The sequence below is a fragment of the Cellulosimicrobium sp. GQ32 genome, from assembly GCF_059758455.1.
On record NZ_JCAXEP010000001.1, the window covers coordinates 517,929 to 748,614 of the forward strand.

A 230,686-nucleotide genomic window follows, 5' to 3' on the forward strand; every position below is an offset into this window, starting at 1 on the left:
GGAGAACAGCGTGGCGGACCCGATGGCGCACACGAGGACCAGCGGCCAGTACCACCAGGCGAACGGAAGACGCCACGCGTGCCCCGACCCCGTCGAGACGAGCCCGAGGAGCGCCATCGCGGTGGGGGCGACCATCTGGATCCCCGTGACGAGCAGCGCGGCCGCGACGCCCCTGCGCCACGGGTAGAGCGCCCCGTGGATGTCGTCGGCCACCCACCACCAGTAGCGCGCGGGCAGCCGAGCGTCGAACAGCCGGTACAGCAACCAGCGGCCGAGCGGCGGGTGCTCGCGCCACCGCAGCCCCCAGCCCGCGCGCACGAGCCCCCACGCCTCGCGCGGGCCGATGCCGTGCGGCGCCCCGGCGTCGTCGGGTGCGGGCGCGAGGTCGAGCAGGACCGCGAGCGCCTCGTCACCGTGCAGGCGGCGCCAGCGCGGCGGGTAGGCGCGGAGCCAGAACCGGGCGGACCGCTCGTACCGGTCCGTCCCGACGGCGGTCACGCGCCGCTCCCGGCCAGGCCGTCGGTGGCGCCCGCTGGGCCGCGGCCCTCCAGCGACCGTCGCGCGCGCTCGGCGAGCTCGGCCAGCCGCAGGGTCTCTGCCCGCGCCGCCCGGCGCCCGTCGTCGGTCGCCCGGTAGTAGCGCCGCAGGCGGCCGTCGACGACCTCCTCGCCGGTCGGCTCGACGAGTCCGGCGGCGACGAGCCGGTCGAGGTTGCCGTAGAGCGTGCCGGCCCCGAGCCGGGTGCCGCCGTCGGAGAGCTCGCGCACCGCCTGGATCACCGCGTACCCGTGCCGCGGCTCTGCGCTGAGCGAGAGCAGCACGAGGTACGCCTGCTCGGTCATCCGGAACGCGGGAGGACGTGACGCCATGAGCGATATATATCGGATGCCGACCTATCACGCCAGCCCTCGACGCGTGTCAGAGGGTGCCGCTAGAGTCGAACACGTGTTCGAGACGCACGCTCGGGCACGGTGCGAGGGCGGGGTCCTGCCCCTTCCCCGCCCTCGCACGAACCGTGGCTCGACGACGCAGGAGGTCCGCATGGCAGCACCGCTCGCCCCCACCGCGGAGCGCGGCAGGGCACGACCGTCGCCGCAGACCGTCGCGCGCGTCCTCACACGCGACGGTACCTGCGTGTTCCCCGGCTGCCGCGTCCCGGCGTTCCGTTGCGACCTCGACCACGTCGTGGCCCCACGACCGGGCGCCGACGACGACGCCGCGGCCGCCGCGCAGGAGGCCGACAACCTCGTGGCGCTCTGTCGGCACCACCGGGTCGTCCGCGCGCGCGACGGCTGGCGTCCCGCGCTGCTCGCCGACGGCTCGGTCCGGTGGACCGCGCCGAGCGGGCACACCTACGTGCGCCCGGTCGCCGCGCGGACCGCCTGACGGCTCAGCCGAGCGTCGAGCCCGTGAGCCGCTCGTACGCCTCGAGGTACCGGGCGCGGGTGCGCGTGACGACGTCGGCGGGGATCGACGGCGGCGGGGTGTCGGACGCGCGGTCCCACCCGGACGCGGGCGACACGAGCCAGTCGCGCACGAACTGCTTGTCGTAGCTCGGCTGCGCGTGCCCCGGCTCCCACTGGTCCGCGGGCCAGAACCGTGACGAGTCGGGCGTGAGCACCTCGTCACCGAGGACGGTCCGGCCGGTCGTCGGGTCCACGCCGAACTCGAGCTTGGTGTCCGCGAGGATCACGCCGCGCTCGCGCGCGATCTGCTCGGCGCGCGCGTACACGGCGAGCGTCAGGTCGCGCAGGCGCGTGGCGTCGTCGAGGCCGATCTGCTCGGCGACCGCGTCGAACGAGACGTTCTCGTCGTGCTCGCCCACGGCGGCCTTGGTCGCGGGCGTGAAGATCGGCTCCGGCAGTCGCGACCCGTCGACCAGCCCGGGCGGCAGCGGCACGCCGCAGACGTCTCCCCCGGCGCGGTACTCGACGAGCCCCGAGCCGGTGAGGTACCCGCGCACGACGCACTCGACGGGGAACATGTCGAGGCGGCGGCAGATCATCGCGCGCCCGGCGACGACGTCGGGCACGAGGCCGTCGCCCGGCTCCGACGAGACCTCGGTCGACACCACGTGGTTCGGCACGAGGTCGGCGAGCTGCTCGAACCACCACAGGCTGAGCTGGGTGAGCACGACGCCCTTGTCCGGGATCCCCGGCGACAGCACGTGGTCGTACGCGCTGACCCGGTCGCTCGCCACGACGAGCACGACGTCACCGAGGGGGTGCACGCCACCGACGGCGGGCAGGTCCGGCGCGTAGAGGTCGCGCACCTTCCCGGAGTACACGTGCGTCCAGCCGGGCAGGTCGAGCGCCGCGGTGTCGAGCGCGTCCGCCTCGCCGAGCGAGAGGGCCGAGGCAGGGTCCTGAGGGGTGTCGGTCACGGCCCCTAGTCTCGCACCGCCCTCCACAGGCGCGGCACCGTGTCCGGCGACCGGTCGGTCGGCCCGTCGGCCCGCCTCGCCGAACGGGTGGCCCGACCTTGCCGCCCGTCCCGGCGGCCTCTCGGGGACAGCACCGCGACGCCTCACCCGACAGCACGGACCGCGCCCGCCTCCGAGCCCGGACGCGACGAACGCCACGGAAGTCGCTACTGTGCCATCAGGACGGTCGTGGGAGCGCTCCCTCACCGTCGGGGGCCTGCATCGGAGCGACCCCCTCGGGGGCGCCTGCACCGCTGTCCCGGCCCTGCCGACGACGGCAGGGCGACATCCGCACCGAGGAGGCAACGATGCACCACGGCACGATGCACCATCGCCTGACAGCGCTAGCAACCGGAATCGGCGTGATCGCCGCGAGCGTCGGGCTCGCGACGTCGGCGAACGCGAGCGCACCCGTCGCCGCAGCGTCGACCACCAGGGCCGAGGTCCCCGCGCTGCTCGCCGGCCCCGTCCCCGGACCGGACGACCTGTCCCCCGGCCAGCTCCGCGCGCTGGAGCGCGACCTGGGCCTCGACGCCGACGGCGTCGCCGACCGGCTCGCCCTCGACGCCGCGGCCGGCGCCGTCGAGCAGGTACTGAGCGGCGGCCTGGGCGCGGCGTACGCCGGCACGTGGGTCGACGCCGACGCCGCGACGCCCGTCGTCGCCGTCACGGACCCCTCCGCCGTCCCGGAGGTCGAGGCGGCCGGCGCCGAGGCCGTCGTCGTCGAGCGCAGCCTCGCGGACCTCGACGGGGTCGCCGCCGGGCTGGACGAGGCGTCGACGCCGGACGCCGTCCAGGCCTGGTACGTCGACGTGACGACCAACGAGGTCGTCGTCGAGTCGCTCGACCCGGCCGCGGCGGAGGCGTTCGTCGCAGCGTCGGGGGTCGACGCGGCCGCTGTCCGGACCGAGCTCGTCGACGCGCCGTACGAGCTCACGGCCGACGTGCGTGGCGGCGACCGGTACATCACGCGGGACCCCGGCGCGTCGTCGGGCTCGGCGTGCTCGATCGGCTTCGCCGTGCAGGGCGGATTCGTCACGGCCGGGCACTGCGGCGCGGCAGGCAAGGAGGTGCTCACGGCGAGCTGGGCGCGCATGGGCACGGTCCAGGCGGCGTCGTTCCCCGGCCACGACTACGCCTGGGTGCGCGTCGACGCCGGGTTCACCCCCGTCCCCCGCGTGAACAACTACGCGGGCGGAACGGTCGACGTCGCCGGGTCCGCCGAGGCACCGGTGGGCGCGTCGGTCTGCCGGTCCGGCGCGACGACGGGCTGGCGCTGCGGCGTCATCGAGCAGAAGAACATCACCGTGAACTACGGCAACGGCGACATCCCGGGCCTCGTGCGCGGCAGCGCGTGCGCCGAGGGCGGCGACTCCGGCGGCTCCGTGATCTCGGGCAACCAGGCGCAGGGCGTCACGTCGGGCCGCATCAACGACTGCTCCAACGGCGGCAAGTTCATCTACCAGCCCGTGAACCCGATCCTCTCGGCGTACGGGCTCTCCCTCGTCACGACAGGCGGCGGGTCGGGCAGCGCGCTCGTCGGGCTCGCGGGCAAGTGCATCGACGTGCCGAGCTCGGACTTCAGCGACGGCAAGCGGCTGCAGCTCTGGACCTGCAACGGGACGAACGCGCAGCGCTGGACGTTCGAGTCCGACGGCACGGTCCGCGCGGGCGGCAAGTGCATGGACGTCGCGTGGGCGGCCACGGCCGACGGCACGGCGCTCCAGCTCGCGAACTGCAGCGGCAACGCGGCCCAGAAGTTCGTGCTGAGCGGCGCGGGCGACCTGGTGTCCGTGCTGGCGAACAAGTGCGTCGACGTGCCGAGCAGCAACAGCGCCGACGGCACCAAGCTGCAGATCTGGACGTGCAACGGCACCGCGGCCCAGAAGTGGCACCGAGCCTGACACGTCGCCCCTGAACTACCCCACGGCGCCGAACACGACATGGCGGTCGCTATCAGCGTGATAGCGACCGTCATGTCGTGTTCGACGGCGTGGGGCGTCGTGCTCGACGGGCACCCCGGGCGCGTCGGGGTCGGGCCGGTTGGGCCCGACGGCGGGGTGTCAGCCCGCGAGCGTGACCTCGCCCGCGGCGGCCTTGGCCGCGATGTCCGTGCGGTGGTGCGAGCCCGGGAGCACGATGCGGTCGACCGCGGCGTACGCCCGACGGCGCGCCTCGGCCAGGTCGGCGCCGCGCGCCACGACCGACAGCACACGGCCGCCCGAGGCGACCAGGCCGCCGTCGTCCGCGCGCGACGTGCCCGCGTGCAGCACGTGCACGCCCTCGACGTCCTCCGCCGCGTCGATGCCCGTGATCGGGTCGCCGCCGCGCACCGCGCCCGGGTAGCCGTGCGCCGCGACGACGACGGTGACCGACGCGTCGTCGTGCCAGCGCAGCGCCCCGATCTCGGCGAGGCGTCCCTGCGCCGCCGCGAGCATGACGGCGGACAGCGGCGTCGCGAGGCGCGTGAGCACCGACTGCGTCTCCGGGTCGCCGAACCGCGCGTTGAACTCGACGACGCGCGTCCCCCGGCTCGTCAGCGCGAGCCCCACGTACAGGACGCCGACGAACGGGGTCCCGCGCCGCGCCATCTCGTCGATCGTCGGCTGCGCGACGCGCGTCACGACCTCGTCGACCAGGCCCTCCGGCGCCCACGGGAGCGGGCTGTAGGCGCCCATGCCGCCCGTGTTGGGGCCGGCGTCGGCGTCGAACGCGCGCTTGAAGTCCTGGGCGGGCGCGAGGGGGACGACGGTCGCGCCGTCGCTCACGCAGAAGAGCGAGACCTCGGGGCCGTCGAGGTACTCCTCGACGACGACGCGCGGGTCCTCGGGCGTGCCGTCCGCCGCGCGCCGCGGGGTGGCGAAGCACGCGGCGGCGTGCTCGAGCGCGGCCTGCCGGTCCTCGGTGACGACGACGCCCTTGCCCGCGGCGAGGCCGTCGTCCTTGATGACGTACGGGGCGCCGAACGCGTCGACCGCGGCCGCGACCTGGTCGACGTCGGTGCACACGTGCGCGAGCGCCGTCGGGACGGACGCCGCCGCCATGACGTCCTTGGCGAACGCCTTGGAGCCCTCGAGCCGCGCCGCCTCGGCGCTCGGCCCGAACACGGGGATCCCGGCCTCGCGCACCGCGTCCCCGACGCCCGCGACGAGCGGCGCCTCCGGGCCGACGACGACGAGGTCCACGCCCAGGTCCGTGGCGAGCGCGGCGACCGCGGCGCCGTCGTTCTGGTCGACGGGGTGCAGCGTCGCGAGGTCCCCGATGCCGGGGTTCCCGGGGGCGGCGTGCAGCTCGTGCGGCTCGGCGCCCGGGCGGTCGGCCTCGTGCGCGAGGGCGTGGACGATGGCGTGCTCGCGGGCACCGGTCCCGACGACGAGGATCTTCACGGGCGCCGAGTCTACCGAGACGGCCCGGACACCCTGCGGGGCGTCCGGGCCGTGGGCGGCGTGCGTCGTCGGTTCAGGGACGGCGGCTCAGTGGATGAGGTCGTGCCGCGGGATGATCGCGTCGCGGCTCGGGCCGACGCCGATCGCGGAGATGCGCGTACCCGACATCTCCTCGAGCGCGAGCACGTAGCGCTGCGCGTTGACGGGCAGGTCCTCGAACGTCCGCGCGCCGGAGATGTCCTCCCACCAGCCGTCGAGCTCCTCGTAGATCGGCTTCGCGTGGTGGAACGCCGTCTGGTCGAGCGGCATCTCGTCGTACCGGACGCCGTCCACGTCGTACGCGACGCAGACCGGCACCTTCTCGAAGCCGGTGAGGATGTCGAGCTTGGTGAGCACCATGTCGGTGATGCCGTTGACGCGGGTCGCGTAGCGCGCGATCACCGAGTCGTACCAGCCGCAGCGGCGCGCGCGGCCCGTGGTGACGCCGTACTCGCCGCCCTGCTTGAGCAGGTACTCGCCGTTCGCGTCGAACAGCTCGGTGGGGAACGGGCCCTCGCCCACGCGGGTCGTGTACGCCTTGATGACGCCGATGACGGAGCTGACGCGCGTCGGGCCGACACCCGAGCCGGTGAGCGCCCCGCCCGCCGTCGCGTTGGACGACGTGACGAACGGGTAGGTGCCGTGGTCGACGTCGAGCATGGTCGCCTGGCCGCCCTCGAAGAGGACGTTCTTGCCCGCGTCGAGCGCCTTGTTCAGCTCGAGCGCCGTGTCCGCGACCATCGGCTTGAGCCGGTCGGCGTACTGCAGCAGCTCGGCCACGGTCTCGTCGACCGTGATCGCGCGACGGTTGTAGACCTTCACCAGCAGGTGGTTCTTCTGGTCCAGCGAGCCCTCGATCTTCTCCGCGAGGATCTTCTCGTCGAACAGGTCCCAGATGCGGATGCCGACGCGGTTGATCTTGTCCGCGTACGCCGGGCCGATCCCGCGGCCGGTCGTGCCGATGCGGCGCTTGCCGAGGAACCGCTCGCTCACCTTGTCGATCGTCCGGTGGTACCCCGCGATCACGTGCGCCGAGCCCGAGACGAGCAGGCGGGAGACGTCCACGCCGCGCGAGATCAGGTCGTCGAGCTCCTGGAACAGCACCTCGATGTCCACGACGACGCCGTTCGCGATGACCGGCGTGACGCCCGGGGACAGGATGCCCGACGGCAGCAGGTGGAGCGCGTACTTCTCGTCCCCGATGACGACCGTGTGGCCGGCGTTGTTGCCGCCGTTGAACTTGACCACGTAGTCGACCCGGGAGCCGAGCAGGTCGGTCGCCTTGCCCTTGCCCTCATCGCCCCACTGGGCACCGACGAGCACCACGCCTGGCATGGAATCCCCACTTTCGCACTGCCTGTTCCTCGGGCCGGTCATGGTCGTGGGCGCACCGGCGTCCGGAGCGGAGCGGGCAGGTCGTGCCCGACGGCGCTGGGCCCGCGGGCCCGAGGCGTCACCCGGGCGGCAGTCACCCGGGGACCGGCGCCGAGTTTACCGGCCATTGACCTTTCGGGCGTCCGCCGCCCACGGCGCGTCCGCCGAACCCGTGATCACTCCTCGTCGTGCGGCCGGTGTGGGGAGCGACCCCGGGTTCGGCACGTTCCGGTGCCGCGTGAGCCCCGGGCGGGCAGAATGGCTCCATGAGCGACACGCACGCGAACCTCCTCGACGGCCCCGCGCCGGTCCGCCTCCCCGACGACTTCGCGCACGTCCGCGACGCCATCGCGGCCGACGGCGACCCGTACGAGATCGCGGGCCGCTCGCCGGCGAGCTCGCTCGCGTGGGCATACCTCGCGGAGGACTTCCTCCACGAGAACGGGTCCCGCGGCGCCGTGACGGCGTACGCCTTCGCGCGCACCGGGTACCACCGCGGCCTCGACTCCCTGCGCCGCGCGGGGTGGCGCGGCCAGGGCCCGATCCCCGCCGACCACGTCCCGAACCAGGGCTTCCTGCGCGCGCTGCTCGCGCTCGCCGAGTGCGCCGCGTACCTCGGCGAGGTCGAGGAGGCCGAGCGCTGCGAGCAGTTCCTGCGCGACTCCGGCACGTCGGCCGACGAGGTCCGCGCCCTGCGCTGACCAGCCCGGGTCGCGCGCCCGCCGTGCAGGGGCGGTGGACGCGCGACCCACCCGGGCGGCGATTAGAGTCGACGGCATGATCGAGATCGCCACGTCCCCCGCGACGACGACGCTCGTCATCGCCGGAGACCTCGATCTCGCCGAGCGTGACCAGTTCCCGGAGATCGCCGCGCGCGTCGTCGGGCTGCGCCGCCAGCTCCTCGTGATCGACATGTGCCGCGTGACGTTCATGGACTCCACCGGCGCGGCGTTCCTCATCTCGCTCGCGGACTCGGGGCGCAAGCGGGGCGGCGCCACGGTGCTGCGCGGCTGCGACGACCGCGACCTCTTCGTGCTCGAGGTCTGCGGGGCGCTCGAGCTGTTCCGCATCGACTCCGACCACCGCTGCGAGCCCGCGACGCCGCCGTCCGGGTTCGCGAAGGTCGAGCCCCAGGCCTGACGCGCCCGAGCGGTCCTACCGCCCCGAGGGGCGCAGCGTGGCCCAGACGAGCTTGCCCGACGCCGTCGGACGCCAGCCCCAGTCCGCGAGCCGCTCGACGATCTGCATGCCGAACCCGCCCATGCGGTTCGGGTGCCCGTCCGTCGGGACGGGCGGCGCCGGGTTGGAGTCCTCGACCTCGACACGGATGCCGTCCCCGGTGTCGAAGAGGCGCAGCGCGAGGTGCCCCCACCCGTGCAGGACGCCGTTCGCCACCAGCTCCGAGACGACGAGCTCCGCGTTCGCGCTGTCGCGCACGCCCCAGGCCTGGCACGTGCGCACGACGGCGTGCCGCGCGCGCCCGATGGACGCGGGCTCGCTCGGCAGGAGCCACCGGCGGCTGCGCGGGCTCAGCACGACCGCCGACGCGTCGTGCACCGGGTCGGGGATGCGCACGACGACGAGCGCGACGTCGTCCTCGGGGGCGTCCGCGAGGCGGGACAGCAGCTCCTCGCCCACGCCCGCGGCGTCGACGGCCGTGACGGCCTCGGACGCGGCGACGAGCGCCTCGAGCCCGACGCGCAGCGCACGGTCCCGGCGCTCGATGAGGCCGTCGGTGTAGAAGACGAGCGTGTCGCCCGGGGCGAGCGCCGCGACGCCCGTCGACCGGCTCCGGCCGCCGAACCCGACGAGCGCTCCCCCGGCGTCGTCGAGCTGCGTCACGGTGCCGTCCCGCAGCAGGAGCGGCGGCAGGTGCCCGGCGCGCGAGTACTCGATGCGCCACGCGTCGTCGGGCTGCTCGGCGTCGGGCTGGGTGAGCGCCGCGTAGACGAGGCTCGCGGAGCGCGGGATGCGCATGCCCTGGACGAGCTGGTCGACGCGCTCGAGCACCGGCCCGGGCGTCGTGAGCTCGTACGCGTACGACCGCACGACCGAGCGGAGCTGGCCCATCGCCGCCGCCGCCTCGACGTCGTGGCCCACGACGTCGCCGATCACGAGGCCCACGACGTCGGGCGCGATCTGGAGCACGTCGTACCAGTCGCCGCCCACCTGGGCGTGCTCCGAGTTGGGCGCGTAGTAGGTCCACACGTCGAGGCCGGTCACGTCGGCCTGCTCGGGCAGCATCGCGCGCTGGAGCGTCTCGGCGAGCCGGTGCTCGCGCGCGTAGAGCCGCACGTTGTCGATCGCGGTGCCGGCGCGGCGCGCGATGATCTGGAGGAGCGTGCGCACCCCCTCGCGCGCCTCGGCCTCCGTGCCGAGCCCGTGGAGCGCCGCGTCGGGGACGTCGCCCGTGACGAGCAGGCCGAGGATGCGCCGCCGTCCCGGGACGGCGGTGACCGTCACGGAGCCCGGCCGGTGCGGCAGGCCCGAGAGCCGGTGGTGCAGGTCGCGCTGGAGCCAGCCGGAGGCCGACCACTGCGGGTACGTGGCGGAGAGGTCGAGGGTCACGGGGCCCTCGATGCGCCCGTCGAGGACGTCCTGGACGCGGTCCGGCACGTCCACGAGGCGCACGCGCGGCACCGACCCGGTGACGGCGGCGGAGTCACCGAGGGCGTCGGTCGTGTGCAGGCCGGGCGCGACCGGGAACGCCCCGGGCGTGTAGCGGCCGTGCCGCTGCCCGCGCCCGCTCGGAGGCGCGGCGGTGTCGACGCCCTCCGCGTACCGGAGGCCGTCGTCGTTGAGGTAGAAGCCGGCCCAGTCGACGACGTACCCGGCGAGGAGCTCGGTGATGTCGCGCAGCGCGTAGGGCTGGTCGAGGTCGGCCAGGAGGTCGGAGCTGCGGGAGACGACGTCCAGCACCGCGCGCTCGCGCCGCTCGAGCGCGAGCGACGCGACCTGGGCCGCGTACCGCTCGAGGTGCTCGGAGACGTCGACCTGCACCCCGACCCAGTGGGTCACGGTGCCGTCCGGGGCGGCGAGCGGGGCGAGCGAGAGCTGCGTCCACACCGGGGAGCCGTCGCGGCGCAGGGCGCGGACGGTGTGCGTCACCTCGCGCTCCTCCGCGATCGCCGCACGCAGCTCCTGCGCGTCCACCGGCTCGGCGAGGAGGGACTCGAGGACGTGGGGGCTGCGGCCGAGGACCTCGGCGGCGGCGAACCCGGTCTGGCGCTCGAACGCGGCGTTCACCCACACGATCGGCATCTCGTCCGCGCGCGGTCCCGTGACGAACATCGCGACACCGGTGCCCTCCATCGCGCGCGCGCACAGCTCCTGGACGTGCGCGGGCAGGTCGGTGCCGAGCCCCGGCGAGCTGCCCATCGTCACCTCCGACGGTCCGTGCGTCGATCGTCTGGAAACCGACGCCACGGTCGCGTTACTGTCCCGACTGGACATTCAACCGTAGATTGGTGCTTCCCGAGACCGGAACGGGTCGGGACCACGCAGAGAGGAGCGCCGGTGCGCGAAGGTACACCCTCGTCCGCCGACCGTCCGGTCGGCGTCGCCGGCGACCCCGCCGGGGCGGGCGACCCGGCGAGCGTGCACGTCATCGTGGGCACGACGCGGGCCCGCATCGTGCTCTCCGGAGAGATCGACGCCGACCTCGGCGCCGACCTCCAGGAGGCGACCGCCGCGGCGGAGGACTCCGGCCTCCCGGTCGAGATCGACGCGCACCACGTGACCTTCATGGACTCGTCGGGTGTGGCGTTCCTCGCACGCCTCGCCTCGCGCGGCCCGCACCGGGTCCGCGTCCTGCGCGCCCCGCCGACGGTCCGGTTCCTCCTCGAGGTGACCCGCATCGGGGAGCTGCTCGACATCGTCGACGTGGACCCCGGCTTCGATCTCGACGAGCCGCCGGGAAACGGCGGTACCACCGCGGACTGAGGGCGCCCGACCTCCCTCACGCCGGAGAGCGACGAAGGCCCCCGGTCCTCGCGGACCGGGGGCCTTCGTGCACCCGAAGCCGGCGGCGAGCCGGCTCCTGCGGGCGTCAGCGGATCTTGTTGCCCGCCGAGCGCAGCTGCTGCGACGCCTCGACGATGCGGGCGGCCATGCCGGCCTCGGCCAGCTTGCCCCAGGCGCGCGGGTCGTAGGCCTTCTTGTTGCCGACCTCGCCGTCGACCTTCAGGACGCCGTCGTAGTTCGAGAACATGTGGCCGACGACCGGACGCGTGAACGCGTACTGCGTGTCGGTGTCGATGTTCATCTTGATGACGCCGTAGTCGACCGCCGCCGAGATCTCCTCGGCCGTGGAGCCGGAGCCGCCGTGGAAGACGAGGTCGAACGGGTTCGCCTTGCCGACCTTCGCGCCGACGGCCTCCTGGATCTCCTTGAGGATCTCCGGGCGGAGCTTGACCGCACCCGGCTTGTACACGCCGTGCACGTTGCCGAACGTGAGGGCCGTCAGGTAGCGGCCCTTCTCGCCCGTGCCGAGCGCCGCGATCGTCGCGAGACCGTCCTCGACCGTGGTGTAGAGCTTCTCGTTGATCTCGGCCTCGTGGCCGTCCTCCTCGCCACCGACGACGCCGACCTCGATCTCGAGGATCGTGCGCGCCGCCTGCGAGAGCTCGAGCAGCTCGGCCGCGATGGTGAGGTTCTCGTCCAGGGGGACGTCCGAGCCGTCGTACATGTGCGACTGGAACGTCGGCAGGCCGCCGTTCTTCACCTGCTCGGCCTCGAGGGCCAGGAGCGGACGGACCCAGGAGTCGAGGTTCTTCTTGACGCAGTGGTCGGTGTGGATCGCGATCTGCACGGGGTAGCTGTTCGCGACCTCGCGCGCGTACGCCGCGAGCGCGAGCGAACCGGCGATGCGGTCCTTGACCGTCGAACCCGAGCCGTACTCGGCGCCGCCCACGGAGACCTGGATGATGCCGTCGGACTCGGCCTCGGCAAAGCCCTGGAGCGCGGCGGTGATGGTCTGCGACGAGGTGATGTTGACGGCCGGGTAGGCGAACGAGCCTGCCTTCGCCCGGTCGATCATCTCGGCGTAGACCTCGGGGGTAGCGATGGGCATGCGAAGCTCCTGTGGAGTCGTGCGGGGTGGACTGTCGGGTCAAAGTCTGGCATGGATGACAGCGCGGGCGTCAGGGCCGTTCGACCTGTGGTCGCCCGGTGACCACGCCTCTACCTCGCGCCGCCGCCCGGGGCCAGGTGCTGCGCGGCCCATGCGTGCACGGCGATCGCGCCCGCCGCCCCGGCGTTGATCGAGCGGGTCGAGCCGTGCTGGGTGATGTGCAGGACGTCACGGCACGCGGCGACGGCCTCGGGTGTCAGCCCGGTGGACTCCTGGCCGAGGAGCAGCACGCACGACGCGGGCAGCGCGTACCCCTCGATCGGGACGGAGCCCGGGAGGTTGTCGACGCCCAGGAGCGGCAGCCCCTCCCCCGCGGCCCAGTCCGCGAGGTCGTCGACGGAGGCGTGGTGGTGCACGTGCAGGTAGCGGTCGGTGACCATCGCGCCGCGGCGGTTCCACCGGCGTCGCCCGACGACGTGCACGCCCGCCGCGTTGAACGCGTTCGCCGTGCGCACCACGGACCCGATGTTGAGGTCGTGCGCCCAGTTCTCGATCGCGACGTGGAGCGAGCGCGCCGGGTCGCGACGCGCGTCGAGGTCGGCGACGACCGCCTCGACGGTCCAGTAGCGGTAGGCGTCGACGACGTTGCGCCGGTCGCCGTGCGCGAGCAGCTCGGGGTCGTAGCGAGGGTCGAGTCGGGTCGCCCCGGGCGGGCCCCCGGGGTCCGGGACGCGCGGCCACGCGTCCGGCCCGCCGGGCCACGGCCCGACCCCGACCTCGCGCTCCTCGGCGCGCTCGTCGGTGCGCTCGCCGTCGGACCCGGCGGCGGGTCGCGCCTCGGGCGGCTCCGCGCGCACCCCGTCGGACGGCGTCACGCGCGCTCCCGGAGCCACTCGCGGTAGGTGAGCGTCCCGTAGCGGTGCTCGGGCACGAGGTTGTGGCCCGCACGGAAGAACTCGCCCAGCGGGCCGGGCAGCGGCACCCCGACGACGGGGCGGCGCGAGCCGTGCGCGGTGCGCCACGCGCGCGCCATGTCGCGCGCGTCGAGGACCTCCGGGCCGCCGATCGTCACGGTCGCGGCGGGGCCGGGTCCTGCCACTGCGCCCGCAGGCGGCGTCCCCTCGGCGGCGTCGACGAGCGCCCGGGCGACGTCGGCGAGCGCGATCGGCTGGAACCGCACCCCGCGCGGCACGGGCAGCAGGCCGAGGCGTGCCCACCGCCCGAGCCGCCCGTCGCGTCCGAGGAAGATCTCCAGGAACTCGTGGAACTGGGTCGCGCGCACGACCGTCGTCGGGACGCCCCCTGACGACAGGACCCGCTCCTGCCCGGCCTTCGCGCGGTAGTACCCGTAGTCACCCAGGTCGACGTTCGCGATGGAGAGCACGACGACGCGGCCGGCACCCGCGCGGTGCGCGGCCCCGGCGAGGCGGCGCGCGCCGACCGTGAAGACCTTCATCGCCCCGGGCGACGTCCCGTTGCTCGCGTCGACCACCGCGTCGACCCCGGCGAGCGCCGCGTCGAGCGCGAGCGCGACCGCGCCGTCGTCGGACCCGAGGAGGTCGACGCGGTGGTGCGCCGTCCCGGGGACCCGCGCGACGCCGTCGGGCGCGTGCCGCGAGAGCACCCGCACGTCGTGGCCGCGCACGGCGGCCTCCCGCACGACGGCGCGACCCGCCGCACCGGTCCCGCCCACCACCGCGATGCTCGCCATGCCGGACATTCTGCCCGGCACCGTGCCGCCGCCGCGGGCCGTCCGCGCGGGAGCGCAGCACGGGAGCACGTGCGGCGTCCCGGACGGGCAGGTGGGCCCCACTACGCTGGTGACCCGTGAACACCCTCGCCGAGCTCGCCTCCGCCCTGCCCGGTGCCGCGCACGCCGCGGGCCTCGGCGCCGCGGGACCCGTCGCCGCGCTGGGCCCGGACTGGATGGACCCGATGACGCTCATCGAGCGCTTCGGCGACGCCGCGCTCGTCGGCATCGTGGTCGTGATCTTCATCGAGACCGGCCTGCTGTTCCCGATCCTGCCGGGCGACTCGCTGCTGTTCACCGCGGGCGCGCTCGTCGCGCAGGACTCGCTCCAGATCAGCCTGCCCGTGCTGCTCGCGCTGCTCTTCGCGGCGGCGTTCCTCGGCGACCAGACGGCGTACCTCATCGGGCGCACCGTCGGGCCCAAGGTGTTCGACCGGCCGGACTCGCGGTTCTTCAAGCGCAAGTACATCGACCAGACCAACGCCTACTTCGAGAAGTACGGCGGCCGGACGATCGTCATCGCGCGCTTCGTGCCCATCGTGCGCACCTACGCGCCGGTCGCCGCGGGCGTCGGCAAGATGCACTACCGGCACTTCGTGGGGTTCAACGCGCTCGGCGCGCTGCTGTGGGCCGTGGGCCTCACGTGGCTCGGCTACCTGCTGGGGAACATCACGTTCGTCAAGGACAACATCGAGGCGCTCGTCCTGCTCATCGTGTTCCTCTCCGTGGTCCCGATGATCGTGGAGGTATGGCGCGGGCGCCGCGCCGAGAAGCGGGCCGCGGCGCTCGAGGCGCAGATCGCGGCCGACGCGGCAGGAACCGGCGGCGAGCACGCCGTCACCGAGGGCACGACCGCCGTCGGGCACGAGAAGGACGGGAAGGACGCCTGAGATGACACGCGAGATCACGAGCTGGCTGACGGACATGGACGGCGTGCTCGTCCACGAGGGCCACGCGATCGCCGGTGCACCGGAGTTCGTGCGGGCGCTGCGCGACAAGGGCCGCCCGTTCCTCATCCTGACGAACAACTCGATCTTCACGGCGCGCGACCTGCGCGCGCGCCTCGCGACGTCGGGCATCGACGTCCCCGAGGAGTCGATCTGGACCTCGGCGCTCGCGACCGCCCAGTTCCTCAGCGACCAGGTCCCGAACGGCAGCGCGTACGCGGTCGGCGAGGCGGGGCTGACGACGGCGCTCTACGAGGCGGGCTACACGCTCACCGAGTCCGACCCGGACTACGTGGTGCTGGGCGAGACGCGCACGTACTCGTTCGAGGCCATCACCAAGGCGATCCGCCTCATCCTCGGCGGCTCGCGGTTCATCTGCACCAACCCGGACACGACCGGCCCGTCCCAGGAGGGCCCGCTGCCCGCGACGGGCGCGGTGGCGGCGATGATCACCGCCGCGACGGGGCGCAAGCCGTACTTCGTCGGCAAGCCCAACCCCATGATGTTCCGCTCCGCGCTCAACCGGATCGACGCCCACTCGGAGAAGACGGCGATGATCGGCGACCGGATGGACACCGACGTCGTCGCGGGCATCGAGGCCGGGCTGTACACGTACCTCGTCATGACGGGGTCGACGAAGATGTCCGACGTCGACCGGTTCCCGTTCCGGCCGAGCAAGGTCGTCGACTCCGTCGCGGACCTCGTCGACCTCGTCTGAGTGCCCGCCGGGGCCGGTCCTGCCGGTCCACCGGCCCCAGGGAGCCCGTACGCACGACGGCGCCCGGTCACCTCGTAGGGTGACCGGGCGCCGTCGTGCGTGGGCGGTGGCTCAGGCGGTCGCGACCGCCGGCACGCGACCCGCGCGACGGCGCCGCACGGTGAGGATCGCCCCGCCCGCGAGGAGCAGGGTCCCCGCGAGGAGCGCGAGGCTCCCCGCGTCCGTCCCGGTCGAGGCGAGCGCACCGGAGTACGCGTCGCACTCGACGTCGCCGCCGACCGGGAAGCTGAACGTCACGGGCGAGAGCGCCGTGCCGGCCTCGTAGAACCCGGCGAACGCCTTCGCCCCGGCGGCCGTGAGGGTCGCGGGAGCGCCGCTCCACGTGATCGTTGAACCCGACGTCGACTTCTTGCCCGACAGGTCCAGGCTCGCGAACGCGACGCCGCTCGACGAGGACTTGTTGCCCTCCATGTCGCTGCTCTGGACGTCGACCACGAGCGTGCCCGACGACCCGTCCACGACGACGCGCGGGTTGCTGATCCGCAGGTCGAGGATGCCCTCGTGGCCCGAGAACGACACCGAGCCGCCGAAGCTCGCGCGCCCCTTGCCGAGGTCCGTGTTGAACGAGCCCTTGCCGCCGCTCCACGCGAACGCCGAGCCGGAGTCCTGCACGCCGCTCGTCGAGACCGAGCCCTTCGCGATCGGACCCGTCACGTACGCGCGGAACCGGTCGCTCACGCCCCACGAGAGCGTCGCACCGTTGACGCCCTGCGCGAAGCACTGCTCCGCCGCGCTGCCCGAGCCCGTGCCGGTGCCGGTCGTGCCGGCACCGACGATCGTGAGGGGCGCGGACGCCGTGTGGTCCGCGCCGATCAGCAGCAGCGTGTGCTCGCCCGGGGCGACGTCGTTCGGGATCGTCACCGTCGAGCTCGCGGCGCCGCCGGCGTTCGCGGTGACACCCGTCGCGAGCGTGCGCGGCGTCGAGCGGATCTCCGTGCGGATCCCCGCCTCGTGCGCGCCGAACCCGACGCCGCTGATCGTGACCTCGTCACCCGGACGGGCCTGCGCCACCGAGAGCGTCGCCCTCGCCGGGTCGGTCGGCGTCCCCGGCGTCCCGGTGCCCGGGGTGCCGATGGTGCCGCCGTCACCGGGGGCGGTCGACGCCGCGCCGACGGTGAACGTCACCGGGTCGAGCGCGGTGCCCGCCGGGTAGAAGCCGGAGAACGCGAGCGAGCCGTCTGCCGTGAGCGTCGCCGCAGCCTTCGTGTAGGTCACGGCCCCGTCCGCGCTCGTCGTCGGCGCACCGAGCGCGAGCGTGGCGACGACGACGCCCTTGCGGTCGAACGTCGAGCCGTCGAGCCCCGTCGAGCGTGCGTCCACGAGCAGGCGACCCGCACCGGGTCCGGTGACGTCGACGACCGGGTTCGTCAGCGCGAGGTCCAGCGCGCCGGAGTGGCCCGTGAAGCGGACCGTGCCGGTGTACTTCGCCGTGCCACGCCCCGAGGCCGAGGTCCACGTGCCGCCGTCGGCCTGGCCGAAGCGGAACAGACCGTCGACGACGCTCGCACCGCTCGTCGCGGTCGCCCCGCCGCTCGCCACCGGTCCGACGATGTAGCTGCGGAACGACTCCTTGACGCCCCAGGTCAGGGCGCCCGTCGTCGTCGGAGCGGTCGGCTTCGCGGTGACCGTGACCGTGACCGGAGCCGAGACCGAGCCGACGAACGCGGCCGGGTCCGCGGGCACGAACGTCGCCGAGACGACGTGCTTCCCCGCGGCGAGGCCGGTCGCCCGGTACGACGCGACGCCGTCGACGACCGTCGCCGTGCCGAGCGTCGTGTCCCCGGCGGTGAAGCGGACCGTGCCGGCCGCCTTCGGGGTGACCGTCGCCGTGAACGTCACGGCCGTGCCCTCGACGGCCGAGGTCGCCGAGGAGGCAAGGGCTGTCGTGGTCGGCCGGGCCTCCGGCGCGGGCTGGCGCACCGCGACCGGGGTGAACGTGTCGAGGCTGCGGTCGGTCGCCGAGAGACCGTGCGCCGCCGACGTCGCGACCACGTACTCCTTCGACGGGTCGAACGAGCCCGCGGGGACCGTCAGCGTCGTGGTGAACGCGCCGTCGACCACCTGCTGCGGCATGACCCAGCCGAGCTGGAGCCACCCCGTCGCGACGAGCGGGCCCGAGCCGTCCCAGATCGACTTCTCGCCGACCACCACGTACGCGCCGAACCGCGCGCCGTCGCCGACGAACCCTGTGCCCGAGACCGTGAACGTGTTCTCCACCGCCGGGTCCACCGGCGCCGACGGCGACACCGTCACCGTCGGCGTGGGCTCCGGAGCCGGGGCCGTGACGGTGAGCGTCGTGCTGCCCGTCACGCCGAGCTCCGACGTCACGACGACGGGGACGGGCCCCGCGGCAGCGTCGGCCGGGACGGCGAGCAGGATCGTGGCGCCGTCACGCGAGAAGGTCGCAGCCTTGCCGCCGAACGTCACGCCCTTGACGGCGTCACCGTCGACGAGACCGCTCACGGAGAGCCGCACGGTGCTGCCGGCCTCGACCGTCGTCGTGGCTGGCGTCACCGTGAGCGACGCGGGGGTGTCGAACGCGACGGGAGCGAAGAGCTCCTGGTCCGCGTTGGTCACACCGCCGGCGCCGTACGTGTAGACGCCGTACCGGCCGCCGTCGAGCAGGCCCGGGTCCTTCACCACGAGCCGTGCCGCGAACGTGCCGTCCTCGGCGATGTCCGTCCACTGCGCACGGATCACGGACTGGTACTGGGCGGGGACCTGGTCGAGCACCGGCTCGGCGAGGGCCCACGCCTGGGACCCGACCTTGCGCGTCGACGATGCGGCGCCCTCGGACGGACGCCACTGCTCGGCGAAGCTGCCGAACACGACGTACGTGCCCTGCGGCAGCGTCGCCGGGATCGGGACGCCGCGGCCACCGACGTTCGCCGCGGGGTCGAAGCCCGAGCCCTGGACGACGATCGTGTCTCCCACCGAGACCTCGGCGTCGCCGAGCGGCGTCACGCCGTCCTCCGTGAAGACCGCGATCTCCGGCTCCCAGACGGGGGCGGCGGGCTCGGTCGTGAACGCGACGGGCGCGTAGAGCTCCTGGGCGGCGTTGACGGTGCCGCCGGCGGCGTAGGTGTAGACGCCGTAGCGGCCGCCCTCGAGCTCCAGCTCGCTCGCGACGAGCTCGGCGGTGAACGTGCCGTCCTCGGACAGCTCGGCCCACTGGCCGCGGATCGCGCTCTGGTAGCGCGGGTCGACCTGGTCGAGCGCCGCGGACGAGAGCGCCCACTGCTGCGACCCGGCCTTGCGCGCCGACGACGCGACGCCCTGCGACGGCCGCCACTCCGGCGCGAACTTGCCGAACACCACGTAGGTACCGGCGGGGACGCCCCCGGAGATCGGCGGGCGGTTTCCGGCGGGCGCGACGTTCGCCTCCGGGTCGAAGCCCGAGCCCTTGACGACGATCGTGTCGTCCGGGCGCACCGGGGCGTCGCCGAGCGGAGTGGTGCCGTCGGCGGCGAACAGCTCGATCGACGGCTCCCAGCCGGGCTCCGGGGTCGTGGCGCCCTGCACCGAGACTGAGGTGAACGTGTCGAGGCTGCGGTCGGTCGCCGAGAGGCCGTGCGCGGCCGATGTCGCGACGACGTACTCCTTGGCCGGGTCGAGCTTCCCCGCCGGGACGGTGAGGGTCGTGGTGAACGCACCGGCGCGCACCTGCTGCGGCATCACCCAGCCCTGGGCGAGCCAGCCGCTCGCGACGAGCGGGCCGCTGCCGTCCCAGATCGAGGCGTCTCCGAGGAGCACGTACGCACCGTTCGCCGCGCCCGCGCCGACGAAGCCGGTGCCGGAGATCGTGAACGTGTTCTCCACCGCCGGGTCCACCGGGGCGGACGGCGAGACGGTGACCTCCGGGTCCACCGCGGGCTCGGGCTCGGGCTCGGGCTCGGCGGCGGTCACGGAGTGCACGACACCGGCCGACGTCGAGGCGACGAAGGCCGCCGGGTCGGCCGGGTCGAAGGTCGCGCTGAGCTCGTGCGCACCGGCGGCGAGGCTCGCCGTCTCCAGGCGCGCGACGCCGTCGGCCACCGGCGCGGTGCCCAGCACGGCGCTGCCGTCACGGAACGCGACCGTGCCCGCTGCGGCGGGCGCGACGGTCGCGGCGAGCGTCACGGTCGTGCCCGCGACGGAGGTGCCCGCCGGCGTCACGGCGAGCGTGGTCGTCGTCGCCTGCGCCGGGGCCGCCGGCTCGGGCGACTCGACGCGCGCGGTCAGCGTCGCGATCGGCTTGCCCGCGTACGACGAGAAGTAGGAGGAGACGTCGCCGAGCGACGCCGCGACGGTCCCGTTCGCCACGAACGTCACCTGGTCGCCGTCGCGCGTCGCCGACACGGCGACGTCCGCGACCTTGGCACCGTCGCCCGCCCCGGCGTTCACCGTGCCCGCGAAGTCGGCGTGGAGGACGCCGGTCGTGGGGCCGGTGAGGTCGAGGCGCAGGTCGGAGACGGTCACGTCGAGCGCGCCGTGGTGGCCCTGGTAGCGGGTCGCGCCACCGAGCCGCACCGTGCCGGTGCCGGACGCGTCGTCGTACGTGCCGGACGCCGGGCCGTAGGAGGACTGGCCCCCCTGGAGGGCCGGCGTGACCGTGCCCTGCGCGATCGGGCCGGTGACGTAGGACGTCCAGGAGTCGACGAAGTTCCAGGTGGCCGAGCCGCCTGTCACGTCGGTCGGGGCCGCCTGCGCGGGGGCCCCCGCGCCCGCGACGGTCAGGCCGGCGGCGAGGGCCGCGGCGAGGAAAGAGGCGAGGCCGCGGCGGACGCGTCTCGACGATGAAGTGCGCACAAGGTCTCCCGTGCTGGTCCGGGCGAGGTCCCGGCGGGAGCGGGACCGACGACGCGGAGCGTTCTGACGCTCCGTCGTGACGGACCATATAAGGCTCGCCTCACCAAAGCAAGGTAAGCCTGACCTATCTCCGTGTGACGCGCGCCTCGTCGCACGGCTGCTCGCACGACGACGCCCCGTGGCGCGGCCACGGGGCGTCGTCAGGACGGCGGGAGGACCGGGATCGGGCCGGGCTCAGGCCAGGCCGAGGTCTTCCAGGCTGAAGAGGAAGTGGTACGGCACGCCGAGCGCCTCGATCTTCTCGCCCGCGCCCGTCGCGCGGTCGACGATCGTCGCGACACCGACGACCTCCCCGCCCGCGGCACGGACGGCCTCGATCGCCGTGATCGGCGACCCGCCCGTCGTCGTGGTGTCCTCGACCACGACGACCTTGCGGCCGGCGACGTCCGGGCCCTCGATCTGCCGCTGCATGCCGTGCGCCTTGGCCGCCTTGCGCACGACGAACGCGTCGAGGTCCTGCCCGCGCGAGGCCGCGGCGTGCAGGAGCGCGGTCGCGATGGGGTCGGCCCCGAGGGTCAGCCCACCGACGGCGTCGACCTCGGCCGTCCCGAGACCGCGCTCCTCGAGGAGGTCGAGGAGCTGGTGCCCGATGAGCGGCGCGGCCCGGTGGTGCAGCGTCACCCGCCGCAGGTCGACGTAGTAGTCCGCCTCCTTGCCCGAGGAGAGCGTCACCCGGCCGTGCACGACGGCGAGCTCGCGGATGAGGTCGAGCAGCTGCTCGCGGGGCGTCGCGGAGAGATCACTGGTCACGCCGCCAGCGTAGTCGGCTCCCGGTTCAGCGGTACTTGCCGATCGCCCGGACGGCCGAGCGCGGCATCGCCCGCAGCGCGGCCGACGCGACGCGGTAGCGGACCGACGGGGTCGAGATGACGACGCCGCGCCGGACGTCCGCGAGCGCCGCGGCGACCACACGGTCGGCGTCGAGCCACGCGAGGTCCGGCAGGACGGACTTGTCGATGCCCGCGCGGTCGTGGAACTCCGTGTGCGTGAAGCCGGGGCACAGGACGGTCGCAGAGACACCCGTGCCGTGCAGCTCGACGGCGAGCCCCTCCGTGAACGAGCGCACCCACGCCTTCGCGGCAGCGTAGGTGCCGCCCGCGGTGAGCGCCGCGACCGACGCGACGTTGAGGATCGCGCCGCGACCCCGCTCCGTCATCTGGCCCGCGGCCGCGTGCGACAGGACCAGGACGGCCCGGACCATGACGTCGAGCGCGCGCAGCTCGACGTCCAGGTCGCCGTCCACGAAGTGCTGCTGGGTCGCGAAGCCCGCGTTGTTCACGAGCAGCCCGACCGGCCGCTCGTCCGGGCCCCCGGTCGAGGCGAGGCGCTCGGCCACGCGCGCGACGTCGTCGGGCACGGACAGGTCCGCCGGCAGGACCTGGACCCGCACGCCCGCGGCGGCCCGGATCTGGCCCGCGACCTCCTCGAGGCGCGCCTCGTCGCGCGCGACGAGCACGAGGTCGTGCCGCGCCGTGGCGAGCTGCCACGCGAACTCCAGGCCCAGGCCGGCGCTCGCGCCGGTGATGAGTGCTGTCGCCATGGCCACAGCCTACGGGCGGCGGCGCCCGGACCCCGCCGCCACACGGACACCGACGTCGGTACGGTGGAGCCCGTGCGCCTCGCGACCTGGAACATCAACTCCGTCCGCGCCCGGGTCGACCGGGCGATCGCGTTCCTCGAGCGGACCGGGACCGACGTCCTCGCGCTCCAGGAGACCAAGTGCGCCGACGCGCAGTTCCCCGTCGCGCCGTTCGAGGCGGCGGGGTACGAGGTCGCGCACGTGGGCGTGAACCAGTGGAACGGCGTCGCGGTCGTCTCGCGCGTCGGCCTGGACGACGTCGAGACCTCCTTCCCGGGCCAGCCCGCCTTCGGCGAGAAGGTCGAGGCGCGTGCCCTGGGCGCGACGTGCGGCGGCGTGCGTGTGTGGAGCCTGTACGTCCCGCACGGCCGCGAGGTCGGCGACCCGCACTACGCGTACAAGCTGCGCTGGCTCGACGAGCTGCGCGGCCGGGCCGAGGGCTGGCTCGCGCACGACCCCGCGACGCAGGTCGCCCTGGTCGGGGACTGGAACGTCGCGCCGCTCGACACCGACGTGTGGGACGTCGCGTACTTCGCGGGCAAGACGCACGTGACTCCCGCGGAGCGCGACGCGTTCGCCGCGTTCGGGGCAGCCGGGTACACCGAGGTCACGCGCGAGGCGCTCCCCGCCGAGCACACGTACACGTACTGGGACTACCAGCGGCTGCGCTTCCCGCGGAACGAGGGCATGCGGATCGACTTCGCCTACCTCTCCCCCGCCGCGCGCGCCCGCGTGACCGGCGTGACGATCGACCGCGACGAGCGCAAGGGCAAGGGCGCGTCGGACCACGTGCCGGTCGTCGTCGACCTCGCGGGCTGAGCGACCGTCCCGCCCGCGGCACGCGGCCGCGGGCGGGACCGTCGTTGGCCTACCTGAGGTAGGGGCCCGCCTGCCCGACCTTGCCCGGCGCGGGATTGCCCGGGAGGTCGAGGACGTACGCGCGCAGGTTGCCCTTGCCCGGTGCGGGGACGGTCAGGGTCCCGGTCGTCACGACCTTCCGGTCGCCCGTCACGGCGTCCACGTAGGTGCCGTTCGGGACGCGGGAGAAGGTCGCGGCGTCCGTCACCGTGACGAGCACGAAGCTGTCCACGACGCCCTCGGTGAACCGGCGCTTGTACGCCATGTTCCCCTGCACGCCGACCGTCGAGTACTGCCCCTTCTGGAGCGCCGGCACGGCGCGACGGATCTGGTTGAGCCGCTGCACGTGCTGGACGAGCGGCTTCTGGAGCGTCTGCGCGACCGCGCCCGACGCGGACTCCACGACGCCGAAGTCGCTCGCAACGACGTCGCCCGCGAGGTGGTCGCCGTAGTACGCGCGTCCGGTGGTCGCGAGGGGGCACGTCGGCCCGCAGTCGATCGGCTTGCCCGCCTGGAACTCGATCTCCGAGCCGTAGTAGAGCGTCGGGATGCCCCGGAACGTCCACATGAGACTCATGTTCTCGGCCCACGCGTCCGTGCCGCCGTTGTAGCGCACCGTCGACTTGTTCGGCCCGTAGTCGTGCGAGTCGACGTACACCACGTTGTACGTCGCGTCGTTGTACGAGTCGTCCGAGTCCTTGCCGTTGTGGTACGCGTTGCCCGCGTCCCCGAAGTTCATGTGCATGCGCATGTCGATGACGTTCATGCCCGAGAACTTCGAGTGGTCGGGCGTGTGGTACGTGTTGCCGTCGGCGCCCCCGAGGAACGCGTTGTCCGACGTCGGCTGGTTGCCCGTGCCCAGGAGGTTCTCGTACTGGAACTGCTCGGCGGCGGCCACGACGTCGTCCAGGGAGTACTCCTTGCGCTCCTTCCACGTGTAGAACTGCGCGGAGTGGTTCACGGAGCCGCGGTTCCACTTGTCGTTGACGAACGCCGCGACCTCGCCGAAGACGTAGAAGTCCTTGCCCTTCTCGCCGTGCGTCGCCACGGCGTGCTCCTGGATCGCGGGCAGGAAGTGCCGGTTCCACATGACGCGCGGGATGTGCACGGCGGTGTCGACGCGGAAGCCGTCGACGCCCATGTCGATGTACCGGTTGTAGGCGTCGATGAGGTACTGCTGCACCTCGGCGTTCTCGGTGTTGAAGTCGGCCAGGTCGTCGTGCAGCCAGCAGTCCTGCGCGTCCTTGCCCTCCCAGTTGCCGATCCAGCACTGGTGGTACGTGCTCTTCGGGAACATGCCCGACGTGGGCGAGGGCCACTGGCAGTTGTAGATCTGAAACCCCTCTGGGCTCTTGTACTGCGTGGGCGTGCCGAACCCGGAGCACGTGCTCCCCGCCGGGGCCGTCGTCGACCACAGGTCGCCGTTGTACGTGCGGCCCTTCGCGAGCGCGTTCTGCGCGGCGGTGAGGGTGGGGTCGTTCCCGTCGTTCTCCTCCATCGGGTCGTACTCGAGGCCCTCCTCCTTGGCCGAGTACATCCAGTCCCACTGGCCGTCGCGCGCGCCCCACACCGTCGGCACGAACAGGCCCTTGGCGCCCCAGCGCGACGAGTGGTTGTACACGACGTCCTGGTAGATCTTGATGCCCTTCGCGTGCGCGGCGTCGATGAGGTCCTGGTAGGAGGCGCCCGGCGTCTCGAGGCGCGGGTCCACGCGGAAGAAGTCCCAGCCGTGGTAGCCGTGGAAGTCGTAGTCGGACCGGTTGAGCACGACGGGCGTGATCCAGATCGCCGAGAAGCCGAGGCCCTTGACGTAGTCCAGCTTGTCGATCAGCCCCTGGAAGTCGCCGCGGAACATGGGGTCGTCGTTCGCCGCGTTGCCCGACTTCACGTGCTGGGACCCGCCGCGGTTGTTCTCGCTCACGCCGTCGTTGAAGCGCGCGGTCATGACGAAGTAGATCGAGTCCTCGCGCGGGTCACCGCCGAGCGGCTCGCCCGTCGTCCCCGGGTCGACCACGGGCTTCGTGCCCGTCGTGACGGTGACGGGTGCGCTCGCCGCGGAGCGGTTCCCCGCGGCGTCGACGGCCGTCACGGAGTACGTGTACGCGGTCCGCTCGAGCAGTCCCACGTCCGTCGCGGACGGGGTCGTGACGTCCCGCGTCACCGGGCCCGCTCCTCCGGTGCGGGTGAGGGTGTAGCCGGTGACGGCCGTGTCGTCCGTCGCGGCGTCCCACGTGACCGTCACGCGCACGCCGTCGGCCGTCGCGACGAGCCCGGACGGGACGCTGGGCGCCTGCGTGTCCGGCTCCTCGGGGACGTCGGGGCCGCACGGGCTCTGCGCGACGGGCGCGACGACGCCGCCCGAGACGGTCTGCGCTCCCGCGGTGTAGCGGTAGTTGCCTCCGCCGTTGTTGTCCCACCGCCCGGCGCCGTCGTTGAAGACGACCTGGCCGCCGCTCGCGGTGCCCAGGTCGATGGTGTGCGTGAACCAGCCCGGGCACGCCGCGGTCATCGCCGTGCCCGGGACGCTGGTCCACGCGCCCGAGCCCACCTGGTAGTGGATCTTCGGCGCGGCCCACGACGTCGCGTAGTAGATCGTCGCGGTCGTGTCCGCAGGGTCCGTCGGGTCTGTCGGGTCGGTGGGGTCGGTGCCGCACGGCGACGCCCCCGCGGTGAGCACGCCGTCCTGCACGACGACGGTCCCCGCGCCCGCCCGGTAGTTGGCGCCGCGGTTGTTGTCCCAGGTCCCGGCACCGTCGTTGAAGGTGAGCTGCACCCCCGACGCCGCGCCGAGGTCGATCTCGGCCGTCAGCCAGCCCGGGCACGCGTCCGCCATCGGGACGCCCGGGACCGCCGTCCAGGCGGCGCCGTCGACGCCGTAGTGGACGTTGGTCACCGTCCAGCCCGGGCGCTCGGGGTAGTAGACGGTCGTCATGGCCGTCGCGGTCGTCGTCGTGGTCGTCGCGCTCGGCGCCGCGACGGCGCTCAGGCCGGCCGCCCCCGGCAGGGCGACGGCGAGGGCCAGGGCCCCTGCCAGGCGTGCCCGCGACCTTGCGGGCCTCGTTGTTCGCATCGGTGATCCTCCGTGTCGTGTCCCGGCGTCGGTGCCGGGACGTCGGCCGCCGGTCCGCGTGCCGCCGTCGTGGAGGACGCACCCTGGCTGTACCGTTGCTGCAAGATGTAGCAACATTTGCGATTGCTTACAAGAGCCTGTTCATACGGCGGACGGCGCCCCGCCCCGTCGCTACGGTGTGTCCATGACCACGCCCCCCGTCCCGCCGTACGGGTCACCCGACGAACCCGTCGACCCGTACGCCGCCCCGCGCCCGCACCAGCCGCCGCTCACCCCGTACAACCCGCCGACCGACGCCGGCGCCCCGGCGCCGGAGCAGGGCGGTTTCGTCGCACCGTCCGGGGCGGGCGGCGGGTACCCGGGCACGCCGGCACCCGGGGCGGGAGCCCCCTACGGTGCGCCCGCCGCGCCGGCCGGGCAGGGGTCGCCCTACGGCCCGGGCACCGCACCGGCCTACGGCTCCGCCCCGGGCGGCGGGTACCCGCCGTCGGACCCCTCCACCTACCCCGGGTCTTCCGGCTACGGCGCCTACCCGCCCCCGTACGGGTCCGTGTACACGGCGCCGCCGCGGACGAACGGGCTGGCGCTCGCGTCGATGATCGTCTCGATCGCGAGCCTCGTGGTCTGCGCGGGCTTCCCCGGGATCATCGGCCTCGTCCTCGGGATCGTCGCGCTCAACCAGGTGATGCGCGACGGGACGCGCGGTCGTGGGTTCGCCGTCACCGGCATCGTCGTGGGGGCCGTCGCCACGGCGTTCGCGATGCTCATCGTGCTCGCCGCGACCCTGAGCGACTCGTAGCCGTGGCCGACGACGACCTCTTCGCCCCGCCCGGCGGCCCGTCGGGCCCGCCCCGGCCGCCGGCCCCGGTCCCGCCTCCGCCGACGGGCACGCCGGCCCCACCGAGCGTCTCGGTGCCGTCGGGCGCCCCTGTGCCGTCGGGCACCCCGGTGCAGCCCCCGGCCACCACGGTCGAGCCGGGCTTCGCACCGGACACGTACTACGCGCCTGGGTGGCAGCCCGCGCCGCCGCGCATCGAGCCGCTCGCCGTGGCGAGCGTGCCCGCGGGCGTCGTGCTCGGGCCCGTCGGGATCGGGCTCGGTGCCGCGGGGCTCTCCCGCGTGCGGTCCCGGGGCACGCGCGGTCGTGGGCTCGCCATCACCGGCATGGTGGTGGGCGCCGTCGTCACGGTCGCGTGGACCGCGGGCGCGCTCGTCTGGTGGCAGGGCGAGCAGGCGCGCACGCCGCTCGCGGGCGACGTCGACGCCCCGCAGACGGTCAACGCGGTCCAGCTCGTGCTCGGGACCTGCCTCGACGAGCTGCCGCCCGACGGCGAGGTGTCGCGGGTGCGGGCCGTGCCGTGCGCGGACGAGCACCGGGCGCAGGTCGTCGCCCGGACCGACCTGGGCGCGGACGAGGTGTGGCCCGGTCAGCAGGCCGTGGACCGCCGCGTCGCGCGCGTGTGCACGCCCGACGTGCTGGGCGCCGACGCGCCCGAGGGCGTCGAGCTCGTCGTGTGGTCGCCGACCGAGGCGTCGTGGCGCGACGGCGACCGCACGGGGCTGTGCCTGGCCGCCGGGACCGACCCGCTCCCCGCCGACCTGCTCGGATGAGCCCGGCCGGAGGTCCTCGCGCTCAGTGCGCGGGGGCCTCCCCCTCGAGGACGAGCCGGAGGTAGGCGCGCAGGTCGGCCGCCATGTCGACGCGCTCGGACCGGGGGCGGTCGAGCGACAGGAGCCACTGGACCTGGAGCCCGTCCATGAGCGCGACGATCTGCCGCGCCGCGGCCGACGGGTCGACCCCGTCCCGCAGCCCACCTGCGCGTGACCGGCGGACGAGCTGCTCCCGGGTGCGCGCGACCGCCCACTCGTACCGCCGGACGAAGTACTCGTGCGCCGGGTGGTCCGGGGACGTCGCCTCCGCTGCGAGCGCAGTGAACAGCTCGACGATGGGCCGCCGGAGGGCGTTTCGCTCGACCAGGCGCACGAGGGCGTCGACGTAGTCCATGCCGCGCGCGAGATCGTCCTCGAGGTCCGCGTGGTCGACGGTGTCGCGGTGGTCGAGCACCGCCTCGAGGAGCGCGACCTTCGTCGGGAAGTGGTGGAGCAGACCGGGGTGCGACATGCCCACGCGCGACGCCAGCTCGCGCAGCGAGGCGGCGTGGAAGCCGACCTCGCCGAAGAGCACGACGGCGGCCTGGAGGATCTCCTCGCGCTTGGCGCGGCCCTTCGCGTACCCGCGCCCAGGGTCAGGGCTCGCGGTGCGACGGGGAGCGCCACGGTCGTGGCCGGCGCCGAGGGCCGCGCTCGTCATGGGTCCTGCTCCGTCCGTCGTCCGTGAGGGAAAACCCTACCGACCGCGACAGGTCCCCGGTGCCCGTCGGCCGGCTTTCACCCGCCCGCCCGGCCCGCGGCGCTCAGGACACCGGCGCGAGCGTGGCCTCGGCCTGGTCCCCGGTGCTCGGGGTCGGCCCCGGCACGGTGCCCGACGGCCGGTCCGACGGCGGCGCGGGCTCGGTCGGAGCGGTCCCGCCCGGGTCCGTGGACTCCTCGTCGTCGCCCTCCGGGGCGGCCGCGAGCGCCTCGGCCGTCGCGCGTGTCACGGCGCCGTCGCCGGGAAGGCCGTTGGCCTCCTGGAAGGCGCGCAGCGCTGCCCGGGTCGCCTCGTCCAGCGTGCCGGTGACCGCGACGTCCGCACCGTGCACGCGGAGGCGTTCCTGGACCCAGGAGACGGACGCCTCGTCGGGCTCGGTCGTGGGTGCCGTGGTCGTCGGCGCGGGTTCCGGCGCGGTGCCGCTCGGCGCGGCGGCGGAGGGCTCGGTGGTCGGCGCGGGGTCGGCCGACGCGGGCGGCGTGTCCGTCCCGCCGGCCGACGGCCGGGGCGCCGGCGTCGTCGCGGGGCCGGCGCCGTCCGCCGGGTCCGCGGCGGGCGGCGGGATGCGCGTCACCTCGGGGCGGGGCGCGTCGGGGCGGGGCGTGACGGCCGGGACGCCGTCCTCGACCGCGGTCCCGCCGTCGGCCGAGGCGCCGACGACGACGGCCTCGCCACCTCCGGTCGCGGCGCCCACCATCCCGGCCACCGCCACGACGAGCGTCACCGCGCCGGCGCCCGCGGCGACCGTGACCCACGGCGTCGCGGCGCGGCGCGCGCCGGGCGTCGTCGGGGCGACGCGGCCGTCCTCCGGGAATCCGGTCGAGCCATGACGTCGGCGCACGTCGCCTCCTTCCAGGGCGGTCGGGGACCGGCGGACGACGCGTGGCGCTGCCCGCCAGAACGGTCGGGTGGACGTCCACCCTGCCCCATGGCCCGGTCCGATGTCACGCCCGACGCCCTCACCTGCGACGACGCCGCACCGGACGGCGCGGGTCCACACCCCGACCGACCGGGTTGCGACGAAGGTCGCAACGCGGGTTCCCCCCTGCGCCGCAAGACCCGGGGACCGCCCGCGCGACAGCCTGGTGGGGCACCGCGCGGGAGGCCCGTGCGGGACGCATCGAGGAAGGGACCGGCATGACCACCATCCACGTCTCCGGGCTGCGCAAGACCTACGGGGCGTTCGACGCCGTGCACGACGTGACGTTCACGGCCGCGCCGGGCCGCGTCGTCGGCCTGCTCGGGCCGAACGGCGCGGGGAAGTCGACGACGTTGCACGTCCTGCTGGGGCTGGCTGCGGCGACCGCGGGGAGCGCGACGTTCGACGGTCGCGCGCTCGCGGACCTGGCGCACCCCGCCCGCACCGTCGGCGCGCTGCTCGACGCCGGCGGCCTCCACCCCGGGCGCACGGGCCGCGACCACCTGCGGGTGCTCGCCGCGGCGGGCCGGATCCCGCCGGGGCGCGTCGACGACGTGCTCGCGCTCGTCGGTATGACGCCCGCCGCCGACCGGCGCGTGCGGACCTACTCGCTCGGGATGCGGCAGCGCATCGGCATCGCCGCCGCGCTGCTCGGCGACCCCGAGGTGCTCGTGCTCGACGAGCCCGCCAACGGGCTCGACCCGGCGGGCATGCGGTGGCTGCGCGACCTCGTGCGCGCGTTCGCCGACGACGGCGGCACCGTGCTCCTCGCGAGCCACGTGCTCTCCGAGGTGCGGCAGGTCGCGGACGACCTGGTCGTCGTCGGGCAGGGCCGTGTCGTCGCCGACGGTCCGCTCGACGACCTGCTCCGTGGGGAGTCCCTGGAGGACTTCTACCTCGACCTGACCGCCACGACCGAAGGGGTGCGCTGATGTACCGCGCCGAGATGCTCAAGCTCCGCACGACCCGCGCGACGTGGGTCGTCGCGGCCGTCGCCGTCGCCGGGATGCTCGTCGTCCAGGCCTTCACCCTCCTGCTGCCCACGATCCTGCGGGGCACCGAGGCGCTCGGCGGCAGCTCGACCGTCGGGTTCCAGGCGTCGCCCGAGATGCTCGAGGACCTGGCGCCCGACCTCGGCGCGCTCACCGACGCCGCCCAGCCGTCGTTCCAGCGCGGCATGCTCGACCTGCTCGGCAACGGGCTCAACGGCTCCGGCTCGGTCGGCGTCGCGACCATGTGCATGCTCCTGCTCGGCGTGCTCGCCGTGACGACGGACTTCCGCACGGGCGGCATCGTGCCGACGGCGCTCGTGCAGCCGTCGCGGCTGCGCATCCTCGCGGCGAAGGCCGGCGCGACCGCGACCGTCGCTCTCGCGGTGGGCGTGGTGCTCGCCGTCGTGGGCGCCCTGGGCCTCACCGTCGCGATCGTCACGACCCCGGGCGCAACGCTCGCGCTCGGTCCGGGCGAGGTCCTCGGCGTGTGGGCGCGCGGCCTCGCGGTGCTCGTCCTCCTCACCTGGTTCGGGCTGGGGATCGGGACGCTCGTGCGCGGCCAGGTGGCCGCCGTCGTGACCGTCGCGGCGCTCGCGCTCGCCGAGCCGATCGTGCGCGGTGCGGTCACCCTGCTGTCGGGCGGCGAGTCCGCCGCGGCGGAGTGGCTGCCCCTGGGCCTGGGCGCCCTCGCCTCGACGGGCCAGTCCGGCGCGGCGCTCCTGGGAGGTGCCGCACCGCTGGGGACGCTCGCCGCGCTCGCGGGGCTCGTCGCCTGGGTCGCGGCGCTCCTCGGGAGCGGCGCCCTCACGCTGCAGCGCCGCGACCTGGTCTGACGACCGCCGAGGTAGAGGCCTGGTATCGCGAGGTAGAGGCGTGGTCACCCCTCCTGGAGACCACGCCTCTACCTCGGTGGACCACGCCTCTACCTCGGTGGACCACGGCTCTACCTCGCGGTCGGGTCGGTGCGCCCTCGTAGGCTGGGCAGGCCCGCCTGCCCACCCGATCTCCCGCACCCGACCGCCCGCACCCGTCGCCCGTACCCGTCCCGCTGGAGGAGATCGTGACCGAGGCCCTGCGCCGCGCGCTCGACCGGGTCGGCGTGCGCACCGACACCGGTCGCGACGCCGTGCTCGCCGCGGTCGTCGCCGCCGCGACCGTCGTGCTGTTCCTCGGCATCGAACGCGTGCTCGCGACGGACGTCGGCGCGACGTTCGGTGCGGGGCCGGGTGCCGTGATCGTCACCCCGGGGGCACGCGCGACCGTGCTCGCGCTCGTCGTGCTCCAGGCGGCGACCTTGACGGTCCGCCGTCGGGCACCGCTGGCGTGCCTCGCGCTCGCCGTGGCGGCCCAGGTCGCGATCACCGTGCTCCTGCCGCCGTACGTCGGCTTCCAGGCCCCCGCGACCCTTGTCGCCGCCTACTCCGCGGGGGCGTACGCGCCGCGCCGCACGCACCTGGCCGCGCCCGCGGCCGCGGCGGTCGCGCAGGTCGTGCTCGTCTTCGCGCTCGGGGGGTTCGCCGTCCCCGCCGTGACCGGGCCCGCGCAGCACGCGCTCCAGGTGGGCGGCGCGCTGCTCTCCGCGCTGCTCACGTTCGTCGGGGCGGCGCTGGTCGGGTCGTACGTCGCGACCCGGCGCGAGCTCGTCGCCGAGCTCCGTGACCGGGTGCTCCGCGCCGAGCGCGAGCGCGAGGCGCTCGCCGCCCAGGCGGTCCTCGAGGAGCGGGCGCGCATGGCCCGCGAGCTGCACGACGTCGCGGCCCACCACCTCTCGGGCATCGTGGTGCAGGCGTCCGCCGCGGAGCGGCTCGTCGACGCCGATCCCGAACGCGCCAAGGAGTCGGTGCGCTGGATCCGCGCGCAGGGGCGCGAGACGCTCGACGACCTGCGCCTCGTCGTCGGCATCCTGCGCGGCCGCGACGACGAGGACGGCGCGGAGCGCGAGGCGCCGCAGCCGACGCTCGCCGAGGTCCCGGCCCTCCTCGACACGGCGCGCTCCGCCGGCACCGTCGTCACGGTCGAGACCGACGGCAGCCCGTGGGAGCCGACGCCGAGCACCCAGATCGCGGTCTACCGCGTGCTCCAGGAGGCGCTCGCCAACGCGCGCCGGCACGCGCCGGGCCGGCCCGTGGCCGTGCGGTTCGCGTGGTCGGCCGCCGACCTCGTCCTCACCGTGCGCAACCCGGCGGCGGGCACGGTCCCGGCCGCCGACCCGCAGACCGGGCACGGGCTCGTCGGCATGCGCGAGCGGGCGGCCGTGCTCGGCGGCTCGCTCGACGCGCGGCGGGCCCCGGACGGGGCGTGGCTCGTGCGCCTCACCGTGCCGCGCGCACCCGCGCGCGACACCCGCACCGCCGACCAGGAGGTCTCGTGACACGCGTCGTGCTCGTGGACGACCAGGCCGTCGTCCGTGCCGGGTTCACCGTCATCCTCGAGAGCGAGGGGGTCGAGGTCGTCGGCGAGGCCTCGAACGGCGCCGACGCCGTCCGCGTCGCGCGGCGCGAGCGGCCCGACGTCGTGTGCATGGACGTGCGCATGCCCGGCGGCGACGGGATCACGGCGACGCGCGCGCTCGCCGGGCCGGACGTCGCCGACCCGGTGCCCGTGCTCGTGGTGAGCACGTTCGACCTCGACGACTACGTGTTCGGCGCCCTGGAGGCCGGCGCGAGCGGGTTCCTGCTCAAGGACGCCGAGCCGGACGTGCTCGTCGACGCCGTGCGCCGCGTGGCGGCCGGGGACGGCCTGGTCGACCAGTCCCTCACGCGACGGGTCATCGGCGAGTTCGCGCGCCGTCGTGCGCCCGTCTCCCGGGACGACGACGCGGCCGCGCTCCTCACCCCGCGCGAGCTCGACATCGTGGACCTGCTGTGCCGCGGGTCGTCCAACGCGGAGATCGCGACGGCCCTCTTCCTCGAGCCGAGCACCGTGAAGTCGCACCTGAGCCGGGCCATGACCAAGACCGGGGCGCGCGACCGCGTGCAGCTCGTCGTCTGGGCGTTCCGGCACGGCGTCGTCGACCCCGCCGGCTGACCTCAGCGGACCGGCCGCGGCACCGCGAACCGTGCGTGCACCGGCGCGGCCACGTGCACGAGCTCCGGGTCGCGGGGCGGCAGCCCGAGGCGGTCGAGCAGGTCCGTGTCGAGCGCGGCGAGCGTGCCGCGCCGCAACGTCCACGGCTCGTGCACGACCGGGAACCGCCACAACCGCCCGGTCCGCGCGCCGTACGCGGTCCAGCGCGCCGTGAGCCACCGCACGAGGCCCGACGACGCGTCGACCTCCTCGTGCGCGCGCACCTCGGCGCGGAAGGTGAGGCCGCGCAGCCCCGGGTGCTCGTGCGGGACGCGCAGGGGTCCTCGACCGACCGAGCGGAACCGGTAGCGCGGCGCGGACGGCGGGCCGGCGCGGTCGTCGCCCGCGCGCACCACCGCGTCGGCCGGGTGGTACGGGACGCCCGCCGCGCGCGCCGCGGCGACGAACGCGCGCGACGTGGCCCACAGGCCGAGGAACCACACGCCCTCGGTGCCCGCGCGGTCGCGCACGTACACGCGGACGTTGAGCTCGGGGAACGTCGACCACGCGCCGAGCGCGGGCAGGGGCGGGACCCGGACGCCCGCCATGACGAACGGGACCGCGCCGAGCCACGTCGTCCCGCCGACCTCCTGCACGGTGAGGCCGGGCGGGAGCCAGCCCTGCACGACGGCAGGGTCGGCGCGCCAGTGGAGGAACGTCAGCGCCTCCCAGCGCTGCACGTTCACGACGACGCGCGGCGCACGGTGCGGCGCGGCTGCCGGCCCCGGCGCCGCGGGGTCGGGCGCCGGCGGGACCGGACGGTCGGTCACCGGACGCCGGCCGCGTCGGACGCGAGGCGGAGGTCGTCGACGAACACGGCGAACGCGGTCTCCCTCTCGGCGCGGTCACGCACGCGCAGCAGCGCGGACGGGTGCGTGGTGAGCACGACGCGCGGTGGGCGCTCCGGCAGGGGCGAGCGGCCGCCGTCGGGCGCTCCTGGCGAGAGGGGCGACGCGGGCTCGGCGCCCTCGTCGCCGAGGTCGAGCACCCGTCCGCGTTCGGCGGTGACCCGCACGGGGCGCCCGAGCACGGATCGCCCCGCGGTCGCGCCCATCGCGACGACGACGCGGGGCACGACGGCGGCGACCTCGGCGGTGAGCCACGGGAGGCACGCCCGCACGTGCGCGACGTCCGGGCTCTTGTGCAGACGGCGTTTGCCCCGCTCCTCGAACCGGAAGTGCTTCACGGCGTTCGTCAGGTAGACGTCGTCGGCGGACAGCCCGGCGGCGTCGAGCGCCTCGTCGAGGAGGCGTCCCGCCGGCCCGACGAACGGCTCGCCCTCGCGGTCCTCCCGGTCGCCCGGCTGCTCGCCGACGAGCACCAGCCGGGCGCGCTCGGGTCCGCGCGAGAACACGACCTGCGTGGCGTCCGCCCACAGCTCGCACCCGTGGCAGTCCCGCGCCGCCCGGGCGAGGGCGTCGACGTCGCTCGCGGTACGACCGCGCGGGAGCCACCCCTGCGCGCCGGGTCGTTCCGGAGCCGGTCGTCGGGGGCTCATGGACCCACCGTGCAGCACCGCACGCCGGCTCGCACCCGGCGCACCGGGACGCGCGGGCCCGGCCCGGGACCGGCCGGTCGAAGGAGGTCAGAGGACCTGGTAGAGCGCACCCTGGAGGAGGCTGAGGGCGACCCCCAGGAGCGCCGCCGCGCCGAGCGCCGTGCCGGCTGACGCGAGCGCCGCACCCGGCAGCCGTCGCACGAGCGCGACCGCGCCGGCGACCGTCGCGACCAGCGCGAGCACGCCCGTGAGGATGCCGTTGACGAGCTGGAGCACACCGATCGACCACGGCGAGTAGCCCGACGACGAGAGCACGAACGGGAAGGCCAGCGTGACGACCGCACCGACCAGGACGGTCGCGATCCCGAAGACGAAGGCCACGACGGCGAGCGGCGAGCGCCGCGCACCGGGCGCCGGGGCCGGTGCGCTGGGCCCGTAGGGGGACGGGGCGGGTGCGGACCAGGTCTCGGGGCCGGGCTGGGGAGCGCTCATGCGCCCATCCTGCCGAAGCACCGGGGCCGGCGACAGGGGCGTCCGCGGGCGGCGACGGCCGACGCCGGGCTCAGGGGGCGCCCCGCGTGAGGTCCTCCGACTCGTCCGGCTGGTAGACGCACACGTGCAGCGCCTGCGGCCGCACGCTGACGTCGAGGCGCTCGGCCGACTCGATGACGTCGCCGTCGAGCTGGCGGGGCTGCGCCCGGTCGGAGACCACGGAGACCTCCCGGCCCCGCACGACCTCCCGGCTCGGCACCCGGCTCTTGCCCCGTACGACGCCCCACAGGAGCTGGACCCAGTGCCGGACGTTGCGGGGCGCGATGATCGCGACCTCGAGCTGCCCGTTGTCCGGCTCCGCGTCCGGGAGCAGGTTCGTGCCGGCCTGGAGGCGGCCCACGTTGCCGACGACGACCGTCCGCGCACGACGGCGGCGCGAGCGCCCGTCGACCGTCACCTCCACGTGCATCTCGTCGTCGGCGAGGTGCTTGAGCGCCGAGAACACGTAGGCGACCGAGCCCGCGCGAGCCTTGAGCGCGGTCGGGGCGTCGCGCATCATCGCGGCGTCGAGGCCCATGCCGGCCATGATCGCGAACGTCTGCCCGTCGGCGACGCCGACGTCGATCGTGCGCCGCCCGCCCTCCAGGACGAGCCGGACGCCCTCCTCGGCGTCGGTCGGGACGCCGAGGTTCACCGCCAGGAGGTTCCCGGTGCCGCCCGGGAGGATCGCGAGCGCGGCGTCGGTCCCCGCCAGCCCCTCGACGACGGCACGCACCGTGCCGTCGCCGCCGCTGACGAAGACGACCTCCGCGCCGTCCTCGACGGCCTGGCGCGCCTGGCCCGTGCCCGGGTCCTCGGCCGTCGTCTCGAGCCACGCGGGCTCCGGCCACCCGGCCTCGGTGAGCCGCGTCACGATGAGGTCGCGCAGCGCGTCCAGCCCCTCGACCCGGTTCGGGTTGACGATCACGGCCGAGCGGTGGGGCCCGACGTCGGGGCGCTGCGGAGCGGTGTTCTGGGTCTCGGTCGTCTCGTCGGTCGGCACGGACCGAGTATGTCCCGGCGTCCGTGCGGACGCGCGGCACGGGGCGCGCCGGGGCCCGGTCGGACGGCAGGACCCCGGGTCGTGCCGTCGTCGGGACGACCGACGACGGCAGGGCCCGGGGTCCGTCGGGGCCGGACGTCAGGCGGTGAGGATCTCCGTCCCGAGGGTCAGCCCCTCGGCCTCGGGGTCACGGTCGACGCGCACCACGTCGCCGTCGGCGACGTCGCCCGAGAGCAGCATCCGCGCGAGGCGGTCGCCGATCTCGCGCTGCACGAGGCGGCGCAGCGGGCGCGCGCCGTACGCGGGGTCGAAGCCCTCGAGCGCGAGCCACTCGCGAGCGGCCGTCGTGACGTCGAGCGTGATGCGCCGGTCCGCGAGGCGCCGACCGAGCGCGGCGACCTGGATGTCGACGATCCGGCCCAGCTCCTCGATCGTCAGCGGCTCGAACACGATGACGTCGTCGAGGCGGTTGAGGAACTCCGGCTTGAAGCTCGACCGCACCGTGCTCATGACGGCCTCGTGCTTCGCGGCGTCGTCGAGCATCGGGTCCACGAGGAACTGCGATCCGAGGTTCGACGTGAGCACGAGGATGACGTTGCGGAAGTCGACCGTGCGGCCCTGGCCGTCGGTGAGGCGGCCGTCGTCGAGCACCTGCAGCAGGATGTCGAAGACCTCGGGGTGCGCCTTCTCGACCTCGTCGAGCAGCACGACCGAGTAGGGCCGACGCCGGACGGCCTCGGTGAGCTGGCCGCCCTCCTCGTACCCGACGTAGCCCGGAGGGGCGCCGACGAGCCGGGCCACCGAGTGCTTCTCGGAGTACTCGGACATGTCGATGCGCACCATGGCGCGCTCGTCGTCGAACAGGAAGTCCGCCAGCGACTTCGCGAGCTCCGTCTTGCCGACGCCCGTCGGGCCCAGGAAGAGGAACGAGCCCGTGGGGCGGTCCGGGTCGGCGACGCCTGCGCGCGAGCGGCGGACGGCGTCGGACACCGACCGGACGGCGGCCTGCTGGCCGATGAGGCGCTCCCCGATGACCTCCTCCATGTGCAGGAGCTTCTCGCTCTCGCCCTGGAGCATGCGGCCGGCGGGGATGCCCGTCCACGCGGACACGACCTCCGCGATCTCGTCCGCGCCGACCTTGTCGGCGATCATCGGGGCGGCCTCGGGCCCGGACGCCGCGAACGCGTCGTCCGCCTGCTCCTCGGCCTCGGCCGCGTCGAGCTCGCGCTGGAGCTGCGGGATCTCGCCGTACTGCAGCCGGCCCGCGGTCTCGAGGTCGCCCTCGCGGATCGCGCGCTCGACCTGGACGCGCAGCTCGTCGAGCCTGGCGCGCAGGTCGCCCACGCGGTTGTGGCCTGCCTTCTCGGCCTCCCACCGCGCGGTGAGCGCTGCCAGCTCTTCACGCCGGTCCGCGAGGTCGGCGCGCAGCCTCTCGAGCCGCTCGAGCGACGCGGGGTCGGTCGACTCGGAGAGCACGACCTCCTCCATCTCGAGGCGCGTGACCGCGCGCTGGAGCTCGTCGATCTCGATCGGCGAGGAGTCGAGCTCCATGCGCAGGCGCGACGCCGCCTCGTCGACGAGGTCGATCGCCTTGTCCGGGAGCTGGCGGCCGGTGATGTACCGGTCGGAGAGCGACGCCGCCGCGACGAGCGCCGAGTCGGCGATCGTCACCTTGTGGTGCGCCTCGTAACGCTCCTTGAGGCCGCGCAGGATCGCGACCGTGTCCTCGACCGAGGGCTCGCCGACGAACACCTGCTGGAACCGGCGCTCCAGGGCCGGGTCCTTCTCGATGTACTCGCGGTACTCGTCGAGCGTGGTCGCGCCGACGAGGCGCAGCTCGCCGCGGGCGAGCATGGGCTTGAGCATGTTGCCCGCGTCCATGGCACCCTCGCCGCCGGCGCCCGCCCCGACGACCGTGTGCAGCTCGTCGATGAACGTGACGACCTCGCCGTCGGAGGACCGGATCTCCTCCAGGACGGCCTTGAGCCGCTCCTCGAACTCGCCGCGGTACTTGGCGCCCGCGACCATGCTCGCGAGGTCCAGCGACACGAGGCGCTTGCCCTGGAGCGACGTCGGGACGTCGCCCGCGACGATGCGCTGCGCGAGGCCCTCGACGACGGCGGTCTTGCCGACGCCGGGCTCGCCGATGAGGACCGGGTTGTTCTTGGTGCGGCGGCTGAGCACCTGCACGACGCGTCGGATCTCGGAGTCGCGCCCGATGACGGGGTCGAGCTTGCCCTCGGCGGCCGCGGCCGTGAGGTCGGTCCCGTACTGCTCGAGCGCCTTGTAGGTGCCCTCCGGGTTGGGGCTCGTCACGCGCGCGCTCCCGCGCACGGCGGGCAGCGCCGACCGCAGCGCGTCGGCGGTCGCGCCGGCCTGCTGGAGGATCGTCGCGGCCTGCGAGGATCCCGCGGCGATGCCGAGCAGCAGGTGCTCGGTGGAGACGTACTCGTCGCCGAGGGCCTGCGCCTCCTTCGCGGCGTTGTCGAGCGCCGTGGACGTGGCGCGCGACGGCGTCGGCTGCGCGACGGCGGACCCGCTCGCGGTGGGCAGCGCGACGAGCGCCGCGCGCACCTTCTGGCCGACGGCCTGCTTGTCCGCGCCGACGGCGTCCAGGAGCCCGACGGCGACGCCGCCCTCCTGCGTGAGCAGCGCGGCCAGGAGGTGGGTGGGCTCGAGCTGGGGGTTGCCGGCGGCCGACGCGGTCTGGATCGCCTCGCCGATCGCCTGCTGCGACATCGTGGTGAACTTCGTTTCCATGGGTGCTCCGGTGTGCTGCTCGAAAGGTGGTCTGACCAGTGGAACGACTCCGAAGTTGAGTGTATTCCGCTCAACTTCGTTCGTCAGCCCTGCGCACGACCTCCCGCGTGGTCCGTCGTCCGGAGGGGATGAACTCCCGGCCGCATTCCGTCTCAAATCGGCATCGACCCTCGCCTCGGGCGACGATCCGCGACATGCTGGGCTGGTGAACTCCTCACCCTTGCGCAGACGACTCGGCCTCGGCGCCCTCTTCGCCACCCTCGCACTGTTCCTCGCGGGGTGCATGAGGATGGACATGGCCCTCACCCTCAACGAGGACGACACGTTCGACGGCAGCGTCGTCATGGCGTTCAGCGACGAGCTCGCCACGTCCATGGGGTCGGACCCGCAGGAGCTGTGGGACCAGATGGGCTCCGAGATGGAGTCCGAGCTCCCGGAGGGCGCCACCCAGGAGCCGTACGCCCAGGACGGGTACACGGGCACCAAGATCACCTATGCCGACCAGCCCATCTCGCAGCTCTCGTCCGCGGGGGCCGACTCGATCTCGGTCACGCGCGAGGGTGACGAGTACGTCGTGAGCGGGTCGATGGACATGACCGGCGAGGAGTTCAACCCCGACACGGGTGACGCGACGAGCGACGAGCTGACGCAGCAGATGATGGACAGCCTCGACATCAAGGTCTCCATCACGTTCCCCGGCGAGGTCGCAGAGTCCAACGGCGAGGTCGACGGCAACACGGTGACCTGGACGCCGGTCGTCGGCGAGGTCAACGAGATGACGGCGCGCGGCTCGGCCGTCGCGGGCGGCGCGGCAGGGTCGGGCGACGAGGGCTCGGACGAGGCCACCGACGACTCCGACGGCGCCACCGCGCCCGACGGCGGCGACAGCGCGGGCGACGCCTCGGACTCCGGCTCCCTGGCCTGGCTCTGGTTCGTGATCGGCGGCGTCGTGCTGCTCGGCATCATCGGCCTCGTGCTCTGGCTCGTGCTCCGCTCCAAGCCGGGCGCGCAGGACGGCCAGGCGACCGGCTTCCAGCAGGGCGGCTACCCGGGTCAGCCCGGGCAGTACCCCGGCCAGCCCCAGGGCCAGTACCCCGGCCAGCAGGGCGGCTACCCGGGGCAGCAGCCGGGCGCCTACCCCGGCCAGCAGCCGGGCCAGCCCGGTGCCTACCCGGGCCAGCAGGGTGGCTACCCCGGCCAGCAGCCGGGCGCGTACCCCGGTCAGCAGCCGGGTGCCTACCCCGGGCAGCCGGGCGCGCCGCAGGGCTACGGGGCACAGCCCCCCGCCCCGGGCCAGTACGGCGCGCAGCCGCCGGCCCCGCCGCACCCGCAGGGCGGCTACCCCGGCGCGGCCCCGTACGCCCCTCCCGGCGCCCCGCACCCGCAGTCGTCGCCGACGACGCCGCTCCCCGCGCAGCCGCCCGTGCCCCCGGGCGCGACCCAGCCGCTGCCGCCGTACCAGCAGCCGGCCCCGACCCAGCCGCTCCCGCCGCAGCCGGGCCAGGGACCGGACGCTCCCCCGGCGGCACCGGGCGGGCCCGACGACGAGATCGACGACGCGACGCGGCTGCGCCCCCCGCCCGAGTGACGTGAGCGACGCCTCGTGCGGCACTCGCGCCGTGCGAGTCGGGTGACTCGCAGCACCACACATCGACGGCCCGCCCCGGGAGCCCGGGGCGGGCCGTCGTGCGTCGTCGGCTCGTACGGCGTGGCCGTCTCAGGACTCGACGGTGACCTCGACGACCTCGCCCACGGCGTCGAACCGCACCGCGGGCCAGTGCCCGTCGAGGAAGTGCTCCCCGCACGAGTCCGAGAGGTGCACGACCGTGCCGCCGTCGTCGTGCCGCTCGACGAGCTCGACCACGAGGTCGTCGCGCGCCTGCGCCAGATCGTCCGGCGTCGGCTCGTCCTCGCCGAACCGGTGGACGACGGCCTCGACCGCGCGGCGCGCCAGGAGCGGGCTCAGGGCGTCGTCCCACAGCGCCTCCGCCGGCGCGTACGCGAGCGCCTCCGCGCCGAGGCCCGTATCGACCTCGGCGAGCGTGGCCGGCCGCCACGACGGGGTGCGGTCCTTGTCGACCACCTGCGCGCGGACGCCCTCGACGAGGTCGGGCTGCGTGTCGACGAACCACGAGACGAGCCCGTACTCCTGCTCCAGCGCGGCGCGCAGGCCCGGGAGGTGGCGCGCGCTGCGGACGGCGGCGAGCGCCACGGTGACCGCGGTGGGCGAGAGCCGCTCGAGCTCGTCGGCCTCGGCGCCCGCCTGCTCGTCCCCGTCGCGGGCGGCGGCGCGCAGCCGCGCCACGATGTCGGGTACGTCGTCCGCCGCGTACGCGGCGTCGGCCGCCGCCTGCCGGGCGACGAGGCGCGAGACGGGTGCGGGCAGGGCGTGGCGGCGCACGACCTCCCGCACGTCCTCGACGTCGAGCGGGTCGACGCCCGCGGTCGCCAGCGCGGAGAGGTCGGCGGCGAGCACCGGCAGCCTCTCGCTCGGCACGTAGTGGTCGGCGAACCCGACGAAGATCGCGTCGGCGGCGTCCATCGTGACGGCACCGAGCGCGAGCAGCTCCCCGAGCCGCCCGGGCGCGCGCGCCAGGAGCCAGGAGCCGCCGACGTCGGGCGTGAAGCCGATCCGCGTCTCCGGCATGGCGACGCGCGACCGCTCGGTGACGACGCGGACCGGCGCGTGCGCGGCGAGGCCGACGCCGCCGCCCATGGTGATGCCGTCCATGATCGTCACGACGGGCACGGGCAGCTCCGCGAGCGCCGCGTCGACCGCGTACTCGCGCCGGAAGTACCGGCGCGCGTCGGCCTGGCGCCCGGCCACGATCGACGCGTGCAGCTCGCGGACGTCGCCCCCGGCGCACAGGCCACGGTCGCCCGCGCCGTCGAGCAGCACGACGCGTACGGTCGGGTCGACCCGCCACTCCTCCAGCACGTCGGCGATCTCGCCGAGCATGGTGTAGCCCAGCGCGTTGAGCGCGCGGGGCCGGTCCAGGGTGAGGTGCCCGACGCCGTCGTCGACGCGGGCGATGATCTCGCTCGTCATCCGCGTCACGCTACCCCGCACCCGCGCGTTGTCGCCGAGCGGTCGCGCCGAGGCGCGAGAATCTGCTGACACGTGGTGGGGCGAGGACAGGAGACGCGGATGGCCGGGACGCAGACGCCGGTGTGGCGCACGGACGTGCTGGGCGAGGACTGGGTGGCACGCGACCTCGACCTGCCGGACGGCGCGGTCGCGACCCTGGTACGGCGCGACGCCGCGGCACCCTCGGGCGACCGGCCCGCGGTGCTGTACGTGCACGGGTTCATCGACTACTTCTTCCAGACCCACGTCGCCGAGGCGGTCGAGGCGCGCGGGTACCGGTTCTACGCGCTCGACCTGCGCGGCTACGGGCGCTCGATCGGGCGCGGCTCGGGCGCGCCGTCGCGGCCTGACGACGACCCGAACTTCGTCACCGACCTCGCCGTCTACGCCCACGACCTCGACGCCGCGGCGCGCGCGATCCGCGCGGAGGGGCACGAGCGGCTCGTCGTGCTGGGCCACTCGACGGGCGGCCTCGTCGCGAGCCTGTGGGCCGACGCGCGGCCCGGCCTGCTCGCGGCGCTCGTGCTCAACAGCCCGTGGTTCGACCTCAACAAGCCGTGGGTGTTCCGCGGGCCGGTGACGCAGGTGATCGACGTCGTCGGGCGGGTCGCGCCACGGCTCGTGGTGGGCGGACTCGACCCGCACTGGGCGGAGGCCCTGCACGCGAGCACGGGCGGCGAGTGGGACTTCGACCTCGCCTGGAAGCCGATCGAGGGCTTCCCCGTCCGGGCGGGGTTCCTGCGCGCGGTGCGGCGCGGGCACGCGCGCCTCGCGCGCGGGCTGCACGTCGACTGCCCCGTCCTGGTGCTGGCGTCCGCGCGCAGCGGCCCCGCGTCGGGCTGGCACGACGCGCTGCTCACGACCGACAGCGTGCTCGACGTCGGGCAGATCACGACGCGCGCCGAGCGGCTGGGCGACGACGTCACGATCGTCGCGGTCGAGGGCGGCGCGCACGACCTCGCCCTCTCCCCCGAGCCCGCCCGGTCGACCTACCTGCGAGAGGTCCTCGCCTGGCTCGACGTCCGGGTCTGACGGCCCGGTCGCGTCCGCCCATCCGCTCCCCTAGCGTCGGCGTGTGACGAGCGCGCCGCGGTCCCGCCCCTCCCACGTCGTCCTGCGCGCCGTGTGGGCGCTCCTCGGGGTCGCGGTCCTCGGGCTCGGCTCCGCGGTGCTGCTGTCGGCGCACGTCGGCGTGGACCCGTTCACCGCCGCGAACATCGGCGCGAGCACGCTGCTCGGCGTCGACCTCGGCGTCTACCAGCTCGCGATCAACGCCGTGCTCCTCGTCCCCGTCGTGGTGTGGGGGCGCCGGTACATCGGGGTCGGCACGATCATCAACATGGTCATGACGGGGTTCTTCGTCCAGTGGTTCTCCGCGCTCCTCGCCCCGCTCGTGCCGGACCCGCCGAGCCACCTCCTGCAGACCGCGCTCTTCGTCGTGGGGATCGTCCTGTTCACCGCGGGCGCGTCCGCGTACATGACGGCGGGCGTCGGGACGGCGCCGTACGACGCGATCGCCCCGATCGTCGTCGACCGTACGCACGCGCGGTACCGCGTCGTCCGGGTGGTCCAGGACCTCGCGTTCGTCGGGCTCGCGATCGCGCTGGGCGGCCCGGTGGGCGTCGGGACGGTGATGACGGCGTTCTTCGCCGGCCCGCTCATCGACTTCTTCACCGAGCGGGTCAACAAGCCCCTGCTGCGACGCGCCCTGCCCGACGACAGCCCCACCGTCATGTCCGAATCCCGCTAGCCAAGGCGCCGCCCGGCGAGTGAGGATCGAGGCATGACCACGACCCTCGCGACTCCTCGCGCGGCGGCGGACCCCGTCTTTGCGGAGCGCTACCGCGCCATCGCCTCGCGCGACCGGCGGTTCGACGGGCAGTTCATCACCGCCGTGAGCAGCACGGGCATCTACTGCCGGCCGTCGTGCCCCGCGCGGACGCCCAAGCCCGAGAACGTCACGTTCTTCCTCACGTCCGCGGCGGCGCACGAGGCCGGCTACCGCGCGTGCAAGCGCTGCCTCCCCGAGGCCGTGCCCGGCGCGCCCAGCTGGGACCTCGGGCACGACCTCTCCGCCCGGGCGATGCGGCTCGTCGCCGACGGCGTCGTGGACCGCGAGGGCGTCGACGGCCTCGCCGCCCACCTCGGGTACTCGGCCCGGCACGTGCACCGCGTGCTCGTCGCGGAGCTGGGCGCCGGCCCGGTCGCGCTCGCCCGCGCGCTGCGCGCCCAGACCGCGCGCGCCCTGCTCACGGGCACCGACCTCCGCCTCGCCGACGTCGCGTTCGCCGCGGGCTTCGGCAGCGTCCGGCAGTTCAACGACACGATCACCGAGGTCTTCGACACGACGCCGGGCGAGCTGCGTCGTCGGGCACGACGCGACCGCCCGGCCCCTCCCCGCGGCGGCGAGGGGGCAGGTGGGCCGGTCCGCGTCCCCGACGACCCGGGTGCCGTCCGGGACGACGGCGGCACCACCGCCGTGCTCGACCTCGCGCTCCCCCTGCGCGAGCCCTTCGACGCGCGCGGCGTGTTCACGTTCCTCGCGGCGCGCGCCGTCGACGGCGTCGAGGTCGCGGACCTCTCCGGTCCGGTCCTGTCGTACGCGCGCACGCTCGCGCTGCCGCACGGCCCGGGCGCGTTCCGCGCGACGTACGGCCCGCCGCCGGGGCGCGCCCGCGGCGCGGCGCGGTTCCACGTCGAGCTCGAGCTCACGTCCGTGGCCGACCTGCCCGCGGCGATCGCCCGGGTCCGCCGCCTGTTCGACCTCGACGCCGACCCCACGGCCGTGGACGCGGCCCTCGCGGCCGACCCGGCGCTCGCCGCGTCGGTGCGCGCCGTCCCCGGCATCCGCGTCCCGGGCGCGGTGGACGCGACGGAGATCCTCGTCCGCGCGCTCGCGGGGCAGCAGATCTCCGTCGCGGCGGCGCGCACGCACCTGTCGCGGCTCGCCGTCGCGCTCGGCACGCCGTTCGCGTCGCGGTTCGGGCCGACCTGCCTCTTCCCGACGCCCGCGCAGCTCGCCGAGGGCGGAGCCGACCACGTGCGCGGCCCCGCGCGCCGCACGGCCGCGATCCTCGGGGTCGCCCGGGCCCTCGCCGAGGGGTCGCTCGCGCTGTCCTCCGCCGACGACCCCGCAGCACAGCGCACGGCGCTCGAGGCGATGCCCGGCGTCGGCCCCTGGACGTCCGGGTACGTCGCGATGCGCGTCCTGCACGACCCGGACGTCCTGCTCGACGGCGACCTCGCCCTCCGCGCGGGCGCCGCGGCGCTCGGCCTGCCCGACGACCGGCGCGCGCTCGCCGCGCACGCGGAGCGCTGGGCGCCGTGGCGCTCGTACGCCGCGATGCACCTGTGGCGCGCCGCGGTTCCCCGACCCTCGACCACCCCGACCAAGGAGGCCTCGTGACCACCGCTCCCACGCCCCCGACCACCACCGCCACGGCCGTCACGACGACCGTCACCACGCCCGACGGGCCGTTCACGGTCGTCGCCGAGCTCGACGGTACGGTCCTCGCTTCCGGCTGGACGGCCGAGCCGGCGTCGCTGGTCGCGCTCGTCCACCCCGACGTGCGCCCGGCGGACGTGACGACCGTGCCCGACGACGACCCCGCCGTCGTGCCCGCCGTCGCCGCGGTCCGGGCGTACTACGCGGGCGACGTGCACGCGATCGACGCCGTGCCCGTGCGGCAGGTCTCCGGGCCCTACCGCGTGCACGCGTGGGACGTGCTGCGCACGGTCGAGCCGGGCGACCCGGTGACCTACACCCGGTACGCCGAGCTGTCGGGACGGCCCGCCGCCGTCCGCGCCGCCGCGGGCGCGTGCGCGATGAACGCGGCCGCGCTGTTCGTGCCGTGCCACCGCGTGCTGCGCACGGACGGCAGCCTCGGCGGGTTCCGTTACGGCCTCGAGGTCAAGCGCAGCCTGCTCGACCGCGAGGCCCGCGCGGCCGGGGCGCCGTCGCTCCTCTGAGCCGGGCGGATCGGCCGCCCGGCGGGCTCAGCCCCAGCCGAAGAGCTGGGTCCACACCCGGTCGGCGTGCCCGACGCCGATCTCACGCAGGTCGCAGTCGAGGATGTTCGCCCGGTGCCCGGGCGAGTCCATCCACGCGCGCACCACGTCCTCGGCCGTCGCCTGACCCTTCGCGATGTTCTCCGCACCCGGGTTCGCGTAGCCCTGGGCCTTCGCCCTGTCCCACGGCGAGCGCCCGTCGAGGCTCGTGTGGTCGAAGTAGCCCTGGGCGAGCATGTCCTCGCTGTGGAGCTGCGCCGCGGCCGTGAGGCGCTCGTCGACGACGAGCGGGCCGCAGCCCACCGCGGCGCGCTCCGCGTTGGTCCGCTCGACGACGGCCGCGCCCTCCGCCGAGATCGCCCCCGGCCCGGCCGGGACCGCCGCGGCGGACGCCGAGGCGGGCGGCACGCTCGGCGCGGGGCCCGTGGCCTCGTCCGACGGCGCCGGGTCGGCCGAGGCGTCGCCCGGACCCGGCTGCGTCGGCTCCGGGGACGCCGTGGCCGGCCGGACCCCGTCCTCGGCCCCACCCTGCTCAGCCTGCTCCGCGCCGTCCGGCGGGACGTCCGGCGTGCTGGGCGCGGTCGGCTCCGCCGAGGTGTCCGAGGAATGCTCCAGGTCGTCCGCCGAGCGGCCGTCGGCGAGCGTCCGCGACGAGCGGTCGTCGCGCGGGTCCCGGCCGTCGAGCCAGGACTCGGGCTCGGTCCCCTGCCACGGCAGCGCCGCGACCACCGGGCCGAGCGGGCCCACGTGCTCCGGCCGGAGCTCGCCGGTCGCCGTCGCGACCGTGACCCCCAGCGGTGGGCCGAGCAGCAGCGCCGCGGCGACCCCCGACGTCACGGCGACCCGCGGACCGGACCGCAGGTGCCGCGCGAACGGGCCGCCCCGCCGTCGTGCGGCCCCGGGCGCCGGGACCGCGGACGACGTGCGCGCGGGCCGCGACGTCTCGGGTGCCGGTCGCGACCGGGGCACCTCCTCGGGCGCTCCGGCCCGGTGCCGGGGCGTGCGCTGCGGGGCCATCGGTCGACCCTACCCACCCCGCCCGCAGATGTGTACCGCTTCGTCCGTTCTGCCCGCTGTCCCGCTGCTGCCGAACCCGGGGTTCGGCACGGTGGGGTCAGGCGATCGACGGCTCCTCGGGCGCCGAGACGGTGAACACCGCGCCCGCGATGAGCGGCACGGACGTCACGCGGCGCTCGAGGTCGTCGAGGCGGCGCGCGACCGACGTCTCCGACTCGTCGCCGCGCAGGTCCACGCTCGCCACGAGGTACAGCGCGCGCGGGCCCACGTACTCCAGGCGCAGGTAGGTCACGCGCTCGACCTCGGGCAGGTCCCGGATGCCCTCCAGGACGGCGGCGCGCGTCGCGGGCATCGCGGCCTCGCCCACGAGGAACCGACGGTTGCGGTCGATGAGCACGACGGACACGACGGCGAGCACGAGGCCGACGACGATCGACCCGATCGCGTCCGGGACGGGAGAGCCGGTGAGCTGGTGCGCGAGCACCCCGCCGAACGCGACGACGAGGCCGACGAGCGCTGCGGCGTCCTCCGCGTACACGGCGCGCAGCGTGGGGTCGGAGGTCACGAGGACGTGGTGCAGCGTGTCCCGGTCCGCCGCCCGCGCCTCGTCGCGCGCCTGGCGGCGGGCGCGGAGGAACGACACGCCCTCCAGGACGAACGCGAGCCCCAGCACGGCGTAGGCGACGCCGTAGCTGTCCGCCGGCTCGGGGTGCACGAGCTCCTGGATGCCGTGCGTGATCGACACCCCCGCACCGACGGCGAACAGCCCGATCGCGGCGAACATCGACCACACGTACGCCTCGCGGCCGAACCCGAGCGGGTGCTGGGCGTCGGCGGGGCGCCGCGAACGCTTGTCGGCGACAAGCAGGAAGATCTCGTTGCCGGTGTCCGCCCACGAGTGCACCGCCTCCGCGAGCATGGACGCGGATCCGGTGATCGTCGCGGCGACGGTCTTCGCCCCGGCGATGAGCGCGTTGGCGAGGAACGCGACGATCACGGTGACGGTGCTCTCGCCGCCGCCCTCCGGCCGGGCGACCCGGGGGTTGCGCGACTCCGGCTGCGGCGGGGCGGGCGTGGGGGCGTCGGCCATGCTGCCGGTCTACCAGCCGTGCTCACGGCCCGCGCGCGGAGCGCAGGCCTCCAGCCCCGGGAGCGCTCCGCGCCGGCGCGGGATGGGCGGCGGCGCGTCAGCGCTCCGAGGCCTCGCTCCCCGAGGGCCCGATGTCGCCGGCGGCCGTGTCGGCGGTGTCGGCGAGGTCCACGTCGCCCGGGACTGCGGGCTCGGCACCCTCGCGCGGCACCGGCTGATCGGCACTGCCAGCACTCTCGTGCTCACCGACGTCCTCGCGCTCGGCCGCGTCCTGGTCGCGGGTGAGCTCGTCGACGACGAGCAGGTCGGTGCGCACCTTGCCGGTCCGGTACCCGGCGCGGCCGACCATGTGCGCGGCGACGGGCGACGTGAGGAGCTGGAAGATCACGACGAGGAAGAGCGTCGCGACGGCGCCCCACGAGCGCAGCCGGAGGCTCAGCCCCGCGAGCACGAGGATGAGCCCCAGGACCTGCGGCTTCGTCGCGGCGTGCATGCGCGCGAGCAGGTCGGGGAAGCGCACGACGCCGACGCCCGCGGCGAACGCGAGGAACGCGCCGCACAGCAGGAAGACGGCCGAGACGACGTCGGCCACGGTGTCCCAGAACGCGGTCGTCGGGTCCATCACCGCACCTCCCCCTCGGGCGCGCCGCCGTGGTGCTCGGGGTCGACGGCGGCATCGCGGTCGGCCTCCTCGGCCTCGCGGCGGGCGGCGTCCTCCGCCGCGACCTCGTCGGCCGTGCGGATGCGGCCCTCGTCCTCGGGCTCGACCGACGCGAAGCGCGCGATCGTCACCGAGCCCACGAACCCGACGAGCGACAGCACGACGAGGATCGGGATGGTGTCCGTGCGCCGCGAGAACGCCGCCTCGAGCGCGATCGCGCCGACGAGCGTGGTCGTGAAGACGTCGAGCGCGATGGTGCGGTCGAGCATCGACGGACCACGCTCGGCGCGGACGATCGCGAGGCTCGCGCCGACGGCGAGCAGCGCGGCGCTCGCGATCACGACGACGAGGTAGACGGTGTCGCTCATGCCTCGGCCACCTCTCGCGTCGCCGGGTCGCGGTACAGGCCCGCGGCACGCAGCTCGTCGTTGGACGCGAGCGCGTGCAGCACGCGCGCCTCCAGCGCGAGCGTGTCCGCGCGGACCTTCTCCACGCCGCCCGCGGCCTCGACGTCGAGCACGTGCAGGTAGAGCATCCCCGTGAGGCGGTGCGCCTCGACGACGATCGACCCCGGCACGAGCGAGGAGAGCTCGGCCGTGATGGTCAGGTAGATGTCCGACGGGTTGCGCAGCCGCACGCCGACGACCGCCCCGCGCGGCGTGTGCCGCGGCGTGAGCGCGAGCAGGCTCACCTGGAACGACGCGACGACGAGGTCGGAGACGAAGCGCGCGACGAGCACGGTGAACGGCCACGGCCGGAACTTCCCGCGCGCCGCGATCGACGGGAGCGGGAAGAACGTGATGACGGCGAAGCCGAGGATCACGCCTGCGAGGACGTTGCCCCACGACAGGTCGCCCCAGAGCATGACCCAGACGAGGGTCAGCCACAGGATCGTGCGCCACTGCGTGGTGACACGCGCGAACCAGCCGGAGGCGAGCGCGCGACGGCGGCGGTGCAGGCTCATCCGTCCTCACCCCCGGTCGTGGCGGGCTCCGTGCCGTCCGTCTCGCCCGTCGCGACCTCGTTCGACTCGCCCTGCCCGCGGTCCGAGTCACCCGGGAAGACGGCGTCGACGTACGTGTGGCCGTCGAGCAGCGTCGCGGCCGCACGCTCGGTGTACGAGTAGAGCGGGCCGGCCACCACGGTGAGCGCGAGGCCGAACGCGACGAGCGCCGTCGCGGGCCCGACCATGCCGCGCGGGAGGCGCGCGTCCGCGGGGATCTCGACGGGCGCCGTCTGCCAGAACGCCTTGTTCCACGCCTTGACGATCGCGTAGAGCGTGAGGAGCGACGTCACGACGGACCCGACGACGAGCGCCCACGCGAGCGGCGTGCCCTGCGCCACGCCCTCCTCCAGCAGGCCGACCTTGCCGAGGAAGCCCGACAGCGGCGGGATCCCGGCGAGGTTCATCGCGGGGATGAAGAACAGGATCGCGAGCCCCGGCGCGAGCTTGGCGAGGCCGCCGAGCCGGTCGAGCGACGTCGACCCGCCGCGGCGTTCCACGAGCCCGACGACCAGGAACAGCGTCGTCTGGACGGTGATGTGGTGCACGACGTAGAAGATCGCGGCGGCCATGCCCGGCTCGGACGCGAGCGCGATGCCGAAGATCATGTAGCCGATGTGGCTCACGAGCGTGAACGACAGGAGTCGCTTGATGTCGTTCTGCGCGACGGCGCCGAGGATCCCGACGACCATCGTGAGCAGCGCGAGCCACATGAGCACGTCGTCGACCACGCTGTCCTCGGGGAACAGCAGCGTCTGCGTACGGATGATCGCGTAGACGCCCACCTTGGTGAGCAGGCCGGCGAACACCGCCGTGACGGGCGCGGGCGCCGTCGGGTAGGAGTCGGGCAGCCACGCGGACAGCGGGAAGATGGCCGCCTTGATGCCGAACGCGAGCAGCAGCAGGAGCTGGATGGCGAGCGCCGTGCCCGGGTCGATCTCGGCGTAGCGCTCGGAGAGCTGCGCGAGGTTCACCGTGCCCGTCGCCGCGTACGTCAGGGCGATCGCGACGAGGAACACGATCGACGACAGCAGCGCGACGACGACGTAGATCGAACCCGCCCGGATGCGCTCGCCCGTGCCGCCGAGCGTGAGGAGCACGTAGCTCGCGGCGAGGAAGATCTCGAACCCGACGTAGAGGTTGAACAGGTCGCCCGAGAGGAACGCGTTGAACACGCCCGCGGCGAGCACCATGAAGGTCGGGTGGTAGATGGCGACCGGCGCCTCCTCGTCGCCGTCCGCCACGCCCTGCGCGAGCGAGTAGAGCAGGACGCACAGCATGACGAAGCTCGAGACCACGAGCATGAGCGAGGAGAGCCGGTCCGCGACGAGGTCGATCCCGACCGGGGCGGCCCAGCCGCCGACGTCGACGACGATCGGACCGGAGTCGGCGGCGACGAGCAGCCCCACCGATGCCGCGAGGACGAGCGCGAGGGCGGCGACCGTGATGAGCCGCTGCGCGCGCGGGTGGCGCCACAGCGCGAGCGCGGCGCCGGCTGCGACGAGCGGGAGGACGACGGGCAGCGGCACGAGCGCCGCGGCGGTGAGGCTCATCGCGGCTCCTTCCCGTCGTCGCTGCGGTCGTCAGGTCGTGGGTCGTCCGGCCGGTCGGGCCGGGAGCCGTCGTTGCCCGGCGCCACCGGGGACGACGGCGGTTCCTGCCCGTCGGTGATCCCGTCGCCGTCGCCGTCGGTCTCGTCGCGGACCTCGGCGGCCTCGTCGTCCAGGCTCGCGCCGCTCTCCTCCGTGTCCGCGTCCTCGAACGCGGGGGCGTTGCGCGCGGCGTGCCGCGCGACGCGGCGGTCCTCGAGGTCGTCCTGGACCTCGTCGTGACCGTGGAGCTGCCACGACCGGTAGGCCATCGCGAGCACGAACGCCGTGATGCCGAGCGTGATGACGATCGCGGTGAGCACCATCGCCTGGACGAGCGGGTCGCTCATCTCGTCCTCGGGCGTCGTGCCGATGAGGGGCGCTCCCCCGGCGCGCCCGCCCGCGACGAGGAACAGCAGGTTCGCGCCGTTGCCCATGAGGATGAAGCCGAGCAGGACGCGCGTCAGGCTGCGCTCCAGCAGCAGGTAGACGCCCGCCGCGAAGAGCACGCCGATCGCCAGCACGAGGACGACGCTCGGGGTCATGTCGATGACGTTCACCGCCGGCCACCGCCGATCGAGTCGGGCTCCATGGCCTCGAACGGCCCGGTGTCCTCGCCGGGCTCGCGCCCGGCGGCGGCGCGCTCGGCGTGCCGGTCGATCTCCGCGCCCAGGGTGCGCAGGATGTCGAGGACGAGGCCCACGACGACGAGGAACACGCCGACGTCGAAGAACAGCGACGTGACGAGGTGGATCTCCCCCACCAGCGGCAGCGCGATGTCGTACGCGTCGCTGCCGAGGACGTTGCCGGTGAGCAGGAACGCGCCGAGCCCCACGCCCGCGGACAGGAACAGGCCCGTGCCGAGCAGCAGGCCCGGGTGGACCGGCGCCGCCTCCCCGAGCTCGTACCGTCCGCCCGCGAGGTAGCGCACGATGAGCGCGATGCCGACCACGAGCCCGGCCGCGAAGCCGCCGCCCGGCGCGTTGTGGCCGGAGAACAGCAGGAAGAGCGCGAACACGATCATCGCGTGGAACAGCACGCGCGTGACGACCTCGAAGATCACCGAACGTCTCTGGGGCGCCAGCGTGCGGCCCGCGCTGAGCCACACGAGCATGCGCGGCTGGTCCTTCTCGGTGACCCCGCGACGGCGGAGCGCGGCACCCGGGTCCGCGCCGCCCTCGCTCCACACGCCCGAGCCGGACGACGTCGTGGCGGGCTTCGCTCCCGACGCGCGCAGGATCTCGCCGCTGCGCGTGCGCAGGAACACCAGCGACGCGACGCCGGTCGCCGCCGCCAGCAGGACGGAGATCTCGCCCATCGTGTCCCAGGCGCGGATGTCGACGAGCGTCACGTTGACGATGTTCTTGCCGTGCCCGAACTCGTACGCCTCGGCCGGGAAGTCGACGGAGATCGGCGTCGCGACCCGCGCGAGCGGCGCCACGACCGCGAAGCCCATCATGACGACGGCGACGGCCAGCCCGATGCCCAGGCGCACCCACCGGCTCGCGGCGAGCGGCCGGTTGGAGAAGTACGCGGGCAGACGGCGCAGCACGAGCACCATGACGACGAGCGTGATCGTCTCGACGAGGACCTGCGTGAGCGCGAGGTCGGGCGCACCGTGCAGGAGGAAGAGGACGGCGTTCCCGTACCCCGCGATGCCGACGAGGATCACGGCCTTGAGCCGCCGACGCGAGCGGGCGGCGAGCACCGACGCGACGCAGATCGCGGCGACCGCGACGAGCTGCGCGGGGCGGTCCCAGGCCTTGAGCTGCTCGGGCCACGCCGTCTGCACGACCATGACGATCCCCGGGCCCAGCACGAGGACCACGAGGATCGCGCCCAGGTAGAAGGGCAGCGAACCGCGCTGGGTGACGGCGGTGACGTCCGCCGCGAGGTCGTCGAGCTTGCGCATGATCTTGCGGTACGTGACGTCGGCCTCGGGGCCGGTCCACAGCGACGCCTGGAAGCGCTCGACGCGCGCTCGCTGCCAGAACAGCACGACGCCGACCGCGAGGACGAGGACGGTGAGCGCGAGCGCGGGGGTGAAGCCCGCCCACAGGACGAGGTGCCCGGGCTCGCCCACGGGGTAGGTGTCCGCGTAGGGCGCGAGGAGATCCTCGCCGAAGTGGGGCACGAGCGCGGTCGCGAGGCCGAGGACCGCGAGCACGACGGCCGGGCTCACGAGCAGGAACGGCTGGCGATGGATGCGCGCGGGGTCGATCGGCGGCTCCTCCGCCGCGACGGCGGGGCCGCGCGCGGGGCTCGGACGCAGGCCCACGTGCTCGTTCGCACGGGACGGGGACGTTCCGAGGTGCGGCTTGGACGCGAACGCGCCCCACCAGAACCGGATCCCGTACGCGACGGTGAACATCGACCCGACGACGACCGCCCACAGGACCACCGTGTCGACCCAGACGGGCCCCTCGCCGTGCAGGAGCGACTCGAGGGCCGCCTCCTTCGCGACGTACCCCGCGAACGGCGGCAGCCCGATCATCGACGCCGTCGCGAGCCCGCCTGCCACCGCCGTCCACGGCAGGGCCTTGCCCACCCCGGTGAGGCGGCGCAGGTCGCGCGTGCCGGTCGCGGCGTCGACCACGCCCACGACGAGGAACAGCGACGCCTTGAACATCGCGTGCGCGCCGATCATCGCGAGCCCGGCGAGCGCCGCGCCGCGCGTGCCGAGCCCCACGAGCAGGATGATGAGGCCGAGCTGGCTCACCGTGCCGAACGCGAGCACGAGCTTGAGGTCGTACTGGCGCAGCGCGCGGTAGCCGCCGACGAGCAGCGTGCCCGCGCCGAGCGCGATGACCATCGACCGCCACACGGTCGTGTCGGAGTACGCGGGCGCGAACCGCGCGACGAGGTAGACGCCGGCCTTGACCATGGCGGCGGCGTGCAGGTAGGCGCTGACCGGGGTCGGCGCAGCCATCGCCGCGGGCAGCCAGAAGTGCAGCGGGATGAGCGCGGACTTGCTCGCCGCGCCCACCAGCAGGCACACGATCGCCGCCGTCACCGCGCCGCCCGTGGGCGGGTCCGCGATGATCTCCGACATCCGGAAGGTCCCGCCCTGGACGCCGAGGATCACGACGCCCACGAGCATCGCGAGGCCGCCCGCCGTCGTCACGACGATCGCCTGCATCGCGGCGCGACGGCTCGCCTTGCGGTCCGCGTAGTGGCCGATGAGCAGGTAGGAGAAGACGGTCGTGAGCTCCCAGAAGACGAACAGGAGCAGCATGTCGTCCGCGGTGACGAGCCCGACCATGGCCCCGGCGAAGGCCGTGAGCACACCGCCGAACCGGCGCAGGCCCTGCGCGGTGGGCGAGAAGTAGGCCGAGCAGTAGACGAGCACGAGCGCGCCGACGCCGCCGACGAGCAGCAGCATGAGCCACGACAGCGTGTCCATGCGGAACGCGAGCTCGAGCCCCAGGCCGGGGACCCACTCGACGACCTGCGTCGGGTGCTGCCCCGACATCACGCGGTCGGTCCAAGCGAGCGCGTAGACCGCGGCCGACGCCGGCGCGAGCGCCATGACGAGGAACGCCCGGCGACCGAGGAGCGAGACGAGTGCGGGCGCGCCCAGTGCCATCACGAGATGGGCAACGAGCACGTAGAGCACGGGCCGCTCCGTCCGGGTCGGGGGCGGGGTGGGCAGGCAGATCCGGGGTCTTGCTGGACTTGTCATCGTCGCACCCGCGGAAGGGAGTCGCAGGGCACGACAGTTCACGGCGACGGCGATGCCGTGCCGCGAACCATTTTACCGACTCGTCAGCCCTGCGCGGGCCCCGCAGCCCGGACCGTGACCGATTCCTCAGTCTCCCGTCAGAGATCCTCGGGGTCCACGAGGAACTCCGCCTCGTCCGCGATCTCGCCCCCGACGGCGTCGTGCAGCGTCCGCGTGACCTGCGCGACGACCTCCGCCGCCCGCTTGCGCGCGACCTGGTGGTCGAGCGACGGCTGCTCCTGCTGGGACTCGACGAGGTCGCGCGGCTCCCAGCGCACGCGGTAGCTCACGGCGCCGTCCGCCGTCCACGGCAGGCCGCGCAGCAGCAGCGGCAGCGCCTCCTCGCCTCCCACCTCGACGGCGACGAGCCCGTCCATGCCGAGGTCGACGATCAGGCCGTAGCCGTCGAGGACGGCACCCGTCGTCAGCGCCTTGATGTCGACGTCGTCCGCCGCCGCGTGGATCGCGCGCCGGAGCGCGGGGTCCATCTTCTCGCCCGGGTACAGCGGCAGGTCGGCGATGCCCTTCGGGGGGCCCTCGTACGACTTCCCCTCGGTCGCGAGCCGCGTGCGGGGGTTGAGCCGTGCGACGAGCGCGAGCGCGGCGTTGGGGTCCAGCCAGACGTCCGAGTACAGCGTCATGTCGATCGCGACGCCCGGGTCGGGCGTGAGGACGACGCCCGGGGCCGCCGGGTTCCCGACGTCGGTCCGCACCGACCCGCCGAGCCGTCGCGCGGCTGCGACGAGGAACGCCACGACCCGCTCCTCCTCCCGCACCGGCAGACCGCCGGGGAACGCGCGGCCGATCCCGTCGCGGTCCCCGCCACCGGGGTACGGGACGTCGCCGCGCTCGCGCGGGCACACGACGTCGAACACGAGCGTCGTGCCCGGCGGCAGTCCGGAGCCGGGGCCCGCGAACGGGCCCGTGACCGTCGTGTGGCGCGACGTGCGCAGCACGCCCGGCGCCCCCGGGGCCGCGGTGCGGGCCGGCGGCACGAGCGGTTCCGTGCCCTCCGGCGCGACGTCCCAGCGCGCGCCCGCGAACCGCGACAGCGCGAGCGTCTCGACCTCGTCGACCACGACGTCGGCCGGGAGCCCGAGCAGGTGCCGCGCCTGGTACGACTGCGCGGCGCCGGGCCCGTCGGGGTGCGGCAGCGGCGGGAGCGGGCTCATGCGGTGCGGTCCTCCGGTCCTCGGGTCCTGCGGGGTCGAACGGCGTCCGACGCGGCGTGCCGCGCTCAGACGTCTGTGCGGTGGAAGCTCTGCCACGAGCGGGAGGCCGTCGGGCCGCGCTGGCCCTGGTAGCGGGAGCCGTAGACGCTCGACCCGTACGGGTTCTCGGCGGGCGACGACAGGCGGAAGAAGCAGAGCTGCCCGATCTTCATGCCCGGCCACAGCGTGATCGGCAGCGTCGCGACGTTGCTCAGCTCGAGCGTCACGTGCCCGGAGAACCCCGGGTCGATGAAGCCGGCCGTGGAGTGCGTGAGGAGGCCGAGCCGGCCGAGGCTCGACTTGCCCTCGAGGCGCGCCGCGACGTCGTCGGGCAGCGTCACCGCCTCGAACGTCGACCCGAGCACGAACTCCCCCGGGTGCAGCACGAACGGCTCCGCCGGGTCGACCTCGACCAGGCGCGTGAGGTCCGGCTGGTCCTGCGACGGGTCGATGAACGGGTACTTGTGGTTGTCGAACAGCCGGAAGAACCGGTCGAGGCGCACGTCGATGCTCGACGGCTGGAGCATCGCCGGGTCGTACGGCTCGAGCTGGACGCGCCCGGCGTCGAGCTCGGCCCGGATGTCGCGGTCGGAGAGCAGCACGGCCCCACGCTAGCCGACGCCGGGACGTGCACGGACCGGGTGCCGAACCCTGGATCGGCGGTCACCCCACGGTGCCGAACCCGGTGATGCGGGTCCTCTCGACGTCGAGGTGACCGGCATCCCCGGGTTCGGCGAGGCGTCAGGCGCGCAGCGGGCGGCCGGTCGAGTCGACCGAGTAGTAGCCCGTCTTCGAGGTCAGGTAGAGGATGCCCTCGACGAGGCCCCAGATCGCGATGACCGGCGCGGCGAAACCGAACGACAGCACCGACACGAGCAGCATCGTCAGGCCGATGCCCGTGTAGCCCAGGTAGAACCGGTGGATGCCCAGGCTCCCGACGAGGATGCCGAGCAGGCCCGCGGCGAGGCGGGACTTGGCCTGGGGGTCGTACGCGGGGTCGAAGCCCGGCTGCCCGTACGGGCCGGGCTGCGCGTACCCCGGCTGCTGGCCGTAGCCCTGCTGCGGGTAGCCCTGGGGGTAGCCCTGCTGCGGGTCGGCGCCGTAGGGCTGCCCCGGCTGCCCGTACGCCTGCGCGCCGGGCGTCCCGTACGGCTGCTGGCCCGGGGCGTCCCCGTAGCCCTGCTGCGGCTTGCCGTACGCGTCGCCGTAGCCGGGCTGCTGGTCGTGGCCCGGCGCCGTGCCCGACGGCGTCGCCCCGCCCCCGTAGGCCGGGTCGCCCGGGGCCGGGGTCCCCTGCGCGGGGTCGGGCTGCTGCTGGTACGGGTTCTCGGACAAGGCTGCTCCTCGGCGCGCGCCGCACACGGGCGCGGATCGGTCGTCGTGCGGTCGGGTTCTGGCATCACCGGCGACGTCCGCTATGATCGGGGCGCGCGCTGGTTCGCCGAGGATCCTCCCAGAGGGCCCGGGGCGGACGCCACCAGCGCCGCGCGGGTGTAGTTCAATGGTAGAACTTCAGCTTCCCAAGCTGATAGCGCGGGTTCGATTCCCGTCACCCGCTCAGCGCTCGAGAGCCCCGCACCGGTCCGGTGCGGGGCTCTCGTCGTCATGGCCAGGCGGCGAGCAGGTCGTCGGCCGTCCACACCCGGGACAGGCGCGGGTCGTCGTCGGCACCGGCCGGGCAGACCGCGACGAGCGGGGTCGCGGCGCCGACTCCCGGCACGTGGACGGCGTCGATCGCGAGCGCGGCGACGTCCCGCGACGTGAACGGCGTGCGGGCGTGCCACTTGATGCTCCCGACGAACGCGATGGCACGCGCGGGGCGTGCGTCCGCCGCGACGAGGTCGATCTCGGGGGTGTTGTTCCGCGGCCACCACCCTCCGACCTCTCGGGCACCGGGCCAGGTCTCGTCAGGCAGCAGCCGCGCGAGAGCCTCCCGCACCACGGGTTCGATCGCGCGACCGCGCCAGGACGAGAACGCCCCCTCGAACCGGGCGACAGCCAGGTCGGGTCGACCGCGGTCGATGTCCGGGAGCGCGGGCTCGACCATCGCGAGCCAGAACCGCAGCGCCGGGTCGGACACCCGCCAGCGCCGGTCCTTCGACGCGGCCCGTGTGGAGAACGGCTCGTCCGCGGCGATCACGCGCTTCTCCGCCAGCAGCCCGAGCGACCGGTCGAGCGTGGTCGGGGAGATCGATCCGTCGAGAGCCTGGAGGATCCGCGAGTGGGTCCGTTCGCCCTTGCCGCCGATCGCCGTCAGCACCAGCCGGGCGTGCGACGTGGTCGGCAGCTCGCCGTCGAGGACCCTCGTCCCGGAGACGACGAGCGCACTGGTCGGCCGCTCGTACGCACGGCGCACGAAGGCGACGGGCGGCTCCTCCGGCTGCCACTCCTGCGCGACGAGCGGCTGCCCTCCCGTGACGAGGAACGCGTCGAACGCCTCCGCTCCCGTCAGTCCCGTCATCCGGGCGACGTCCCGAGGGGAGAGAGCACGCAGCAGCATCTCCGTCGCTCGCCCGTGGAACGGCTGGTCCGGCCTCCCGAGCGCCTCCATCATCGCGAGGTCGCTCCCGAGAAGGAGCAGGAGCACGGGGCGTCGCGAGAGCTCCCGGTCCCAGACGCGCTGCAGCTCCCCGGCGCCACCCTGGATGCCCTCGAGCAGCCAGGGCAGCTCGTCCACGACGACGATGGCCGGGGTCTCGGCAGGCAGCGCAGCGGCCAGCAACCGGAGGGCAGCGGTGAGGGAGGTGGGCCTGTTCTCCTCCGCGACGGCGGCACCGGGTAGGTCCGACCGCGCGACAGCCTCGGCGAACGCCGCGAGCTCGTCCCCCGGAGGAGCGTGTCGCGCCGCCTGGAAGTACACGGACGGGACGCCCTCCCGCTCGATGAGCTCTGTCACAAGGCGCGACTTGCCGACGCGGCGTCGGCCTCGAAGCAGCACGGCGACGCCGGCGTCCGCCCGCCCGCCCTCCCGGACGACGTCCAGCTGGTGCGCGAGCTCGCGCAGCTCCGTCGCACGTCCGACGAAACCCGTCATGAGACCCCCTCAGATCAAACCCCCACCAAGAATACTAACTCTTGTGGGGGTATCAAGCGCCGAGCCCGGGGTCGCTCCTCACGGCGACGGTGACGTGGGGAACGACCCCGGGCTCGGCGGTCTGGGTGGGCGTCAGCCCAGGATGCTGCCCGCCGCCTTGGCCGACGCGGCAAGCGAGCCCGTCAGGGGCAGGTCCGGGAGGATCACCGCCTGCGCGGCGTGGTAGACGTCGGGCTTGCCGACCCACGTGACGCCGTCGGGCCGGTTGGCCGTGTCGAGCTCGTGGTGCCACGAGCCGCGCTCGGGGTCGACGAGGAACCGGTCGATCCATGCCCACCAGCCCGCGGCGGCCTCGGCGAAGCGGGACTCCCCCGTGACCCGGCCGAGCACGTCGGCCGCGGCCACGGCCTCGGCCGCGACCCAGTGGTAGCGGCGCGGCTCGACGGGCACGCCGGACCAGTCGACGGTGTACACGAACCCGCCACCGTGCTCGCCGTCCCAGCCGTCGGCGACGGCGCGGTCGAACAGCGCGACCGCGGCCTCGGTGCGCGCGCCGGGCGTGCCCGACGCGATGTCGACCTGGAGGAGCAGACGCGCCCACTCGAGCCCGTGCCCCGGCGTCGACCCGTACGGCTTGAACGGGTCGCGCGGGCGGTCGGCGTTGTAGTCGGGCAACGGGTTCCAGTCCGCGTCGAAGTGCTCGGGGATGCGCCACTCGTTCTCGCGCGCCCAGCCGATCACGCGGTCGGCGATCGACGCGGCGCGGCCGAGCCACTCGGCGTCGCCCGTCGCGTCGTGGGCCGCGAGCAGCGCCTCGACCGCGTGCATGTTGGCGTTGACCCCGCGGTACTCGTCGAGCGTCGTCCAGTCGCGCGACCACTCGTCCGCGTGCATGCGCGGGCCGGGCTCCCAGAAGCGCTCGTCCAGGACGGCGAGCGCCGCGTCGAGCAGCTCGCGCGCGCCCTCGCGGCCCGCGATCGTCCCCGACGCCGCGGCGAGCACCACGAACGCGTGCGCGTACGCGCTCTTCGTCCCGTCGACCGGCACGCCCTCGCCCACCTCGAGATCGCCCGGGCGCCGCGCCGGGCCGCGAGAGGACACCCAGCCACCGTTCTCCGCGTCCACGAGCACCGCGCGCAGACCGTGCAGCGCGGCGTCTGCCCGCTCCCCCGCCCCCGCCACCCCGAGCAGCGACGCGAACGCGTAGACGTGCGCCATGCGCGACGTGATCCACGTGTGCACCGGCTGGGACAGGTCGGGGCGCCCGTCGTCGTCGAGCCACTGCGCGGCCCCGTCCGCGCGCAGCGACGCCTCGCCGAAGCGCAGCAGGTCGGCCAGCTGGGCGCGTCGCCAGCGAGCGCTGCCGGCCGTGAGGTCGCCCCGCGGGTCGGGGGCGGGCGAGGGCTGCTCGGACGGGTGCTCGGTCATGTCTCGGTCCTTCTCGTGCTGGGAACGTGGTGCCGCACCGGGCGCGGTGCCGGTACGGCGCGGTGCCCCGGGACGATCATCCCGGGGCACCGCCGGTGGTGCATGCTCACCTCACGCCCCGGAGGCCGGGGCGCGAGGTGGGCTCAGGGTTCAGCCGCAGGTCACGGCTGCGTAGTCCGCCGTGATCGACGCCGTCACCCCCTGGTCTCCACGGGTCGCCTCGACGGTGACCGTGCCGGCCCCGACCGACGTCGCCCGCGTCGCGAACGACTGGTAGGCGTTGGCCCCCGGCGCGACGGCCGCGAACTCCTTGGTGCCGAACGGCGTGACGAGCCGGATCGCGACGGGCGCGTCCTCGCCGTTCTCCGCGCGGACCGCGACGTACGCCTTGCCGGCGAGGCAGCGCGTGCTCACCGTGACGTCGATCGCGAGCGTCGGCTGGCCCTCGGTCACGGTCACGGGGACCTCGACCACCTGGCTGGTCCAGCCGTCGTCGACCACGACGTACGCGGTGTACGTCCCGGCCGCCGAGTAGGCGTGCGAGCCGGAGACGGACCCGTCCGCCACCGTGCCCGCCGCGACGTCGGAGCCGTCGCCCCACGTGACCGCCGCGCGGAGCTCGGCGCCCTCGCGGCCGCCGGTCACCTGGGCGAGCACGGTCTCCGTCGTCTGCCCGACGGCGAGCGTCACGCCCTCGGCGGCCGTGAGCTCGAGCGCGGGGTGCTCGGCGAACGTGCCGTCGTGCGCGACCGCGACCACGTGGATGCGGCCGTCGCGCGAGAGCTCGCCCGGCTGGTCCGGGAGCGTGAGGCTCACGGCCCGCTTGCCCTCGGGGAGCGTGATCGGCGCCGTCGCGAAGAACGCGGCCGGGGTGCCGGTCTGCGGGCTGCCGCCGCGCAGGCGGTTGTCCGTCACGGCGACGGGGATGTTGCCGAACACGGGGTTGCGCGCCGCGCCCGACCAGTCGCCGAAGCTCAGGTCGATGGGCTGCGACGAGCCGTCGTCGAAGGTCAGCACGCCCTGGGCCTGCTGGTTCTTCTCCGTGCCGGTGCCGACCACCGAGAGCTGCTCGGCGTCCGCGGGGACCTCGAGCTCGATGGTCTGGCCGTCGCCCGTCGCGTTGTCCGGCTGCCCGGCGGGGATCGCCGGGACGTCGAACGCGAGGTCGGTGCCGGGCACCGTCGAGCGCTGACCCTGGACGAAGCCCTTCGCCGCGAGCTGCGCCCGGTCGAAGAACACGCCCTGACCGTCGCACGAGCCGACGGTCGTCCCGAGGTCACCGATGCAGACGTTGTCGTACGCGGCGAGCAGCGAGCCCTCGCGCAGGAGCGAGACGGAGACGTACGAGGTGGTCGAGACGGGCTCGATCCCCTCGCCCGAGACCGTGACGGTCACGGGGTAGACGCCCGGGGCGGTCCACGAGTGCGCGGCGTTCACCGCGTACCCGCCGAACGCACCCGCCTGGAGCGAGCCCGCGACCGGCTCGGAGCCGTCGCCGAACGCGACCTGCACGTCGAGCGCCGACGCGTCGCCCTCGACCCCGGTGAGGGTCGCGAACGAGCCCGAGACCTCCCGGCCGGTGACCGTCTCGCGGTCCGCGGCCGCCGAGAGCGTGAGCTCCTCGGCGCCGGAGGCCTTCGGGTCGGCGAGCAGCTCGACCTCGGCGAGCGACAGCGCACCGGAGCCAGACGCCGCGGTGACCGTCACGCGGTACCGCGCGAACGCCGTCGGCTCCGCGACCGTGAACGGCCGCGTCTGCAGGGCCCAGCGGAACTGCTCGCCGGACCGCTCGTCGAGCGTCGTCCAGGTCTCGCCGTCGTCGGAGCCCTCGAGGGTCCACGCGGACGGCGACGCCGTCCCGCTCGCCCCGGAGGTCAGCGTGTACGACTCGACCGTCGGCCGGATGCCGTTGCCCGCCCACGTGATCGACGGGGTCGTGGTGGCGAACGTCGTGCGCGTGCCGGACGTGTTGTCCGTCAGCGCCGCGGCGCTCGTCGACGCGTCGCCGTCGGCGACGGTCGTCGTGCCGAGGCCCGCCGTCGTCGCGTCCTGGACCGGCGCCGGGGGCTCGTCGCCCTCGGTGAGCGACGGCGGCGCGTCGTCCTCGCCCGTGCCCCAGTCGGACGGCTCCGGGCCCATGACGAAGTCGAGGGTCGCGCCGCCCGAGAGGTCGGCCTGCGAGAGGGACGTCGAGGTGCGGGCCTCGCCGTCCACCGCGAGCGACTGCACGTAGACGTTGTCCACCGAGTTGTTCTCGGCGTTGACCACGAGGTCGCCGTCCGGCAGGTGCACGGTCGCCTTGTCGAACAGCGGCGAGCCGACCGCGTACTGGTCGGAGCCGACCTGGAGCGGGTAGAAGCCGAGCGAGGCGAAGATCCACCACGACGACATCTCGCCGTTGTCCTCGTCGCCCGGGTAGCCCTGGCCGATCTCGCTGCCCACGAACAGGCGGCGGGTGACCTCACGGACCTTCTCCTGGGCCTTGGAGGGTGCGCCCGCGGCGTCGTACAGCCACGGGATGTGGTGCGACACCTGGTTGCTCATGCCCCACATGCCCATGCGGACGTCGCGCGCCTCGCGCTGCTCGTGGATGCCGCCGTTGCCGGCACCCTTCTCCGGGGTGGAGAAGAACAGGTCGAGCTTGTCCTCGAGGCCCTGCTTGCCGCCGTACAGGTTCGCCAGGCCCTGGCCGTCCTGCGGCGCGTGGAACGCGAAGTTCCAGCCGCTCGTCTCGGTGTACCCGCCACCCCACGCCTCGGGGTCGTAGGTCTCCGGGTCGACGGCCCACGTGCCGTCCTCGTGCCGCGGCACGAAGAAGTCCACCTCGGGGTCGAACAGCTCGACGTAGTGCGTGGCGCGCTCGAGGAAGTACGCGGACTCCTCGCGCAGCGTCTCGCGGCGCTCGTCCGGCGTGGCCGGGTCCTCCGCGAGGGCAGCGGCCATGTTGCCGATGCCGAAGTCGTTGATCAGGCCCTCCAGGCCCCACGACACGGACTCGTGCGTGGACTCCGGCGTGAACCCGAGGAACGGCGACGTCTGGAGGCCCTTGCGGCCCACGGCGTTGTTCGGCGGCGCGACGGACGCGTTGCGCAGCGCGGCGTCGTACGCCTCGAGCGCGGAGTCCGTCGGGAGCGAGCCCTTGAGGTACGCGTCCGCGAACGCGACGTCGGAGCTCGTGCCCGTCATGAGGTCCGCGTAGCCCGGGGAGGACCAGCGCGCGACCCAGCCGCCGTCGCGGTACTGCTGGACGAAGCCGTCGATCAGCTCGCCCGCGAGCTCCGGGTAGAGGAGCGAGTACGCCGGCCAGGCCGTGCGGTACGTGTCCCAGAACCCGTTGTTCACGTAGATCTTGCCGTCGACGATCTTGGCGTTGGTCTGCGTGTCCGTCGCCGAGCCGGTGGTCGCGGAGACCGGGCTCGCGTACTTGTACACCGGCGCCTGCGCCGTACCCGTGTTCTCGAACTGCGAGTTCGGGTACAGGTTGAGGCGGTAGAGGTTCGAGTACAGCGTGACGAGCTGGTCCTCGCTCGCGCCCTCGACCTCGATGACCCCCAGGCGGTCGTTCCACGCCTGCGCGGCGGCGGCCTTGACCTCCGTGAAGGTCTTGCCGGTCACCTCCAGGTCGAGGTTCTTGCGCGCCTGGTCGAGGCTGATGAACGAGGTCGCGACGCGCAGCTCGACCGTCTTGTCGGACGACGTGTCGAACGTCGCGAAGCGCGCGTCCGCACGGTTGCCCGCCGCCGTCCCGACCGCCGTCGGACTACGGTCGAAGGTGCCGGCGACGAACATGCGCGTGCGGCCCACGGACAGGCCCGAGCCGTTCTCGACCCAGCCGGAGATCGTCCCCGTGGCCTGGTCGTACGTGAGCTTGGACGAGCCGTCCACCTTGTCCACGAGCACGTGGCCCTTGGCGCCGGGGTAGCTGAAGCGGAGCACCGCGCCGTGGTCGGTGGGCGTCGCCTCGATCGCGGACCCGTTGGTGAACGTGACCCCGTAGTAGTCCGGGCGCGCCAGCTCGTCGGCGTGGTCGAACTCGAGGCCGCGCGTCGAGAGCGTGGCGTCGGGCGTCCCGGACGCCGTCGACGGGAGGAACGTGAGCTGGTTGCGGTCGCCCATCCACGGGCTCGGCTCGTGCGAGACGCCGAAGCCCTGGAGCACCGGCTTGTTGTTGGCGTTGTTGGCCTTGTGGTACTCGTACAGCCAGCTCTGGGACGACGCGTTGGTGTAGGGCACCCAGAAGTTGAACCCGTTGGGCGTGGCCGTCGCCGGGATGTTGTTCCCACGCGAGAAGCTGCCCGACGCGAGCGTGCCGCGGCGCGTGTCCACGTAGTTGGCGAGGCTCGACCCGTCGATCGTCGCCGGCTGCGCCGTGATCGCGACGTCGTCGAGCCAGCCCGCGAACTTGGTGCCGGCGTGGCCACCAGGGTTGTCGTAGCCGAGCAGCACCTGGTCGACGGTCTTGCCCGCGGCGACGTCGCCGAGGTCGACCCGCACGGAGTTCCACTGGTCGGCGTAGAGGATCTTGCCCTCGCCCTGCGCCTGGGCCGTCGCGACGGTCTCGTGCGCGTCGCGCGCGCCGAGGTCGGACAGGTAGGTGCCGTCGGTGAACAGCACGTCCACCGCCGCGTACGTCGACGGGTACTGCAGGTCGTCGAGCAGCTCGGGGAAGATCGTGTAGCTCAGGCGTGTGTCCTCGCCGACGACGACGTCCACGTCGTCGTAGAGCACGTTGGTCGCGTAGGTCTCGCCGTCGGCGAGGTGCGAGCCGTCGTACCGCAGCGAGTGCAGGCCGGAGAACCCGACGCCCGCCTTGTTGGTGAAGCTCACGCGCGGCCCCGTGCCGACCTTGGTGTTCATGGGCGCGGCGGAGGGGCCGGCGCTCAGGTCGGCCGAGAGGTCCCACCCGGCGAGCTGGACGATGGAGTCGCCCGAGTTCGCCGTGACGTTGAGGCGCAGGTAGGTGTAGGCCTCGGTGGGCTCGTCGAGCTCGAAGCTCCGGGTCTGCTGCCGGTTCGGGAAGTCCTCGTCGGTGCGCTGGTCGAGCGGGGTCCACGTGGTGCCGTCGTTCGAGCCCTCGACCGTCCAGGTCTTGGGGTCGCGGCCCGCCGCGTCGTCGCCCGACGTCATCGAGTAGGCGACGAACGACACGGGCTCGGTGAACTCGTACCGGACCCAGCCGGTCGAGGCGAACGCGAGCCACTTGGTGCCGGAGCTGCCGTCGGCGAGGTTCGCGGCGCCCTCGTTCGGCAGGTTCTGGGCGCTCGCCGTGACGGCCTTGAGCTTCCCGAGCACGCTGCCGGGGAGGCCGCTCGTGAACGACCCGACGTTCGCCTGCCAGGGCGCGCCGTCGCGCTCGGCCACCGTGGTGGCGAGCGCGGCCGGGTCTCCCGACTCGAAGGACGACGAGAAGTCCCCGGGCTCCGCGGCGGCGGCCGGGGCCGCGGCGAGGACGCCGACAGGGACTGCGAGAGGGACGGTGAGGGCCGCGGCGAGCGCGAGGCCGAGGGGCCTCGCGCGGCCGCTCCCGGAACGCGCGGCTGCCGCGCGTCCGGGCGGGAGGGGTCTGGTCATGCTCGCGATCTCCTTCGATCATCTGACAGCGCTGTCAGGCTGCAGGGGTGCCCCTGACAACGCGCAGGGGGGAAGCGTTGTCAGGGGCAGCCCGAACTTATGTGGGAGCGACGGCTTTGTCAACGCGGCCGAGGGCGTCGGGAGCGGACGGAACGGAGGGCTCGCCCCGGCGCCGTGGGCCTAGGCTCCCGGGCCGGGGACCTCGCCCGTACCCCGCACGACAAGGCGCGTGGGCACGACGACGAGACGCGGGGCCAGCTCGGGGTTCTCGGCCCGTGACACCGCGAGCGACGCGGCCTGGCGCCCCATCTCGACCACGTCGTACCCGACGACGGTCACGTCGAGCAGGTCCGCGAGCTCGAAGTCGTCGAAACCCACGAGCGCGACGTCGGCCGGGCCGCCCGCGGACGCGCGGTCGCGCAGCGCGTGGAGCGCGCCGACCGTGATCTTGTTGTTCGCCGTGACGAAGGCGGTCGGGGGCTCGGGCAGGGCCAGGAGCTCCGCCACGAACGCGCGCGCGAGCTCGGCGTCGTGGGCGCCGTCGCGCACGTACCGCGACGGGTCCTCGACGCCCGCGCCGCGCAGCGTGGCGACGAACTCGTCGCGACGCTCCTGGAACGTCCACAGCCGCGACACGTCCCCGACGAGCGCGATCCGCCGGTGCCCGTGCGCGAGCAGGTGCGTCACGGCGTCGCGCACGCCGCCGCGGTTGTCGATGACGACGGTGTCCGCGTCGACGCCCTGCGCGGGACGGTCGATGAACACGACGGGCAGGCCGTCGTCGAGCTCGCGGCGCAGCGACGAGTGGTCCGTCGACGTGGGCGTCACCACGAGCGCGCCGACGCGGCGCTCGACGAGCGCCTCCGTGAGCGAGCGCTCGCGCTCGGGCTCCTCGTCGGAGCTCGTGGTGATGAGCTGGAGCCCGTGGTGGCGCAGCTCGCGCTCGATCCCGCTCGCGAGCGCGGAGTAGAACGGGTTCGCGAGATCGCCGGTGACGAAGCCGACGAGCCGCGAGGAGCCGCCGCGCGCCAGGTCCGCCGCGACCGCGTTGCGGCGGAAGCCGAGGCGCTGCGCGGCCTCCTGCACCTTGGCCCGCGTCTGCGGCGCCACGTTCGGCTCGTCGTTGAGGACGCGCGACGCCGTCTTGAGGCTGACGCCCGCGACCTCCGCGACGGCGGCAAGGGTCGGCCGTCGGCCGCCGCGCCCTGCGTGCGGGCGCGCCGCCGTCTCCGTCGGGGTGCCCGTCCCGGAGCCCCCCGCCGTGGCAGCGCTCCCGCCCGGCGGGAGCGTGCCCGTGCTCTCCCCCTGCATCACCATCATCAGACCTCCCGTCGACCGCGGATGAGCATGTCGACGACGATAGCGAGCAGGAGCACCGCTCCGGTCACGATGTACCGCGTCGCCGTGTCGAGATTGAGCAGCGTGAGCCCGTTGGCGATCGACTGGATGACCAGCACGCCGAGCAGCGCGGACCACGCGCTCCCCCGCCCGCCGAACAGGCTCGTCCCGCCGATGACCGCCGCGGCGATCGCCGTGAGGTAGGTGTCCGCGGCGCCGGTGCCCTGGTTCGCGGCGGCGAGGCGCCCGGCCGCGAGGATCCCGCCCAGCGCGGCGAACGTGGAGCACGCGACGAAGCACGAGACGACGGTCCGCCGCACCGCGACGCCCGCGAGGAGCGCGGAGCGCCGGTTCCCGCCGACGGCGCGCACCGACCGGCCCCAGCGCGTGCGGCGCAGCAGGACGTCCACCACCACGACGAGCGCGACGAACAGCACGACCGTGTAGCCGATCCCGCGCGCGGTCCCCAGGTAGGCGACCGTGCCGACGAGGACCGCGGCGAGGACGGCGGTGCGGACCGCGATCCGGCCGAGCCCGGGGCTCGGCAGCTCCGCGCGCACGCGGCGCAGGTGGTCGACGACGCGCAGCGCGGCGTACCCGGCCACCACCACGACGACGAGCGCCCAGGCGGCGGCCGGCGCGAGGAAGCCCTGCTGCACGGTGCGCACGAGCCAGGACTCGAACGGGATGTTGATCGAGCCCGAGGGGCCGAGCACCCGGAGCTGCACGCCCGCGAGGATGAGCAGCCCGGCCAGGGTGAAGACGAACGACGCGAGCCCGAGGCGCGTGGACAGCAGCCCGTACCCCAGGCCGACCACGACGCCGACCGCGAGCGCCGCGAGGATCGCGAGGCCGACGGGCCAGTCGAGGTTGACCGTCCCGACCGCGAGCACCGCGGCGGCGAGCCCGCTCACGGAGCCGACGGACAGGTCGATCTGGCCGACGAGCAGCACGAGCACGACCCCGAGCGCGATGATCCCCGTGGGCGCGCTCTGGAGCGTGAGGTTGACCAGGTTCTCCGCCGAGAGGAAGGCCGGGTTGATCGCGCCGAGGACGACCCAGATGAGCAGCAGCGCGCCGACGATCGGAAGCATGCCGAGATGGGCGCCGCGGAGCTGCCGGACGACGCTGCCGGACAGCGCGCCGGTCGACGGGCGGTCGAGCGCGGCGCCGGACGTGCGGCCGGGGACGCTCATCGGTGCACCGCCCCGGTGCCGCCGGAGCGCCGCTCGCGCCCCGGGTCGGTCGGCCGCGCCGGGCCGCCCGGCCGCGCGGGCCGGACCGCGCCCGTCATGGCGGCGAGCAGGTCCTCGTAGGACGTGTCGCCCGCGAACTCGCCGTGCACGCGCCCGAGCCGTAGCACGAGGATGCGGTCGGCGACGGCCTGGAGGTCGCCCGCCTGGTGGCTGATGAGCACGACCGCGTGCCCGCGCTCGCGCAACTTCTCGATGAGGTTGAGCACCTCGGCCGTCTGGCGGACGCCGAGGGCCGCCGTCGGCTCGTCGAGGACGAGGACGCGCGGCGCGCCGAGCAGGGCCCGGGCCACGGCGACGACCTGACGCTGCCCGCCGGACAGCGTGCGCACGGGCTGGCGCACCGACGGCACGGTCGCGGCGAGCTGGTCGAGCAGGCCCCACGCCTCGCGCTCCATCGCGATCTCGTCGAGGAACGGGCCGCGCAGCGTCTCCTGGCCGAGGAACACGTTCTCGACGACGTCGAGGTCGTCGACGAGCGCGAGCTGCTGGAACACCGCCGCGATGCCGTGCGCGCGCGCCGCCGCGGGCGAGTCGAGGACGACGGGCGCGCCGTCGAGCAGGACCTCGCCCACGTCGGGCCGGAACGCGCCCGCGACGACGCCGGCGAGCGTCGACTTGCCCGCGCCGTTGTCTCCCACGACGGCGAGCACCTCGTGCTCGCGCACGTCGACGTCGACGTCGACGAGCGCGCGGACGCCGCCGAAGTTCTTGGAGACCCCGCGCAGGGACAGGACGGGCGCGCTCACGGGGCGGCCTCCAGGAGCCCCGCCTCGACGCACGCGTCGACGTAGTACGGGGTGCAGATCTCGTCGGTCGTGTAGACGCCGCCGTCGACGATGACGCGCTGCACGTCGTCGATCCCCACCGCGCGCGGCGCGAGGAGGAGGCTCGGGACGCCGTCGATGCTCGCGGTCGCGCGCGGGTCCTCGCCGCGCAGCACCCGGACCGCGAGCTCGGCGGCCGTGCGCGCCTGCTGGGCGGTCGCCTTGTAGACGGTCATGTACTGGTCGCCCGAGACGATGCGCTGGACCGCCGCGAGCTCGCCGTCCTGGCCCGTGGTGGGCGGGACGGGGTCGAGGCCTGCGGCCTTCATCGCGGCGATCGCGCCGCCCGCGATGCCGTCGCTCGCCGCGAAGACGCCGTCGACGCGGCCGGCGTACTGCGTGAGCTGCCCCTCGACCCACTCGGTCGCCTTGTCGGGGCTCCAGTCGGGGGTGTCGTACTCGGCGAGCACGTCGATGTCCTCTCCGTCGAAGGCTCGGTGGGCACCCGCCGCGTACTCCGCCGCGTTCGGGTCGGTCGGCGAGCCCTGGACGAACAGGACCCCCGGCCGCCGCCCGTCGGGGGGCGGGTCCTGCTCCGCGCGGTCGAGCACCGCGCCGACGAGCGCCTCCCCCATGAGGTACCCGATGAGCTCGTTGTCGAACGACACGTAGTAGTTCGCGCCCTCGACGAAGCGATCGTAGGCGATGACGGGCACCCCGAGCCGCTGGGCCTCTGCGACGATGCTCACCGCGGCGACGGCGTCCACGGCGTCGAGGACGAGGACGTCGGCCCCGCGCGCGAGCATCGACTCGGCCTGCTGCTGCTGGTTCGCGGCGTCCTGGGCGGCGTTGGCGTACAGGACCTCGCACGTGGCGCAGCGCTGCTCGACCACGCCGACGAAGGTCGGGCGGTCGGACGTCTCGTACCGCGCGGTCTTCGCCTCGGGCAGCAGGAGGCCGATGGTCCCCTCGGACGGGCCGGCGGGCTCCTCGGGCGCCGCGCACCCGGCGAGCGCGAGCAGCGCGACGACGGCGGTCGCGAGCGCGGCCGTCACGACGCCGCGCACCCGGCCGCGGGCGAGCCTGGTCCGGGCGACGGCGGTCCCGGTCATGCGCTCACCCCCAGCGACCCGCTGACGCGCGCGAGGTCGAGCGCGACGGCGAGCGCGCCGCGCACCTCGGCGGCGGACCCGAGCTCGGACGCGACGACCTGGACGGGGCCTGCGGTGCTCGGCACCGTGCGCTGCTCGAGCGCGGTGCGCAGGGGGCCGAGCAGGGCCTCGCCCGCCTCGGCGAGCTGCCCCCCGACGACGACGATCTCGGGGTCGACCAGGTTGCACAGGTTGGCGGCCGCGACGCCCAGGTGCTGACCGGCGTCGAACAGGACGCGCCGGCACCCGGGGTCGCCCTCCTGGGCACGTGCGATGACGTCGCGCAGGGTGAGAGGACCACGGCTCTCGGAGAGCATGGACAGCAGGACCCCGGCGCCGACGTACATCTCGAGGCAGCCGCGGTTGCCGCACCGGCACACCGGGCCGTTCTCGTCGATCGTCACGTGCCCGATCTCGCCCGCGACACCCGCGCGCCCGTGCACGACGCGCCCGCCCAGGACCAGCCCGCCACCCACGCCATGGGACACGCGCAGGTACGCGACGGCGTCGTGCCCGACGGCGGCCCCGAACCGGGTCTCGGCGAGCGCGCCGAGGTTGGCGTCGTTGTCCACGGTCACGGGCGCGCCGAGCTCGGCCTCCAGCATCTCGGGCACGACGACGCCGTCCCAGCCGCGCATCATGCCGACCGTCGCGATGCGGCCCGCGCGCACGTCCACGGGCGCGGGCACGCCGACGCCGACGGCGAGGAGCTCGTCGGGGGCGGCGTCGACGGACGCGACCATCTCCTCCACGAGGAGCGCGGCGCGCTGGAGCCCGGTGTCCGCGCGGTGGTCGGGGGCGAGCGGCATGCGCTGGTCGGCGAGGACGCGCATGGACGCGTCGGCGAGCGCGACGCGCATCGAGCGGGTACCGAAGTGGACGCCCGCGACGAGCCCGAGGTTGCGCGCGAGGGTGACCTGGAGCGCGCGGCGACCGCTGCGCGTGGAGGGCGAGGTGTGCAGCACGCCCGCGCCGGTGAGCTCCTTGACGATGTTGGAGACGGTGGCCGGGGACAGCCCGGTGACGCCGGCCAGCTCGATCTGCGTGAGGGAGCCACGCTGCTGGACGGCGCTCACGATCCGAGCTCGGTTGGCCTCACGCAGTGAAGTCTGCGAGCCCGGGGTCACCCGGTCAGCGCGCACGCAGGTCAGGATACCGCCGGGGCGCCCCCGTCCAGGTGGGACAGGCCGGGCGTGGACGCTGGGCCGATCTCCTGAACGAGCTGGACAGCGCTGTCACGCTAGGCCAGACTCGACGGAACCCCTGGTTGCGTGCAGGACCTGACGCGAAGATCACGATTGAGCGACGCTTGCGTTCATTTCTTGACATCAAGCCGGGACGGTCGTTGTATGGGCAGCGGGTTCGAGGGCGCGCCGGTGCGCCCGGCCGGTGCGACGTGGTCGTCCGCCGGTCCCCCACGACCGAAGAAGGCGTAGGGAAATCACGATGCGAATCGATCGCAGGACGAGCGCGACGGTGGCGACGGCCGCCCTCGTGGGTCTCGCACTCGCCGCGTGCAGCGGCGGTGGTTCCGGTGACGGGGGAACCGGCGACGGGGGCGCTTCGGGGGGCGGCGACGAGGTCGAGGTCTTCACCTGGTGGGCCGCGGGTTCGGAGAAGGCGGGTCTCGACGCGCTGGTCGGCGTGTTCAACGAGCAGCACCCCGACGTGGAGTTCATCAACGGCGCGGTCGCCGGCGGCGCCGGCTCGGCCGCGAAGGACCTCCTCCAGTCCCGACTCCAGGCGCAGGACCCGCCGGACACGTTCCAGGCGCACGCCGGCGCGGAGCTCCAGGACTACATCGACGCGGCGCAGATCGAGGACGTCTCGTCGCTGTACGACGAGTTCGGCCTCACGGACGTCTTCCCGGCCGACCTCGTCGACCGCCTCAAGTCCGACGACGGCGCGATCTACTCGATCCCGTCGAACATCCACCGCGCGAACGTCGTGTGGGCCAACCCGACGGTCCTCGAGGCCAACGGCATCGACCCGGCGGCGACGTACGAGGACCTCGACGCCTGGATGGCGGACCTCGACAAGCTCAAGGCCGCGGGCGTCACGCCGCTGTCGGTCGCGACGACGTGGACCCAGGTCCACCTGCTCGAGACGGTGCTCCTCGCCGACCTCGGCCCGGAGGCGTACAACGGCCTGTGGGACGGCTCGACCGACTGGTCGGGCGCCGAGGTGACGTCGGCTCTCGAGGACTTCGAGAAGCTCATGAGCTACACCAACACCGACCGTGACGGGCTCGACTGGCCCGAGGCGACCCAGATGGTGATCGACGGCAACGCCGCGTTCAACGTCATGGGCGACTGGGCCGTCGCGGCGTTCGAGGAGCAGGGCAAGACGCTCGGCACCGACTTCACCGCCGCGCCCGTCCCGGGCACCGACGGCGTGTTCGACTTCCTCGCCGACTCGTTCACCCTCCCGGTGGGCGCGCCGCACCCCGACGGCGCCAAGGCGTGGCTCGAGACCGTCGGCTCGCTCGAGGGCCAGGTCGCGTTCAACAAGGCCAAGGGTTCCATCCCGGCCCGCACCGACGCCGACCCGTCGGAGTTCTCCGAGTACCAGCAGACCGCGATCGAGTCGTTCGGCCAGGACACCATCGTGTCCTCGCTCGCGCACGGTGCCGCCGCGCCCGTCGCGACGCTCAACGCGATCTCCGACGCGACGAGCAAGTTCACGTCCGGCGGCTCCGACCTCGCGACCTTCCAGTCCGAGCTCGTCACCGCCACCGAGGGCTGAGACCCGTCCCCCGGATCCGCCGCGCGTCGTCGGGAGCACCCCGACGGCGCGCGGCGGCCCCGCGCGACCGGACCCCTCCCCGGGCCGCCGACGCTCACGAGCGTCGCGTCCCACGCCCCCACGACCGGGAAGACCCACCATGCTCAAGTCACTGCGACGAGCCGGCCCAGCGCTGCTGCTGCTCGCCCCTTCGCTGATCCTCGTCGGCGTGTTCGTCTACGGCCTCATCGGCGCGAACTTCCGGACGTCGATCACGGACAACCACACCGCGGCGCAGGCCACCGGACAGAAGCCGTCCGTGGTCGTCTGGTTCGAGAACTACACCGACCTGCTCGGCAGCGAGGCGTTCCAGCACTCGCTGAAGAACCTCGTCCTCTACACCGTCGTCTTCCTCGTCGGGACGCTCGTGATGGGCTTCCTCTGGGCCTGGATGCTGGACAAGCCGGTCAAGGGCGAGGGGATCTTCCGCTCGATCTACCTGTTCCCCATGGCCGTGTCGTTCGTCGCCTCCGGTGTCGTGTGGCGCTGGCTGCTGAACTCGAACCAGGGCGAGCAGGCCAGCGGCCTCAACCGGCTGTTCCAGATCGTCGGCCTCGACTTCCTGCAGAACAACTGGTGGAACAACGTCACGTGGGGCATCACGGCCATCGCGATCCCCGCCATCTGGCAGCTCTCGGGCTACGTGATGGCGCTGTTCCTCGCCGGGTTCCGCGGCATCCCCGACGAGCTGCGCGAGGCCGCCCGCATGGACGGTGCCAGCGAGTGGAAGCTGTACCGCCACGTGCTCTTCCCGCAGCTCTCGCCCATCGCGCTGTCGGCGCTCATCATCATCGGCCACATGTCGCTCAAGGCGTTCGACCTCATCATGTCGATCTCGAAGCCCGCGAACTACCAGACCAAGGTGCCGGCCGTCGACATGTACGTGTTCAAGTCGAGCTTCGACTACGCCAACGCGGCGGCCGTCGGCTCGATCCTGCTGATCATCGTGGCCGTGGTCATCGTGCCGTACCTGATCCGCACCAACCGTCAGGAGAAGCGATGACGACCGCCACCACCGAGCCGGTGCCCGCCACGCCGACCGGCACGAGCGGCCGACCCGTCGACCTGCGCCCCGACGGCGGCAAGGAGCGGTTCTCCGCCGGCCGCACGCTCAAGTACGTCGCGCTGATCTTCTTCCTCGTCATCGTCCTCATCCCCGTGTACGTGCTCTTCGTGACGAGCTTCAAGGGCGCGGGTGACGCCTCCCCGGCGCGCGCGTGGTCGCTCCCGCAGGTGTGGACGCTCGAGAACTGGCAGACCGCGTGGACCGCGCTGTCGCCCGCGATCTGGCGCACGGTGCAGATGGTCGTGCCGTCCGCGATCATCGCCGCGTTCCTCGGCTCGCTCAACGGGTTCGTGCTCTCGCGCTGGTCCTTCAAGGGCGCGAACGTCGTCTTCACGCTCATCCTCTTCGGGATGTTCATCCCGTACCAGGCCGTGATGATCCCGCTCAACCAGCTCGTGCTGGGCCTGGGCATCCCGAGCGGCGTGCCGTCGCTGATCCTGCTGCACGTGATCTACGGCATCCCGATCACGACGCTCATCTTCCGCAACTACTACATGACCGTGCCGCACGAGCTCGTCGAGGCCGCGCGCGTCGACGGCGCCGGGATGCTGCGCACGTACTGGTCGATCATCCTGCCGATCTCGATCCCGAGCTTCGTGGTCGTGCTCATCTGGCAGTTCACGTCGGCGTGGAACGACTTCCTCTTCGCCGTGTTCTTCTCGTCCAGCCAGAACGGCCCCGTGACCCTCGCGCTGAACAACCTCGCGAACGGCGCGCTGCTCCAGAACTACGGCGTCTCCATGGCCGGCGCGCTCTTCGCGTCGCTGCCGACGCTGCTCGTGTACATCGTCCTCGGCAAGTACTTCGTCGGGGGCCTCATGGCCGGCTCGGTCAAGGGCTGACCTCCGGTCGGACCGAGCGCGCGGGGGGCGGGCGGGACCTGGTCGTACCAGGTCCGGCCCGCCCCTGCGTCGTACCACCACCCACCGCACGACGGCGGCCACGCACCCCGCGACCGCCGCGCCGCGCGGCGCCCGCGCACCACCGCGGACCGCCGACGGTCCCCAGGACGACGACGTCTCAAGGAGCCCCGTGTACCGCACCTCGCACGACCCCACCCCGCCCCCACCCGCCACCCGACGACGCCCCGGCCGCCTGCTCGCCGGCGCCGCCCTCGCGCTCGCCCTCGTCGCACCCGTCGGCGCCGCGGCCCCCGCGCTCGCCGCGCCCGGCGCACCAGTCGCCTTCGCCGCCGCGCCGGCCGTCGACCGGCTCGACGGGCACGAGGTCTCGTCGCCCGACGGCAGCCTCGACCTCACGGTCGGCGTCGTCGACGGGCGCCTCACCTACGACGTCGTGCGGGACGGCACGACGACCGTCGTCGGCGCCTCCGGTCTCGGCCTCGTGCTGCGAGGCCCCGACGCCGACCTCACGTCCGGGATGACGGTCGAGTCCGTCGAGCGCGACGAGATCGACGAGACGTGGACCCCTGCGTGGGGCACGAGCTCGTCCGTGCGCAACCACGCGAACGAGCTGACCGTGCACGCGCGCCACTCCTCCGGCCTCGCGCTCGACGTCGTGGTCCGGGTGTTCGACGACGGCGTCGGGTTCCGCTACGTCCTGCCCCGCCAGGACGCGCTGGCGGGCGGACCGTTCGTCGTGACGGCCGAGCGGACCGAGTTCGCGCTGCCGACGGACCTCACCGCGTACTTCATCCGCGCCGGCAAGGACTGGAACGCGGACGAGAAGCACTACAAGGCGGCCCCGGTCGGGGAGGTCCCCGACGCGCAGACGCCCCTCACGCTCTCCCGCGGCGACGACCTGTTCCTCGCGGTCCACGAGGCCGACCTGACGGACTACGCGAGCATGACGCTCGTCCGTGGGGCGACGCCCGGGACCCTGGTGAGCGAGCTCATCGCGTTGCCGGACGGCACCAAGGCAGTGCTCGACGCGCGCGAGAAGGACGTCGTGACACCCTGGCGCACGGTGCAGGTGGGACGCGCGGCGGGCGACCTCGCCGAGTCGCACCTGGTGCAGAACCTCAACCCGCCCTGCGCCGTCTGCGACGTCGACTCCGACGGCGACGGCACCGCCGACACGGCCGACTGGATCGAGGCGGGCACGTACACCGGCGTGTGGTGGGAGCTCCAGCGCCGCGACACGACGTGGACCGCGGGCGCCAAGCACGGCGCCACGACCGCCCGGATCAAGGACTACATCGACCTCGCGGCGGACGCGGGGGCGCGGTACGTGCTCGCCGAGGGCTGGAACACCAACGCCGGGGGCTCCTGGACCAACCAGGACTTCACGACGCCGATGCCCGACGTCGACCTCGACGAGGTGCTGCGCTACGGCGCCGCGAAGGGCGTCGGGTTCGTCGCGCACAACGAGACCCGCGGCTACGTCGACTACTACGACCAGAACATCGAGCGGATCTTCTCCCAGTACGAGGAGTGGGGGATCCACGCGATCAAGACGGGCTACGCGACCCGCTTCCAGCTCGGCGGTGTCAACCGCAGCCACTACGACCAAGAGGCCGTGAAGCACTACCAGCGCGTCGTCGAGGCGGCGGCGCGGCACGGCATCTCCGTCAACGCGCACGAGGCGATCAAGCCCACGGGCAAGGACCGCACCTGGCCGAACATGATGACCGGCGAGGGCGTCGCGGGCATGGAGCAGCAGAACTACATGGGCGCGAACGGCAACCCGCCGGAGCAGGCGACCATCCTGCCGTTCACGCGCTGGATCGGCGGCCCGGCCGACTACACGCCGGGGGTCCTCGACGTGCTGTGGGACCCGGCAGGGCTCAACACGCGGGTGCAGACGACGACCACCACTCAGCTCGCGCTCTACACGACCTTCTACAGCCCGCTCCAGATGCTCGCGGACACGCCCGAGAACTACGCGAAGCACCCCGAGGCGTTCGAGTATCTGCGCGGGATGCCGGCGACGTGGGACGAGTCGCGCGTGGACGCGCAGATCGGCGACCACGTCACGACCGCCCGCCGCAGCGGCGACACCTGGTACGTCGGCGTCGTGACCGACGAGGTCGACCGCACGCTCGACGTCCCGCTGGACATGCTCGACGACGGCGTCACGTACGTCGCGGAGGTCTGGGCCGACGCCCAGGAAGCGAGCTGGAAGGGCAACCCCACCGCGGTCGAGGTCACGCGGTCCCTCGTGACCTCGGACGACGTCCTCAGCGCGTCGCTCGTCGGGGCGGGCGGGCAGGCGGTCCGGCTCCGGCCCGCCACCGCGGAGGACCTCGCCGCGCTGGCGCCGTACGAGCGGGCTCGTCTCGACCTCGCGGGCGCACCGGAAGCCGTGTTCGACCCGGCCTCCGGCACCGTGCACGTCTCGGCCGAGGTCGCCAACGCGGGGACCACGGTCGCCGAGGCGCACCTGGTCCTCGACGGCGAGACGGTCGCGGGCACGACCACGCGGGTCGGCGGCCGCCAGACCCGGGAGCTCTCGTTCACGCTCGACGCGGCCGACGTCTCCTACGCGGAGCACAACGAGCTCGCCGTCGCCGGGGTGGACGGCGCGACGGGCGAGCCCGCCCGGGCGGCGCTCCTGCCGTACCCGGACGGCGCCGCCCTGGAGGCCCTCGTGGCCGCAGCCCGCGCGGACGGCGGTCTCGACGCCGCGACGGCGAGGCTGCTCTCGAGCCGCGTCGGAGCGCTCGTCGCCGCTGCGGCCGACGCCGACCTGGGCGCCGCCCGGGTCGCCGCCCAGAGCGTGCGGACGGTCCTGCTCACGCGGTCGACCGAGCAGGTCGGGGGCTCCGCGCTCGCGACGCTCGACGCCGCGGTCGCGCCGTGGCTCGGCGAGCGGGTCGGGCTGCCGCACGTGCTCGCCACGCTGCACGCGGCCGAGGAGGCGGGCGACCTCGCGGAGAGCGACGCCGCCGCCGCGCGCGCGCCGCTGGCCGCCGCGGTCCGTGCCGCGACGCGCGACGACGACGCGGCCGTGGGCAGGGCCCTCGACCGGGCGGCCGCCGCGCTCGCCGCGCTGCCCGCCGGGCCCGCGGTCGAGACCCTGGGCGGGCTCGTCGCGGCCCAGCGCGAGGAGCTCGTGCTCGAGGCCGAGGCCGGGACGCTGAGCGGGGGCGCGATCACGACGACCGAGCACCCCGGCTACACGGGCACCGGGTTCGTGCGGACCCTCAGCCGTGAGGGCGCGGCCTTCGCCGTGGACGTCGCGGGCGTCGCGCCGGGAACCACCTATGAGGTGAGCTTCCGCTACGCCAACGGCATGGTCGTCGCGCCGCTCGACCGCCAGCTCTCGCTCACCGTCGACGGGGCCTCGGCCGGCCCGGTCCCGTTCCCGAACCTCGGCCAGGACGCCGAGCGGTGGCGGCGCTGGGGCTTCACGGAGCCCGTCCGCGTGGCCGTGGGCGAGGGCACGACGCGCGTCGGCCTGCGCTACGACCGCGGCGACACGGGCAACGTGAACGTGGACCACGTGCGGCTCGTGCCGGACCGCGGGGTCGTCGTCGGGTCGGCCGGGGGCGCTGCCGGGGCCGCCGCCGACGTCCGGGTCGAGGTGCAGCCGCGGTGCCTGGCGGGCAAGGCGTACGTCGCCCTGCGCGCGCTCAACGGCGAGGACGTCCCGGTCGCGCTCACGCTCGACCTGGCGACCGCGTTCGGCGAGCGCACGGTCTCCGACGTCGTGCCCGGCGCGTCCGGCTACCAGTCGTTCGCGACGCGGGCGCGGGCCGTCGAGGCGACGACCGCGGTCGTCACCGCCCACGGCGAGCTGGGCGGAGAGCCCGTGGACGCGCAGGTCCCGGTCGACGTGCCCGCCGTCGACTGCGGCTGAGCGGACCGCCCGGTCGGTCGTCTCGACGGCCGACCGGGCGAAGTCCGCGGCGCTCCCTTCACTCCGGGGAGAACCCCGCCTATACTCACTCTCGACAGCGCTGTCAGGTGGCCTCGTGCCACAGCGTGCGACGTCGCACCACCTGAGAGGAACCACCCTGTGAACACCCCCCGCCCCGCCTGAGCAGCGCCCCCGACCCGCGCGGGGGCGCCGGTCGTCCGACCCTGGACCGACGCTCCCCGCGCGAACCCCGCACCACCCGCACGCGTACCACCCGACCGAGCACCAGCACCGTTGCCGCTCGACGACGCCCGGAGGCCCCCATGACCCGACCACCCGCCCCGCCACCCGGACGGCGCGCCCGCCGCCGCGCCACCGCCGTCGTCGCGCTCGCGACCGCCGGGGCCCTGCTGCTCACGCCGGCGGTCGCGCAGGGAGCACCGTCGGCCGCCTCGCCCGCGACCGCCACGGCGGCAAACGACGCCGCACCCGCGTTCGGCGCCCCCGACGCGACGGCTGCCGACTACTACGGTGCGCTGCTGCGCCACACCCGCTGGGTCGAGTCCGTCTGGGACCCGTCGGCCGGGGTGTACCAGCTCAAGGACTTCAACTTCGCCGTCGTGCTGGGCAACGCGGTGCTCCTCACCCACGGCGAGTACGACGCCGAGCTCGCGGGCGTCTCCGAGGAGACGCTCCGCGCGCACACGCTCGCCACGATCCGGCACTACGCGGCGACCAACCGGTTCGTCGACCCGGCGGGCACGTGGGGCAAGAGGCTGTTCTGGGACTCGACGTTCCAGTCCTACTTCCTCGCGGCCGGGACCCTCCTGTGGGACGAGCTCGACGCGACGACGCAGGCCAACCTCACGACCATCGCGACCGGCCAGTCGAAGTACACCGCCGACCTCGACTTCGGCAAGGACCCGCTCTCCGGTTCGTGGACCGCCGACTGGCCCACGGGCAAGCACGAGGGCGACACGGCGCAGGAGGAGGTCGGCGTCTACACGCAGGCCCTCGCGCCCGGCCTCGCCTGGGCGCCCGACGACCCCGACGCCGCGCGCTGGGCCGAGCAGCTCGGCGACTGGGGCCGCAACGCGGCGGGCCAGCCGACGGCCGACCGCAACAACCCGGCTGTCGTCGCGGGCAAGCCCGTGTCGTCGAACACCATGCAGACCATCCACGACACGTACCTCGTGGAGAACCACGGGTCGTTCGGCCCGCACTACCAGTCCGACATCTGGCGGTCCGGCGGTCGCAACGCGATCCACTTCCTGCTGCGCGACGAGCCGCTGCCGGAGATCCTCACGCACCAGCCCAACTCGGCGGAGCTGTGGGAGTCGATCAAGCTCGTCATGTCCGACGCGGGCGAGCCGTTCATGCCGATGGTCGCCGACCGCGAGTTCCTCTACGGCCGCGACGCCATCCCCATGGCGTTCCTCGGCCAGGTGCTGCGCGACCCCGACGCCGCGCGCGCCGAGGCGAACCTCGCCGCGGCGCTCGAGGACTACCAGTCGTACGCGCCGGTCTACCGGCTCGCCAAGTTCTCGGGCGAGCCCAAGTACGAGCCCGAGGCGCGCGCGGAGATCGCGATCTCCTACCTCCTGCACGTGGAGGCCGCCGAGTCGCCCGAGGGCCCCGTGGAGCCGACGCCGCAGGACGAGTTCTTCGAGCGCCTCGCCGGGGTGCGCGACTTCGGCGCCGGGCCGGGCCTGACCGTGCAGCAGACGTCGGACGCCTGGGCCGCGGCGTCGAGCCGCAAGGGCTTCGTCAAGTTCCCCTGGGTCCCGTCGCACGACTCGTGGCTGTTCCACGTCTCGGGCTCGACCCCGTACCTCTACCCCACGACCGGTGCCACGGTCGACGAGCGGCACGTGACGACGTACACCGGGGCGCGCGACGGCTTCGAGGGCACGTCGTCGGTCTTCCGGATCGGCGGCGGGTACGCGGGCCAGGTCACGCTCCCGACGGGCGCCGCCGTCTACGCGTCGACCGGCGCAGGGACGGAGGACGCGAGCCTGTCCGTCCGCAACCTCGACATGAACGGCTACTCCGGGCTCGACGGGTCGCGCACGTACACGACCGCCGAGGGCGAGACCACCGCGACGCTCCCCGTCACCCGTCCCGCCGACCCGGCGGACGCCAAGGCGGCGCGCGTCGACGACCTCACGTTCGCGCCCGTCACGGCGCGGTACGTGCGGCTCCTCGGACAGCAGGGCCACCCGCAGTACGGCTACTCGATGTTCGCGTTCCACGCCTACGGCGCCGACGAGGGGTCCGCGACCGACCTCGCGGCCGGCAAGGTCGCGACGGCGTCGAGCCAGGACACGGCAGGCGGCCGCACCGCGGCACGCGTGACCGACGGCAACCCGTCGACCCGCTGGGCCGTCGCGGTCGGCGAGCGCACGCGCCCCGACTCGTGGATCCAGGTGGACCTCGGCGAGGAGACCACCGTGGGCGGCGTGCGGTTCGCGTGGGAGGCGAGCGCGGGCGCGCGGTACCTCGTCCAGACGTCGACCGACGGCCAGACCTGGACCACCGCGACCGCGTACGGCAAGGCCCCGGCGGACGTGAACGTCGCGCGCCTCGACACCGTCGACCTCACCCCGGAGGGCGCGGACGAGCCCGCGCCGGTGACCACGCGCTACGTCCGCATGCAGGGCGTGCGCGGCGACGCCGCGTACGGCTACTCGCTCTACCACCTGCGCGCGTTCTCGCCCACGGGGACGGAAGTCGCCGCGGGCAAGCCGGCCACGGCGTCGAGCGCCAACGGGTCGAACCCCGCGAGCGCCGTCACCGACGGCTCCGCCACGACCCGCTGGGCCGTGGCGGTCGCGGACCGCACCAAGCCCGACTCGTGGGTCCAGGTCGACCTCGGCGCGCCCACCGCGGTGAGCCAGGTGCAGCTCGGCTGGGAGGTCGCCGCAGGCCAGGAGTACCGCGTCCAGACGTCGCTCGACGGGCAGACGTGGCACGACGCCGCGTCGTTCCGGTACACGGGCGACCAGGTGCTGAGCAGCGAGGGCGACTGGCTCAACGTCGAGGGCGAGGCCGGGTTCGTCGTGCGCGGCTCGGACGCGCCCGTGACCGTGTCGCGCGCGAGCGACACGCGGCACGTCGTGCGGCTCACGGACGGCGCGACCGGCCCCCGGCTCGTCGAGATGGTCCCGGGCGACGCCGCGGCGACCGCCGCCCAGGCCGGGGCCCGCGTGCCGACGTCCGAGGACCCCACGGTGCTCGTCAGCGCCGTCGACGGGTACGTCGTGGCGTTCAACCTCACCGGCGCCGACGTCGCGACGACGCTCACCGTCCCGCACGACGGCGGGGCCGTCCCCGTGTACGCCGGCACGCAGACGGTCGGCGCGGACGCGTCGACGCTCGACGTCACCGTCCCGGCGGGCGACGCCGTCGTGCTCGCGCCGCGCGCGACGGTCGCCACGGCCGCCGGGCAGGCTCCCGCGGGGGTGACGGTCGCCGTCGCCGACGCGCGCTCGTTCCGCGTCAGCGGCGACGGGGCGCCGGTCGAGCTGCGCCACGCCGAGACGGGCGCGACCCGCACGGTCGGGGCGACGCCGTCGGGCACGCGCGTCACGTTCCGGGACGCGACGCCGTTCCCGGTCCCGGACCGCGCGCTGAGCACCCTCACGTTCCCCGCGTCCGTGCTGCCCGAGGGCATGACGTCGCCGTCGCTCGCCGTGGACGGCGACGCCGCCACGGCGTGGGTCCCCGGCCCGGACGGCCGTATGGTCACCGACCTGGGCGCACAGCGCGAGATCGGCACCGTCGTCGCCGCGTGGGAGCGCGGCGGGGCGCCGGAGTCCGTCGTCTCCGTGAGCGACGACGGCCTGACCTTCACCGACGTCGGCACGATCGGCGCCGGTGACGTGCGCGGCTCGCTCGACGTCGACCGCACGACCCGTTACGTCGCGCTGAGCACGTCGTGGCAGGACGGCGACCCCGGGCTCACCGCGCTGCGGGTGCTCGCACCCGGTGCGGCGGACCCGTCGTCGCCGGCGGCGGTCGCCGTCACCGCGACGGCCGAGGTCCGCTGCCTCGGCGGCAAGCCGTACGTCGCCGTGCGGGTCGTGAACGACGACGACGCGCGCCTCGACGTCGAGGTCGCCACGCCGTGGGGCTCGAAGAGCTTCCCGTCCGTGGCCCCCGGCAAGAACGCGTACCAGTCGTTCGCCGTCCGCGGCGACGCCGACGGCGCGCTGGAGGTCACCGCCGTGCCGGCGGACGACGCCGACGAGCGCGAGACCGTCGCGACGCCGGAGCACGGCCGGCCGACCTGCGGCTGACCCGCGACTGACCCGCGACTGACCCACCCCGAACCCGGGGTCGCTCCCCGATCCACCTCCGGATCGAGGAGCGACCCCGGGTTCGGCACGTCCGGGTGCGTGCGCTCATAGGCTCCGCACAGCCGCGCGCTACGTTCGCCCCAACCTGCCTCCCTAGCCTCCCGATCGACCGCCGCCGCCCGGGTGGCACCGAGCCAGGGAGACGAGGGTGCTCCAGCAGCGCACACGGTCGTCCGCGACCGCACCGAGGGGGACCTCCCCCGACCATCCGCCCGGCCCCTCGGCGGGTACCGACCCCGAGGCGGGGGACGGTCCCGGCGACGGCACGACGTCCGACGGGGCCTCCCCGGGCACCGTCGGCACGCGCCGCGAGCGCCTCGCGCGCCGCCTCCGCGGCCCGCGCCCGCGCCGTCGTGCGCTCGTCGTCGGCGCGGTCGCCCTCGTCGTCGTCGCCGCGCTCGTCGTCTACCTCACGATCCTGCGGCCCCGTGCGTCGGCGGCGCAGGAGGCCGGCGCGGCGCAGCCCGTCACCGCGCAGGCGACCGCGGCCACGTTCGAGCAGACCGTGACGACCACGGGCACGCTCACCCCGAGCGTCCAGGAGGACGTCTCGTTCGCGGCGGCGGGCACCGTGCTGACGGTCGAGGTCGCTGCGGGCGACACGGTCGAGGCGGGCCAGACGCTCGCCACCATCGACACCCTCCAGCTCGACGCCGCGCTCGCGCAGGCGGACGCCGACCTCGCGCAGGCGCAGGCCGACCTCGCGGACGCGCGGGAGTCGGACGACGGCAGCGACGCCGCCGGGGCGGCGGTCGAGGCGCGGGAGTCCGCCGTGGCGGTCGCGCAGCAGGCCTCCGACGACGCCGCCGCGGCGATGGCCGACGCGACCCTGACCGCCCCGGCCGCCGGTCTCGTGACGTCGGTCGGCGTCGCCGTCGGCGACGTGGTCGGCTCGACGGGCTCGTCCGCGTCGACCGGGTCGGGCTCGCCCGGCGGCACCGGCACGGTGCCCGGGGCGTCGACCGGCGGGTCGGGCAGCAGCGCGACGTCGGGCTCGTCGGACACCGCGGCGTTCACGATCGTGGGCACCGACGCGTGGAGCGTCGACGTGAGCGTGGGCGAGGCGGACGTCACGGCGATCGAGACGGGCGACCAGGTCGAGATGACCTCGGACGACCTCGCCGGCACCGTGTTCGGCACGGTGAGCGAGATCGGCCGCCTGCCGTCCACGACCCAGGGCGCGGTCGCCTACCCAGTCTCGGTCGCGGTCACCGGCAGCCCCGAGGGCCTGTACGACGGCGTGAGCGTCGACGTCTCGATCGTCACCGAGCGCCGCACCGACGTGCTCTCCGTCCCCGCCGCCGCGGTCTCGACGAACGACGACGGCGCGTCCGTGGTCACGCTCGTGGCCGACGACGGTTCCACCTCCGAGCAGGTCGTCGAGACCGGCGAGACGTCGGGCCAGTCCGTCGAGATCGTCTCGGGTCTCACCGAGGGCGACACGGTGCAGTACACGGCGTTCACGCCCGGCGCGGGCCGGGGGCAGGTCGGCGAGCAGGGCGGCACCGGCGGGCAGGGGTTCCCCGAGGGCTTCGACCCGTCCCAGCTTCCGATGGGCGGGCAGGGCGGCGGCCAGGGTCTCCCCGAGGGGTTCGACCCGTCCCAGCTCGGCGCCCGCCCCGGCCAGGGCGGCAACTCGTGACCGCGGCGGCGACCGCCGTCGGGCACGCGGACCGGGCCACGACGCCGGGGCCCGCGCCCGTCATCGACCTGCGCGACGCACGCAAGACCTACCGCACGGGCGACCTCGAGTTCGAGGCGCTGCGCGGCGTCGACCTGCGGATCGAGCGTGGTGAGTACGTGGCGATCGTCGGCCCGTCCGGCTCGGGCAAGTCGACGCTCATGAACGTGCTCGGCTGCCTCGACACGCTCACCTCGGGCACGTACCTGCTCGCGGGCGACGACGTGGCCGACATGGACGAGACCGACCTCGCGAGCGTGCGCAACGAGCAGATCGGGTTCGTGTTCCAGCAGTTCAACCTGCTGCCGTCGCTGTCGGCGCTGCGCAACGTCGAGCTCCCGCTCGTGTACCGGGGCGTCGCCCCGGCGGAGCGCCGTGACCGGGCCGCGGAGGCGCTCGCGCGCGTGGGGCTCGCGGACCGCACCGCGAACCGCCCCGGCCAGCTCTCGGGCGGCCAGCAGCAGCGCGTCGCCGTCGCGCGGGCGCTCGTCGGCGAGCCGGCGCTCGTCCTCGCGGACGAGCCGACGGGGAACCTCGACTCGCGCTCGACGGCGGACGTGCTCGACCTCCTCGACGCGCTGCACGCGCAGGGCCGCACGATCGTCCTCATCACGCACGAGCACGAGGTCGCGCAGCGGTCCCGGCGGGTCGTGCGCGTGCTCGACGGGCTCGTGACGTCGGACGAGCGGGTGGTCGCGGCATGAGCTGGACCGAGACCGCCGCCACGGCGTGGCACGCGATCCGCGCGCACACGATGCGCTCGCTCCTCACGGTGCTCGGCATCCTCATCGGGATCGCCGCCGTGATCCTCACGGTCGGGCTCGGGCTGGGGACGCAGAAGGACGTGTCCGAGTACATCAGCGCGCTCGGGTCGAACCTGCTCATCGTCACCCCGGGGTCGTCCACGGACTCCGCGGGGATCCGCGGCGGGTTCGGCTCCGCCTCGACGCTCACCGTCGCCGACGCGGAGGCCCTCGCCTCGCAGGTCGCGGTGCCCGACGTCGCCGCCGTCACCGCCGAGAAGGAGTCCTCGCAGTCGCTCGAGGCGGGCGACGCCAACTGGACGACGACCGTCGTCGGCGTCACGGGCGACTGGCTCGAGGTGCGCTCGCGCGAGCTCGCGTCCGGGGAGTTCGTCGACCCCGCGTCGACCGACGAGGTCGTCCTGGGTCCCGAGACGGCGACCGAGCTGTTCGGCCGGACGGACGTCGTCGGCCGCACGGTGAGCATCGCCGGCACGACGTTCGACGTCGTCGGCGTGCTCGCGGCGGCCGGGTCGAGCGCGTCGACCAACCTCGACGACACGGCCGTGGTGTCCCTCACCGCGATGACGTCGGCCGTCACGGGCGGCACCGACACGTCCGTCAGCACCATCTATCTCCAGGCGACCGGCACGGACGCGATCTCCGCGGCCTACCAGGAGGCGCAGTCGCTGCTCCTCGCGCTGCACGGCGCGAGCAGCGCGGACGCGGCCGACTTCACGATCGACTCCCAGGACTCGCTCGTGTCCACCGCGACGTCGGTCTACCGCACCCTCACCGTCCTGCTCGCCGGGGTCGCGGGGCTGTCCCTGCTCGTGGGCGGCATCGGCGTCATGAACATCATGCTCGTGTCCGTCACCGAGCGGACGCGCGAGATCGGCCTGCGCAAGGCGCTCGGCGCCCCGCCCGGCGCGATCCGTCGCCAGTTCCTCACCGAGGCGTCGATCCTCGGCGTGACCGGCGGCCTCGTCGGCGCGCTCCTCGGCGTCGTCGCCGCGCTCACGCTCCCCGCGGCACTGGGCTCGTCGATCGTCGTCTCGCCCCTCGCGGTCGGCGGCTCGATCGCCGTCGCGCTCGCCATCGGGCTCGTGTTCGGCGTCTACCCCGCCGTGCGCGCCGCGCGGCTCGCCCCCATCGACGCGCTGCGCAGCGAGTGACCGCCTGCCCTCAGCGCCCCACCATCCCGAACCGGAGGCTCCCATGACCCCGCGCACCACCGCTCCCCCGCCCCCTCGTCCCACCGCCGACGCCCTGACCGGCCCCGTACCCGTCGGGGATCCCCGGCGACGCTCGCGCGCCGCGCTCGTCGCGGCGGGCGCCGTCGGGCTCGCCCTCGCCCTCACGGCCTGCTCGGCGTCCGACGCCGCGACCCCCGACCCCGCGACGTCCGCCTCGTCCGCCGGGGACGGTGCTCCCGACGCCGCGCTCCCGGGCGGTGGCGGTCGCACGCCCGGCGTCTCGGGCGAGGTCGCCGCCGTCGACGGCACGACGGCGCAGGTCCAGGACGGCGACTCCCAGACCGCGGTCTCGTGGTCCGACGGCACGACCGTCACCGTGACCGTGGACGGCACGCTCGCCGACGTCGCCGTCGGGTCGTGCGTCGTGGCCCTGACCGGCTCCCCGGGCGGCACGCCCGGGGACGAGAGCGACGACACGACCGACGACGCGGCGGCCGCGACCGTGTCCGTGAGCGAGCCGGTCGACGACTCGTGCGCCGGCGGCCCGGGGGGCGGCTTCCCGGGCGGCGGGTTCCCCGACGGAGCGCCGAGCGACCTCCCCACCGACCTGCCCGAGCGGCCGGACGGCGCACCGACGGACCTGCCGTCCGGCGCACCCGACGGCGAGGGGCGCCCCGGTGGCGGCTTCGGCGGCCTGACGACCGGGCTCGTCACCGCGGTCGACGGCACCACGATCACGGTGACCACGACCACGCCCGAGGGCGAGAGCGGCGAGGAGACCGTGACGGTCGACGACGCGACCGCCTACACCGTCCAGCGCACCGGGTCGGGCGACGACGTCGTCGTCGGGCAGTGCGTCACCGCGCAGGGCGAGAGCGGGGACGACGGCACGCTCACCGCGACGAGCCTGACCCTCTCCGCGCCGGGCGACGACGGCTGCACGAGCGGATTCCCCGGCGGTCGTGAGGGCTTCCCCGGCGGCCGCGACGGCCAGGGGCGCGGCCAGGGCGACCAGGGCTCCGGTGACGGCGATGCGTGACGCGGTCGTCCGCCGGCGCCGCCGGTCACGGCGCCACCGGCTCGTCGCGGCGGGGGTGGCGCTCGCGGTGGTGGGCGCAGGCGGCACCGCCTACGCGCTGCGTCCCACGGACACCCGGTACCGCACCGCGACCGTCGCGACGGGCGACGTCGCGCAGCAGGTGTCCACGAGCGCCACGGTCGCGTCGGCGGCCCGCGCGGACGCGACGTTCGGCACGTCGGGAACGGTCGCGACCGTCGCCGTCGCGCCGGGCGACCGCGTCGAGGCGGGTGACGTCCTCGCGACCCTGGACACCGACGACCTCCGGGACGCGGTCGACGACGCGCAGCAGACGCTCGCCGACGCGCAGCGGACGCTGGCGGACGACCTCGAGGCGCAGGCGTCGGGCGCCTCGTCGACGACCTCCGCGTCCGGCGCGTCCGGCACCGGGGCCGTGGGCGCGAGCTCTGCGGCGGGCCCCGCGGTCCTGGTCGTCGGCACCTCGAGCACCGGCGAGACGCGGGCCGTGGCCGTGGACGCGAGCAGCGCCGACGCACCGGAGCGGGCAGTCGCCGCCGCGCGCGACGCGCTCGCCGCCGCGCAGGCGGACGTGCAGGCGGCGCAGGACGCCCTGCTCGCCGGCTACGCGTCCGTCGAGGACGCGGTGCTCGCCGGCACGACGGCGCTCGGCGCCTCCGGGGCGGCCGTCGAGGCTGCGACGGGCGACCAGGGCGCGTGCGCCGTCGTCCTCGGTGCCGACGCCGCCGCGGCGGCCACCGCCGACGACCTCGCCGCGTGCGCCGCGGCGGTCGTCGCCGCGCAGGAGGCGCTGGTCGCGACAGATGCCGCCCAGCGGACGACGGGCACGGCGCAGGGTGTGCTCGTCGACCTCGTCGCCGACCTCGACGACACCGTCGCCACGCTCGGCGAGCGGTCCGCCGCGCTCGACGCCGCGGTCCAGGCCCTCCTCGACGCGCAGGAGGCGGGGTCCGGGGCCGGGAGCACCGGCGGGACCGGGGGCACCGGCGGGACCGGGGGCACCGGCGGGAACGGGGGCTCCGGGGGCTCAGCGACGCCCGGCCCGGGCACCGCCGCGCCGTCGGGGGGCGGCTCCGGCACACCCTCGGGCGGGACGTCCGGCGCGGCGCCGGGAGGCACGTCGGGCGGCTCGTCCGGTGGCGGCGACCAGCCCTCCGCGGGATCCGCGCCGTCGGGGAGCGGCACGACCGGGCGCGCGACGTCGTCGGGCACCGTCACGGCCGAGCGCATCCTGGCCGACCGCGCCGCCGTGACGGTCGCGGAGCGGCAGGTGGACGTGGCGGAGGCCGCCGCCGCCGCGGGCACGCTCACCGCACCGATCACCGGGACCGTGGCGCAGGTCGACGTGGCCGCCGGGACGTCGGTCGGCACGAGCGACGCCGCGGTGACGATCCTCGGCGACGACGGGTACGTGCTGTCGTCCACGCTCGACCTCGCGGACGTGAAGGTCGTGGCGGTCGGCCAGGCCGTCACGGCGACCGTCCCGGCGACCGGCGCCGAGTACACGGGGACGGTGAGCAGCATCGCGGTGCTCAGCGACTCCCAGACCTCGGCCCCGTCCTACGCGGCGACCGTCGCGCTCGACCCGGTCGACGGCGAGCTGCCGGAGGGCGCGTCCGCGGCCGCCACCATCGCCGTCGCCGCCGTGGACGACGTGCTCGTCGTGCCCACGTCCGCCGTCGCGGCCGACGGGTCGGCGCGCACGGTGCGGCTGCTCGACGGCGCCGACGTCCGCACCGTGACCGTGACGACGGGCGCCGTCGGGCCGGAGCTCACCGAGATCACGGACGGTCTCTCGGCCGGTGACGAGGTCGTGCTCGCGGACCTCGCCCAGCAGCTCGTCCAGGACGACGACGAGTCGTCGGGGCTGACCGGGCTCGGCTCGGACGGGTCGGACGCGCGCGGGGGCTTCCCGGGCGGGGACGTCCCCGGCGGGGGCTTCCCCGGCGGCGGGTTCCCGCAGGGTGGCGGCGGGTTCGGCGGTCCGCCGTCGGGCTGAGCGCCGTGGCCCAGGGACGCCGTCGGTGCGGCGGGCAGGTCGGGACCTTCGACCGGTCCGACGCACCGGGCGGCGGCGCTACGTTCGAGGTCCTGGCAGCGCGGCGGGCGAACCCCGACCCGTCGGACTGCCGGGCCGTCGTGCGTCGGAAGGAGCCGCCGATGACCCGCCCCGGCCTCGTGGTCGCCGGACTGAACCGGCTGTCCGTCACGGACTGGCCCGGGCGACGGGTCGCCACGGTCCTCACGCAGGGCTGCCCGTGGCACTGCGGGTACTGCCACCACCCGGGCCTGTGCGCGGTCGCCGCCCACGGGTCGCCACCACCCGGTGACGCGGTGCCGTGGTCCGAGGTCGTCGCGTTCCTCGCCCCGCGCCGTCGGCTGCTCGACGGCGTCGTGTTCTCGGGCGGCGAGCCGACGGTCCACCCCGGCCTGCTCGGCGCGATCGACGACGTGCGGGACCTCGGCCTCGACGTCGGGCTGCACACCGCCGGCCCCTGGCCGGCGCGGCTCGCGCGGCTCCTGCCGTTCGTGGACTGGGTGGGCCTCGACATCAAGCACCTGCCCTCGCGCTACCCCGTCGTCACCGGGACGATCCCGTCCGGGCGCCGCGCGTTCGAGGCGCTGACCGTGCTGCTGCGCTCCGGCGTCGACCACGAGGTGCGCACCACCGTCGACCCGAGCGTGCACTCGCGCACCGAGCTCCTCGCGCTCGGCACGCACCTGCGCCGCCTCGGGGTGCGCGAGTGGGTGCTCCAGGAGGCCGTGCCCGACGGCGCGGCCGCCGCGTGGACCCGCACGCTCGCGGGCCGACGCCTCGCCGACGTGCTCGACGACACCGACCTCGCCTGGGCACGCCGCCGCTCGGCCGCGTGAGGCGGGGTCGTCGGCGGCTCGTCGGCGGGTCGACGGGGGGTAGACGCGAGCGTCAGGCCGGGCGGACGGGCTGGCGCAGCACCGTGCGCAGCCTCGCCGGGTCCGTGCGCCGCACGTCGCTCAGGTAGATCTCGTGGTGCGGCCCGGCGAACGTCAGCCCGTGCTCGGGCAGGTAGACGTCGTGCAGCTCCGCGAGCACCGGGCCCTCGTCGTCGTACGACCCGACGTGCAGGGTCTGCACGGACCGGCCCTCGGTGAGGCTCGTGCGCCGCACGAGGTCGAGCGCGGGTGGCGCGTCCTTCTTCGCGCGGACCGTCTCCGTGGCCGCGACGACGAGGTCCTCGTCCACCCAGTCGGGCTGGAGCACCAGCAGCGTCCAGCGCCACGCGTCCTTCTCCCGCCGCGCGAACGTGCCCGGGTCCGCGGCCGTCCACAGGCCCTCCAGCGGCCCGACGACGTAGTCGCGCCCCTCCCGCTTGCTCGCGAACTTCACCGCGTACGAGACGGAGAAGAGCGCCTCGACCGCCGCTGCGTAGGCGGGCGAGGTGTTCGGGTCACCCTCGCCGTCGACCGCGAGGTAGGCGAGCGTCGGCACGTCCACCTCGACGAACCGGCCCCGCGGCGGGGCGTACAGCTCGCGGTACAGCGCCTTGAGGTCCACCTTGTCCGAGGGCATGGCCCGACGCTACCCGCCGCCCCCGACGACGGCCGCCCGTGCCTCTCCTGGCCTCCCGGACCGCGACGCGTTCACCACCGGCACGGACGGCGCTGGCGCCCCCGTCCGGCGACTGGTATCCACACGGTGTGACCGCCTCGCCGCCCCCGTACCCGCAGCAGGACCCCCGCGCCGGGTACCCGCCGCCACACCCCGTCCCGGGACCACCCCCGCACGGCCACCCGGGACACCCGGGGCAGGGATACCCGCAGGCGGGATACCCGCAGCCGGGCTCGGCGCACGCGGGCTACCCTCCACTGCCGCCGATCCCGCCGGCGGCCTTCACGCGGCGGTACCGGACGACGGCGTGGGCGCTGATCTGGGTTCCGGTCGCGCTCATGGTCGCGGCGGCGGTCCTCAGCATCGTCCTCCTCGCGTACGCCGACAGCGACCCGTCGCGGAACTCCGCCGCGGGCTACCTGGCGCTCGTGGTCTGGGGCGTCATGCTCGTCGGCGGGCCCGTGCTGCTCGGCGCGTTCATCCCTGGCTGCGTGATGCTCTCCCGCTCGAGCCGGGCCCGCGCCCTCACGCGGGCCACGGGCTACGTACCGCCCGCCTGACGCGAGGTCGCCCTCGTCCCGGACGCTCGGGAGGACGAGCCGCTCAGGCCCCGCGGCGCGCGAGGTCGAGCTCGACGGGCTCGTCGGGGTGCACCGGCGTCACGTAATCCACGACGGCGCGCACGACCTCGGGGTCGCGCAGCAGGCGGTGGTGCCCGAGCCCCTCGGTCGTGAGCAGCTCGCCCTCGGGCCAGGCCGCGGCGAGCGCCGCCCCGACCGGGTAGGGGACCTCCTTGTCCGCGCGGTCGTGCACGACGAGCGCGGGCGGGACCGGGTGGGTCCGCAGCGTCTCGCGCACGTCCAGCTCGGCCAGCGGCCGACCGGCGACGTCGGAGAGCAGACCGCGGAGCAGCTCGCGGGTCGGGCGCGAGAGCCGGAGCAGGTCGGCGAAGCCGTCGAGCTCGCCCAGCACGTCCGCGATCGCCGCGACGAGCACGAGCCGCTCCACGGGCAGCCCGTCGCGGACCGCGAGGACCGTCGTCGCCGTGCCGAGCGAGTGCGCGACGACCGCCGTCGCGTCGCCGTGCTCGCGCACCACCGCGGCGAGGGCGTCCGCGAGCTCGGGCATCGTGCTGCGCCGAGGGCCGAGACGGCCGGGCCCCGAGTCGCCGTGGCTCGGCGCGTCGAAGGCGACGACGCGGTAGCCGGCGGCCCGCAGGGGCTCGACGAACGCGCCGAGCTGGCCGCGCCACCCGCCCCAGCCGTGGGCCAGGTAGACGACGCCGGCCTCGGCGGGCGAGCCGGTCGTCGTCGAGCCACCGCCACGGCGCGCCCGTTCCTCGACGCCGGCTCCGGCCGCGGCCCACGTCTCGACGACGACGCGCGACCCGGCGTCGGTCGTCACCGTGGTGAGCGTGCCGGGGGTGGTGCGGTCGTCCCGACGTCGCCCGGCGTCGTCGGGTGGGGTGCACCACACGTCGAGCGCGAGGCGCGCGGCACGGCGCGGCGAGACCGCCTGGAGAGCGGAGAGTCGCGCGCGGACGAGCGCGAGCTGGAGAGCGGCCTTGCGCCGCCGCGCCGCCCGACGGCGGTCGGCACGAACGGTCGTGCTTTTCTTCGAGCCTGAGACGCCCACGGGAGGTTCCTCTCGGTCGGTGGTGCAGACGGGTGCGGTCAGCGGACGGGGACCGGCGCCGGTGTGCGCGCCGCGTCGAGCAGTGCCTCGAACGCACGCCGGGCGCGCTCCTCGGCGAGCGGGTCGGCCATGAAGACGTGCGCGTGGTTCACCCCGAGCATGACGCCGTAGAGGTCGGAGGCGAACTGCTCCGGGTCGACGTCGGCGCGGAAGCCACCCTCCGCGACGCACGTGCGGAAGACCTGCGCGACGGCGTCGCAGAGGTCGCGGTGATCACGCACGAGCTGGTCCCGGACGGGGCCCTGTTGCGCGGAGAGCTCGGTCGCCGCCTTGACGAACAGGCACCCGCCGGGGTCCTGGCGCAGGTCGCACGCGAGCCACCCCTCGAACAGCGCCCGCATCCGCGGCTCACCGCGCGGGGTGCGCAGCGCGGGCGCTACCACCGTGTCGATGAACTCGGCGCGCGCCTGCCCGAGCACCGCGAGCTGGAGCGACTCCTTGGAGCGGAAGTGCGCGTACAGGCCGGACTTCGACATGCCCGTAGCCGATGCGAGCTCGCCGATGGTGAGACCGGCCAGCCCGACGCGGTACGCGGCCTCCACGCCACGGTGCAGGATCGCCTGCCGCGTCTCGTCGCCCTTGGTCACCCGGCGAACGTAGCACGATCGTGCGGAAAACGGGAGACCCCGTCTCTGCGGACAGGCCGACGCCGACGAGGTCGCAAACGTCGCGCGGTCGCCGGTCCGGGCGTCAGCCGATCCAGTCGAGGACCGGCCTCCGGCGATGTGGCCGTCGAGCTCGAGATCGACCCGGCTCGGTCGGCCTCGAGAACATCTGCTGGCTGTCACCCGCCGAGGCCCGCGCATGCACAGCCGCCATCCTCCGCGCCGCCGAGGTAGCGGAGGTAGCTCAGCAGGCTCTCAGAACGCCCGGTCGACGGAACCGACGCTGCCGAGGCCCCGCCTGAGCCACAAGAGGGGTACCCGACACGCGGGTACCCCTCTTGTGGCGCTTCGGCGCGGGCGCTCAGTTACCTAAGAGCGAGATCCGGGCGTCGTCGATCAGCATGTACAGCCGACCTTCGAGCGGGCCCGGCCGGAACTCGTAGTGCTCGTAGAAGCTGCGTGCCTGATCGTCGATCGGGTCGACAACGACGATCCGCCCGCCCCCGGTCTCAGCAGCTGCGCAGATCGTCTCAAGCGCATCGACGAGCAGCTCCCGCCCCAGACCGTCGCCGTGCAGCGCAACATCCAGCGCGAGTCGCGCCAGCAGATAGCCGGGGACGATGCTGATGCCTCCGGACATCTTCCGACTGAGCTCGGCCCTGCCGACCTGAGTCGGCGCTATCGAGTAGTACGCAACGACATCCGGGCTGTCCGGCGCGGTCCACACCGTGGTCCGAGCGGTGCCCTGACGCTGCGCACGCTTCGACTCGATCGACAACCACCGATCCAGCGAGGCTCTCGCACAGGTGAACTGTTCAACATTGTGCTCATCGGCGAGCTGCGCGGAGACGTACACGTCTCGTCAGGCAGTGGCACGAGCGAAGCGACGCGGGCGGCTCGCTGCCTCGCGTAGAGCCGGAATCATCCGGGGCGCGCTCGACAGCGCGGCCATCATCTCGTCGAACTCAGCGTTCGGCATGAGGGTGACATCGGAGCGCGCAATCACGCGCTCTGCTCGACCTCGCGCTGCGTGCATGATGAAGGCCGAGACCGTCTCATGCTCTGCCTCAGCGGCCCGAACAAGCATCTCGTAGGTGTCTTCGTCGGTGCGCGCCTCAAGTCGGCGCGTCTTGGTAGCCATATTTGATCGCCCTCCTCCGCCTCCGTATTGTACGGCAAACGTACGGTACAGGAGCGGTCCCCGCAGTGCGGATTCTGTGAACGAGGGCACGAGGACGCCTGATCGTCCACACGTGTTCGAGATCAGAAGCAGGTTGGTCGAGGAGCCCGGAGAGCAGGTCTCGAACCTCAGACTCGGGTCCGCCAGGCGCTGGGTTCTCCGCAGCGCCCCAGCGAGAGTGTCTCCCTCAGCATGTCTGCTCGGCGGAGGCCTAGGGCGTGTCTCCCACATCGCGTCCTGGCGATACGAGACTCGCAGCCCTCAGGGGGTGCGGTAGGTTCCGCGCCATGGGCTCCGGGAAGTCTCGTATGGCGGTCGCCATCTCGATCGAGGTGGTTGTGTACGTCTCACTGGCATGCCTAGCAGTCGTCATGGTGGGATCCGGGATCTCTTCCACGATGAACAGCTGGCGTGCGCAGCATGACGGTGAGGTCGGAACGTTCACCCCGCTCGAGCAGCACTGCCAGGCGAACCGTCGTGGTGGGACGCACTGCAGCTGGAGAGGCATGTGGCAGTCCGATGCCGATGACCGCATCATCACGGATGTCCTCATCGATGACGACCTCGGGACGGTAGAAGGCGACCCACCGCCTGGCCCGGTCCACCCCACGCTTCACCACGACGCTTTCTCGGATCCGCAAGTCGTCTACCGGCCAGGTGATCGCACATGGCTCCAGGCCCCAGCCCTGATCGCGGTCGGGCTCGGAGGGAGCGCAATCGCGGCGTGGAGGGTTCACAGGTGGTCTCGCCAGTTCGCGGCCGATGCAGGCCGAGAGACTCACATAAGAGACACGACCTAAGTCCCCGCCCTCAAGTCGCGGGTCATCGAGGAGGTGGCGGTCACACAGTGGGCACACAACGGGCCGCAAACGACGAGCGGCCTCACTCCGATGGAGTGAAGCCACTGGTCGAAACGTGTGCGCCCGAAGGGATTCGAACCCCCAACCTTCTGATCCGTAGTCAGATGCTCTATCCGTTGAGCTACGGGCGCCGGTCCTGCGTAGCCGCTGATCGCTCACCGGCCGTCGAGAACACTACCGCGTCCCCGCCCCGAACCCAAACCGATCCGGCCCCCCGAGGGCCCGGGGTGACGGACGCCACGCCGTCCGACCCTCGCCGCACGCGGCGCGCCGGGCGGTCCCCCCAGGGTCGGACGCGACCTTCTCGACGTCCCGTCCCCAGCCCGACGCGGTGGGACCGGCCGCCGTCGGACGATCGATCCATGACGTTCACCGGCCCCTCCCCTGCCCCCGGCGGCTCGCCCCTCGTCGCGAGCGCGCTCACCAAGGTCTACGGCTCCGCCCAGACCGCGACGCACGCCCTCGCGGGCGTGAACCTCACGGTCCACCCGGGCGAGTCGGTCGCGATCATGGGCCCGTCCGGGTCCGGCAAGACGACGCTCCTGCACGTCCTCGCGGGCATCATCACCCCGACCTCCGGCTCGGTGTCGTGGCGGGGTGAGGACGTGACGACGTTCTCCGAGGCGCGTCGCACGGTCCTGCGCCGCCAGGACTTCGGTTTCGTCTTCCAGTCCGGCCAGCTCCTGCCCGAGCTGCCCGCGGTCGAGAACGCCGCCCTGCCGCTCATGCTCGCGGGGACGGCGCGCACGGAGGCCACGACCGTCGCCGCGCGCTGGCTCGCGCACCTCGGCCTCGCCGGGATGGAGCAGCGCCGCCCGGGCGAGCTCTCCGGCGGCCAGGCCCAGCGCGTCGCGATCGCGCGCGCTCTCGTCGGCTCGCCCGGCGTCGTCTTCGCCGACGAGCCCACCGGCGCGCTCGACCAGTCGACCGGTGCCGAGGTGCTCGACGTGCTCACGCGCGCCACCCGCGACTCCGGCGCCGCGCTCGTCGTCGTCACGCACGACGCGGGCGTCGCACGCCACTGCTCGCGCACCGTGACCATGCGCGACGGTCGCATCTCCGGCGAGTTCTTCGCGCCCGGGGCCCAGCCCGCGACCCCGAGCGCGCCGAGCCAGGAGGGCGCGCGATGAGGACCGTCGACCTCTGGTGGCTCCTGCGCCGCCGCAGCGCCGACGAGCGCGACCCTCAGGGTTTGACGAACGTCCTCGCGATCATCGCCTTCGGTGTCACGACGGCGATCCTGCTCGTCGTCATGGGCGGCTTCCACGCGTTCCTCGAGCGCGCCGGCGGCATCGACGGCATGCGCGAGGGCATGGACTCGGCCATCACCCCGTACGCCACGCAGTACCCGCTCCTCGCGGGCGTCGCGTCGCTCCTGCTCCTCATCCCGCTCGTGACGCTCGGTGCGGCGGCCGCGCGCCTCGCCGTCGCGCGCCGGGACGCCCGCCTCGCGGCGCTGCGCCTCGCGGGGGCGACGACGGGCCAGGTCACCACCCTCACCGCCCTCGACGCCGCCGCGCAGGCCGTGATCGGCGCGCTCGCCGGCCTGCTCGGCTACGGCGCGCTGCTGCCCCTCGTCGCGCAGCTCCGCTTCCAGGGACGCACGTTCGCGATCGGCGAGCTCTGGGTGGGGGTCCCGGCGCTGCTCGGCGCGGTCGTGCTCGTCGTCGCGATCGCGCTCGTCTCGGCGCTCGTCAGCCTGCGCCGCGTCGCGATCACCCCGCTCGGCGTCGCGGCCCGCGTCACTCCGCCCGGGCTCAAGGCCGTCCGGCTGCTGTCGATGGGCGTCGCGTTCGTCGCGCTGATCGTCGCGACGAACCTGTCCTTCGGGTCCGTGGCGGTCGTCCTGACGGTCCTCACCGTCATCCTGCTGGTCGGCTTCGCGACCGTGAACGTCGTCGGCCCGTTCGTCATCTGGCTCGTGGGCAAGATGACGGCCGGGAGCGCACGCCGCGTGCCGACCCTGCTCGCCGGACGGCGGATCGTGGACAACCCGAAGACCGCGTGGCGCTCCGTCGGCGGAGTCGCGCTCGCGACGTTCATCGCGGGACTGACGAGCATCTTCGCGCTCCTCGACCCCGGCCTGGGCGCCGACCCGGACGAGGTGCAGTACCTCACGGACATGAAGACCGGCGGGTTCCTCACCCTCGCCATCGCGGGCGTGCTCGCCGCCGTCTCGACGGGCGTCATGCAGGCAGGCCGCGTCATCGACCAGCGCAACGAGTACCGCACGCTCGTCCTGTCCGGGACGGACCTGCGCACGCTCGACCAGGCGCGGTTCCGCGAGACGCTCGTCCCGCTCGTCGTGAGCGTCGGGGTGGCGACGTTCGCCGCGCTGCTGTTCATGGTCCCCGTGATCGGTCTCAACGCGTTCGCGAACGTCGGGGTCGTGGTCCAGTTCCTGCTGTGCGTCGCGGCGGCGTCAGCCCTCGTGCTCGCCGGGGCGGGTGCCTCGCGGTTCGTCGTGCGGTCCGCGCTCGCGACCACGGGGAGCGCGTAGCCACGCCGTACGTGTCAGCGCCCCGCGGGTCTCCGGACTCGTGGGGCGCTGACGGCGCGCCGCCCGGCAACAGAAAAGGCCCCGGGCGCTGAGCACCGGGACCTTCCTGAGCGGAGACGGAGGGATTTGAACCCTCGAACGGATTGCTCCGTTACCACCTTAGCAGGGTGGCGCACTAGACCTGACTATGCGACGTCTCCTCGCAGGCTCGACGGGAGAGCCTGCGTCGCCCAGGGTACAAGGGCACCGCCCCGAGACCAAACCGCCGGGCGCGACGGCGTCGCGCGCCCCGTCCGGACGCCTAACGCTCGAACGTCCACTCGCGGTCCGTCAGCATGCGGGCCACGGCGAGGCCGATCGCGAGCGCGACGATCACGAGCCCGGCCTCGACCGCGTAGGCGAGCGCCTGCGCCGTCGCACCGGTGTTGAACTCGTACACCGCCCGGTAGGCCGTGACCCCCGGGACCATGATGACGACCGCCGGTACCGACACCGTGATGCGCGGGACGCGCAGAGCCGGGGCGACCGTGGCCGCGAGCAGGCCCACGAGCAGCGCGGCCGCTGCCGCCGCGGCCTGGGGTACGACGTCGGCGTCCACGAGGAGGAGCCGCCCGACGTTCGCGACCATCCCGATCGACGCGGCGCCGAGCGCCATGGCCCACGGGCTGTTGAACATCAGGGCGAACCCGAGCACCCCGAGGAAGCTCGCGACGCTCCGCAGGCCCAGGAGCAGCGGCTCCGCGAGACCGGGCGGCGGCACCGGGTCCGGGGCGAGCCCCGCCGCGGCCGACACGCCCCACACGGCCAGCGCGGCCGAGGCGAGGATCATGAGCGCGTACGTCACCCGCGCGACCCCGGCGGAGAAGTCGAGCTTGGCGAGGTCGAGCGCCCCCGTGACGAGGGCGAACCCGGGCACGAGGAAGAGCACCGCGGAGACGTACCCGGCCTCGTGCCCGCCGTCGACGCCCGCGAGCGCCGACAGCGCCAGGACGAGGACCAGGTAGGCGAGGCTCGCGACCGCCGCGGCGAGCATCGTCACGCCGAACTGGTTGATCCCGCGGTGCAGCATCGCGCGCCGCACGCCCTGGCCCAGCGCCGCGGCGACCAGCACCGCGCCGCACTCGACCAGGCCGCCGTTGTTGAGGAACGCGAAGGCGGCGCACGCGATCCCCGCCCACAGGGCGTTGAGCAGCGCGCCGTACAGCGGCGGGCGGCGGGCGATCCGGTCGAGCTCCGCGTCGACGGCGTCGAGGTCGGCGCCCGCCGGCAAGGCCGCGGAGAACCGCTCGAGCTGCGCCAGGCGGTCCGCGTTGATCCCGATCGACCGCACCTCGGTGAGCTCGGTGCGGAAGATCGGGCCGCGGTACGACGTCGCGGTGATCTCCGTGAGCGTCACGTGGGCGGCGATGTGGTCGAGCCCCAGCGCCCTCGCCGCACGGGTCATGTGCGACTTCACGCGATAGCTGCCCGTGCCGGCGGAGAGCGCGAGGCGGCCGATCCGCAGCACGGTGCCCGACCGGCGGATGAGGTCGACGGGCTCGAGACCGGCTTCGTCGGCCGGGGAGGGCTCAGGCGTCACGAGGCCATGATCCCGTAGGTCCGCGCGCGCGGCACTCGCCGAAGGTCCCTCCGCATCAGGGCTGCGGGCCACGGTCGCCGCGGTACGGTCTGACCATGGTCACGGGGCGCGCGACTCGAGCGTGAGCGACGGTGCCGCAGTGGTCCACCAACGTCACCCTCGAGCCGGACGACGGTCCGGTCGACGAGATCGACGGGTGGTCGCCGGTCAGCCCCTGCACGTTCGATCTCGCGGTCGTCGGGACCGCGGCGGACCGGACGCTCGCCGTGCTGGACGTGGACGAGGACTGACAGCTCGACGCGGGGCACCGGTCTCCCGGTACCCCGCGTCGAAAGCGGAGGGCGAGGGATTCGAACCCCCGGTGCGTTGCCGCACAACGGTTTTCAAGACCGTCACATTAGGCCGCTCTGTCAGCCCTCCCGGCGAGCCATTGTGGCACGCCCCGGCCGGGCACGACGACGGCGGACCACCCCGAGGAGGGTGGCCCGCCGGCGTGCGGTCGTGCCGGGTTCCGACGCGTCGTCAGGCGGCGCCGCGGAGCTGGCGCATCGCGAGCTGGACGAGCGCGATGAGCGTCTGCTTGGTCGCCGCCCGCGAGCGCGCGTCCGTGTAGAGCATGGGCACGTGCGCGGGGATCTGCAGCGCCTCGCGCACGTCCTCGAGCTTGTGCTTGGCCACGCCGTCGAAGCAGTTCACGCCCACGACGAACGGGATGTTGCGCGACTCGAAGTAGTCGATCGCCGGGAAGCACTGCTCGAGGCGGTCGGTGTCGACCAGCACGACGGCGCCGATCGCACCGCGGACCAGGTCGTCCCACATGAAGAGGAAGCGGTCCTGGCCCGGCGTGCCGAACAGGTACAGCCACAGGTTGCCCGGGAGCGACACTCGGCCGAAGTCCATCGCGACGGTGGTCGTCGTCTTGCGGTCGGACACGCCGCCCGCGTCGTCGACGCCGACCGAGTGCTCCGTCATCGCAGCCTCGGTGTTGAGCGGCTCGACGTCGGAGATCGACCCGATGAACGTCGTCTTGCCGACGGCGAACCCGCCGGCGACGACGATCTTGACGACCGTCGGCGCCGTCCGTGCGGCCGCAGCGGCTGCGGCGGGCTGCGCGACCGGGGGCTGCACCGCAGCCGTCGGCTGCGCCGGCGCCACGGAGGGGGCGGGCTGCGCCGGGGCGGCGGGCTGCGCGGCGGCGACAGGCTGCGCCGGGGCGGCAGGCCGGGCCGGAGCGGTGGGCTGCGCAGCCGGGACGGGCTGCGCTGCGGCGACAGGCTGCGCTGCGGCGACGGGCTGCGGCGCGGTGCGCGGCTGAGCGGCTGCCTGAGCGACCGGGGCAGCCGTCGTCGGAGCGGGAGCCGAGACGGCCGGCGCCGGCTGCGCCGCGGGTGCCGCCGGCGCGGCGGGGCGCGCCGGGACGGCCGCCGCCGGAGCCTGGGTGGGCACACCGACGGGCGCGCTCACCGGCGCCCACGCCGTCTGGCGGACCGCCGACTGGCCACCGGGCACACCCCCGATCACCCCGGACGGCTGCCCTGCCTGCGGCGCGCTGCCCGAGCCGTCAGAGGGTGGAAATGCCATTGAGAACACTCTCCAAGACGCTCAGGGACAGACCCGAGTGGTTGCTGCCGTGACCCGTGTGGACGTTGAGCGGGGTCGACGTGTGGACGGTGATGTAGTTGTCCTCCTGCAGGTCCGCGACGAGCACCTTCGTCACGCCGAGCGGGAGGCGCAGGAGCGCGGAGAGCTCGGCGATCGAGACGTACGTGTGCGCGGCGTGCTGGAGGATCGAGCGCTTCTCGGGCGGGAGCCCGAAGCTGTTCACGGCGCCCGGCATGACCTCGACGAGCGCCTCGAGCGGGAGGTCGGACGTGGCGGAGCGCACACGACCACCCGTGACCGCGTACGGGCGGACCGTCGCCGCCTCGTACCCGTCGTGTGCTCCCATGCTGCCGAAAGGTACGTTCGTCATCGATCAGTCCTCATCCCACCGGGGCTCGCGTCGCGCCGTCGACGGGAAGGCTACCCCGCATCTCCGAGATGAGCTGCGGCGTCAGGGTCGCCTCCGTGCGGGAGACCAGGAGCGCCATCTCGTAGCCGATGAGGCCGATGTCGCAGTTCGCCTCGGCCACGACGCCCAGGACGGACCCGTTCGAGACGTTCATCAGGAACAGGAACCCGTTGTCCATCTCGATGATGGCCTGGCGGACGTTCCCTCCGTTGAGCTGCCGGGCCGCCCCACGGGTCAGGCTCGACATGCCGGAGACGATCGCCGCGAGCTGGTCACCGCTCGTGCGGTCGAGCTGGTCGGACATCGCCATGAGCAGGCCGTCCGCCGACACCACGAGCGTGTGCCGGCTGCCCGGGACCGTCCGCACGAAGTTGTCGAGCAGCCACCCGAAGTTGGTTGCCTCGGTGCTGAGCGCGTTCACTCTTCCTCCTCGTCAGTTGCCGCAGACGGCATGTCGTCACCGCGCCTGCGGCGCTGAATCAGGGACATAATCCATGGCCTGGGGGGTCCAGGTCGAACTCGTCTCGTCCTGGCCCTCGACACGGCCACGGGCCGTGGCCGACTGGAACGCCGACAGACGGGCCCGGAGCTGCTCGGGGTCACGGTCGATGCGGGCCGTGAAGCGGTCGACGTAGCCCTCCCGCTCCTCGCCGCGCGAGCGCCGGGTCAGACCCGCCGCCGTCGTGCCGTCGACCTGGAGGGGCTGGTAGATGCCGTCGTTCGGGTCCGCCAAGGTCGCTTCCTGGAAGTCGGTGCTGCCCTGCAGCAGGGTGGACATCTCCTCGTACAGCACCGCGGACGCCATCCAGTCCGACCGCGCCTCGACCGAGTCGGCGATGTACCCGGGCTCCAGCGGCTCGATCGCCTCGCCCACCTGCCTCCGGACGAGCGGCGTCGGCGGGCCGTACCCGGCCGCAGCCGGGCTCGGCGCGGCCTCGGGGGGCGCGAGGGACGCCTCCGGCGCCGCGTAGCCGGTGTCCGCGGACGGCACGTCCGGCACCGGGGCGAACGCGCGCGTCTCCTGCACCGGGGCGGCGGACGGCTCCGGCGCGAACGACGCCGCAGACGCACCGCCCGTCGGCTGCCCGGCCCGCGGCGCGAACGCCGACGCGCGTGCGGGGGCCTGGAGCTCCTGCGCGGGGGCTGCCGGTGCCGCGGGCAGAGGAGCAACGACCGGAGGAGCAGCGACCGGGGACGCGGCGGCGACGGCGTCCGGCGTCGCGGCAGCCGGAGCTGCGGGAGCTCCCGCGGGCCGCGAGGCCAGAGCCTCGGCGGACGGTCCGGCCGGGCGTGCCTGCGGCGTCGCGGTCGTCCGGGGGCGCCGACCGAAGAGCCCGCGCTTGCGCGCCTGGCTCTCGCGCAGCGAGCGACGCGTCGGCAGGTCGGCCATCAGCTCCTCGAAGCGGGGAAGCGCCTCGAAGGTGAGCTCCGCGGGGATGTCCTCCGCTGCCGCTGCCTCGTCGCCGGCCGACACGACCGGCACCGCAGCCTCGGCGTGGGACACGGTCGGCACCGAGCCCGGCACAGGGGTCTGCACGTGAGGCGCTGCGGGCTCCTCGGCCGCGGGGGCACGCTCGACCAGCGGGACGCGCGCGACGGTCGCCTCGTCCACGGGCTCGGCCGTGACAGCGGGCACGACCCGGGTCGCGTCGAGCGGCGCGTCGGCCACGGACGACGGCGCCCACGCCTCGGCGGCCGGCTCCGGCGCCCACGCCTGCTCGGCGGGCCGCTCCGGCGCCCACGCCTGCTCGGCAGGCTGCTCCGGCGCCCACGCCTGCGCAGGGGCCCAGGTGTCCGGGGCAGGCGCGACGGCGGGGTCCTGCGGCGTCCACACGTCCTGCTGGACCGGGGTGTCGGCCGGAGCCTCGGAGACGAGGGGGATGTCGGTCGCCGTGACGTCCGGGGCGACGGGCAGCTCCACCGGGTTCTGGGTGACCGGACGGTCGCCGACCGGGCGGAAGCTCGAGAAGAGCGCGCTGCGCGTGCTCACGTCGAGGACGGGGATCTCGGCAGACACGGGCTCGACGGGGCTCGTGGCCGGGCGCGACCTGCTGGGGAGCGCGGCGCCGGCGTCGGCGACCTCCGCGGGCGGGCTCCACGCCTCGTCCGGCGCCGGGAGCTGCTCCGGCAGCGCCGGCGTGGCGAGCGGTGGCAGGACGATCGCACCGGTCTGAGGACCCGACGCGAAGGACGCGCTCGGCGCCGCGGCGGCGGGATCGACCGTGCGCGAGCGACGGCGGGGCATGCCGGTCTGCGTGGTGCCGTCCGTGAGCGCGTCGAGGTCGACGGGCACCGCGACGGGAGCCTCGGGCTCGACGGTCGGGAACGACGCCGTCGCAGCGGGTGCCGGGATCGACGGGGCGGCCGGGGCCGGGGCGTCCGCGGCGGGGAGCTCCGGGACGACTCCCGCGGCGGAGAGCTGCTGGGCTGCCGCCTGCGTGCTCGTCTCGAGCGGGTCCGTCGGCTGCGGGAGCGGCACGTTCGAGTCGGGGACGAAGAGGGCGGCGGGGAAGGACACGACGACCTCTGTCCCCTGGTCGTCGCCGCCCGCGCTGAACCGGACCTTCGCGCCGAGACGGTCGGAGAGGCGACCGACGACGAAGAGGCCCAGGCGCTGCGCGCCGACGACGTCCGACGCCGCGTGCGTCGCGACCTTGCGGTTCGCCTCCGCGATCTCGTCCGGCGTCATCCCGAGACCGTGGTCGCGGACCGTCACGTAGACGAAGTGCTCGTCGCGACCGGTCGTGACCTCGACCGGGGTGTGCGGCTCGGAGAACATGGTCGCGTTCTCGAGGAGCTCGGCGAGCAGGTGGGCGGCGTTGAGCGCGTTGTGCCCGAGCATGAGCGGGTCGACGACCAGGTTCAGGCGGACGCGATCGTACAGCTCGATCTCGGACGACGCCGTACGGATGACGTCCGAGGCCGGCATGGGCTGACGCACGCGGCGGCCCGAGTCGATGCCGGCGAGGACGAGGAGGGACTCCGCGTTGCGGCGCATACGCGTCGCGAGGTGGTCGAGCCGGAAGAGGTTGGACAGCGTCCCCGCGTCCTCCTCGGAGCGCTCGAGGTCGTCGAGGAACGCGAGCTGCCGGTTGAGGAGCACCTGGTCGCGGCGCGCGACGTTGACGAACATCTCCGCGATCGAGCCACGGAGAGCGGCCTGCTCGCGTGCGACCTTGATGGTCGTCTGGTTCACGTCGTTGAACGCGGTCGCGAGCTGGCCGACCTCGTCCGTGGACTCCACCGTGATGGGCGCCAGGTCGATGCCCGGGCCCTGGCCCGGGACGGCGACCTGCTCGACGAGCCTCGGGAGCTGGTCGCGCACGTCCTCGGCCGCGTCGGTGAGGCGACGCAGCGGGTTGACGATCGCGCGGGCGATGAGACCCGCGACGAGGATCGAGGCGATGACGGCCGCGAGGGTCGCGAGGATGGTGACGACCGCGCGGGTCGTCGCCGCTCCCGCGAGGTCGGACGCCTTCTCCGCCGTCTCGGTGCGGACGCCGTCGCGCACCGGGCTCGTCTGGTCCCGGTCCGCCTGCGACAGCTCCGGCCACTGCGCGGCCTGGCTGGGCGGCGTCGCCTCGGGCCGCGAGCCGGCGAGGTTCTGCCGGATCTGGTTGTACGTCGCGCCCGGCGTCTGGAGGTTCAAGTCTCCCGGAAGCCGTCGGACGGCCGTGCGGGTGCGCTCCGCGAGGGTGTCGCCGGTGGTCACCAGGACCGCGGCCTGCTGGCTCGTCTCGGTGCTCCTCTGGCCGACCTGGGCGGCGGCGAGGACCGCGCCGGCGAGCGGCTGCTCGAGCGCCTGCTGCGCGAGGAGCTCGTCGAGGAGGACGTAGGCGTCGAGGTACTGCGCGAGGGCGCGGTCCGGGGTGGTGTCGGCGAGCGTACGCGGCACATCGAGCGCCGCGTCGATGAGCGCGCTGTACTGCGAGTTGCGCGCGAGCTGTCCGATGGACGACCGGTCGATGGACTGCCGGATCCCGGTCAGCTCGTTCCGGTCCGCGATCGTGTCGGCGACCGCCTCTCGCACGCGCGGGTCGAGCACCGACGTGTCGAGCTTCTCGTACGCGCGGTCGCGCGCGTCGAGCGCCTTGTCCGTCTTCTCGCGCTGCGCCATCATCTGCGCCTTGCTGTCCTCGGTCCCGCCGGTCGCGTCGAGGAAGGAGTACGTGCGCTCGGCCGCGATCTCGGTCCCGGCCGCGTCCTGCGCCGCGAGCGCCGCGACGAGCGCGCTCGTCTGGCTGGCGTCGCGCGCCGACCCGATGGCCTGCGCCGAGATGATCGCGGCGGCGGCGAAGAGGACGAGGACAGGCACCGCGAGGGCCGCAAGGATCTTCCCGCGAACGCTCAACCTGCGGAGCATACGAACCTGCCTCCATCACCTGTGTCCACCCGTTCGGCGGCGCGGTCGGCGCGCGTGGCAGCGTCGCCTCCCGGGCTCCGCTCCCCGGTCGTGCGTACTAACTATCGGTGCACATCCCCCGGACACCTAATCCGCGAGGAGCGTGAACTTTCGTCCCGCTCCCGCGACGCCCCGTCGGCGAACCGGCGCCTCCCGGGCCGTCCGCGTAGTCTCGGCGATGTGCGAGGCGTCACGATATCGGCCCCCGGTGGCCCTGAGAAACTAACGGTTTCCGCGCTCCCTGACCAGACCCCCGGACCGGACGAGCTCGTGGTCCACGTCGCTTCCGCTGGCGTGAACCGCGCTGACCTGCTACAACGCGCCGGATCCTATCCCCCGCCCGCCGGCGCACCGGACTGGCCCGGCCTCGAGGTCTCGGGCACGGTCGCGGCGGTCGGGGTGTCCGTGACGGGGTGGTCCGTGGGTGACCGCGTGGTCGCGCTGCTCGACGGCGGCGGCTACGCGGAGCAGGTGCGCGTCCGGTCGACGCAGGTGCTCCCCGTCCCCGACGGCGTGGACCTCGTGGACGCCGCCGCTCTCCCCGAGGCGGCGTGCACGGTGTGGAGCAACGTCGTCGACGTCGGTCGCCTGGCCCCGGACGAGTGGCTGCTCGTGCACGGCGGGTCGGGCGGTGTCGGGACCGTCGCCGTCCAGGTCGGCGCCGCGCTCGGCGCCCGCGTGGCCGTCACCGCGGGCGGCCGCGACCGGGCCGACCGGTGCCTCGCGCTCGGGGCGAGCCTCGCCGTCGACCACCGCGAGGAGGACTTCGTCGCCGCCGTGCGGGAGGCCTCCGGCGGGCACGGCGCGGACGTCGTGCTGGACGTCGTCGGCGCCGCCTACCTGCCGCGCAACCTGGAGGTGCTCGCCACGGGCGGGCGCCTGGTCGTCATCGGCATGCAGAAGGGACGACGCGCGGAGCTCGACCTGGGCCTCCTCCTCGCCCGGCGCGCGACCGTGGCCGGGACGACGCTCCGGGCGCGGCCCCCGGCCGAGAAGGCGCGCATCGTGCACGAGGTCCTCACGCACGTCTGGCCGATGGTGGAGGACGGGCGCGTGCGCCCCGTGGTGCACGCGCGCCTCCCGCTCGAGGAGGCCGCGCACGCGCACGAGCTGCTCGACTCGGGCGAGGTCTTCGGCAAGGTGCTCCTCGTGCCCTGACCCCCTCCCCCTGCACAGGAGATACGCCCCGTCGGTGCGCGCGTGGGCACCCCGCGCCAGACTGGACCCATGGCTGACGAACCCCGCGACCCCCGCCCCGACGAGCCCACCGCCACCGAGCCCGCGAACGGCCCGGAGGACGCCGTCGACGACACCGACGAGCCCGCCCGCGCCACGGTCGTGATGCCGGACGGGACGGGGGTGAGCGTCGTCGAGAGCGACGACTCGACCGACCCCGACCGCAACCCGGCGACGGTCATCGAGGAGCCCGCCAAGGTGATGCGCATCGGCGGCATGATCAAGAAGCTCCTCGACGAGGTCCGGGACGCCCCGCTCGACGAGGCGGCGCGGTCTCGCCTCGCCGAGATCCACGAGCGCTCGCTGACCGAGCTCGAGGACGGTCTGTCGCCCGACCTGGTGGAGGAGCTGCACCGGATCACGCTCCCGTTCTCGGACGACACGGTCCCGACCGACGCGGAGCTCCGCGTCGCGCAGGCGCAGCTCGTCGGCTGGCTCGAGGGCCTGTTCCACGGCATCCAGACGGCGCTCGTCGCCCAGCAGATGGCGGCGCAGGCGCAGCTCTCGCAGATCCGCCGCGCGCTCCCGCCCGGCTCGTTGCCGCCCATGGGCCCCGGCGGCCCCGCCGGTGTCCCGGGACAGCCGGGCGGGCGTCCCGACGAGCACGACGGGAGGCCGTCGCCGGGCCAGTACCTCTGACCGACGCGAGCAGCCCCGCCGGCCCCGTGGACGACCTCCAGGGCGCGGCGGGGTCGTTCGTCAGGCGGGCGGCGGGTCGAGCGGGACGTCGTCCCGGGGCGGCGCCCCGTCGGCGCGCCCGCCCGGTCGCGCCGCGGTCATCGCGATGGCTCCGGACACGAGGACGAGCCCGACGAGCTCCGGGACCGAGGGCACCTGGCGCAGCACGACGGCCCCGACGACGGCGGCCGTCGCCGGGAGCAGCGCGAGCAGCACCGAGAACGTCGCCGCGCTGACCCGGCGCAGGATGACCTGCTCGAGCGCGTAGGGGACCACGGACGAGAAGAGGGCGATCCCGGCGATCGCGACCACGTGCCGCCAGTCGCCGAGCACGGGGACCGCACCGGGCGCGAGGAACGGCGCGAACACGAGGGCTCCCACGGTCATCGCGACCGCGAGCGACGTCACGCCCGACCCGGAGACGGCGACCCGCCGCCCCAGCAGGATGTACGCCGCCCAGCACGCGGCCGCGACGCCGATCGCCGCCAGGCCGAGCACGGCGTCCTCGCGCGGGAGGTCGGACTCGATCGTCACCCCGGCGAGCAGCACGACGCCCGCCGCGGCGACCGCGATCGCGCCCCGCTCGCGCCAGCCGCTGCCCGTGACCGCGGCGACCGCGACGGGGCCCAGGAACTCGATCGCGACGGCCGTCCCGAGCGGCAGGTGGTCGATCGCGACGTAGAACGCGAGGTTCATCGCGGCGAGCGCGACGCCGAAGACGGCGACCCACGCGAGGTCGTGCCGGGTCCACCGGTGCCGCCACGGCCGGCGCCACACGAGCAGCAGCACCGCGGACGCCGCGATGCGCAGCCACCCGATCTCGATCGCGCCGGCCACGGCGAACAGCCCGACGGCGATCGCCGCGCCCAGGTACTGCGTCAGCCCCGAGACGACGAACAGCGCCGGCACCGGGACGCGGTCGAGGGCGGTGGCGCGAGGTCGGAGCACCTGACGACTCTAGGTGCCGACCGACACGGGGCGGTCGCCCCGAACATGCGGTCGCGGACCGTCCGAGGTGTCGGACGGGCCGCGACCGCATGCTCGGCGAGGCGGCGTCAGCCCTTGACCGACCCCGCGAGCAGCCCGCGCACGAAGTACCGCTGCAGTGCGACGAACACGACGAGCGGCACGATGATCGAGATGAACGCACCGGCGGTGAGGATGTGCCAGTCGCCGCCCCGCGAGCCGGCCATCTCCGCCACCCGCACCGTCAGCGGGTAGGACGTGGTGTCGGCGAACGTCAGGCCGACGAGCAGGTCGTTCCAGACCCAGAGGAACTGGAAGATCGCGAACGACGCGATCGCGGGCACGAGCAGGGGAAGGAGCACCTGGAAGAAGATCTTGACGTGGCCGGCGCCGTCGACGCGCGCGGCCTCGACGAGCGACCGCGGGATGTCCTTCATGAAGTTGTGGAGGAGGAAGATCGCGAGCGGCAGCGCGAAGATCGAGTGGGACAACCAGACGGTCCAGAAGGTGCCGTTGAGCCCCACGTTGACGTAGTCGCGGAGCAGCGGGACCAGCGCCACCTGCAGCGGCACGACCTGGAGCGCGAAGATCGCGACGAAGAGGATCTCGCGACCCCGGAACTCGATCCAGGCGAAGGCGTACGCCGCGAGGAGGGCCAGGGTGATCGGGATGACGACGGCCGGCAGCGTGATGACGAACGAGTTGACGAAGTAGGTCGACAGGTTGCTGCCGCTGCCGTAGAGCGCCTGGTCGTAGTTGTCGAGCGTGAACTCGGCCTCGCCGTTGAAGAGGCCCGGGATGACGGTCCACCAGCCGCTCCGACGGATGTCGAGCTCGGGGCGGAAGGACGTCACCAGCAGGCCGACCGAGGGGATGGTCCACAGGATCGCGATGAGGATCGCGAGGAACGACGCCCAGGGCGAGCTGAGCTTTCCCTTGGCCGCGATCGCGCGCTTCTCGAGCCGGGTCAGCTTGCGGGGGCGGCTCGGCCCCTCGAGCTCCGCCTCGGTCGTGAGGTCGGTGTCGGGGACGATCGGAGGGATCGGCGTGCTGGTCATCGGATCTCCTCCGCGAGCCGCATCTGACGGACGTTGTAGACGATGATCGGGATGACCAGGACGAACAGGATGACCGCGAGGGCGGAGCTCAGGCCCTGGTTGTTCTGCCGGAACGCCTGCGTGTAGAACTCGTTCGCGACGACCTGGGTGCCGAACTGGCCACCGGTCATCGTGCGCACGATGTCGAAGATCTTGAGCGTCGCCATCGCGATGGTGGTGAGGACGACGACGAGCGCCGGACGCACGCTGGGGACGGTGATGTAGCGGAACATGCCCCAGCCCTTGAGGCCGTCGAGCCGCGCGGCCTCGACGATGTCGTCCGGGATCGCCTTGATCGCTGCCGAGAGGATCGTCATCGCGAAGCCCGTCTGGATCCAGATCATCACCACGATGAGGAAGAACGTGTTCCACGGCTGACCGATGAGGAACTGCTGAGGTGGAAGCCCCAGCCACACCAGCACCTGGTTGAGCAGCCCGATCTGGTTGACACCGGGCTGGTCGGGCCGGAACTCGTAGACGAAGCCCCAGATGATGGAAGCCCCGACCATCGAGATGGCCATCGGGAGGAAGACGAGCGCCTTCGCGAACTTCTCGAACCGAGAGCGGTCGACGAGCACGGCGTAGACGATCCCGATGAACGTCGACAGCAGCGGGACGACGACGACCCAGATCGCCGTGTTGCGCAGGACGAGCTGGAACTGGTCGGTCGTGAACGCGGTGACGTAGTTGTCGAACCCGACGAACTCGTTGCCGCGGCGGTCGAAGAGGGAGTTCCAGATGGTGATGAGGGCGGGCCGCACGAGTCCCCAGGCGAGCCCGATGACCGCCGGACCGACGAAGCCGAGCACGACGACCCAGCGCGGGATCCGCTTGGGCCGGTCCACCGCGAGGAGGATCGCCCCCATCACGACGACGAAGAGCAGGATCGCGAGGAACATCAGGCCGAACTTCTCCACGGGAGAGCTCGGTTCGGTCAACCAGTCCATGGTGGCCTCCGGTCGGGTCGCCCGCGGCATCGAGGGCGAGAGTGGTCTACATCCTGGCCCCGGAAGCGGGGGGCCCGCCACAGTGGGCGGACCCCCCGTCCGGTCGTGCGCACCTCAGACGGGGAGAGCCCCGTCGGTCGGCCGGGTCAGGACGACGGCCAGGACGCCTCGATCGTGTCGACGACCTCCTGCGTGTCAGAGCCGGTGAACCAGTTCACCATGCCGGTCCAGAACGTCCCCGCACCGACCTCACCGGGCATGAGGTCCGAGGCGTCGAAGCGGATCACGGCGTCCGGGTCGGCGAGGATCTCGGCCGAGAGCTGGTCGAACGAGGTCGCCAGGTTCTCGGGGTCGAGCCCGTTGTTGGCGCTGACCCAGCCACCCTGGGGCGTCGTGAGCGCCTTCGTGTTGGCCCAGTCGGCGCTCGAGAGGTAGGTCTGGAAGGCCTGCACCTCGGGGCGGTCGTCGAAGGCCGCGACGAACTCGCCACCGCCGAGGACCGGCTTGATGTCGGTCTGGTCGGTCGGCAGGTAGAAGGCGTAGACGTCACCGTCCTCGGCGACCTCCGTGCCCTCGGGCCACTGCGTCTGGTAGAAGTTCGCGGCGCGGTGCAGCCAGCAGGTGCCGTCGAGGATCGGGAAGCCCGCGTCGGTCCACGTCGTCGTCGCGATCGAGTCCACGCCGCCCAGCCCCGCGTTGACCATCTCGGGGTTCTTGAGGATCTCGCCCGCGGTGTCGAAGGCCTCGACGATCTGCGGGTCGTTGAACGGGATCTCGTGGGTGTACCACTGGTCGTAGACCTCGGGCCCAGCGGTCCGCAGGACGACGTCCTCGATCCAGTCCGTCGCCGGCCAGCCGGTCGCGTCACCGGACTCGACTCCCGCGCACCACGGCATGGAGCCGTCCTCGACGATCTGCTCCGAGAGGTCCATCATCTCGGTCCACGTGGTCGGTACCTCGTAGCCGGCGTCCTCGAACATGGACGGCGAGTACCAGACGTAGGACTTCACGTTCGACCCCAGCGGAGCGGCGTAGAACGTGCCGTCGACGGTGCCGTACTCCTTCCAGGACTCGCTGAAGAACTCGTCGACGTTCGCGGACGTCTGGTCGGGCGCCGGGACGATCTCGTCCGGGAAGTCCGTGACGATCGTCTTCAGCAGACCGGGCTGCGGCAGGTACGCGATGTCGGGCGCGTTGCCCGCCTGGATCCGCACGAGGAGCTGCGCCTCGAACTCGCGCGAGCCCTCGTAGTTGACGGTGACGCCGGTGCACTCCTCGAACGGGTCGTAGGACGCCTCCTGCGTCGCCTGCTCGGGCTCGACGATCGAGGTGTAGACGGAGACCTCCGTCCCCTCGAGGTCACCGAACTCCTCGTACACGGAGCAGTCGATCTCGGGCGTCGCGGCGTCTCCGCCGCCGTCGCCACCGCCGCCGTCACCGTCGCCTCCACCGCTGCACGCCGCGAGCACGAGCGCGAGGCTCGCGCCGCCGGCGGCGACCGCCAGCGTGCGGCGACGCGCCGCGCTGGTCCTCGTGGTCCTGGTCATGTCAGCCTCCACCTCGTCGTGGGTACGGACGCCGTCACCCCGGTCCGGTGAGGACCGGGCGCATCGCGACGTCGCGAGCGCGGGTGCGCTCTCGCCCTAGGCACCATGCAAGCGGTTGCATCGCGGTGCCGCAAGCACAGGAGAGGCGAGTTTGCGTAACGATTCCGTCACGCGCGCCGGGTGCGCGCTCTCTCGACCCCCCTCCCCTGGCCACGCTCCCACGGGTCGACCCCGACCGCGCGACGAGGTGGCGCGGCCGTGCCCTATCGGCGGTCGCGCAGGGGCGCGGTCGAACCGCGCCGCACCAGCTCGGTCGGATAGGTGAGACTCTCGGGCACCGGGGCGCCGTTGATCATCTCGAGCAGGAGGAGCGCCGCGTCGAACCCCTGCTGGTACGCGTCCTGGGCGATCGTCGTCAGTCCGACGAGCTCCCCGAGGTCGTGGCCGTCCACCCCGACGACGGACAAGTCCTCCGGGACCCTGAGCCCCAGGTCTCGCGCCGCGAGGATGGCCCCCATGGCCATCTCGTCGGACGCCGCGAAGACGGCGGTCACGTCCGGCCGGCGGCGCAGGAGCTCCGCCGTGGACTCGCGCCCTCCGGCGACGTCGAAGTCGCCGTTCACCTCGAGCTCCGGCTCGACGGCGATCCCCGCCTCCTCGAGCGCGCGCACGTAGCCCCGGGCCCGCTCGACCGGCGGCGACCACGACGACACGAGGTCCGGCACCCCGGTCACGTGGCCGATCACCCGGTGCCCCAGGTCGAGCAGGTGACGCGTGGCGGCCCGGCCCGTCGCGACGTCGTCGAGCCGGACCGTCACCTGGTCGGCCGGCCCCGACCCGACGAACGCGAGCGGCCGGGCCAGCCCGAGGAGCGAGCGCACCTCGTCGTCGTCGAGCGGCAGCCCGACGACGAGCGTGCCGTCCACGCGGTGGCGCAGGACGCTCGGGTCGACCCGGCGGCGGGACGAGGTCCGGCGGACGTCGAACGTGTACAGCAGGACGTCGTAGCCGAGGTCTCGCAGCGCGCGCTCGGCCCCCTCGATGACGTTGGCGAAGAACCACCGGTTGACCCACGGGGTGAGCACACCGATCGTGCGGGTGCGGCCGGTGGCCAGCGACGACGCGGACGGCGTGGGGACGTAGCCGAGCCGCGCCGCCTCCGCGAGCACCCGCAGGCGCGTCGCCTCCGACACGTTGGGCAGGCCGCGCAGGGCGCGCGAGACGGTCGCCGTGGACACCCCGGCGGCCTGGGCGACGTCGTCGATACCTGCCACGACGGGTGATGCTGCCACGCCGGGGGGTGCGTGGCGAGGCGCCGTGCCACATCGTGAGCAGATCGGTGCAAGCGCTTGCCCTCCCCGTGCCGCGCCCGGCCGCATCGGTGGGACGACGACCGATATCGTGGGGAGGCCCGCCCCGCGGCACCGCCCGGCACCGCCCTGGGCACCCGCTCGGCACTTCTCGGCGCCGGGCGAGCCGCCGTCGGGCACACCACCTGCGAACCGGAAGGACCACGATGATCGAGCTGAGGACCCCGCGGGAGATCGACCAGATGCGACCCGCAGGACGGTTCGTCGCCGACGTCCTCACCACGGTGCGCGCCGCCACCAAGGTCGGGACGAACCTGCTCGAGCTCGACGAGGTCGCGCACAAGATGATCCGCGACCGCGGGGCCGAGTCCTGCTACATCGACTACCACCCGTCCTTCGGCGCGAGCCCGTTCGGCAAGGTGATCTGCACGTCCGTCAACGACGCCGTGCTGCACGGCCTCCCCCACGACTACGCGCTGCGCGACGGCGACCTGCTGAGCATCGACTTCGCCGCGTCCGTCGACGGGTGGGTCGCGGACTCGGCGCTGTCGTTCGTCGTCGGCACGCCGCGCGCGGGTGCGCTCGGCGAGGTCGACGCGAAGCTCATCCAGACGACCGAGCGCGCGCTCGAGGCCGGCATCGCGGCCGCGCAGCCGGGCAAGAAGGTCGGCGACATCTCCGCCGCCATCGCCGACGTCGCGCACGCCGCGGGCTACTCGGTGAACACCGACTTCGGGGGCCACGGCGTGGGCCGCACGATGCACGGCGAGCCCCACATCCCCAACGACGGCCGTCGCAAGCGCGGGTTCCCGCTCAAGCCGGGCCTCGTCATCGCGATCGAGCCCTGGTTCCTCGAGACCACGGACGAGATCTACACCGACCCCGACGGCTGGACCCTGCGCTCGGCCGACGGGTCGCGCGGCGCGCACAGCGAGCACACCGTCGCGATCACCCCGGACGGGCCGGTCGTCCTCACCGCGCGCGAGCCGCGCGACTGACCCCTCCCCCCAGCGAGGGAGCCCCGGCACCGCGAGGTAGAGCCCTGGTACCGCGAGGTAGAGCCCTGGTACCGCGAGGTAGAGGCATGGTCATGACCACGCCTCTACCTCGGCGGAAGAACCTTCCGGAAGAACGCCGCCGACTCGTCGTAGCCCAGCGCCGCGTAGAACGGCGCGGCGCGCCGGGTCGCGAGAGCGACGTACGCCGCCCCCGCCTCGGCGGCCCACTCCTCGGCCGCTTCCACGAGCAGGCGCCCGATCCCGCGTCGGCGCGCGGCGCCGTCGACCGTGACCTCCTCGACCCACCCGACAGGGGCGTTGGCGAAGAGCGTCGCGTGTCGGTGCGCCACGAGGTAGCCCACGACGACGTCGTCCCCCGCCGCGGCGACGAGCACCAGCGCGTCGTCGTCCGCGAGGAGCGACGCGAACGACGCGTCGAAAGACGCACGCTGGGGGACGAACGACGTCGCGAAGGCGACGACGAGCCGCCAGACCGCGTCCGCGTCGTCGGGCAGCGCACCCCGGACGACCACGCCATCGAGTCGACGTCGAGGCCAGGTCACGACCACGCCTCTACCTCGCGGTCCCGAGCCTCTACCTCGCGGTACCTGGCCTCTACCTCGGCGACCAGGGCTCTACCGCTCGGGCAGGAGGCTCTGGAGGACGCGCGCCGCGCCGTCGTCCTCGATCGAGCCGGTGACCTCGTCCGCGGCGGCCTGCACGACGGCGTCCGCGTGGCCCATCGCGACGCCGTGCGCCGCCCAGCGGAGCATCTCGACGTCGTTGCGCCCGTCGCCGACCGCGACGGTCCGGTGGGGCTGGACGTGCAGCGCGCGCCGCACGAGCTCGAGCCCGGTCGCCTTCGTGACGCCGAGCGGCGCGATGTCCATCCACGCCGTCCAACCGACGGCGTAGGTCACGTCGTCCAGGCCGAGGCGCTCGACGAGCTCGTGGAACTGCTCGCTCGTCGACCCCGGCGAGCGGACGATCACGCGCGTCACCTCGCCCGACCACAGCTCGTCGAACTCGACGACGCGGTGCACACCGTCGAGCTCGCCGTCGGGGAAGAGCTCGTTCATGCGGAACCCGACACCCACGTCCTCGACGGCGTACCGCGCGTCGGGCAGGTGCTCGCGCAAGAGCCGCAGGGCCGGGCCCGGGTCGAACGTCACGACGTCCTCGAGCGCGTACCCCTCTGGTTCCTCCGGGTCGAGCCGCGCGGTCACCGCGCCGTTCGACGCGACGACCCAGCCGCGCTCGATCCCCAGGATCTCCGCGACGGGCGTCATCGCGATGAGCGACCGCCCCGACGCGAGCACCACGTGGTGGCCCGCCGCGCGCAGGTCGGCGACGGCGTCGCGCACGTCGTCCGACAGCTCCTGGTCGTACGACATGAGGGTGCCGTCGATGTCGAGCGCGACGAGCAGCGGCCCGGACGCCTCGTCCGGGACCAGAGGACCCGTCACGCCACCACCGGCTCGAGGACCTCGAGGCCGCCGAGGTACGGGCGCAGGCCCTCCGGCACGCGGACCGAGCCGTCGGCCTGCTGGTGGTTCTCGAGGATCGCGACGATCCAGCGCGTCGTGCCGAGGGTGCCGTTGAGCGTCGCGACGGTGCGCGTCTCGCTCTTGCCGTCGACCTCGACGCGCTCGCGCACGTTGAGGCGGCGCGCCTGGAACGTCGTGCAGTTCGACGTCGACGTGAGCTCGAGGTAGCGCTGCTGCGTGGGCAGCCACGCCTCGCAGTCGAACTTGCGCGCGGCGCTCGACCCGAGGTCGCCCGCGGCGGTGTCGATGACGCGGTACGGCAGGTCGACGAGGCGCAGCATCTGCTCCTCCCAGCCGAGCAGGCGCTGGTGCTCCGCCTCGGCGTCGGCCGGGTCGCAGTAGGAGAACATCTCGACCTTGTGGAACTGGTGCACGCGGATGATGCCGCGCACGTCCTTGCCGTGCGAGCCGGCCTCGCGGCGGTAGCACGCGCTCCACCCGGCGTAGCGCAGCGGGCCGCCCGACAGGTCGACGATCTCGTTCGCATGGTAGCCCGCGAGCGCCACCTCGCTCGTGCCGACGAGGTAGAGGTCGTCCTTCTCGAGGCGGTAGATCTCGTCCGCGTGGGCGCCGAGGAACCCGGTGCCCTGCATGACCTCGGGCCGCACGAGCGTCGGCGTGATGACGGGCGTGAACCCGGCCGCGACCGCCGTGTCCATCGCGGCGTTGAGCAGCGCGAGCTCGAGGCGCGCGCCGACGCCCGTGAGGTAGTAGAACCGCGCGCCCGACACCTTCGCGCCGCGCTCGGTGTCGATCGCGCGCAGGCCCTCGCCGAGGTCGAGGTGGTCGCGCGGGGTGAAGCCCTCCGCGGCGAAGTCGCGGATCGTGCCCTCCTCGCGCAGCACGACGTAGTCGTCCTCGCCGCCCGCCGGCGCGCCCGCGACGACGTTCGAGATGCGGTAGAGCAGTCCGCGCAGCTCCTCCGCCGCGGCGTCCGCGTCGGCCTGGCGCGCCTTGACGTCGGCCGCGAGCTGCTTGGTGCGCGCGAGCAGCTCCTGCTTCTCCTCCCCCTGCGCCTGGGCGACCTGCTTGCCGAGGGACTTCTGCTCGGCGCGCAGGCTCTCGAACTCGCTCAGCGCGGCGCGGTGGCGGGCGTCGGCGTCGAGGGCGGCGTCCACCAGCGCGGGGTCGTCACCACGGGTGACCTGGCTGGCACGGACGATGTCGGGGTTGTCGCGCAGGAGGCGGAGGTCGATCACGCCAGCAGCCTAACGAACCGCGCGGCCCTCGGTCGCGGACCGTCCCCGCGCCCGTCCCGCTACGGTGTCGCCATGTCCTGGACGCTCTGGCTCGCGGTCGCGGCGCTCGCCGTCGCGGTGGTGGCACTCGTCGTCGCGCTGAGCCTCCGCGCGCAGCAGACCCGGCAGCGCCGCGCGCACGGCGATGCTCCGACCGTCGCAGAGCCCCCGGTCGAGGACGACCCGCGCGAGCTCGTCGCGTTCGTCGCCAACCCGTCGAAGCCCGACGTCGCGGGGCTGGAGGCGGTCGTCCGCGCCGCGTTCGCCGACGCCGCGCTGCCCGAACCGCTGTGGTTCGAGACGACGGTCGAGGACCCGGGCGTCGGGCAGACGCGCGCCGCGCTCGCGCAGGGCGCGGACGTCGTCGTCGCTGTGGGCGGGGACGGCACGGTCCGCGCGGTCGCCGAGGGCATGGTGGGCAGCGGCCGCACCATGGGTCTCGTGCCCGTGGGCACGGGCAACCTCCTCGCGCGCAACCTCGACCTCCCGGTGGGTGACGCGCGCGCCGCGCTCGCCGTCGTGATCGCCGGGACGGACCGCCCGGTCGACGTGGGCTGGGCCACGGTCCTGCGCTGGGCCGAGGAGCCTGGCCGCGCCGAGGGGGCGGAGGCCGCGCCTGAGCCCGACCCTGCCCAGGACGCACGCAAGGAGCACATCTTCCTCGTCATCGCGGGCCTCGGGTTCGACGCCGCGATGGTCGCGGACACCGACGACGACCTCAAGGCGAAGGTGGGCTGGGTCGCCTACTTCGTCGCGGGCATCCGGCACCTGCACGGGCGCCGCATGCGCGCGCAGCTCCAGCTCGACGACGCGCCGCCCGTCGACGCGCGCCTGCGCTCCCTCCTCATCGGCAACTGCGGGCGGCTCCCCGGCGGCCTCACCCTCCTGCCCGACGCGGTCATCGACGACGGGATCCTGGACGTCGCGGCGATCGACACGCGCGGCGGGGTCGTGGGCTGGGCGCAGCTCTTCGGGGAGGTCGTCATGCAGGGCCTCGGCGTGCGCAACGACCTGCCCGCCAAGATCGGGCGCATCGACCACGCGCGCGCCCGGCGCGTCCGCGTGCGCGTGGAGGGCGGGGAGCAGGCGCAGGTCGACGGCGACGTGCTGGGCCTCGCGGTCGAGATCGAGGCGCGCGTCGACCCCGGTGCCCTGGTGGTGCGCGCGGCCTGACGCGCTGTGACGGGGGACGACGCGCACCCGGTACGCGCCGCGCCGCGCGGTCGGTCCACGCGGTCGGTCCGCGCGACGACGGGCCGCAGCTGCTCGTGCGCCCCGGCCTCCGCCCACCGGGCGAGCGCCTGCCCGTCGCCCGCTCGCCCGAGCAGGTCCTCGAAGACGAGCCCGTCGACGCGAAGTGGAGTCGGTGCTTCCAGCAGATTGCGCGCAGCCGGCGTGGAGGCCGCGTGAGCGTCGCGCGCGAACCTGCGACGACGCCGCCGCCATGGTCGGGGGCGGCGTGACGCACCCCCGTAGGCTGGTCCGGTGACGCTCCCGGCCGCCGCGCTCCCCCCTGCCCGCACCCAGCCCGCCCGCCGGGACCGGGGCCTCGGGCCGCGGACGGCAGCGCGCGCCACGGCCGTCGCCCTGGTGCTGACGCTCCTCGCCGCGGCCGGCCCGGCGGCGGCGACCACCGCAGACGCTCCGGCCGTCGCGTCGGGCGGCTCGGCGACCACCGAGGCCACCGCCGCCGTCGGCCCGCTCGCCGCCACGCCCGCGCACGACCCGCGGCCCGTCGTGCTGGTCGCGGTGGCCGGCCTGTACTGGAGCGACGTCTCCCCCACCGCGACGCCCACGCTGTGGTCGATGATCCGCACGGGGTCCGTCGCCTCCCTCAACCTCGGGCGCACGACGTGCACGACCGACGCATGGCTCACGCTCTCGGCGGGGCGCATGGTGTCGGCGCAGTCGGAGGAGCCGCCCGTGGAGCCGCTCCCGGCCGACGCCGAGGAGCCGGCGAGCGGCTGCCTCCCCCTGCCCGTGCCCGACGTCACGGCGACGGGAGCGGCCACGCCCGACGCGCGCCCCGCCGACGTCCCCGGCTGGGCCGTGCTCACGGCGCCAGCCGCGGAGGAGACGCCCGCGCAGGCGGCGCGGCACGACCCCGGGACGGCCGCGGCCCGGCTCGCCGAGACGGGCGTCTGCACGACCGCCGTCGGGCCGGGTGCCGCGGTGATGCTCGCGGACGCCGTCGGTCACGTCGAGCGGTACACGCCCTCGCTCGCGGCCCTCCCCGACGACGGCCTCGACGCGTGCGACGTGACGGTCGTCGACCAGGGCGAGATCGTCGACTCGGCCACCGGCCGCGGCGAGAGCCTCGACGAGCTCGACGAGGCGCTCGCCCGGGTCATGGACGAGGTCGACCGGGGCACGCGCGTCCTGGTGGCCGGCGTGTCGGCAGGACCGGTCGGCGAGACGGGGCTCCAGGTCGTCGTCGACTGGCGCAAGGGGCAGCCGACGAGCCGTTGGCTCCACTCGCCCAGCACGCAGAAGGACGGCATCGTCCAGCTCACCGACCTGACGGCGACCGTCGTGGAGTCGGCGGGCGGCAGCACGGAAGGGCTCGAGGGCGCCGCCCTGGAGCAGGGCGAGGTGCGGCGGATGGACGTCGCACGGACGGTCGAGAACCGGCAGTACCTCAACGTCCTCACCAGCACCATCCCCACCCTCTACCCCGTGCTCGTCGGGCTCCTCGTCGGCACCCTGGTCCTCGCGCTCGGCGGCGTCCTGTGGGCGCGTCGCGCCGCCGTCCGCCGCGGGCGCGAGCCCGGTCCGGGGCCGCGCGGCCTGCGCGTGCTCTCCGCCGTGCTCATGGTGGTCGCGGCGGCGCCGGTCGCGGCGTCGCTCGCGAGCCTGTCGCGCTGGTGGGTGTGGAGCGCGCCCGCCCCGGCCCTCACGCTCGCGCTCGCGGTGAGCGCGGTCGTCGTCGCCCTCGTCGCGTGGGTCGTCTCGCGCCTCCTGCCGCGACGCCCGTGGGCGCTGCCGTCGGCCCTCGCCGGGGTCACGTGGCTCGTGCTCACCGTCGACGGCGCGACCGGCACGACGCTCCAGCAGGCGTCCCTGCTCGGGACGTCGGCCGTCGTGGGCTTCACGCGCTTCTACGGCTTCAACAACGTGACGTTCGCCGTGTACGCCGTCGCGGGCCTCGCGCTGGCGGGCGGCCTCGCGTCGGCCGCGACCGCCCGTGGACGACGCCGGCTCGCGGCCTGGACCGTCGTCGCCGTCGGGGCGGTCACGGTCGTCGTCGACGGCTGGCCCGCGTTCGGTGCTGACTTCGGCGGCATCCTCGCGCTCGTCCCCGCGTTCGCCGTCCTCGCGCTGCTCGTGGGCCGGGTGCGCATTACGTGGCTGCGCGCGCTCGTCGTCGCGCTCGCGACGGTGCTCGTCGTCGTGGTCGTCGCGGTCGTGGACTGGCTGCTGCCGGGTGGGAGGTCCCACCTCGGCGGGTTCGTCCAGACCGTCGTGGACGGGGCGGCGCTCGACGTCATCGGCCGCAAGGCGCTCGGCGCATGGGCCACCCTCGCGAACCCGCTGGGCGCGGTCGCGGCGGTCCTCGTGGTCCTCCTCGCCGTCGCCGTGATGCGCCCCGAGCGGTTCCGCCTGCCGGAGGTCGCGCGCGCCTACGAGACCTGGCCGATGCTGCGCCCGCTGGTCGTCGCCCTCGTCGTCGTCGCAGGCGTCGGCTCCGTCCTCAACGACTCGGGCGTCATCATCGCGGTCATGGTCGTCGTCGTCGCGACCGCGATGATCGTCCCCGGCTTCCTCGCGCGCCCCGTGCCTCCGCGGACCGCGCGGGCCGTGCCCGAGCCGGGGATCCGGCGCATGCCGACCATGCTCGCGACCGTGGGGGGCGGGCTCCTGCTCGTCCTCCTGCTCGCGTCGACGGTGCTCGCCTCGTCGGGGCTCCGGCCGGCGGCCAGCGCCGCCCCGGCGGGCGGCGAGGCCTCGGTGACCCGCTCCGACGCGATCGCGACGGACCGGCCGATCGTCGTCGTCGGCACCACGGGCGTCACGTGGGGCGACGTCACGTCGTCGGCCACCCCGACCCTCCACGCCCTGCTCACCGACGGCGCGGGCGCGGGCGGCGTCTCCCAGCCCACGGGGGCGGCGAGCCGCTGCACCGTCGGCGGCTGGCTCGCGCTCTCCGCCGGGCAGCTCGCCGAGGTCGCGACCGAGCGCGCTCCCGACGGCGCGTGGGCGTGCCCGACGCCGCAGCCCGCCCCCGACGGCGCGGACGGGGCGCAGGTCGAGGGGTGGGACGACCTGGTCGCCCTCCAGCGCGGCTCGGGCTACCAGGCGCGCCTCGGCGTCCTCGGCGACGCGCTCGCCGCCGCCGGCACCGACGGCGCGGTGTGCGCGACGGCGGTGGGCCCGGGCGCGGCGGTCGCCCTCGCGGACTCCGCGGGCCAGGTCGCGCGCTACCGCGACCTCGCGGACGCGACCGCACCCGGCTCCGACGCGTTCGCGTGCCCGGTGACCGTCGTCGACGCGGGCGACGCGACCCCGCCGATCGTCGACCCCGACCTGCCGGCGGACGAGCGCGCCACGCTGCGCAGCACCTTGCGCGCCGACCGGCTCGCCGCGGTCGACGCGACCGTCGGCACCGTGCTCGACGCGGCCCCGAGCGGCACGACCGTGCTCGTCGTGGACGTCGCCGGGACGCCCGGCACGCGGCCCGCGCTCGGCACGACGCTCGTGCGCCCGTCGTCCGACGGCCCCGACCAGTCCCGCTACCTGACGAGCGCCGCCACGCGGACCGACGGCGTCGCGCGCGTGCTCGACGTCCCCGCGACGGTGCTCGACGCCGCGGGCGCCGCGACCCCGGCACGGATCCAGGACACACCGGTGGCCTGGGGCTCGCCGCGCCCGGCCGACGCGACGTCGACCGCCGACGCCCTCGCCGATCTCACGACGCGCGACCACGTGCGCCGCGCCGTCTACACCGCGTTCGTCGACGTGCCGCTCTACGCGGGGCTCGCGATCGCCGGGCTGTGCCTCCTGCTCGCGCCGCGCGCCGCGCGCGCGACGGGCGACCGCGCACGCGCCCGGTGGGCCCGGGCGGCGCACTGGGCCCGCGGGTCCGCGCTCGTCGTCGCCGCGGTGCCCACCGCCGCCTTCCTCGTGTCGCTCACGGGCTGGTGGCGGTTCGGGGACCAGACGCTCGCGATCGTCGTGTCCACGGTCCTCGCGACGGCGGCCGTCGCCGGCCTGGGCGCGCTCGCCCCGCGTCGGCCGGTGTGGCTCGGGCCCGGGATCGTCGCGGGCATCACGTTCGCCGTGCTCACGCTCGACGCGCTCGTCGGCACCCCGCTCAACCGGGCGAGCCCGCTCGGCTCGGCGCCCACGTTCGGCGCCCGGTTCTACGGGTTCGGCAACCCGACGTTCTCCGTGTACGCGGTCGCGGCGCTCGTCGTCGCCGCGGCGCTCGCGCAGTGGCTCGTCGCGCGCGGCCACCGGTACGCCGCCGCCGCGACGGTGGGCGTCATCGGTCTCGTGACGATGGTCGTGGACGTGTGGCCGACGCTCGGCGCCGACCTCGGCGGCGGTCTCGTGGTCGTGCCGGCGTTCGCCGTGCTGGGCCTCGCCGCCTCGGGCGCGCGGGTCACGTGGCGGCGCTTCCTGCTCGTCGCGGCGGCGGGCGTCGCGCTCGTCGCCGCCGTCGGCGTGCTCGACTGGCTGCGCCCGGCCGACGAGCGATCGCACCTGGGCCGGTTCGTCGGGCAGTTGGTCGACGGGTCGGCGTGGGAGACGCTGCTCCGCAAGGCGGGCTACGCGGCGCGGTCCGTGCTGGGTGGGGTGCCGGTGTGGCTGACGATCGCCGTGCTCGTCGCGGCCGCGCTGCTGCTCTTCTGGCCTCGGCGCTTCACGCCGCAGTGGTTCGCGCGCACGGAGGCCGCGTGGCCGCTCGTGCGCCCGACCCTGCTGGCGCTGTGGATCGTGGCCGTCGCGGGCTCGCTCGTCAACGACTTCGGCGTGCGGATCGCGCTCATCGCGCTCATCCCGGCCGTCCCGCTGCTCACCGTCGCCGCGCTCCACGCGGCGGACGACGGCGACGGCGCGGGCGAGAGCGCAGACGACGACCCGGACGACCGCTCCGGTGCGGAAGGCCCCGCGGCGCGGGTCGGGAGCACCGCGTCCTGACGAGCGCGCACGTCAGTCCCGCGCGGCGGCGAGCGCCTGGTCACGGTCCCCGGCCGTCCGGGCCTCCCGGACGGCCCGGTCGACGAGCGACCCCGTCGTCGTCGGTCCGGCTCGCGCGGCGAGCCGCCCGGGCACGCCGTCGTGCCCGCCCTCCCATGGTCCGTCCGTGCGGGCTCCGGGGCCAGCGCCGGGGCCGACTGGTCAGGGCTGGAGATACACCGAGATGTGGGCCTCGATCGCGCGCTCCGCACGGGCGGGGTCGCCCGAGCGGAGTGCGGCGAGCAGCTCACGGTGCTGCTCGACGACGGCGTGCGCGTCCTCGTGGTGCGGCGCGTCGCGGACGAAGTACGCCCGGACGCGCGGCTGGATGAGCCGCCAGATCTGCAGCGACTGCGTGTGGCTCGCGGCGGCGATCACGGCCTCGTGGAACTCGAGGTCGAGGTCGGCGAGCCGCCGGGCGTCGAGCGGGTCCGCCGCGCGCTCCATCGCGGCCACCGTGCGGTCGAGCGCGTCCAGGAGCGCGGGGTCCTGTGCGCGTGCCGCCGAGCGGAAAGCGACCTTCTCGATGACGGTCCGCACCGGGACGAGGATCTCGGCGATCTCCTCCTGGGAGACGTCCACGACGACGGCGCCGCGGTACGGGTGGGAGACGACGAGCCCTTCCTGCTCGAGCACCATGATCGCCTCCCGCACCGGGCCGCGGCTGATGCCGTAGGAGGCGGAGAGGTCGCGCTCGACGAGGCGGTCCCCGGCGGCGAGGTCACCGGAGGCGATGCGTTCGCGCAGGTGGCGCAGGACCCAGTCGCGCCGGGACTCGGGCGGCGATGCGGGCAGGACGGGCACGGCGGCGACCCTCTCACTCGGAAGGCCTCCACCCTAATGGATGGCTGATGGTTGACCATCTACCATCAGGCGCCCTAGAGTCGCGGACCACGACAGCCCGACGAGAGGACACCCATGAGGATCACCGCCATCACCGCCGCCGGCCTGCGCGGCGCCACCCCCGAGGGCGGCTGGCAGGAGGAGCTGCGAGAAGACGACGTCGTGCACACCCTCGTCGCCGTCCACACCGACGAAGGGCTCGTCGGCGTCGGCAGCGTGTTCACGACTGAGGACCTCGTGCGCGGCGCGCTCGACGTCCTGCAGCCCCTGCTCCTGGGGGCGAACGCGCTGGAGCCCGAGCGCACGAGCGAGCGGCTGCACCGCACGACGTTCTGGATGGGGCGCGGCGGGTCGATCACGCACGCGATCAGCGGCGTCGACACCGCCCTCTGGGACCTCCTCGGCCAGGCGACGGGACAGCCCGTCGGCCGCCTCCTCGGCGGGCGGTACCGCGACCGGGTGCGCCCGTACGCCTCGCTGCTCATGGACCAGCCCGACGCGCTGCGCGACCACCTCGCCGCGCTGCGCGCCGAGGGGTGGACCGCCTTCAAGATCGGCTGGGGCCCCTTCGGCCGGGTCGACGAGCGGCTCGACGAGCGCATCGTCGCCGCGGCGCGCGACGCCGTCGGCCCCGACGCGATGCTCATGGTCGACGCCGGCGGCAGCGACAGCGCGTGGAGCCAGGGCTACAAGTGGGCCCTGCGCACCGCGCGCATGCTCGACGCGTACGGCGTCGCGTGGTTCGAGGAGCCGCTGCCGCCGGACGCGATCGAGGACTACACGCACCTGCGCCGGCGCTCGCCCGTGCCGATCTCGGGCGGCGAGGTGCTCACGCGCCGGCAGGCGTTCCAGCCGTGGATCGAGGGCGGCGCCCTCGACATCGTGCAGCCGGACGTCACGAAGGTCGGCGGGACGAGCGAGCTGCGGCGCATCGCGTGGTCCGCGCACGACCACGGCGTCAAGCTCGTGCCGCACGGGTGGAACACCGCCGTCGGGCTCGCCACCGACCTCCAGCTCGCCTCCGCCCTGCCCGACACGGACCTCATCGAGTACGTCACCGGCTCGCCCTACATCGACGACCTGACGACCGATCGCTGGACGCTCGACGAGGACGGGATGCTCCCGATCCCGGACGGCCCCGGCCTCGGCATCACGCTCGACCGCGAGCGCCTCGCGCGCTACTGCGACGTCGACGCGCTGCTCGGGAGCGCAGCATGAGCCCCCGGTCGCTCGTCGTGACGGGCGCGGCGTCGGGGATCGGTCGGGCGGTCGCCGTGGGCGCCGCCCGGGACGGCTGGTTCGTGCACGTGCTCGACCTCGACCCCGACGGCGCCGCGACCACCGTGGACCTCGCCCGGGAGGCGGGCGGGGACGGGCGCGTGCACGTGCTCGACGTGACCGACACGGCCGCCGTCGCGGCGGCGGTCGGGGCGGTCGCCGACGCCGGGCCGCCGCTGCGCGGCCTCTTCGCGGGCGCCGGGATCGACGTGGGCGGGGCGGCGCACGAGCTCGACCCGGCCACGTGGCGCCGCGTGCTCGACGTCAACGTGACGGGCACGTTCCTCGTCGTGCGCGAGGTGCTGCGCGCGATGATCGACGGCGACGGCGGGAGCGTCGTGCTGTGCGGCTCGCCGGCCGCGACCGTCGGCTTCGCGGCCGGGGGCGCGACGGCGTACGGCGCCTCGAAGGGGGCGATCTCGTCCATGGTCCGCACGCTCGCGGTCGACTACGCGCGCCACGGCGTCCGGGTGAACGCGATCGTCCCCGGCCCGACGGAGACCCGCCTCATGTGGGCCAACGTGCCCGCCGACGAGGTCGCCGCCACGCGCGCGCAGATCGAGCGCGAGGTCCCGCTGGGTCGGCTCGCGCGGCCCGAGGAGATCGCCGAGCCCGTGCTCTGGCTGCTGTCGGACCGCTCGTCGTACACGACCGGGTCGCTCGTCGGGTGCGACGGCGGCGTCCTCGCCAAGTCGTCGATCAGCGTATGAGCGCGCCGGACGCCCCTGCACGTCGCCCCCGGGTCGGGGCGACGTGCTGGGCGATCGGCGACGGCTGGATCCCGCCGTACGGCACGGGCGACGACCCTACCCTCGCGAGCCACGAGAGCCTGTGCCTGCTCAACGCCGGGCCCGACGACGCGCACGTCGAGATCCGGCTCTACTTCGCGGACCGCCCGCCGGCCGGTCCCTACGTCGTGGTGGTGCCCTCCGAGCGGGTGCGCCACGTGACGCTCAACGACCTCGACGACCCCGAGCCCGTGCCCCGCGGCACCGACTACTCGGTCGTCGTCGTCGCGTCGGCGCCCGTCGTCGTCCAGCACACGCGGCTCGACTCGCGACAGGCCGCCAACGCCCTGTTCAGCACGATCGCCCATCCCGTCGACACCTTCCGAGAGGACCTCCGATGACGCAGACCTCCACCCCGACGACTCTCCGCCGGGGCACACCGTGAACGCCGCGACGGGCCGCCTCGGCCACGGCGCCCTCACCCCGCTCGTCGTCGCGTCGACCGTCGGGGCGGCGCTGGGCGGGTTCATGTTCGGCTTCGACACGGCCGTGGTCAACGGCGCCGTCGACGCCCTCAAGACCGAGCTCGGCGTCGGGAGCGCGCTCGTGGGCGTGATCGTCGCGAGCGCGCTCCTGGGCGCGGCGGTGGGCGCCTTCTCCGCGGGCACGATCGCGGACCGCTTCGGACGACGGCGTCTCATGATGGTCGCCGGGACCCTGTTCGTCACCACGTCGGTGCTGTGCGCCGTCGCGCACGACGGCCCGACCCTCGCGCTGTGGCGCTTCCTGGGCGGCGTCGGGGTGGGGATGGCGTCCGTCGTCGCGCCGCTCTACATCGCCGAGATCGCGCCCGCCCGGCTGCGCGGGCGGCTCGCGACGGCGCAGCAGATGTCGATCGTCCTGGGCATCTTCGCCGCGCTCGTCTCGAACGCGTTCCTCGTCCGCGCCGCGGGCGGGGCCGAGGCGGAGCTGGCCCTCGGCCTGCCCGCCTGGCGGTGGATGTTCCTCGTCGCGGTCGTGCCGTCGCTGGCGTACGTGGTCGCGGCGGTCCTGCTGCCCGAGTCGCCGCGGTATCTCGTGATGCGCGGCGACCGGGACGGCGCCGCCCGCACGCTGCGCCGCCTCCACCGCGTCCCGGAGGGCGACGCGCTCCTCGGCGTCGCGACCATCGAGGGCACGCTCCACGAGGCGCGGCCGGCGTGGTCCCACCTCTTCTCCGGCCCGGGCCGCCTCAAGCCCATCGTCTGGCTGGGGATCGCGCTGGCCGCGCTCCAGGCGCTCGTCGGGATCGACGTCATCTTCTACTACTCCACGTCGCTCTGGGCGCAGGTGGGCTTCGGCGAGCAGCAGGCCTTCTGGCTCTCGGCCCTCACGTCGCTCGTCAACGTCGCGGCGACGGTCGTCGCGATCTTCCTCGTCGACCGCGTGGGGCGGCGTCGCCTGCTGCTCGTCGGGTCGGTGGGCATGACGGTCGCCCTGGCCGCCATGGCGACCGGGTTCGCCCAGGCGCGGCAGACCGCCGACGGCGTCGTGTTCGTCGACGCGTGGGGCGTCGTGACCCTGGTGGCGGCGAACGTCTTCGTCGTGGCCTTCGCCGTCTCCTGGGGCCCGGTGGTGTGGATCCTCGTCGGGGAGATGTTCCCCAACCTGCTGCGCGCCCGCGCCGCCTCGCTCGCCGCCGCCGCGAACTGGGCGGCGGGCATCGCCGTCAACCTCACGTTCCCCTCGCTCCGGGACCTGTCGCTCCCCGGCAGCTACGCCCTCTACGCGGGGTTCGCGGCCGCGTCGTTCGTGCTCGTGCTCCGCGCGCTGCCCGAGACGGCGAACCGCCCGCTCGAGGAGATGCGGGAGGACACCGCGTCGGGTGGACAGCAATCACTTTAGGAATGCTAAAGTGATTGCATGATCCAGAACTCCATCACCCCGGAGCAGGCCCGTCGTCAGCTCGGCCAGGCGGAAGAGGTCGCCGCCCAGGCCCACCGCGCGACCCGCTGGTACCCCTGGCTCAGCGTCGGGCACGCCGTCGCCGCCCTCGCGTACACGATCGCGATCGACGTCCTCGACGCACCGTGGTGGCCCGCCACCACGGTGCTCGTGGTCGTCCTCGCCCTGCTGTGGTCCGCCGTCGCGCGGCACCACCGGACGGCGCCCCGGCACTGGGTGCGCGACATGGGCATCTCCCTGATCACCTGGGCAGTGCTGTACTTCGTCATGCTCGACCCGGCGCTCCAGCTCGTCGGCGCGGCGTCGCCGGTCTGGTGGGTCGTCGCCGGCGTCGTAGCCGCTTCCCCGTTCGCGGCGTGCGCGTTCGCGAGCGCACGCCGGTGAGCCACCCGCGCAAGGGCCTGGACGCGCTCATCCACTCGCCCGTGCGCTTCTCGATCCTCGCCGCCCTGGCGAACGTCGAGAGCGCGGACTTCCGCTTCCTGGCCGACCTGGTCGAGCTGAGCGACTCGTCCCTCTCCCAGGCCCTCACCGCCCTCTCCGACGCGGGCCTCGTGGAGATCCGCAAGGAGGCCGCCGGGCGCCGGACGCGCACGTGGGTCCGCATCAGCGACCGCGGGCTCGACGCGTTCCGGCAGCACGTGCGCACCCTCGAGCAGATCGCCCGCACCGGCGCGATCGAGCCGCAGCCCGACCCGACCTCGAGAGGCACCGCACCATGACGCCGACGTTCCGTCGAGCCACCGTCGCCGACGTCCCCGCCGCGACCCGCACCCTCGCCGCCGCGTTCGACGACTACCCCTGGACCCGCTGGGCCGTCCCGGAGGACGGCTACCCGGAGCGCCTCGCCGCGCTCCAGGAGATCTACCTCGAGCACGCCCTCGCACACGGGATCGTGGTCGTCCACGAGCCGGTGGACGCCGTCGTCGCGCTCATGCCGCCCGACGCCCCCGCTCCCCCTGAGGACGTCCAGGAACGGGTTGCCGCGCTGCACGGCCCGCGCCTGCAGGCCCTGTCCGCCGCGGAGCTCCCGCCGTCCCGCCCGGACGCCTGGGTGCTCGCGACGGTGGGGGTCCTGCCGTCGCTCCAGGGCACCGGGCTCGGCACCGCGGCGTGCCGGGCGGCGCTGCGCGACCCCGCTCTCGGGGACGCGCCCGTCGCGCTCGAGACCTCCGACGCGCGCAACGTCACCTTCTACGAGCGGCTGGGGTTCGCGCGCACCGCGACCACGCAGGTGCACGACGGCCTCGTCGTGCACGGCATGGTCCGCGCGCCGAGGCCCTGAGCGCCGCCGTCGAGCCGCCGCGCCGGGCGACCTGCCGTGCCGGGTCGCCCGGCGCGGCGGTCCCGCGTGGTCCGGCGGTCGCCGCGTCGGTCAGCGGTCGCCCGCGCGCACGCGGTCGACGGCGGAGCGCATCTTGCGCGCGTTCACGGCCAGGAGCACGTCGCGGTACTGCGCGGCGCGGTGGAGCTGGCCCTTGAGGTCGTTGGACGACGCGCGGTGGCGCAGGTCGCACGGCACCTCCACCGCAACGTAGCCCTTGCGGAGCAGGTCGATCGTCATGCCGGTCTCCACGCCCCAGCCGCGAGCGAGCGGGGTCGCGGCCTCGAACGCCTCGCGCGTGAGGCAGCGCATCCCGGAGAGCGGCTGGGTCGGGGTCCACCCCGTGAGGGACTGGATCGCGCGACGTGCGGCGCCCACCACGATCCCGCGGCCGCCCGCGCCCGGCTGCGGCGGGAGCAGCGCGATCGAGAGGTCGGCGTACCCGTCGAGCACCGGCGCGACGAGCGGCGCCGTGTTCACGGCGGTCTCGCCCAGGTCGCCGTCGATGAAGAGCAGGAGACGTGGCGGACGGTCGGCTGCGTCGCGCATGGCGACGACGGCTGCGCCGGTCTCCATGGCCGCGGCCTTGCCACGGTTGTGCGAGTGGCGCACGACGACGGCCCCCGCCTCGCGCGCGACGTGCTGGGTGTCGTCCTCGCTCCCGTCGTCCACGACGAGCACGAGGTCGACGTGCGGGATCGCCTTGGCGGCGCGGACCGTCGCGGCGATGCGCCGGGACTCGTCCTTCGCCGGGATGATCACGGCGACGCGCTGGCGCACCGCGCGACCGGTCCGACCGTCCCCGACCACCGGGCGCGGGGTGCGTGCTCGCGTGCCGGACGCCGAGAGGTACGTCGGCGGCGGCGTGCTCGCCGAGCCCGCAGCGGCAGGTGCACTGCCCGTGTTGTTCCCCGACTCAGTCGACCGATGGTCCGCGTTCACGCCGTCCAGCCTAGTAGTGCAAAGAGTTGGCCGCAGAAGTGTCGTCGTTCCGCCAGCGGATCCGCTCGGTATCTTCGCAGGACGACCGGGCTGCGTTCCCAGGTCCCCCGGATCCTACTCGACGCGGCTGCCCGCCGACAGGTGCGTCGGCGGGCTGCTCGTCGGCTTCGGCGCCGTCAGCGCAGGGTCACCTGGCGCGACACGATCCCCGCGCGCGCCCGGCGCTCGTTCGCGTCGAGCGGCTCCGTGACGGCGAGCGCCTCGGTGAGGAGCGCGTCGAGCTCCGCGGCCGGACCCTCGAGCTCGTCCGCCTCCGTCCCGCGCGGGAGCTCCCACACCGGGACGAGCAGACCGCTCGAGCGGAACGCCCCGACGAACTTGCCGCCCGCGAGCCCCGACTCGCGCCGTGCGTGCAGGCGTGAGATCGCGTCGATGAGCGCGTCCTCGGGCTCCGGCCGCGCCCAGCGCAGGAACTCCCGCGACATGCGGCACCAGTACGCCGAGGGGACGGCGTCGAGCTTCACCGTGGGCACCATCGACTCGGCCGCCTGGTCCAGCGACGCGCGCAGGTCCGGCGTGATCTCCTCGGCCGGGTCGAGCCAGAACGCGAAGTCCTCGTGGACCGTGACGTCGAACGGGACGGAGAGGTCGAGGACGTCCTGGAGGCGCGGGCCGGCGTCGGGCAGCGCGCTCGTCTCGATGGACGTGCCGGGCTCGGCGTCGATCGCCTCGAGCAGCGCGGCGGCGAGGTCGCGGCTCGTGTCTCCCGATCCGGCGAGCGTCTGGACCGCGAGGAGGATCGCGCCGTCCTGGCGGTGCAGCGCGGCCCAGCCCGCGGGCAGGACGGTCACGACGGTGACGTCGCGCGCGCCGTGCTCCGCGGTCGTTCGGGCGGTCGCGGTGGCCGAGGGCACGACCTCCCGCATCGCGACCCAGTCGGTCTCGCCGGGGAGCCCCTCGAACGGGCGCAGCACGAAGTCGGGCGTGGAGTTCTTGGCCATGCGCGGCAGTCTACTGGCGCCCCACCGGCCGGGTGCGGGGCCGCAGGCGGACGTCGGGCAGCGCGGGCGCGGGCAGCGGGCCGCCGTCGTACCCGACGACCTCGCCGTAGCGCCCGTAGCGCGCACCGTCGGCGTACCGGGTCCCGCCATGGTTCGGCCCCGCGCCGCCGGTGACCTCGAGCTGCGCCTGCCAGTCCGCGCGGGCGCGCGCGACGTCGTCGTGCGACCGGCCCACGAAGTTCCACCACATGACGATGTCCTCGCCGAACGGCTCGCCGCCCACGATCACGACCCGCGCCGGCGCGTCCGGTCCGGCCTCGACCGTGAGCGTCCCGCGCCCCGGCGCGACGTACCCGAGCGACGACGGCGGGACCTCCTCCCCCTCCAGGCGCACCGCCCCGTCGTCCACGAGCAGGCCGTGCTCGAACGCCGGGTCGACGTCGAGCGTCACGCGCGCCCCGGCCTCCAGGTCGATCTGTGCCCCGACGAGCGGCGAGTACGTCGTCGCGGGCGAGCGCAGCTCCGCGCCCGCGACGCCCAGGCTCCCGACGAAGACCTGGACCCGGGCGCCGGCGACCTCGACGACCGGCAGGTCGGCGTGGTGCTCGAACGCCGGCGGGTCCGCGAGCCGGTCGCCCGGGAGCGCGACCCAGAGCTGGACCCCGTGCAGGACCGGCGGACGGACGCCGCGCGGCGACTCCTCCGAGTGGGAGATGCCACGGCCCGCGGTCATGAGGTTGAGCTCCCCGGGGCGGACCGTCTGGAGCGACCCCACGGCGTCCCGGTGCAGGATCTCCCCGGCGAAGAGCCACGTGACGGTCTGGAGTCCGGTGTGCGGGTGCGGCGGGACCTGCATGCCGTCGGTGCCGTCGCCGATCGCCGGCAGCGGGTCCGGACCGTAGTGGTCGAGGAAGCACCACGCCCCCACGAGCGAGCGCGCGCGCTGCGGGATCGTGCGCCGCACGCGCATGGCGCGCGTGCCGCCGAGCGGGACGTCGCGGTGCTCGAGGATCTCCACCGTCGGCGCCGCGTCGGCGCCCTCGCCGTGCGGGGTCCCCGCGGAGCAGACGCGCTCCTCGGGCCGGGTCTCGAGGTTGCTCATGGCACGAGCGTAGGCGCGGCGGACGGACGCGGCCCACCGGCCCGTGGACGGGTCTTCGCGTCGCGGGACGCCCGCGGGAGAATGGCAGCGAGGCCCCTCGGAGCAGGATTCCGAGGGGCCTCGCCGTGTCCGCGCGACCCCGGGGCGGTCGGGCACGTGGCCCGTCGGGGCGCCGCTCGCGACGTGGCGGCCCGGCGTCCTCGCGTCCGGCCCGGATACCCCGGGCAGGCGTGCTGACGCCGATCGCGGTCGGCCTTCCGGGTCCGGTCGGAACCTGCGCCGTCGCGCGCAGCCCCGCAGCAGGGGGTCGCGGGTCGTCCACCGTTCTCCGGTCAGCCGTGCCCTGGCGTTCGCGCCGGGCCGTCGTGCGCTCCAGGCGGGGCCGGGAGACCCCTGCGTACTGCGTGCCGGAACACCGTCGTCCGTCTGCGCCCGTCCGGGCCGTTAGGCACGTTTGTAGTCCTCACCCGAGGGGCCTGCAAGGGTTCCTACCGATGTCATTTGGCCGGACGCGAAGGCCACAGGTTCGTCCACAGGCGGCCCCGCGCCATTCCCACGGAACCCACAGCCCTGTGGATGAAATCTGTGGACAGTTCGCCCGGCCGACACGCCCGGTACGGCCGGGGCGCGCGCCGGGCGCGCACGCCGTCGGTCAGACCCAGAACTGCGTCGTCGGAGTCGCCGCCGGCGTGAGCCGCTCGTCGAGGTCGAGATCCCGCACCACGAACCCGCCGTCGTCCACGAGCGTCCCCGCGAGGCGCCCCTGGAGCATCGCCGCGAGGCGTGCGACGAGCACCCGGGCCCGCGAGCGCGCGATGACGTGCAGCCCCGACGGGCGCTCGACCTCGAGCTCGTACGGGTCCTGCGGGACCCAGGTGACGCGGTAGGCGTGCGGGCCGTGCTCCCGCCAGTCGAGCGCGCCGAGGGCGAGCGGCACCTGCGGCACGCGCTGCGCCGCCAGCCGGACCGCGCCGTCGTACGGGGTCTCCCCCGACAGCACGTACTCCGCGAGCCCGTCCGGGCGGGGGCGGACCGCGACGACGCGCGCGCTCGGGACCGTCGTGCGCAGGACGCCGAGGGCGTCGTCGGGCCCGAGGACCTGGGCGCTGTAGAGCGTGAGGTCGACCCCCGAGGCGGGGTCGGGCGTGAGCACCGTCCGCCCGTCCGCGACGACGGCGCCCCCGACGCGCCGCGCCGCCGCGACCGCCCAGCCCAGCACCTGGAGCTCGAGCCCCTGGGGCAGCCCCGCGGCGAAGGCCCGCGCGAGACCGTCGCGGTCGTCGGCGAGGGGCACCGGCGCACCGCGCGGGGCCGGGTCGTCGACGTGCAGCGCGAACACCTCGGCGCTCCCGCCCGCGAGGTCGAGCGCCTGCGTCTGCGGCGGCGTGAGCGGGAACGGCCCGACGACGCGCGCGCCCTCGGCGAGCCGGAGCTCGCCCGGCGTCACCACGCCGTCGGGCACCACGCCCCGGAACCGCGCGCCGACCATGGGGCGGGTGGCTCCCCCGCCGCCGGGCGGCGTCGTCCACGCCGCGTCCGCGAACCAGGCGCGCGCGAGGGTGTCCACGGGCGTACGAGCCGCACCGCGGGAGCGAGGCACCGCGAGAAGGTGCGCTCCCGCGTGCGCGTCCGGCACGAGGCCGGCGACGGTGGCGTCCATGACCGGACCGTAGGGCGACCGGAATGCCGGGACGTTACGCCCGTGTCACGGCCGTGCGTCTCCTGCCGCGGCGCGTGCCGCGCGTCCGGTCAGGCGCCCACGTCGTGCAGGTGGTGGACGACGTCGTGCACGAAGTACTGGCCGAGCGTGCGCACCGTGAACACGGATCCGTTCGACCGCCGCCCGGGGCGCTCCCACTGGTCCGGGACGAGCGCGTCGAACCGGCCCGCGACCCGGTCGCCCGCGACCTCGAGCTCGCGCGCCACGACCGCCGGGTCCTGGTGCGCGTAGTCGTCCTCGACCGCCGTCGCGTCCTGGTCCCAGTTCGCGAACTGCGGGTCGTCGCCCTCGACCATCGACTGCACGCGCACGTCGAACACGGAGAAGACGTCGCGGACGTGCGCGGCGTACTCGAGCACGGACCACGTCGTGGCGTCGGGGCGGACGCGCACGTCCGCGCGGCCCAGCGCGGCGACGTAGCGCGGGACGGCGTCGCGCACCGCTGCGCCCACCCTGTCGGGCGTCACCTCGGCCGCCACGAACCCGCACTCCGGGCACGGGCGCTCCATGACCCACGTCCAGTCCTTGGTGTCCCCGGGGACGGGCGGGAAGTCCGGGTCCGGGGTCGTCGCGGGGACGCCGTCGGGCGACGCGGTGGTGTCCATGGCGGCAGTGTGCCAGACGGCGGAGCGCGGCCGGGAGCTTCGTCCGCGGCTGGTGAAGGCCCCGCGGCGGCCCGGTCGCCGTCCGCAGGAGCCGATTAGCGTTCTGACACGACCTCCCTATGATGTCAGCATGCCCAAGATCATCGGAGGGTCCCTCCACGAGCACCGCGCCCAGACCCGGCAGAAGCTCTTCGCGGCGCTCTCGACCCTCATGATGGACCGCGGCTTCGACGCCATCTCGCTCGCCGATATCGCCGCCGCCGCGGGCGTCGGCAGGACGGCGGTGTACAACCACTTCCCCGACAAGGAGGCGCTGCTCCTCGGGTTCATCACCCACGAGACGGAGCAGTACGTCGGGACGCTCGAGCGGGCGCTGGAGGACGTCGACGACCCGGTCGAACAGCTCCGCACCTACATCCGCCAGCAGGCCCAGCTCAAGCGCATCTTCCACCTGGCGCCGGGCCCGGACCTGCGCACCGTGCTCTCGCGCACGACGCGCCAGCGCCTGCGCGAGCACGCCGAGCTCGTCGAGACGATCCTGCGTCGCATCGTGGCGTCGGGCATCGAGGTCGGGGAGTTCCCCGAGCAGGACATCGACACCACCGTGCAGCTCGTCAACGCGTGCCTCTCCGGCAGGCTCGTGCCCGACGACCCGGCCGCGCGCGAGCAGGCGATCGAGGCGACCGAGGCATTCGTGCTGCGCGCCGTCGGTGCCGACGCGTCACCCGCGCTCACGCGCTGACCCGGCCCCGGACCAGCCGCCGTCGCTTCTCCCCCGAGCAGAAGCGACCGTGAGTGCGTGAAGCCTGCGGCAACCGTCGCCTAGCCTCGGGTCGTGCCGACCCTTCGCCGCCGCAGGCTCCCCGACGCCCCCGCCCGGGTGCGCGCCGGGCTCGGCGCGCCGTTCCGGAACGTCTTCACCGCAAACCTCAGCTCGAGCCTGGGTGACGGCATCGCGCGCGTCGCGTCGCCGCTGCTCGCCGCCCGGCTGACCGACGACCCGTTCCTCGCGTCCGGCATCGCCGCCGTCTCGCTCCTGCCCTGGCTGTTCTTCGCGATCCCCGCCGGCGTGCTGCTCGACCGCGTCGACCGCCGGCACGCGCTCGCGCTCGCGAACGGCGCGCGCACGCTCCTCGCCCTCGGGCTCGTCGCCCTGGCCGCGACGGGCACGCTGACGATCTGGTGGCTCTACGCCGTCGTCTTCCTCTACGGCGCGCTGGAGACCGTGTACGACGGCGCGATCCGCGCGGTGCTGCCCTCGATCGTGCGGCCCGCCGACCTCCCGCGCGCGAACTCGCGCATCGAGGCGGGCGAGATCACCGTCCAGAACTTCCTCTCCGCACCGCTCACGTCGGCGCTGTTCGCGGTCGCCGTCGTCGTGCCGCTCGGGACAGGCGCCGCCGCCTATGCCGTCGCGGGGGCGCTCGCGCTCTTCCTGCCCGCCGTCGCCGCGGGCGAGCACCGCGCCGCGGCCGTCGAGGGGGCCGAGCCCGCCCCGCCCTGGTTCCGTCAGCTCGGCGACGGGTTCCGCTACCTGTGGGCGCACCCGACCCTGCGCCCGCTGTGGCTGCTCTCGATCGTCGTCGGGCTCTGCTTCTCCGCCGCGACCGCGACGATCGTGCTCTACGTCCTCGACGTGCTGGGCGTCCCCGAGGCCTGGTACGGGACGTTCCTGCTGGTCGGGGCGGCCGGGTCGCTCGTCGCGGCTGCCGTGGCGAACCCCGCCAAGGAGCGCTTCGGGACCGGCCCGACGATGGCCGTCGCGAACCTCGTCTCGACGGTCGTGCTCGTGCTCCTCGGGCTCGCCCCGCTCCTGCCCGGCCCCGGCGTCGCGGTGGCCGCCGGCGCCGCCCTGTTCGCCGTGAGCTCCGGTGCCGTCACGGTCTGGAACGTGCTCGTCATGTCGCTGCGGCAGGCGATGATCCCCGGCCGCCTGCTCGGCCGCGTGCACGGCACGTGGCGGACGCTCCTGTGGGGGGTGATGCCGCTCGGCGCGTTCCTCGGCGGGCTCATGGCTCGCGCGGACCTGGCGACGCCGCTCGTCGTCGGCGGTGGCCTGGGCAGCCTGGTCGCGCTGCTCGGCTTCCGGTTCCTCGCCGGGCTCCCCGACCCGGAGGACGTGGACCAGAACCCGGACGGAGGATAGGCAAGCCTCACCTGGATGGGTTACAGTTCCTGACGCATCGTCATGACAGAACGTCACGATGAGCGACCTGACCCGACGCTACCCGCAGGAGCCACCGTGACTGCTCTCACCCACGACCTCGACCGCACCGACGAGACCGTGCCGCTGTCCCAGCGCCTGCGCGAGGGCACGCGCCCCGAGCACGAGCAGGCCGAGAGCTCTGGCTTCGTCGAGCGGCTCATGTCCGGGCAGCTCGACGTGGCGGCGTACGCGGACCTCGCGGCCCAGCAGTGGGCGATCTACGGCGCGCTCGAGGACGCGAGCGCGGCCATGCGCGCCGACGCCCAGGGCTCGACGCTCGTCTTCGACGAGCTCACGCGCACCCCCGAGATCGAGAAGGACCTCGCGTTCCTCGTCGGCGCCGACTGGGCCGAGCGCATCACCATCCACCCCGCGACCGAGCGGTACGTCGCACGCCTGCGCGCGGTCGGCGCGTCGCTGCCCGCGTACGCCGCGCACGCGTACACCCGCTACCTCGGCGACCTCTCGGGCGGGCAGATCATCAAGCGCATGCTCGAGCGCCACTACGGCCTCTCGGGCGACGGCCTCGCGTTCTACACGTTCGTCGAGATCCCCAAGTCCAAGCCGTTCAAGGACGTCTACCGCGAGCGCCTCGACGGCCTCGTCCTCACGCCCGCCCAGCTCGACGAGACCGTCGCCGAGGCCAAGCACGCCTTCCGCCTCAACAGCGACCTCTTCGCCGACCTCGGCGCCGCCCACTGCTGACGCCGAGGTAGAGCCCTGGTCGGCCGAGGTAGAGCCCTGGTCGGCCGAGGCAGAGCCCTGGTCGGCCGAGGTAGAGGCAGGGTTCTTGTGGTCGACGGCGCACGGTCGGCCTGGACGGTCGGGCTCAGCCGGCCAGCTGCTCGCGGTAGCGGCTCTGCTCGTCGCGAGGCATGAGGGGCGACCGGCGCGGTCGCGCGAGAGAGCGGTGACCACGGCTCTACCTCGGCGGACCAGGGCTCTACCTCGCGCGACCACGGCTCTACCTCGGCGGACCAGGGCTCTACCTCGCGCGACCACGGCTCTACCTCGGCGGACCAGGGCTCTACCTCGCGCGACCACGGCTCTACCTCGAGGGAGCCGGGTTCTTCCTCGGTCGAGTGGGTGGGGTTCGTGCCGTTCACGTGAGGCTCATTACTCGCGAGACGGTCGGAGATCGCTTCAAGTCAGGTTAGGCTCGTCTTACCTGGGGCGGGCGACGGCCTCGCCGGGTCGCGCCCTCCCGCGCACCGCTCCCTGGAGAACTCCCCATGCCTCACGCTGCCCGCTCCGCGCTGCACCACGGCTCGCCGACGAGCCGTTCGACGTCACCCTCGGGGCCGTCGGGCACCGCGCCCGGTCGAGCGCGGCGGACGGTGACGGCGCTGGTCGGGGCGGGTGCCGTCGTCGTGCTGGGGCTCGTCACCGCGTGCGCGCCGCTCCCCTACGAGCCGCCCGCGACGCCGTCGGCGGAGGCGAGCCAGGACGCCACGCCCGTCGAGGCGGCGCCCGCGGAGACTGCCGACGAGACGACGGACGCGCCGGCCTGCACGACGCTCGAGGAGTCGCGCGCGGCAGGCGGCGGGTCCGACGTCGACCCCGCGTCGTTCCCCACCGGGCCCACGAGCGCGACGTTCGCCGACGACGCGATCCACCCGGTCGCGGACGCTCCGGCCCCACAGCTTCCGGTCACGGTCGAGTCGGTCGACGGCCGCCAGGTCGAGATCACCGACGTGAGCCGCATCATCCCGGTCGACCTCTACGGGACGCTGGGCGAGATCGTCTACAGCCTCGGACTGGGTGACAACGTCGTCGGGCGGGACCTGCCGACGGGCTTCCCCGAGGCCGCGGACGTCCCCGTCGTCACGGGCGCGGGCCACGCGCTCGACGTCGAGGCGATCCTCGGGCTCGACCCGTCCGTGATCCTCACCGACGCGACGATCCTCACCGACGACGTGCGCAGCCAGCTCGAGAGCTCGGGCATCCCCGTCGTGTACTTCGACGAGGCGCGCACGCTCGACGGCGTGGACGACCGGATCCGCGCCGTCGCGACCGCGCTCGGCGTGCCCGCGCAGGGCGAGGCCCTGGTCGAGCGCACGGACCGGCAGATCTGCGCGGCCCTGGCCGCGGTGCCGCAGGACACCGGGACGCCGCGCGTCGCGTTCCTCTACCTGCGCGGGTCGAACATCAAGATGCTGTTCGGGCCCGGCTCGGGCGCCGACGACCTGATCCAGGAGATCGGCGGCGAGGACGCCGGGACGGCGATCGGCCTCACGCAGCAGTACGCGCCCGTCACGAGCGAGGCGATCATCAGCGCCACGCCCGACGCCTACCTCGTCATGACCGACGGGCTCGAGTCGATGGGCGGCCTCGACGCCATGCTGGCGATCCCCGGCCTCGCGCAGACGCCCGCGGGCGAGACGCGCCGCGTCGTCGACATGGACGGCTCGCGCCTCCTCACGTTCGGCCCTCGCACCGGCGCCACGATCGCATCGCTCGTCGAGGCCTTCTACGGCGTGCCCGCGCCGGAGCTCCCGGCGTCGTGAGCGCGCCCGTCACCCGCCCCCTCGGCACGCCCGAGGACGCGCCCGGTCCCGAGGGCGTCGCCGCGCCCGACGGCGCCCCAGACCCGGGCAGGCGGCCCGCCCGGGTGGGCCCCGCCGTCGGGCAGCAGCGGCGCCGGGCCGCGCAGTGGCTCATGGTCGGGCTGGGCGTCGCGCTCGCGGTGCTCACGGTCGTGTCGGGCATGACGGGTCAGGTGCCCGTGTCGCCCGCGGAGGTGCTGGGCTCGCTCGCGCACCACGTCGGGCTCGACTGGGGACCCATGCCGTCGCACCCGCAGGGCGAGAACGCGCTGTGGGTCGTGCGGTTCCCGCGCGTCGTGCTCGCGATCGTCGTGGGCGCCGCGCTCGCGTGCTCGGGCGCGCTCATGCAGGGCGTGTTCGGCAACCCGCTCGCGGAGCCGGGCGTCATCGGGGTGTCGTCGGGCGCGGCCGTGGGCGCGTGCGCGGTCATCGTCACCGCGGGCGCGCTCGTGCCGGGCACGTGGGTCGCTGCGGCGGCGTTCGCCGGCGGTCTCGTCACGACGTTCGTCGTCTACGCGCTCGCGCGCGCCGGGGGGCGGACCGAGGTCGTGACGCTCGTGCTCACGGGCATCGCGGTCAACGCGTTCGCGGGCGGGATGCTCGCGTTCTTCACGTTCGTCGCCGACCCGGCGGCGCGCGAGCAGATCGTCTTCTGGCAGCTCGGGTCGCTCGGCGGCGCGACGTGGCAGTCCGTCGCGGTCGTCCTGCCGATCGCGGTCGTCGGCGTCGCGGGCGCGATGCTCGTGCGCCGCAAGATGGACCTGCTCGCGCTCGGCGAGCGCGCGGCCCAGCACCTCGGGGTCGACGTCGAGCGGCTGCGCCAGCTCGTCATCGTCCTCGTGGCGCTGCTCGTCTCCGCCGGGGTCGCGTTCACGGGGATCATCGCGTTCGTCGGGCTCGTCGTGCCGCACCTCGTACGCATGGTGTGCGGGCCGAGCCACCGCACGCTCATCCCTGCGTCCGTGCTGGGCGGCGCCGTCGTGCTGCTCGCCGCCGACCTCCTCGCGCGCAGCGCCGTCGCGAACGTCGAGCTGCCGCTCGGCATGATCACGTCGCTCGTCGGCGGGCCGTTCTTCTTCTACCTGCTGCGCCGCACGCGCTCGCGCCAGGGAGGCTGGGCATGAGCGACCTGCGCCACGAGGGCTCCTCGTTCCTCGGTTCCCTGCGCACCGCCGTCACCGGTGCCCGACGGCGGTCCCGCCTCCCCGGGCCCGTCGCGCCCGGCGACGTGGTCACCGCCGCGCACGACGTGTCCCTCACGCTCGGCGAGGCACCGATCCTGCGCGACGTGTCGGTCGACGTCCGGGCGGGCGAGGTCCGCGCGCTGCTCGGGCCCAACGGGGCGGGCAAGTCGTCGCTGCTCGCCGTGCTCACCGGCGACCTGGTCCCCGAGGCAGGGGACGTCGTCGTCGACGGGCGGCCGCTGCGCGCCTGGACGCCGACCGAGCTCGCCCTTCGCCGGTCCGTGATGCTCCAGCAGGTCGCGCTGAGCTTCCCGTTCACCGCCGTGGACGTCGTGCGCATGGGCCGCTCGCCGTGGCGCGGCACGCCGTTCGAGGACGAGGACGACGCCGCGGTCGCCGAGGCCCTGGCCGCGACCGACGTCGAGCACCTGGCCGACCGGCACTTCACGTCGCTGTCCGGCGGGGAGAAGGCGCGCGTCGCGCTGTCCCGCGTGCTCGCGCAGCGCACGTCGCTCCTCATGCTCGACGAGCCGACCGCCGCGCTCGACCTCAAGCACCAGGAGCTCGTGCTCCAGCTCGCCCGGGCGCACGCCGCCGCCGGAGGCGCCGTGGTCGTCGTCGTGCACGACCTCTCGCTCGCGGCCGCGTACGCCGACCAGGTCACCGTCCTCGCGGGCGGACGCGTCGTCGCCGACGGCGGACCACGCGACGTCCTCACCGCGGAGCTGCTGAGCGGCGTCTACGACTACCCCGTCGAGGTCGTCGACCACCCCGGCGGCGGCGCACCGATCGTCCTACCACGCCGCTGAGCGCGGTCGGCGCTGGAGCGCCGCTCGGCCCCCCGGTGGTTCGTGGTGAAGAGCTTGGATCGCTCGCCCCCGGTCCGTGGCGCCCGCAGCCGGAGGGCGGTGTCCTGGACGAGCACGGCGAGGAGCGCGAGGAACGTCCCGAGGCAGATTCCTGCGAGGGTGTCGGTGAGCCAGTGCACGCCCAGGTAGGTGCGGCTCACCGCCATGACGACCGCCCAGGCCAGTGCGAGCGCGACGAGCCAGCGGCGACTCAGCAAGACCGCGAGCAGGACCGCGACGGTCGCCGCGTTGGTGACGTGACCCGAGGGAAACGCGAACGAGTCGAACGACGTGACGCCGGGCCGGGGGCGCGCGACCAGGTCCTTGACGACCCAGACGACCACGGCCGACGACCCCACGGTGACGGCGAACGTGAGGGCCTCGACGCGCTTGCGGTGGGTCAGGAGCCCCACGACGACGGCCACGGGCACGACGAGCTTCCCGATCAACCTGCTGCTCATGTCGGAGACGACGGTGAGGACCGCTGTCGCGGCGGGACTGTGGAGGTGGCCGACCGCCGCCTGCCACCAGAGGTCGACCGCCAGCGGTTCCCGCCCGTCCAGCAGGACCAGTGCGAGGAGCACGAGGAACAGGGCCGCGGCGGTCGCGGCCCCGATGAACAGAGGTCGTCGGTCTCGCACCCGGCGACGATAGGAGCGGACACCTGCCACCCACCTGACTGCACCGCGGTGCACGGGGTGAGGGGGTCAGCGAGGAGTCACCGTGCCGCGGGCAGCGTAAGCCGGAACCGCGCGGGGGTCGAGGAGACGAGTACGACCTCCCCGCCGCTCGCGCGGGCGACGCGTCGCGCGAGCGGCAGCCCCAAGCCTGCCCCGGGCGACTCCGGCGCGCGGTGCCCGGGATCGAACACCGCCTCGACCTGGTCGTCGGACACCCCAGGGCCGTCGTCCTCGACGTCGATCGCCACCCAGGTGCCCGCGAGGTGCGCGCTGACCGTCACCCGGGATCGCCCGTAGCGTGTCGCGTTGGCCACCAGGGGCGAGAGCGCCCTCGCGGCCACGTCCGGCGGGGTGGACGTGACGAGCTCGGGCGAGTGGTGCACGACCACCGAGGGGCCGCCCTCGGTCATCGCGGGTCCGCTCGTCGCGGCGTCGAGCACGTCGTCGACCGGTGTGCGCACGCGCGCGGCGACCGAGCCGCGCGCGGCAGACAACAAGGTGTCGATGACCGCGTTCATGTGCGCCGTCGCGGCCACGATCCGCTCGAGGCGTTCCCGGTCTGCGTCGTGGATCCCGACCTGATGCGCTGCCAGCTCGGCCTCGGCGCGGACCACGGTCAGCGGGGTGCGCAGCTCGTGCGCGAGCTCGGCGGTGAGGCGCTGCTCCGCACGCAGGACCTGGGCCACCCGCTCCAGGAGCTGGTCGAGCACGGCACCCAGCTCGGTGATCTCGTCGCGCGCCTGGCCCAGAGCGAACCTCCGGTCGAGGTCGTGCTCGCTCCAGCGTGACGCGTCCTGGGCCATGGACCGGACCGGCCGCAGCGCACGTCCGACGGTCATCGCCGTCAGGGCCGTGACCGCAGCGACCACGAGCGCCCCGAGGAGGAGCGACGTCAGCAGCGACAGACGACGGGTGGTCTCGTAGGGCTCCAACGACGTCGCGACGACGATCGAGCCACGGCCGCCGGGCAGGTCGTCGCTGAGCAGCAGCCACTCGTCGTGCTCGGTGACGGTGCCCGCAGGTGCCCGAGCAGCGTGCGACGCGGCGTCGTCGAGGGGCCTGCCGCTCGGGCCGGAGACCAGCGCGCCGCTCGGGTCGAACACCCAGACCGCGTCGCCGGACGCCTCGTCCGGGTTCGCCCCCTCCACCGCGCCGTCCACCGTGGCGTCGGCCCGGGCCTGCAACAGCTCGGCGACGCTGGCGTCGACGGCGCGGTCCAGGGCGAGGTCTATCAGCACGACCAGCACCGCCATGGCGGCCAGGCTGAGGACGGCCGTGGTGCTGACGATCCGGGTCCGGATGCTCCAGCTGCGCCACGACAGCAGGCGCGAGACCGCGCGTCTCACCGGAGCGCGTACCCCACGCCGCGCACCGTCTCGATCCGCACCGGGGAAGCGACCGAGTCGAGCTTCGCGCGCAGTCGGCGGACGAACGAGTCGATCGTGTTCTCCTGCACCATCGCACCCCACGGCCACCCCGCGGCGACGAGGTCACGGCGCCGGACGACGGTACCCGGGCGTGCGGCGAGCGCCGCGAGCAGGCGGAACTCCGTCGGGGTGAGCGTGCTGCGACGGCCGTCGTAGTGCACCGCGAAGGTCGCGGGGTCGAGGGCGAGGCCCGTGGTCGGCGCGGTCGCGGGCCGGCGCTGCGCGAGGGCCGCGACCCGGACCTGGAGCTCCACCACGGCGAACGGCTTGGTCACGTAGTCGTCACCGCCGGCGCTGAAGCCCGAGACCAGGTCGGTGAGCGTGTCCCGGGCCGTCAGGAACAGGACCGGGGCGTTCTGCCCCGCAGCCCGCAGCGCCTGGCAGACGTCGCGGCCGTCCGCGTCGGGGAGGCCGATGTCGATGATGAGGACGTCGAGCCCGGCGTCGGGCCCGAGGACGCGCAGGGCTTCTGCGCCGGTGTGTGCGAGCACCACGCGGTGGTCCGCGCGCTCGAGCGTCTCCGCGACGGCGCGCCGCACCGCGGGGTCGTCCTCGCACACGCCCACGGTGGCCATCGCTCTCTCCTCCCCGTGCGGACCCATCGTCGCACCCGGTCGACCAGCGAGCGCTGGGTCCAGCAGCTGTCGTCGCCCCGCCCCCGTAGCGGCTAGCGTCCCGCCCCGACCCCGCCCGGGAGCACCTCGTAGCGGTCGGGGGTGGCCGTGAACGACCCGCGCCCGCCGGTGACGGAGCGCAGGTCGAGGACGTAACGTGTGAGCTCGGCCTCGGGCACGAGCGCGTCGACGCGCACGCGGCCGTCGGGCAGGGACTCGGTCGCGGTGATGTGTCCGCGGCGTGCGGAGAGGTCGCCCATGACGTCGCCCTGGGTGTCGGACGGGACGGTCACGGACACGGCGGAGACGGGTTCGAGCACGACCGTGCCCGCCGCGGCGAGCGCCTCGCGCACCCCGACACCGCCCGCGGTGCGGAACGCCATGTCGGACGAGTCGACGGAGTGGGCCTTGCCGTCGAGGACCTCGACGCGCAGGTCGACGACCGGGTAGCCGTGCGGCCCGCCGCCCTCCATGGCCTCGCGCGCGCCGCGCTCCACGGCGGGGAGGTACTGGCGCGGCACCGACCCGCCGACGACGGAGCTGACGAACTCGAACCCTTCGCCGCGCGGGAGCGGGGACACGCGGAGCTGCACGACGGCGAACTGCCCGTGCCCGCCCGACTGCTTCTTCACCTTGCCCTCGACCTCGACGGCGCGCGTGATGGTCTCGCGGTACGCGACCTGCACGGGCTCGGTCGTGACGCGCACGCCGAACGAGCGTTCCAGCCGCTCGACCGCGACCGAGAGGTGCGTGTCGCCGAGGCCGCCGAGCACGGCCTGCGAGCCGGTGAGGTCGACGTGCAGCGTCGGGTCCTCGGCGCGCAGGCGGGTCAGCGCGGAGGAGAGCTTGTCGTCGTCGGACTGCGACACGGGCCGCAGCGCGACCGCGTACACCGGGGGCCGCTCAGGAAGGTCGCGCGCGGACACGGGCGTGCGCCGGGCCGCCAGCAGCGTCCCGGTCGAGGCGGCGGAGAGCTTCGCGACGGCGGCCACGTCGCCCGCGACCACGCGGTCGACCGCGACGTGCTCGCGACCGCGCAGGCGGAACAGACCGTGCACGCGGTCCTCCGCGCCGGTCGCGGTGCTCACGAGGCGGTCGCCCGTCGCGACCGCCCCTGAGAGCACCTTGAACACCGACACCTGGCCCACGAACGGGTCGACGACTGTCCGGAAGACGTGCACGAGCGTGTCCCCCGCGGGGTCCGCCGCGACCTCCGTCGTCGCGCCCGCGGACGGGGAGCCGTCGGCGCCGCCCGACCCCGCGCCGTCGGGCAGCGCGACGACCGCCGCCCGGTCAGCAGGCGAGGGGCCGAGCTCGCACAGGAGGTCGAGCACCCGGTCGACGCCGACGCCCGTGACCGCCGACGCGAGCAGCACGGGCACGGCCTCGCCCGTGAGCACCTCGTGCGCGAGCGTGCGCTCGAGGTCCACGGCCCCGGGCTCGTCACCTGCGAGGTACGCCTCGAGCTGGTCGTCGTTGTGCGTGACGATCTCCTCCACGACCTCGTCGTGCAGCGCGTGCTCCTCGTCCCGCACTTCCGCGGGCACGTCCTCCTCGTGGGTGCGCCCGTCGCCGTCGTACTCCCGCGCGCGCTCGGTGAGGACGTCGGCCACGCCGTGCAGCGACTGCTCCTCGCCGAGCGGGAGCTCGAGCGGCACGAACGGCGCGTCGAGCGTGCCGCGCAGCGCGGCGAGGACGGTGCGGAAGCTCGCCCGCGCGCGGTCCTCCTGGGAGACGACGACGAGGCGGGGGATCCCCGCCTCGTCGCAGCGTCGCCAGACCTCCTCCGTGCCCGACTGGACCCCGTCGACGGCGCTCACCACCACGACCGCGAGGTCGGCCACCGCGAGCGCCGCGTCCACGGAGCCCGCGAAGTCCGGGGACCCGGGGGTGTCGAGCAGGGTGACCTGGTACGTGCCGCCGTCGGGCGCGCGCCAGTCCAGGTGCGCGACGCCGAGGCTCACCGAGATGCCGCGCGCGACCTCCTCGGGCTCGTGGTCGCAGACGGTCGTGCCCTCGGCGACGGAGCCGGCCCGCGGGATCGCGCCCGCGCGATGGAGGAACGCCTCCGCGAGCGTGGTCTTGCCCGAGCCGCTGTGCCCCACGAGGGCGACGTTGCGGGTCGTGGCCGGGCCGGTGGACGTCGACGTCGTGGCCATGGGTGCCTCCTGGCGGGCGGCGGGGCGCCGTGTCCCGCCAGGCTTCCAGGCTAGTGACGTCGCGGTGATCCCGCCCGGGCCGATGGTCCCGGGTCGGGATCCCCGCGTCGGCGCTCCTCAGAGGTTGCGCTCGACGTAGACGCGCAGGGCGTCGCGGATGAAGGTCGCACCCTCGACGCCGCCGTAGTTGAGCGCGAACCGCGGGTCCCCGACGTACATCTCGCCGAGGCCGAGCAGGTAGCCCCGCAGCGGCCCGGGCTCGTGCGCCGGGTTCGCGGGCACGGTCTGGAGCCAGTCCACGTGGCGCCGCGCGAGCGCCTGCGCCTCGTCCGACGCCGGGTCGACGCCGGCCTCCGCCGCCGCCGTCCAGTCGCCGTTGAGCCGCTCGACGCGGTCCTTGAACGCCGTCTTCTCCGCGTCGCTCAGGCCGCTCCACCAGGAGTGCCCGCGCGCGTACGCGTCCTTGCCCCAGCGGTCCTCGACCTCGGCCTGGTACTGCGTGTGGTCGAACCCGTCGAACATGTCGTCCGCCATGAGCTCGCCACCTCCTTCCATCGTGGTGATCGTCCGTTCGACCGACGCGATCTGCCGCGCCAGCCGTTGCCGCTCCGCCCGCAGCCACTCGAGGTGGTCGCGCAGCGCCCGCACCTGGGTCTCACGCTCGGCGGTGCCGGACGGCGGTCCGTCGCCCCCGGCGTCCGACGCACCGTCGAGCGCCTCCTGGATCGCGGGGAGCCCGAGACCGAGGTCGCGCAGGAGCAGGATCCGCTGCAGACGCACGAGCGCGTCCGCGTCGTAGTGGCGGTAGCCGTTCGACGCGACTCGGCTCGGGCGCAGGAGCCCCACCGCGTCGTAGTGACGCAGGGTGCGGCTCGTCGTGCCGGCGAGGCGCGCGACCTCCTGGATGGACCAGTCGGCCGTGCGCTCGTTCGTCGTTCCTGCGGGGTGCACCTGCTCGCCTCCTCCCCCGGGCTCGGTGACTCGGCCGTCGTCTCGTGCGGCAACGAGAACCACGCTAGAAGTTGACGTTACGTCAAGGTCAACACCTGTGGCTCGACGCGGCGTCCGCCGCGGCGGGGCGGGGCCGACGGGCGTACCGTCGAGAGAGAGCGCCCGCGGGTGGACGCGCGACGAGCACGGAGGCCGCCATGGCCACGACGGAGCAGGTACGGCAGCACTATGCGGGGAAGGACCTCGCGGCCCGCCTCCTGGCCGCGGCGGGAGCCGGCGACGGACCGGTGACGGTCGAGGCGCTCGCCCCGTACGACGAGCTGCACGCCGGGGGCGCGACGTCGACCGCCGCCCTCCTCGACCTCCTCGGCCTCGCGCCGGGCACCACCCTGCTCGACGTCGGCAGCGGGCTCGGCGGACCGGCGCGCCTCGCCGCGCACCGGTACGGCTGCCGGGTCACCGGGGTGGACCTCAGCCCGGACTTCGTCGACGCCGCGCGCGAGCTCACCGCGCGGACGGGGCTCGCCGACCTGGTCACGTTCACGTTGGGCGACGGCGACCGGCTGCCCTGCGACGACGCGTCGCACGACCGCGCGATGCTCGTCCACGTCGGCATGAACGTGCCGGACAAGGCGGCGCTCTTCACCGAGGTCCACCGCGTGGTGCGCCCCGGGAGCCCGTTCGGGCTCTTCGAGCAGATGCGGGTCGGGGCCGGCGACCTGCACTTCCCGATGCCGTGGGCGGTCGACGCCGGGTCGTCGTTCGTCGAGACCCCGGACGACTACGGCCGCGCGCTCACTGCGGCCGGGTTCGACGTCCTGCGCGTCGAGGACCGGCGTGCGGCGCTCGCCGCCGGAGGCGGGCCCGGGCAGGACGGGCTCGTCGTCGTGTTCGGCCAGGAGTTCGTCACGCGGATCAGCAACAACGTCGCGGCGACGCGCGCCGGGCTCCTCGCGCCCGTGCTCGTCGTCGCCCGCGCCTGAGCACCGGCGCCGCCGGCCAGCGTCGCGCCGACGCGAGGATCCCGGAGGCCGAGTCGGTGAGCGTGCCGTCGAGGTCGAGCAGGACGAGGTCGTCGTGCATGCTCAACTCGCCGACGCCTCGTCACCGCGGGGGTTCGTCGTGCCGGGGTCCTCCGGACCGCGGCCCGGGGGCTCCGGAGCCGCCGGCCGCCGTCGGCGCGGTGCCACGCCCGACGAGGAACCCGACCGCGCCTCCGACGAACAGGGCGCCCGCGCCCGCGAGGAACGCCGCGCGCCCGGTCCCGAAGGCGCCGGGCGGGACGAACGCCGTGCCGGAGACGGGGGCGTACGCGAACCACCCGAACGACGCGGGGCGGCTCGCCACCCAGGACGCGGCGACCAGGAGCGCGACGCCGACCAGGAGGAGCACCGCGAGGACGACGGTCGCGACGCGCGGGCGGCGCGGAGGGGGGACGGACGAAGGCTGCTCGGGAGCGGTCACGCCGGCCATCGTCCCGGCCCGAGGTACCGAGAGCAACCACCGACCCGACGATCCGTCGAGGGCGTCGGCCGGGCCTTATTCGCCGACGGTCCCGTCGATCGCCTCGCGGAGCAGGTCGGCGTGCCCGTTGTGCCGCGCGTACTCCTCGATCATGTGGACGAGGATCCAGCGCAGGTTCCAGCGCTCGCCCGTGTGCCGGTCGGGCCGTGCACTCAGCCGGTCCAGGCCGCCGTCGGCGAGCGCGTCGTCCAGGATCGCGTCGGACGCCGCGACGGCACGGTCGAAGAGCATGCGCAGCTCCGCCGGGGAGTCGCCCGCCGCCGTCGTCCAGTCCCAGTCGCGGTCCTCGGCCCAGTCCGCGGTGTCGAACGGGGCCATGAGCGGCTCGTCGAGGAGCACCTGCGAGAACCACTGCGACTCGACGAAGGCGAGGTGCTTGAGCAGCCCGCCGAGCGTCATCGACGACGGCCGGAGCCGGTGCGCGAGCTCGGCCGCGTCGAGGCCCGACGTCTTCCAGCGCAGCGTGTCGCGGTGGAAGTCGAGGAAGCCGCGCAGCGTCTCGACCTCGTCGGCGTTGACGGGCGGGTCGGTGCGGTGGTCGGTCACGGCGTCACCCTAGCGGCGACAGCGCCGCGATCGGGATCATCGCCTCCGCGGTCGACCGCCGAGCTCCGTCTCCCAGACGAGCCACTTGCGCCGCACCGCGGCGTCGACGTCGACGCCCTGGGAACGCGCGAGCAGCAGCAGGTGCGCCAGGACGTCGGCGACCTCGTCCGCGAGGGGTGAGGCTCCGCCGTCGGCCAGCGACGTGCCGGGTACCACCGCCCCGGACGGCGACGCCTCGCCGCGCGGTCGGGTGCGTCCCGTCGCGACGAGGAACGCCTGGGTGAGCTCCCCGACCTCCTCGGCGAGCTTGAGCATGAACCAGTCCGGGTCGCGCTCGACGGCGAACTTGCGGGCGTAGAGCGCCGAGACCGCCTCGACGCGCTCGCCGAGGCCGGAGAGGGTCAGGGGCGCGTCGTCGTCCATCGGGCCAGTGAACCAGCGAACGCCCGGGGCTACCGCACGACGAGCGCGACGGCGAGCAGCAGCGCCGTCGCGACGATCTCCCCCACCCCGACCGCCTTGGGGCTCAGCGGCCGGCCCGGCAGCACGGCCGCGCGCACCGTCACGGCGGCGAGGAACGCCGTCGCCCACCACCACGAGGGGTCGTGCACGACGGCGAGCACCCCCGCCGCGACGGTGACCGCCGCGTGGTACGCGACCGAGGCGACGACGTACGACCGCACGCCGCGCTCGCGGATCATCGTCTTGACGTAGAGCACCGTCCCGAACAGGTAGGCGAGCAGCAGGGCGGCGACCAGCCAGACCACGGCCGGGACGGCCAGCACCGGAGCGCCCGTGGGCCGGCACGCGGCGTAGGCGACGACCGTCATGAGCGAGGCCGCGACGGTCATCGCGCCGCCCGCGGCGACGGACCGCTCGGTGCGGTGCGCCGACGCCCACAGGCCGAGCGCGAGGAACGGCACGAACGCGGGCGCCCAGGCCGCGAGCGCCGGGTCGAGCACGAGCACGAGCGCCCCGAGCACCGCCGCAGCCGCGCCGTACGTGAGCATCGGGCGCCGGTATCGCGGTCGGCGGTGGGACTTCAGCCAGAGCCCGGCAGCGGAGTAGGCGAGGTACCCGACGAGCCACAGCGCGCCGAGCGCGAGGGTCACCGGCCGGAAGCCGGCGTCCTGCATCCCCCGGACCGTCCCGACGACGAACGGCAGGAGCAGCATCGGCCACGCGCCGTGCTGGTTCGGCACCCAGCCGGGGGGACGTCGGGACACGCCCCGACGCTAGCGCCGTGACGCGCGGTCCCGACCGCGAGAAATCCCCGCCCCGCCGGGTCGCGCGACCCTGCCCGACGGGACCAACGTCCCGACCTGTCCCGCGGTCGCCGCCACGCCGGGGATCCGCGTCGCACAGGAGGGTCGGGCTAGATATGGTGGCGCAGCCGTGATCCAGACCCCACATGTTGGGGTGCGGTCCGTCTCGCAACCCCTGCGGGACGGAGACGAGAACTCGGTGGGCAGAGGGGACGAGCGATGACCACCATCGAGCTCGACCAGGCAGCACCGCGCAGCACGACCGCCACGCTGGAGGTCCTCAAGCGCGACGGCCGGCGGCGGCCGTTCGACGACGCCCGCATCCGCGCCGCCGTGACGAAGGCGTTCGCGGAGGTGCACGGCGACCTGAGCGCGGCGCACCGGCACCGCGTGGCGGAGGTCGTCGACCAGGTCGACGCGGAGATCGCCGCGCGGTTCGACGCGACCGTGAAGATCTACGAGATCCAGGGCGTCGTCGAGCACGTGCTCCTGGAGTCGCACGAGTACGACGTCGCGCGCGCCTACATCGACTACCGCGTGCAGCGCGACTTCGCGCGCAGCCGCGCGACGGACCTCAACCACTCGATCGTGCGGCTGCTCGACAAGGACTCCACGGTCGTCAACGAGAACGCGAACAAGGACAGCGAGGTCTTCAACACCCAGCGCGACCTCACGGCCGGGACCGTGGGCAAGGCGATCGGGCTGCGGATGCTGCCGCCGCACGTCGCGAACGCCCACCAGAAGGGCGACCTGCACTACCACGACCTCGACTACCACCCCTACGCACCCATGACGAACTGCTGCCTCATCGACTTCCGGTCGATGCTGTCGAGCGGCTTCCGGATCGGGAACGCTCAGGTGGAGCCGCCCCGCTCGATCCAGACCGCGACGGCGCAGATCAGCCAGATCATCGCGAACGTGTCCTCCAGCCAGTACGGCGGGTGCTCGGTCAACCGCATCGACGAGCTCCTCGCTCCCTACGCCGAGCGCAACCTCGAGAAGCACCTCGCGGACGCGCGCCGGTGGATCGCCGACGAGTCCACGCACGAGGAGTACGCGCGCGAGAAGACGCGCAAGGACATCTACGACGCGATGCAGTCGTTGGAGTACGAGATCAACACCCTGTTCACGTCGAACGGGCAGACGCCGTTCACGTCGGTCGGGTTCGGGCTCGGCACGGGGTGGCTGGAGCGCGAGATCCAGCGCGCGATCCTCCAGATCCGCCTCCGCGGGCTCGGCAGCGAGGGTCGCACCGCGATCTTCCCCAAGCTCATCTTCACGCTGCGCCGCGGGGTGAACCTCGACCCCGGCGACCCCAACCACGACCTCAAGCAGCTCGCGGTCGAGTGCGCGACGAAGCGCATGTACCCGGACGTGCTGTCGTACGACAAGATCGTCGAGCTCACCGGGTCGTTCAAGGTGCCCATGGGCTGCCGGTCGTTCCTCCAGGGCTGGCAGGACGAGCACGGCCGGGACGTCTCGGAGGGGCGCATGAACCTGGGCGTCGTGACGCTCAACCTCCCGCGCATCGCGCTCGAGGCGGACGGCGACCTCGACACGTTCTGGCGCCTGCTCGACGAGCGCCTGGAGACCGTGCACGACGCGCTCGCCTTCCGCATCGAGCGCTGCAAGGAGGCGACGCCGGGCAACGCGCCGATCCTCTACGTCCACGGGGCGTTCGGGGAGCGCCTCGCTCCCGGCGACGACGTCGACCGGCTCTTCCGCGACGGCCGCGCCACGGTGTCGCTCGGGTACATCGGGCTGTACGAGGTCGCCGCCGCGTTCTTCGGCGGCGCCTGGGAGCACGACCCGCGGGCCAAGGAGCTGACGCTCGACGTGCTGCGGTCCCTGCACGCGCACGCCGCCGGGTGGACGGCGCGGCTCGGCTACCGGATCAGCGTCTACGCGACGCCGAGCGAGAGCCTCACCGACCGGTTCTGCCGTCTCGACCGGGAGCGGTTCGGCGCGGTGCCCGACATCACCGACAAGGACTACTACACGAACAGCTTCCACTACGACGTGCGCAAGAACCCGACGCCGTTCGAGAAGCTCGACTTCGAGGCCGAGTACGCGCGCTACACCTCGGGCGGGTTCATCCACTACTGCGAGTACCCGGTGCTCCAGCAGAACCCGAGGGCGCTGGAGGCCGTCTGGGACTACGCGTACGACCGCGTGGGCTACCTCGGGACCAACACGCCCATCGACCGCTGCTACGCGTGCGGCTTCACGGGCGACTTCGACCCGACGGCGCGCGGGTTCGCGTGCCCGTCGTGCGGCAACGCCGACCCGCGCACGTGCGACGTCGTGAAGCGCACGTGCGGGTACCTCGGCAACCCGCAGCAGCGCCCCATGGTGCACGGCCGCCACGCGGAGATCTCCGCGCGGGTCAAGCACCTGGCAGGACCGGCGTCGTGCACCACGGACGACGGCGCGCCGACCGCCCCGGGCCTGGCTGCGCCGTCGGGCACCGCGTAGGAGGGGCGATGGCACGCACCCCCGACCCTGGCTGGCGCTCGGACCGCGTCAGCCAGGGGTACGTCGCGGACTACAAGCCGTTCGTCATGGTCGACGGCGAGGGCGTGCGCTGCTCCCTGTACGTGAGCGGGTGCCTCTTCGCGTGCGAGGGCTGCTTCAACGAGGCCGCGTGGAGCTTCCGCTACGGGCGCCCGTACGACGACGCCCTGGAGGACCGCGTCCTCGCCGACCTCGCGCACCCCGCCGTGCACGGCCTGTCCCTGCTCGGCGGGGAGCCGTTCCTCAACACGGGCGTGTGCCTGCGCCTCGTGCGCCGGCTGCGCGCCGAGCACGGCGACGGCAAGGACGTGTGGTGCTGGACGGGCTACACCCTGGAGGAGCTGCGCGCAGGGACCGCGGACCAGCGCGCGCTGCTCGCCGAGGTCGACGTGCTGGTCGACGGCCGGTTCGAGCTCGCGCGCCGCGACCTCACGCTCGCGTTCCGCGGCAGCACCAACCAGCGCGTCCTCGACGCGCGGGCGTCCCTCACGACCGGCCGCGCCGTCCCGTGGCAGCGACCCGGAGCGGCAGTCCTGGTCCCCAGCAGCCCCCGGCAAGCCGAGGTAGAGGCCTGGTAGCCCGAGGTAGAGGCCTGGTACGCCGAGGTAGAGGCGTGGTCATGGACCAGGCCTCTACCTCGGCGTACCAGAGCCCTACCTCGGCGGTGGGGTGTGTCAGACGGTCTTGCGGGTGCGGCGGATGCCGACCCAGAGGCCGACGACGCACGTGACGGCCGCGGCGACGAAGCCCCACAGCACGTCGGGGTCCGCGAACGTCCCGGCGAGCAGCGCGCGCTCCGCGTCCACGATGTAGGTCAACGGGTTGAACAGCGCCGCCGTGCGCATCCAGGCCGGGCCGGCCTCGAGCGGCAGCATCATCCCGGACAGGATGAGGAGCGGGAACAGCAGCGACTGCTGCACGCCCCAGAACAGCCACTCGCGGTTCTTCGCGGCGAGCGCCAGCGCGATGGACAGCGCGCCGACGCCGATGCCGAACAGCCCGAGCAGCAGCAGGCCCACGAGCAGGTGCAGCGGGTAGAGCGTGAACCCGAACGGGACGCAGACCAGCGCGATGAGCAGGCCCTGCACGACGAGCGGGGCGAACTCCTTGAGCGAGCGACCGACGAGGATCGCGGAACGGTCGAGCGGGGTCGCGAGGACGCGCTCGTAGGAGCCGGTCATCATCTCGTAGAGCAGGTTGGACCCGCTCATGGACGTGCCGAACAGCGAGATCATGACGATCACGCCGGGCACGAACCACTGGAGCGTCTCCGCCGTCGACCCGCCGCCGCCGGGCGCCCCACCCCCGAACCCGCCGACCGCGCCCGTGAGCAGCGGGCCGAACAGGCCGAGGAAGATCAGCGGCTGGAGCAGCGAGAAGATCAGCGTGAACGGATCGCGCAGCACGAGCAGGATCTCGCGCGTGAAGACGGCCCACGTGTCGGCGAGGAACTTCGCGACCCCGGTCCGCAGGAACGCGTCGGTGCCGGGCGTCGTCCGGCTCGCCGGGGACGAGAGGTCGGTGCGCGTGCTCATGCGGCCTCCTCTCGCAGGCTGCGCCCGGTGAGGTTGAGGAACACGTCGTCGAGGCTCGCCTGCTTGAGCTCGGCCGAGCGCACCGCCAGGCCGCCGACGCGCAGCGACTCGATGGCCTCGGGCAGCCGGTCGGCGCCGTGGGTCGTGGAGATGCGGACGGTCACGACGCCGTCGGCGCCGCTCGCGGTCTCGACCTGGCCCACGTCGTCGGCGAGCGACGCGCGGACGCGGCCGACGACGTCGGGCGCCGCGCCCGGCCCCTCGCCGGGGACGCCGCTCCCGCCCGACGTGGGGACCACCGCGAGCGTGATGACGTCGTCGGCGTGGCTGTGCTTGAGGGCGTCCGGCGTGGCGTCCGCGATGATCTCGCCGTGGTCGATGACGACGACGCGCTCGGCCATGCTGTCGGCCTCGTCGAGGTAGTGCGTGGTGAGCACGATCGTCATGCCGTACCGCTCGCGCATCGCGGCGATGTGCTCCCACAGGTTGGCGCGCGCGTGCGGGTCGAGTCCCGTCGTCGGCTCGTCGAGGAACAGCAGCGGCGGGTGGTTCATGAGCCCGAGCGCCACGTCGAGCCGCCGGCGCTGTCCACCCGAGAGCGACTGCACGGTGCGCTTCTCGAGCCCGCCGAGGTCGAGCGCGGCGAGCAGGTCGGCGGCCCGCTGCGTGTACTCGCCGGGCGGCAGGCCGTAGAACCGGCCCTGGTTGTGCAGCTCGTCGAGCACGCGGTAGGAGTACCCGCCGCCGTTGCCCTGCCCGATGAAGCCGATGCGGGAGCGGACCCGGGCCGGGTCGCGCGCGACGTCGTAGCCGGCGACCTCCGCGGTCCCGGCGGTCGGTTCGAGGAGGCTCGTCAGCATCCTCAGGGTCGTGGACTTGCCGGCCCCGTTGGGGCCGAGGAAGGCGACGAGCTCGCCCTCGCGGACGTCGACGTCGATGCCCTTGACGGCCTCGACGGTCTCTTTCTTGCGGTGGAAGGTCTTGGTCAGGCCACGGGCTCGGATCACCGGAGCCACCCTTTCGTACGCCGTACCGAAATTGACGATCCACGTTAGCATACGGTGTACGGGAACAGGCAAGCCTTGGCCCCGCCGGACTCCTCCGGGCGGGACGCGGCCGAAGTCGGGGAGGATACGCACGTGACGACCGACCGCACCGACGAGCGCGACGGCGACCTCGCGCCGTCGGGCACCCCGCAGACCCCGCCCGCGAGCCCGGAGCCGGAGGAGCCGGAGCGACCGCGCGGCGTCGTCGCGGCCGCGGACGCCGGTGTCGCCTCCGCCGTGCAGGCCGCGGAGCACGCACGGGCCCAGTTCACCGAGGTCGTCCGGACGCCCGAGATCACGCGCCGCCTCGCGCTCCTGTGGGACCCGCCGGCCCCCGCGACACGCGGTCGCAAGCCGCGGCTCACGCTCGACGACGTCGTGAAGGCCGGGATCGTCGTCGCGCAGGAGGGCGGCCTCGACGCGCTCTCGATGCGGCGCGTCGCGACCGAGCTCGGCGTCGGCGCGATGTCGCTGTACACCTACGTCCCGGGCCGCACGGAGCTCGTCGACCTCATGATCGACCGTGCCTACGCCGAGCTCGACCTGCCCGCTGCGGGGGCGCCGTGGCGGCCCGCGCTCGCGCAGTACGCGCACGAGCTGTGGAACCTCTACCTGCGTCACCCGTGGATCCTCCAGACCAACATGTGGCGCGCCCCGCTCGCGCCCCACGTGCTCGACGCCCAGGAGGCGGGCCTGCGCACGATCGTCGACACCGGGCTCTCCGAGCTCCAGGTCGTCGACACGCTCGGCCTCGTGGACAACTACGTCCAGGGCCTCGCGCGCGCCACGGTCGCCGAGCGGACCGAGCGCGACGCGACCGGTGTCGGCAACGACGAGTACTGGACGACGCTCGGCAGCTTCTGGGAGGACTGGTTCGACGTCGAGCGCTACCCCGTCATGACCCGCGTCTACGTCGCGGGCGGCTTCGACGCGCCGCAGGGCCCCTTCGACGCGAGCCTCGACCGCCTCCTCGACGCCGTCGAGATGGCGATCGACCGCGCGAGCGCCGGGCCTGCCGCGTAGAACCCGACCAGACGGCGGTCCCGGCTGACGCGCGGACGTCACCCCTGGCAGGATCGACCCATGGATCCCCGCGCCGGCACGCCCGCCCAGCCCAGCGACCTCATCGACGTCGACGCCGTGGTCGGCGCCTACTACGACCTCGCCCCCGACGTGGACGACCCGGCGCAGAAGGTCGTGTTCGGCACGTCGGGACACCGGGGGTCGAGCCTCGACCACGCGTTCAACGAGGCGCACATCGTCGCGATCACGGCCGCGATCGTCGAGTACCGGCGCTCGCAGGGCACCGACGGCCCCTTGTTCATCGGGCGCGACACCCACGCGCTGTCGCTCCCGGCGTGGCAGACCGCGCTCGAGGTCCTCGTCGCCGCGGGCGTGCAGACGTACGTCGACGCGCGCGACTCGTTCACCCCGACGCCCGCCGTCTCGCAGTCGATCCTCCTGCACAACGAGGCGACGACCGTCGACGGCGTCCGCACCACGGGCCCCGGCCTCGCGGACGGGATCGTCGTCACGCCGTCGCACAACCCTCCGCGCGACGGTGGCTTCAAGTACAACCCGCCGCACGGCGGCCCCGCCGGGTCCGAGGCGACCGGCTGGATCGCGGACCGCGCGAACGAGATCCTGCGCGACGGCGTCGCGAGCGTGCGCCGCGTGCCGCTCACCCAGGCACTCACGTCGGAGCACGTGCACAAGCACGACTTCCTCACCACGTACGTCGACGACCTCGCGAACGTCCTCGACCTCGACGCCATCCGCGACTCCGGCGTGCGCATCGGCGCCGACCCGCTGGGCGGCGCGTCGGTCGAGTACTGGGGCGAGATCGGCGAGCGGTACGGGCTCGACCTCACGGTCGTGAACCCGCAGGTCGACCCGCGCTGGGCCTTCATGACCCTCGACTGGGACGGCAAGATCCGCATGGACTGCTCGTCGCCGTACTCCATGGCGTCGCTCGTCGCGGGGATGACCGGCGACTCCGGCGACGCCGAGGGCGGCGCGCCGTTCGACATCGCGACCGGGAACGACGCCGACTCCGACCGCCACGGGATCGTCACGCCCGACGCCGGGCTCATGAACCCGAACCACTACCTCGCCGTCGCGATCCAGTACCTCTACGGCGGCGCGCGCGAGGGCTGGCGCGACGACGCCGCGATCGGCAAGACGCTCGTGTCGTCCGCGCTCGTCGACCGGGTCGCGGGCGGGCTCGGGCGGCGGCTCGTCGAGGTCCCCGTCGGGTTCAAGTGGTTCGTGCCCGGCCTGCTCGACGGCACCGTCGGGTTCGGCGGCGAGGAGTCCGCCGGGGCGTCGTTCCTGCGCAAGGACGGCCGCGTCTGGTCGACGGACAAGGACGGCCTGCTGCTCGCGCTCCTCGCGTCGGAGATCATCGCGACGACGGGCCGCACACCGTCCGAGCACCACCGCGACCTCGTCGAGCGCTACGGCGAGTCCTGGTACGCGCGCGTCGACGCGCCCGCGACGCTCGAGGAGAAGACGACGCTCGGCAAGCTCTCGCCCGAGCAGGTCACCGCGACCGAGCTGGCGGGCGAGCCGATCACCGCGAAGCTCACGAACGCGCCCGGCAACGACGCCCCGATCGGCGGGCTCAAGGTGACGACCGAGAACGCGTGGTTCGCGGCCCGGCCGTCGGGCACGGAGAACGTCTACAAGATCTACGCCGAGTCGTTCGTCTCCGCAGAGCACCTCACCCAGGTCCAGGCCGAGGCGAAGGACGTCGTCTCCGCCGCCCTCGGAGGCTGACCTCCCTGCCGAGGGAGAACCCTGGTTCTCCCTCGGCGAACCGCGGTTCTCTCTCGGCAGGACCAGGGTTCTCCCTCGGCGCGGTGGGCCGGCTGGCCCACCGCCTCACGCGACCGCCCTGACTCCCGCCGCGGCGCGGCGCGCGACGATCGTCCCGACGAGGGAGACACCGGCGAACGTGAGCATGAGCAGCTGGGCGGACCGGACGAGGTCGGGTGTCCCGAGGTTCACGAGGACGCCGGCGAGGGCGGCGCTCAGCGCCGTCGCGATGAGGAAGACGGTGTTGACCGCGGCCGCGGCCTTGGCACCCTCCTCCTCGCCGACCGTGCTCCCCAGCGCGGCGACCGTCAGGTGCGGGAACCCGAGCCCGATCCCGGCTCCCGCGAGGAAGAGCGTCACGAACCAGAGGGCGATCACCGTGCCCGACGGCCCGTCGTGATGGAGCAACCCGTACGCGGTGAGACCGAGCGCGACCACCAGCGGGCCCACCGTGATCAGGCCCCGCCGCGCCCGGACCGTCGTGGCGTTCGCGGTGACCATCTGGGTCACGGACCAGCCGAGCGAGAGGGCCGCCCCGAGCAGTCCCGCGACGAGCGGACCGAGTCCTCCGATCTCCTGCCCGAAGAGCGGGATGAACGCCTCGGTGCCGATGCCGAACGCGAGGACTGCGACGGTGAGGTAGACCCAGCGCAGCGAGGACCCGTGCGCGAACGTGACCTGGGGCAGGATCCCGCTGCGCCCGCTCCGCTCGTGACGGACGAACCACACGCCGAGCACGACCCCGACGACGAGCGCCGCCGCGGTCGCGACTCCGGAGGGCACGACGCTCGCGACGCCCACCGCTGCGACGGCGCTCGCGAGCAGCACGAGCGACGCCCACGGCACCGACTCGCTGGAGCGGCTCCGCGCCGTCCGCGGCATCGAGCGGACGACGAGCACGCACACGAGCGCCGCGACGACCGCGAGGCTGACGAACGCGGCGCGCCAGGCGCCGACCTGCCCGAACCCGCCTCCCACGACCGGCCCGACGATGTTCCCGACGCCCCACATGGCCGAGACGAGCGCCGCGGCGCGGGCCCAGAGCCGCGCGGGCAAGGCTCGTTGGATCAGGGCGTACCCCAGGCCGGCCAGCAGCCCTCCGCCGAGCCCTTGCACCGTGCGGCCGAGCAGCAGGACGAGCATCGACGGGCTGGCCGCGCACAGCAGCGACCCCAGCGCGAACAGCCCGAGCGCGAGCAGGTACGCCCGGACGGCGCCCTGCTGCGTGAGGACCCTGCTGACGAGCATGGAGGTGACGACGGAGGCCAGCAGGAAGGTCGTCATCGTCCAGGCGTAGAACTCGGCACCGCCGATCTCGGCGACGATCGTCGGGAGCAGGCTCGTCGTGAGGTAGACGTTGCTCGCCTCCAGCAGGACGCCGCCCGCGAGCACCGCCGCGACGGGGGCGTACCGCCCGCCCAGCAGCTCGCGCCACGTGCCTGCCGTCCCCGTGTCCTGCCGGTCCTGCTCGGTCTGGGTCATCTCGGGCCGTCCTCTCGCCACGTCCGGTCGGGGCGTACGCCCCCCTGCGGGCGCCCCGGTGGACGACCCGCCGCGACGCTAATACCTCGAGTAAACTTGAGGTCAAGGGAGGTATCCGTGTCGCTCGAACCCGACGATCTCCTCGCTGTCGGCGAGGTCGCGCGCCGCACGGGCGTCGCCGTGTCAGCGCTGCACTACTACGAGCAGCTCGGCCTCATCGCCTCGACCCGCACGGCCGGCAACCAGCGCCGCTACCCCCGGCACATGCTCCGGCGCATCTCGCTCGTCGTCGTCGCGAAACGGCTCGGCATACCCCTCGCCGACGTCCAGGAGGTCTTCACCAGCCTCCCGCTGGACCACCCGCCGTCGCAGCGCGACTGGCGGCGCGTGGCCAAGCTCTGGAACGACCAGCTCGAGCTGCGGCGCACCCAGATCGACCACCTGCAGCGCGAGCTGACCGGCTGCATCGGTTGCGGCTGCCTCTCGCTCAAGGCGTGCCGCCTGCTCAACCCCGAGGACGCACTCGGCTCGGACGGTCCGGGGCCCCGGCGCATCTGAGCGTCCGGGAGCACCGGGTCCACGGCCCTGAACCATGCGCCGCACCGGTCGAGCGGTGCGGCCGACGGTCGCGCCGGGCGACTCACCCGCGCCGACTGCGAGCGTCCCACGTCTCGGTCGCGACGCGCTGGGCGTCGCGGAGCGCGCGGGCCGGGTCGACGCCCTTGGGGCAGACCTGGGTGCACGCGCCGACCTGGATGCAGGGCCAGGCGCCGAACTCGGTGTCGAGGACGTCGGCGCGGTCGAGCTCGCCCGCGTCGCGCGAGTCCTCGTCCCAGCGGCGCGCCGTCGCGACGACGGCCGGGCCGAGGAAGTCCGGCGCCACGTCGAGCTGCGGGCACGCGGCGTAGCAGAGCATGCAGTCGATGCACTCGGCGAAGCCCTTGAACGCGGCGAGCTCGCCCGGCGTCTGCCGGTGGCCCGACGCCGGTCCGTGCGCCCGCAGCGCGTCGCTGTCGTCCGCCGTCGCTGGGTCCGCGGCGTCGTCGCCGGCGCCCGACCCGGCTACGGGCGCGGGCGCGTCGACGAGTGGGAGGCGCGTGGCGCCGTCGGGCACGAGCCAGGGCTGGACGGTGGCGAGCTTGCCGAGGAAGGCGTCGGTGTCGACGACGAGGTCGCGGAGCACCTCGGCGTGCGCGAGCGGCTCGACGACGAGGCCGGACGTGCGGTAGCCGCGCACGAACGTCTCGCACCCGAGCACCGGGCGGCCGTTCACCATGACGCCGCAGCTCCCGCAGACCGCCATCTTGCACGACCACCGGAACGTCAGCGTGGGGTCCGCGTGGTCCTTGACCCACTGCAGCGCGTCGAGCACGGACGTGCGGTCGTCGTAGGGCACGTCGAACACGTCGCGCCGCCCCGTGTCGGCGCCATCGACCGACGTCCGCGCGACCTCCAGCCGCACCGTCCGCGCCTCCACCGGCAGGTCTGCCTCGCTCACGAACCCGCTCCCCTCTCCGCCGAGAACGACATGGGGGTCGTTATCGGTCTCTTTCCGGCGCTCATGTCGTGCTCGGCGCCCACGGGGACGTGCGCCACCTCGATCGTTCCGCCCGCGTCCAGCCGGACCTCCGAGTGGCGCGGCACGTCGTCGACGTCCGGGAAGTCGAGGCGCTGGTGCGCGCCGCGGGACTCCTCGCGCGCGAGCGCGGCGGCGACGGTCGCGTGCGCGACGAGCAGGGTCGCGCCGAGCTCGACGGTCGTGGCCCAGTCGGTGTTGAGCACGGCGCTCGTGTCGGCGACGCGCACGGCGGCGTACCGCGCGCGCAGGTCCTCGACGGTCGCGAGCGCCCGCCGCAGCCCGTCGGCGTCGCGGTAGATCCCGGCGTCGGCGTCGAGCACGCGGCCGAGCTCGGCCCGGATCGCGGCCGGCGGCTCGGTGCCGCGCCCACGCATCGCGAGGTAGCCGTCGGCGATCTCGGCGGCGCGGTCGACGACCTGGCCGTCCGCGGACGCCGGGCCGACGCCGGCCCCCGCGCCGGCCGCGCCGCCGTCGGCCCCGAGGTGCCCGGCCGCGCGTGACCACGCGAGCGCGGCCTCCCCCGCCGCGCGCCCGACGACGAGCGTCTCGACGAGCGAGTTGGACCCGAGCCGGTTGGCGCCGTGCAGGCCCGTGGACGCGCACTCCCCCGCGGCGAACAACCCCGCGACGCCCGTCGCGCCGCGCGCGTCGGTGCGGATGCCGCCCATCGTGTAGTGCGCCGTCGGGCGGACGGGCACGGGCTCGGCCGCCGGGTCGACGCCCGCGAACTGCTTGGCGAGGCCGGTCACGAGCGGCAGCCGCTCGGCGAGACGGTCCTTGCCGAGGTGCCGCAGGTCGAGCAGGACGACGCCGCCGTCGGGCGTGGGGATCGTGCGACCGTCGCGGTCGGCCTGCCAGAACGCCTGCGACAGGCGGTCGCGCGGCCCGAGCTCCATGGTGCGCGGCACGGGCGCCCCGACGGGCGTCTCCGGGCCGAGGCCGTAGTCGGCGAGGTAGCGGCGCCCGTCGGCGTCGAGCAGCACCCCGCCCTCGCCGCGCGCCGCCTCGGTGAGCAGGATGCCGCTGCCCGGCAGGCCGGTCGGGTGGAACTGGAGGAACTCCAGGTCGCGCAGCGGCACGCCCGCGCGCAGCGCCATCGCGGTGCCGTCGCCCGTGCAGATGCCCGCGTTGGTGCTCGTCCCCCACGCGCGCGCCGAGCCGCCGGTCGCGAGGACCACCGCGGGCGCCTCGAGCAGCAGCGGCTCGCCGCGGTGCTGGTCGTGCACGACGACGCCGCGCACCCGCGCCTCCGGCCCGCCCGGGTCGTCGACCACGAGGTCGAGCACGTGGTGCTCGTCGTACCGGCGGACGGGTCCGTCGGCGCCCGAGTACCGCAGCGAGGTCTGGAACAGGGTGTGGAGCAGGTGGAAGCCGGTCTTGTCGGCGGCGAACCACGTGCGCGCCCGGCTCATGCCGCCGAACCGGCGCACGGCCACGGCACCGTCGTCCGTGCGCGACCACGGCAGGCCCCAGCGCTCCAGGCGGTAGAGCTCGCCCGCCGCACGCTCGACCACGAACCGGACGGCGTCCTCCTCGCAGAGCCCGGCACCCCCGGCGAGGGTGTCGGCGACGTGCTGCTCCAGCGAGTCGTCGTCGCCCACCACGCCCGCAGCCCCGCCCTCCGCGGCGACGGTGTGCGAGCGCATGGGGTAGACCTTCGAGACGAGCGCGACGACGGGCGCGCGGCGGTCGTCCCGCGTCGCGGCCTCCGCGACCGCGAGCGCCGCGCTGAGACCCGCGCCACCGCCGCCGACGACGACGACGTCGGCGCGCTCGACGCGCAGGGCGGTCACGCGCGCCCCCACGGTGCGGCCGCCGCGGGACGAACGCGCAGGTCCGCGGACACGGCAGGGATCGGGGAGAGGTGGTGCCGAGGCATAGGGGAAGGGTCCTCGCGCTCCGGCGGAGGCGCAACAGGCGAAGGTCCCGGACTCCCGCGCCGTCTCATGGGCACCGCTCCCCATCGAGGCGAGAGCTTGTCTGTGGGTAAGGTCCGTCCGGCACCACTCCCCGAAACACCGGAGCTCCTCATGCGTCCCGTCCGTTCCGCCGCCCGCCTGACCGTCGCCGCCGCGCTCGCGCTCGGCCTCACCGCGTGCACCATCAACGTCGGCGGTGACACGCCCGAGACGCCGACGCCGGAGGAGACCACCTCCGAGGAGACCGCGCCGGTCGAGGACGCCGAGGAGGTCGACGACGCTGCGGCCGAGGAGACCGGCTCGAGCGGCGAGCTGCCCGACTGGGCGAACCCCGTCACGAACCCGGGCGAGCAGATCTCGACCTTCACCATCGGCGACGTGCGCGTCGACGTCTACCAGGTGGGCGTCACGCAGGCGACGAAGGACGGCCTGTTCGTCGACCCGGAGAACAACCAGCCGATCATCGCCGAGGGCGACGACATCGTGTTCATCAACTACGTCATCACGAACGAGGGCGCCCCGATCGACCTCGGCTCGAGCCTCGTGAGCATCGACGAGCGCTACGACGACTGGCCCTACATGCAGGGCATGGACACGATCGTCGACGACGCGCTGTACGAGGCGCAGGGCGTGAACGACGACGGCATGGCGCCGGGCGCGTACCGCGAGCCGACGGTCTACACGTTCGGAACCGGCCAGTCGTACTCGTACGGCGTGAACTTCCGCTACCAGTCGGGCTCGCCCATCACGTTCGACGGCACGATCGTCCCGGTCGACGCCGAGGGCGAGCTGCTGCACGACGAGCGCATGGAGGGCGAGGGCACGGGCACCATCTCCTGACCCCTGGCGCACCCTCGCCGGTTCGCTGCCGCACGCGAGCGCCCTGGTCCCGTGGGACCGGGGCGCTCCGTCGTCTCACCGTCTCACCGACCTCGTGCGTCGCCGGGTGGCGGCTAGCTCACCGCCGCGTGAGGTCCTCGTAGTCCGGGTGGCGCTCGATGTAGGCGCGGATGAACGGGCACAGCGGCACCACGCGCTCCCCCGACGCGCGGACCTGGTCGAGCGCGCCCGCGGCGAGCGCGGAGCCGATGCCCTGGCCCTCGAACGCCGGGTCCACCTCGGTGTGCGTGAAGATCACCTTCCCGGGCTCGCGGACGTACGCGGCGAACCCGGCGACGAGGCCGTCGTCGGTGCGGGCCTCGAAGCGGTCGCCCTCATCCGTGACGGTGACGGTCGTGGTGCGGGGTGCGGGGCTGTCGGTCATGGCGCCCATCGTCGCCGCCGCACGGCCGTCGGACAACCGGCGCGCACGGGCCGGTCGCCGTGGCGAGACGGTCGTCACGTCCCGCCCGGAGCCGCGAACTCGCTACCGGGCGGACGGCATCCGGGTGCGACACTGGGACGGTGGTCCAGGATTCCCCGTCGCGCGCTGACGACCCCGAGCACCCCGAGCACCGGCGGGACGACCTGACGACCGACGAGACGACGTCGGGCACCCCCGCCGAGGCGGGGACGACCTCCCGGAACCCCTACCGCGCCGTGCTCACGCTGCCGGGCGCGTGGCGGTTCTCCGCCGCGGCGCTCGTGGCGCGCCTGCCGATGTCGATGGTCGGCATCGGCACGATCCTCATGATCCAGGGCATCTACGGCGAGTACGCGCTCGCCGGGCGCGTCGCGGCGGCGCTGGTCGTGGCGCAGGCGATCGTGTCTCCGCAGATCGCGCGGCTCGTCGACCGCACCGGGCAGCGCGTCGTCATGCTGCCGATGCTCGCCGCGACGACGTTCGGGCTCGGCGGCCTCATCCTCTGCGCCGTGCTGCGCGCCCCCGAGTGGACGCTCTACGTGTTCGCCGCGATCTCCGGCGCGACGCAGGGGTCGTACGGGTCGATGGTCCGCGCGCGCTGGACGCACACCGTGCCCGACGCGCGGCGCCTGCACACCGCCTACTCGCTCGAGTCCGCGCTCGACGAGCTCGTGTTCGTCGTCGGGCCGGTGCTCGCGACGGTGCTCGCCACGAGCGTCTCCCCCTCGGCCGGGCTGGTCGTGCCGCTCGTCGCGGCGGTCGTCGGCGGGCTGTGGTTCCTGTCGCAGCGCGCGACCGAGCCGCCCGTCGTCGTGCCCGAGGCCGGCGTGAAGCAGCGCTCGGCCATGCGGTCGACCGGCATGATCGTGCTCGCCGTGATCTTCGTGGCGATGGGCATCGTGTTCGGCGCGACCGACGTCTCGACCATCGCGTTCGCCGAGGAGCAGGGGCAGAAGGGTGCGGCCGGGCTGATCCTCGCCGTCTTCGCGATGGGCTCGCTCATCTCCGGCCTCGTCTACGGCGCGCGGCACTGGGTGTCGCCGCTGTGGCGCCGGTTCGTCATCGGGATCGTCGCGCTCGCCGCCGGGGTCTCGCTGTTCTTCTTCGTCACGTCGATCCCCGTCCTCGCCGCGGTGATGTTCGTGACCGGGTTCGCCATCGCGCCCACGCTCATCAACGGCAACAACCTCGTGCAGAACCTCGTCGCGCCGAACCAGCTCACCGAGGGGCTCGCGTGGGTCGGCACGTCGCTCGGCGTCGGGGTGTCGATCGGGTCGTCCGTCGCGGGGTCGCGCATCGACGCGGGCGGCGCGCACGCCGGGTTCGAGGTCGTCGTCGCGGCGGCGGCGCTCGCCGTCGTGCTCGTGCTCGTCGCCCTCCGGTCGCTGCGCCGCAGCGCGGACCGCGAGGACGTCACGGACGGCACGCCCGCCCACTGACGCGGGTTACCGCGGGACGGTCGACGTCGAGGCCCCCGAGGACGACGGACGGGACGGCTCGGCCTCAGATGATGCCGAGGTAGCTCTGCACGGCCCGCTCGAGCGCGTCCAGGTCGTCGCGAAGAAGGAAGTCGACCGGCTCCCCGACGACGTAGTCGCTGTCGATCGCACGGAGCTGGTCGACGAGGAGCACGGTCTCCTGGCCGGCGATCTCGAGGACAGGCCGGAAGATCGCACGCTGCGCGCTCGTCGAGGTCGGCACGATCGTCGCGACGGACCACGGCATGTTCGTCGGGGACAGGACTACCCCGTACCGCCGACCGCCCTGCTCGTGGCCCCGGGGGTCACCGAGGTCGACGCGGTAGACGGCGCCGCGGATCACCAGGCGTCCGGCTCGTCGTCGAGGTTCTCGTGGGCGAGACTCTCCGCATCGACGCGGGCCTGGTCGACCCACTTCTCGTGCGCGACCAGGTGCAGGCCACGGCGGACGGCATCGCTGGCGGTGACGCCTTCGTCGCGGAGGCGGTCGAGGATCCGGCGCTCCTCGGGGGTGGGTCGGAACGTGACGGAGTCGCGCTTCGCCGAGGCGCCCTCGCCCTTCCCGGCCCGCGGGGTCCCCCCGGCAGACACGCTCTTCCCGCCCCGCGGGGTCGAGCCTCGGGGGGTCGTTCTCTCGTGCGCAGTGCTGCGGGTTCCTATCGCCATGGTCACGACACTACGCCTTCGGTCCCACATTTGTCAGACACGGGCCGGCTCGACTGACGCCCGCACGTCCTCTCAGCGTCGCCCTCTCGGGTCGACGAGCACTCCGCGGATCGGCGGGGTCCACGACGCCGCTGGTCGCGCCATCCGTCAGGCCGGGTCGGTGCCCGAGAGGTGGGCGCGCTCACCCTCCTGGTCGAAGATCGTGAGGATCTCGACCGGGCCGTCGTGCGCGCCGAACGAGTGCGGCACCATCGTCGAGAACTCGGCCGCCTGCCCCTCGTGCACGAGGATCCGGCGGTCCGCGAGGTAGACGACGGCCGTCCCGGACAGGACCGTGAACCACTCGTGCCCCGGGTGGACGCGCTGGTGCTCGAGGCCCACGGCGCGCTCGGGCGTGAGGCGCATCTTCGCGACCATCGTCCCCGGGCGGTCGCGCGAGAGCAGCCACGTGGTCTCCCCCGGACGGCGCTGCGGCTCGGGCCGGATGACGACGTCCTCGTCGTCGACCGGCTCGACGAGCTGGTCGAGCGTCGTGCCCAGCGCGCGGGCGATGGGCACGAGCTGGTCGAGCGCGATGCGGCGGTGCCCGGTCTCGAGGCGGCTGAGCGTCGACGGGCTGAGGAAGCACCGCGCCGCGAGCGCGTCCAGGGTCCAGCCGCGCGCGAGGCGCAGGCCGCGGATGCGCTGCCGGACGACGGCGTCGAGGTCGAATTCTTGCGTCATGAGCAAGACCTTATGTCGCAGGCGCAGAACCGTCCTACGGTGGACACATGAACTCCGCCGAGCACGATCACCCGCACGGCCACAGTCATGGCCCTCGCCATGGCCACGCCCCCGATCAGGGGCACGGCCACGCGCACGGCCACGACGCGGACGGGCTGGCCGAGCTGCTCGAGCTCGACGCGTCGGTGTTCGGGACGCTGCTCGACGAAGCCGTCGGGGTCGCCGTCGCGCACGCGCCACGCCCGACGCGCACCGTCGTCGACCTCGGCGCGGGCACCGGCACGGGGACCCGGGCGCTCGCGCCCGCGTTCCCCGACGCCGAGGTCGTCGCGGTGGACGCGGACGCGGGGATGCTGGAGCGGCTGCGCGCCGGGATCGCCGGGACCGGCCTCGAGAGCCGGGTGCGGACGGTCGAGGCCGACCTCGACGCCGGCTGGCCGGACGTCGGCGCGGCGGACGTCGTGTGGGCATCGGCATCCCTGCACCACGTCGCCGACCCCGCGCGAGTCCTGCGCGACGCCCACGACGCGCTCGTACCCGGCGGACTGCTCGTCGTCGTCGAGATGACCGCCACCACGCCCGTCCTGCCCGACGACGTCGCGCACCCCGACCTCGCCGCCCACCTCGAGCGTGCGCTGAGCCAGGCGGGCTGGAACCGCTACCCGGACTGGTCGCCGTACGTGACCGACGCGGGGCTGGACCTCGTCGAGCGGCGCGAGCCGAGCGCCGTCGTGCCGCCGGGACCGGACGCGTCCCGCTGGGCGCACGCCACCGCCGCGCGCCAGCGCGAGCACCTCGCCGAGCACCTCGACGCCGACGACCTCGCCGCGCTCGACGCGGTGCTCACGGCGACCGACGACCCACCCGCGCACACCGTAGGAGCCCGCGGCGGCCGCATCGTCTGGGCCGCCCGCCGCCCCCGCTGAGCACCGAACCGCCCCTGCTGAGGAGAGACATGGACACCACCACCCAGAGCACCGTCCACGACGTCGCGATCGTCGGCGGCGGGCCCGCCGGGCTGAGCGCCGCGGTGACGCTCGCGCGGTCGCTGCGCTCCGTCGTCGTGCTCGACGCCGGCGAGCCGCGCAACGCGCCCGCGGAGGGCGCGCACAACCTGCTCGGGCGCGAGGGCGTCCCGCCGCGCGAGCTGCTGGCCGCAGGCCGTGCCGAGGCCGAGGGCTACGGCGCTGAGGTCCGCGACGCACGCGTTGCCCGTGCGGCGGGCGACGCCGAGTCGGGCTTCACGCTCACGCTCGACGACGGCGCAACCGTCCGCGCGCGCCGCGTGCTGCTCGCGACGGGGCTCGTGGACGAGCTCCCCGACGTCCCCGGGGTCCGCGAGGGCTGGGGGTCGAGCGTGCTGCACTGCCCGTTCTGCCACGGCTGGGAGGTGCGGGGGCGGCGGATCGCGGTGCTCGCGACGGGGCCGGCCGCGGCGCACCAGGTGCTGCTGTTCCGCCAGCTCACGCCGCACGTCACGCTCTTCCAGCACACCGCCCCCGAGCTCGACGACGCCACGTGGGAGCAGCTCTCGGCGCTCGGCGTGCGCGTGGTCGAGGGCGAGGTCGAGCGCCTCGACGTCGACGGCCGTTCGGTGCGGTCGGTCGTCCTCGCGGACGGGACGTCGTTCGCGGTGGACGCGGTCGTCGTCGGGCCGCGGTTCGTCGCGCGCGGGGAGCTGTTCGAGCAGCTCGGCGGGACGCTCGAGGACCACCCCGCCGGCCGGTTCGTGCCCGCGGACCCGCGCGGCGCGACGGCCGTCCCCGGCGTGTGGGCGGCCGGGAACTCGAGCGACCTCATGGCCCAGGTCGGCGCGTCCGCCGCGGCGGGGGTGATGGCCGGCGCGGGGATCCACGGCGAGCTCGCCCAGGCCGACGCGGCGCTGGCCGTCGCGCGCCGCCGCACCCCGTCGGCGGCAGCCCGAGCCTGACGCCGAGCCGCCGCCGTCCGCGCCCCCCGGCGCCGTCGTCGAACCCGGGGTCGTTACCCAGGATCGTGCCGAACCGAGGGACAACCCCGGGTTCGGCACCGCAGGGTGCGACAGCCCCAGGTTCGGCGCCGGGCGGGGCGGGCCGGGGGCGCGGCGACCGTGACGCACGAGACGTCGGCTCGCGCTGCGGCGCGTGCGAGCCCGGCGCACGATGGAGGCGAACCCGAGCCCACCCGCTGGAGGTACGTCATGCCGTTCGGAATCGGTCGCTCCCCGCAGGACAAGCGCAACCGCACGGTCGCGGACCTGCTCGTCGCGCAGCTCATCGAGGCGGGGGTGCGCCGGATCTACGGCATCGTCGGCGACAGTCTCAACCCCGTGGTCGACGCGGTGCACCGGTCCAACACGGGCGAGAACGCGGGCAAGGGCATCGAGTGGATCCACGTGCGCCACGAGGAGGCGGCGGCGTTCGCGGCGGCCGCCGAGGCCGAGGTCACGGGCAGCCTCGCGGTGTGCGCGGGGTCGTGCGGGCCGGGCAACCTGCACCTCATCAACGGTCTCTACGACGCCAACCGGTCGCGCGTGCCCGTGCTCGCCATCGCGAGCCACATCCCGAGCAAGCAGATCGGCACCGGGTTCTTCCAGGAGACGCACCCCGACCGCCTCTTCACGGAGTGCTCCGTCTACTCCGAGATGATCTCCAGCGCCGACCAGGCGCCGCGCGTCATCAACTCCGCGATCCACCACGCGTACGGCGCCCGCGGCGTCTCCGTCCTCACGCTCCCGGGCGACGTCGCCGACCTCGACGCCCCGGCCGCCGTGCCCGACGTCGCGTGCCGCCCCGCTCCCCCGCGCGTCGTCCCCGACGCGGCCGCCGTCCAGCAGCTCGCGGACGCGATCGACGCCGCGAAGAAGGTCACGATCTTCGCCGGCGCGGGCGTGCGCGGCGCGCACGACGACGTGATCGCGCTCGCCGACAAGATCGCCGCGCCCGTGGGCCACTCGCTGCGCGGCAAGGAGTTCATCCAGTACGACAACCCGTTCGACGTCGGCATGTCCGGCCTCCTCGGCTACGGCGCCGCGTTCGACGCCATGCACGACTGCGACCTCCTCGTGCTGCTCGGCACCGACTTCCCGTACGACCAGTTCCTCCCGGAGTCGGTCCGCACGGCGCAGGTCGACGTCGACCCGACCCACCTCGGGCGGCGCACGCGCCTCGACCTCGCCGTCGTGGGCGACGTCGGCGAGACGGTGCGCGCGCTCCTGCCGCTCGTGAAGAAGGCGCGGTCGCGCAAGTTCCTCGACTCCATGGTCGCCAAGCACGAGAAGGCGATGACCGGCGTCGTCGGGGCGTACACCAAGAAGGTGGAGCGCACGACGCCGATCCACCCCGAGTTCGTGGCCGACACGCTCGACCAGGTCGCCTCCGACGACGCGGTGTTCACCGTCGACACCGGCATGTGCAACGTGTGGGCCGCGCGGTACATCACGCCCAACGGGAAGCGCCGCGTCATCGGGTCGTTCATCCACGGCTCGATGGCCAACGCGCTCCCCCACGCGATCGGCGTCGCGGCCGCGCAGCCCGGCCGCCAGGTCGTCGCGATGTCCGGCGACGGCGGGCTCTCGATGCTGCTCGGCGAGCTGGTCACGCTCAAGCACTACGACCTGCCGGTCAAGGTGGTCCTCTTCGACAACGCGAGCCTCGGCATGGTGCGCCTCGAGATGCTCGTCGACGGGCTGCCGATGTTCGGCACCGAGTCGCCGCAGGTCGACTACGCCGCCGTCGCGAACGCGATCGGCATCCCGGCGGTGCGGGTGGAGAAGCCGAAGGACCTGCGCCGCGCGCTCCAGGAGGCCCTGAACCGACCCGGGCCGGCGCTCGTCGACGTCGTGACCGACCCCCGCGCGCTCTCGATCCCGCCGAACATCACCGCGGGCCAGGTCCGCGGGTTCGCGGTCGCGATGAGCAAGGAGGTCCTCGGCGGCGGCATGGGCGAGGTCGTCTCGATGGCGCGCGCCAACCTGCGCAACGTGCCTCGCCCGTGACGGACGAGCCCACCCTCGCCGACGTCCGCGTCACCGCCCGGGAGGTCTTCGGCTACCGCGACCTGCGCCCCGGGCAGCGCGAGGCGATCTCCGCGCTCCTCGACGGGCGCGACGTCCTGCTCGTGCTGCCCACCGGGGCCGGCAAGTCGGCGGTCTACCAGGTCCCGGGCCTCGAGCTGCCCGGGCCGACGCTCGTCGTCTCGCCGCTCATCGCGCTCCAGCAGGACCAGGTGCGGTCGCTGCTCGAGCTCGGCGACGACGACGCGCGGGCCGCCGCGGTGAGCTCGGCCGTGCCCGCGGCCGAGCGCCGCGCCGCGCTCGAGGCCGCCGCGGCGGGCGAGCTCGAGTTCCTCTTCCTCTCGCCCGAGCAGCTCGCCAACGACGAGGTCCTCGACGCCGTCCGTGCGGCCCGGCCCAGCCTCGTCGCCGTCGACGAGGCGCACTGCGTCTCCACCTGGGGGCACGACTTCCGGCCCGAGTACCTGCGCCTCGGCGAGCGCCTCGACACGCTCGACCCGCGACCGCCCGTGCTCGCGCTCACCGCGACGGCGTCCCCGCCCGTGCGCGAGGACGTCGCGGAGCGCCTGCGCCTGCGCGACGCCGCGGTGATCGTCCGCGGGTTCGCCCGCCCGGGGATCGCGCTGGAGGTCGTGCGCGCCGTGGAGGCGGCGGACAAGGACCGCGCGGTCGTCGAGCGCGTGCGCGCCGAGGCGGAGCACGGCGTCGGGATCGTGTACGTCGCCACGCGGCGGCGTACGACCGAGGTCGCGGACGCGCTCGCGCAGGCGGGCCTGCGCACCGCCGCCTACCACGGCGGGCTGCGGCGGGCCGAGCGCGACGAGGCCCAGCGGCGCTTCACCGAGGACGAGCTCGACGTCGTCGTCGCGACGTCCGCCTTCGGCATGGGCATCGACAAGCCGGACGTGCGGTTCGTCGTGCACGCGGACGTCCCCGGCTCCCCGGACTCCTACTACCAAGAGGTCGGCCGGGCCGGACGCGACGGCGAGCCCGCCGTCGCGGTGCTGTTCCACCGGCCCGAGGACCTGGGCCTCCAGCGCTACTTCGCGGTCGGCGTGCCCGACCGCGACGATCTCCGCGAGGTCGCGCGCGCCCTGGGCCGGGGCGCCCCGGCGTCGGGCTCGTCGTCGTCAGGAGGGCGGGCGCGGCTGCCCCGGCGTCTCGCACGCCTGCGCGCGCTCGTGGAGGACGCGCGGGCTCTCGCCGGCGAGGACGCGCACCCGGCCGCGGTGGCCGACGTCGCGCACGAGCTCGCCGAGGCCCGACGCCGGGTCGACGACTCGCGTCTGCAGATGATGCGCGCGTACGCCGAGACGACGCAGTGCCGCCGCCAGTTCCTGCTCGCCTACCTCGGGGAGGACCTGCCCGAGCCGTGCGGCCGCTGCGACACGTGCTGGGCCGGCACGGCCGCCGAGCGGTCGGCCGACGACCGCTCCGCACCCTGGTCGACCGGTTCCACGGTGCAGCACCCGGAGTTCGGCGCGGGGACGGTCATGGGGTACGAGGGCGACGACCGGGTGACCGTCCTCTTCGAGACCCACGGGTACCGGACGCTGAGCCTCGACGCCGTGGCCGAGCAGGACCTCCTCACGCCGTCCTGACCCGGCGCGGGACGGCGCGCGCGGGCCGGTAGCATCGCCGCGTGCTCACCAAGACGTCGGTCACCCAGGACCAGGTCGCGGCTCTCGTGGCGCCGCTCGGCGAGGCCGTCCGCGTCGAGCCGCTGAGCGGCGGGATGTTCGCGAGCGTCTTCGCCGTGGACCTCGCCGCGCCGCCCGGGAGCGCGCTGCCCGACGGCGTCCCCGCGCGCGTCGTCGTCAAGGTCACCGGGGCGGACACGTCGCGCCTGCTGCGCTACGAGCACGGCATCCTCGGCACCGAGGACGCCGCCTACCGGGCGGCCCACGCCGCCGGGCTCCCCGTCCCGCGCGTGCTGCACGCCGACGTCACGCGCGAGCACGTGGACGGTGACGCGCTCGTCGTCACGTTCCTCGACGGCGCCCTGTGGAGCGGTCGCGAGCTCGACGACACGGCCACCGCGGTCGTGCGCCGCGGGCTCGGGACGTACATGGCCCGGCTGCACCGGATCACGGGCGACCGGTTCGGGTACCCGGCCCCGGCGTCGGACCTCGCCGGGTCGACCTGGCCCGACGTGTTCTCCCGCATGGTCGAGGCCGTGCTCGACGACGCGCGCCGCTGGGACGTGGAGCTCCCCGAGGCCCGGGTGCGCGACGCCGTCGCGCGCCACCGCGACCTGCTCGCCCGCGTGACGGTCCCCCGGCTCGTGCATGCGGACCTCTGGCCCGGGAACGTGCTGCTCGGCGGCCCGACGGCCGACCCGGGCCGACCGCACGCCGCGGAGGGACTCGGGATCGTCGGCGTGCTCGACGCGGAGCGGTCGCTGTGGGGAGACCCGCTGTTCGAGCTGGCCGGGGCTGACCAGCTCGGCGCCGGTGCGGTCGACGCCGACCTGCTCGCGGGCTACGCCACCGCAGGCGGAGACCTCGGCCTGGGCGACGGCACGCCGGGGTCGGGCGATCCCGAGGCCTGGACGCGGCTGAGCCTGTACCGGGCGTACCTCGCGTGCGTCCTCACCGTGGAGGTCGTGCCGCGGGCCTACGAGGGCGACTGGGTCGAGGGCTACGCCGCCACCGCGCGCGCGAACCTCGGCCGGATGCTCGACGCGCTGGGGGCCTGAGCCGCACGCCGGGGTGCCCGCCGCGTCGGACGACGGCGGCGGGCACCCCGGGCATGCCGGTCACGGCGTCGCGAGCGCCTCCGTCGGGGCGAGCCGTGCCGCACGGACGGCCGGGTAGAGGCCCGCCGCGGCGCCGATCGCGACCGTCGCGCCCACGCCGCCGAGCGCGACGGCGAGCGGCACCGCGACGGGCCAGCCTTGCGAGCCCGCGTAGCCGGCCGTGATGGCGTACCCGATCGCGACGCCCGCCGCACCGCCGAGCGCCGAGAGCACGAGCGACTCGACGAGGAACTGGCCCCGGACCTGCCCTCGCGTGGCCCCCAGGGCGCGCCGCAGACCGATCTCCGCCCGGCGCTCCAGCACGGAGATCACCATCGTGTTCGCGACGCCGATCCCCCCGACCAGCAGCGCGACGGCCCCGAGCCCGAGCAGCAGCCCCGTGAACGTCCGGTCCGTCGCCTCCTGGGCGGCGAGCGCGTCCGACGGGCGCGAGACGTCCACCTCGTTCGGTGCCGCCGGGTTGGCGGTCTGCCCGAGCACGGCCCGCACCTGCTCGACCGCGGCCTCGTGGGTCCGGGTGTAGATGCGCGTCGGTCTCCCGTCCCAGTCGAGGTACGTGGCGGCCGCCTCACGCCCCACGAGGACCGCGAGGTCCATCTCGGGGGCCAGCGGCACGGGGTCGAGGATCCCGACGACCGTGAACCAGCGGTCTCCGACCCACACCGGGACGTCGGGGTGCGGCTCGGTGATGCCCAGCCGCTCCGCCGCCTTGTGGCCGAGGACGGCGGCCGGGAACCGTCCCGTGGCCTCCGTCAGCCAGGAGCCGTCGCGCACCCGGCCCCCGACGGTGCCGAGGAGGTCGAGGTCCGCGGCGTACACGCCGATGCCCCCGGACTCTCCCTCCGGCACGAGGTCGCTCCGGTACGCGTGCGCGTCGAGCCGCCCCACCGAGGTCGCGGAGAGCACCGGCCCGATGCGGCGCACCATGTCGACCGACTCCTCGGGCAGCGTCGCGTCCTCGCCGAACAGGGTCTGGCCCGGGGCGACGGTGAGCAGGTTCGTGCCCAGCGCCTCCAGGGTCCGGTCCAGCTCGGCGCGCGACGACGTGGAGATCCCGACGACCGCGACCATCGCGGCGATCCCGATCGCGATGCCCAGCGCCGACAGCACCGCGCGCAGGGGCCTCGTGCGCAGGCCCGTCGCGCCGACGCGCAGCAGGTCCGTGGGCCGCAGCCGCGCCGGCCTCAGCACGCCTCCTCCGCGCCCGCCGAGGCGGTGGCGAGCGGCACGGGGCGGCCGGGTCCGGCGTCGTCCACCACCCCACCGTCGCGCATGACCACCTGCCGGGGCAGCGACGCGGCGAGCTCCCGGTCGTGCGTGATGACGAGGACCGTCGTGCCGTCGCGGTGCAGGCCACGCAGCACGTCCATCACGCCCCGCCCCGACGCCGTGTCGAGCGCGCCGGTCGGCTCGTCCGCGAGCAGCAGCGGGGGCTCCCCGACGACCGCCCGCGCGATGGCGACGCGCTGCTTCTCCCCGCCCGAGAGCTCGTGGGGGCGGTGGTCGAGCCGGTGCGCGAGGCCGACCCGCTCCAGCGCCTCGCCCGCGCGGCGACGGCGCTCGCGCCGCCCGACCCCGCGGTACAGGAGCCCGTCGGCGACGTTGTCGAGCGCCGGGACGCCCGCCGCGAGGTGGAACTGCTGGAACACGAAGCCGATCCGGCTCGCGCGCAGCGCCGAGAGCTCGCGGTCGGTGAGGTCCGCGACGAGGAAGCCGTCGACGAGGACGCGGCCCGACGTCGGGCGGTCGAGGGTGCCGATGACGTTGAGCATCGTCGACTTGCCCGAACCGGACGGGCCCACGATGGCCGCGAGCTCGCCGCGCGCGACGTCGAGGTGGACGTCGTGGAGAGCGGTCACCCCACCGGGGTAGGTCCGGGACACGTCGTGGAGCGTGACGACGGGCGAGTCGTCCCTCATGACGGCACCACGACGGTGTCGCCCTCGGCCAGCTCGCCCGTGACCTCGACCCGGCCGTCCGCGAACATGCCCGTCGTGACCGCGACGATCTCGCCCGGCCCCGACGCGCCCTCGTCCACGACCTCGACGCCGTAGCCGCCCTCGGCGAGCGCGAGCAGCGCCGCCACCGGGACGGTCAGCACGTCGGTGCGCTCCGCGGACACGAGCTCGACCTTCACCGGACCGTCCTCGGCGGCGTCCGCGCCGTCGGCGAGCACCACGGTGACCGGGACCGTCGTCGACTCCGAGCCCGGGACCCCGCTCGGGTCCTCGCTCGTCTCGGGCGGACCCACCGCGGTGACCGAGCCGTCCACCGTGGTCCCGTCGGGGAGCCGGACCGAGACCGTCGCGCCAACGACCGCGAGCTGCCGCCGGTCGAGGTCCAGGTCGACGACGACGGACCGCTCCGTCCCGGTCGTGGCCACGAGCTCGGGCCCGGCGGGCGCGCCGAGCGGCACCTCGTGCTCCGCGACCCGGAGCGGGCCGGGCTGGACGAGGACCAGGTCCGGGCCGACCCGGCCCGTCCGCTCGACCCCCAGGTCCTTCTGCCACTGCCGTACCGCCGCGCTCGTCCGGTCCGTGAAGCGGTCGTCCGCGGTGAACCCGCCGTAGCCGAGGGCGGCGAGGTTCGCCTCGAGCTGGCGCACGTCCTCGCCCCGCGACCCCGGCCCGAGCTCGCGGTACATCGGCAGGTCGCCCACCAGCAGGACGACGGGCCGCTCGTCGACGCGGAAGAGCGGCTCGCCGCGCCCGACGACGCTGCCGACGTCCGGGAGCCACGTGACCGTCCCGCTGCGCTGGGTGCCGTGCACCGCGCTCTCGCCGTAACCGAGCGTGCCCTTCTCGCTCGTCCGCTCGACGAGGGTCTCGCGCGTGACGGTCGCGGTCTCGCGCGCGGCCGTCGCGCCCGGGTCGTCCGGCTCCGTGCCACGGCCTGGGCCCCAGAGCGCGAACGCCGACGCCGCGAGCAGCGCCACGGCGGTCGCGCTCCCCGCGACGACGGTGCGCCGCGCCCGTCCGCCCGGCCGCCTCACTCGTCGGTCCCGAGCATCGGCGCCGCCTCGTCGCACGCCTCGATCGCGGCCTGGAACTCCTCGTCGCCCGCGGGCATCGCCGGCATCGCGACGGCGCCACCGTCCGGGTCGGGGTCGGGCATGTCGACGCCGTGCTCGCGCATGCACTGCGCGTACGCGCGCATGGCCTCGAGATCCTCGGGGCTCATCTCCACCGGCTCGCCGCCGTTCGGCAGGAACTCCTTGCACGCCTCGAACGCGGCATCGACGTCGGCGGGGTCGGTGCCGTCGCCGCCGAGCGTGACGGCCATCCCGCCCCCGTCGGCGTCCGGGTCGGGCATGTCGACGCCGTTGTCCCGCATGCAGGCGGCGAACTCGAGCGCGAGCTCGTCGTCGTCGAGGTCCGCTGCCGCGTCGTCACCGCCACCCGGGGCGCCGGTCGTGTCCTCGTCCTGGGCCGTGCCCCCGCCGTCGGCGCTCGCGACGCCGGGACCGTCGTCGACGGGTCCGCACGCCGCCAGGGCGAGCAACGGGACGAGAGCGAGGAGGGCGCGTGCCGCGCCGGCTGGTCGTCGGGTGCGTGCAGTCATGGTGGCTCCTGTCCTGGAGACGGTCGGGGAACGCGTCCCAGGACACGCGAGCAGCCGTGAGGCGGCCGTGAGCGCAGAACCTCACAGAGACCTCACAGGGGTGCGGCCCACCATCGTCGCCATGCGGGTACTGGTGGTGGAGGACGAGGAGCTCATCGCGGACGCCGTCGCGACGGGCCTGCGCCGTGAGGCGATCGCCGTCGACGTCGCGCTCGACGGGCGGGCCGCGATGGACCGGGTGGGCGTGCACGACTACGACGTCGTCGTGCTCGACCGGGACCTGCCCGGCGTCCACGGAGACGACGTCTGCCGTGCGATCGTCACGTCGGGCCTCGACGCGCGGGTCCTCATGCTCACCGCGGCCGCCGACGTCCGCGACCGCGTCGACGGGCTCGACCTGGGCGCTGACGACTACCTCGCGAAGCCCTTCGCGTTCGTCGAGCTGCTCGCGCGGGTCCGCGCGCTCGGGCGGCGCGCGCGCCCCGCCGTGCCTCCCGTCCTGGAGCGGGCCGGGCTGCGGCTCGACCCGTCGCGGCGCGAGGTCTACCGGGACGGGCGGTACGTGCCGCTCGCCCGCAAGGAGTTCGGCGTCCTCGAGGAGCTCCTGCGCGCCGACGGCGGGGTCGTGTCCGCCGAGCAGCTCCTCGAGAAGGTGTGGGACGAGAACATCGACCCGTTCACGGGCGTCGTGCGGTTCACGATGATGCAGCTGCGCAAGAAGCTGGGCGACCCCGGGCTCGTCGAGACGGTGACCGGCGTCGGGTACCGGGTCCCGTGAGGGGGCGCCTCACGCTCCGCGCGCGACTCACCCTCGTCTACGGCGGCGCGTTCGCACTGGCCGGGGCCGTGCTGGTGACGGTCATGTACGTGCTCGTCGCCGCGGCGATCGACCGCCAGCCGCTCGACACCGTGGGGATCGCCGCCTACGAGGTCACGTACGGGACCACGGCGCCTCTCGCCACGGCCGCACCGCTGAGCAGCGCCCCGGCACACGTGACGACCGGGACGACCGCACCGGCCGAGGCGATCCTCGACTCGCCGATCGACTCGTGGGCCGCCGTGCGGGCGACCGACGCCGAGACCCTCCAGGACGTCCGCGATCTCGTCGTCGCCCAGAACCGTGAGGCCCGCGACGCGACGCTCGGCTCGGTGCTCCTGTGGTCCGTCGTCGCGCTCGCGGTGATCGGCGTGCTCGCGGTGGGGTTCGGCTGGGTCATGGCCACGCGGGTCCTGGCTCCGCTGCACCGGGTCACGGCGACAGCGCGCCGGGTGGCCGAGAACAACCTCCACGAGCGCATCGCGCTCGACGGTCCGGACGACGAGATGAAGGACCTCGCGGACACCTTCGACGAGATGCTCGATCGCCTCGACCGCTCGTTCGACGGGCAGCGGCGCTTCGTCGCGAACGCGTCGCACGAGCTCCGCACGCCTCTGACCATCAACCGGACCGTGCTGGAGGTCGCGCTCCAGGACCCGGACGCCCCTCCCCCGACGCGCCACCTGGGGAACACCCTGCTCGCCGTCAACGCGCGGCACGAACGGCTCATCGAGGGACTCCTCACGCTCGCCGCCGCGGACCAGGCGCCGGGCGAGCGTTCTCCCGTCGACCTCGCCGAGGTCGTGGACCAGGTCCGGCGCACCTCGGCCGCGACGGCGCGGGAAGCCGGCGTCGAGCTGCGGGTCGCCCCGGACGGCGGTGCCGGTCCCGGCACCCGGACCGCGCCCGAGGACGGCGGCGCCACGACGTACGGCGACCCCGTCCTGCTCGAGCGGCTCGTGCAGAACCTGGTCGACAACGCCGTCCGCCACAACGATCCCGGCGGGTTCGTCGAGGTGTCCGCACGCCACGTCGACGGGGCGGTCGAGGTGCGGGTCGAGAACTCCGGGCCGGTGGTCCCGTCCTCGGCGGTCGAGTCGCTCTTCGAGCCCTTCCGGCGGCTCGGTCGCGACGGCGCCGCGGCGGACCGCAGCGCGGGCTTCGTCCGGAGAGGTGTCGGGCTCGGGCTCTCCATCGTCCGGTCGGTCGCCTCGGCCCACGACGGCACCGTGCAGGCCGTGCCGCGCGACGGGGGCGGGCTCGTGGTGCGTGCCCGGTTCACCCCGGCCTGACGGGCGCCGCGAGAGGCGCCGGAGCACGGGGAGTCCTCCCCATGTGACGAACGCCCGGATCGCCCCACGGCATGGTCGGGTCACGGTAAGGTGTGCGTACGTTCACGACAACTCCACACGCCACGTCGGGACGACAAGTCCACACGACACCGCACGGCCGCCCGCCGCAGCAAGGGGACCTCGCATGATCGCGTTCATCGTCATCGGCATCGCCGGACTCGCCCTCCTGCTCCTCTCGCTGCTCGTCGGCGAGATCGTCGACCTGGGTGACGGCGCCGTGTCCGGGACGTCGCTCGGCGTGGGCGGTGTGGTCTTCGGCGCCGTCGGCGTGATCGTGGCGTCCAACGACCTGCCGACGTGGCTCGCGTACGTGGGGTCGCTCGTCGTGGCGCTGATCGTGATGGTGCTCGTCCAGGCCCTGGTCAAGCATCTGCGGGAGTCGGAGGACGGCGTGGCGACGTCGCTCGTCGGTGTGCAGGGGACCGCGACGACCGCGATCGACCCTGCGCGCGGCGAGGTCTCGCTCGACGCGGCGCACGAGCTCGAGCGCCGCCTCGCGTGGGCGGACGAGCCCATCCCGGAGGGCGCGCGCGTCGTCGTGCTCGAGCAGTCCGGGAGCCGCGTGCGCGTCCAGCGCCACTACCCCAACGACTGAGGTCCTCCGAGGACCGACCGCGACGCCCCGCGCGTCGTCCGTGGGTGCCGCGCACCCGCACGCACCACCGGGGGCCGGCCGGGTACCACCCGGACCGTCCACCGCGCACCGCCGCACGCCCTGACCTGCCCGCACCCACGGAAGGAGACGCGCCCCGGCGCGGACCATGTTCGACGACACGAACCTCATCACGACCCTGGCGATCGTCGCCCTGGTCATCGCGTTCTTCGCGGTGGTCATCTTCATCAGCAAGCGCATCCGCCGCGTCCCGCCGAACGAGGCCCTGGTCATCGTCGGCCGCGGCGCGGGCCGCAAGGAGGCCGCGGGCAGCGGGCAGAAGGTCGTCGTCGGCGGCCGCACGTTCGTCTGGCCGATCCTCCAGCAGGGCTTCTCCATCTCGCTCGAGCAGCGCCAGATCGGCATCACGGTCGAGGGCGTGGACAAGAACCGCATCAAGATCGCGATCAAGGCGTCGATCAACTTCAAGGTCCGTGGTGACGAGGAGGGCGTGCGCCGCGCGGCCCAGCGCTTCCTCTCGCAGCAGGGCACGCTGACCGAGATCATCAAGGAGTCGCTCGAGGGCTCGCTGCGCTCCATCGTCGGCGACATGACGATCGAGCAGATCATCTCCGACCGCAAGGGCCTGTCCGACCGCGTCGTCGAGTCCACCAAGGCCGACCTCTCGGAGCAGGGCCTCCAGGTCGACCTGCTCAACATCTCCGACATCTCGACGCCGGGCTCGGACTACCTCGCCAACCTCGGTCGCGCCGAGTCGGCCCGCGCACGCCAGGTCGCCGAGGTCTCCGAGGCCGAGGCGCAGCGCGCCTCGGAGTTCGCCGTCATCGACGCCGCCGAGCAGATCGCCGAGCGGCAGAAGGCGCTCGACCTCAAGCGCGCCGCGATCAAGGCCGACACCGACCGCGCGAACGCCGAGGCCGAGGCTGCGGGCCAGCTCGCCCGCGCCGAGCAGGACCGCCTCGTCGCCCAGCAGGAGCGCGAGGCGCTCGCCGAGCAGGCCCGGGTGACGCAGGAGCGCCTCGACATCGAGATCCGCAAGCCTGCCGAGGCCAAGGCGTACGCCGAGGTCCAGGAGGCGAACGCACGTCGTGACGCCGCGAACGCCGCGACCGAGGCCGACGCGTACAAGCGCACCGTCATCGCCGAGGCGAACAAGACGGCCGCGATCCAGGACGCCGAGGCGTCCGCGCAGGCCGTGCGCCGCGCCGGTGAGGCCGAGCGCGACCGCCAGGTCGCCCTCGCCGCCGGTATCAAGGCCGAGGGTGAGGCCCGCGCCGCCGCGATCGAGGCCGAGGGTCGCGCCGAGGCCGTGGCGACCGACGCCAAGGCCGACGCGCTCCAGAAGTACGGCGAGGCGGCCCTGGTGCAGGAGCTCATCGAGCGCCTGCCGGAGATCGTGCGCGCCGCGGCCGAGCCGATCGGCAACATCCAGGGCATGACCGTCGTCTCGACCGACGGCGCGTCGGCGGTGACGAAGAACGTCGCGTCGGTCCTCGGCGAGGGCCAGGGCGTCATCAAGCAGCTGACCGGCGTCGACATCAACCAGCTCATCGCCAACCTCGCGGGCACGCAGCTCGCGGGCTCGGGCGAGAAGGCGTCGAACGGCACCTCGCACTGACCACCTGCCGGCTCACGCCGGTGGCACGACGACGGCCCGCCCGGGACCTCCGGGCGGGCCGTCGCCGTGCAGGCGCGCGCAGCGCGGTGCAGGCGCGGCCTGCTCAGGTCCAGCCGAGGCGGCCGAACGCGTCGAGCGCGAGCAGGACGCCGAGGATCCCCAGCACCCAGCCGGTCATGTCGGTCGCGTTCCTCGTCAGCCACGCGTCGAGCCGGCGCAGCAGCGGGTCCACGGCGCGCGCCGCGACGAGACGCCCGAGCAGCAGCAGGAGCGCGGGCGCGACCATCACGACGCAGTACGCCGCGAGGATGCCGCCGGTCGCGGGCCAGCCGACGTCCGACGTCGTGAGCAGCCCGATGGCGGCGAGGTACGGCAGCATCGTCCCGACCTCGATCGCGACGGCTCCGAGCGCGAGCCCCATCAGCGGCAGCACCGAGGGTCGAGCACGGACGGCACCAGCACCCGCGGCGTCCACCTCGATCCCCAGCGCGCGCTCGCGCCAGCGGGACAGCCGTCCCGGACGCGGGGCCGACGTCGTCCCCGTCGTGGCGTCGGGAGCGTCGCCCGTGCCCTCCCCCGGGACGGACGGCCGCGCGACGACCGTCACCGGTGCCGCGGTGGCCACCCTCGCGTCCCGCCGGGCCGCACGCTTGCTGTCGAACCGGAAGCTCAGCGCGAACAGGCCGATGCCGAGCAGCAGCTGCACGATCGCCGCGGCGCGGGTGTCGAGGGCGTCGCCGAACCGGTCGAGGAAGGCCCCCGCGCCCAGCAGGACGACGATCCCGACGGCCAGGTAGAACGCGGCGACCGTGCCGAGGTAGACGAGCACGCGACCGGCGCGCAGGCGGCCCGGGGCGAGGAGCAGCCAGACGGGGATCAGCAGCGTGCCGAAGCTCGTGGAGTCGATGAGGGCCAGCACGACGAGCACGCCCGCCATCGCGGCGAGCCCCAGGCCGGGCCCGCCGACGGCGTCGAGGTCGAGAGGGATGTCCATGCCGTCGAGCCTCGCCCCCGTGGAGCCGCGCCGTCGTCGGGCGAACGACCGACCCGGCGCCCTCGGCGAGCCACCCGGGGGCGGTGACCGCCGCCGTCGTACACCGTTCGACCGATCCGAGGGACGGCGCGCTGTGCTGGGATGGGTCCGTGAGCACGGAGGACGGCGGCACGGACGAGGTGCGCCCCGTCGCGCCCGGGCGCCCCGGCACCTGGCAGGCGGCGGTCCGGTCCCTCCCCCAGGTCTGGCGCATCGAGGACCGCCGGAACGACGCGTTCTCCGCCGTCACCACGTTCCTCCTCGGGTGGGTCCTCCTCGAGGTGGGCCTCGTCGGGATCGTCCGGGCACCGTTCGTCGTCGAGCCGGCGGAGCCGTGGTGGCGCGTCGCCCTGCTCGGGGCCGGGTGTCTCCTCATCCTCGTCAAGCGCGCGCACCCGATGCTCGCGCTCCTGGGCGGGGTGGCGGTCACCACCGTCGACCTGCGGTGGGGCGGGAGCCTCGCCGTCATGCTCGTCCTGTGGGACCTGCTCTACGCCGCCGCGCTGTGGTCCGGCCCGCGGGCGCGGGCCTGGCTCTGGGGCTGTGCGGCGACCGTCGCGGTCGTCGGGTCGGTAGCGGCCGGGGAGGCCGCACGCGACGTGCGGGCTTTCGTGTACATGGGTCTCCAGCTCGGGGCCGTCCTCCTCGTGCCGATGTGGTGGGCGACCAACGTGCGGACCAAGACCGAGCTCGCCGAGCTCGCGGGCGAGCGCGCCGCCCTCGCGGCGCGCGAGGCCGAGGCCGCGGCGCGCACGGCCGACCTGGAGCGGCAGCGGGCGAGCGACCTCGAGCGCATCGCCGAGCTCGACCGGCACGAGGCGGTGCAGGCGGAGCGCGCCGCGATGGCGCGCGACCTGCACGACGTCATCGCGTCGCACCTGTCCACCATCGCGATCCACTCCGGCGCCGCGCTCGCGCTCCCGCCCGACGCGGCGAAGGACCGGGCCGCGCTCCAGCAGGTGCGCGCGAGCGCCGTCGCGTCCCTGGACGAGATGCGCTCGATGATCCTGCTGCTGCGCACGGAGGGCCGACGCGTGGACGTCCCCGACGCCGTCGCCGCGCCGGGTCGGCTCGTGGGCCTCGACGCGCTGCTCGACGCCGCGCGCGCGACCACCACGGTCACGCTCGACGACCCCGACGACGTCGCGACGTCGGACCTGCCCGCCGCCGCCGACCAGGCGCTGTTCCGGATCGCGCAGGAGGCCGTGACCAACGCGCTCAAGCACGCGCCGGGGTCGCCCGTGACGGTGCGGCTCGTCCGCGACGGGTCGGCCGTCGTGCTCGAGGTGCGCGACGCCGGTGTGCCCGGCCCGGCGTCGCCGGTCGAGGCACCCCTGAGCGCCGGCACCGGGCTGCTGACCATGCGCGAGCGGGCGGACGGCCTCGGCGGGACCTTCGATGCCGGGCCGACGGCAGCCGGCGGGTGGGTCGTGCGCGCGTCCGTCCCGGTCTCCGAGCGTCCGATCGAGAGGGAGAGCGCGTGACGCCACGACCGGTCCGGGTGCTGCTGGCCGACGACCACGCCGCGATCCGCGCGGGCCTGCGCCTCCTGCTCGACGCCGCCGACGACGTCGAGGTGGTCGGCGAGGCGTCCGACGGGACCGCGGCGATCACGAACGCCCGTGCGCTGCGGCCCGACGTCGTGCTCATGGACCTGCGCATGCCCGGCGTGGACGGCATCGAGGCCACGCGCGTCATCACGGGCGAAGGCCTCGCCGACGTCCTCGTGCTCACGACGTTCGACCTCGACGAGTACGTCGACGGCGCGCTCCGCGCGGGCGCCGCGGGCTTCCTCCTCAAGTCCGCGGAGCCCGCCGCGCTGCTCGACGCCGTCCGCCGCGTCGCCGACGGCGACGGCGTGCTCGCGCCCGAGGTCACCCGACGCCTCCTCGCCGCGTTCGCCCGCGGCCCGGCCCCCGACGGCGCCCCGCGCCCCGCGCCGACCACCCGCCCGGGCGGGACGGCCGACCCGGCCGCGGGACCGCCGTCCGGCACGACCGACGGCTCTCCGGCGCCCACCGACCGGCCGGACGCCGCGGGCGGACCGGCCCAGGACCCACGGCTCGGCGATCTCACGCCCCGCGAGGTGGACGTGCTCGCGGCGCTCGGCCGCGGCCTCTCCAACCAGGGCATCGCGACGGACCTCTACATCACCGAGGCCACCGCCAAGACCCACGTCTCGCGCGTCCTCGCCAAGCTCGGCGTCGCGACCCGCATGCAGGCGGCCATCGTCGCCCGCGACACCGGCCTCGCCTGACTCCCCCGGTCACGCGAGGTGGAACCCTGGTTGCGCGACCAGGGCTCTACCTCGCGCGACCAGGGCTCTACCTCGCGCGACCAGGGCTCTACCTCGGCGGGGAGGAGTCAGCGCGGGAGGTGGCGGGTCGTGCGGTCGAGGTAGGCGTCGGCGTCGAAGTCGTCCATGAGCGCGCTCTGGACGATGAAGCCCTGGCACGCGGCGACGAACAGCGGCGCCTGCTCGGCGCCGAGCTCGGCCGCGCGTGCGGGGTCGAGGCCGTGGGTGCGCTCGTGCCAGGCGGCGACGTAGTCGGCGAAGACCGAGCGCAGGCGCGCGAGGACGGCCGAGGCGAACTCGAGGATGCGAGGGTCGGTCACGGCCTCGCCCCAGACCTGGAGCAGGATCGCGGTGCTGCCGATCTCGCGCACCACCCCGTGCATGAGGACGGCGACCAGGTCCGACGGCGGAGGGAGCGGGTCCCGCTCGGCGAGCCGCTCGACGTCGGCGATGCGGCCGCCGACGATCCGGCCCGCGACGTCGTGCACGATCGCCATCTTGGAGTCGTAGTAGCCGTAGATCGCCCCGGCGGACAGCCCGGACTCGGCGATGATCTCCGCCATCGAGGTCGCGGCGAAGCCCTTGCGGCGGAACACGCGCAGGGCTGCGGCGGCGATGTCGTCGCGCCGCTGCGCTCGGTACTCCTCACTCACCCGGGGCATCCGCCCACCCTAAACCGAACGATCGTTCTTGACAGGAGGCGACAGGCAGGTCGACTCTATAGAGAACGAACATTCGTTTTACGAGAGGTCTCCCCATGAGCTCCGCCGCCGCCCCGCACACGCACTGGCCGCGCGTGGTGACGACCGCCGTCGGGCTCGTCGCCGTCGTCGCGGTCGTCGTCCTCGCGTTCCTCTGGCCCTCCGTCACCGCCGAGCCGAAGAACCTCCCGGTCGCGGCCGCGGGCGACCCCGCCGTCGTCGCCCAGGTGCAGGCGGAGCTCGACCAGAACGCCGAGGGCGCGATCGAGCTCGTCGCCGTCGCCGACCGTGACGCGGCCGTCGACCTCGTCGAGTCCCGCGACGCGTACGGCGCGGTCGTCCTCGGCCAGCAGCCGGAGGTCCTCACCGCCTCGGCGGCGAGCCCCGCCGTCGCTCAGCTCCTCGCCGGGATCCAGCCCGCGCTCCAGGCACAGGTCTCCGCCGCCGCGACCGCGCAGGGAGTGCCCGCCGAGGCGGTCCCGACCGTGGCGGTGACCGACGTCGTCCCGCTCTCGGTCGACGACCCGCGCGGCTCCACGCTCGCCGCGGCGTCGTTCCCGCTCGTGCTCGGCGGCATGGTCGGCGGGATCGCGATCTCGCTCGCCGTCGTCGGGGTGTGGCGGCGCGTCGCGGCGCTCGGGGTGTACTCGGTGGTCGGCGGGCTCGCGATCGCGGGGATCCTGCACGGGCTCGGCGGCCTGCACGGCGCGTACCTCGCCGACTCGCTCGCGGTCGGGCTCACGCTGCTCGGCATCGGCGGGACGATCGTCGGCGCCGTCGCGGTGCTCGGGCGTCCCGGGATCGCCGTCGGACCGGTGCTGTTCCTGCTCGTCGCGAACCCGCTCTCCGCGGCCGCGATGCCGGTCGAGTTCCTGCTCAGCCCGTGGGGTGCCGTCGGGCAGTGGTTCCCGCCGGGCGCGTCCGCGACGCTGCTGCGCGACCTGTCGTACTTCCCCGGCGCGGACACGACCTTCCCCTGGCTCGTGCTCTCGGGGTGGGCCGTGCTCGGGCTGCTGCTCTCCCTCGTCGGCCACTTCCGCGACCGCGGCGCGGCGACCGCCGCCGCCCTGCGCGAGGCGGACGACGTCGCACCCGCGGCCGAGCCCGTCGGCGCCGCACGCTGACCCAGCGCCTCGCGCCGACGCCGGGCCAGCCGTCAGGCCGGGACGAGGTCCGGGCTCTGCACCACGAGCGCGGCGTGCCGGGCACCCGCCGCCATCGCCTCCTCGACGCCCGCGCCCCGCAGGTGCGCGTCGAGGAAGCCCGCGAAGAAGCCGTCGCCCGCACCGTTCGTGTCGACGACGTGCGGCACGTGCTGCGCGGGCACCTCGACGAAGCCGCCGTCGGGCGTGAGCGCGACGGCGCCGCGCGACCCGTGCGTGCACACCACGAGCCGCGCGCCCGCGTCGACCCGCGCCGACATGAAGCCACGCCAGTCCTCCAGGCGGTCCCCGCTGAGGAACACGTGCGTCCCCGCGTCGACCCAGGGCCGGTGGAACGCGGACTCTCCGTCGTAGTCGTGCAGGTCGACCCAGACGTCGCACCCGCGGGAGACCGCGAGGTCGAGCACGGGGAGCGCCGGGACCGCGAGATCGACCACGACGGCACGTGCCGCGTCGAGCGTCGCGACGGCGGCGTCCCACGACGGGCCCTGGGCCGGGACCTCGCCGGGGGCGCGCAGGTAGACCGAGACGCGCCCGCCGTCGTCGTCCATGAGGTTGAGGTGGCTCTCGGTGCGCCCGTCGGGCGAGGGCTCCGCGAGCACCCGGACTCCCGCGCCCTCGAGCACGGACCGGACGCGCGCGCCGTCGTCGTCCGCCCCGAGGACGGTGCGCAGCAGCACCGACCGGCCGAGCCGCGCGAGGTTGAGCGCCTTGCCCGCCGACGTCCCGCCCACGGTGGCGCGGTGCGACCGGGCGAAGACGGTGTGCGGCGTGGGCGCGGGCAGCTCGTCGAGCTGGACGAGGAGGTTCCACGACGCCGGTCCGGCGACGAGGACCTCGGTCCCGGCGAGGTCGGTCAGCGCGGTGGACGGGTGCGTCGCGTCGGTCACGTCGCGCACCCTATCCCCCGGTCAGTCCGTGACCGTGATCCCGAGGCTGTGCGCGAACGTCGCCGCGAGGCGCGCGAGCTGGGTCGAGTCGATCGTCGACCCCCGCAGCGACTCGATGCCGCGCAGCTCGTCGATCTCCGCGCCGCGCAGGTCGACGTGCGCGAGCGTGGACGCCTGGACGTCGAGCCGGCGCACGCGCGTGCCCTCGAACGCGACGCGCAGCGCGTCCGCCGCGACGAGGTCCAGCTCGTCGATCGTGCAGTCGGTGAACATCACGTCGCGCAGGGTCGTGCCCCGCAGGTTGACGAACCCGAGCTTGCAGCCGACGAACCGGACCCCCGCCCACGACGACTCGTAGAGCTCGGCCGACCCGAGGCGCGCGCCGCGCACCTCGACCTCGCGCCACCGGCCGCGCGTCCCGCGCAGCACGGGCACGTCGAGTCGATCGAGCACCACCTCCGTGAGCGTCACGGCCCCGAGGTCCGCCTCGTCGGCGCGCACCTGGTCGAGCCGCGTCGAGAACACGCTCGCGCCGTGCAGGTCGAGCCGGTCGAGGCGGAGGTCGACGAGCTCGAACCCCTCGAGGTCGGCCTCCGCCTCGAGGTCGTACGCGTCGCCGCGCCGGAGGTCGTCCAGCACGACCGGGTCGATCACGGGCGGCTCGGTCGTCGGCTTCGTGGAAGGCACGCCCCCGAGCCTAGAGCGCGGCACCGACGGCGGACGATGCGTTCCCGTCCGAGTGATGCGCTCCGGGACGCATCCCTCGGACGGGAGCGCATCACTCGACGGGCGCTGTCTCGGGGACGGCGGCCCGCGGCGCCCTGATGACCTCGAAGATCGCCGTCCAGCTGTCCCTCCCGTGGCCGGCTGCGAGCGCCGCCTCGTAGTGGGACAGGACCGCGCGCGGCAGCACCGTGTCGACCCCGAGCTCCTCGCTCGCTCCGAGGACGTGCGCCGCGGTGGCGCCCATCATGGTCGCCGTGCTGAGGTGGCCCGGGTGCACGCCGGTCTCGAACTCCGCGCCCGGCGCGCCGTCGCCCTCGATCATCGCGGGCGTCTCGACGAGGGTCCGCAGCGCCTCCGGGACGAACTGCGTGGGCGGGACACCCGCCGCCTGCGCGAGCGCGGCCGCGTGCGCGACGCCCGACAGGGCCGTGAGGAACACGTCGAGCTGCGCCTGGTACAGGAGCTGCGCGAGTCCGGGGTCCTCGCCGAGGTAGCGGGGGGCGCCCAGCAGCGCGAGCATGCTCTGGTGCGCCCGGAACGCCGCCTCCGGACCGCTGTAGTACACGTACGCGCCGGCGGTCCCGACACCCGGCGGTGGCGTCATGACGCCACCGGTGACGAGGGCCGCGCCGTGCTCGGCCGCCCACCCGGCCGCGGCGCGGGTCGTGCCCGGGGTGTCCGAGCTGAGGTTGACGATCGTCCGCCCACGCAGGACGTCCGGCGCGGCGCCCAGGACGTCGTACATCGCCGCGTAGTCCGTGAGGCTCAGCAGGACGACGTCGCTCGCCGCCACGGCCTCGGCCGGGGTCGCGGCGAGGACGGCGCCCTCGGCCACGAACGCGTCGGCGCGCGACGGCGTGCGGTTCCACACGGTGACGGGGTGGCCCGCGGCGAGCAGCGTGCGGACCATGGCCTGGCCCATCGGGCCCAGGCCGATCAGGGTGACGGGGGCGGGCGCGCTCATCGTGCTCCTCCTGCCGTGGCGGTGAGGTCGGGGGTTCGGTCAGCGGTGCCGGCAGGCTCGCGGATGCTCTCGACGGCGCGTGCGAACCCGTCGGCGCCGTGGCCGGCGTCGACCTGACGGCGGACCAGCGCCTGGACGGCCGCGACGACGTCGGTCGCGAGCCCGGCCTCCGCGCTCGCCCGGACCATGTCGGACAGGTCCGAGAACTCGAGGCTCTGCTGGCCGGGTCCGCCGTAGTCGCGGCGGTCGATGACGTCGGCGTAGCCGGCGAGCTCCGCCGTCATCGCCGCGATCCAGGGTGCCGCCCGACGCGCGAAGTCGCTCGCGCTCACGCCCGCGGTCCCTACCATCGCGACCCCGTGGAAGAAGCCCGCGAACATCGCGTACATGCCCGCGAGCAGCGCGAGGTCGTAGAGCGGCGCGAGGCCCGGGTCCTCGCCGAACCACGTGCTCCCGCCCCACGTGTCGAGCACGAGGCGCGCGTCGTCGAACGCCGCGCGCGACCCGCTGTACAGGACCTCGGCCCCCGGCCCGCCGATCATCCCCGGGACGGCCATGATGCCGCCGTCCAGGTAGGTCACCCCGTGGGAGCCCGCCCAGGCGGCGAGCTCGCGCGACTCCTCGGGCGTCGTCGTCACGAGGTTGACGAGCGTCCGGCCCGCGAGCGCCTCCGCGACGGGGTCCAGCGTCTGGTGCACCGATGCGTGGTCGAGCAGGACCGCGACGACGAGCGGCGAGGCGGTGACGGCGTCGCGCACCGACGTCGCCTCGCGGGCGCCGGCCCCGACGAGCGCGCCCGCTCGTCCCGGCGTGCGGTTCCACACGGTGGTCGGGTGCCCGGCGGCGACGGCCGCGGCAGCGAGGGCGCGGCCCATCGCGCCGAGGCCGAGGACGGTGACGGCGCGTTCCGAGGGTCGTGCAGGCTGGTCAGACATCGTTCCTCCGGGTCGGGTGGTGGTGCTCGGGCGGCCGACGGCGCGGCGTGCCCTCGCCGTCCACCCTCCCCGGCGTACGGTCGCCCGGGAAGAACGCACTTCGAGGTGCGGTTCTCACCTCAGGGTGAGCGTGCAGGTCAGGGCGTCTCCCGGCACCGAGACCGGTCTGCGACGAAGGAGCGAACGATGACGACGACGGCGGTCCGCACCTCCCCCGGCGCGGCGACGCCCGGCGGCACCTCCAGGAGCGCCTCCACGGGCGGCTCCACGGGCGCCTCCACGGGCGCCTCCACGAGCACTGCGCGACGTGGCCCCTACGTGTGCGGGCTCGACGCCGCGATGGACGTCGTGAGCGGCAAGTGGAAGTCGCTCATCCTCTGGGAGCTCGAGGACCACGGCGTGCGTCGGTACGCCGAGCTCAAGCGTGGTCTGCCCGGGGTGAGCGACAAGGTGCTCGCGCAGCAGCTCCGCGAGATGGAGGCCGACGGCCTGCTCGTGCGCGAGGTGTTCCCCGAGGTGCCGCCGCGCGTCGAGTACTCCCTCACCGAGCACGGCAGCGCGCTCAACGCGGCGCTCGAGTCCCTCGGGGACTGGGGTCGTGACCGCATCGAGCGGATCGGCGCCGCGCGGGTCGGCTGAGCGCCTCGCTCAGGGCTCGGGGTGGAGGGCGTCGTAGCGCCAGAACTTCCGCTGCGACCGCACGACGAGCCACAGCACCACGACGCACGCCACGCCCCCGGCGACGGCGGCCCACGCCTCGCCGACCCACGTCGCCTGCGCCCCGAGCACGAGCTCGCCCAGGCGCGGCCCGCCCGCGACGACGACGATGAACACGCCCTGGAGGCGGCCGCGCATGTCGTCGGGCGTCGCGGTCTGGAGGATGGTCTGGCGGAACACCGCGCTCACCGCGTCGGACGCGCCCGCGAGCGCCAGCGCGACGCTCGCCGCGACGACTCCGCCCACGAGGACGGTCGTCGGCGAGGTCGCCCCGACCCCGACGAGCACGAGGCCGAACAGCACGATCGACAGCCCGTACGCGGTGACCGCCCAGACGATGACGCGGCCCTGCCAGCGCACGCGGGACAGCCCGCCGGAGAACACGCCCGCGAGCACGGCGCCGATCGCGAACGCCGCGGTGAGGACGCCCGTGGTCGCCTCCCCGCCCCCGAGGAACACGACGCCCGCGGCGGGCAGCAGCACGCGCGGCGACGCGAGCACCATCGCGGCGAGGTCGACGAGGAAGGTCGTGCGGACGTTGGGCTGCGTCGCCAAGTACCGCAGACCGTCGACGACGGACCGCCACCCGGCGACCCGGCGGCGCCGCCCGGCGGGCGCGGTCTGCGGGGTGTCGTCGCCGGTGAGGGGCGGGATGTCCGGGAGCCGCCACACCGCCCACAGGGCCGCGGTGAAGAGCACGGCGTCGATCGTGTACGCGACCTGGTAGCCCCACAGCGCGACGAGGAACGCGCCGCCCAGCGGGCCGACGGTGAGCGCGACGTTCCACGCGATCGTCTGGAGCGCGTTGGCCGCGGGCAGGAGCCGGGGCTCGACGAGCCGCGGGATGATAGCGGAGCGCGCCGGGTTGTTGATGGCGAACGCCGCGGACTGCGCGGCGACGAGCGCGTAGAGCACGCCCACCGAGTCCAGGTGCAGCCACGCCTGGACCGCGATGAGCGCGGTGACGACCCAGAGCGCGGTCGACGCCGCGAGGGCGACCTTGCGGCGGTCGTACGCGTCGACGAGCGCGCCGCCGTAGAGACCGAGCACCACGAGCGGGACCAGGGCGCAGATGCCGAGCACCCCGACCGCGAGCGACGAGCCCGTGAGCGCGTACACCTGGAGGCCGACGGCGACGACGGTGAGCTGCGAGCCGAGGTTGGAGATCCCCAGGCCCCACCACAGCCGGCGGAACGGCGGGGAGGTACGCAGCGGCGTCGTGTCGGCGAGGAGACCGTTGACGCGAGCCACGATCGCCGAGCCTACGTCAGCGAGGGAGTCAGGCCGTCCCTGCCTCCTCCGGGGAGCCGTCCGCTACCGTGTCCGCTGCGCCGTCCCGTGCGTCCGCCTCGCCCCAGGCGTCGGCGTGGCGGTGCGGGTGCCCCGGCGGCGGCGCGTAGCCCGGGTGCGGACCGGGCGTGAGGTAGGTGCGCGCGAAGAACAGGGACGCCGCGAGGTCCTCGCGGCGCTCGGCCGCGGTCCGGGCACGGCGGGTCGAGATCTCGACGACCACGTCGCCGGACCACCCCCGCTGCACGAGCTCGGTGAGCACCTTGTCGCACGGCTGGTCGCCGCGCCCCGGGACGAGGTGCTCGTCCGTGATCGACGACGACCCGTCGGCGAGGTGCACGTGCGCGAGGCGCCCGTCGAACACGTCGAGCAGCGCGAGCGCGTCCTGCTGCGCGACGGCGGCGTGCGACAGGTCGAGCGTCACGTGCTCGTAGCCGTGCTCGGACGGGTCCCAGCCCGGGAGGTACGCCTGCATCTCGCGCTTGCGGCTGCGCCAGGGGTACATGTTCTCGACCGCGATGGTCACGCCCTCGGTCTCGTCCAGCTCGCCGACGAGGTCCTCGAACTCGCGCGCGTACCGGTACTGCCAGCGGAACGGCGGGTGCACGACGACGGTGCTCGCCCCGACCTCCTGCGCGAGCTCGACGGTGCGCCGGAGCTTGGGCCCGGGCGCACGGCCCCACACGCGCTGGCTCACCAGGAGGGTGGGCGCGTGGATGCTGCGGATCGGCACGTCGTGCTCGGCGGCGAGCCGTCGGAGCGTCGCGGCGTCCTGGGTCGTCTCGTCGGACCACACCATGACCTCGACGCCGTCGTACCCGAGGTCGGCCGCCGCCTCGAAGGCGTACGGGGCCTTGCGCGGGTAGACGCTGGCGGTCGAGAGCGTGACGTGGATGCGCTGCGCCTCCCCGGGGACCGGGGACGCCTCGGGGGACGCCGCGCTCGGCGTCGTCGCGTCGGACATGCCGGTCACCCTAGACCCGTCGGCTGTGCCCCACACCCAGCGGGCGCTCGGCTGGGGAGAACCGGCGGCGCGCCCTAGCCTGGGGCCATGGCGGCGACGGCGCGCGTCATCGACATCCACGTGGTCGCGGACTCGACGGGAGACACCGGGACCCGCGTCGCGCGCGCCACGCAGGCGCAGTTCCCGGGGCAGCCGGTCCGGGTCGTGCGGCACCCGCGGCTGCACAGCGCGCAGGGCGTCGACGACGTCGTCGCGCAGCTCCGTGCCGACCCCGCCGCGGCCGTGGTGTTCTGCACCGTCGTGGACGACGCGCTGCGCACGCGCGTGCTCGACGCGTGCGCCGAGCTCGACGTCCCGTGCGCCGACCTGCTGGCCCCCGCGCTCGACGCGTTCACCGCGCGCACGGGCGCGCAGCCGGCGCGCGTCGTGCAGCCGGTCGGGCTCGCCGCCGACTACTTCGACCGCATCCACGCCATGGAGTTCGCGGTCGCCAACGACGACGGCCACCTGACCGACGGGCTCGACGAGGCGCAGGTCGTGCTCGTCGGGGCGTCGCGGACGGGCAAGACACCCCTCTCGATGTACCTCGGGTACCTCGGCTATCCCACCGCCAACATCCCGCTCGTCCCGGGCGTCGCGCCCCCGCACGAGCTGTTCGAGGCGGAGCGCTGGAAGGTCGTGGGCCTGACGATCGACCCCGAGCGCCTGCTCGAGATCCGGCAGCGTCGCGTGCACGCGATGGGCGTCGCGGGCCACGGTGGCGCGGGCGACACTGCCCTCGGCGGGTACGCCGACCTCGCGCGCATCCACGACGAGCTCGACGAGGTCGCGCGGCTCCAGCGGCGCCTCGGCTGTCCGGTCCTCGACACGACGACCCTCGCGCTCGAGGAGGCCGCGGGGCGTGTCGTCGAGCTCGTCACCGCGCGCCGTCGCGCCCTCGCGCCCGACGACGCGCCGCAGCCCCCGGGCGACGACCTCGCCCGGGCGACCCCGCAGACCCGGCCGGCGGACCGCCGTCGGGCAGGAACCCGCGCGGCCACCGCCGCCGACCACGAGGAGCAGCCATGAGCGACCGGTACGTCTACGACCTCGCGGAGGGCCGCGCGGACATGCGCGCCCTGCTGGGCGGCAAGGGTGCGGGGGTCGCGGAGATGCGCCGCATCGGCGTGCCCGTGCCGGACGGCTTCACCGTGACGACGGCGGCGTGCGTCGCGGCCATGGAGCGTGGCGGGTCGTGGCCGGACGGCCTGTGGGACGAGGTCGTCGCGCACCTCGACGCGCTCGAGGAGCGCACGGGACGCCGGCTCGGCGCGCGCGAGCGCCCGCTGCTCGTGTCGGTGCGCTCGGGCGCCGTGTTCTCCATGCCCGGGATGATGGACACGATCCTCAACCTCGGTATCTCGGACGACTCGGTCGAGGGGCTCGCGGCCGAGTCCGGGAACGCGCGCTTCGCCTGGGACTCCTACCGGCGGTTCGTGCAGATGTACGGCGAGGTGGTCGAGGGCGTGCCCGCCCACGCGTTCGCGGACGAGCTCGACGCGCTCAAGGCGCGCCGCGGCGTCGCGCAGGACACGGACCTCGACGCGGACGACCTGCGCGGGCTCGTCGCGACGTTCCGCGCGGTCGCGCGCCAGCACACGGGCGAGGACCTGCCGACGGACCCGCGCGAGCAGCTCCGGCGGTCGGTCGACGCGGTCTTCGCGTCGTGGGGCAACCCCCGCGCGGCCGTCTACCGGAAGGCGAACGGCATCCCCGACGACCTCGGCACGGCCGTGAACGTCATGCAGATGGTGTTCGGCAACAAGGGCGCGACGTCGGCGACCGGCGTGTGCTTCACGCGCAACCCCGCCACGGGCGCCAAGGAGCTCTACGGCGAGTTCCTCGTGGACGCGCAGGGCGAGGACGTCGTCGCGGGCATCCGCACGCCGCGGCCCCTCGCCGAGATGGAGACCGTGCTGCCCGACGCGTTCCGCGAGCTGCGCGCGACGATGGACCGTCTCGAGCAGCACTACGGCGACCTGCAGGACATCGAGTTCACGGTGGACGACGGCGCGCTCTACCTCCTCCAGACCCGCACCGGGAAGCGCACCGCGCAGGCCGCGCTGCGCGTCGCGCGCGAGCTCGTCGACGAGGACGTGATCGACCGGGACACCGCGCTGCGGCGCCTGGACCCGGCGCAGCTCGACCAGCTCCTGCACCCGGCGCTCGACCCCGACCACGGCGCGACGCCGCTCACGCGCGGGCTCAACGCGTCGCCGGGGGCCGCCGTCGGGCGCGTGGTGCTCGACGCCGAGACCGCGGCCGAGCGCGGCAAGGCCGGCGAGGCCGTCGTGCTCGTGCGGTGGGAGACGAACCCGGACGACATCGCGGGCGTCATCGCCGCGCAGGGCGTGCTCACCGCGCACGGCGGCATGACGTCGCACGCCGCGGTCGTCGCGCGCGGCATGGGCAAGCCGTGCGTCGCGGGGGCCGGCGCGCTGCGGATCGACGTCGAGGGGCGGCGCGTCCACGTCGGGGACCACGTGCTCACCGAGGACGACACGATCACGCTCGACGGCACGACCGGCGACGTCTACGCGGGCGCGCTGCCGCTCGTGCCGCCCCAGGTCACCGACGACTTCCAGGCCGTGCTCGGCTGGGCCGACGACGTGCGACGCCTCGGGGTCCGGGCCAACGCCGACACGGGCGAGGACGCGGCCAAGGCGCGCGAGCTCGGGGCCGAGGGGATCGGGCTGTGCCGCACCGAGCACATGTTCATGGCGCCCGACCGGCTCCCCGTCGTGCGCGAGATGATCCTCGCCGAGACCGACGCCGCGCGCGCCGCCGCGCTCGACCGCCTGCTGCCCATGCAGCAGGCCGACTTCGAGGAGATCTTCGCCGCGATGTCCGGGCTGCCCGTGACGATCCGGCTCCTCGACCCGCCGCTGCACGAGTTCCTGCCCGACCTCGTCGAGCAGTCGCTCCTCGTGCAACGTCTCGAGGACGAGGTCGGCGACCCGGGCGCACCGCTGCACGGGACGGACGCGGTCTTCGAGGGCTGGGCCGCCGCGGGCGGCGGCGGGGAGACGACGGCGCGGCTCGCCCGGGCGCGCCGCCTCCTCGCGCAGGTGCGGCGGCTGAGCGAGATGAACCCCATGCTCGGCACGCGTGGCGTGCGGCTCGCGCTGCTGCACCCGCAGATCGCCGCGATGCAGGTGCGGGCGATCGCGCGCGCCGCGCTCGCGGTGCGCGCGGCCGGGCACGACCCGCGCGTGGAGATCATGGTGCCGCTCGTCGGGTTCTCCGAGGAGCTGCGGCGGATGCGCGAGGTCGTCGACGCGACGATGACCGAGGAGCTCGAGGGCGCGGACGCCCCGCTGCCGTACGCCGTCGGGACGATGATCGAGCTGCCGCGCGCGGCGCTCGTCGCCGACCGCATCGCGGAGCACGCGGAGTTCTTCTCGTTCGGCACGAACGACCTCACGCAGACGACGCTCGGCATCTCGCGCGACGACGCCGAGGGGTCGTTCCTCACCGCGTACCTGGAGGCGGGGATCGTGGGCACGAACCCGTTCGCGACGATCGACCGCGACGGCGTCGGCGAGCTGGTGCACGTCGGGCTCGAGCGCGGGCGCCGCGCCCGGCCGGGGCTGCACGCCGGGGTGTGCGGCGAGCACGGGGGCGACCCGGCGTCCGTCGCGCTGTTCGACGAGATCGGCCTGGACTACGTCTCGTGCTCGCCGTACCGCGTCCCGATCGCTCGGCTCGCGGCGGCGCGCTCGACGCTCGACCGGCGGGACGGCGCACGCACGACGCGTGACGCGTGAGTGCCCGGCAGCCGTCTCTTCCCTGACGACCCGAGCCGTGAGGACGCGGACGAGGCTGCCGCACGGAGGGTCCTCCGCCCCTCGCCTTGTGTCGGGCTTTCCCCTAGGATGCACTGGTCCAGACCACTTGTCTGCCGGAGGAGCAACCATGGACCGTGCCGTCGTCGTCGCGATCACCGAGGGCCTTCACGCCCGCCCCGCCGCCCTGTTCGTCAAGGCGGCCGCCGCCCAGCCCGCGCCCGTGCGGATCGCCAAGCCGGGCGGCGACCCCGTCGAGGCGGCGAGCATCCTCAGCGTCATGACGCTCGGCGTGGCGGCCGGGGACGAGGTCGTGCTCTCGACCGACGCCGACGGCGACGACGCGAGCGCGTCGATCGACGCGCTCGCGACCTTCCTGGAGCAGACCGAGGTCGCCTGAGCGCCGCTCAGTGCCAGTCGCTGATCTGCACGTCGCGCGGCGCGGGTGCGCCGGCCCACTCCCCACGGGTACGCCGAACCCGGGGTTGTGCGTCACCGTGACGAGTCGGTGACGAACAACCCCGGGTTCGGCAGCGAGGTCGGGCGCGGGCTAGAGGCCCAGCTCGGCCAGGATCGGGAGGCGGGACCGGACGGCCGCGCGGGCGGCGTCGGGAGTGGGCTGCTGGAGCGCGAGGAACGCGAGCTCCTCGCACTGCTCGGACGTCGTGGCGGCCAGCACGGCCGCGACGTCGGCCAGTGCGCGCGGTGTCATGGACAGCGACGTCACGCCGAGCCCCACGAGCACCGGCGCGAGCACCGGGTCCGCCGCGGCCTCGCCGCACACGCCGAGCGGGCGCCCGTTGAGCGCCGCGCCCGAGCCGGTCGCCCCGACGAGCGCGAGGACCGTCGGCTGCCACGCCGTCGAGAGGCGCGCGAGGTCGGAGACCTCGCGGTCGGCGGCCATCGTGTACTGCGTGAGGTCGTTCGTCCCGATGCTCGCGAACGACGCCTTGGCGAGCACCCAGCGCGCCCCGAGGGCCGCGGCGGGCACCTCGATCATCACGCCCGCGGTGCCGAGGCCGTGCTCCGCGCACAGCGCGACGAACGACTCCGCCTCGTCGGGCGTCGCGATCATCGGCGCCATGACCCACACGTCGGTCGACTCCGCCGCCGCGGCGCGCGCGATCGCCGTGAGCTGGCGGTCGAGCACCTCGGGGTGGCGCCGTGCGGTGCGCAGGCCACGCACCCCGAGCGCCGGGTTGGGCTCGGCCTCGGGCGTGACGAACGGGAGCGGCTTGTCCGCGCCCGCGTCGAGCGTGCGGACCACGACCTTGCGGCCGGGGAACGCCGAGAGCACCTCGCGGTAGGCCGCGACCTGCTCGTCGATCGTCGGCTCGACCGTGCGGCCCAGGAAGCACACCTCGGTGCGGAAGAGCCCCACGCCCTCGGCGCCCGCCTCCGCGGCGGCCCGCGCGTCCTCCCCGTTCGCGACGTTGGCGAGGAGCTCGACGCGACGGCCGTCCGCCGTCCGCCCCTCCCCGTCGAAGCGGCGGCGCTCGCCCCGGGCGCCCCGCGCGGCGACGACGGCGGTCACGTCGTCCGCGGACGGGTCGCGCTCGACCGTGCCGAGCCCGCCGTCCACGAGCACCGTGTCGCCGTCGTGCAGGGTCAGCGCGTCCTCGACCGCCACGACGGCCGGGATGCCGAGGGCGCGCGCGAGGATCGCGGTGTGCGACGTCGGCCCGCCGCCGCGCGTCACGACCGCGAGGACGCGCTCGGGGTCGAGCTGCGCGGTGTCCGCGGGGGCGAGGTCGTCCGCGACGAGCACGAACGCGAACCCCGGGTCGGGCACGCCCGGTGCGGGCAGGCCGAGCAGCGTCGCGACGATCCGGTCGCGCACGTCGCGCACGTCGCGGGCCCGCTCCGCCATGAGCCCGCCGAGCGCCTCGAGCTGCCCGACGACGACGCCCGCCGCGTCCCACACGGCGCGCGCCGGGGCGGAGCGCTGCTCGCGCACGCGCCCGACGGCGTCGCGCGCCAGGGCGGGGTCCGCCGCCATCGCGGCGGTCACGCCCAGCACCTCCGCCGCGGTGCCCTCGGCCCGCGCGGCGCGGGCCGTGAGGTCCTCCTGGACGGTCGTCACCGCCGCGAGGACCTGCGTCACCGCGAGGTCCACGTCGGCGTCCGTGCTGTCCGCGGCGAGCGGGGCCGGGTCGGGCTCGGGGACCGGGTCGGGCATGCGCACGACCGTCCCCGCCCCCCGCCCGGGGCTGACCGGCACGCCGGTCAGCCCCGGGTCGGAGACCCGCGCCGGTGCGTGCGTCGCGTCGTGGGCGACGATCACGCGGTACCCCGCTCTGTGGCCTCGGCGGGCTCCCTGACACCCCTGGTCACATCGGACGCGTCAGCAGCAGCGCCTGAGCTCCCCGTTTCCGTCGGCGCCGGCGAGGCGCCGTCGGACGCGTCCTCGGTGCCCGGCTCGTCGTCCTCGCGCCCCGGTGTCCGCAGGTTCCAGCGGGTGATGACGAAGCGGAAGAGGACGTAGTAGATCACCGCATACCCGAGCCCGATGGGGATGAGCAGGAGCGGCTTGGTCGCGATGCCGAGGTTGAGCAGGTAGTCGATGGCTCCGGCCGAGAACCCGAACCCGTCGTGGATGCCGAGCGCGTTCACCAGGGCGAGCGACGTCCCGGTGAGCACCGCGTGGATGACGTACAGCGGGTAGGCGACGAACACGAAGGCGAACTCGAGCGGCTCGGTGACGCCCGTGACGAACGAGACGAGCGCGGCGGAACCCATGATGCCGGCAACGACCTTGCGGTTCTTCGCCTTCTAGGTGTGGATGATCGCGAGCGCGGCGGCCGGGAGGGCGAACATCATGATGGGGAAGAAGCCCGTGAGGAACGTGCCCGCGGTGGGGTCGCCCGCGAGGAAGCGGAAGATGTCACCGTTCGCGACGGTCCCGTCCGCGGACGTGTACTCGCCGAACTGGAACCACGGCAGCGAGTTGAGCAGGTGGTGCAGGCCGATCGGGACGAGCAGGCGGTTGAGCGTGCCGAAGATGAACGCACCCAGGATGGTCGAGCCCGTGACGAACCCGCCGATCTGGTCGTTGATCAGCCAGTCGAACGCCGGGTAGATCAGGGCACCGACCACGGCGATGAGCACCGAGGCACCAGCCGTGACGATCGGCACGAACCGTCGACCCCCGAAGAACGCGAGGTACTGCGGCAGCTTGATCCGATAGAACCTCTGGAAGAGCAGCGCGGCCGTCAGACCGATGACGATGCCGCCGAGCACGCCGTAGTTGATGAGCTCCTGCGTCTCTCCCTCCGCTGCCTCACCGAGCACGTAGGGCGAGAGGGAGTCGCTGACGCCCTTGAAGACGAGGTAGCCGATGAGCGCGGCCAGACCGGTCGACCCGTCGGCCTTCTTCGCGTACCCGACCGCGACGCCGAGGGCGAAGATGATCGGCAGGTTGCTGAACAGCGCGTTGCCGGCGGACGCCAGGACGTCGTTGACCGGCTGCATCCACGAGACGTCGCCCCACGGCATGTCGGGCTGCCCCAGGCGCAGCAGCAGCGCCGCCGCTGGCAGGGACGCGATGGGCAGCATGAGCGAGCGCCCGACGCGCTGGAGCTGCGCGAAGCCGGGCACCCCCTTCTTCGTCCTCGTCGGTTCGGCGACGGTGGTCATGTGTCGTTCTCCTCCTGGGTGGGCCTGGGCGCAGGCCGAGGTGCGTCGTGCGGCGGCTGTGGCGCGACGTCGTACGGGCGTCGTTGCCGGTCTCCGGGCACGCCGAGGACGGCTGGGGTCGTTCCTGCGTCGTCGTGCCGGACATCCGGTCCAGGTTGTCTGGACCACTTGCAGGAAGAGTGGTCTAGACCTCATGATGTGTCAACCCCCGGAGGTGACCCGGGACACACGGGCAGGTCCGCGACGCGCGTCGCCGCAGGTCGCGGCACGGGCGGACGACGGACAATGCACCCGTGGAGATCGAGGCACCGACGCAGGGCCGTCCGCCCGGACAGGGCGCGGACGCGGACGAAGGACCAGGACGAGGACGAGGACGCGGCACGACGATGAGCAGGTCACGATCGCAGGCGAGCGAGCACAAGTACCTCACGGTGCGCGCGTACCTCGCCGACCTCGTGGCGAGCGAGCTCTCCGTCGGCGACGCGGTGCCGTCCGAGCGCAGCCTCACGGAGAAGTTCGGCGTCTCGCGCATGACCGTGCGCCAGGCGATCGACGCGCTCGTGACCGAGGGCGTGCTCGAGCGCTCGCAGGGCCGAGGGACGTTCGTCGCCCCGCCGCGCGCGGACTTCGAGATGCGCCTCACGACGTTCGGCGAGGAGGCGCGCCGTCGCGGCATGGAGCCGGGCAGCGAGGTGCTCGAGGTCGGCACGGCGCCCGCGCCGGCGTCGGTCGCCGAGTCGCTCGGGCGCGCGACGGGCGACCCCATGCACCACGTGGTGCGCCTGCGCTCCGCCGACGGCTCGCCCATGAGCGTCGAGGAGGCGTGGATCCCCGTCGACCTCGCACCCGACCTGCTCGACGACGGCGTCCCCGAGAGCCTGTACGGCGCCCTGCGCGAGCGCGGCCTGGCCCCGACGTGGGGCGAGGACACGATCACCGCCTCCGACGCCACGGTCCAGGAGCAGAAGCTCCTCGGGCTGCGCGCGTCGCGGGCCGTCATGCGCACCGTGCGCCGCACGTTCGCGGGCGACGCACCGCTCATGTACTCGCGGTCCAGCTACCGCGGCGACCGGTACAGCGTGTTCGTCCCGCTGCGCGAGGCGCGCCCGACGCTCGTGCCGCGCACCGGCGGCTCCCCGGCGTCGACCACCGCCCCTGCGGACCCGGCCGCCACGGCGGCCACCACCGACCCGACGCCCACCGACCACCTCGACCCCGTGCCAGTGCCGGCCCGGGCGACCGAAGGGAACGACCGATGACACAGTCCGACGCAGAGCGCGCCGCGACGATCCTCGCCGGGCTCGGCGGGGTGGCCAACATCGACGAGATCGACCCGTGCACCACCCGGCTGAGATCGCTCGTCAAGGACCCCGCGCTCGTCGACGCCGCGCTCCTGCGGCGCGCCGGTGCTTTCGGCGTCATGGTGAACGGCCGGGTCGTCCAGGTCGTCGTCGGCCCGCAGGTCGACACGATCGCGTCCGACCTCGCCGACCTCATGTGAGGACCCCGCACCACCGCAGCACCACCGCCGTCGCACCACCCCGACGACGACGCCCCGACCCCGCGCGCCCGCGCACCCCGACCGGCACGGCAGCCGGCCGGGACACCTGACCCGGCCCCGGCCGGAGCACGACCACCACGAGGAGCACCCGTGAGCAAGGCAGAGCAGATCCTCCGAGGCCTCGGCGGCGACGCGAACGTCGTCGACCTGGAGGCGTGCATCACGCGCCTGCGCGTCGAGGTCGAGGACCCGGCGCTCGTCGACGACGCCACGCTGACCGCCGCCGGAGCGATCGCCGTCGTGCGGTCGGGCGCGGCGATCCAGGTCATCGTCGGGCCCGACGCCGACAACATCGCCTCCGACATCGAGGACCTGCGCTGATGGCCGCGCCGCTCACGGTGCTCGTGCCCGTCACGGGCACGGTCATCGACGTCGCCGACGTCGACGACCCCGTCTTCTCCGCCGGGCTCGTCGGCCCCGGGCTCGCGGTCGAGCCCGACGACGCGCAGGGCGGCGAGGCCGTCGCGCCCATCACGGGAACGGTCGTCAAGCTGCACCCGCACGCGTTCGTCGTCCAGCACGACGACGGCCGCGCCGTCCTGGTCCACCTCGGCATCAACACCGTCCAGCTCGGCGGCGACGGCTTCACCACGCACGTCGCGCAGGGCGACCACGTCGAGCGCGGCACCGTCCTCGTGTCGTGGGACCCGAAGGCCGTCCGCGCCGGCGGCCGCTCGGCCGTGTGCCCGGTGGTGGCGCTGGAGGCCACCCCGGACGACGTGACCTCGCTCGCCGAGGTCGGCGCGTGGGCCGCGCACGGCGAGGAGCTCCTCACCTGGGGCTGACGCCCGGCACCGAACCCGGGGTTGTGGGCCAGCCCGAAGCCGAACCCGACGATATCCCCGGGTTCGGCCGAGTCCGGAGCGACGATCCCCGGGTTCCGCGTCCTGGGTCGACCGGCTAGCCGCGCAGCGGGAGCGTGAGCTGCGGGACGTCGCCCGGCTCGCCGCGGTCGACCACGCGGACCGGGACGCCCCAGTCCTGCTGGGCGAGGTGGCACGCGGGGAACACGTCCGGGTCGGGCTCGCCGTCCGGGCCGAGCGGGACGACGTCGCACGACGCCGCCCGCGCGGTCACGTGCAGCACGCCCTCGCGGACCTCGGGGTTGATGACGAGGTCGCGGCCGAGCTCGACGCCCGTGCCCTCCCCGGACAGCAGCAGCTCGGGCGGCGTCGCGCTCACGCGCAGCTCGGTCGACGGGCCGAACCGGTCGTCGAGCTTCTGCCCCGGCGCCGGGACGAACGGGACGTCGAGCCACAGCGGCCCGGCCTCGATGTCGGTGACGGGCCGTTGGGTACGGTGCGCGCCGCCGTCGAGCACCTCGCCCGCGAGCGAGGCGGGCAGCGCGACGCGCGTGAGCCGGTGCGCCGCGGACTCCACCACGAGCAGGTGGACCTGCGGCTCGCCGTCCGGGCCCTCGCCCACCTGCACGACGACGCCGCTCGGCTCCGCGAGGCCAGTCGCCAGGGTCGTGACCTCGCCCGCGAGCCGCGTCCCCTGCGCGTCGTCACCGACGCTCCCGGCGTCACCGGCCGCCGGCGCGAACCGGCGCAGCGCGCCGTCGTAGGTGTCGGCGACGACGACGCTCCCGTCGGGCAGCGTCGCGACCCCGAGCGGGTGCTGCATCAGCGCCTGCTCGGCCGGGCCGTCGCGGTGCCCGAAGTCGAACAGTCCCAGCCCCACGGCGGTCCGCACCTCGACGCCCCCACCCGGCGCCCGGGTCACGCGACGCAGCGCCGACGTCTCGGAGTCCGCGACCCAGATCGCCCGGTCCGCGCCGACGGCCAGCCCGGACGGCTGGGCGAACCACGCTGACTCTCCCGGCCCGTCCTCCAGGCCCTCGTTCATGGTCCCGGCGAGGTGCGTCATCGAGCCCTGCTCGCCGTCGAACGCCCAGAGCGTGTGGTTCCCGGCCATCGCCACGACGAACGCCGCGAGGTCCTGCGACCAGGCCACGTCCCAGGGCGACGAGAGACGCACGTCGAGCGGCGCGTACTGCCCGCCCGCCTCGGCAGGACCGTGGCCGGTGACGTCGGCGCCCCGTCGGCCCTCCCGCAGCACGACGTTCTCGAGCCCGCCGACCATGAACTGCTCGCCGGTGCCCGCGACGGTCGTCACGTGGCCGTCGGCGAGGCGCACGCCGCGCAGGACGTGGTTCGCCGTGTCCGCGACGACGACGTCGTACTCGAGCCACGACCGCAGCTCGACCGGGACGAGGCACAGCCCGTTGGGCTCGGCGAACCGCGCGTCGTCGGGGCCGCCGTCGACGAGCCCGCGCTCGCCGGACCCGATGCGCCGGACGAAGGTCTCGCCGTCGGGCAGGAGCTCGGCGAGCGCGTGGTGCCCGGCGTCGGCGACGAGGAGGTTGCCGCCGGGCAGCTCGATGGCCTTCGCGGGGAAGCGCAGCGTGCCCGACGACGGCGCGGGCGGCACGTACGGGCCGTCGCCCCGGTGGAGCGTGCCCTTGGCGTCGTGCTCCGCGACGAGCTCCTCGACGAGGGCGGCGATCGCGGACGCGTGGCCCTCCCCCGCCATCTGCGCGACGACGTAGCCCTCGGGGTCGACGACGACGAGCGTCGGCCAGGCGCGCGCCGCGTAGGCGGACCACGTGACGAGCTCGGGGTCGTCGAGGACGGGGTGGTGCACCTCGTACCGCTCGACCGCGGCCGCGAGCGCCGCCGGAGCCGCCTCGTGCTCGAACTTGGGCGAGTGCACACCCACGATGACCAGCACGTCGCGGTGGGCCTCCTCGATCTCGCGCAGCTCGTCGAGGACGTGCAGGCAGTTGACGCAGCAGAAGGTCCAGAAGTCGAGCACCACGACCTTCCCGCGCAGGTCGGCGAGGGTCACGTCCCGGCCGCCGGTGTTGAGCCAGCCGCGCCCGACGAGCTCGGACGCGCGGACGCGGGGAAGTCGCTCGGTGGTCACGCTCCCCATTGTCGCGCGACCTCCCACCCTTGACCCGCATACCCCTGGTGGGTATATTCACCATCGTTCGATACCCCGCCGGGGTATCCGGGACGAGGAGGAGCACGATGAGCATCGTCGAGATCGAGTACCAGGTGACCGGCATGACCTGCGGTCACTGCGAGATGTCGGTGCGCGAGGAGGTCGAGCAGGTGCCCGGCGTCACCGCGATCGACGTCAGCGCGACCACCGGTCGGCTCGTCGTCGCGGCCGACCAGCCCCTCGACGACGCCGCGGTCGTGGCCGCCGTCGACGAGGCCGGGTACCAGGCGGTGCGGGTCCCATGAGAGCCCCCGCCCGGATCGGGCTGTACGCCGCGGGGCTCGGCGTCGTGTTCGCCGCCTCGGCCGCGGTCGCCGCGGCCGTCGTCCCCGAGGGAGCAGCCCCGGCACCGGCCGCCTCGCACGCCCCCGAGCAGCACGTCACCACGGGCGACGCCCCCGAGCAGGGGACCACGAGAGGAGCGGACATGGCCCGCGGGCTTTCCCTGGAGCAGGACGGGTACACGCTGGGCGAGGTCACGGCTCCTGCGACCGTGGGCGAGGCCGGAGAGCTGACGTTCACCGTCACCGACCCCGCGGGCGAGCCCGTCACGACGTTCGACGTCTCGCACGAGCAGCGGCTCCACCTGATCGTCGTACGCTCCGACGGCGCGCACTTCCGGCACGTCCACCCTGTGATGGACGCGGACGGGCGCTGGTCGATCCCCTGGGCCTGGGACGCCGCCGGGACCTACCGCGTCTACGCGGACGCCGTGCCCAGCGCGGGCGGCGCCGTCACGCTGACGCGCACGGTCGACGTCGCGGGCGACCTCGCCCCCGTCCGCGACACCGAGGTCTCCACCACCACGTCGGTCGACGGGTACGACGTCGCGCTCGACGGGCAGCTCGAGGCCGGGACGGTCTCCACCCTGACCGCCGAGGTCACCCGCGACGGGGAACCGGTCACGACGCTCGAGCCGTACCTCGGCGCCTACGGGCACCTCGTCGCGCTGCGCGACGGCGACCTCGCCTACCTGCACGCGCACCCCGAGGGCGCCGAGCCGGAGGACGGCCAGGTCTCAGGCCCGACCGTGTCGTTCGGCGTCGAGGCGCCGACCCCCGGCCGCTACCTGCTGTACCTCGACTTCCAGGTGGAGGGCCAGGTGCGCACCGCGGCGTTCGTCGTCGAGGCGACGGCCGACGGCGCCCCCGCCCCGGCGCCGGACGACGCGCCCCCTGCCGGTCACGACCCGGCGACGCACGACCACTGACCTGCACCCCCATGCCCGGCAGCACCCCGCCGGGCCGGAAGGAGGACCTCATGACGGCACCGGCCGCCCCGCCACCGGGGACGTTCGTCGAGCTCGAGATCGGCGGGATGACGTGCGCCTCGTGCGCGATGCGGATCGAGAAGAAGCTCAACCGGCTCGAGGGCGTCACCGCGACCGTGAACTACGCGACGGAGAAGGCGAAGGTCACCGTCCCGGACGGTGTCGACGCCGCCACGCTCATCGCCGAGGTCGAGAAGACGGGGTACACCGCGCAGCTCCCGCGCGTCGAGGACCCTGAGGTCCCGGCGCCCGCCGAGGCGGAGGACGCCGACCCCGAGCTCACCGCGCTGCGGCAGCGCCTGGTCGGTGCCGTGGTGCTCTCCGCCCCGGTCATCGCGATGGCGATGGTCCCCGCGCTGCAGTTCACGTACTGGCAGTGGGCCAGCCTCGCGCTCGCCGCGCCGGTCGTCGTGTGGGCGGCCTGGCCGTTCCACCGCGCCGCGTGGACCAACCTGCGCCACGGCGCGGCGACGATGGACACCCTCATCTCCGTGGGGACCGGCGCCGCGTTCCTGTGGTCCCTCTACGCGCTGTTCCTCGGCACCGCGGGCGAGCCGGGCATGACCCACCCGTTCACGCTGTCCGTCGAGCCCACCGACGGCGCCGGGAACATCTACCTGGAGGTCGCGGCCGGCGTCACGACCTTCATCCTCGCGGGCCGCTACTTCGAGAAGCGGTCCAAGCGGCAGGCGGGCGCCGCGCTGCGCGCCCTGCTCGAGCTCGGGGCCAAGGACGTGGCGGTGCTGCGCGACGGCGCCGAGACCCGCATCCCGATCTCCGAGCTCGCCGTGGGCGACGAGTTCGTCGTGCGCCCCGGCGAGAAGATCGCGACGGACGGCACCGTCGTCGCCGGCACCTCCGCCGTCGACGCCTCGATGCTCACGGGCGAGTCCGTGCCCGTCGAGGTCGGCGAGGGCGACACCGTCACCGGCGCGACCGTCAACGCGGGCGGGCGCCTCGTCGTCCGCGCGACGCGCGTCGGCGGCGACACGCAGCTCGCCCAGATGGCCCGGCTCGTCGAGGACGCCCAGTCCGGCAAGGCCCAGGTCCAGCGGCTGGCCGACCGCGTCTCCGGGGTCTTCGTCCCGATCGCCATCGCGATCGCCGTCGGCACCCTCGGCGCGTGGCTCGGCGCGGGCGCGCCCGCCTCGGCGGCGTTCACGGCCGCCGTCGCGGTGCTCATCATCGCGTGCCCGTGCGCCCTCGGCCTCGCCACCCCGACGGCGCTGCTCGTCGGGACGGGGCGCGGCGCGCAGATGGGCGTCCTCATCAAGGGCCCGGAGGTCCTGGAGTCCACGCGGACCGTGGACACCGTCGTGCTCGACAAGACGGGGACCGTGACGACGGGCGTCATGACGCTGACCGACGTCGTCACCGGGAGCGGGGTCGACCGCGCCGAGCTCCTGCGCCTCGCCGGGGCGGTCGAGGACGCGTCCGAGCACCCGGTCGCCCGGGCGATCGCCCGGGGCGCCGTCCAGGAGGTCGGGACGCTGCCCGTGCCCGAGGAGTTCACCAACGTCGAGGGCAGGGGCGTGCAGGGCGTCGTGGACGGGCACGCCGTCCTCGTCGGCCGCGAGTCGCTGCTCGCCGAGTGGGCGCAGCACCTCCCGCGCGAGCTCGCCGAGGCCAGGGCCCGCGCCGAGGAGCAGGGCGGAACCGCCGTCGTCGTGGGCTGGGACGGGTTCGCCCGCGGGATCCTCGTGGTGGCCGACGCGGTCAAGCCCACGAGCGCCGAGGCGATCCGCCAGCTCCGCGCGCTCGGCCTCACCCCGGTGCTCCTCACCGGGGACAACAGGACCGTCGCGCGCCGGATCGCGGCCGAGGTCGGCATCGACGAGGTGATCGCAGAGGTCATGCCGCGCGACAAGGTCGACGTCGTCAGTCGGCTCCAGGGGGAGGGCAAGGTCGTCGCGATGGTCGGCGACGGCGTGAACGACGCCGCGGCCCTCGCCCAGGCAGACCTGGGCCTCGCCATGGGGACGGGCACGGACGTCGCGATCGAGGCCGCGGACATCACGCTCGTGCGGGGCGACCTGCGCTCCGCGGCCGACGCGATCCGGCTCGCGCGGCGGACGCTCGGCACGATCAAGGTGAACCTGTTCTGGGCCTTCGCCTACAACGTCGCCGCGATCCCGCTCGCCGCGCTCGGCCTGCTCAACCCCATGCTCGCAGGAGCCGCGATGGCGTTCTCCAGCGTCTTCGTCGTGGGCAACAGCCTGCGGCTGCGGTCGTTCCGCAGCCGGGCCACGAACCCGGACCCGACGGCCACCACCCCGACCACGCCGACCGTGCAGCTCGCCGGCGTCTGATCGTAGGACCGCGAGATCGGGACCTCCCGTGCCCGGTGCTGCACCTCCTGGTGCGGTGCCGGGCACGCCCCGTGCGTGAGGCTCAGGCGCGCGAGGCGCTCACCGAGCCGACGACGCGCACCTCGACCTCGACACCGTCGACGGTCTCGGGGACGTCGACCTCGTCGGAGGTCACGTTGACGCGCAGCAACCAGTCGTCGACGACGTCCTGCGCCCGCGGACCGCGCACGGGCGCGCCCGACGCGTCGGCGCGGGCGATCCCGACGCCGGTCACTCCGTCGAGGCCTGCCAGCTCGTCGCGGAGCGCGGCCTTGGCCTCGCGGGCTCGTTCGAGGGTCGCCACGGCGAACCACCTCCCGGACCCATTGTGCGCCCGTCGGGCCGTTCGCGGCAGGGCCAGGAGTCCTCGCCGGGAGCCGTCAGTCGAGCAGCGTCGCGCCGAGCCGCTCCAGCACCGTCCCGATGGGGTTGCAGTACGTGAGCCCGGTGCCGTTCGCGCCACCCGTCTCCGACCCGGCGAACAGGAGGCCGAGCGCCACGCCGTCCTCCCGGTACACGAGCGACCCCGAGTCGCCGCCGCGCGAGAACGGCCCGTCGCCCGTCGACTCGACCTCGATCTGGTCGTCGAACCGCAGCGCGCCGAGTCCGTCGCCGTAGCCCACCACGACGTCGTCGAGCTCGATGGCCGTGATGCGGCCCGTCGTGACGCCGGTGGTCCGGCCGGACTTGCCGACCGCCTCGCCGCCCAGCGCGACCGCCGTCTCCGTGACCCGGCCGACGGGGTACTCCGCGTCCACGGCCGGGTCGTCGAGGAGCGCGACGGCGGCGTCGACGGTCTGCGTGACGCCCGCCTCCAGCGGGACGAGCGCGGCGAGGGTCCCGACGCGGTCGTCGGGCGCGCTGCCGCCGTCGGCGGGACCGGGCTGCACGACGACGTCCCCGACCCGGGCGGACGGCGACCCCGCGAGCACGTGCCAGTTCGAGAGCGCGTAGACCGATGCGGCGTCCGCGCCCTCCACGGGCGGCTCGCCGAGGCGCACGAACGCGCCGAGCGTCCCGGCGGTGACGTCCACGTTCGCGATCGAGACGCCCGGACGCAGCGGTCGCACCCGGCCGGTCTCGCCGGTCGCGTAGGCCGTGACGACCGGAGGCCGCAGGCCGGGCCCGCTCTCGCCACCACCACCCCGACCTGCACCGGTCAGCGGGCGGATGCGGCCCGTGCGCCGCACGTCGACCGTGTCCCCCGCCTCCGACGCGACCTTGCGCGCGATGCTGCGCGCCGCCGGCACGCCCAGCCGGTACCGGACCGCGATGGCGTACCCGCCGTCGTCGTGCGGGGCGAGGCCGATCGCGAGGGTGGGCGCGCGCACGACCTCCGCGGCGTCGGGCACGTCGCGCGCCTCGATCGCCGTGTCCGTCCGGCCCGGCAGGCCCGACCGCTCCGCGAGCTCGCGCGCGTAGTCCGCGAGCTGCGACTTGATCTCTCGTGCCTTCTGCTGGTCCATCGGTGCACCGTCCCCTCGCCCGACGGACGGCTCCCGCCGTCCGCGTCCTGCCGAGCGAGTCTGACGGCAGCCGCCCACACCCGCACCGCGCCACGCCGAGGACCCGTCAGGCGCGGAGCAGCTGCTCCACGCGGACCGACCGGCGGCGGGCGACGACGAGCGTCGTCACCGCCACCGACGCGAGACCCCAGAGCAGCAACGCGACGGCGTCGCCCGCTCCCCCGGCCGCCCCGGGATCGATGATCGACGTGAGCAGGCGGAGTGCGGAGCCGACCGGCAGCAGGTCGCGCAGGCCCGTGAGCGCGGCCGGGACGGTCGCGACGATGCCGGTCGCGACGAGGAGCACCGCCACGAGCAGGCTGATGGCCCGTCCCACGTTCCCGAGGAGCGCGGCGAGCGCCTGGTTGAGCGCCACGAAGACCACCGACGCGAGCGCCCCGGTCGCGAGCAGGCCGATCCAGCCGCCCACGCTCGCCCCCTCGACCGCGGCGAGGACGCCGCCGACCACGAGGCCCGTCGCTGCCGCGATCCCGGCCGGCAGCGCGAGCGCGGCGAGCGCGAGACGACCGGCGGTCCGGGTCGACCCGAGCAGCTTGGCGGGCACGGGTGGGAACGCGACGAAGATCGCGAGCGCGCCGAGCCACAGGGCGAGGACCGCGAACAGCGGGCCGGTCGACCCGGTGCCGAGGTCCTCGACGCCGGGAGCAGCCACGGGGTCCGCGACGACCGTGGAGAGGTTCTCCCGCTCGGCGTCCGTGTACGAGGGGATCTGCTCCGTCGCGTCGCCGAGGCCCTGGGCCAGCTCGGTCGTCCCGTCCGCGAGCTGCCCGACGCCGCCCGCGAGGTCGCCCGCGCCCGTCGCCAGGTCCTGGGTCCCGGTCGCGAGCTGGTCGGCTCCCGTCCCGAGCTCCCCCACACCCGTCGCGAGCCCGTCCGCCCCCGTCGACAGCTCGCCCGCCCCGCCGGCGAGCTGCGCGGCGCCGTCGGCCACCTGGTCGGCGCCGGTCGCGAGCTGCCCGAGCCCGGTCGAGAGGTCGCGCGCTCCCCCGGCCACGCCCGTCGCACCCGTGGCGGTCTGCGCCGCCCCGGTCGCGAGCCGGTCCGCGCCCTGCGCGGCCTGGTCGACCCCCGCCGCGAGGGCGTAGAGCCCGGTGGGCCCGTTCGCGCCCGACGGCGTCCCGGCGAGCGCGGCGTTCCCCGCGGCGACCTCGGCCGCACCGACCGCGAGCGGCCGCAGCGCGGCGAGCTGCTGGTCGAGCGCGACGCACGCGGGTGACGCCGGGTCGGCCGCGCACCCCGCCTGGACCTTCTGCTGCTCGATCCCGGCGACGACCTGCGCGAGCCCGCCCGCGACGTCGCGCGAACCCGTCGCGAGCCGGGTCCCGAGCGCCGGGAGCGACGTGGACCCTCCGCCGGGGAGGGGGACGGCCGAGATCGAGTCGTCGAGCGTGCCGAGCCCGTCCGCGAGGTCGGACGCACCGCCCGAGACCCCCGCGACGCCGTCGGCCAGACCCTGGGCGCCGGACGCGAGCGAGCCCGCGCCGGACGCGGACTGCGCGACTCCGTCCGCGACCTGCCGCGACCCGGTGGCGACGCCCTGCGCCCCGGTCGCGAGGTCGCCCGCGCCGGACGCGAGCCGATCTGCGCCCGAGCCGAGCTCGCCGACCCCGGACGCGAGCGCCCCGGCGCCGGTCGCGAGCTCGCCCGCGCCGGACGCCAGCTGCGTCGCCCCCTCGCTCGCCTGGGACGCGCCGTCCGCGAGCTGGTCGGCACCGTCCGCGGCCTCGCCGAGCTGCTCGTTCAGGGTCGTGAAGCCGACGAGCACGCCGTCCACGTAGTTCTCGGTGAGCGTCGTGCCGAGCACGGACGTCGCCGTGGTCGTGACGATGCGCGCGAGCGCCTCGTCCACGACGCGCCCGCCGGGCGCCGTCTCGACGGTCAGCGTGGCCTGGGTCGCGTCGGACGCGTCGCCGCTGAACGACGTGGCCGCGGCGGAGAAGTCCTCGGGGATCGTCACGACGGCGGAGTACGTGCCGTCGGCGAGCCCGGACGCGGCGTCGTCGGCGTCGGTGATGACCCAGTCGTAGTTCGTCGTGCCGGGGTCGGGCTGGACGGCGACCGGCCCGGTGTCCGCGGAGGCCGCGCCCCCGCTCACCAGCCCGGCCGTGAGCTGACGTCCCAGCGGGACGGTCTGGCCGTCGACCTCGACGGGCTCGTCGAGGTTGACGATCGCCGCCTTCACCGTGTCGAGCCGCTCCTGCGGGTCCCACAGCGCCCACAGCAGGAGGCCGAGCACCGCGAGCGGCAGCGCGACGGCCGCGGCCACGGTCCAGAGGCGTCGCGCGTCGACCCGGGTCCGGGCGCCGGCGGGCGACGGCGCGTCCGGGGTGGTCAGGTCGGGCTGCGCCGTGTCGGGCGGGAAGACGCTCATGCGGGCACCTCCTCGGTGCGCGGGCCGACGGCGGACGCCGGGTGGGTGGGGGCGGGCACCGAGTGGGCGGGGTCGGGGGCGTGCAGGTCGAGCACCTGCGTCCCCGGTGGGGCGAGGTCGGTCGGCGCGGGCCCGACGGCGCCGAGGACGACCGCCGTGCCGCGCTCGGCCGCCCGGGCGAGCACCTCGGAGAGGGCGGCGCGCTCGGCGGGCGACGTGACGGCGTCCGTCCCGACGACGGCGAGCAGCCGCGGGTCCTCGCGCAGCAGCGCGGCGACGCTCGCCGCCGCAGGCACGCGGTGCGCGGCGGGCGCGGGCGCGTCGCCGGGCAGGGCCGCGACGTCGGCCGCGAGGTCGACGAGGGCGACCCGGCGGCGCACGCTCAGCGCGCGCTCGGGCAGGACGAGGCCCGTCACCTTGAGGGCTCCGGCGGCCGGCCTGAGCCGTCCCGCGAGCGCCAGCACGACCCCTGACACCGCCGCGGGCGACGTCCCGTGCACGACGAGCGACCCGCCGTCGGGCACGCGGACCGTGACCGGCTCCGCGAGGGGCCCGTGCGCCCCGGCGACCACGAGGTCGTGGGCGACGACGGCGTCCGTACTGCCCGGCTCCGGCCAGTCCGCGAGCGCGAGCTCCTTGGACAGCCCCTCGCCCTCGACATCGAACGACGGCAGCACCCGGTCGAGCCAGCGCGGCATCCACCACGCCTTGTCGCCGAGCATCGCGAGCACGGCGGGCACCAGGGTCATGCGCACGACGAACGCGTCGACGAGGACGCCGACCGCGAGCCCGAGCGCGATGGGTTTGAGGCTCATGTCACCCTCGGGCACGAACGCCACGAACACGGCGAACATGATGATGGCCGCCGCGGTGACGACCTTCGCGGACGCTTGGAACCCCGTGAAGATCGACCGCCGCGCCTGGCCCGAGTGGACGTAGTCCTCGCGGATGCGCGCCACGAGGAAGACCTCGTAGTCCATCGCGAGGCCGAACAGCACGCCCATGAGCACGATCGGCATGAAGGAGATGACCGGGCCGAGCCGCGTGACGTGGAGCGCGTCCGCGAGGAACCCGTGCTCGAACACGAGCGTCACCACGCCGAACGCCGCGCCCACCGAGAACAGGTAGCCGAGCGTCGCCTTGATCGGGACCGCGATCGACCGGAACACCATGGTCAGCAGCACGAGCGACAGGCCCACGACGACGAACGCGAACGGCAGCAGGGCCGCCCCGAGCTTCGCGGACACGTCGATCCCGACGGCCGTGAACCCCGTGACCGCGAGGTCGACGCCGTACTCGTCGAGGAAGTGGTCGTGCTGCGCGCGGATCTCCGTGACGAGGTCCTTGGTCTCCTCTGAGTCCGGCGCGCCCGTCGGCACGACCTGCACGATGCCCGTGTCCGCGGTGAGGTTCGGCGTCGCGAGCGGGACGTCCGCCACGCCCGGGAGGTCCGCGAGCTCGTCGCCCAGGTCGTCCATGAGCCCGACCGGGTCCGTCGACGTGACGATCGTCCCCGTGACGATCAGCGGCCCGTTGAAGCCGGGCCCGAAGTGCTCCGACACCAGGTCGTACGTGACGCGTGCCTGGTTGTCCTCGGGCAGGGTCCCCGCGTCGGGCAGCGCGAGCTGCAGGTCCCGCGCCGGCAGCGTGAGCAGCACGATCGCCGCGACGACGAGCCCGATCGTCAGCAGCGGGATCCGCGTGACGGCGCGCACCCACCCCGCGAAGAACCGGTTGCGGTGCTCGGTCGTGGTCGGGTCGGAGACGTCCCGGGTCGGGTCCGCGGCGGGGGCGCTCTCGGTGCTCGGGGCTGCCGCGCCGTCGCCCTGGTCGTCCGGGCGGGGGTTCACGAGCGCGGCCTGACGCCCTGTCGCATCCGAGCCCGCCCCCGCCGCTCGTCCGGTCCGTCGCCTCGTCGTCCCGTCGAGGTCCGACGACGCCGCACCCGCACGCCGTCGCCCCCGCACACGCCCACGACGGCGCGGGGCCTTCGGGCGGAGGCGCTCGCCGGCGAAGCCCAGCATCGCGGGCAGCAGCGTGATCGAGACGAGGACCGCGAGGCCGACGCCGACGGCGGCGGCGACGCCCATGACGGTGAGGAACGGGATGCCGGCGACGCCGAGGCCGACGAGCGCGATCATCACGGTGAGGCCGGCGAAGATGACGGCGGATCCAGCCGTCGCGACGGAGCGGGCGGCGGCCTCCTCGACGCTCAGACCGCTCGCGAGCTCGTCGCGGTGCCGGGACACGATGAAGAGCGCGTAGTCGATGCCGACGGCGAGGCCGAGCATCACGGCGAGCATCGGGGTCGTGGAGTTGATCTGGGCGACGGCGGTCGCGGCGAACAGCAGGCCCATGCTCACGCCGACCCCGACGACGGCGTTGAGGAGCGGCAGCCCGGCCGCGACGAACGAGCCGAAAGTGAGGACGAGCACGACGAGCGCGACGAGGAGGCCGAGTGCCTCGGTGACGGTGAGCGTGGGGAACTCCGTGCTGAAGAGCTGCCCGCCGAGGGCGGCCTGCGCACCGTCGGGCAGGGCCGCCGCCAGGTCGTCGACGACGTCGCCGAGCGCGTCCTTCGTCGCGTCCGTGACCTCGCTCTGGCCCTCGTCGAGCTGGATGGTCATGAGCGTCGCGACCTCGTCGTCGCTGATCGACGCGGTCATGGTGTCGTCGTAGGGCGAGGTGACGGCGGCGACGCCGTCCACGTCGCCGAGCGCGGTGACGGCGTCCTCGACGGGTCCGCGGACGGCGTCGTCCTCGATGGTGGAGCCGTCGGGCGCCACCACGATGACCTGGGCAGACGCCCCGCTGACCTGCGGGAAGGTCGCGGCGAGGCGGTCGAGCGCCGCCTGGGACTCGGTGCCGGGGATGGTCACCTCGTCGTCGAGACCCTGGCCGACGAGGCCGGCGAGCGCACCCGCGAGGACGAGGATCCCGATCCACGCGGCGAGGACGAGCCGGCGCGCCCCGACCGCCCAGCGGCCGAGCGAGTACAGCGCTGAGGACACGAGCGGCCTCCCGGGGAGAGTGCAGACGGATTTCAGGATACGCCGCTGTATCCGATACGGGAACGTATCCGATACACTTGTGCATCGCAAGGCCGTCCGTTCAGGCGGCGCCCTCCGACAGTGGGAGCATGTCCGGCGTGACGACGGACCTCGACCCGACCCGCGTCGGCCGCGACCCCGCGGGGGACGGCGACGCCCGGATCTCGCCGCGGCGGGAGCGCACGCGCGAGCGCCTGCTCGACGCCGCCTACGGGCTGTTCGCCGAGCACGGCATCAACGGCACCTCGATCGAGGCGGTCTGCGAGGCCGCGGGCTTCACGCGCGGCGCGTTCTACTCGAACTTCGCGTCCAAGGAGGAGCTCTTCCTCGCGCTCAGCGAGCGGGAGATCCGCGTGCGCATGCGCAGCCTCGAGCACGCTGTCGAGCACCTGCCCGAGCACCCCGTGCAGGACGGCGTCATCGCGCCCGCGACGATCGCGACGATCGTCGCGGCCGTCATGGACGACCCGCGGGACGAGCGGCGCTGGTGCCTCATGAACGCCGAGCTCGAGCTGCTCGCGCTGCGCGACCCCCAGGTCGCCGCGCGGTTCGCAGAGCAGGAGGAGTCGTTCCGCGCCGAGCTGGCGGGCATCCTCACGCGCGTGCTCACGGAGGTGGGCATGCGGTTCGCGATCGACGCCACCGCCGCGACGCGCGTGCTCATCAGCGCCTACTCGTGCGCGGCGCGCGACGCGTTCCTCGGCCCGGCGGACGACGAGGCGGTCCGCCGGGCGCAGTCGGCCGACTGGCTCCCCGCCCTCGTCGGGCGCCTCGTCGAACCGGACCCCGACGCGGCCTGACCGCGCACCCGCCCCGCGACCCCTGTGGGTGGCGCAGGTCACACTGGCCGCATGGCACTCACCTTCAGCGGCGCGGTGATCGACTGCGCCGACCCCGCCGTCGTGGCGGACTTCTGGCAGGCCGCGCTCGGCTGGACGGGGCGCGAGACCGGACCGCACGGCGAGGCCGTGCTCTACCCGCGCGACGGCGAGACGGTGCTCGGCCCGCCGAGCCTCGTCTTCCAGCGGGTCCCCGAGGGCAAGGCGGTCAAGAACCGCATGCACCTCGACTTCGCCTCGTCCACGCAGGCCGCCGACGTCGCGCGGCTCGAGGGGCTCGGCGCACGCCGCGTCGACGTCGGGCAGGGCGAGGCGGACACGTTCGTCGTCATGGCCGACGTCGAGGGCAACGAGTTCTGCGTGCTGCGCGGGGACTGACCCCGGCGGCGGTGTCACGCCCGCCGTCCCTCCTCGGTCGAACGGTCATCAGGACGCCCCGTGGCGACTCGCCCGGTCCGTCCGCCGACCGACGGAGGAGAGAGCCATGCCCGAGAACCCGCTCGTCGTGCTCCTGCACGGCGCGTTCGCCGAGTCCGCGAGCTGGTCGGGCGTGATCGACCGGCTCCACGCGCACGACGTCGACAGCCTCGCCCTCGCGAACCCCCTGCGCAGCGTCGTGACCGACGCGCAGTACCTGCGTGACGCCGTCGGCGACGCCGGGCGCCCGCTCGTGCTCGTCGGCCACTCCTACGGCGGCATGGTCGTCACGGAGGCTGCGGCCGAGGGGCTGGGCGACGTCGTCGGTCTCGTCTACGTCGCCGCGTTCGCCCCCGACACGGGCGAGAGCGCGGTCGACCTCGCCGGCCGGTTCCCCGGCAGCACGCTCGCCGACGCGCTGGAGAGCACGTCGCTCGTGGACGACGTCGACGACCTGTGGATCCGGCCCGACGAGTACCACGCGCAGTTCGCCGCGGACGTCCCGGAGGAGACCGCGTACGTCGCCGCCCGGACGCAGCGCCCCGTCACGGACGTCGCGCTGAACCAAGGCCTGCTCGCCGGCACGCCGGCCTGGAAGGCCGTCCCGTCCTGGTTCGTGTTCGGCTCCGAGGACCGCAACATCCCCGTCGCCGCGCACCGCTGGATGGCGCAGCGCGCCGCCGCGCGCGGCGTGGACGAGGTGGAGGGTGCGTCGCACGCCGTCGCGGTCTCCGCGCCGGACCGGGTCGCGCGCACCGTGCTCGCCGCCCTCGCCGCGTCGCGCAGGGCCGCGGCCTGACGGCGCCGCGGAACCGCGAGGAGACGACGATGATCGCCACCACCGCGCTCGGACCCGTCTCGACGGTCGACGCCGGGCCGCTCACCGTCGGGTACGTGGAGGCGGGCGACCCCGCCGGACCGCCTGTGGTGCTCCTGCACGGCTACCCGTACGACGTGCACAGCTACGTCGACGTGGTCCCGTTGCTCGCCGCCGAGGGGCTGCGCGTGGTCGTCCCGTACCTGCGCGGTCACGGCCCCACGACGTTCCGTGAGCCCGGCGCCGTGCGCTCGGGCCAGCAGGCCGCGCTGGGCGCCGACCTCGTCGCGCTCCTCGACGCGCTCGGCATCGGCTCGGCGGTGCTCGCCGGCTACGACTGGGGCGGGCGCGCCGCGTGCGTCGTCGCGGCGCTCTGGCCCGAGCGCGTCCGCGGGCTGGTCTCGGTCAACGGCTACCTCGTGCAGGACGTCGCCGCCGCCCAGACGCCGATCCGGCCCGACCTGGAGGCCGGGTTCTGGTACTTCTGGTACTTCGCGACCGAGCGCGGCCGGCGGGGGCTCACGCAGAACCGCGCGGAGATCGCGCGCGTGCTGTGGACGCGCAACTCACCCGAGAGGTCGTTCACCGAGGCCGAGCTCGCACGGGCCGCCGAGGCCTTCGACAACCCGGGCTACGTCGACGTCGTCATCCACTCCTACCGCCACCGGCTCGGGCTCGCGCCGGGTGACCCCGCGTACGAGGACCTCGAGCGACGCCTCGCGGCGCTGCCCCGGATCGGCGTCCCGACGATCACCCTCGACGGGCTCGCCGACGGCAACTTCCCCGCGACCGACGGGTCGGCGACGGCACGGTTCTTCGCCGGACCGCGCGAGCACCGCCAGGTGCCGCACGCGGGTCACGACCTGCCCGCCGAGGCCCCCGAGGCGTTCGCAGGGGCCGTCCTCGACCTGGTGCGGCGCCCGGCCGCGGGCTCGGGCCGTCAGCCCGCGTCAGGGTCGTAGACCGGCGTCGCACCGACCGGCGGCTCGCCGACGTCCGCGACCGGTCGGGGCGCGTACGTCTCGGCGGTGAGGTCGGCGCGCTCGACGCGTTCCAGCCGGAACCAGCGCATCGCCTCGCGCGACCGGCACCACGCGACGAGGTACCAGCGCCCGCCGGTGTGCGCGAGCAGCACGGGCTCGACCCGGCGCGACGACGTCGCGCCCCGGCCGTCCCGGTAGCGGATCGCGAGCACGCGCGACCCGGCGAGCGCCTGCTCGACGGCGCGCAGCACCCCGAGGTGCGAGCGGGCGCGCCCCACGACGTCCCCGCCCGCTGCGGCGGGGGCGTCCGGCGACGCGTCCGGAGCGTCGTGGCGGACCCACACCCGCACGGCCAGCGCCTCGGCCCGCTCGCGGTCGCCGGCCGCGAGCGCGTCCCAGACCTTCCCGCGCGCCGCGAGCGCGTCGACCGCGAACGGGCTGCCGGGCGGGAGCGTCGCGAGCGCGACCGCGACGGCGACCGCCTGGCCGGGCGTGAAGTTGACCGGCGGCAGCGACGCGCTCGGGTCGAGCACGTAGCCGCCGCCGGGGCCGGCCTGGGCCCAGATCGTCAGACCGGCCTGTTGCAGCGCGGCCACGTCGCGCTTGATCGTCCGCTCGCTCACCTCGAGCGCCGCCGCGAGGCGTGGACCCGTCGTCCCGGTCCGCCCTGCCCGCCGGAGCTCCTCCGCGATCGCGTAGAGACGTTCCGTCCTGTTCACCGGACGATGGTGACAGACAGGTGTCACCGATGCGCTGCGAAGGTGGGTGCATGAGCAACCACGACACGACCGAGCAGCCCCTCCACGTCGTCCTCGTCCCCGGCTTCTGGCTGGGCGCCTGGGCGTGGGACGACGTCGTCCCCCACCTCGAGGCCGCCGGCCTCGTCCCGCACGCCGTGACCCTCCCCGGCCTGGACGCCGGTGCGACCGCGCAGGACCGCGCCCGGATCACGCGCGAGGACCACGTGGACGCCGTCGCCCGGCTCGTCGACGGGCTCGACGGTCGGGTCGCGCTCGTCGGCCACAGCGGCGGCGGACCGGTCGTGCAGCAGGTCGCCGACCGCGACCCGGCCCGGATCGAGCGGATCGTCTACGTCGACACCGGCCCCCTCGTCGACGGCGCCGCCCTCTCCCCCGACCTCCCGGCCGACGACGCCGAGGTCCCGCTGCCCGGCTGGGAGAGGCTGGCCGAGGACGGGTCGAGCCTCGACGGCCTGGACGACGCGGCGCTCGCGCGGTTCCGCGAGCGCGCGGTGCCGACCCCCGGCCCGGTCGCACGCGGCACGGTGCACCTGGCGAACCCGGCCCGCCTGGACGTCCCCGCGACCGTGATCTGCTCGTCGATCCCGTCGTCCGTGCTCGCCGAGCTCGCGCACCCCGGCCCTCCCCTGCACACCGAGCTGGGCGAGCTCACGGACCTCACGTACGTCGACCTCCCCACCGGGCACTGGCCGATGCTCTCGCGCCCGCGCGACCTCGCGGCCGCGCTCGTCGACGCGGTCTCCTGACCGACGCCCCGCGCAGCACGGCGGCGGGTCGTCATGCCGGGTCGCACGGGAGGCGCCTGTGCGACCGGCATCACACGTTCTCCGGAAGAGAGTCACCGAACTCGCGTCACAGACGGCGACTTGTGCCGTCTTGTCGGGTGGAAGCGGTCACCAGGCCGCCCGAAGACCGACCGACGACGAGACGGACCATGCACGACACCCTGCCCTCCGCCCCCTCGCGCACCGAGGTGCGCACCGCCCTCCTCTGGGCCCTCGAGCACGACCGCGACGCCCTGCTGGAGCACCGCGAGACGACCCAGCACTGCGCGTGGGCCGCTGCCCGGGGCGCGGCCGACCGGCGCCTCGTGCGCCGCTGGCGCGCGGCGTTCGCCCCGCTCCCGTCGACGGTCGCCTGACGCGAGCCCCCGGGCCCGGGACCCCGGGCCGCATCCGTGCGCCGACCTGCGGGCGAACCCCGGACGAGAGGGCACGTCCGCCCCCTCGGGAGGAGGTCGCCATGTTCGCGTCGCTCGCTGCCGGATCCGGCGGGACGATCGGCGTCACGGGGATCGGGAACGGCATGTCGCAGTGGTTCCTGATCGTCGGTGCGCTCATCATCGCCGCGATCCTCGTCGGCTCGATCTACGAGCTCGGCAAGGCCGTGCACGACCGGCACGTCCACCAGCGCCGCCCGGTGCACCGCTGACGCCCGCCTGACCACGGCCGCCCGCCCACCGTCACCGTCCCCAGCCCCCGCAGCGCGCGCGACCTCGCGTCCCGCGCCGCGGCGTCCGACACTGGGAGGAGGACGACGAGGGCCGGTGACGCGATGGTCGGGACCGTGGCACGTGTCCCCCGCGCCGAGCAGGGCGCGAGGCGGGACGAGCACGCGCCCGGCGGCCCCGAGGGCACGGGTGACCACGGCGCCGTGCTCGACCTTCCCGCCGCGTACTCCCGCTGGGCCCCGCTCGTCCGGGCCGTCGTCGCGCGGCGCCTGGGCGACCCGGCCGACGCCGACGACGCGACGCAGCTCGTCTTCCTCGCCGCGTGGCGCTCGCGCGACCGGTTCGACCCTGCGCGCGGCGACCTGCCCGTCTGGCTGCTGGGCATCGCGCGCCACGTGGCCGCCGACCTCCTCCGGGCGCGGGCGCGCGACGCCCGGCGACGCGAGGCAGCGTCCCGACCACGGCTCGCGACGACCGTCCCCGACCCGGCCGACGACGTCGCCGCCCGGGTCGACCTCGAGGACGCGCTGCGTCGTCTGGCCCCCGAGCGACGCCGGGTGGTGCGTCTCGTGTACGCGCAGGGACGCACGCACGCCCAGGTCGCGGCCGAGACCGGCCTCCCGCTCGGCACGGTGAAGAGTCACGCGCGCCGTGGCCTGGCCCAGCTCCGCGCCCACCCCTGACCCGCCGGTCGACTGTACTGTGATCCAGTTCACACGAACCGACGGCCGAGACGTGTCGGGAGCGGGCGGTCGGCTCCGACCTCCCCGTGACGGCGCCGAGGGGGCGTCGACCGACGGAAGGAACGGACCATGCGGTACATGCTGGTGAAGACCTACACCCAGGCGGCGCACTGCGACCTCCCGATCCACGAGTGGGCGCCGGAGGACGTCGAGGCGCACATCGCGTTCCAGCGGGCGCTCGGCGAGCAGCTCGCGGCGTCGGGCGAGCTCGTCGACGCACAGGGCCTGGCCGGGCCGGACCAGGCCGTCGTCGTCATGTCCGACGGCCGCACGGCGCCCGTCGTCACCGACGGCCCGTTCCCCGAGTCGAAGGAGTTCCTGGCGGGCTACTGGATCGTCGACGTCGACAGCCAGGACCGCGCGGTCGAGATCGCGGCGCAGGCGTCGGCCGCGCCCGGCCCGGGAGGTTCCCCGATCGGCGAGTACATCGAGGTCCGCCAGGTCATGAGCGCTCCCGCGTCCGAGCAGTGAGCGCCACGTGACCGCCACGGCCCCCGAGCCGGTCGAGGACCTGCTGCGGGACCTCCGCCCGCGCGTGCTCGGCCTCCTCGTCAGGCGCTGCGGCGACCTCGCTGACGCCGAGGACGCGCTCCAGGAGGCGCTGCTCGCCGCCGCGACCCGCTGGCCGGCGGACGGGCTCCCCGACGACCCGCGGGCCTGGCTCGTGCGCGTCGCCGAGCGCCGGCTCGTGGACACGGTCCGGGCCGACGTCGCGCGGCGCCGTCGGGAGGAGACGACGGCGCGGCGGGACCCGGCGTCGGCGCGGCTCGCCCCGGCCGGGCTCACGGGCGCGGCCGGGGCCTCGCCGGCGCCGGAACCGCCCGACGGGGTGCCGGGAGAGAGCGCCGACGGATCCGGACCGGGCGACGTCGACGACTCGCTCACCCTCTTCTTCCTCTGCTGCCACCCCGACCTGCCGCCCGCGAGCGCCGTCGCGCTGACGCTCCGGGCCGTCGGCGGGCTCACGACGGCGGAGATCGCCCGTGCGTTCGTCGTCCCCGAGGCGACCCTGACCCAGCGCATCACGCGTGCGAAGCGGCGCCTCGCCGCGCTCGACCGCCCGTTCGCGACCCCGGGGCCGGGCGAGTGGGACGCGCGGCTCGCCGCGGTCCTGCGCGTCCTCTACGTCGTGTTCACCGAGGGCCACACGGCCACCTCGGGGCCGCACCTGCGGCGCGCGGACCTGTCCGGCGAGGCGATCCGGCTGGCCCGAACGGTGCACGCGCTGCTGCCGGACGACCCGGAGGTCGCAGGGCTGCTCGCGCTCATGCTCCTCACGGACGCCCGGCGCGGCGCCCGGACCGGCCCGCGCGGCGAGCTCGTGCCGCTCGCCGAGCAGGACCGGTCCCGCTGGGACCACGCCCAGATCGTCGAGGGCGTCCGGATCGTCACCGCGACGCTCCCCCACGGGCTCGTCGGGTCGTACCAGGTGCAGGCGGCGGTCGCGGCGCTGCACGCGCAGGCGCCGAGCACGGACGCGACCGACTGGGAGCGAGTCCTCGCGCTCTACTCGGTGCTGGAGCGCCTCGACCCGAGCCCGCACGTCACGCTCAACCGTGCGGTCGCGGTCGCCATGGTCGACGGCCCCCGCGCGGGCCTCGCCGTCCTCGACGGCCTCGACGACGCCCTGGCGACGAGCCACCGGCTGCCCGCCGTGCGTGCGCACCTGCTGGAGCGGGCGGGAGAGACGCGGGCCGCCGTCGGGCAGTACGTGGCCGCCGCGGCGGCGACGCCGAGCCCCGCGGAGCGCGACTACCTCACGCTCCGCGCGGCGCGCCTGCGCGCCTCCCCCTGACCGCCCCGCGGATCACCCCCGGCGTCGAGCACGAGGTTGCGGGCTACCTCGTGCTCAGCCGAGCGTCGTCGGCAGCGCCGCGTCGCCCTCGCCCGGCGTGGCGCCGAGCACGTGCTCCGCGAGGAACGCGAGCACCACCTGGTACCAGACCTTCGCGTGCTGGGGCTGCAGGATCCAGTGGTTCTCGTCCGGGTAGAACAGGAACCGGTGCACCGTCTCGCCGTCGGCCCCGGCCGGCAGGCCCGACGACTCGAGCAGCTCGTACCAGAGCCGCAGCCCTTCGCCGATGGGGACCCGGTAGTCCTGGTCGCCGTGGATGACGAGCATCGGCGTGACGATGTCGCCCACGAACCGGTGCGGGCTGTTCTCCATCGCCATCTCCGGCGTCATCTCGCGCGCCCAGTAGTACGCGTGGTCCGTCGTCGGGCCGAACTGGTCGAGCGCCCACAGGCTCGCGTGCGTGACGATCGCGCGGAAGCGGTCCGTGTGGCCCGCGACCCAGTTCGCCATGTACCCGCCGAACGACCCGCCCATCGCGGCCGTGCGGGTCGCGTCGACCTCGGGTCGTGCCTCCACCGCGTCGGTGATCGCGAGCAGGTCCGTGTAGGGGGCCTTGCCCCACGAACCCCAGCCGCGCTGCACGAAGTCCTGGCCGTACCCCGTCGACAGCGCCGGGTCCGGCAGCAGCACCGCGTAGCCGCGCGCGACCATCAGCCACGGGTTCCAGCGCCAGCTCCACGCGTTCCACGAGCCGAGCGGGCCGCCGTGGATCCACAGCAGCAGCGGCGCGGGGTCGTCCGCGGACGCGCCGTGCGGGAGCGCGAGCCAGCCGCGCACACGCACGTCGTCCGACGCGGCGGTCTCGACGTCGACGAGCGTGCCCGGGAGGTCGGGTGTCGCGACCGGGCCGCGCAGCGGCGTGGCGGGCACCGGCGTGCGGCTGCCCGCAGCGCCGGAGCCGAGGAACGCCCCGAGGTCGATGCGGACCGGGTGCGACGGCTCGAGGTAGCTCGTGCGCAGCGCGTAGGCCGTGCGCCCGTCGGGTGCGACCTGCACGTCCGTGAAGACGGCGTCGTCGCTCGTCACGCGCTCGGCCGTGCCGTTCTCCGTCGCGCCGTCCGGGGAGAAGGCGACGAGGAAGACCGGCCCGCGGCCGTCGTCGTCGGCCGTGACGAGCAGCCCCGAGCCGTCGGGGAGCCAGCGCAGCGACGTCGGCCAGCGGTCCCAGTGCGGCACCAGCGTGCGTGGGGTCGCGTGGTTCTCCGCGCGCGTCGTCGCGGAGTCGTCGTGGCCCTCCACGCTGCCCGCCGGCCCGTCCGGCGCGTGCAGCGGCACGACGGCGAGGCTCTCCTCCGGCGCCTGGTGCGGGGTCGAGATGGTCTCGCGCACGAACGCGACCCAGGCGCCGTCGGGCGAGATGCGGGGCCAGTGCGCCTCCGCGCTCGGCTCGTCGACGAGGGTGCGCCGCGCTCCCGTCGCGGTGTCGATCGCGACGAGCGTGTTGCGCACCTGCGGCCCGGGGCCAGCCACCTGCCACGTCGTGACGAGGGTCGTGCCGTCGGCGGACAGGTCCGCGGAGTGGTCGTGCAGCGCGCGCCCGGGCGCAGTCTCGTGCCCGACGCCGCGGCTCACGTCGCGCAGCTCGAGGAGCCGCGGGTCGTTCGTCAGGTCGTGGTGGCCGGCAGCGGTGCCCGTTGCCGGCGCGGAACCGTCGGCGGCGCCCGACGTCTCGGCCGTCGGCAGCGGCCGCGCGGGCTCGTCGACGAGGGTCGTGAGGTCGCCGACGAACCGGTGCGCCTCGTCCGGGCCCCGGTCGTGGTCCCACTGGCGCACCGGGTACGCGCTGTGCAGGATCGCCGCGACCTTGGCGACCTTGCGCGCGGACCGGAGCTCGGCGTCGTGCGCGAGGTCGCGCGCGCTCGGCAGCACCTTCGCCGCGACCGAGACCACGGGGGCGTCCGCCGCGGCGAGCGGGCCGCTGACGCCCGCGGGCGCCGTCGCGACGACGCGGGCCTCGCCGCCGGTCGCCGGGAGCAGCCACAGCGCCGCCTTCGGGTCGTCGTCGGACCCGCCGTCCGGGTCGGGCCGGGCCGAGGTGAACAGGACGTCACCGGCCCCCGTGAACGTCGCGCTCGACTCCCCCTCGGTGCTCCGCGTCAGCCGGCGCGCCGGGGCCTCCCCCGCCGGGTCGACCTCCCACAGCGCGGTCCGGTACCCGGTGCGCTGCGGGTCGAGCGTCTGCACGGTCGTGACCAGGCGGGCCCCGTCGGGCGAGAGCGCGAGCCCCCCGACGCGCGGGATCGCGAGGTACTGGTCGAGATCGTGGAACGGGCTCTCGGGCTGGTCGGAGGTACCGGGCGTGGCGGCGTCGTTACTCACCCGTACGTCCTATCACGGCAGCCGCCCGCGCTCGCCCCACCCCAACCCGCCGAGCACGACATGAGGGTCGTTATCGGGCCCATAACAGCCCTCATGTCGTGCTCGACGGCGGGTGATGTCGTGCTCGGGCCAGGTGCCGACGCACGTCGGTGACCAGACGGCCGGGGCGCGGCGACCCTGGGGGCGTGACGTCACGTCCGGTGAAGCGCAGCAGGTCCACTGCCCCGCACGCGACGAGGTCGTTCTGACGGGCTCGGTCCCGCAGGAGCGCAGCCGGCTCGCTATGAACGTCGACGCCGTCGAGCTCGGCGATCAGCCACCGGCCGCCGGGCAACCGCCAGCCGAGGTCGCCGCGCCCGAGGAACCGACCGTCGTCGACCACCTCTACCTGGAGGTCGTCGGGCGCGATGCCGGCATCCGTGCAGTCGAGCCGTGCGAACGTCTCGAGCGGAGACTCGGCGCGGCCGTCGGACTGCGCCCACCAGGCGTGCGTCCGTGCGACGCCGCGCCGACCGCGCGCCAGGTCGTGCGCGTGCGCGAGCCCTTCAGCGCTCACGATCTCGCGGTGCCGTGCGCTGTCCATCGCGGCGATGGCTCGCATCCTGCCCATCTCCGGCACGGCCTGCGCCAGCGCCCAGTCGGGCGTCGCGACCCACCTGCCCTCGATCTGCGTGACGGTCATGCCGTCGTCGAACTGCCGCAGCAGGATGCCGTCGCGGGACCGCCCGGCGCACGCCCCGGGGAGCGCCACCTCAGGCCTCACGTCCATGCGTACGCCCTCCACCCCGAGGAGCACCAGTGCACACGGCCCGACTGCGATCGCCTCCGGGCCGTAGGCGAGCAGCCCGAGCCAAGCGGCCCGGCGCCGCAGGTGCTCATGCCGGCGTGGACCGTCTCGATCACGAAGCGGGGCGACGATCGTGTCGAGGACCGCGTGGGTGACCTTCTGCCAGCGGCCTTGGCGCACGAGACGAGAGCGGCGGTGCGAGCCGACGCCGTGCTCGTCGCACTGCTGCGCGGAGAGCAGTCCCTCCTGCGCGCTGGCGAGGGTGAGGAGCTCGGGCGGGACTGCGGTCACGGTGCGCATGCATCGATCGGAGCAGGTCAGGCGGGTCGGCCGCAGCGGTCGCTGCGACACCTGTGGACGAGACCGTGGGAACCGCGGTCTGTGGACGGTCTGAACCCGCGGCGGGAGGCGGAGCGGCTCCTGCCGCGCCGGGCGTACGCCGCCGAACACGACACGACCCGCCCCCGAACACGACATGAGGGTCGTTATGGGCTTCATAACGACCCTCATGTCGTGTTCGGCGGGGAGGGGGTGGTGGGTCAGTCGTCGCGCTTCGACATCTCCGCGAGCATGGCGTTGTACTCCTGGAGCTCGGCGTCGCCGTCGCGGTCGGCCTGGCGGTCACGACGTTTGGCCTCGCGCTCGTCGGAGCGCGTCCACATGACCGCGACGACGATCGCGAGGATCAGCGTCGGGAGCTCGCCGACGCCCCAGGCGACGCCGCCGCCGCGCTGCTGGTCGGCGATGGCGCTCGGGCCCCACTCGCGGCCGAGCAGGCCGAACCACTCGGGCACGAGCAGCACCTCGCCCGACGTCAGCGCGACACCGAAGAACGCGTGGAACGCCATGGTCGCGAAGAGCAGGAGCAGGCGCTGCGGGTAGGGCGGCCGGTGCGGGCCGGGGTCGATCCCGACGAGCGCGTTGGCGAACAGGTACCCCGCGAGCGTGAAGTGCGCGAGCATCGCGAGGTGCCCGGCGTACGTCGTCAGGGCGTACTCGAACGCAGGCGTGTAGTAGAAGACGATCATCGAGCCGGCGAAGTTCACCGCGGCGACGATCGGGTTGGCGAAGAACTGGCCCACGCGCGACGTCACGATCGCGAGCACCCACTCGCGCGGCCCGCGCGACCCGTCCTTGCGCGGCGGGACCGCACGCAGGAGCAGCGTCACGGGCGCCGCGAGCACGAGGAAGATCGGCACGACCATGGCCAGGATCATGTGCTGCAC

At 74.5% G+C, this 230,686-nt stretch carries 197 protein-coding genes, 4 tRNA genes and 1 pseudogene (2 of these 202 only partly in view); 94 read left to right on the plus strand and 108 right to left on the minus strand.

The features are described 5' to 3' along the window. Positions 1–498: the 5' portion of a hypothetical protein gene (locus AC6CH9_RS02175; protein WP_498153438.1), read on the minus strand. It extends 84 nt beyond the left edge of the window; 498 of the gene's 582 nt are visible here — the first part of the coding sequence; its start codon is at positions 496–498; its stop codon lies beyond the left edge, outside the window. Further along, positions 495–869: a PadR family transcriptional regulator gene (locus tag AC6CH9_RS02180; protein WP_498153439.1), complete on the minus strand. Its 375-nt coding sequence runs from the start codon at positions 867–869 to the stop codon at positions 495–497. Before AC6CH9_RS02180 ends, AC6CH9_RS02175 begins: the two co-directional genes overlap by 4 nt. Positions 870–1,041: 172 nt before the next feature. Between AC6CH9_RS02180 and AC6CH9_RS02185 the strand changes: the two genes are divergently transcribed. Then, positions 1,042–1,386 carry an HNH endonuclease signature motif containing protein gene (locus AC6CH9_RS02185; protein WP_498153440.1) on the plus strand — a complete coding sequence of 115 codons (345 nt, stop codon included), beginning with the start codon at positions 1,042–1,044 and terminating at the stop codon, positions 1,384–1,386. A gap of 4 nt (positions 1,387–1,390) precedes the next feature. Here the strand turns inward: AC6CH9_RS02185 and AC6CH9_RS02190 are convergent, their stop codons facing one another. After that, positions 1,391–2,383, minus strand: coding sequence for a phosphoribosylaminoimidazolesuccinocarboxamide synthase (locus AC6CH9_RS02190; RefSeq protein WP_498153441.1), 993 nt, complete (start codon positions 2,381–2,383; stop codon positions 1,391–1,393). Positions 2,384–2,730: 347 nt separating this feature from the next. On the opposite strand from AC6CH9_RS02190, the gene AC6CH9_RS02195 reads away from it, so the two are divergent. Continuing rightward, entirely contained in the window at positions 2,731–4,326 is a 1,596-nt protein-coding gene (locus AC6CH9_RS02195; protein ID WP_498153442.1) for a ricin-type beta-trefoil lectin domain protein, read from the plus strand. Positions 4,327–4,485: 159 nt separating this feature from the next. Here AC6CH9_RS02195 and purD read toward each other — a convergent pair whose 3' ends face one another. After that, complete coding sequence (purD, locus tag AC6CH9_RS02200; protein WP_498153443.1) at positions 4,486–5,808, minus strand: phosphoribosylamine--glycine ligase; 1,323 nt, start codon at positions 5,806–5,808, stop codon at positions 4,486–4,488. Positions 5,809–5,895: 87 nt separating this feature from the next. Then, on the minus strand, positions 5,896–7,182 hold the full coding sequence (locus AC6CH9_RS02205; RefSeq protein WP_498153444.1) for an adenylosuccinate synthase: 1,287 nt from the start codon (positions 7,180–7,182) through the stop codon (positions 5,896–5,898). Positions 7,183–7,487: 305 nt separating this feature from the next. Here AC6CH9_RS02205 and AC6CH9_RS02210 point away from each other — a divergent pair, with 305 nt between their 5' ends. Together AC6CH9_RS02210 and AC6CH9_RS02215 are read left to right on the plus strand one after the other, a co-directional pair. Further along, positions 7,488–7,922 (plus strand): DUF3151 domain-containing protein, encoded by a 435-nt coding sequence (locus AC6CH9_RS02210; RefSeq protein ID WP_047233595.1) that lies wholly within the window; start codon positions 7,488–7,490, stop codon positions 7,920–7,922. Between the two features lie 76 nt (positions 7,923–7,998). Beyond that, positions 7,999–8,361 (plus strand): STAS domain-containing protein, encoded by a 363-nt coding sequence (locus tag AC6CH9_RS02215; protein WP_498153445.1) that lies wholly within the window; start codon positions 7,999–8,001, stop codon positions 8,359–8,361. Positions 8,362–8,376: 15 nt separating this feature from the next. Here AC6CH9_RS02215 and AC6CH9_RS02220 read toward each other — a convergent pair whose 3' ends face one another. Next, positions 8,377–10,599, minus strand: a complete 2,223-nt coding sequence (locus AC6CH9_RS02220) for a SpoIIE family protein phosphatase (protein ID WP_498153446.1) — start codon at positions 10,597–10,599, stop codon at positions 8,377–8,379. 138 nt (positions 10,600–10,737) lie between these two features. On the opposite strand from AC6CH9_RS02220, the gene AC6CH9_RS02225 reads away from it, so the two are divergent. Further along, complete coding sequence (locus AC6CH9_RS02225) at positions 10,738–11,163, plus strand: STAS domain-containing protein (RefSeq protein WP_498153447.1); 426 nt, start codon at positions 10,738–10,740, stop codon at positions 11,161–11,163. Between the two features lie 106 nt (positions 11,164–11,269). Here AC6CH9_RS02225 and fbaA read toward each other — a convergent pair whose 3' ends face one another. From fbaA to AC6CH9_RS02240, 3 genes are all read right to left on the minus strand, one after another. Then, positions 11,270–12,292 (minus strand): class II fructose-bisphosphate aldolase, encoded by a 1,023-nt coding sequence (fbaA, locus tag AC6CH9_RS02230; RefSeq protein ID WP_498153448.1) that lies wholly within the window; start codon positions 12,290–12,292, stop codon positions 11,270–11,272. Between the two features lie 110 nt (positions 12,293–12,402). Further along, positions 12,403–13,167 carry a TrmH family RNA methyltransferase gene (locus AC6CH9_RS02235; RefSeq protein ID WP_498153449.1) on the minus strand — a complete coding sequence of 255 codons (765 nt, stop codon included), beginning with the start codon at positions 13,165–13,167 and terminating at the stop codon, positions 12,403–12,405. Further along, positions 13,164–14,003: an SDR family oxidoreductase gene (locus tag AC6CH9_RS02240; RefSeq protein WP_498153450.1), complete on the minus strand. Its 840-nt coding sequence runs from the start codon at positions 14,001–14,003 to the stop codon at positions 13,164–13,166. Before AC6CH9_RS02240 ends, AC6CH9_RS02235 begins: the two co-directional genes overlap by 4 nt. A 116-nt stretch (positions 14,004–14,119) precedes the next feature. Here AC6CH9_RS02240 and AC6CH9_RS02245 point away from each other — a divergent pair, with 116 nt between their 5' ends. Further along, positions 14,120–14,932 carry a VTT domain-containing protein gene (locus AC6CH9_RS02245; protein ID WP_498153451.1) on the plus strand — a complete coding sequence of 271 codons (813 nt, stop codon included), beginning with the start codon at positions 14,120–14,122 and terminating at the stop codon, positions 14,930–14,932. Between the two features lies 1 nt (position 14,933). Further along, positions 14,934–15,707 (plus strand): HAD-IIA family hydrolase, encoded by a 774-nt coding sequence (locus AC6CH9_RS02250; protein WP_498153452.1) that lies wholly within the window; start codon positions 14,934–14,936, stop codon positions 15,705–15,707. Between the two features lie 111 nt (positions 15,708–15,818). Here AC6CH9_RS02250 and AC6CH9_RS02255 read toward each other — a convergent pair whose 3' ends face one another. From AC6CH9_RS02255 to AC6CH9_RS02265, 3 genes are all read right to left on the minus strand, one after another. Further along, the gene (locus tag AC6CH9_RS02255; RefSeq protein WP_498153453.1) at positions 15,819–20,555 is read right to left on the minus strand and encodes an HtaA domain-containing protein; all 4,737 of its coding nucleotides are present in this window, start codon (positions 20,553–20,555) and stop codon (positions 15,819–15,821) included. 234 nt (positions 20,556–20,789) lie between these two features. After that, positions 20,790–21,365 (minus strand): orotate phosphoribosyltransferase, encoded by a 576-nt coding sequence (pyrE, locus tag AC6CH9_RS02260; RefSeq protein WP_375822652.1) that lies wholly within the window; start codon positions 21,363–21,365, stop codon positions 20,790–20,792. Between the two features lie 25 nt (positions 21,366–21,390). Further along, positions 21,391–22,155 (minus strand): SDR family NAD(P)-dependent oxidoreductase, encoded by a 765-nt coding sequence (locus AC6CH9_RS02265; RefSeq protein ID WP_375822654.1) that lies wholly within the window; start codon positions 22,153–22,155, stop codon positions 21,391–21,393. Positions 22,156–22,227: 72 nt separating this feature from the next. On the opposite strand from AC6CH9_RS02265, the gene AC6CH9_RS02270 reads away from it, so the two are divergent. Next, positions 22,228–23,013, plus strand: coding sequence for an exodeoxyribonuclease III (locus tag AC6CH9_RS02270; protein WP_498153454.1), 786 nt, complete (start codon positions 22,228–22,230; stop codon positions 23,011–23,013). Positions 23,014–23,062: 49 nt separating this feature from the next. Here the strand turns inward: AC6CH9_RS02270 and AC6CH9_RS02275 are convergent, their stop codons facing one another. Beyond that, entirely contained in the window at positions 23,063–26,122 is a 3,060-nt protein-coding gene (locus AC6CH9_RS02275; protein ID WP_498153455.1) for a carbohydrate binding domain-containing protein, read from the minus strand. Between the two features lie 184 nt (positions 26,123–26,306). On the opposite strand from AC6CH9_RS02275, the gene AC6CH9_RS02280 reads away from it, so the two are divergent. Further along, the gene (locus AC6CH9_RS02280; protein WP_498153456.1) at positions 26,307–26,921 is read left to right on the plus strand and encodes a DUF4190 domain-containing protein; all 615 of its coding nucleotides are present in this window, start codon (positions 26,307–26,309) and stop codon (positions 26,919–26,921) included. A 2-nt stretch (positions 26,922–26,923) separates the two neighbouring features. After that, on the plus strand, positions 26,924–27,733 hold the full coding sequence (locus tag AC6CH9_RS02285; protein ID WP_498153457.1) for a DUF4190 domain-containing protein: 810 nt from the start codon (positions 26,924–26,926) through the stop codon (positions 27,731–27,733). 22 nt (positions 27,734–27,755) lie between these two features. Here the strand turns inward: AC6CH9_RS02285 and AC6CH9_RS02290 are convergent, their stop codons facing one another. Then, complete coding sequence (locus AC6CH9_RS02290; RefSeq protein WP_498153458.1) at positions 27,756–28,433, minus strand: TetR/AcrR family transcriptional regulator; 678 nt, start codon at positions 28,431–28,433, stop codon at positions 27,756–27,758. Positions 28,434–28,536: 103 nt separating this feature from the next. After that, positions 28,537–29,334 (minus strand): peptidoglycan-binding domain-containing protein, encoded by a 798-nt coding sequence (locus AC6CH9_RS02295; protein ID WP_498153459.1) that lies wholly within the window; start codon positions 29,332–29,334, stop codon positions 28,537–28,539. A gap of 296 nt (positions 29,335–29,630) precedes the next feature. On the opposite strand from AC6CH9_RS02295, the gene AC6CH9_RS02300 reads away from it, so the two are divergent. The 4 genes from AC6CH9_RS02300 (at position 29,631) to AC6CH9_RS02315 (ending at position 33,431) form a co-directional block, all read left to right on the plus strand. Then, on the plus strand, positions 29,631–30,344 hold the full coding sequence (locus AC6CH9_RS02300; RefSeq protein ID WP_498153460.1) for an ABC transporter ATP-binding protein: 714 nt from the start codon (positions 29,631–29,633) through the stop codon (positions 30,342–30,344). Beyond that, a complete protein-coding gene (locus tag AC6CH9_RS02305) occupies positions 30,344–31,237 on the plus strand; it encodes a hypothetical protein (RefSeq protein ID WP_498153461.1) in 894 nt (297 codons plus the stop codon). The genes AC6CH9_RS02300 and AC6CH9_RS02305 overlap by 1 nt, the downstream gene beginning before the upstream one ends. 227 nt (positions 31,238–31,464) lie before the next feature. Beyond that, a complete protein-coding gene (locus tag AC6CH9_RS02310) occupies positions 31,465–32,775 on the plus strand; it encodes a sensor histidine kinase (protein ID WP_498153462.1) in 1,311 nt (436 codons plus the stop codon). Then, a complete protein-coding gene (locus AC6CH9_RS02315; RefSeq protein WP_498153463.1) occupies positions 32,772–33,431 on the plus strand; it encodes a response regulator in 660 nt (219 codons plus the stop codon). The genes AC6CH9_RS02310 and AC6CH9_RS02315 overlap by 4 nt, the downstream gene beginning before the upstream one ends. Before the next feature lie 2 nt (positions 33,432–33,433). Here AC6CH9_RS02315 and AC6CH9_RS02320 read toward each other — a convergent pair whose 3' ends face one another. From AC6CH9_RS02320 to clpB, 5 genes are all read right to left on the minus strand, one after another. Further along, positions 33,434–34,240, minus strand: coding sequence for a YqjF family protein (locus tag AC6CH9_RS02320; protein ID WP_498153464.1), 807 nt, complete (start codon positions 34,238–34,240; stop codon positions 33,434–33,436). Continuing rightward, the gene (locus AC6CH9_RS02325) at positions 34,237–34,968 is read right to left on the minus strand and encodes a UdgX family uracil-DNA binding protein (RefSeq protein WP_498153465.1); all 732 of its coding nucleotides are present in this window, start codon (positions 34,966–34,968) and stop codon (positions 34,237–34,239) included. Before AC6CH9_RS02325 ends, AC6CH9_RS02320 begins: the two co-directional genes overlap by 4 nt. Positions 34,969–35,055: 87 nt before the next feature. After that, positions 35,056–35,460, minus strand: a complete 405-nt coding sequence (locus tag AC6CH9_RS02330) for a hypothetical protein (RefSeq protein ID WP_498153466.1) — start codon at positions 35,458–35,460, stop codon at positions 35,056–35,058. Positions 35,461–35,530: 70 nt separating this feature from the next. Further along, entirely contained in the window at positions 35,531–36,502 is a 972-nt protein-coding gene (locus AC6CH9_RS02335) for a diacylglycerol/lipid kinase family protein (RefSeq protein WP_498153467.1), read from the minus strand. 138 nt (positions 36,503–36,640) lie between these two features. Beyond that, entirely contained in the window at positions 36,641–39,262 is a 2,622-nt protein-coding gene (gene clpB, locus AC6CH9_RS02340; protein ID WP_498153468.1) for an ATP-dependent chaperone ClpB, read from the minus strand. A gap of 205 nt (positions 39,263–39,467) precedes the next feature. Between clpB and AC6CH9_RS02345 the strand changes: the two genes are divergently transcribed. After that, positions 39,468–40,850: an LppM family (lipo)protein gene (locus AC6CH9_RS02345; RefSeq protein ID WP_498153469.1), complete on the plus strand. Its 1,383-nt coding sequence runs from the start codon at positions 39,468–39,470 to the stop codon at positions 40,848–40,850. Positions 40,851–40,979: 129 nt separating this feature from the next. Here AC6CH9_RS02345 and AC6CH9_RS02350 read toward each other — a convergent pair whose 3' ends face one another. Beyond that, positions 40,980–42,311 (minus strand): enoyl-CoA hydratase/isomerase family protein, encoded by a 1,332-nt coding sequence (locus AC6CH9_RS02350; RefSeq protein ID WP_498153470.1) that lies wholly within the window; start codon positions 42,309–42,311, stop codon positions 40,980–40,982. A gap of 99 nt (positions 42,312–42,410) precedes the next feature. Here AC6CH9_RS02350 and AC6CH9_RS02355 point away from each other — a divergent pair, with 99 nt between their 5' ends. Genes AC6CH9_RS02355 through AC6CH9_RS02370 form a run of 4 tightly spaced genes read left to right on the plus strand, consistent with a single transcriptional unit; the run spans position 42,411 to position 46,319 of the window. Beyond that, positions 42,411–43,382 carry an alpha/beta hydrolase gene (locus AC6CH9_RS02355; protein ID WP_498153471.1) on the plus strand — a complete coding sequence of 324 codons (972 nt, stop codon included), beginning with the start codon at positions 42,411–42,413 and terminating at the stop codon, positions 43,380–43,382. 43 nt (positions 43,383–43,425) lie between these two features. Then, the gene (locus AC6CH9_RS02360; RefSeq protein WP_498153472.1) at positions 43,426–44,100 is read left to right on the plus strand and encodes a YczE/YyaS/YitT family protein; all 675 of its coding nucleotides are present in this window, start codon (positions 43,426–43,428) and stop codon (positions 44,098–44,100) included. Between the two features lie 33 nt (positions 44,101–44,133). Continuing rightward, entirely contained in the window at positions 44,134–45,756 is a 1,623-nt protein-coding gene (locus AC6CH9_RS02365; RefSeq protein WP_498153473.1) for a DNA-3-methyladenine glycosylase 2 family protein, read from the plus strand. After that, positions 45,753–46,319, plus strand: coding sequence for a methylated-DNA--[protein]-cysteine S-methyltransferase (locus AC6CH9_RS02370; RefSeq protein ID WP_498153474.1), 567 nt, complete (start codon positions 45,753–45,755; stop codon positions 46,317–46,319). The genes AC6CH9_RS02365 and AC6CH9_RS02370 overlap by 4 nt, the downstream gene beginning before the upstream one ends. A 27-nt stretch (positions 46,320–46,346) precedes the next feature. Here the strand turns inward: AC6CH9_RS02370 and AC6CH9_RS02375 are convergent, their stop codons facing one another. The 11 genes from AC6CH9_RS02375 to AC6CH9_RS02425 form a co-directional block, all read right to left on the minus strand. Beyond that, a complete protein-coding gene (locus tag AC6CH9_RS02375; RefSeq protein ID WP_498153475.1) occupies positions 46,347–47,375 on the minus strand; it encodes a CAP domain-containing protein in 1,029 nt (342 codons plus the stop codon). 97 nt (positions 47,376–47,472) lie between these two features. After that, on the minus strand, positions 47,473–48,465 hold the full coding sequence (locus AC6CH9_RS02380) for a cation diffusion facilitator family transporter (protein ID WP_498153476.1): 993 nt from the start codon (positions 48,463–48,465) through the stop codon (positions 47,473–47,475). 97 nt (positions 48,466–48,562) lie between these two features. Continuing rightward, positions 48,563–49,087 (minus strand): monovalent cation/H(+) antiporter subunit G, encoded by a 525-nt coding sequence (mnhG, locus tag AC6CH9_RS02385; RefSeq protein ID WP_498153477.1) that lies wholly within the window; start codon positions 49,085–49,087, stop codon positions 48,563–48,565. Beyond that, entirely contained in the window at positions 49,087–49,494 is a 408-nt protein-coding gene (locus AC6CH9_RS02390; protein ID WP_498153478.1) for an MrpF/PhaF family protein, read from the minus strand. The genes mnhG and AC6CH9_RS02390 overlap by 1 nt, the downstream gene beginning before the upstream one ends. After that, positions 49,491–50,090: a Na+/H+ antiporter subunit E gene (locus tag AC6CH9_RS02395; protein WP_498153479.1), complete on the minus strand. Its 600-nt coding sequence runs from the start codon at positions 50,088–50,090 to the stop codon at positions 49,491–49,493. Before AC6CH9_RS02395 ends, AC6CH9_RS02390 begins: the two co-directional genes overlap by 4 nt. After that, positions 50,087–51,682 (minus strand): Na+/H+ antiporter subunit D, encoded by a 1,596-nt coding sequence (locus tag AC6CH9_RS02400; protein WP_498153480.1) that lies wholly within the window; start codon positions 51,680–51,682, stop codon positions 50,087–50,089. The genes AC6CH9_RS02395 and AC6CH9_RS02400 overlap by 4 nt, the downstream gene beginning before the upstream one ends. After that, positions 51,679–52,263 (minus strand): Na(+)/H(+) antiporter subunit C, encoded by a 585-nt coding sequence (locus tag AC6CH9_RS02405; protein ID WP_498153704.1) that lies wholly within the window; start codon positions 52,261–52,263, stop codon positions 51,679–51,681. The genes AC6CH9_RS02400 and AC6CH9_RS02405 overlap by 4 nt, the downstream gene beginning before the upstream one ends. 11 nt (positions 52,264–52,274) lie before the next feature. Continuing rightward, positions 52,275–55,334 carry a Na+/H+ antiporter subunit A gene (locus tag AC6CH9_RS02410; RefSeq protein WP_498153481.1) on the minus strand — a complete coding sequence of 1,020 codons (3,060 nt, stop codon included), beginning with the start codon at positions 55,332–55,334 and terminating at the stop codon, positions 52,275–52,277. Positions 55,335–55,537: 203 nt separating this feature from the next. Then, entirely contained in the window at positions 55,538–56,611 is a 1,074-nt protein-coding gene (locus tag AC6CH9_RS02415; RefSeq protein ID WP_498153482.1) for a hypothetical protein, read from the minus strand. A 65-nt stretch (positions 56,612–56,676) separates the two neighbouring features. Continuing rightward, positions 56,677–57,252 carry a dCTP deaminase gene (dcd, locus tag AC6CH9_RS02420; RefSeq protein ID WP_378218997.1) on the minus strand — a complete coding sequence of 192 codons (576 nt, stop codon included), beginning with the start codon at positions 57,250–57,252 and terminating at the stop codon, positions 56,677–56,679. Positions 57,253–57,391: 139 nt separating this feature from the next. Then, complete coding sequence (locus AC6CH9_RS02425) at positions 57,392–57,985, minus strand: TM2 domain-containing protein (RefSeq protein ID WP_498153483.1); 594 nt, start codon at positions 57,983–57,985, stop codon at positions 57,392–57,394. Positions 57,986–58,137: 152 nt separating this feature from the next. Here AC6CH9_RS02425 and AC6CH9_RS02430 point away from each other — a divergent pair. Beyond that, positions 58,138–58,208, plus strand: a tRNA-Gly gene (locus AC6CH9_RS02430). A 45-nt stretch (positions 58,209–58,253) separates the two neighbouring features. Here the strand turns inward: AC6CH9_RS02430 and AC6CH9_RS02435 are convergent. The 8 genes from AC6CH9_RS02435 to AC6CH9_RS02470 all read right to left on the minus strand — a co-directional run bounded on the left by AC6CH9_RS02435 (position 58,254) and on the right by AC6CH9_RS02470 (position 72,268). Further along, positions 58,254–59,684, minus strand: a complete 1,431-nt coding sequence (locus tag AC6CH9_RS02435; RefSeq protein ID WP_498153484.1) for an ATP-binding protein — start codon at positions 59,682–59,684, stop codon at positions 58,254–58,256. Positions 59,685–59,816: 132 nt separating this feature from the next. Next, on the minus strand, positions 59,817–61,112 hold the full coding sequence (locus AC6CH9_RS02440; protein WP_498153485.1) for an AGE family epimerase/isomerase: 1,296 nt from the start codon (positions 61,110–61,112) through the stop codon (positions 59,817–59,819). Between the two features lie 150 nt (positions 61,113–61,262). Beyond that, entirely contained in the window at positions 61,263–66,683 is a 5,421-nt protein-coding gene (locus tag AC6CH9_RS02445) for a GH92 family glycosyl hydrolase (RefSeq protein ID WP_498153486.1), read from the minus strand. Between the two features lie 180 nt (positions 66,684–66,863). After that, positions 66,864–68,003: a LacI family DNA-binding transcriptional regulator gene (locus AC6CH9_RS02450; RefSeq protein ID WP_498153487.1), complete on the minus strand. Its 1,140-nt coding sequence runs from the start codon at positions 68,001–68,003 to the stop codon at positions 66,864–66,866. After that, the gene (locus AC6CH9_RS02455) at positions 68,003–69,217 is read right to left on the minus strand and encodes a sugar ABC transporter permease (protein WP_498153488.1); all 1,215 of its coding nucleotides are present in this window, start codon (positions 69,215–69,217) and stop codon (positions 68,003–68,005) included. Before AC6CH9_RS02455 ends, AC6CH9_RS02450 begins: the two co-directional genes overlap by 1 nt. After that, positions 69,214–70,023, minus strand: a complete 810-nt coding sequence (locus tag AC6CH9_RS02460) for an ATP-binding cassette domain-containing protein (RefSeq protein WP_498153489.1) — start codon at positions 70,021–70,023, stop codon at positions 69,214–69,216. The genes AC6CH9_RS02455 and AC6CH9_RS02460 overlap by 4 nt, the downstream gene beginning before the upstream one ends. Beyond that, entirely contained in the window at positions 70,020–71,153 is a 1,134-nt protein-coding gene (locus AC6CH9_RS02465) for a substrate-binding domain-containing protein (protein WP_498153490.1), read from the minus strand. The genes AC6CH9_RS02460 and AC6CH9_RS02465 overlap by 4 nt, the downstream gene beginning before the upstream one ends. Then, entirely contained in the window at positions 71,150–72,268 is a 1,119-nt protein-coding gene (locus AC6CH9_RS02470) for an ROK family transcriptional regulator (protein ID WP_141390638.1), read from the minus strand. The genes AC6CH9_RS02465 and AC6CH9_RS02470 overlap by 4 nt, the downstream gene beginning before the upstream one ends. A 370-nt stretch (positions 72,269–72,638) precedes the next feature. On the opposite strand from AC6CH9_RS02470, the gene AC6CH9_RS02475 reads away from it, so the two are divergent. The 11 genes from AC6CH9_RS02475 to AC6CH9_RS02525 all read left to right on the plus strand — a co-directional run bounded on the left by AC6CH9_RS02475 (position 72,639) and on the right by AC6CH9_RS02525 (position 91,712). After that, a complete protein-coding gene (locus tag AC6CH9_RS02475; protein WP_498153491.1) occupies positions 72,639–73,937 on the plus strand; it encodes an ABC transporter substrate-binding protein in 1,299 nt (432 codons plus the stop codon). 139 nt (positions 73,938–74,076) lie between these two features. Beyond that, positions 74,077–74,979, plus strand: coding sequence for a carbohydrate ABC transporter permease (locus AC6CH9_RS02480; RefSeq protein ID WP_047233561.1), 903 nt, complete (start codon positions 74,077–74,079; stop codon positions 74,977–74,979). Next, entirely contained in the window at positions 74,976–75,884 is a 909-nt protein-coding gene (locus tag AC6CH9_RS02485) for a carbohydrate ABC transporter permease (RefSeq protein ID WP_498153492.1), read from the plus strand. Before AC6CH9_RS02480 ends, AC6CH9_RS02485 begins: the two co-directional genes overlap by 4 nt. A gap of 190 nt (positions 75,885–76,074) precedes the next feature. Continuing rightward, positions 76,075–79,803 (plus strand): glycoside hydrolase family 97 N-terminal domain-containing protein, encoded by a 3,729-nt coding sequence (locus AC6CH9_RS02490; protein ID WP_498153493.1) that lies wholly within the window; start codon positions 76,075–76,077, stop codon positions 79,801–79,803. A 323-nt stretch (positions 79,804–80,126) separates the two neighbouring features. Beyond that, a complete protein-coding gene (locus AC6CH9_RS02495) occupies positions 80,127–84,101 on the plus strand; it encodes a discoidin domain-containing protein (protein WP_498153494.1) in 3,975 nt (1,324 codons plus the stop codon). Positions 84,102–84,309: 208 nt separating this feature from the next. Continuing rightward, positions 84,310–85,803 (plus strand): efflux RND transporter periplasmic adaptor subunit, encoded by a 1,494-nt coding sequence (locus AC6CH9_RS02500; protein ID WP_498153495.1) that lies wholly within the window; start codon positions 84,310–84,312, stop codon positions 85,801–85,803. Then, complete coding sequence (locus AC6CH9_RS02505) at positions 85,800–86,546, plus strand: ABC transporter ATP-binding protein (protein WP_498153496.1); 747 nt, start codon at positions 85,800–85,802, stop codon at positions 86,544–86,546. Before AC6CH9_RS02500 ends, AC6CH9_RS02505 begins: the two co-directional genes overlap by 4 nt. Continuing rightward, positions 86,543–87,760, plus strand: coding sequence for an ABC transporter permease (locus tag AC6CH9_RS02510; protein ID WP_498153497.1), 1,218 nt, complete (start codon positions 86,543–86,545; stop codon positions 87,758–87,760). Before AC6CH9_RS02505 ends, AC6CH9_RS02510 begins: the two co-directional genes overlap by 4 nt. Before the next feature lie 43 nt (positions 87,761–87,803). Next, a complete protein-coding gene (locus tag AC6CH9_RS02515; RefSeq protein WP_498153498.1) occupies positions 87,804–88,820 on the plus strand; it encodes a hypothetical protein in 1,017 nt (338 codons plus the stop codon). Next, a complete protein-coding gene (locus tag AC6CH9_RS02520) occupies positions 88,813–90,837 on the plus strand; it encodes an efflux RND transporter periplasmic adaptor subunit (RefSeq protein ID WP_498153499.1) in 2,025 nt (674 codons plus the stop codon). The genes AC6CH9_RS02515 and AC6CH9_RS02520 overlap by 8 nt, the downstream gene beginning before the upstream one ends. A 161-nt stretch (positions 90,838–90,998) precedes the next feature. Next, entirely contained in the window at positions 90,999–91,712 is a 714-nt protein-coding gene (locus AC6CH9_RS02525; RefSeq protein WP_498153500.1) for an anaerobic ribonucleoside-triphosphate reductase activating protein, read from the plus strand. A 52-nt stretch (positions 91,713–91,764) separates the two neighbouring features. Here AC6CH9_RS02525 and AC6CH9_RS02530 read toward each other — a convergent pair whose 3' ends face one another. Then, complete coding sequence (locus AC6CH9_RS02530) at positions 91,765–92,388, minus strand: GyrI-like domain-containing protein (RefSeq protein WP_498153501.1); 624 nt, start codon at positions 92,386–92,388, stop codon at positions 91,765–91,767. A 128-nt stretch (positions 92,389–92,516) separates the two neighbouring features. On the opposite strand from AC6CH9_RS02530, the gene AC6CH9_RS02535 reads away from it, so the two are divergent. Further along, positions 92,517–92,987: a hypothetical protein gene (locus AC6CH9_RS02535; RefSeq protein WP_498153502.1), complete on the plus strand. Its 471-nt coding sequence runs from the start codon at positions 92,517–92,519 to the stop codon at positions 92,985–92,987. Between the two features lie 43 nt (positions 92,988–93,030). On the opposite strand, the gene AC6CH9_RS02540 is transcribed toward AC6CH9_RS02535, so the two are convergent. From AC6CH9_RS02540 to AC6CH9_RS02560, 5 genes are all read right to left on the minus strand, one after another. Next, positions 93,031–94,062 (minus strand): alpha/beta fold hydrolase, encoded by a 1,032-nt coding sequence (locus tag AC6CH9_RS02540; protein WP_498153503.1) that lies wholly within the window; start codon positions 94,060–94,062, stop codon positions 93,031–93,033. A 38-nt stretch (positions 94,063–94,100) separates the two neighbouring features. Beyond that, complete coding sequence (locus tag AC6CH9_RS02545) at positions 94,101–94,709, minus strand: TetR/AcrR family transcriptional regulator (protein WP_498153504.1); 609 nt, start codon at positions 94,707–94,709, stop codon at positions 94,101–94,103. A gap of 379 nt (positions 94,710–95,088) precedes the next feature. After that, positions 95,089–95,583: a GNAT family N-acetyltransferase gene (locus AC6CH9_RS02550; protein WP_498153505.1), complete on the minus strand. Its 495-nt coding sequence runs from the start codon at positions 95,581–95,583 to the stop codon at positions 95,089–95,091. A 6-nt stretch (positions 95,584–95,589) separates the two neighbouring features. Continuing rightward, positions 95,590–95,868 carry a type II toxin-antitoxin system TacA family antitoxin gene (locus tag AC6CH9_RS02555; protein ID WP_498153506.1) on the minus strand — a complete coding sequence of 93 codons (279 nt, stop codon included), beginning with the start codon at positions 95,866–95,868 and terminating at the stop codon, positions 95,590–95,592. Positions 95,869–96,825: 957 nt separating this feature from the next. Further along, positions 96,826–96,898: transfer RNA gene (locus AC6CH9_RS02560), tRNA-Arg, on the minus strand. Between the two features lie 231 nt (positions 96,899–97,129). On the opposite strand from AC6CH9_RS02560, the gene AC6CH9_RS02565 reads away from it, so the two are divergent. Further along, on the plus strand, positions 97,130–97,897 hold the full coding sequence (locus AC6CH9_RS02565) for an ABC transporter ATP-binding protein (RefSeq protein WP_498153507.1): 768 nt from the start codon (positions 97,130–97,132) through the stop codon (positions 97,895–97,897). After that, the gene (locus AC6CH9_RS02570; protein WP_498153508.1) at positions 97,894–99,267 is read left to right on the plus strand and encodes an FtsX-like permease family protein; all 1,374 of its coding nucleotides are present in this window, start codon (positions 97,894–97,896) and stop codon (positions 99,265–99,267) included. Before AC6CH9_RS02565 ends, AC6CH9_RS02570 begins: the two co-directional genes overlap by 4 nt. Positions 99,268–99,378: 111 nt before the next feature. Here the strand turns inward: AC6CH9_RS02570 and AC6CH9_RS02575 are convergent. Together AC6CH9_RS02575 and AC6CH9_RS02580 are read right to left on the minus strand one after the other, a co-directional pair. After that, positions 99,379–99,467: transfer RNA gene (locus tag AC6CH9_RS02575), tRNA-Ser, on the minus strand. A gap of 101 nt (positions 99,468–99,568) precedes the next feature. Next, entirely contained in the window at positions 99,569–100,846 is a 1,278-nt protein-coding gene (locus AC6CH9_RS02580) for a threonine/serine exporter family protein (RefSeq protein WP_498153509.1), read from the minus strand. Positions 100,847–100,977: 131 nt separating this feature from the next. Between AC6CH9_RS02580 and AC6CH9_RS02585 the strand changes: the two genes are divergently transcribed. Continuing rightward, positions 100,978–101,136, plus strand: coding sequence for a hypothetical protein (locus AC6CH9_RS02585; RefSeq protein ID WP_498153510.1), 159 nt, complete (start codon positions 100,978–100,980; stop codon positions 101,134–101,136). 45 nt (positions 101,137–101,181) lie between these two features. Here the strand turns inward: AC6CH9_RS02585 and AC6CH9_RS02590 are convergent. The 5 genes from AC6CH9_RS02590 to AC6CH9_RS02610 all read right to left on the minus strand — a co-directional run bounded on the left by AC6CH9_RS02590 (position 101,182) and on the right by AC6CH9_RS02610 (position 107,208). Continuing rightward, positions 101,182–101,266 (minus strand) — tRNA-Ser (locus AC6CH9_RS02590). 102 nt (positions 101,267–101,368) lie between these two features. Next, positions 101,369–101,974: a GTP-binding protein gene (locus tag AC6CH9_RS02595; RefSeq protein ID WP_389277344.1), complete on the minus strand. Its 606-nt coding sequence runs from the start codon at positions 101,972–101,974 to the stop codon at positions 101,369–101,371. Between the two features lie 433 nt (positions 101,975–102,407). Then, entirely contained in the window at positions 102,408–102,794 is a 387-nt protein-coding gene (locus AC6CH9_RS02600; protein ID WP_031317001.1) for a DUF742 domain-containing protein, read from the minus strand. A 34-nt stretch (positions 102,795–102,828) separates the two neighbouring features. Beyond that, positions 102,829–103,278 carry a roadblock/LC7 domain-containing protein gene (locus AC6CH9_RS02605; RefSeq protein ID WP_024839165.1) on the minus strand — a complete coding sequence of 150 codons (450 nt, stop codon included), beginning with the start codon at positions 103,276–103,278 and terminating at the stop codon, positions 102,829–102,831. Between the two features lie 36 nt (positions 103,279–103,314). After that, positions 103,315–107,208, minus strand: a complete 3,894-nt coding sequence (locus AC6CH9_RS02610) for a sensor histidine kinase (protein WP_498153511.1) — start codon at positions 107,206–107,208, stop codon at positions 103,315–103,317. A 231-nt stretch (positions 107,209–107,439) separates the two neighbouring features. On the opposite strand from AC6CH9_RS02610, the gene AC6CH9_RS02615 reads away from it, so the two are divergent. Together AC6CH9_RS02615 and AC6CH9_RS02620 are read left to right on the plus strand one after the other, a co-directional pair. Then, complete coding sequence (locus AC6CH9_RS02615) at positions 107,440–108,417, plus strand: NAD(P)H-quinone oxidoreductase (protein ID WP_498153512.1); 978 nt, start codon at positions 107,440–107,442, stop codon at positions 108,415–108,417. A gap of 69 nt (positions 108,418–108,486) precedes the next feature. After that, positions 108,487–109,134: a bacterial proteasome activator family protein gene (locus AC6CH9_RS02620; protein WP_498153513.1), complete on the plus strand. Its 648-nt coding sequence runs from the start codon at positions 108,487–108,489 to the stop codon at positions 109,132–109,134. Positions 109,135–109,194: 60 nt separating this feature from the next. Here AC6CH9_RS02620 and AC6CH9_RS02625 read toward each other — a convergent pair whose 3' ends face one another. From AC6CH9_RS02625 to AC6CH9_RS02645, 5 genes are all read right to left on the minus strand, one after another. Beyond that, positions 109,195–110,121: an EamA family transporter gene (locus tag AC6CH9_RS02625; protein ID WP_498153514.1), complete on the minus strand. Its 927-nt coding sequence runs from the start codon at positions 110,119–110,121 to the stop codon at positions 109,195–109,197. Between the two features lie 107 nt (positions 110,122–110,228). Continuing rightward, complete coding sequence (locus AC6CH9_RS02630; RefSeq protein ID WP_498153515.1) at positions 110,229–111,197, minus strand: carbohydrate ABC transporter permease; 969 nt, start codon at positions 111,195–111,197, stop codon at positions 110,229–110,231. Continuing rightward, a complete protein-coding gene (locus AC6CH9_RS02635) occupies positions 111,194–112,183 on the minus strand; it encodes a carbohydrate ABC transporter permease (protein ID WP_498153516.1) in 990 nt (329 codons plus the stop codon). Before AC6CH9_RS02635 ends, AC6CH9_RS02630 begins: the two co-directional genes overlap by 4 nt. A 146-nt stretch (positions 112,184–112,329) precedes the next feature. After that, a complete protein-coding gene (locus tag AC6CH9_RS02640; protein ID WP_336724298.1) occupies positions 112,330–113,730 on the minus strand; it encodes an ABC transporter substrate-binding protein in 1,401 nt (466 codons plus the stop codon). 263 nt (positions 113,731–113,993) lie between these two features. Then, a complete protein-coding gene (locus AC6CH9_RS02645) occupies positions 113,994–115,004 on the minus strand; it encodes a LacI family DNA-binding transcriptional regulator (RefSeq protein ID WP_498153517.1) in 1,011 nt (336 codons plus the stop codon). Positions 115,005–115,246: 242 nt separating this feature from the next. Here AC6CH9_RS02645 and map point away from each other — a divergent pair, with 242 nt between their 5' ends. Next, the gene (gene map / locus AC6CH9_RS02650) at positions 115,247–116,038 is read left to right on the plus strand and encodes a type I methionyl aminopeptidase (RefSeq protein WP_498153518.1); all 792 of its coding nucleotides are present in this window, start codon (positions 115,247–115,249) and stop codon (positions 116,036–116,038) included. Positions 116,039–116,142: 104 nt separating this feature from the next. Here the strand turns inward: map and AC6CH9_RS02655 are convergent, their stop codons facing one another. From AC6CH9_RS02655 to serS, 3 genes are all read right to left on the minus strand, one after another. After that, positions 116,143–116,571: a GNAT family N-acetyltransferase gene (locus AC6CH9_RS02655; protein WP_498153519.1), complete on the minus strand. Its 429-nt coding sequence runs from the start codon at positions 116,569–116,571 to the stop codon at positions 116,143–116,145. Between the two features lie 102 nt (positions 116,572–116,673). Continuing rightward, a complete protein-coding gene (locus AC6CH9_RS02660; RefSeq protein WP_498153520.1) occupies positions 116,674–117,504 on the minus strand; it encodes an HAD family hydrolase in 831 nt (276 codons plus the stop codon). After that, positions 117,501–118,784 (minus strand): serine--tRNA ligase, encoded by a 1,284-nt coding sequence (gene serS, locus AC6CH9_RS02665; protein WP_498153521.1) that lies wholly within the window; start codon positions 118,782–118,784, stop codon positions 117,501–117,503. The genes AC6CH9_RS02660 and serS overlap by 4 nt, the downstream gene beginning before the upstream one ends. A gap of 72 nt (positions 118,785–118,856) precedes the next feature. Between serS and AC6CH9_RS02670 the strand changes: the two genes are divergently transcribed. Together AC6CH9_RS02670 and AC6CH9_RS02675 are read left to right on the plus strand one after the other, a co-directional pair. After that, the gene (locus tag AC6CH9_RS02670; protein WP_498153522.1) at positions 118,857–119,996 is read left to right on the plus strand and encodes a diacylglycerol/lipid kinase family protein; all 1,140 of its coding nucleotides are present in this window, start codon (positions 118,857–118,859) and stop codon (positions 119,994–119,996) included. Between the two features lie 312 nt (positions 119,997–120,308). Next, on the plus strand, positions 120,309–124,964 hold the full coding sequence (locus tag AC6CH9_RS02675) for a hypothetical protein (RefSeq protein WP_498153523.1): 4,656 nt from the start codon (positions 120,309–120,311) through the stop codon (positions 124,962–124,964). Positions 124,965–125,165: 201 nt separating this feature from the next. Here AC6CH9_RS02675 and AC6CH9_RS02680 read toward each other — a convergent pair whose 3' ends face one another. Then, the gene (locus tag AC6CH9_RS02680) at positions 125,166–125,807 is read right to left on the minus strand and encodes a GntR family transcriptional regulator (protein WP_498153524.1); all 642 of its coding nucleotides are present in this window, start codon (positions 125,805–125,807) and stop codon (positions 125,166–125,168) included. Between the two features lie 114 nt (positions 125,808–125,921). Here AC6CH9_RS02680 and AC6CH9_RS02685 point away from each other — a divergent pair, with 114 nt between their 5' ends. From AC6CH9_RS02685 to AC6CH9_RS02715, 7 genes are read left to right on the plus strand one after another with little or no spacing between them, the layout of a single operon-like run. Then, the gene (locus AC6CH9_RS02685) at positions 125,922–127,064 is read left to right on the plus strand and encodes a mandelate racemase/muconate lactonizing enzyme family protein (protein WP_498153525.1); all 1,143 of its coding nucleotides are present in this window, start codon (positions 125,922–125,924) and stop codon (positions 127,062–127,064) included. After that, a complete protein-coding gene (locus tag AC6CH9_RS02690; RefSeq protein ID WP_498153526.1) occupies positions 127,061–127,834 on the plus strand; it encodes an SDR family NAD(P)-dependent oxidoreductase in 774 nt (257 codons plus the stop codon). Before AC6CH9_RS02685 ends, AC6CH9_RS02690 begins: the two co-directional genes overlap by 4 nt. Further along, positions 127,831–128,253, plus strand: a complete 423-nt coding sequence (locus tag AC6CH9_RS02695) for a sensory rhodopsin transducer (protein ID WP_498153527.1) — start codon at positions 127,831–127,833, stop codon at positions 128,251–128,253. The genes AC6CH9_RS02690 and AC6CH9_RS02695 overlap by 4 nt, the downstream gene beginning before the upstream one ends. 40 nt (positions 128,254–128,293) lie before the next feature. Then, positions 128,294–129,736, plus strand: coding sequence for a sugar porter family MFS transporter (locus AC6CH9_RS02700; protein ID WP_498153528.1), 1,443 nt, complete (start codon positions 128,294–128,296; stop codon positions 129,734–129,736). Between the two features lie 18 nt (positions 129,737–129,754). Then, positions 129,755–130,180, plus strand: a complete 426-nt coding sequence (locus tag AC6CH9_RS02705) for a hypothetical protein (protein ID WP_498153529.1) — start codon at positions 129,755–129,757, stop codon at positions 130,178–130,180. Next, a complete protein-coding gene (locus AC6CH9_RS02710) occupies positions 130,177–130,518 on the plus strand; it encodes a transcriptional regulator (protein WP_498153530.1) in 342 nt (113 codons plus the stop codon). The genes AC6CH9_RS02705 and AC6CH9_RS02710 overlap by 4 nt, the downstream gene beginning before the upstream one ends. After that, positions 130,515–131,081 (plus strand): GNAT family N-acetyltransferase, encoded by a 567-nt coding sequence (locus AC6CH9_RS02715; protein ID WP_498153531.1) that lies wholly within the window; start codon positions 130,515–130,517, stop codon positions 131,079–131,081. Before AC6CH9_RS02710 ends, AC6CH9_RS02715 begins: the two co-directional genes overlap by 4 nt. A gap of 90 nt (positions 131,082–131,171) precedes the next feature. Here AC6CH9_RS02715 and AC6CH9_RS02720 read toward each other — a convergent pair whose 3' ends face one another. From AC6CH9_RS02720 to AC6CH9_RS02740, 5 genes are all read right to left on the minus strand, one after another. Beyond that, positions 131,172–132,062: a glycosyltransferase family 2 protein gene (locus AC6CH9_RS02720; protein ID WP_498153532.1), complete on the minus strand. Its 891-nt coding sequence runs from the start codon at positions 132,060–132,062 to the stop codon at positions 131,172–131,174. A gap of 176 nt (positions 132,063–132,238) precedes the next feature. Beyond that, positions 132,239–133,063: a DUF5926 family protein gene (locus AC6CH9_RS02725; RefSeq protein ID WP_498153533.1), complete on the minus strand. Its 825-nt coding sequence runs from the start codon at positions 133,061–133,063 to the stop codon at positions 132,239–132,241. A 10-nt stretch (positions 133,064–133,073) separates the two neighbouring features. Then, entirely contained in the window at positions 133,074–134,165 is a 1,092-nt protein-coding gene (locus AC6CH9_RS02730) for a pirin family protein (RefSeq protein ID WP_498153534.1), read from the minus strand. 652 nt (positions 134,166–134,817) lie between these two features. Next, on the minus strand, positions 134,818–135,825 hold the full coding sequence (locus AC6CH9_RS02735; RefSeq protein WP_498153535.1) for a hypothetical protein: 1,008 nt from the start codon (positions 135,823–135,825) through the stop codon (positions 134,818–134,820). 89 nt (positions 135,826–135,914) lie between these two features. Then, positions 135,915–136,490 carry a DinB family protein gene (locus AC6CH9_RS02740; RefSeq protein ID WP_498153536.1) on the minus strand — a complete coding sequence of 192 codons (576 nt, stop codon included), beginning with the start codon at positions 136,488–136,490 and terminating at the stop codon, positions 135,915–135,917. Between the two features lie 130 nt (positions 136,491–136,620). Between AC6CH9_RS02740 and AC6CH9_RS02745 the strand changes: the two genes are divergently transcribed. The 6 genes from AC6CH9_RS02745 (at position 136,621) to AC6CH9_RS02770 (ending at position 143,235) form a co-directional block, all read left to right on the plus strand. Next, positions 136,621–137,232 (plus strand): TetR/AcrR family transcriptional regulator, encoded by a 612-nt coding sequence (locus tag AC6CH9_RS02745; protein ID WP_498153537.1) that lies wholly within the window; start codon positions 136,621–136,623, stop codon positions 137,230–137,232. 93 nt (positions 137,233–137,325) lie between these two features. Continuing rightward, positions 137,326–138,636 carry an MFS transporter gene (locus tag AC6CH9_RS02750; protein ID WP_498153538.1) on the plus strand — a complete coding sequence of 437 codons (1,311 nt, stop codon included), beginning with the start codon at positions 137,326–137,328 and terminating at the stop codon, positions 138,634–138,636. Positions 138,637–138,732: 96 nt separating this feature from the next. Further along, the gene (locus tag AC6CH9_RS02755) at positions 138,733–139,401 is read left to right on the plus strand and encodes a biliverdin-producing heme oxygenase (RefSeq protein ID WP_498153539.1); all 669 of its coding nucleotides are present in this window, start codon (positions 138,733–138,735) and stop codon (positions 139,399–139,401) included. Positions 139,402–139,928: 527 nt separating this feature from the next. Next, entirely contained in the window at positions 139,929–141,203 is a 1,275-nt protein-coding gene (locus AC6CH9_RS02760) for a heme/hemin ABC transporter substrate-binding protein (RefSeq protein ID WP_498153540.1), read from the plus strand. Between the two features lie 152 nt (positions 141,204–141,355). After that, entirely contained in the window at positions 141,356–142,366 is a 1,011-nt protein-coding gene (locus tag AC6CH9_RS02765; protein ID WP_498153705.1) for a FecCD family ABC transporter permease, read from the plus strand. Next, on the plus strand, positions 142,363–143,235 hold the full coding sequence (locus AC6CH9_RS02770; protein ID WP_498153541.1) for a heme ABC transporter ATP-binding protein: 873 nt from the start codon (positions 142,363–142,365) through the stop codon (positions 143,233–143,235). Before AC6CH9_RS02765 ends, AC6CH9_RS02770 begins: the two co-directional genes overlap by 4 nt. On the opposite strand, the gene AC6CH9_RS02775 is transcribed toward AC6CH9_RS02770, so the two are convergent. The 5 genes from AC6CH9_RS02775 to AC6CH9_RS02795 form a co-directional block, all read right to left on the minus strand. After that, positions 143,172–143,915 carry a phosphatase PAP2 family protein gene (locus AC6CH9_RS02775; protein ID WP_498153542.1) on the minus strand — a complete coding sequence of 248 codons (744 nt, stop codon included), beginning with the start codon at positions 143,913–143,915 and terminating at the stop codon, positions 143,172–143,174. The two genes, AC6CH9_RS02770 and AC6CH9_RS02775, sit on opposite strands and share 64 nt — an antisense overlap. Before the next feature lie 77 nt (positions 143,916–143,992). Then, positions 143,993–145,300: a HAMP domain-containing sensor histidine kinase gene (locus tag AC6CH9_RS02780; RefSeq protein ID WP_498153543.1), complete on the minus strand. Its 1,308-nt coding sequence runs from the start codon at positions 145,298–145,300 to the stop codon at positions 143,993–143,995. After that, positions 145,297–145,956: a response regulator transcription factor gene (locus AC6CH9_RS02785; RefSeq protein ID WP_498153544.1), complete on the minus strand. Its 660-nt coding sequence runs from the start codon at positions 145,954–145,956 to the stop codon at positions 145,297–145,299. The genes AC6CH9_RS02780 and AC6CH9_RS02785 overlap by 4 nt, the downstream gene beginning before the upstream one ends. A gap of 92 nt (positions 145,957–146,048) precedes the next feature. Next, complete coding sequence (locus tag AC6CH9_RS02790; RefSeq protein ID WP_498153545.1) at positions 146,049–148,154, minus strand: elongation factor G; 2,106 nt, start codon at positions 148,152–148,154, stop codon at positions 146,049–146,051. 117 nt (positions 148,155–148,271) lie between these two features. Beyond that, entirely contained in the window at positions 148,272–149,105 is an 834-nt protein-coding gene (locus AC6CH9_RS02795; protein WP_498153546.1) for a MerR family transcriptional regulator, read from the minus strand. Positions 149,106–149,302: 197 nt separating this feature from the next. On the opposite strand from AC6CH9_RS02795, the gene AC6CH9_RS02800 reads away from it, so the two are divergent. Then, a complete protein-coding gene (locus AC6CH9_RS02800) occupies positions 149,303–150,088 on the plus strand; it encodes an SAM-dependent methyltransferase (protein WP_498153547.1) in 786 nt (261 codons plus the stop codon). 121 nt (positions 150,089–150,209) lie between these two features. Here the strand turns inward: AC6CH9_RS02800 and AC6CH9_RS02805 are convergent, their stop codons facing one another. The 4 genes from AC6CH9_RS02805 to AC6CH9_RS02820 all read right to left on the minus strand — a co-directional run bounded on the left by AC6CH9_RS02805 (position 150,210) and on the right by AC6CH9_RS02820 (position 152,401). Continuing rightward, a complete protein-coding gene (locus AC6CH9_RS02805; RefSeq protein ID WP_498153548.1) occupies positions 150,210–150,569 on the minus strand; it encodes a hypothetical protein in 360 nt (119 codons plus the stop codon). Positions 150,570–150,644: 75 nt separating this feature from the next. After that, entirely contained in the window at positions 150,645–151,175 is a 531-nt protein-coding gene (locus AC6CH9_RS02810; RefSeq protein WP_498153549.1) for a DinB family protein, read from the minus strand. Between the two features lie 36 nt (positions 151,176–151,211). Continuing rightward, positions 151,212–151,598: a pyrophosphatase gene (locus tag AC6CH9_RS02815; RefSeq protein WP_498153550.1), complete on the minus strand. Its 387-nt coding sequence runs from the start codon at positions 151,596–151,598 to the stop codon at positions 151,212–151,214. 29 nt (positions 151,599–151,627) lie between these two features. Continuing rightward, a complete protein-coding gene (locus tag AC6CH9_RS02820; protein ID WP_498153551.1) occupies positions 151,628–152,401 on the minus strand; it encodes a YwiC-like family protein in 774 nt (257 codons plus the stop codon). Positions 152,402–152,659: 258 nt separating this feature from the next. On the opposite strand from AC6CH9_RS02820, the gene nrdD reads away from it, so the two are divergent. Both nrdD and nrdG read left to right on the plus strand, forming a co-directional pair. Further along, positions 152,660–154,915: an anaerobic ribonucleoside-triphosphate reductase gene (nrdD, locus tag AC6CH9_RS02825; protein WP_498153552.1), complete on the plus strand. Its 2,256-nt coding sequence runs from the start codon at positions 152,660–152,662 to the stop codon at positions 154,913–154,915. An 8-nt stretch (positions 154,916–154,923) separates the two neighbouring features. Next, complete coding sequence (gene nrdG / locus AC6CH9_RS02830; protein WP_498153553.1) at positions 154,924–155,532, plus strand: anaerobic ribonucleoside-triphosphate reductase activating protein; 609 nt, start codon at positions 154,924–154,926, stop codon at positions 155,530–155,532. A gap of 96 nt (positions 155,533–155,628) precedes the next feature. On the opposite strand, the gene AC6CH9_RS02835 is transcribed toward nrdG, so the two are convergent. After that, a complete protein-coding gene (locus AC6CH9_RS02835) occupies positions 155,629–156,489 on the minus strand; it encodes an ABC transporter permease (RefSeq protein ID WP_498153554.1) in 861 nt (286 codons plus the stop codon). Beyond that, positions 156,486–157,496 (minus strand): ABC transporter ATP-binding protein, encoded by a 1,011-nt coding sequence (locus tag AC6CH9_RS02840; protein WP_498153555.1) that lies wholly within the window; start codon positions 157,494–157,496, stop codon positions 156,486–156,488. Before AC6CH9_RS02840 ends, AC6CH9_RS02835 begins: the two co-directional genes overlap by 4 nt. 132 nt (positions 157,497–157,628) lie before the next feature. On the opposite strand from AC6CH9_RS02840, the gene AC6CH9_RS02845 reads away from it, so the two are divergent. Beyond that, positions 157,629–158,558, plus strand: a complete 930-nt coding sequence (locus tag AC6CH9_RS02845) for a TetR/AcrR family transcriptional regulator (protein ID WP_498153556.1) — start codon at positions 157,629–157,631, stop codon at positions 158,556–158,558. 60 nt (positions 158,559–158,618) lie between these two features. Further along, on the plus strand, positions 158,619–160,313 hold the full coding sequence (pgm, locus tag AC6CH9_RS02850; protein WP_498153557.1) for a phosphoglucomutase (alpha-D-glucose-1,6-bisphosphate-dependent): 1,695 nt from the start codon (positions 158,619–158,621) through the stop codon (positions 160,311–160,313). 105 nt (positions 160,314–160,418) lie between these two features. Here the strand turns inward: pgm and AC6CH9_RS02855 are convergent, their stop codons facing one another. After that, positions 160,419–161,834 (minus strand): MFS transporter, encoded by a 1,416-nt coding sequence (locus AC6CH9_RS02855; protein WP_115941764.1) that lies wholly within the window; start codon positions 161,832–161,834, stop codon positions 160,419–160,421. 117 nt (positions 161,835–161,951) lie between these two features. Between AC6CH9_RS02855 and soxR the strand changes: the two genes are divergently transcribed. Continuing rightward, positions 161,952–162,392 carry a redox-sensitive transcriptional activator SoxR gene (gene soxR, locus AC6CH9_RS02860; protein ID WP_115941763.1) on the plus strand — a complete coding sequence of 147 codons (441 nt, stop codon included), beginning with the start codon at positions 161,952–161,954 and terminating at the stop codon, positions 162,390–162,392. A gap of 82 nt (positions 162,393–162,474) precedes the next feature. Here soxR and AC6CH9_RS02865 read toward each other — a convergent pair whose 3' ends face one another. After that, positions 162,475–163,332, minus strand: a complete 858-nt coding sequence (locus AC6CH9_RS02865) for a 2Fe-2S iron-sulfur cluster-binding protein (RefSeq protein WP_115941762.1) — start codon at positions 163,330–163,332, stop codon at positions 162,475–162,477. Next, positions 163,329–165,206 carry an FAD-binding protein gene (locus AC6CH9_RS02870; protein WP_498153558.1) on the minus strand — a complete coding sequence of 626 codons (1,878 nt, stop codon included), beginning with the start codon at positions 165,204–165,206 and terminating at the stop codon, positions 163,329–163,331. The genes AC6CH9_RS02865 and AC6CH9_RS02870 overlap by 4 nt, the downstream gene beginning before the upstream one ends. Positions 165,207–165,443: 237 nt before the next feature. Between AC6CH9_RS02870 and AC6CH9_RS02875 the strand changes: the two genes are divergently transcribed. Beyond that, on the plus strand, positions 165,444–166,172 hold the full coding sequence (locus AC6CH9_RS02875) for a hypothetical protein (RefSeq protein ID WP_498153559.1): 729 nt from the start codon (positions 165,444–165,446) through the stop codon (positions 166,170–166,172). A 118-nt stretch (positions 166,173–166,290) separates the two neighbouring features. Here AC6CH9_RS02875 and AC6CH9_RS02880 read toward each other — a convergent pair whose 3' ends face one another. Then, positions 166,291–166,596 (minus strand): GNAT family N-acetyltransferase, encoded by a 306-nt coding sequence (locus AC6CH9_RS02880; RefSeq protein WP_498153560.1) that lies wholly within the window; start codon positions 166,594–166,596, stop codon positions 166,291–166,293. A 140-nt stretch (positions 166,597–166,736) separates the two neighbouring features. Here AC6CH9_RS02880 and AC6CH9_RS02885 point away from each other — a divergent pair, with 140 nt between their 5' ends. Continuing rightward, the gene (locus tag AC6CH9_RS02885) at positions 166,737–168,074 is read left to right on the plus strand and encodes an MFS transporter (RefSeq protein WP_498153561.1); all 1,338 of its coding nucleotides are present in this window, start codon (positions 166,737–166,739) and stop codon (positions 168,072–168,074) included. 64 nt (positions 168,075–168,138) lie between these two features. On the opposite strand, the gene AC6CH9_RS02890 is transcribed toward AC6CH9_RS02885, so the two are convergent. From AC6CH9_RS02890 to AC6CH9_RS02900, 3 genes are all read right to left on the minus strand, one after another. Then, positions 168,139–168,456: a type II toxin-antitoxin system PemK/MazF family toxin gene (locus AC6CH9_RS02890; protein ID WP_498153562.1), complete on the minus strand. Its 318-nt coding sequence runs from the start codon at positions 168,454–168,456 to the stop codon at positions 168,139–168,141. Then, the gene (locus tag AC6CH9_RS02895) at positions 168,453–168,704 is read right to left on the minus strand and encodes a hypothetical protein (RefSeq protein WP_498153563.1); all 252 of its coding nucleotides are present in this window, start codon (positions 168,702–168,704) and stop codon (positions 168,453–168,455) included. Before AC6CH9_RS02895 ends, AC6CH9_RS02890 begins: the two co-directional genes overlap by 4 nt. 222 nt (positions 168,705–168,926) lie before the next feature. Next, positions 168,927–169,502 carry a helix-turn-helix domain-containing protein gene (locus tag AC6CH9_RS02900; RefSeq protein WP_498153564.1) on the minus strand — a complete coding sequence of 192 codons (576 nt, stop codon included), beginning with the start codon at positions 169,500–169,502 and terminating at the stop codon, positions 168,927–168,929. A 47-nt stretch (positions 169,503–169,549) separates the two neighbouring features. On the opposite strand from AC6CH9_RS02900, the gene AC6CH9_RS02905 reads away from it, so the two are divergent. From AC6CH9_RS02905 to AC6CH9_RS02925, 5 genes are all read left to right on the plus strand, one after another. Continuing rightward, complete coding sequence (locus AC6CH9_RS02905) at positions 169,550–170,428, plus strand: class I SAM-dependent methyltransferase (RefSeq protein WP_498153565.1); 879 nt, start codon at positions 169,550–169,552, stop codon at positions 170,426–170,428. Between the two features lie 29 nt (positions 170,429–170,457). Continuing rightward, positions 170,458–171,432: an NAD(P)/FAD-dependent oxidoreductase gene (locus tag AC6CH9_RS02910; protein ID WP_498153566.1), complete on the plus strand. Its 975-nt coding sequence runs from the start codon at positions 170,458–170,460 to the stop codon at positions 171,430–171,432. 249 nt (positions 171,433–171,681) lie between these two features. Then, on the plus strand, positions 171,682–173,478 hold the full coding sequence (locus tag AC6CH9_RS02915) for a pyruvate dehydrogenase (protein ID WP_498153567.1): 1,797 nt from the start codon (positions 171,682–171,684) through the stop codon (positions 173,476–173,478). After that, positions 173,475–175,097, plus strand: coding sequence for a RecQ family ATP-dependent DNA helicase (locus AC6CH9_RS02920; RefSeq protein ID WP_498153568.1), 1,623 nt, complete (start codon positions 173,475–173,477; stop codon positions 175,095–175,097). Before AC6CH9_RS02915 ends, AC6CH9_RS02920 begins: the two co-directional genes overlap by 4 nt. A gap of 41 nt (positions 175,098–175,138) precedes the next feature. Then, the gene (locus AC6CH9_RS02925) at positions 175,139–176,194 is read left to right on the plus strand and encodes a phosphotransferase family protein (protein ID WP_498153569.1); all 1,056 of its coding nucleotides are present in this window, start codon (positions 175,139–175,141) and stop codon (positions 176,192–176,194) included. Positions 176,195–176,254: 60 nt separating this feature from the next. Here AC6CH9_RS02925 and AC6CH9_RS02930 read toward each other — a convergent pair whose 3' ends face one another. The 4 genes from AC6CH9_RS02930 to AC6CH9_RS02945 are packed head-to-tail and all read right to left on the minus strand — an operon-like array spanning position 176,255 to position 179,815. Next, entirely contained in the window at positions 176,255–177,445 is a 1,191-nt protein-coding gene (locus tag AC6CH9_RS02930) for an ABC transporter permease (RefSeq protein WP_498153570.1), read from the minus strand. Beyond that, a complete protein-coding gene (locus AC6CH9_RS02935; protein ID WP_237841398.1) occupies positions 177,439–178,173 on the minus strand; it encodes an ABC transporter ATP-binding protein in 735 nt (244 codons plus the stop codon). Before AC6CH9_RS02935 ends, AC6CH9_RS02930 begins: the two co-directional genes overlap by 7 nt. Continuing rightward, positions 178,170–179,246: a peptidoglycan-binding protein gene (locus AC6CH9_RS02940; protein WP_498153571.1), complete on the minus strand. Its 1,077-nt coding sequence runs from the start codon at positions 179,244–179,246 to the stop codon at positions 178,170–178,172. Before AC6CH9_RS02940 ends, AC6CH9_RS02935 begins: the two co-directional genes overlap by 4 nt. Further along, complete coding sequence (locus tag AC6CH9_RS02945) at positions 179,243–179,815, minus strand: hypothetical protein (RefSeq protein ID WP_498153572.1); 573 nt, start codon at positions 179,813–179,815, stop codon at positions 179,243–179,245. Before AC6CH9_RS02945 ends, AC6CH9_RS02940 begins: the two co-directional genes overlap by 4 nt. Before the next feature lie 121 nt (positions 179,816–179,936). On the opposite strand from AC6CH9_RS02945, the gene AC6CH9_RS02950 reads away from it, so the two are divergent. From AC6CH9_RS02950 to AC6CH9_RS02965, 4 genes are all read left to right on the plus strand, one after another. Next, positions 179,937–180,593: a response regulator transcription factor gene (locus AC6CH9_RS02950; protein ID WP_277514621.1), complete on the plus strand. Its 657-nt coding sequence runs from the start codon at positions 179,937–179,939 to the stop codon at positions 180,591–180,593. Beyond that, positions 180,590–181,924, plus strand: coding sequence for a sensor histidine kinase (locus AC6CH9_RS02955; protein ID WP_498153573.1), 1,335 nt, complete (start codon positions 180,590–180,592; stop codon positions 181,922–181,924). The genes AC6CH9_RS02950 and AC6CH9_RS02955 overlap by 4 nt, the downstream gene beginning before the upstream one ends. 184 nt (positions 181,925–182,108) lie before the next feature. After that, positions 182,109–182,579, plus strand: a complete 471-nt coding sequence (locus AC6CH9_RS02960) for an NfeD C-terminal domain-containing protein (RefSeq protein WP_498153574.1) — start codon at positions 182,109–182,111, stop codon at positions 182,577–182,579. A 166-nt stretch (positions 182,580–182,745) separates the two neighbouring features. Next, complete coding sequence (locus AC6CH9_RS02965; protein WP_498153575.1) at positions 182,746–184,215, plus strand: flotillin family protein; 1,470 nt, start codon at positions 182,746–182,748, stop codon at positions 184,213–184,215. Between the two features lie 103 nt (positions 184,216–184,318). Here the strand turns inward: AC6CH9_RS02965 and AC6CH9_RS02970 are convergent, their stop codons facing one another. Beyond that, positions 184,319–185,209 carry a GAP family protein gene (locus AC6CH9_RS02970; RefSeq protein WP_498153576.1) on the minus strand — a complete coding sequence of 297 codons (891 nt, stop codon included), beginning with the start codon at positions 185,207–185,209 and terminating at the stop codon, positions 184,319–184,321. A gap of 149 nt (positions 185,210–185,358) precedes the next feature. On the opposite strand from AC6CH9_RS02970, the gene AC6CH9_RS02975 reads away from it, so the two are divergent. Both AC6CH9_RS02975 and AC6CH9_RS02980 read left to right on the plus strand, forming a co-directional pair. After that, positions 185,359–186,732 (plus strand): sensor histidine kinase, encoded by a 1,374-nt coding sequence (locus AC6CH9_RS02975; protein WP_498153577.1) that lies wholly within the window; start codon positions 185,359–185,361, stop codon positions 186,730–186,732. Beyond that, complete coding sequence (locus AC6CH9_RS02980; RefSeq protein ID WP_498153578.1) at positions 186,729–187,505, plus strand: response regulator; 777 nt, start codon at positions 186,729–186,731, stop codon at positions 187,503–187,505. The genes AC6CH9_RS02975 and AC6CH9_RS02980 overlap by 4 nt, the downstream gene beginning before the upstream one ends. Before the next feature lie 107 nt (positions 187,506–187,612). On the opposite strand, the gene AC6CH9_RS02985 is transcribed toward AC6CH9_RS02980, so the two are convergent. Then, entirely contained in the window at positions 187,613–188,206 is a 594-nt protein-coding gene (locus tag AC6CH9_RS02985; protein WP_498153579.1) for a TetR/AcrR family transcriptional regulator, read from the minus strand. A 95-nt stretch (positions 188,207–188,301) separates the two neighbouring features. On the opposite strand from AC6CH9_RS02985, the gene AC6CH9_RS02990 reads away from it, so the two are divergent. Further along, the gene (locus AC6CH9_RS02990; protein ID WP_498153580.1) at positions 188,302–189,369 is read left to right on the plus strand and encodes an ABC transporter permease; all 1,068 of its coding nucleotides are present in this window, start codon (positions 188,302–188,304) and stop codon (positions 189,367–189,369) included. A 32-nt stretch (positions 189,370–189,401) separates the two neighbouring features. Here AC6CH9_RS02990 and AC6CH9_RS02995 read toward each other — a convergent pair whose 3' ends face one another. From AC6CH9_RS02995 to AC6CH9_RS03010, 4 genes are all read right to left on the minus strand, one after another. Further along, entirely contained in the window at positions 189,402–190,298 is an 897-nt protein-coding gene (locus AC6CH9_RS02995; protein WP_231492806.1) for a carbohydrate kinase family protein, read from the minus strand. Between the two features lie 21 nt (positions 190,299–190,319). Next, complete coding sequence (locus tag AC6CH9_RS03000; RefSeq protein WP_498153581.1) at positions 190,320–190,985, minus strand: pentapeptide repeat-containing protein; 666 nt, start codon at positions 190,983–190,985, stop codon at positions 190,320–190,322. A 91-nt stretch (positions 190,986–191,076) separates the two neighbouring features. Then, positions 191,077–191,988, minus strand: a complete 912-nt coding sequence (locus AC6CH9_RS03005; protein WP_498153582.1) for an NAD(P)-dependent oxidoreductase — start codon at positions 191,986–191,988, stop codon at positions 191,077–191,079. Next, entirely contained in the window at positions 191,985–192,923 is a 939-nt protein-coding gene (locus AC6CH9_RS03010; RefSeq protein ID WP_498153583.1) for an NAD(P)-dependent oxidoreductase, read from the minus strand. Before AC6CH9_RS03010 ends, AC6CH9_RS03005 begins: the two co-directional genes overlap by 4 nt. 186 nt (positions 192,924–193,109) lie before the next feature. On the opposite strand from AC6CH9_RS03010, the gene AC6CH9_RS03015 reads away from it, so the two are divergent. Continuing rightward, positions 193,110–193,562: a winged helix-turn-helix transcriptional regulator gene (locus AC6CH9_RS03015; protein WP_498153584.1), complete on the plus strand. Its 453-nt coding sequence runs from the start codon at positions 193,110–193,112 to the stop codon at positions 193,560–193,562. Between the two features lie 9 nt (positions 193,563–193,571). On the opposite strand, the gene AC6CH9_RS03020 is transcribed toward AC6CH9_RS03015, so the two are convergent. Beyond that, positions 193,572–194,891 carry an MFS transporter gene (locus tag AC6CH9_RS03020; RefSeq protein ID WP_498153585.1) on the minus strand — a complete coding sequence of 440 codons (1,320 nt, stop codon included), beginning with the start codon at positions 194,889–194,891 and terminating at the stop codon, positions 193,572–193,574. Positions 194,892–194,919: 28 nt separating this feature from the next. Continuing rightward, a complete protein-coding gene (locus AC6CH9_RS03025; RefSeq protein WP_498153586.1) occupies positions 194,920–195,894 on the minus strand; it encodes a sugar phosphate isomerase/epimerase family protein in 975 nt (324 codons plus the stop codon). Positions 195,895–195,981: 87 nt separating this feature from the next. On the opposite strand from AC6CH9_RS03025, the gene AC6CH9_RS03030 reads away from it, so the two are divergent. The 3 genes from AC6CH9_RS03030 to AC6CH9_RS03040 all read left to right on the plus strand — a co-directional run bounded on the left by AC6CH9_RS03030 (position 195,982) and on the right by AC6CH9_RS03040 (position 200,118). Further along, on the plus strand, positions 195,982–196,962 hold the full coding sequence (locus AC6CH9_RS03030; RefSeq protein ID WP_498153587.1) for a pyruvate, water dikinase regulatory protein: 981 nt from the start codon (positions 195,982–195,984) through the stop codon (positions 196,960–196,962). After that, positions 196,959–199,700, plus strand: coding sequence for a pyruvate, phosphate dikinase (ppdK, locus tag AC6CH9_RS03035; protein ID WP_498153588.1), 2,742 nt, complete (start codon positions 196,959–196,961; stop codon positions 199,698–199,700). The genes AC6CH9_RS03030 and ppdK overlap by 4 nt, the downstream gene beginning before the upstream one ends. Before the next feature lie 148 nt (positions 199,701–199,848). Then, a complete protein-coding gene (locus tag AC6CH9_RS03040) occupies positions 199,849–200,118 on the plus strand; it encodes an HPr family phosphocarrier protein (protein ID WP_205201709.1) in 270 nt (89 codons plus the stop codon). A 150-nt stretch (positions 200,119–200,268) separates the two neighbouring features. On the opposite strand, the gene ptsP is transcribed toward AC6CH9_RS03040, so the two are convergent. Both ptsP and AC6CH9_RS03050 read right to left on the minus strand, forming a co-directional pair. Further along, the gene (gene ptsP / locus AC6CH9_RS03045; RefSeq protein WP_498153706.1) at positions 200,269–201,948 is read right to left on the minus strand and encodes a phosphoenolpyruvate--protein phosphotransferase; all 1,680 of its coding nucleotides are present in this window, start codon (positions 201,946–201,948) and stop codon (positions 200,269–200,271) included. A gap of 50 nt (positions 201,949–201,998) precedes the next feature. Then, positions 201,999–203,354, minus strand: a pseudogene (locus AC6CH9_RS03050) (PTS transporter subunit EIIC). 386 nt (positions 203,355–203,740) lie between these two features. Here AC6CH9_RS03050 and AC6CH9_RS03055 point away from each other — a divergent pair. The 4 genes from AC6CH9_RS03055 to AC6CH9_RS03070 all read left to right on the plus strand — a co-directional run bounded on the left by AC6CH9_RS03055 (position 203,741) and on the right by AC6CH9_RS03070 (position 205,700). Beyond that, positions 203,741–204,613 (plus strand): GntR family transcriptional regulator, encoded by an 873-nt coding sequence (locus AC6CH9_RS03055; protein ID WP_498153589.1) that lies wholly within the window; start codon positions 203,741–203,743, stop codon positions 204,611–204,613. Beyond that, on the plus strand, positions 204,610–204,855 hold the full coding sequence (locus AC6CH9_RS03060; protein ID WP_024839826.1) for a PTS sugar transporter subunit IIB: 246 nt from the start codon (positions 204,610–204,612) through the stop codon (positions 204,853–204,855). Before AC6CH9_RS03055 ends, AC6CH9_RS03060 begins: the two co-directional genes overlap by 4 nt. Before the next feature lie 150 nt (positions 204,856–205,005). Further along, positions 205,006–205,236, plus strand: coding sequence for a PTS sugar transporter subunit IIB (locus AC6CH9_RS03065; RefSeq protein WP_047231877.1), 231 nt, complete (start codon positions 205,006–205,008; stop codon positions 205,234–205,236). Further along, positions 205,236–205,700 carry a PTS sugar transporter subunit IIA gene (locus tag AC6CH9_RS03070; protein ID WP_498153590.1) on the plus strand — a complete coding sequence of 155 codons (465 nt, stop codon included), beginning with the start codon at positions 205,236–205,238 and terminating at the stop codon, positions 205,698–205,700. The genes AC6CH9_RS03065 and AC6CH9_RS03070 overlap by 1 nt, the downstream gene beginning before the upstream one ends. 115 nt (positions 205,701–205,815) lie before the next feature. On the opposite strand, the gene AC6CH9_RS03075 is transcribed toward AC6CH9_RS03070, so the two are convergent. Further along, positions 205,816–207,852: an NHL domain-containing thioredoxin family protein gene (locus AC6CH9_RS03075; RefSeq protein ID WP_498153591.1), complete on the minus strand. Its 2,037-nt coding sequence runs from the start codon at positions 207,850–207,852 to the stop codon at positions 205,816–205,818. A 98-nt stretch (positions 207,853–207,950) separates the two neighbouring features. Here AC6CH9_RS03075 and AC6CH9_RS03080 point away from each other — a divergent pair, with 98 nt between their 5' ends. Genes AC6CH9_RS03080 through AC6CH9_RS03090 form a run of 3 tightly spaced genes read left to right on the plus strand, consistent with a single transcriptional unit; the run spans position 207,951 to position 211,503 of the window. Beyond that, positions 207,951–208,169, plus strand: a complete 219-nt coding sequence (locus AC6CH9_RS03080) for a heavy-metal-associated domain-containing protein (RefSeq protein ID WP_498153592.1) — start codon at positions 207,951–207,953, stop codon at positions 208,167–208,169. Then, a complete protein-coding gene (locus tag AC6CH9_RS03085) occupies positions 208,166–209,134 on the plus strand; it encodes a DUF8832 domain-containing protein (RefSeq protein WP_498153593.1) in 969 nt (322 codons plus the stop codon). Before AC6CH9_RS03080 ends, AC6CH9_RS03085 begins: the two co-directional genes overlap by 4 nt. Positions 209,135–209,184: 50 nt before the next feature. Then, entirely contained in the window at positions 209,185–211,503 is a 2,319-nt protein-coding gene (locus AC6CH9_RS03090; RefSeq protein ID WP_498153594.1) for a heavy metal translocating P-type ATPase, read from the plus strand. 82 nt (positions 211,504–211,585) lie between these two features. Here AC6CH9_RS03090 and AC6CH9_RS03095 read toward each other — a convergent pair whose 3' ends face one another. The 4 genes from AC6CH9_RS03095 to AC6CH9_RS03110 form a co-directional block, all read right to left on the minus strand. Beyond that, positions 211,586–211,846 (minus strand): hypothetical protein, encoded by a 261-nt coding sequence (locus AC6CH9_RS03095; RefSeq protein WP_498153595.1) that lies wholly within the window; start codon positions 211,844–211,846, stop codon positions 211,586–211,588. 76 nt (positions 211,847–211,922) lie between these two features. Then, positions 211,923–213,008, minus strand: coding sequence for a chymotrypsin family serine protease (locus AC6CH9_RS03100; protein WP_498153596.1), 1,086 nt, complete (start codon positions 213,006–213,008; stop codon positions 211,923–211,925). 106 nt (positions 213,009–213,114) lie between these two features. Continuing rightward, on the minus strand, positions 213,115–215,439 hold the full coding sequence (locus AC6CH9_RS03105) for a hypothetical protein (protein WP_498153597.1): 2,325 nt from the start codon (positions 215,437–215,439) through the stop codon (positions 213,115–213,117). After that, positions 215,436–218,450: an MMPL family transporter gene (locus AC6CH9_RS03110; RefSeq protein ID WP_498153598.1), complete on the minus strand. Its 3,015-nt coding sequence runs from the start codon at positions 218,448–218,450 to the stop codon at positions 215,436–215,438. The genes AC6CH9_RS03105 and AC6CH9_RS03110 overlap by 4 nt, the downstream gene beginning before the upstream one ends. Before the next feature lie 128 nt (positions 218,451–218,578). On the opposite strand from AC6CH9_RS03110, the gene AC6CH9_RS03115 reads away from it, so the two are divergent. From AC6CH9_RS03115 to AC6CH9_RS03130, 4 genes are all read left to right on the plus strand, one after another. Further along, on the plus strand, positions 218,579–219,289 hold the full coding sequence (locus tag AC6CH9_RS03115) for a TetR/AcrR family transcriptional regulator (RefSeq protein ID WP_498153599.1): 711 nt from the start codon (positions 218,579–218,581) through the stop codon (positions 219,287–219,289). A gap of 51 nt (positions 219,290–219,340) precedes the next feature. Next, positions 219,341–219,706 carry a VOC family protein gene (locus AC6CH9_RS03120; RefSeq protein WP_498153600.1) on the plus strand — a complete coding sequence of 122 codons (366 nt, stop codon included), beginning with the start codon at positions 219,341–219,343 and terminating at the stop codon, positions 219,704–219,706. Between the two features lie 106 nt (positions 219,707–219,812). Continuing rightward, positions 219,813–220,544 (plus strand): alpha/beta fold hydrolase, encoded by a 732-nt coding sequence (locus AC6CH9_RS03125; RefSeq protein ID WP_498153601.1) that lies wholly within the window; start codon positions 219,813–219,815, stop codon positions 220,542–220,544. Positions 220,545–220,573: 29 nt separating this feature from the next. Beyond that, entirely contained in the window at positions 220,574–221,524 is a 951-nt protein-coding gene (locus tag AC6CH9_RS03130; protein WP_498153602.1) for an alpha/beta fold hydrolase, read from the plus strand. On the opposite strand, the gene AC6CH9_RS03135 is transcribed toward AC6CH9_RS03130, so the two are convergent. Beyond that, positions 221,503–222,264: a helix-turn-helix transcriptional regulator gene (locus tag AC6CH9_RS03135; protein WP_498153603.1), complete on the minus strand. Its 762-nt coding sequence runs from the start codon at positions 222,262–222,264 to the stop codon at positions 221,503–221,505. The two genes, AC6CH9_RS03130 and AC6CH9_RS03135, sit on opposite strands and share 22 nt — an antisense overlap. 50 nt (positions 222,265–222,314) lie before the next feature. Between AC6CH9_RS03135 and AC6CH9_RS03140 the strand changes: the two genes are divergently transcribed. From AC6CH9_RS03140 to AC6CH9_RS03165, 6 genes are all read left to right on the plus strand, one after another. After that, positions 222,315–223,052 (plus strand): alpha/beta fold hydrolase, encoded by a 738-nt coding sequence (locus AC6CH9_RS03140; protein WP_498153604.1) that lies wholly within the window; start codon positions 222,315–222,317, stop codon positions 223,050–223,052. 188 nt (positions 223,053–223,240) lie between these two features. Continuing rightward, positions 223,241–223,447: a hypothetical protein gene (locus AC6CH9_RS03145; RefSeq protein ID WP_047231861.1), complete on the plus strand. Its 207-nt coding sequence runs from the start codon at positions 223,241–223,243 to the stop codon at positions 223,445–223,447. 101 nt (positions 223,448–223,548) lie between these two features. Then, the gene (locus tag AC6CH9_RS03150) at positions 223,549–223,737 is read left to right on the plus strand and encodes a hypothetical protein (RefSeq protein WP_498153605.1); all 189 of its coding nucleotides are present in this window, start codon (positions 223,549–223,551) and stop codon (positions 223,735–223,737) included. Between the two features lie 135 nt (positions 223,738–223,872). Continuing rightward, on the plus strand, positions 223,873–224,439 hold the full coding sequence (locus AC6CH9_RS03155) for an RNA polymerase sigma factor (protein ID WP_498153606.1): 567 nt from the start codon (positions 223,873–223,875) through the stop codon (positions 224,437–224,439). A 138-nt stretch (positions 224,440–224,577) separates the two neighbouring features. Beyond that, positions 224,578–224,970, plus strand: coding sequence for a YciI family protein (locus AC6CH9_RS03160; protein WP_498153607.1), 393 nt, complete (start codon positions 224,578–224,580; stop codon positions 224,968–224,970). A 7-nt stretch (positions 224,971–224,977) separates the two neighbouring features. Beyond that, on the plus strand, positions 224,978–226,294 hold the full coding sequence (locus AC6CH9_RS03165; protein WP_498153608.1) for an RNA polymerase sigma factor: 1,317 nt from the start codon (positions 224,978–224,980) through the stop codon (positions 226,292–226,294). Positions 226,295–226,348: 54 nt separating this feature from the next. Here the strand turns inward: AC6CH9_RS03165 and AC6CH9_RS03170 are convergent, their stop codons facing one another. From AC6CH9_RS03170 to AC6CH9_RS03180, 3 genes are all read right to left on the minus strand, one after another. Further along, entirely contained in the window at positions 226,349–228,673 is a 2,325-nt protein-coding gene (locus AC6CH9_RS03170; RefSeq protein WP_498153609.1) for a prolyl oligopeptidase family serine peptidase, read from the minus strand. A 91-nt stretch (positions 228,674–228,764) separates the two neighbouring features. Further along, positions 228,765–229,760: a putative endonuclease domain-containing protein gene (locus tag AC6CH9_RS03175; protein WP_498153610.1), complete on the minus strand. Its 996-nt coding sequence runs from the start codon at positions 229,758–229,760 to the stop codon at positions 228,765–228,767. Between the two features lie 239 nt (positions 229,761–229,999). Further along, positions 230,000–230,686 carry the final stretch of a bifunctional copper resistance protein CopD/cytochrome c oxidase assembly protein gene (locus AC6CH9_RS03180; RefSeq protein ID WP_498153611.1) on the minus strand. The gene runs 1,461 nt beyond the window's last position, so 687 of the gene's 2,148 nt are visible here — the last part of the coding sequence; its start codon lies off the right edge, out of view; the stop codon is at positions 230,000–230,002.

Excerpts from the sequence above, each read along its gene's own strand:
- AC6CH9_RS02180 (WP_498153439.1), bottom strand. The coding sequence starts at position 869 with ATGGCGTCACGTCCTCCCGCGTTCCGGATGACCGAGCAGGCGTACCTC.
- AC6CH9_RS02185 (WP_498153440.1), top strand. The coding sequence starts at position 1,042 with ATGGCAGCACCGCTCGCCCCCACCGCGGAGCGCGGCAGGGCACGACCG.
- AC6CH9_RS02195 (WP_498153442.1), top strand. The coding sequence starts at position 2,731 with ATGCACCACGGCACGATGCACCATCGCCTGACAGCGCTAGCAACCGGA.
- AC6CH9_RS02205 (WP_498153444.1), bottom strand. The coding sequence starts at position 7,182 with ATGCCAGGCGTGGTGCTCGTCGGTGCCCAGTGGGGCGATGAGGGCAAG.
- AC6CH9_RS02210 (WP_047233595.1), top strand. The coding sequence starts at position 7,488 with ATGAGCGACACGCACGCGAACCTCCTCGACGGCCCCGCGCCGGTCCGC.
- AC6CH9_RS02215 (WP_498153445.1), top strand. The coding sequence starts at position 7,999 with ATGATCGAGATCGCCACGTCCCCCGCGACGACGACGCTCGTCATCGCC.
- AC6CH9_RS02220 (WP_498153446.1), bottom strand. The coding sequence starts at position 10,599 with ATGGGCAGCTCGCCGGGGCTCGGCACCGACCTGCCCGCGCACGTCCAG.
- fbaA (WP_498153448.1), bottom strand. The coding sequence starts at position 12,292 with ATGCCCATCGCTACCCCCGAGGTCTACGCCGAGATGATCGACCGGGCG.
- AC6CH9_RS02240 (WP_498153450.1), bottom strand. The coding sequence starts at position 14,003 with ATGGCGAGCATCGCGGTGGTGGGCGGGACCGGTGCGGCGGGTCGCGCC.
- AC6CH9_RS02250 (WP_498153452.1), top strand. The coding sequence starts at position 14,934 with ATGACACGCGAGATCACGAGCTGGCTGACGGACATGGACGGCGTGCTC.
- AC6CH9_RS02265 (WP_375822654.1), bottom strand. The coding sequence starts at position 22,155 with ATGGCGACAGCACTCATCACCGGCGCGAGCGCCGGCCTGGGCCTGGAG.
- AC6CH9_RS02275 (WP_498153455.1), bottom strand. The coding sequence starts at position 26,122 with ATGCGAACAACGAGGCCCGCAAGGTCGCGGGCACGCCTGGCAGGGGCC.
- AC6CH9_RS02280 (WP_498153456.1), top strand. The coding sequence starts at position 26,307 with ATGACCACGCCCCCCGTCCCGCCGTACGGGTCACCCGACGAACCCGTC.
- AC6CH9_RS02290 (WP_498153458.1), bottom strand. The coding sequence starts at position 28,433 with ATGACGAGCGCGGCCCTCGGCGCCGGCCACGACCGTGGCGCTCCCCGT.
- AC6CH9_RS02300 (WP_498153460.1), top strand. The coding sequence starts at position 29,631 with ATGACCACCATCCACGTCTCCGGGCTGCGCAAGACCTACGGGGCGTTC.
- AC6CH9_RS02305 (WP_498153461.1), top strand. The coding sequence starts at position 30,344 with ATGTACCGCGCCGAGATGCTCAAGCTCCGCACGACCCGCGCGACGTGG.
- AC6CH9_RS02325 (WP_498153465.1), bottom strand. The coding sequence starts at position 34,968 with ATGAGCCCCCGACGACCGGCTCCGGAACGACCCGGCGCGCAGGGGTGG.
- AC6CH9_RS02330 (WP_498153466.1), bottom strand. The coding sequence starts at position 35,460 with ATGAGCGCTCCCCAGCCCGGCCCCGAGACCTGGTCCGCACCCGCCCCG.
- clpB (WP_498153468.1), bottom strand. The coding sequence starts at position 39,262 with ATGGAAACGAAGTTCACCACGATGTCGCAGCAGGCGATCGGCGAGGCG.
- AC6CH9_RS02350 (WP_498153470.1), bottom strand. The coding sequence starts at position 42,311 with ATGACGAGCGAGATCATCGCCCGCGTCGACGACGGCGTCGGGCACCTC.
- AC6CH9_RS02355 (WP_498153471.1), top strand. The coding sequence starts at position 42,411 with ATGGCCGGGACGCAGACGCCGGTGTGGCGCACGGACGTGCTGGGCGAG.
- AC6CH9_RS02365 (WP_498153473.1), top strand. The coding sequence starts at position 44,134 with ATGACCACGACCCTCGCGACTCCTCGCGCGGCGGCGGACCCCGTCTTT.
- AC6CH9_RS02375 (WP_498153475.1), bottom strand. The coding sequence starts at position 47,375 with ATGGCCCCGCAGCGCACGCCCCGGCACCGGGCCGGAGCGCCCGAGGAG.
- AC6CH9_RS02380 (WP_498153476.1), bottom strand. The coding sequence starts at position 48,465 with ATGGCCGACGCCCCCACGCCCGCCCCGCCGCAGCCGGAGTCGCGCAAC.
- mnhG (WP_498153477.1), bottom strand. The coding sequence starts at position 49,087 with ATGGACCCGACGACCGCGTTCTGGGACACCGTGGCCGACGTCGTCTCG.
- AC6CH9_RS02390 (WP_498153478.1), bottom strand. The coding sequence starts at position 49,494 with ATGAGCGACACCGTCTACCTCGTCGTCGTGATCGCGAGCGCCGCGCTG.
- AC6CH9_RS02395 (WP_498153479.1), bottom strand. The coding sequence starts at position 50,090 with ATGAGCCTGCACCGCCGCCGTCGCGCGCTCGCCTCCGGCTGGTTCGCG.
- AC6CH9_RS02400 (WP_498153480.1), bottom strand. The coding sequence starts at position 51,682 with ATGAGCCTCACCGCCGCGGCGCTCGTGCCGCTGCCCGTCGTCCTCCCG.
- AC6CH9_RS02405 (WP_498153704.1), bottom strand. The coding sequence starts at position 52,263 with ATGACCCCGAGCGTCGTCCTCGTGCTGGCGATCGGCGTGCTCTTCGCG.
- AC6CH9_RS02415 (WP_498153482.1), bottom strand. The coding sequence starts at position 56,611 with ATGAGCCCGCTCCCGCCGCTGCCGCACCCCGACGGGCCCGGCGCCGCG.
- AC6CH9_RS02435 (WP_498153484.1), bottom strand. The coding sequence starts at position 59,684 with ATGACGGGTTTCGTCGGACGTGCGACGGAGCTGCGCGAGCTCGCGCAC.
- AC6CH9_RS02440 (WP_498153485.1), bottom strand. The coding sequence starts at position 61,112 with ATGACCGAGCACCCGTCCGAGCAGCCCTCGCCCGCCCCCGACCCGCGG.
- AC6CH9_RS02445 (WP_498153486.1), bottom strand. The coding sequence starts at position 66,683 with ATGACCAGACCCCTCCCGCCCGGACGCGCGGCAGCCGCGCGTTCCGGG.
- AC6CH9_RS02450 (WP_498153487.1), bottom strand. The coding sequence starts at position 68,003 with ATGATGGTGATGCAGGGGGAGAGCACGGGCACGCTCCCGCCGGGCGGG.
- AC6CH9_RS02455 (WP_498153488.1), bottom strand. The coding sequence starts at position 69,217 with ATGAGCGTCCCCGGCCGCACGTCCGGCGCCGCGCTCGACCGCCCGTCG.
- AC6CH9_RS02465 (WP_498153490.1), bottom strand. The coding sequence starts at position 71,153 with ATGACCGGGACCGCCGTCGCCCGGACCAGGCTCGCCCGCGGCCGGGTG.
- AC6CH9_RS02475 (WP_498153491.1), top strand. The coding sequence starts at position 72,639 with ATGCGAATCGATCGCAGGACGAGCGCGACGGTGGCGACGGCCGCCCTC.
- AC6CH9_RS02480 (WP_047233561.1), top strand. The coding sequence starts at position 74,077 with ATGCTCAAGTCACTGCGACGAGCCGGCCCAGCGCTGCTGCTGCTCGCC.
- AC6CH9_RS02485 (WP_498153492.1), top strand. The coding sequence starts at position 74,976 with ATGACGACCGCCACCACCGAGCCGGTGCCCGCCACGCCGACCGGCACG.
- AC6CH9_RS02495 (WP_498153494.1), top strand. The coding sequence starts at position 80,127 with ATGACCCGACCACCCGCCCCGCCACCCGGACGGCGCGCCCGCCGCCGC.
- AC6CH9_RS02510 (WP_498153497.1), top strand. The coding sequence starts at position 86,543 with ATGAGCTGGACCGAGACCGCCGCCACGGCGTGGCACGCGATCCGCGCG.
- AC6CH9_RS02515 (WP_498153498.1), top strand. The coding sequence starts at position 87,804 with ATGACCCCGCGCACCACCGCTCCCCCGCCCCCTCGTCCCACCGCCGAC.
- AC6CH9_RS02520 (WP_498153499.1), top strand. The coding sequence starts at position 88,813 with ATGCGTGACGCGGTCGTCCGCCGGCGCCGCCGGTCACGGCGCCACCGG.
- AC6CH9_RS02525 (WP_498153500.1), top strand. The coding sequence starts at position 90,999 with ATGACCCGCCCCGGCCTCGTGGTCGCCGGACTGAACCGGCTGTCCGTC.
- AC6CH9_RS02530 (WP_498153501.1), bottom strand. The coding sequence starts at position 92,388 with ATGCCCTCGGACAAGGTGGACCTCAAGGCGCTGTACCGCGAGCTGTAC.
- AC6CH9_RS02555 (WP_498153506.1), bottom strand. The coding sequence starts at position 95,868 with ATGGCTACCAAGACGCGCCGACTTGAGGCGCGCACCGACGAAGACACC.
- AC6CH9_RS02565 (WP_498153507.1), top strand. The coding sequence starts at position 97,130 with ATGACGTTCACCGGCCCCTCCCCTGCCCCCGGCGGCTCGCCCCTCGTC.
- AC6CH9_RS02570 (WP_498153508.1), top strand. The coding sequence starts at position 97,894 with ATGAGGACCGTCGACCTCTGGTGGCTCCTGCGCCGCCGCAGCGCCGAC.
- AC6CH9_RS02600 (WP_031317001.1), bottom strand. The coding sequence starts at position 102,794 with ATGGGAGCACACGACGGGTACGAGGCGGCGACGGTCCGCCCGTACGCG.
- AC6CH9_RS02620 (WP_498153513.1), top strand. The coding sequence starts at position 108,487 with ATGGCTGACGAACCCCGCGACCCCCGCCCCGACGAGCCCACCGCCACC.
- AC6CH9_RS02630 (WP_498153515.1), bottom strand. The coding sequence starts at position 111,197 with ATGACCAGCACGCCGATCCCTCCGATCGTCCCCGACACCGACCTCACG.
- AC6CH9_RS02635 (WP_498153516.1), bottom strand. The coding sequence starts at position 112,183 with ATGGACTGGTTGACCGAACCGAGCTCTCCCGTGGAGAAGTTCGGCCTG.
- AC6CH9_RS02640 (WP_336724298.1), bottom strand. The coding sequence starts at position 113,730 with ATGACCAGGACCACGAGGACCAGCGCGGCGCGTCGCCGCACGCTGGCG.
- map (WP_498153518.1), top strand. The coding sequence starts at position 115,247 with ATGATCGAGCTGAGGACCCCGCGGGAGATCGACCAGATGCGACCCGCA.
- AC6CH9_RS02670 (WP_498153522.1), top strand. The coding sequence starts at position 118,857 with ATGTCCTGGACGCTCTGGCTCGCGGTCGCGGCGCTCGCCGTCGCGGTG.
- AC6CH9_RS02685 (WP_498153525.1), top strand. The coding sequence starts at position 125,922 with ATGAGGATCACCGCCATCACCGCCGCCGGCCTGCGCGGCGCCACCCCC.
- AC6CH9_RS02690 (WP_498153526.1), top strand. The coding sequence starts at position 127,061 with ATGAGCCCCCGGTCGCTCGTCGTGACGGGCGCGGCGTCGGGGATCGGT.
- AC6CH9_RS02695 (WP_498153527.1), top strand. The coding sequence starts at position 127,831 with ATGAGCGCGCCGGACGCCCCTGCACGTCGCCCCCGGGTCGGGGCGACG.
- AC6CH9_RS02705 (WP_498153529.1), top strand. The coding sequence starts at position 129,755 with ATGATCCAGAACTCCATCACCCCGGAGCAGGCCCGTCGTCAGCTCGGC.
- AC6CH9_RS02715 (WP_498153531.1), top strand. The coding sequence starts at position 130,515 with ATGACGCCGACGTTCCGTCGAGCCACCGTCGCCGACGTCCCCGCCGCG.
- AC6CH9_RS02725 (WP_498153533.1), bottom strand. The coding sequence starts at position 133,063 with ATGGCCAAGAACTCCACGCCCGACTTCGTGCTGCGCCCGTTCGAGGGG.
- AC6CH9_RS02730 (WP_498153534.1), bottom strand. The coding sequence starts at position 134,165 with ATGAGCAACCTCGAGACCCGGCCCGAGGAGCGCGTCTGCTCCGCGGGG.
- AC6CH9_RS02735 (WP_498153535.1), bottom strand. The coding sequence starts at position 135,825 with ATGGACGCCACCGTCGCCGGCCTCGTGCCGGACGCGCACGCGGGAGCG.
- AC6CH9_RS02740 (WP_498153536.1), bottom strand. The coding sequence starts at position 136,490 with ATGGACACCACCGCGTCGCCCGACGGCGTCCCCGCGACGACCCCGGAC.
- AC6CH9_RS02745 (WP_498153537.1), top strand. The coding sequence starts at position 136,621 with ATGCCCAAGATCATCGGAGGGTCCCTCCACGAGCACCGCGCCCAGACC.
- AC6CH9_RS02760 (WP_498153540.1), top strand. The coding sequence starts at position 139,929 with ATGCCTCACGCTGCCCGCTCCGCGCTGCACCACGGCTCGCCGACGAGC.
- AC6CH9_RS02765 (WP_498153705.1), top strand. The coding sequence starts at position 141,356 with ATGGTCGGGCTGGGCGTCGCGCTCGCGGTGCTCACGGTCGTGTCGGGC.
- AC6CH9_RS02770 (WP_498153541.1), top strand. The coding sequence starts at position 142,363 with ATGAGCGACCTGCGCCACGAGGGCTCCTCGTTCCTCGGTTCCCTGCGC.
- AC6CH9_RS02785 (WP_498153544.1), bottom strand. The coding sequence starts at position 145,956 with ATGGCCACCGTGGGCGTGTGCGAGGACGACCCCGCGGTGCGGCGCGCC.
- AC6CH9_RS02790 (WP_498153545.1), bottom strand. The coding sequence starts at position 148,154 with ATGGCCACGACGTCGACGTCCACCGGCCCGGCCACGACCCGCAACGTC.
- AC6CH9_RS02800 (WP_498153547.1), top strand. The coding sequence starts at position 149,303 with ATGGCCACGACGGAGCAGGTACGGCAGCACTATGCGGGGAAGGACCTC.
- AC6CH9_RS02815 (WP_498153550.1), bottom strand. The coding sequence starts at position 151,598 with ATGGACGACGACGCGCCCCTGACCCTCTCCGGCCTCGGCGAGCGCGTC.
- nrdD (WP_498153552.1), top strand. The coding sequence starts at position 152,660 with ATGACCACCATCGAGCTCGACCAGGCAGCACCGCGCAGCACGACCGCC.
- nrdG (WP_498153553.1), top strand. The coding sequence starts at position 154,924 with ATGGCACGCACCCCCGACCCTGGCTGGCGCTCGGACCGCGTCAGCCAG.
- AC6CH9_RS02835 (WP_498153554.1), bottom strand. The coding sequence starts at position 156,489 with ATGAGCACGCGCACCGACCTCTCGTCCCCGGCGAGCCGGACGACGCCC.
- pgm (WP_498153557.1), top strand. The coding sequence starts at position 158,619 with ATGGATCCCCGCGCCGGCACGCCCGCCCAGCCCAGCGACCTCATCGAC.
- AC6CH9_RS02855 (WP_115941764.1), bottom strand. The coding sequence starts at position 161,834 with ATGACCCAGACCGAGCAGGACCGGCAGGACACGGGGACGGCAGGCACG.
- AC6CH9_RS02875 (WP_498153559.1), top strand. The coding sequence starts at position 165,444 with ATGCGTCCCGTCCGTTCCGCCGCCCGCCTGACCGTCGCCGCCGCGCTC.
- AC6CH9_RS02880 (WP_498153560.1), bottom strand. The coding sequence starts at position 166,596 with ATGACCGACAGCCCCGCACCCCGCACCACGACCGTCACCGTCACGGAT.
- AC6CH9_RS02900 (WP_498153564.1), bottom strand. The coding sequence starts at position 169,502 with ATGACGCAAGAATTCGACCTCGACGCCGTCGTCCGGCAGCGCATCCGC.
- AC6CH9_RS02905 (WP_498153565.1), top strand. The coding sequence starts at position 169,550 with ATGAACTCCGCCGAGCACGATCACCCGCACGGCCACAGTCATGGCCCT.
- AC6CH9_RS02910 (WP_498153566.1), top strand. The coding sequence starts at position 170,458 with ATGGACACCACCACCCAGAGCACCGTCCACGACGTCGCGATCGTCGGC.
- AC6CH9_RS02915 (WP_498153567.1), top strand. The coding sequence starts at position 171,682 with ATGCCGTTCGGAATCGGTCGCTCCCCGCAGGACAAGCGCAACCGCACG.
- AC6CH9_RS02935 (WP_237841398.1), bottom strand. The coding sequence starts at position 178,173 with ATGAGGGACGACTCGCCCGTCGTCACGCTCCACGACGTGTCCCGGACC.
- AC6CH9_RS02945 (WP_498153572.1), bottom strand. The coding sequence starts at position 179,815 with ATGACTGCACGCACCCGACGACCAGCCGGCGCGGCACGCGCCCTCCTC.
- AC6CH9_RS02950 (WP_277514621.1), top strand. The coding sequence starts at position 179,937 with ATGCGGGTACTGGTGGTGGAGGACGAGGAGCTCATCGCGGACGCCGTC.
- AC6CH9_RS02960 (WP_498153574.1), top strand. The coding sequence starts at position 182,109 with ATGATCGCGTTCATCGTCATCGGCATCGCCGGACTCGCCCTCCTGCTC.
- AC6CH9_RS02965 (WP_498153575.1), top strand. The coding sequence starts at position 182,746 with ATGTTCGACGACACGAACCTCATCACGACCCTGGCGATCGTCGCCCTG.
- AC6CH9_RS02970 (WP_498153576.1), bottom strand. The coding sequence starts at position 185,209 with ATGGACATCCCTCTCGACCTCGACGCCGTCGGCGGGCCCGGCCTGGGG.
- AC6CH9_RS02985 (WP_498153579.1), bottom strand. The coding sequence starts at position 188,206 with ATGCCCCGGGTGAGTGAGGAGTACCGAGCGCAGCGGCGCGACGACATC.
- AC6CH9_RS02990 (WP_498153580.1), top strand. The coding sequence starts at position 188,302 with ATGAGCTCCGCCGCCGCCCCGCACACGCACTGGCCGCGCGTGGTGACG.
- AC6CH9_RS03005 (WP_498153582.1), bottom strand. The coding sequence starts at position 191,988 with ATGAGCGCGCCCGCCCCCGTCACCCTGATCGGCCTGGGCCCGATGGGC.
- AC6CH9_RS03010 (WP_498153583.1), bottom strand. The coding sequence starts at position 192,923 with ATGTCTGACCAGCCTGCACGACCCTCGGAACGCGCCGTCACCGTCCTC.
- AC6CH9_RS03015 (WP_498153584.1), top strand. The coding sequence starts at position 193,110 with ATGACGACGACGGCGGTCCGCACCTCCCCCGGCGCGGCGACGCCCGGC.
- AC6CH9_RS03025 (WP_498153586.1), bottom strand. The coding sequence starts at position 195,894 with ATGTCCGACGCGACGACGCCGAGCGCGGCGTCCCCCGAGGCGTCCCCG.
- AC6CH9_RS03030 (WP_498153587.1), top strand. The coding sequence starts at position 195,982 with ATGGCGGCGACGGCGCGCGTCATCGACATCCACGTGGTCGCGGACTCG.
- ppdK (WP_498153588.1), top strand. The coding sequence starts at position 196,959 with ATGAGCGACCGGTACGTCTACGACCTCGCGGAGGGCCGCGCGGACATG.
- AC6CH9_RS03040 (WP_205201709.1), top strand. The coding sequence starts at position 199,849 with ATGGACCGTGCCGTCGTCGTCGCGATCACCGAGGGCCTTCACGCCCGC.
- AC6CH9_RS03055 (WP_498153589.1), top strand. The coding sequence starts at position 203,741 with ATGAGCAGGTCACGATCGCAGGCGAGCGAGCACAAGTACCTCACGGTG.
- AC6CH9_RS03060 (WP_024839826.1), top strand. The coding sequence starts at position 204,610 with ATGACACAGTCCGACGCAGAGCGCGCCGCGACGATCCTCGCCGGGCTC.
- AC6CH9_RS03070 (WP_498153590.1), top strand. The coding sequence starts at position 205,236 with ATGGCCGCGCCGCTCACGGTGCTCGTGCCCGTCACGGGCACGGTCATC.
- AC6CH9_RS03075 (WP_498153591.1), bottom strand. The coding sequence starts at position 207,852 with ATGGGGAGCGTGACCACCGAGCGACTTCCCCGCGTCCGCGCGTCCGAG.
- AC6CH9_RS03080 (WP_498153592.1), top strand. The coding sequence starts at position 207,951 with ATGAGCATCGTCGAGATCGAGTACCAGGTGACCGGCATGACCTGCGGT.
- AC6CH9_RS03085 (WP_498153593.1), top strand. The coding sequence starts at position 208,166 with ATGAGAGCCCCCGCCCGGATCGGGCTGTACGCCGCGGGGCTCGGCGTC.
- AC6CH9_RS03090 (WP_498153594.1), top strand. The coding sequence starts at position 209,185 with ATGACGGCACCGGCCGCCCCGCCACCGGGGACGTTCGTCGAGCTCGAG.
- AC6CH9_RS03100 (WP_498153596.1), bottom strand. The coding sequence starts at position 213,008 with ATGGACCAGCAGAAGGCACGAGAGATCAAGTCGCAGCTCGCGGACTAC.
- AC6CH9_RS03105 (WP_498153597.1), bottom strand. The coding sequence starts at position 215,439 with ATGAGCGTCTTCCCGCCCGACACGGCGCAGCCCGACCTGACCACCCCG.
- AC6CH9_RS03115 (WP_498153599.1), top strand. The coding sequence starts at position 218,579 with ATGTCCGGCGTGACGACGGACCTCGACCCGACCCGCGTCGGCCGCGAC.
- AC6CH9_RS03120 (WP_498153600.1), top strand. The coding sequence starts at position 219,341 with ATGGCACTCACCTTCAGCGGCGCGGTGATCGACTGCGCCGACCCCGCC.
- AC6CH9_RS03125 (WP_498153601.1), top strand. The coding sequence starts at position 219,813 with ATGCCCGAGAACCCGCTCGTCGTGCTCCTGCACGGCGCGTTCGCCGAG.
- AC6CH9_RS03130 (WP_498153602.1), top strand. The coding sequence starts at position 220,574 with ATGATCGCCACCACCGCGCTCGGACCCGTCTCGACGGTCGACGCCGGG.
- AC6CH9_RS03140 (WP_498153604.1), top strand. The coding sequence starts at position 222,315 with ATGAGCAACCACGACACGACCGAGCAGCCCCTCCACGTCGTCCTCGTC.
- AC6CH9_RS03145 (WP_047231861.1), top strand. The coding sequence starts at position 223,241 with ATGCACGACACCCTGCCCTCCGCCCCCTCGCGCACCGAGGTGCGCACC.
- AC6CH9_RS03150 (WP_498153605.1), top strand. The coding sequence starts at position 223,549 with ATGTTCGCGTCGCTCGCTGCCGGATCCGGCGGGACGATCGGCGTCACG.
- AC6CH9_RS03160 (WP_498153607.1), top strand. The coding sequence starts at position 224,578 with ATGCTGGTGAAGACCTACACCCAGGCGGCGCACTGCGACCTCCCGATC.
- AC6CH9_RS03175 (WP_498153610.1), bottom strand. The coding sequence starts at position 229,760 with ATGCGCACCGTGACCGCAGTCCCGCCCGAGCTCCTCACCCTCGCCAGC.